Annotated in this window: 150 protein-coding genes, 1 tRNA gene, 4 pseudogenes and 1 riboswitch (1 of these 156 cut by a window edge); of the genes and pseudogenes, 69 read left to right on the plus strand and 86 right to left on the minus strand. The window is 70.0% G+C overall.

Features of this window, described 5'->3' with window-relative positions; translation table 11 throughout:
• Nucleotides 1-121, plus strand: a pseudogene (locus ACIBLA_RS09350) (IS630 family transposase); the annotation flags it as partial.
• Between the two features lie 97 nt (nt 122-218).
• A complete protein-coding gene (locus ACIBLA_RS09355) occupies nt 219-881 on the plus strand; it encodes a class I SAM-dependent methyltransferase (protein WP_399198251.1) in 663 nt (220 codons plus the stop codon).
• A gap of 53 nt (nt 882-934) precedes the next feature.
• Here ACIBLA_RS09355 and ACIBLA_RS09360 read toward each other — a convergent pair whose 3' ends face one another.
• From ACIBLA_RS09360 to ACIBLA_RS09375, 4 genes are all read right to left on the minus strand, one after another.
• Complete coding sequence (locus ACIBLA_RS09360; protein WP_399198252.1) at nt 935-1,453, minus strand: DUF1707 domain-containing protein; 519 nt, start codon at nt 1,451-1,453, stop codon at nt 935-937.
• A gap of 33 nt (nt 1,454-1,486) precedes the next feature.
• Complete coding sequence (locus tag ACIBLA_RS09365; RefSeq protein WP_363245346.1) at nt 1,487-2,068, minus strand: TMEM165/GDT1 family protein; 582 nt, start codon at nt 2,066-2,068, stop codon at nt 1,487-1,489.
• A gap of 289 nt (nt 2,069-2,357) precedes the next feature.
• On the minus strand, nt 2,358-3,872 hold the full coding sequence (locus tag ACIBLA_RS09370) for a DUF2252 domain-containing protein (protein WP_399198253.1): 1,515 nt from the start codon (nt 3,870-3,872) through the stop codon (nt 2,358-2,360).
• A gap of 85 nt (nt 3,873-3,957) precedes the next feature.
• Nucleotides 3,958-5,448, minus strand: coding sequence for an MFS transporter (locus tag ACIBLA_RS09375; protein ID WP_399198254.1), 1,491 nt, complete (start codon nt 5,446-5,448; stop codon nt 3,958-3,960).
• Nucleotides 5,449-5,731: 283 nt separating this feature from the next.
• Here ACIBLA_RS09375 and ACIBLA_RS09380 point away from each other — a divergent pair, with 283 nt between their 5' ends.
• Nucleotides 5,732-6,817, plus strand: a complete 1,086-nt coding sequence (locus ACIBLA_RS09380; RefSeq protein ID WP_399198255.1) for a serine hydrolase domain-containing protein — start codon at nt 5,732-5,734, stop codon at nt 6,815-6,817.
• 33 nt (nt 6,818-6,850) lie between these two features.
• Here the strand turns inward: ACIBLA_RS09380 and ACIBLA_RS09385 are convergent, their stop codons facing one another.
• Both ACIBLA_RS09385 and ACIBLA_RS09390 read right to left on the minus strand, forming a co-directional pair.
• Nucleotides 6,851-7,531, minus strand: coding sequence for an ABC transporter ATP-binding protein (locus tag ACIBLA_RS09385; protein WP_363245341.1), 681 nt, complete (start codon nt 7,529-7,531; stop codon nt 6,851-6,853).
• Nucleotides 7,532-7,577: 46 nt separating this feature from the next.
• Entirely contained in the window at nt 7,578-9,050 is a 1,473-nt protein-coding gene (locus ACIBLA_RS09390; RefSeq protein ID WP_399198256.1) for an ABC transporter permease, read from the minus strand.
• A 98-nt stretch (nt 9,051-9,148) separates the two neighbouring features.
• Here ACIBLA_RS09390 and ACIBLA_RS09395 point away from each other — a divergent pair, with 98 nt between their 5' ends.
• Nucleotides 9,149-9,544, plus strand: a complete 396-nt coding sequence (locus ACIBLA_RS09395; RefSeq protein WP_363245339.1) for a nitroreductase/quinone reductase family protein — start codon at nt 9,149-9,151, stop codon at nt 9,542-9,544.
• Nucleotides 9,545-9,561: 17 nt separating this feature from the next.
• Here ACIBLA_RS09395 and ACIBLA_RS09400 read toward each other — a convergent pair whose 3' ends face one another.
• Complete coding sequence (locus ACIBLA_RS09400; protein ID WP_363245338.1) at nt 9,562-9,972, minus strand: SgcJ/EcaC family oxidoreductase; 411 nt, start codon at nt 9,970-9,972, stop codon at nt 9,562-9,564.
• Between the two features lie 163 nt (nt 9,973-10,135).
• Here ACIBLA_RS09400 and ACIBLA_RS09405 point away from each other — a divergent pair, with 163 nt between their 5' ends.
• Complete coding sequence (locus tag ACIBLA_RS09405) at nt 10,136-11,662, plus strand: glycoside hydrolase family 43 protein (RefSeq protein ID WP_363245336.1); 1,527 nt, start codon at nt 10,136-10,138, stop codon at nt 11,660-11,662.
• On the opposite strand, the gene ACIBLA_RS09410 is transcribed toward ACIBLA_RS09405, so the two are convergent.
• The 3 genes from ACIBLA_RS09410 to ACIBLA_RS09420 form a co-directional block, all read right to left on the minus strand.
• Nucleotides 11,653-14,100, minus strand: a complete 2,448-nt coding sequence (locus ACIBLA_RS09410; RefSeq protein WP_399198257.1) for a glycoside hydrolase family 2 protein — start codon at nt 14,098-14,100, stop codon at nt 11,653-11,655. The two genes, ACIBLA_RS09405 and ACIBLA_RS09410, sit on opposite strands and share 10 nt — an antisense overlap.
• Before the next feature lie 70 nt (nt 14,101-14,170).
• Nucleotides 14,171-14,575: a RidA family protein gene (locus ACIBLA_RS09415; RefSeq protein ID WP_399198258.1), complete on the minus strand. Its 405-nt coding sequence runs from the start codon at nt 14,573-14,575 to the stop codon at nt 14,171-14,173.
• Nucleotides 14,572-15,690, minus strand: a complete 1,119-nt coding sequence (locus ACIBLA_RS09420; protein WP_399198259.1) for an acyl-CoA dehydrogenase family protein — start codon at nt 15,688-15,690, stop codon at nt 14,572-14,574. Before ACIBLA_RS09420 ends, ACIBLA_RS09415 begins: the two co-directional genes overlap by 4 nt.
• Before the next feature lie 106 nt (nt 15,691-15,796).
• On the opposite strand from ACIBLA_RS09420, the gene ACIBLA_RS09425 reads away from it, so the two are divergent.
• The 3 genes from ACIBLA_RS09425 (at nt 15,797) to ACIBLA_RS09435 (ending at nt 18,800) form a co-directional block, all read left to right on the plus strand.
• Nucleotides 15,797-17,440, plus strand: a complete 1,644-nt coding sequence (locus tag ACIBLA_RS09425) for an AMP-binding protein (protein ID WP_363245332.1) — start codon at nt 15,797-15,799, stop codon at nt 17,438-17,440.
• A gap of 67 nt (nt 17,441-17,507) precedes the next feature.
• Entirely contained in the window at nt 17,508-18,326 is an 819-nt protein-coding gene (locus ACIBLA_RS09430) for a PaaX family transcriptional regulator C-terminal domain-containing protein (protein WP_363245331.1), read from the plus strand.
• Nucleotides 18,327-18,368: 42 nt separating this feature from the next.
• Nucleotides 18,369-18,800, plus strand: coding sequence for a hypothetical protein (locus tag ACIBLA_RS09435; RefSeq protein ID WP_363245330.1), 432 nt, complete (start codon nt 18,369-18,371; stop codon nt 18,798-18,800).
• Nucleotides 18,801-18,807: 7 nt separating this feature from the next.
• Here the strand turns inward: ACIBLA_RS09435 and ACIBLA_RS09440 are convergent, their stop codons facing one another.
• Together ACIBLA_RS09440 and ACIBLA_RS09445 are read right to left on the minus strand one after the other, a co-directional pair.
• The gene (locus ACIBLA_RS09440; RefSeq protein ID WP_399198260.1) at nt 18,808-21,141 is read right to left on the minus strand and encodes a bifunctional salicylyl-CoA 5-hydroxylase/oxidoreductase; all 2,334 of its coding nucleotides are present in this window, start codon (nt 21,139-21,141) and stop codon (nt 18,808-18,810) included.
• A complete protein-coding gene (locus tag ACIBLA_RS09445) occupies nt 21,126-21,953 on the minus strand; it encodes an enoyl-CoA hydratase family protein (RefSeq protein WP_399198261.1) in 828 nt (275 codons plus the stop codon). Before ACIBLA_RS09445 ends, ACIBLA_RS09440 begins: the two co-directional genes overlap by 16 nt.
• A 207-nt stretch (nt 21,954-22,160) precedes the next feature.
• Here ACIBLA_RS09445 and ACIBLA_RS09450 point away from each other — a divergent pair, with 207 nt between their 5' ends.
• Nucleotides 22,161-22,658 (plus strand): ATP-binding protein, encoded by a 498-nt coding sequence (locus ACIBLA_RS09450; protein ID WP_399198262.1) that lies wholly within the window; start codon nt 22,161-22,163, stop codon nt 22,656-22,658.
• An 11-nt stretch (nt 22,659-22,669) separates the two neighbouring features.
• Here the strand turns inward: ACIBLA_RS09450 and argF are convergent, their stop codons facing one another.
• From argF to ACIBLA_RS09485, 7 genes are all read right to left on the minus strand, one after another.
• Complete coding sequence (argF, locus tag ACIBLA_RS09455; RefSeq protein WP_363245326.1) at nt 22,670-23,701, minus strand: ornithine carbamoyltransferase; 1,032 nt, start codon at nt 23,699-23,701, stop codon at nt 22,670-22,672.
• Between the two features lie 134 nt (nt 23,702-23,835).
• On the minus strand, nt 23,836-25,068 hold the full coding sequence (locus ACIBLA_RS09460; RefSeq protein WP_399198264.1) for an arginine deiminase: 1,233 nt from the start codon (nt 25,066-25,068) through the stop codon (nt 23,836-23,838).
• Between the two features lie 363 nt (nt 25,069-25,431).
• Entirely contained in the window at nt 25,432-28,038 is a 2,607-nt protein-coding gene (locus tag ACIBLA_RS09465; protein WP_399198265.1) for a polynucleotide kinase-phosphatase, read from the minus strand.
• Nucleotides 28,035-29,549 (minus strand): 3' terminal RNA ribose 2'-O-methyltransferase Hen1, encoded by a 1,515-nt coding sequence (locus ACIBLA_RS09470; RefSeq protein ID WP_399198266.1) that lies wholly within the window; start codon nt 29,547-29,549, stop codon nt 28,035-28,037. Before ACIBLA_RS09470 ends, ACIBLA_RS09465 begins: the two co-directional genes overlap by 4 nt.
• A gap of 87 nt (nt 29,550-29,636) precedes the next feature.
• Entirely contained in the window at nt 29,637-30,557 is a 921-nt protein-coding gene (locus tag ACIBLA_RS09475; RefSeq protein ID WP_363246844.1) for a CoA ester lyase, read from the minus strand.
• Complete coding sequence (locus ACIBLA_RS09480; protein WP_399198267.1) at nt 30,547-31,776, minus strand: CaiB/BaiF CoA transferase family protein; 1,230 nt, start codon at nt 31,774-31,776, stop codon at nt 30,547-30,549. Before ACIBLA_RS09480 ends, ACIBLA_RS09475 begins: the two co-directional genes overlap by 11 nt.
• 119 nt (nt 31,777-31,895) lie before the next feature.
• Complete coding sequence (locus tag ACIBLA_RS09485; protein ID WP_363246841.1) at nt 31,896-32,819, minus strand: LysR substrate-binding domain-containing protein; 924 nt, start codon at nt 32,817-32,819, stop codon at nt 31,896-31,898.
• A 139-nt stretch (nt 32,820-32,958) separates the two neighbouring features.
• Between ACIBLA_RS09485 and ACIBLA_RS09490 the strand changes: the two genes are divergently transcribed.
• Nucleotides 32,959-34,257, plus strand: coding sequence for a citrate:proton symporter (locus ACIBLA_RS09490; RefSeq protein WP_363246840.1), 1,299 nt, complete (start codon nt 32,959-32,961; stop codon nt 34,255-34,257).
• Between the two features lie 51 nt (nt 34,258-34,308).
• Here ACIBLA_RS09490 and mmuM read toward each other — a convergent pair whose 3' ends face one another.
• The 8 genes from mmuM to ACIBLA_RS09530 all read right to left on the minus strand — a co-directional run bounded on the left by mmuM (nt 34,309) and on the right by ACIBLA_RS09530 (nt 42,080).
• Nucleotides 34,309-35,271 carry a homocysteine S-methyltransferase gene (mmuM, locus tag ACIBLA_RS09495; protein WP_399198268.1) on the minus strand — a complete coding sequence of 321 codons (963 nt, stop codon included), beginning with the start codon at nt 35,269-35,271 and terminating at the stop codon, nt 34,309-34,311.
• A gap of 37 nt (nt 35,272-35,308) precedes the next feature.
• Nucleotides 35,309-36,259, minus strand: coding sequence for an LLM class F420-dependent oxidoreductase (locus ACIBLA_RS09500; protein ID WP_363241477.1), 951 nt, complete (start codon nt 36,257-36,259; stop codon nt 35,309-35,311).
• Between the two features lie 84 nt (nt 36,260-36,343).
• Complete coding sequence (locus tag ACIBLA_RS09505) at nt 36,344-36,829, minus strand: DUF6099 family protein (protein WP_399198269.1); 486 nt, start codon at nt 36,827-36,829, stop codon at nt 36,344-36,346.
• Nucleotides 36,830-36,976: 147 nt separating this feature from the next.
• Nucleotides 36,977-37,369 (minus strand): nucleotide pyrophosphohydrolase, encoded by a 393-nt coding sequence (locus ACIBLA_RS09510; RefSeq protein WP_399198270.1) that lies wholly within the window; start codon nt 37,367-37,369, stop codon nt 36,977-36,979.
• Between the two features lie 13 nt (nt 37,370-37,382).
• Nucleotides 37,383-37,805 (minus strand): cell division protein SepF, encoded by a 423-nt coding sequence (locus ACIBLA_RS09515; protein WP_399198272.1) that lies wholly within the window; start codon nt 37,803-37,805, stop codon nt 37,383-37,385.
• 135 nt (nt 37,806-37,940) lie between these two features.
• Entirely contained in the window at nt 37,941-40,358 is a 2,418-nt protein-coding gene (locus ACIBLA_RS09520) for an ATP-binding cassette domain-containing protein (protein WP_399198273.1), read from the minus strand.
• Between the two features lie 160 nt (nt 40,359-40,518).
• Entirely contained in the window at nt 40,519-41,448 is a 930-nt protein-coding gene (locus ACIBLA_RS09525; protein ID WP_399198274.1) for an NAD-dependent epimerase/dehydratase family protein, read from the minus strand.
• On the minus strand, nt 41,445-42,080 hold the full coding sequence (locus ACIBLA_RS09530; RefSeq protein WP_399198275.1) for a TetR/AcrR family transcriptional regulator: 636 nt from the start codon (nt 42,078-42,080) through the stop codon (nt 41,445-41,447). Before ACIBLA_RS09530 ends, ACIBLA_RS09525 begins: the two co-directional genes overlap by 4 nt.
• Before the next feature lie 173 nt (nt 42,081-42,253).
• Here ACIBLA_RS09530 and ACIBLA_RS09535 point away from each other — a divergent pair, with 173 nt between their 5' ends.
• Complete coding sequence (locus tag ACIBLA_RS09535) at nt 42,254-43,033, plus strand: DUF899 domain-containing protein (RefSeq protein WP_363241470.1); 780 nt, start codon at nt 42,254-42,256, stop codon at nt 43,031-43,033.
• A 26-nt stretch (nt 43,034-43,059) separates the two neighbouring features.
• Here the strand turns inward: ACIBLA_RS09535 and ACIBLA_RS09540 are convergent, their stop codons facing one another.
• Nucleotides 43,060-43,509: an ATP-binding protein gene (locus ACIBLA_RS09540; protein WP_363241469.1), complete on the minus strand. Its 450-nt coding sequence runs from the start codon at nt 43,507-43,509 to the stop codon at nt 43,060-43,062.
• Between the two features lie 167 nt (nt 43,510-43,676).
• Between ACIBLA_RS09540 and ACIBLA_RS09545 the strand changes: the two genes are divergently transcribed.
• Together ACIBLA_RS09545 and ACIBLA_RS09550 are read left to right on the plus strand one after the other, a co-directional pair.
• Entirely contained in the window at nt 43,677-44,516 is an 840-nt protein-coding gene (locus ACIBLA_RS09545; protein WP_399198276.1) for a Scr1 family TA system antitoxin-like transcriptional regulator, read from the plus strand.
• Nucleotides 44,513-44,701 (plus strand): DUF397 domain-containing protein, encoded by a 189-nt coding sequence (locus ACIBLA_RS09550; protein WP_399198277.1) that lies wholly within the window; start codon nt 44,513-44,515, stop codon nt 44,699-44,701. Before ACIBLA_RS09545 ends, ACIBLA_RS09550 begins: the two co-directional genes overlap by 4 nt.
• Before the next feature lie 57 nt (nt 44,702-44,758).
• Here the strand turns inward: ACIBLA_RS09550 and ACIBLA_RS09555 are convergent, their stop codons facing one another.
• The gene (locus ACIBLA_RS09555) at nt 44,759-45,283 is read right to left on the minus strand and encodes a hypothetical protein (RefSeq protein ID WP_399198278.1); all 525 of its coding nucleotides are present in this window, start codon (nt 45,281-45,283) and stop codon (nt 44,759-44,761) included.
• A gap of 231 nt (nt 45,284-45,514) precedes the next feature.
• On the opposite strand from ACIBLA_RS09555, the gene ACIBLA_RS09560 reads away from it, so the two are divergent.
• The gene (locus tag ACIBLA_RS09560; RefSeq protein WP_399198279.1) at nt 45,515-46,492 is read left to right on the plus strand and encodes an aminoglycoside phosphotransferase family protein; all 978 of its coding nucleotides are present in this window, start codon (nt 45,515-45,517) and stop codon (nt 46,490-46,492) included.
• Here the strand turns inward: ACIBLA_RS09560 and ACIBLA_RS09565 are convergent.
• Nucleotides 46,465-46,683, minus strand: coding sequence for a hypothetical protein (locus ACIBLA_RS09565; protein WP_399198280.1), 219 nt, complete (start codon nt 46,681-46,683; stop codon nt 46,465-46,467). The two genes, ACIBLA_RS09560 and ACIBLA_RS09565, sit on opposite strands and share 28 nt — an antisense overlap.
• A 308-nt stretch (nt 46,684-46,991) precedes the next feature.
• Entirely contained in the window at nt 46,992-47,396 is a 405-nt protein-coding gene (locus ACIBLA_RS09570) for a VOC family protein (RefSeq protein ID WP_399198281.1), read from the minus strand.
• A gap of 345 nt (nt 47,397-47,741) precedes the next feature.
• Here ACIBLA_RS09570 and ACIBLA_RS09575 point away from each other — a divergent pair, with 345 nt between their 5' ends.
• Genes ACIBLA_RS09575 through ACIBLA_RS09590 form a run of 4 tightly spaced genes read left to right on the plus strand, consistent with a single transcriptional unit; the run spans nt 47,742 to nt 51,188 of the window.
• On the plus strand, nt 47,742-49,025 hold the full coding sequence (locus ACIBLA_RS09575; RefSeq protein ID WP_399198282.1) for a YeeE/YedE family protein: 1,284 nt from the start codon (nt 47,742-47,744) through the stop codon (nt 49,023-49,025).
• Between the two features lie 54 nt (nt 49,026-49,079).
• On the plus strand, nt 49,080-49,934 hold the full coding sequence (locus ACIBLA_RS09580) for an alpha/beta fold hydrolase (protein WP_399198283.1): 855 nt from the start codon (nt 49,080-49,082) through the stop codon (nt 49,932-49,934).
• A gap of 37 nt (nt 49,935-49,971) precedes the next feature.
• The gene (locus ACIBLA_RS09585; RefSeq protein WP_399198284.1) at nt 49,972-50,289 is read left to right on the plus strand and encodes an ArsR/SmtB family transcription factor; all 318 of its coding nucleotides are present in this window, start codon (nt 49,972-49,974) and stop codon (nt 50,287-50,289) included.
• Entirely contained in the window at nt 50,286-51,188 is a 903-nt protein-coding gene (locus tag ACIBLA_RS09590) for an SRPBCC family protein (RefSeq protein ID WP_399198285.1), read from the plus strand. Before ACIBLA_RS09585 ends, ACIBLA_RS09590 begins: the two co-directional genes overlap by 4 nt.
• Before the next feature lie 293 nt (nt 51,189-51,481).
• Here ACIBLA_RS09590 and ACIBLA_RS09595 read toward each other — a convergent pair whose 3' ends face one another.
• Nucleotides 51,482-52,222 carry a LysM peptidoglycan-binding domain-containing protein gene (locus ACIBLA_RS09595; protein ID WP_363241458.1) on the minus strand — a complete coding sequence of 247 codons (741 nt, stop codon included), beginning with the start codon at nt 52,220-52,222 and terminating at the stop codon, nt 51,482-51,484.
• Between the two features lie 4 nt (nt 52,223-52,226).
• Nucleotides 52,227-52,419: riboswitch (cyclic di-AMP (ydaO/yuaA leader) on the minus strand.
• A gap of 797 nt (nt 52,420-53,216) precedes the next feature.
• Between ACIBLA_RS09595 and ACIBLA_RS09600 the strand changes: the two genes are divergently transcribed.
• From ACIBLA_RS09600 to ACIBLA_RS09615, 4 genes are all read left to right on the plus strand, one after another.
• Nucleotides 53,217-55,106, plus strand: coding sequence for a galactose oxidase early set domain-containing protein (locus tag ACIBLA_RS09600; protein ID WP_363241457.1), 1,890 nt, complete (start codon nt 53,217-53,219; stop codon nt 55,104-55,106).
• Nucleotides 55,070-56,989, plus strand: a complete 1,920-nt coding sequence (locus ACIBLA_RS09605) for a Dyp-type peroxidase (protein WP_399198286.1) — start codon at nt 55,070-55,072, stop codon at nt 56,987-56,989. Before ACIBLA_RS09600 ends, ACIBLA_RS09605 begins: the two co-directional genes overlap by 37 nt.
• Nucleotides 56,990-57,151: 162 nt before the next feature.
• Nucleotides 57,152-58,810, plus strand: a complete 1,659-nt coding sequence (locus ACIBLA_RS09610) for an FAD-dependent oxidoreductase (RefSeq protein ID WP_399198287.1) — start codon at nt 57,152-57,154, stop codon at nt 58,808-58,810.
• Nucleotides 58,807-60,288, plus strand: coding sequence for an ATP-binding protein (locus ACIBLA_RS09615; RefSeq protein WP_363241454.1), 1,482 nt, complete (start codon nt 58,807-58,809; stop codon nt 60,286-60,288). Before ACIBLA_RS09610 ends, ACIBLA_RS09615 begins: the two co-directional genes overlap by 4 nt.
• 11 nt (nt 60,289-60,299) lie before the next feature.
• On the opposite strand, the gene ACIBLA_RS09620 is transcribed toward ACIBLA_RS09615, so the two are convergent.
• Nucleotides 60,300-60,566, minus strand: a complete 267-nt coding sequence (locus ACIBLA_RS09620; RefSeq protein WP_363241453.1) for a UBP-type zinc finger domain-containing protein — start codon at nt 60,564-60,566, stop codon at nt 60,300-60,302.
• 92 nt (nt 60,567-60,658) lie between these two features.
• Here ACIBLA_RS09620 and ACIBLA_RS09625 point away from each other — a divergent pair, with 92 nt between their 5' ends.
• From ACIBLA_RS09625 to ACIBLA_RS09640, 4 genes are all read left to right on the plus strand, one after another.
• On the plus strand, nt 60,659-62,059 hold the full coding sequence (locus ACIBLA_RS09625) for a VWA domain-containing protein (RefSeq protein ID WP_399198288.1): 1,401 nt from the start codon (nt 60,659-60,661) through the stop codon (nt 62,057-62,059).
• A 117-nt stretch (nt 62,060-62,176) separates the two neighbouring features.
• On the plus strand, nt 62,177-63,208 hold the full coding sequence (locus ACIBLA_RS09630; protein WP_399198289.1) for an NAD(P)-dependent alcohol dehydrogenase: 1,032 nt from the start codon (nt 62,177-62,179) through the stop codon (nt 63,206-63,208).
• 31 nt (nt 63,209-63,239) lie between these two features.
• The gene (locus ACIBLA_RS09635; RefSeq protein ID WP_363241450.1) at nt 63,240-63,827 is read left to right on the plus strand and encodes a TetR family transcriptional regulator; all 588 of its coding nucleotides are present in this window, start codon (nt 63,240-63,242) and stop codon (nt 63,825-63,827) included.
• 501 nt (nt 63,828-64,328) lie between these two features.
• A complete protein-coding gene (locus tag ACIBLA_RS09640; protein WP_399198290.1) occupies nt 64,329-65,648 on the plus strand; it encodes a hypothetical protein in 1,320 nt (439 codons plus the stop codon).
• On the opposite strand, the gene ACIBLA_RS09645 is transcribed toward ACIBLA_RS09640, so the two are convergent.
• A complete protein-coding gene (locus tag ACIBLA_RS09645; protein ID WP_399198291.1) occupies nt 65,633-67,759 on the minus strand; it encodes a tetratricopeptide repeat protein in 2,127 nt (708 codons plus the stop codon). The genes ACIBLA_RS09640 and ACIBLA_RS09645 overlap by 16 nt on opposite strands.
• Before the next feature lie 419 nt (nt 67,760-68,178).
• Here ACIBLA_RS09645 and ACIBLA_RS09650 point away from each other — a divergent pair, with 419 nt between their 5' ends.
• Both ACIBLA_RS09650 and ACIBLA_RS09655 read left to right on the plus strand, forming a co-directional pair.
• On the plus strand, nt 68,179-68,634 hold the full coding sequence (locus tag ACIBLA_RS09650) for a TerB family tellurite resistance protein (protein WP_363241448.1): 456 nt from the start codon (nt 68,179-68,181) through the stop codon (nt 68,632-68,634).
• 85 nt (nt 68,635-68,719) lie between these two features.
• On the plus strand, nt 68,720-69,295 hold the full coding sequence (locus tag ACIBLA_RS09655) for a TerD family protein (RefSeq protein WP_399198292.1): 576 nt from the start codon (nt 68,720-68,722) through the stop codon (nt 69,293-69,295).
• Nucleotides 69,296-69,402: 107 nt separating this feature from the next.
• On the opposite strand, the gene ACIBLA_RS09660 is transcribed toward ACIBLA_RS09655, so the two are convergent.
• Nucleotides 69,403-69,915: a potassium channel family protein gene (locus ACIBLA_RS09660; protein WP_399198293.1), complete on the minus strand. Its 513-nt coding sequence runs from the start codon at nt 69,913-69,915 to the stop codon at nt 69,403-69,405.
• Nucleotides 69,916-70,114: 199 nt separating this feature from the next.
• On the opposite strand from ACIBLA_RS09660, the gene ACIBLA_RS09665 reads away from it, so the two are divergent.
• The gene (locus tag ACIBLA_RS09665) at nt 70,115-72,178 is read left to right on the plus strand and encodes a neutral/alkaline ceramidase (protein ID WP_399198294.1); all 2,064 of its coding nucleotides are present in this window, start codon (nt 70,115-70,117) and stop codon (nt 72,176-72,178) included.
• A gap of 65 nt (nt 72,179-72,243) precedes the next feature.
• Here ACIBLA_RS09665 and ACIBLA_RS09670 read toward each other — a convergent pair whose 3' ends face one another.
• The 4 genes from ACIBLA_RS09670 to ACIBLA_RS09685 all read right to left on the minus strand — a co-directional run bounded on the left by ACIBLA_RS09670 (nt 72,244) and on the right by ACIBLA_RS09685 (nt 76,970).
• Nucleotides 72,244-73,455: a Gfo/Idh/MocA family oxidoreductase gene (locus tag ACIBLA_RS09670; RefSeq protein ID WP_363241444.1), complete on the minus strand. Its 1,212-nt coding sequence runs from the start codon at nt 73,453-73,455 to the stop codon at nt 72,244-72,246.
• Nucleotides 73,456-73,505: 50 nt separating this feature from the next.
• Entirely contained in the window at nt 73,506-74,915 is a 1,410-nt protein-coding gene (locus tag ACIBLA_RS09675; protein WP_399198295.1) for an ABC transporter substrate-binding protein, read from the minus strand.
• 56 nt (nt 74,916-74,971) lie between these two features.
• Nucleotides 74,972-75,913: a carbohydrate ABC transporter permease gene (locus ACIBLA_RS09680; RefSeq protein ID WP_399198363.1), complete on the minus strand. Its 942-nt coding sequence runs from the start codon at nt 75,911-75,913 to the stop codon at nt 74,972-74,974.
• A gap of 70 nt (nt 75,914-75,983) precedes the next feature.
• Nucleotides 75,984-76,970, minus strand: a complete 987-nt coding sequence (locus ACIBLA_RS09685) for a carbohydrate ABC transporter permease (RefSeq protein WP_399198296.1) — start codon at nt 76,968-76,970, stop codon at nt 75,984-75,986.
• 231 nt (nt 76,971-77,201) lie between these two features.
• Here ACIBLA_RS09685 and ACIBLA_RS09690 point away from each other — a divergent pair, with 231 nt between their 5' ends.
• Both ACIBLA_RS09690 and ACIBLA_RS09695 read left to right on the plus strand, forming a co-directional pair.
• On the plus strand, nt 77,202-78,392 hold the full coding sequence (locus tag ACIBLA_RS09690; RefSeq protein ID WP_399198364.1) for an ROK family protein: 1,191 nt from the start codon (nt 77,202-77,204) through the stop codon (nt 78,390-78,392).
• A gap of 4 nt (nt 78,393-78,396) precedes the next feature.
• Nucleotides 78,397-78,792 (plus strand): GNAT family N-acetyltransferase, encoded by a 396-nt coding sequence (locus ACIBLA_RS09695; protein WP_399198298.1) that lies wholly within the window; start codon nt 78,397-78,399, stop codon nt 78,790-78,792.
• Nucleotides 78,793-78,860: 68 nt separating this feature from the next.
• Here ACIBLA_RS09695 and ACIBLA_RS09700 read toward each other — a convergent pair whose 3' ends face one another.
• The 7 genes and pseudogenes from ACIBLA_RS09700 to ACIBLA_RS09730 all read right to left on the minus strand — a co-directional run bounded on the left by ACIBLA_RS09700 (nt 78,861) and on the right by ACIBLA_RS09730 (nt 90,566).
• Complete coding sequence (locus ACIBLA_RS09700) at nt 78,861-79,382, minus strand: SMI1/KNR4 family protein (RefSeq protein ID WP_399198299.1); 522 nt, start codon at nt 79,380-79,382, stop codon at nt 78,861-78,863.
• 92 nt (nt 79,383-79,474) lie between these two features.
• Nucleotides 79,475-80,059 (minus strand): hypothetical protein, encoded by a 585-nt coding sequence (locus ACIBLA_RS09705; protein ID WP_363241438.1) that lies wholly within the window; start codon nt 80,057-80,059, stop codon nt 79,475-79,477.
• Nucleotides 80,060-80,315: 256 nt separating this feature from the next.
• The gene (locus tag ACIBLA_RS09710) at nt 80,316-80,735 is read right to left on the minus strand and encodes a DUF5959 family protein (protein WP_363241437.1); all 420 of its coding nucleotides are present in this window, start codon (nt 80,733-80,735) and stop codon (nt 80,316-80,318) included.
• Nucleotides 80,736-80,793: 58 nt separating this feature from the next.
• Nucleotides 80,794-80,931: pseudogene (locus tag ACIBLA_RS09715) on the minus strand (IS481 family transposase); the annotation flags it as partial.
• A 256-nt stretch (nt 80,932-81,187) separates the two neighbouring features.
• On the minus strand, nt 81,188-81,709 hold the full coding sequence (locus ACIBLA_RS09720; protein WP_399198301.1) for an SMI1/KNR4 family protein: 522 nt from the start codon (nt 81,707-81,709) through the stop codon (nt 81,188-81,190).
• A 527-nt stretch (nt 81,710-82,236) separates the two neighbouring features.
• On the minus strand, nt 82,237-82,716 hold the full coding sequence (locus tag ACIBLA_RS09725) for an SMI1/KNR4 family protein (protein WP_399198302.1): 480 nt from the start codon (nt 82,714-82,716) through the stop codon (nt 82,237-82,239).
• A gap of 179 nt (nt 82,717-82,895) precedes the next feature.
• Nucleotides 82,896-90,566 (minus strand): DNRLRE domain-containing protein, encoded by a 7,671-nt coding sequence (locus tag ACIBLA_RS09730; protein WP_399198365.1) that lies wholly within the window; start codon nt 90,564-90,566, stop codon nt 82,896-82,898.
• Nucleotides 90,567-92,049: 1,483 nt separating this feature from the next.
• On the opposite strand from ACIBLA_RS09730, the gene ACIBLA_RS09735 reads away from it, so the two are divergent.
• A complete protein-coding gene (locus tag ACIBLA_RS09735; protein WP_363241434.1) occupies nt 92,050-92,529 on the plus strand; it encodes a hypothetical protein in 480 nt (159 codons plus the stop codon).
• Nucleotides 92,530-92,546: 17 nt separating this feature from the next.
• Nucleotides 92,547-93,212 carry a signal peptidase I gene (gene lepB, locus ACIBLA_RS09740; RefSeq protein WP_399198303.1) on the plus strand — a complete coding sequence of 222 codons (666 nt, stop codon included), beginning with the start codon at nt 92,547-92,549 and terminating at the stop codon, nt 93,210-93,212.
• A gap of 41 nt (nt 93,213-93,253) precedes the next feature.
• Here the strand turns inward: lepB and ACIBLA_RS09745 are convergent, their stop codons facing one another.
• Entirely contained in the window at nt 93,254-94,291 is a 1,038-nt protein-coding gene (locus tag ACIBLA_RS09745) for a LacI family DNA-binding transcriptional regulator (protein WP_363241432.1), read from the minus strand.
• Between the two features lie 259 nt (nt 94,292-94,550).
• On the opposite strand from ACIBLA_RS09745, the gene ACIBLA_RS09750 reads away from it, so the two are divergent.
• The 6 genes from ACIBLA_RS09750 (at nt 94,551) to ACIBLA_RS09775 (ending at nt 104,217) form a co-directional block, all read left to right on the plus strand.
• Entirely contained in the window at nt 94,551-95,456 is a 906-nt protein-coding gene (locus ACIBLA_RS09750) for a carbohydrate ABC transporter permease (protein ID WP_399198304.1), read from the plus strand.
• Entirely contained in the window at nt 95,453-96,274 is an 822-nt protein-coding gene (locus ACIBLA_RS09755; RefSeq protein ID WP_363241430.1) for a carbohydrate ABC transporter permease, read from the plus strand. The genes ACIBLA_RS09750 and ACIBLA_RS09755 overlap by 4 nt, the downstream gene beginning before the upstream one ends.
• Nucleotides 96,271-99,006, plus strand: coding sequence for a family 78 glycoside hydrolase catalytic domain (locus ACIBLA_RS09760; RefSeq protein ID WP_399198305.1), 2,736 nt, complete (start codon nt 96,271-96,273; stop codon nt 99,004-99,006). Before ACIBLA_RS09755 ends, ACIBLA_RS09760 begins: the two co-directional genes overlap by 4 nt.
• A 26-nt stretch (nt 99,007-99,032) precedes the next feature.
• Nucleotides 99,033-100,292, plus strand: coding sequence for an ABC transporter substrate-binding protein (locus tag ACIBLA_RS09765; protein ID WP_399198306.1), 1,260 nt, complete (start codon nt 99,033-99,035; stop codon nt 100,290-100,292).
• Between the two features lie 70 nt (nt 100,293-100,362).
• Entirely contained in the window at nt 100,363-103,596 is a 3,234-nt protein-coding gene (locus ACIBLA_RS09770) for a family 78 glycoside hydrolase catalytic domain (RefSeq protein WP_399198307.1), read from the plus strand.
• 99 nt (nt 103,597-103,695) lie between these two features.
• Nucleotides 103,696-104,217: a YcxB family protein gene (locus tag ACIBLA_RS09775; RefSeq protein ID WP_363241426.1), complete on the plus strand. Its 522-nt coding sequence runs from the start codon at nt 103,696-103,698 to the stop codon at nt 104,215-104,217.
• A 20-nt stretch (nt 104,218-104,237) separates the two neighbouring features.
• Here ACIBLA_RS09775 and car read toward each other — a convergent pair whose 3' ends face one another.
• From car to ACIBLA_RS09830, 11 genes and pseudogenes are all read right to left on the minus strand, one after another.
• The gene (gene car, locus ACIBLA_RS09780) at nt 104,238-107,627 is read right to left on the minus strand and encodes a carboxylic acid reductase (protein WP_399198308.1); all 3,390 of its coding nucleotides are present in this window, start codon (nt 107,625-107,627) and stop codon (nt 104,238-104,240) included.
• 91 nt (nt 107,628-107,718) lie between these two features.
• Complete coding sequence (locus tag ACIBLA_RS09785) at nt 107,719-109,380, minus strand: carbamoyltransferase N-terminal domain-containing protein (protein ID WP_399198309.1); 1,662 nt, start codon at nt 109,378-109,380, stop codon at nt 107,719-107,721.
• 74 nt (nt 109,381-109,454) lie between these two features.
• Nucleotides 109,455-110,825 carry a cytochrome P450 gene (locus tag ACIBLA_RS09790; RefSeq protein WP_399198366.1) on the minus strand — a complete coding sequence of 457 codons (1,371 nt, stop codon included), beginning with the start codon at nt 110,823-110,825 and terminating at the stop codon, nt 109,455-109,457.
• A pseudogene (locus tag ACIBLA_RS09795) lies at nt 110,820-112,142 on the minus strand (class II 3-deoxy-7-phosphoheptulonate synthase); the annotation flags it as partial. The gene ACIBLA_RS09790 and the pseudogene ACIBLA_RS09795, both read right to left, overlap by 6 nt.
• A gap of 40 nt (nt 112,143-112,182) precedes the next feature.
• Nucleotides 112,183-113,112 (minus strand): diiron oxygenase, encoded by a 930-nt coding sequence (locus ACIBLA_RS09800; protein WP_363241423.1) that lies wholly within the window; start codon nt 113,110-113,112, stop codon nt 112,183-112,185.
• Nucleotides 113,113-113,125: 13 nt separating this feature from the next.
• Nucleotides 113,126-113,941, minus strand: a complete 816-nt coding sequence (locus tag ACIBLA_RS09805; protein ID WP_399198310.1) for an aminotransferase class IV — start codon at nt 113,939-113,941, stop codon at nt 113,126-113,128.
• A gap of 20 nt (nt 113,942-113,961) precedes the next feature.
• Complete coding sequence (gene pabB, locus ACIBLA_RS09810) at nt 113,962-116,100, minus strand: aminodeoxychorismate synthase component I (protein WP_399198367.1); 2,139 nt, start codon at nt 116,098-116,100, stop codon at nt 113,962-113,964.
• Nucleotides 116,100-116,930: an arylamine N-acetyltransferase gene (locus tag ACIBLA_RS09815; protein ID WP_399198311.1), complete on the minus strand. Its 831-nt coding sequence runs from the start codon at nt 116,928-116,930 to the stop codon at nt 116,100-116,102. Before ACIBLA_RS09815 ends, pabB begins: the two co-directional genes overlap by 1 nt.
• Nucleotides 116,931-116,944: 14 nt before the next feature.
• The gene (locus ACIBLA_RS09820; RefSeq protein WP_363241420.1) at nt 116,945-117,772 is read right to left on the minus strand and encodes a UbiA family prenyltransferase; all 828 of its coding nucleotides are present in this window, start codon (nt 117,770-117,772) and stop codon (nt 116,945-116,947) included.
• A 79-nt stretch (nt 117,773-117,851) separates the two neighbouring features.
• Nucleotides 117,852-119,024, minus strand: coding sequence for a cytochrome P450 (locus tag ACIBLA_RS09825; protein WP_363241419.1), 1,173 nt, complete (start codon nt 119,022-119,024; stop codon nt 117,852-117,854).
• Between the two features lie 88 nt (nt 119,025-119,112).
• On the minus strand, nt 119,113-120,159 hold the full coding sequence (locus tag ACIBLA_RS09830) for a polyprenyl synthetase family protein (protein WP_399198312.1): 1,047 nt from the start codon (nt 120,157-120,159) through the stop codon (nt 119,113-119,115).
• A 450-nt stretch (nt 120,160-120,609) separates the two neighbouring features.
• On the opposite strand from ACIBLA_RS09830, the gene ACIBLA_RS09835 reads away from it, so the two are divergent.
• A complete protein-coding gene (locus ACIBLA_RS09835) occupies nt 120,610-122,052 on the plus strand; it encodes a cytochrome P450 (RefSeq protein WP_363241417.1) in 1,443 nt (480 codons plus the stop codon).
• Between the two features lie 123 nt (nt 122,053-122,175).
• On the opposite strand, the gene ACIBLA_RS09840 is transcribed toward ACIBLA_RS09835, so the two are convergent.
• Together ACIBLA_RS09840 and ACIBLA_RS09845 are read right to left on the minus strand one after the other, a co-directional pair.
• Nucleotides 122,176-123,006: a methyltransferase domain-containing protein gene (locus ACIBLA_RS09840; protein ID WP_363241416.1), complete on the minus strand. Its 831-nt coding sequence runs from the start codon at nt 123,004-123,006 to the stop codon at nt 122,176-122,178.
• A gap of 187 nt (nt 123,007-123,193) precedes the next feature.
• Complete coding sequence (locus ACIBLA_RS09845) at nt 123,194-124,102, minus strand: methyltransferase domain-containing protein (RefSeq protein WP_363241415.1); 909 nt, start codon at nt 124,100-124,102, stop codon at nt 123,194-123,196.
• Between the two features lie 374 nt (nt 124,103-124,476).
• On the opposite strand from ACIBLA_RS09845, the gene ACIBLA_RS09850 reads away from it, so the two are divergent.
• The 3 genes from ACIBLA_RS09850 to ACIBLA_RS09860 all read left to right on the plus strand — a co-directional run bounded on the left by ACIBLA_RS09850 (nt 124,477) and on the right by ACIBLA_RS09860 (nt 125,294).
• A complete protein-coding gene (locus ACIBLA_RS09850) occupies nt 124,477-124,788 on the plus strand; it encodes a hypothetical protein (RefSeq protein WP_399198368.1) in 312 nt (103 codons plus the stop codon).
• Nucleotides 124,712-124,885, plus strand: coding sequence for a hypothetical protein (locus ACIBLA_RS09855; protein ID WP_363241413.1), 174 nt, complete (start codon nt 124,712-124,714; stop codon nt 124,883-124,885). The genes ACIBLA_RS09850 and ACIBLA_RS09855 overlap by 77 nt, the downstream gene beginning before the upstream one ends.
• A gap of 133 nt (nt 124,886-125,018) precedes the next feature.
• Entirely contained in the window at nt 125,019-125,294 is a 276-nt protein-coding gene (locus tag ACIBLA_RS09860; protein ID WP_399198313.1) for a transketolase C-terminal domain-containing protein, read from the plus strand.
• A gap of 57 nt (nt 125,295-125,351) precedes the next feature.
• Here ACIBLA_RS09860 and ACIBLA_RS09865 read toward each other — a convergent pair whose 3' ends face one another.
• The gene (locus ACIBLA_RS09865; RefSeq protein WP_399198314.1) at nt 125,352-125,645 is read right to left on the minus strand and encodes a LuxR C-terminal-related transcriptional regulator; all 294 of its coding nucleotides are present in this window, start codon (nt 125,643-125,645) and stop codon (nt 125,352-125,354) included.
• 167 nt (nt 125,646-125,812) lie between these two features.
• Here ACIBLA_RS09865 and ACIBLA_RS09870 point away from each other — a divergent pair, with 167 nt between their 5' ends.
• A complete protein-coding gene (locus ACIBLA_RS09870) occupies nt 125,813-126,100 on the plus strand; it encodes a hypothetical protein (protein ID WP_363241411.1) in 288 nt (95 codons plus the stop codon).
• Nucleotides 126,101-126,280: 180 nt separating this feature from the next.
• Here ACIBLA_RS09870 and ACIBLA_RS09875 read toward each other — a convergent pair whose 3' ends face one another.
• The 4 genes and pseudogenes from ACIBLA_RS09875 to ACIBLA_RS09890 form a co-directional block, all read right to left on the minus strand.
• Complete coding sequence (locus ACIBLA_RS09875; protein WP_363241410.1) at nt 126,281-127,450, minus strand: MFS transporter; 1,170 nt, start codon at nt 127,448-127,450, stop codon at nt 126,281-126,283.
• Between the two features lie 711 nt (nt 127,451-128,161).
• Nucleotides 128,162-128,251 (minus strand): annotated as a pseudogene (locus ACIBLA_RS09880) (IS5/IS1182 family transposase); the annotation flags it as partial.
• Nucleotides 128,252-128,554: 303 nt separating this feature from the next.
• The gene (locus ACIBLA_RS09885; protein ID WP_363241409.1) at nt 128,555-128,776 is read right to left on the minus strand and encodes a helix-turn-helix transcriptional regulator; all 222 of its coding nucleotides are present in this window, start codon (nt 128,774-128,776) and stop codon (nt 128,555-128,557) included.
• Nucleotides 128,776-129,267 carry a DUF2975 domain-containing protein gene (locus ACIBLA_RS09890; protein WP_363241408.1) on the minus strand — a complete coding sequence of 164 codons (492 nt, stop codon included), beginning with the start codon at nt 129,265-129,267 and terminating at the stop codon, nt 128,776-128,778. The genes ACIBLA_RS09885 and ACIBLA_RS09890 overlap by 1 nt, the downstream gene beginning before the upstream one ends.
• A 330-nt stretch (nt 129,268-129,597) precedes the next feature.
• On the opposite strand from ACIBLA_RS09890, the gene ACIBLA_RS09895 reads away from it, so the two are divergent.
• The 9 genes from ACIBLA_RS09895 to ACIBLA_RS09935 all read left to right on the plus strand — a co-directional run bounded on the left by ACIBLA_RS09895 (nt 129,598) and on the right by ACIBLA_RS09935 (nt 136,608).
• Entirely contained in the window at nt 129,598-130,299 is a 702-nt protein-coding gene (locus tag ACIBLA_RS09895) for a hypothetical protein (RefSeq protein ID WP_363241407.1), read from the plus strand.
• 7 nt (nt 130,300-130,306) lie between these two features.
• Nucleotides 130,307-130,942, plus strand: a complete 636-nt coding sequence (locus tag ACIBLA_RS09900; RefSeq protein WP_399198315.1) for a MauE/DoxX family redox-associated membrane protein — start codon at nt 130,307-130,309, stop codon at nt 130,940-130,942.
• Nucleotides 130,918-131,451: a hypothetical protein gene (locus ACIBLA_RS09905; RefSeq protein ID WP_363241405.1), complete on the plus strand. Its 534-nt coding sequence runs from the start codon at nt 130,918-130,920 to the stop codon at nt 131,449-131,451. The genes ACIBLA_RS09900 and ACIBLA_RS09905 overlap by 25 nt, the downstream gene beginning before the upstream one ends.
• Nucleotides 131,448-132,365 (plus strand): peptidoglycan-binding protein, encoded by a 918-nt coding sequence (locus ACIBLA_RS09910; RefSeq protein ID WP_363241404.1) that lies wholly within the window; start codon nt 131,448-131,450, stop codon nt 132,363-132,365. Before ACIBLA_RS09905 ends, ACIBLA_RS09910 begins: the two co-directional genes overlap by 4 nt.
• The gene (locus ACIBLA_RS09915) at nt 132,366-132,554 is read left to right on the plus strand and encodes a hypothetical protein (protein ID WP_363241403.1); all 189 of its coding nucleotides are present in this window, start codon (nt 132,366-132,368) and stop codon (nt 132,552-132,554) included. It abuts the gene before it with no gap.
• Between the two features lie 72 nt (nt 132,555-132,626).
• A complete protein-coding gene (locus ACIBLA_RS09920) occupies nt 132,627-133,130 on the plus strand; it encodes a hypothetical protein (RefSeq protein ID WP_363241402.1) in 504 nt (167 codons plus the stop codon).
• Nucleotides 133,131-133,489: 359 nt separating this feature from the next.
• A complete protein-coding gene (locus tag ACIBLA_RS09925) occupies nt 133,490-133,762 on the plus strand; it encodes a D-Ala-D-Ala carboxypeptidase family metallohydrolase (protein ID WP_363241401.1) in 273 nt (90 codons plus the stop codon).
• Nucleotides 133,763-133,873: 111 nt separating this feature from the next.
• Entirely contained in the window at nt 133,874-135,622 is a 1,749-nt protein-coding gene (locus ACIBLA_RS09930; protein ID WP_363241400.1) for a glycoside hydrolase domain-containing protein, read from the plus strand.
• A 47-nt stretch (nt 135,623-135,669) separates the two neighbouring features.
• Nucleotides 135,670-136,608 carry a penicillin-insensitive murein endopeptidase gene (locus ACIBLA_RS09935; protein WP_363241399.1) on the plus strand — a complete coding sequence of 313 codons (939 nt, stop codon included), beginning with the start codon at nt 135,670-135,672 and terminating at the stop codon, nt 136,606-136,608.
• 55 nt (nt 136,609-136,663) lie between these two features.
• Here ACIBLA_RS09935 and selD read toward each other — a convergent pair whose 3' ends face one another.
• Nucleotides 136,664-137,707: a selenide, water dikinase SelD gene (gene selD / locus ACIBLA_RS09940; protein ID WP_363241398.1), complete on the minus strand. Its 1,044-nt coding sequence runs from the start codon at nt 137,705-137,707 to the stop codon at nt 136,664-136,666.
• A 56-nt stretch (nt 137,708-137,763) separates the two neighbouring features.
• On the opposite strand from selD, the gene ACIBLA_RS09945 reads away from it, so the two are divergent.
• The 3 genes from ACIBLA_RS09945 to selB all read left to right on the plus strand — a co-directional run bounded on the left by ACIBLA_RS09945 (nt 137,764) and on the right by selB (nt 140,989).
• Nucleotides 137,764-137,857 (plus strand) — tRNA-Sec (locus tag ACIBLA_RS09945).
• A 34-nt stretch (nt 137,858-137,891) separates the two neighbouring features.
• The gene (selA, locus tag ACIBLA_RS09950) at nt 137,892-139,199 is read left to right on the plus strand and encodes an L-seryl-tRNA(Sec) selenium transferase (protein ID WP_363241480.1); all 1,308 of its coding nucleotides are present in this window, start codon (nt 137,892-137,894) and stop codon (nt 139,197-139,199) included.
• Between the two features lie 2 nt (nt 139,200-139,201).
• Nucleotides 139,202-140,989, plus strand: coding sequence for a selenocysteine-specific translation elongation factor (selB, locus tag ACIBLA_RS09955; protein WP_399198316.1), 1,788 nt, complete (start codon nt 139,202-139,204; stop codon nt 140,987-140,989).
• Nucleotides 140,990-141,215: 226 nt separating this feature from the next.
• On the opposite strand, the gene ACIBLA_RS09960 is transcribed toward selB, so the two are convergent.
• The 5 genes from ACIBLA_RS09960 to ACIBLA_RS09980 all read right to left on the minus strand — a co-directional run bounded on the left by ACIBLA_RS09960 (nt 141,216) and on the right by ACIBLA_RS09980 (nt 152,903).
• A complete protein-coding gene (locus ACIBLA_RS09960; RefSeq protein ID WP_399198317.1) occupies nt 141,216-142,589 on the minus strand; it encodes a TIGR02679 family protein in 1,374 nt (457 codons plus the stop codon).
• The gene (locus ACIBLA_RS09965; protein ID WP_399198318.1) at nt 142,580-146,731 is read right to left on the minus strand and encodes a TIGR02680 family protein; all 4,152 of its coding nucleotides are present in this window, start codon (nt 146,729-146,731) and stop codon (nt 142,580-142,582) included. Before ACIBLA_RS09965 ends, ACIBLA_RS09960 begins: the two co-directional genes overlap by 10 nt.
• Nucleotides 146,728-147,972, minus strand: a complete 1,245-nt coding sequence (locus ACIBLA_RS09970) for a TIGR02678 family protein (protein ID WP_399198319.1) — start codon at nt 147,970-147,972, stop codon at nt 146,728-146,730. Before ACIBLA_RS09970 ends, ACIBLA_RS09965 begins: the two co-directional genes overlap by 4 nt.
• Entirely contained in the window at nt 147,969-149,696 is a 1,728-nt protein-coding gene (locus ACIBLA_RS09975) for a TIGR02677 family protein (RefSeq protein WP_399198320.1), read from the minus strand. The genes ACIBLA_RS09970 and ACIBLA_RS09975 overlap by 4 nt, the downstream gene beginning before the upstream one ends.
• Before the next feature lie 177 nt (nt 149,697-149,873).
• A complete protein-coding gene (locus ACIBLA_RS09980) occupies nt 149,874-152,903 on the minus strand; it encodes an AAA domain-containing protein (RefSeq protein ID WP_399198321.1) in 3,030 nt (1,009 codons plus the stop codon).
• 310 nt (nt 152,904-153,213) lie between these two features.
• On the opposite strand from ACIBLA_RS09980, the gene pglW reads away from it, so the two are divergent.
• Both pglW and pglX read left to right on the plus strand, forming a co-directional pair.
• Nucleotides 153,214-157,911, plus strand: coding sequence for a BREX system serine/threonine kinase PglW (pglW, locus tag ACIBLA_RS09985; RefSeq protein WP_399198322.1), 4,698 nt, complete (start codon nt 153,214-153,216; stop codon nt 157,909-157,911).
• Nucleotides 157,908-161,519 (plus strand): BREX-2 system adenine-specific DNA-methyltransferase PglX, encoded by a 3,612-nt coding sequence (gene pglX, locus ACIBLA_RS09990; RefSeq protein WP_399198323.1) that lies wholly within the window; start codon nt 157,908-157,910, stop codon nt 161,517-161,519. The genes pglW and pglX overlap by 4 nt, the downstream gene beginning before the upstream one ends.
• Before the next feature lie 63 nt (nt 161,520-161,582).
• On the opposite strand, the gene ACIBLA_RS09995 is transcribed toward pglX, so the two are convergent.
• Together ACIBLA_RS09995 and ACIBLA_RS10000 are read right to left on the minus strand one after the other, a co-directional pair.
• A complete protein-coding gene (locus ACIBLA_RS09995) occupies nt 161,583-161,792 on the minus strand; it encodes a DUF397 domain-containing protein (RefSeq protein ID WP_399198324.1) in 210 nt (69 codons plus the stop codon).
• A complete protein-coding gene (locus ACIBLA_RS10000) occupies nt 161,774-162,616 on the minus strand; it encodes a helix-turn-helix domain-containing protein (protein WP_399198325.1) in 843 nt (280 codons plus the stop codon). Before ACIBLA_RS10000 ends, ACIBLA_RS09995 begins: the two co-directional genes overlap by 19 nt.
• Before the next feature lie 180 nt (nt 162,617-162,796).
• Here ACIBLA_RS10000 and ACIBLA_RS10005 point away from each other — a divergent pair, with 180 nt between their 5' ends.
• The 4 genes from ACIBLA_RS10005 (at nt 162,797) to pglZ (ending at nt 172,431) form a co-directional block, all read left to right on the plus strand.
• Complete coding sequence (locus ACIBLA_RS10005) at nt 162,797-163,126, plus strand: hypothetical protein (RefSeq protein WP_399198326.1); 330 nt, start codon at nt 162,797-162,799, stop codon at nt 163,124-163,126.
• Nucleotides 163,127-163,502: 376 nt separating this feature from the next.
• The gene (locus tag ACIBLA_RS10010) at nt 163,503-165,440 is read left to right on the plus strand and encodes a DNA/RNA helicase domain-containing protein (RefSeq protein WP_399198327.1); all 1,938 of its coding nucleotides are present in this window, start codon (nt 163,503-163,505) and stop codon (nt 165,438-165,440) included.
• Between the two features lie 95 nt (nt 165,441-165,535).
• Nucleotides 165,536-169,438, plus strand: a complete 3,903-nt coding sequence (locus tag ACIBLA_RS10015) for a phage resistance protein (protein WP_399198328.1) — start codon at nt 165,536-165,538, stop codon at nt 169,436-169,438.
• Nucleotides 169,435-172,431, plus strand: a complete 2,997-nt coding sequence (pglZ, locus tag ACIBLA_RS10020; RefSeq protein WP_399198329.1) for a BREX-2 system phosphatase PglZ — start codon at nt 169,435-169,437, stop codon at nt 172,429-172,431. Before ACIBLA_RS10015 ends, pglZ begins: the two co-directional genes overlap by 4 nt.
• A 129-nt stretch (nt 172,432-172,560) precedes the next feature.
• Here pglZ and ACIBLA_RS10025 read toward each other — a convergent pair whose 3' ends face one another.
• Nucleotides 172,561-173,313 carry a DUF3800 domain-containing protein gene (locus ACIBLA_RS10025; RefSeq protein ID WP_399198330.1) on the minus strand — a complete coding sequence of 251 codons (753 nt, stop codon included), beginning with the start codon at nt 173,311-173,313 and terminating at the stop codon, nt 172,561-172,563.
• 107 nt (nt 173,314-173,420) lie between these two features.
• On the opposite strand from ACIBLA_RS10025, the gene brxD reads away from it, so the two are divergent.
• From brxD to ACIBLA_RS10040, 3 genes are all read left to right on the plus strand, one after another.
• On the plus strand, nt 173,421-174,779 hold the full coding sequence (gene brxD / locus ACIBLA_RS10030) for a BREX system ATP-binding protein BrxD (protein WP_399198331.1): 1,359 nt from the start codon (nt 173,421-173,423) through the stop codon (nt 174,777-174,779).
• Nucleotides 174,779-176,989, plus strand: coding sequence for a DEAD/DEAH box helicase (locus ACIBLA_RS10035; RefSeq protein WP_399198332.1), 2,211 nt, complete (start codon nt 174,779-174,781; stop codon nt 176,987-176,989). The genes brxD and ACIBLA_RS10035 overlap by 1 nt, the downstream gene beginning before the upstream one ends.
• A gap of 305 nt (nt 176,990-177,294) precedes the next feature.
• On the plus strand, nt 177,295-177,423 hold the full coding sequence (locus ACIBLA_RS10040) for a DUF6408 family protein (protein ID WP_329036482.1): 129 nt from the start codon (nt 177,295-177,297) through the stop codon (nt 177,421-177,423).
• Nucleotides 177,424-177,479: 56 nt separating this feature from the next.
• On the opposite strand, the gene ACIBLA_RS10045 is transcribed toward ACIBLA_RS10040, so the two are convergent.
• Nucleotides 177,480-179,597, minus strand: coding sequence for a DUF2075 domain-containing protein (locus ACIBLA_RS10045; protein WP_399198369.1), 2,118 nt, complete (start codon nt 179,595-179,597; stop codon nt 177,480-177,482).
• A 284-nt stretch (nt 179,598-179,881) separates the two neighbouring features.
• Entirely contained in the window at nt 179,882-181,774 is a 1,893-nt protein-coding gene (locus ACIBLA_RS10050) for a DNA/RNA helicase domain-containing protein (RefSeq protein ID WP_399198334.1), read from the minus strand.
• 569 nt (nt 181,775-182,343) lie between these two features.
• Here ACIBLA_RS10050 and ACIBLA_RS10055 point away from each other — a divergent pair.
• The 4 genes from ACIBLA_RS10055 to ACIBLA_RS10070 all read left to right on the plus strand — a co-directional run bounded on the left by ACIBLA_RS10055 (nt 182,344) and on the right by ACIBLA_RS10070 (nt 185,179).
• The gene (locus tag ACIBLA_RS10055; protein WP_363241386.1) at nt 182,344-182,499 is read left to right on the plus strand and encodes a hypothetical protein; all 156 of its coding nucleotides are present in this window, start codon (nt 182,344-182,346) and stop codon (nt 182,497-182,499) included.
• Nucleotides 182,500-182,682: 183 nt separating this feature from the next.
• Entirely contained in the window at nt 182,683-183,336 is a 654-nt protein-coding gene (locus tag ACIBLA_RS10060) for a hypothetical protein (RefSeq protein WP_363241385.1), read from the plus strand.
• A gap of 20 nt (nt 183,337-183,356) precedes the next feature.
• The gene (locus tag ACIBLA_RS10065; RefSeq protein WP_399198335.1) at nt 183,357-184,394 is read left to right on the plus strand and encodes a ketoacyl-ACP synthase III family protein; all 1,038 of its coding nucleotides are present in this window, start codon (nt 183,357-183,359) and stop codon (nt 184,392-184,394) included.
• A 44-nt stretch (nt 184,395-184,438) separates the two neighbouring features.
• Nucleotides 184,439-185,179: a thioesterase II family protein gene (locus ACIBLA_RS10070; protein ID WP_399198336.1), complete on the plus strand. Its 741-nt coding sequence runs from the start codon at nt 184,439-184,441 to the stop codon at nt 185,177-185,179.
• Between the two features lie 6 nt (nt 185,180-185,185).
• Here ACIBLA_RS10070 and ACIBLA_RS10075 read toward each other — a convergent pair whose 3' ends face one another.
• The 10 genes from ACIBLA_RS10075 to ACIBLA_RS10120 form a co-directional block, all read right to left on the minus strand.
• The gene (locus tag ACIBLA_RS10075; protein ID WP_363241382.1) at nt 185,186-186,001 is read right to left on the minus strand and encodes a methyltransferase domain-containing protein; all 816 of its coding nucleotides are present in this window, start codon (nt 185,999-186,001) and stop codon (nt 185,186-185,188) included.
• Between the two features lie 90 nt (nt 186,002-186,091).
• Entirely contained in the window at nt 186,092-187,192 is a 1,101-nt protein-coding gene (locus ACIBLA_RS10080; RefSeq protein WP_363241381.1) for a MupA/Atu3671 family FMN-dependent luciferase-like monooxygenase, read from the minus strand.
• 8 nt (nt 187,193-187,200) lie between these two features.
• Nucleotides 187,201-201,141 carry an SDR family NAD(P)-dependent oxidoreductase gene (locus ACIBLA_RS10085; protein ID WP_399198337.1) on the minus strand — a complete coding sequence of 4,647 codons (13,941 nt, stop codon included), beginning with the start codon at nt 201,139-201,141 and terminating at the stop codon, nt 187,201-187,203.
• The gene (locus ACIBLA_RS10090) at nt 201,138-211,343 is read right to left on the minus strand and encodes an SDR family NAD(P)-dependent oxidoreductase (RefSeq protein ID WP_399198338.1); all 10,206 of its coding nucleotides are present in this window, start codon (nt 211,341-211,343) and stop codon (nt 201,138-201,140) included. The genes ACIBLA_RS10085 and ACIBLA_RS10090 overlap by 4 nt, the downstream gene beginning before the upstream one ends.
• 2 nt (nt 211,344-211,345) lie before the next feature.
• Nucleotides 211,346-223,846, minus strand: a complete 12,501-nt coding sequence (locus tag ACIBLA_RS10095; RefSeq protein WP_399198339.1) for an SDR family NAD(P)-dependent oxidoreductase — start codon at nt 223,844-223,846, stop codon at nt 211,346-211,348.
• 101 nt (nt 223,847-223,947) lie between these two features.
• Nucleotides 223,948-224,811, minus strand: a complete 864-nt coding sequence (fabD, locus tag ACIBLA_RS10100) for an ACP S-malonyltransferase (protein ID WP_399198340.1) — start codon at nt 224,809-224,811, stop codon at nt 223,948-223,950.
• Nucleotides 224,808-226,229 carry a PfaD family polyunsaturated fatty acid/polyketide biosynthesis protein gene (locus ACIBLA_RS10105; protein WP_363241376.1) on the minus strand — a complete coding sequence of 474 codons (1,422 nt, stop codon included), beginning with the start codon at nt 226,227-226,229 and terminating at the stop codon, nt 224,808-224,810. The genes fabD and ACIBLA_RS10105 overlap by 4 nt, the downstream gene beginning before the upstream one ends.
• Nucleotides 226,230-226,334: 105 nt before the next feature.
• On the minus strand, nt 226,335-226,847 hold the full coding sequence (locus ACIBLA_RS10110; RefSeq protein WP_363241375.1) for a hypothetical protein: 513 nt from the start codon (nt 226,845-226,847) through the stop codon (nt 226,335-226,337).
• Between the two features lie 43 nt (nt 226,848-226,890).
• Nucleotides 226,891-227,394 (minus strand): hypothetical protein, encoded by a 504-nt coding sequence (locus ACIBLA_RS10115; RefSeq protein ID WP_363241374.1) that lies wholly within the window; start codon nt 227,392-227,394, stop codon nt 226,891-226,893.
• 457 nt (nt 227,395-227,851) lie between these two features.
• Nucleotides 227,852-230,686 carry the 3' portion of an AAA family ATPase gene (locus ACIBLA_RS10120; protein ID WP_363241373.1) on the minus strand. It continues 15 nt past the right edge of the window, so only the last 2,835 of its 2,850 coding nucleotides appear in the window; its start codon lies beyond the right edge, outside the window; it ends in the stop codon at nt 227,852-227,854.

The following is a 230,686-nucleotide window of genomic DNA, read 5'->3' on the forward strand; positions in this document are numbered from 1 at the left end:
CCGCACCTGGATCCAGACCTGGAACGAGAACCCCAAGCCGTTCACATGGACCAAGAGCGCCGACGAAATCCTCAACTCGTTAGCGAAATATATCGACAGGATTTCAGGCGCAGGACACTAGGGGGTGCGATGGCCGAGTGTCTACGGCGGTGGATGTCGCGCAGGTCAACTCAAGGTCGTAGCACGGTCTGTCAGTTCTCTGGTCTAGTGTCGCCGGAATGGCCGAGCCTTCCTTTCTGACCGCCGTCCGCGAGTCGTACGACACAGTCGCCGCCGCTTACGTCGAACGCGTCCCGCCTCCGGCCGCGATGGACCCGCTGTCACGCGCGATGCTGGCGGGGTTCGCCGAACTCGTGCGGACGGCCGGTCTGGGGCCGGTCGCGGACCTGGGATGCGGCCCCGGCCGCGTGACGGCGCACCTGGCCGGGCTGGGGGTGCCCGCCTTCGGCGTCGATCTGTCGCCGAAGATGATCGGGCTGGCTCGGCACGCCTATCCGAACCTGCGGTTCACCGCGGGTTCGATGACCGCGCTGGAGATGGGGGACGACGAGCTCGGCGGCATTCTGGCCTGGTATTCCACCCATCACACGCCGCCGCAGTGGCTGCCGGCGGTGTTCGCCGAGTTCCACCGCACGCTCGCGCCCGGCGGCTACCTGCTCTGGGGAGACTATGTCGGCGATGAACGGCTGCGGCCGACCCAGGGCTATGGCCGTCCGGTGTCCTACGAGTCGTATCTCCTGCCCCTGGACCGCGTGGCCGGCCTGCTGGAGCAGGCCGGACTCGTCGTCACCGCGAGGCTGGAGCAGGAGCCCGGCGGAATGGCGAACAGACCGCACGCCTGCCTCCTGGCCCGCAAGCCCGAAGAACCTGACAGGGCCTGACAGGGCCTGAGGACGATCAGCACCACTCCGGTGTTTCGGGTTCGGACGGGGGCTCAGCGGCGGGCGTGGCGGATCTTCAGGCGGCCGAAGCCCATGGTGCCGGAGATCCGGATCCTCGGTCCGCCGGGGCCGGTGTGCCGCGGGGGCTTGTAGAGCGTGTCCTTCCATCCGGTGTGCAGAGCATCGGCGTCGACGATCGCGTCGCGAGGCACTGTGATCTTGGCCCTGCCGGTGCCGAGTTGCAGCTCGATGTCGACCGCCGGATGCTCGAACACCGCTCGGGACAGGTCCAGGTGCACCTTCCCGAACGCGGACTCGACCTTGAGGGTCCGAGGCACCCGCCAGGCGCCGCCCCGGCGGATCCGCCCACCGGCGGCGGCGATCGTGGACGTGGTGCCCGCGTCGACCTCCGGGAGCGAGTCCAGCACCGGGGCGAGTTCGCCGTGCGTCCTGGCGGTGAGCGCCTGGTGGAGGCGTGCCTCCATCTCCTCGTGCGAGAGGTGCCCGGCGGCGTACGCCTCCTGGAGGCGCTGCACTGCGGTGTCGCGGTCGTCTTCGCTGAGGGTGGTCACCCTTTCACTCTAATGGCCGCACCGGCCCCGTTGTCAGACGGTGAAGGCTTCGATCAGGGTCCAGATGGCGAGTCCGGCCATGCACGCCGCGCCGATACGCTGAACGGTCTTGAGCGGAACGCGCTGGGCGATGAAGCGGCCCGCCAGCAGGGCGAGGGCGGAGACCGACATCAGGGCGAGGGCGGAGCCGATCGCGGTGGGCAACCAGCCGTTGCCGGCGGCCAGGTTGGCGGTGGTGATCTGGGTGAGGTCGCCCCATTCGCTGATGAAGACGGCCATGAAGGCGGTCGTGTAGACCGGCCAGAAGCCGGTCACGGTCTTGCCCGCGCCGTCTTCGTCGTCATCGTCTCCGCTGCGGAGCAGGACGAAGGCGCCGAACGCGAACAGGGCGGCGGAGACCAGCTTGACGGCCATCTCCGGGAGCATCCCGAGCAGGCTGCCGGCGCCGACGGCGATGGCGACGTGCACGATGAAGGCGGTGGAGGTGCCGAACCAGACGTACAGCGGGCGCATCCGGGTGCCCATGGCCAGTGAGGCGAACATGGTCTTGTCGGGGAGTTCCGCGAGGAAGATCAGCCCGAAGGCGGTGAGCATCGCCAGGGGGTCGAAGGTCATTCTCTTGCTCTCTGCCGGGGCCGGGCCGTCAGCTCGTACGGCACCCAGCGGGCGACGGGAAGAACCACTCGACCCGGCACGATGGACGACCCACGAGAGTGCGGGCCGAATCATGCCTTGGTCGAAGGTCTCGTCCGCCCCGCAGAGTACGCGGTGGCCCGGTGGCCGGGGCGCCTCGCGGCGTCCAGTGTGTCGACCAGCGGTTCTCGGGACTACTCCCCTTCGCTGCCGAACAGCCTAACAGGCGGGCGGAGGGCGACTGAGGGCGACTGAGGGCGGCCGAGGGCGCTCACTCCGCCTCGGCCGTCACCCGCCCCGTCTTCACCGCGTCGACCAGGGCCGCGTGGTCGCGCTCGTTCTGGTCCGCGTAGATCTCCGCGAAGTCGGCCAGCGCGTTGTCGAACGCGGGGCCGCCGCCCAGATACGCGGCGATGGCGATCCGGTCCCCCGAGCGTGAGTGGGCGCGGGCGAGCGTCGCGCCGCAGAGTTCGGCGAAGACCCGCATCCCGTTGGGGATCATGTCCTGGGGTTCCAGGATGCCTTTCCAGTCGTGCAACTGCCGTACGTAGAAGTCCCGTTGATGGCCGTCCAGCCCCCGCACCCGGTCCCATCCCAGGAAGACGTCGCCCACCGCCTGCATGAGCCGCTGCCCGGCGACGACGCGCTGCCCCTGGTTGTTGTACTCGCTCGCGCCCACGTACTCCGCCAGCACCGAGTGGTCCGCCTCCTTCGCCTGGAGGATCAGCGGGTCCGAGTCGTCCTTGCCCAGCAGGAGCATGATCCAGCAGCGCGTGCCGACGCTGCCCACGCCGACGACCTTGCGGGCGATGTCGACCACGCGGTACTGCCGCAGCAGTTGCCTCCGCTCGGTGGAAAGGCTCCTGCCGTAACGGTCGACCAGCTTGTGGAGTTCGCGTACGAACGTGTCGCGCTGCCCGCCTCGCAGCAGGTCGTCGAGCGGCACGACGAGGGGCGGATCGGGCGTGAAGCGGCGCTCCCCGTCGTGCGCGGTGGTCAGTTTCTCGAACGCCTGGAGGCTGTCGCGACCGCGCGCCTTCGCCATCGACTTCGCCAGCCCCTTGCGCCCCCTCGCGCCGAGCCGCCGGTCGGCCAGCGGCTGGAGTTCCGCCATGTCGGCGCGGGTGTACCAGACGTCGAGATTGCCCATCCCGGCGAACTCGCGTATGCGCTCGCGGTACGACCGTACGGCGGCCCGTACGATCATGGACCGCTCCTTGGCGGAGAAGCCGTTCTCGCGTCCGGCGATCACCAGGCTCGCGGCCAGCCGTTTGACGTCCCACTCCCAGGGGCCCGGCAGCGTCTCGTCGAAGTCGTTGATGTCGAAGACCAGCCGCCGCTCGGGCGAGCCGAGAAGCCGGAAGTTCATCAGATGGGCGTCCCCGCAGAGCTGCGCCCTGATGCCGGAGACCGGGGTGGTCGCCAGATCGCCGGCCATGATCGCGGCAGCGCCCCGGTAGAAGCGGAAGGGCGACTCGGTCATACGCCCGTACCGGAGGGGCACCAGATCCGGGACCCGTGTCTGCGACTGCGCGTCGATGACGGCCACCGGGTCGGGCCGGTCACGGCCGGGGTCGAATTCCGCGTGGCTGGACCTCGGCGCGATCTTGCGCGCCGCCTTTCCCCGCTCGGCCCGCTCCTGGGGGGACGGGTGGACCGTCCGTGGCCGCCACCCACCCGCGTGGGCGGCACGGGAGATCCGGGCGGTCCGGGCGGTCGTGCGGGAGGCCCGGGACGTTCTGGACGTTCTGGACGTTCTGTCGGAGGTCGTGCCGCGCCTGGTCATGGATGCGCCTCCACCCCGAGAGCCGACCCCCACCCGTCCACTATCGGGTGACCACCGGCTCGTCGCATGTCGAAGGGGGTGGCCGTCAGGCATCTGCGGGCTTGCGGATCGCGGCCAGCAGGGCCGGTGAGTGGTAGCCGGTCGACTCGCCCGAGTGCCAGGACACGAGGTCCGGCGCCTCCGGCCGGGCGCCACCGAGCATGAACAGGGTCACCAGACTCAGCGCGCCGAGCACCGTGATTCCCAGCGTGATCCCCACCGCCTGGTGGAAGCCGTCGGCGAGTCCCTGGACGAGCGCGAAGTGCAGCAGCACGGGGCCGACCAGGAACGCCGCCTCAGAGCGCAGCAGCTCGACGAGGGCGAAGGTCGGGCCGATCTGGACAGCGGGGACGGAGAAGCCGGCCAGGAAGAGTCCCGGCGTCACGCCCGCGCCCGCGCCGAAGCCGAGGAAGAAGGAGGCGACGGGAACGGTCGCGGACGCGCTCGACGGGGAGGCGGCCAGCAGGACAGCGGCGCCGATGGCCACGCTGACGGTGCCGCACAGGGCCAGATACGGCGTCCAGCGGGTCGACATCAGTTGGCGGAACAGCACGGAGGCGATGAGGACACCGAGGATCTGAGGCGTGACGAGCGCCCCGATCCGTACCGGGGAGAACCCGGCCTCCCTGGTCAGAAAGACCTCGATCAGCTCCAGCAGGGTGGTGAAGCCGGCCCCCACGAGCATCGCGTTGAGCGTGCCGACGACCGGCAGGGTGTTGCTGATGGGCCGCACCGGCATCAGCGGACGCTCCTTCCGGTACTGGCCGCCCACCAGGAAGACGCCGCACACCAGTCCGGCGGCCACCGGTACGTAGAACTCGGGGTCGCTGAAATCGCCGCGCGTCAGCCACGAGACTCCGAAGAACGGCAGCGCCGTGGTGCCGAGCGCGAGCGGGACCGCCGTCCAGTCGAACTTCGCGCGGCGGTCCGGCGGCTCGTTGCCCTCGAAGGTCAGTGAGCCGACGACCAGTCCGATCAGCGCCAGTGTGCCGATGCCCGCGAACAGGGGCCGCCAGCCGCCGAATGAGCCGACGAGCCCGCCCACCAGCGGGCCGAAGGCCACCATGCCGAAGAGCCCGAGACTGACGACGACGGCGGTGGTCTGGAGCTTGACGATGGGCTGGCCGGTGATCAGTGGTGGCAGCGCCGCGACCAGCAGCATGCCGGTGAACAGCCCCTGGAGCACCACCCCGGTCGCGAACATGCCGATGTTCTGCGCGCTGAGCGCCAGCACCGAACTCAGCACGAATCCGCACTCGCAGACGAGATAGACGCGGCGCCGTGCCACCCGCTGCACGAGGTCGGCACACGCGACGGCGCCGAAGGCGTACCCGGCGTTCGACATGCCGCTGGTGAGCTGGAGTTCGTACGTCGTGGCGCCGATGCTCCGCGTGATCTGCGGCTCCATCAGTGCGGTGGCGGTGGTGAGGATCAGATACGGGCTCAGCGCGAGCAGCGCCAGGGTGACGGCCGCCGGGTAGTTCCCGGCCAGCGGAATCCGGGTGAACAGACTCGGCGAAAGTGAGCGGGACGGCAAGAACGCCTCCGGGGCCGGCGTGGGGTAGCGGGGAAGGCACGGTGAAGTGGGGGGGGAGTGAGCGAGCGTGCGGCGGGGCGGGGCCGCGAACCGGCTCAGCGTACGGTCGTACGCCGCGCATCCCCCGGCCTGACACGCCAGCCCCGTGGACCGGGCCTCCGTGCGTACGCCGGTCCGTACGACGTCCCGCACGACGGTCCGCACGACCGGTTCCACATACCCCCCGCCCGTATAGACTTCCGGTGCGTCGGGCACGTCCGCCGCATCACACAGGGGGATCACGATGAACGTGGAAGGGCACGTGGCCGAGGGCTACGAGACGGTCCGTCAGGTCTTCAGCCGCATGGTGGACGACGGCCGGGAGACCGGGGCCGGCCTGTCGGTGTGGCGGGACGGCGTCGAGGTCGTCCGGCTCAGCGGCGGCTGGGCCGACACCGCGCGGCGCCGGCCCTGGCGTCCCGACACGCTGGTGCAGCCATACTCGGTGTCGAAACCGTTCGCCGCGCTCGCGGCCCTGGTCGCGGTCCGGGACGGCGCGCTGACGCTGGACGAGCCGATCGGGCGGTACTGGCCCGCGTACGCCGTCGCCGGCAAGGAGCGGACCACGCTGCGGCACGTCCTCACGCACCAGGCGGGGCAGGCCCGCTTCCCGGTGGCCGCCGTGGACACGGACCTGCTGGACGACGCCCGGCTGCGGGAGCTGCTGGCCGTATCGGCTCCGGAGTACGTACCAGGTACGTCGCTGGGCGAGCACGCGCTGACCTACGGGCATCTGATCGACGGGATCCTGCGGGCCGGGGCGGGCGTCTCACTGGAGCGGATGTTCGCCGACGTCGTACGGCCCGCGCTGGGTCTGGACGGCTGGTTCGGCGTACCCGACGGTGAACTCCACCGGGTCGCCGACCTTGAGTACGCGTCTCCCGACTGGCCCGAACAGCTGCCGCCAGCACCGTGGTTGACCATTCCGGCGGGCGTGCTGGACATGGCGCGGATGAACTCCACCGCGTGGCGGCAGTCGGCCTTCGGCGCCGCCAACCTGCATGCCAGCGCGACCTCCGTGGCGAAGTTCTTCGCGGACCTCACCCGCACGGACGGGCCGGTCCACCGGCTGCTCGGCGGCGAACTCCACGCCGCGTATCTCGCACCCCAGGTCCGCCGGCACGACGAGGTCTTCGCCACCACCGTCGGCTGGACCCTGGGTCTCATACGCGACGAGGGGAAGATCGCCAAGGGCGGACTGGGCGGCTCGGCGGCGTGGTGGTCGATCGAGCACCACCACGCCTGCGCCTTCCTGACCCGCCGACTGGACGATCTCTCGCGTGCCGGCGAGATCGCGGAGGCCCTGGGTGACGACCTGAGCCTGCGATGAGCGGAAGCCGGCGGGTGTCGTGGCAGGCCGGGGCTATTCCGGGCGCTCGGTGATGGTGATCTCCCCGCGCCGGATGGTGGCGACGCGGGTCGCGCGGCGGGCGATCGCGCTGTCGTGGGTGACCATGACGAAGGTCAGCCCGTGCTCCTTCCAGAGCCCTTCGAGCAGATCCATGATCTCGTCGCGCATGGACTCGTCGAGATTGCCGGTGGGTTCGTCGGCGAGCAGCACCTTGGGCTGTTTGACGAGCGCCCGAGCGATGGCGACACGCTGCTGCTGACCGCCGGACATCTCGGAGGGCACGTGCCGCATGCGCTCCCCCAGCCCGACGGAGCGCAGGGCCTCGGCGGCACGGTCGCGGCGCTCCTTGGCCTTGGTGCCGAGCGGGACGAGTGCCGTCTCGACGTTCTCCTGCGCGGTGAGGGTGGGGATGAGGTTGAAGCTCTGGAAGACGAAGCCGATCGACCGGCCGCGTACGGCGGTGAGCTTGGCCTCGCCGAGCCGGGCGAGATCGGTGCCGTCGAGCAGGACACTGCCCGTGGTGGGCCGGTCGAGGCCGCCCAGCATCTGGAGGAGGGTGGACTTCCCGCCGCCGGTGGGGCCCTTGATGACGAGCCGGTCGCCCTCGCCGATGGTCAGGTCGACGCCGGCGAGCGCGTCGACGGTGTCCTTGCCTCTGCGGTACTGCTTGGTGACACCGCTGAGTTCATACATGGTGCGACTCCTGGGCTGCTGCGTGAGGTACGGGTGGTTCCGGCGACTACTCGACGCGGCGGAGCGCGTCGGCGGGCCGCAGGCGGGAGGCGCGCCAGCCGCCGAAGGCGCCGGCGATCAGGCCGCCGGTCACCGCGAGGCCGACCGCCAGGGCGATGGTGGCGATGGAGACGGGGGCGGTGAGGGCGATCTCGATGGCCTTGTCGGCGGACGGGCCGCCGGGACCGGCCGCGCGGACCATGCCGCCGGCCGGACCACCACCACCGCCACCACCGGCCCCGCCGCCGAGTTCGGCGGTCAGGGACGGGCTGACTGCGGTCAGCACATACGCGCCGGCCACGCCCACCGCGATGCCCAGCGCACCGCCGACCAGACCGTTGACCACCGCCTCGCCGACGACCTGCCGGGTGACCCGCCCGCTCTTCCAGCCGAGGGCCTTGAGCGTGCCGAATTCCTGTACGCGGCGGGTGACGGCCGACATGGTGAGCAGGCCCGCGACGACGAAGGCGGCCACGAGGACGGCGATGGACAGCCACTTGCCGACGTTGGTGGCGAGGTCGGACGCGGTGGAGAGGGAGCCGGAGACCGTGTCGGCGAGGTCGGCGGAGGTGGTGACGGTGGTGCCCGAGATGTTCTTCTGGATGGCCGACTTGACGGCGTCGATCTGCTGCGAGTCGTCGGCCTTGACGTAGACCGTGGTGACCTTGTCCTTGGAGTCGGACAGGGTCTGGGCCCGCTTCAGCGGGATGTACAGATTGGCCGCCGCGTCACCGCTGTCGGCGGTGGCTATGCCGACGATCTCGAACTTCGTTCCCTTGATGGTGACTTCGCTGCCGACCTTGTACTTCTTCTCCTTCGCGTACGCGGCGTCGACGACGGCCACCTTCGCGTCGGTCTCGCCCGCCTTGAACGTACGGCCGTCGGTGATCTTGGAGGAGGTCAGCGGGCCGAGGTCCTGGTGGGCGGTGTCGGTGCCGTAGACCGTGTAGGAGTTGACGTCGAAGTCGGCTCCCCCGCCCCGTACTTCACCCTGCGGACCGCCGATGCCGCCTCCGCCACCGCCTCCGCCTCCTCCGGTGGCGGCGCTGTCCTCCCGCGCCTTGAACTCGCCGGGTTTGAACTCCCCGTCGACCTTGACGACCGTGAGGCTGAGACCGCCCACGGCGGTGGCCACACCCGACTGGTCCGCGACCTTGCCGACGGTGCTGGACGCGAGGGTCTCGAAGCCCTGCGGCATGACGATGTCGCTGCTCTGCTCCTCGTCGCCGTCCTCCGCGTCGAACCGGAAACGGGGCCCGGCGCGGCCACCCTCGGGCGGGGGCGGGGCGGCCTTGGTGACGGTCATGTCGGTGCCGAGGCCGTACAGCGACTCCAGGACCTTCTCCTGGGCCTTGCCCATGCCGGAGGAGACGGAGTTGACGACGATGACCAGGGCGATTCCCAGTGCGAGCCCCGAGGCCACGACGAGCGCGGCCTTTCGGCGGCGGCGCAGTTCGCGCCGGAGGTAGGTGAAGAACATGGCGGGAAAAATATGCACGGCGCGTGATGGCAGCATATGAGCGGCGTAAGAGAAGGATGAGAAGCCGTCAGCACTCCAGCGCGAACGGAGAGTCACGCATGTCGCGTTACCACGAAATCAAGCACCGGGCCGTCACGACGTTCCAGAGGCACGTCGCCAATCCGCTCTCGTCCCGGATGCCGCAGCAGATCCTGCTGGAGACCACCGGGCGCAGCTCCGGACTGCCTCGGCGGACCCCGGTCGGCGGGAGCCTGGTGGGCCGGGAGTTCTGGCTGGTGTCGGAGTACGGCGACAAGTCGCAGTACGTACGGAACATCCTGGCCGACCCGATGGTCCGCGTCCGGATCAAGGGCACCTGGCACACCGGAACCGCCCACCCGCTGCCGGAGGACGACCCCCGTGCGCGGCTCAGGAGCCTGCCGACGGGCAACAGCGCGATGGTGCGGCTGATGGGGACGAACCTGCTGACGGTGCGCGTCGACCTCGACGACTGACCCGCGCCGGGCCGCGTTTACGCGTCCTGCCCCGAGGTGTCGGGGAACGAGTGGTGCTCGTGCGCGACCACCCAGCGCCCCCGCTCCTTGCGCAGCCCGAGGGTCAGTCGCAGCCGGGTCGCCGACCGCTCGGCCTCCTCGCGCGGTGAACCGCAGCGCAGCAGGGCGTACGCGTACGCGACCTCGTTGCCCGCGGTGATGTCCAGCTCCAGGATGTCGAACGTGGCGCCGTTCGCCTGCCACTCGAAGAAGCCGGGCCATGTGTCGCGGTAGGCGTCGATGCCGCGTACGCCCTCCTGCGGCGGCGGGACGTCGAACATCACGATGTCCGTGGCGTGGTCGGCCAGCACCCGGTCCATGTCACCCGTGTGCACGGCCGCCGCCCACTGCTCGATCAGGGCCCGGATGCGCTGCTCGTCCTGAGACACCGCTCGACTCCCTCCACTCTCGCCGGCTCTCGTCGGTCCCCTCAGGATCGCAGCCTTCGGCGGGCGGGGCAGCTTGGCTTGTACAACGTTGAAATCGGCGGTACAACTCCCGTGCACCTCCTGCGCCAACCCGTCAACGGCACCGCATGGAAGGGCACACATCATGAGACTCGTACGCCACGTCCGCCGCCGTGGCCGCCTGGCCGGTCCGGCCGCCGCGCTGCTGGCACTCGTTCTCGGCGCGGGCCTCGGGGCCGGGCTCGGTCCCCAGGAGAGAGCCGCCGCCGACACACCGAAGGAACCTCGGGCGGCTGCCGGTGCGTCCGCCGCGGCGGACGCACCTGCCGGGCCGCTCGCCGCCGGTCAGTTCCGCAACCCCGTCAACACCGGCCCCGACCCGACTCTCGTGCACCACCAGGGCAACTACTACGTCGCCACCACCCAGGGCGACGCCCTGCGCATCTGGAAGTCGCCCAGCGTCGCGACCCTGCTGACCGGCGACATGAAAGAGGTCTGGCGCGACAGCGACCCCAGCCGCAACCAGCAGATCTGGGCGCCCACCCTGTTCCGTTCCGGCGACCGCTGGTACCTGTACTACACCGCGAGCAACGGCCAGGACTCCACACACCGGATGTACGTCCTGGAGTCGGCCGGCACCGATCCGATGGGCCCCTACCACTTCAAGGCCAAGCTCGCCGCCCCCGGCAGCGACCGCTGGGCCATCGACGGCGAGCCCTTCCAACTGGGCGGCAGGCTCTACTTCTCCTGGAGCGGCGAGCGCGAGGACGGCGTACGCAACCAGCTCTTCCTCGCCCCGATGAGCAACCCCTGGACCATCTCCGGCGCCCGCGTCCATCTCCCCGCCGACGGCAACTGCCCCGAGGTGCGCGAGGGACCCACGCCGCTGACCAACTCCGCCGGGCGTCTCTTCCTCACCTACTCCGCGTGCGACACCGGCAAGCCCGACTACGCGATCTGGGCCAAGTCCATCGCGCCGGGCGCCAACCCCCTTGATCCGGGCGCCTGGACGCAGGAGCCCGGCCCGCTCTTCTCCCGCGACGACGCCGACGGCGTCTACGGCCCCGGCCACCACTTCTTCTTCAAGTCCCCGGACGGCACCGAGGACTGGATGGCCTACCACGCGAAAAGCACCTCCGCGCTGACCTACAGCTGGCGCACCACGCGGGTGCAGAAGATCGGCTGGACCCCCGCGGGCAAGCCGGCACTCGGCTCGCCCGTCTCGCTCGGCCACACCATGGACCTGCCGTCGGGCGACCCCGGACCCGGTACTCGCGCGATCAACGACACGGACCTCGGCACCGGCGACTTCCAGGTCTCCTACGGCGGCGCCTGGTCGTCGGGCTCCGGCTGCGCCGTCCAGTGCTTCTGGGGCAACGACCACTGGAGCGGCGCGACGAACGCCACCGCCACCTTCCGCTTCACCGGCACCCGTATCGCGCTCCTGTCGGTGAAGGACACCGGCAACGGCATCGCCGCGATCTCGGTCGACGGCGGTCCCGAGCAGCGCGTGGACTACTACGGCACGCCCCGAGTCGGCGAGCAACTTCAGTACATCAGCCCGAAGTTGGCCCCCGGCTCGCACACGCTGACCGTCCGGGTGACCGGCGAGAAGAACCCCGCCAGCGGTGCCGCGATCATCAGCGTCGACCGGGCGGAGGTCTATCCGTAGGCACCTGGGGGGTTCACGACGAACAGCGCGTCCCGGACGGCGGCGGGCGAGCGGGCCCCGTCGCCGTCCCAGCCGCGTACCCGGAGGGTGACGCTCTCACCGGGCAGCAGGGTCAGCGGCCCCTGGTCGGCGACGGCCGTGGGCGCGAGCCGGTCGGCCTGGAGCAGCAGGTCGCGCAGCAGCGTACGGGCGGTGACGACGACGTCCACGACGCCGGTCGTGCCGCTGTCCACGATGTCCACGTCGTAGCGGGGGGCGGGGTAGGCGAACTCCCGGTCGCGTACGGGGAAGTGCACGGCCCGCAGCTCCCCGGCGTCGGCGACCAGGAACTCGTTCGCGGACGCGGCGTCCGGCAGCAGTTCGTCGGGGACGGGCGCAAAAGCGACCGAGCGCGCTCCCGCCCGTACCGTCACCGTCGTCTCGGCGAGGGTCCGGCCGTCGGCCGCCGTACGGCGCAGCGTCACCTCCGCGTCCCAGGGCTCCGGCGACTGGTTGTCGGCGACGACGGTCGGCCGGCCGTCGCGTTTCTGTACGGTGAGCAGCCGGTCCGCGTACAGCCGCCGCAGGGTGAAGTACAGCGGTTTGAGGCGTGCGTCGCCGTCGATGGCGGCCCAAGAGGTCACCGGCCAGCAGTCGTTGAGCTGCCACAGGACGGTGCCCGCGCACACCGGCCAGTGGGAGCGCCAGTGTGCGATGCCGGTGGCGATGGCGCGGGCCTGGTTGATCTGGGTGAGGTAGTGCCAGCGGTCGAAGCCGGCCGTGCCGGTCTCGGGCACGGCGAAGTGGTGGGCGAGGCCGCGCTCCAGTTTGCCGTTGCCGTCGTGGGCCTTCTGGTGGTGGAGCATGCCCGGTGAGGTGGCGGACAGTTCCTCCCCGGGCAGCGCGCGCCGCAGCGTGGCGTGGGCGGGCGGTGCCTGCCAGCCGAACTCGGCGACGAAGCGGGGGACGGTGGCGAGGTAGTCGGTGTAGTCGGTGCGGTTCCAGACGTCCCAGGAGTGGGCGGTGCCGTGGGCGGGGTCGTTGGGGTGGTGGTCCCAGGAGCCGGACCAGGGGCTGCCCGCCCAGTAGGGCCGGGTGGGGTCGGTCTCGGCGACGACGCGGGGCAGCAGGCCCAGGTAGTAGCCCTCGCCCCAGGAGTCGCCGTCGAGCGCGGGTTCCCAGTCCCAGTCGCGGAAGCCCCACAGGTTCTCGTTGTTGCCGTTCCACAGGACGAGGGAGGCGTGCGGCATGAGGCGGGTGACGTTCTCGCGGGCCTCGGCCTCGATCTCGGAGCGCAGCGGCTGTTCCTCGGGGTAGGCGGCGCACGCGAAGGGGAAGTCCTGCCAGACGAGCAGGCCGAGGTCGTCGCAGACGTCGTAGAAGTCGTCGCTCTCGTAGATGCCGCCGCCCCACACCCGTACGAGATTGACGCCGGCGTCGGCGGCCTGGGTGAGGCGGGTGCGGTAGCGGTCGGGGCCGATACGGGAGGGGAGGACGTCGTCGGGGATCCAGTTGACGCCGCGGGCGAAGACCGGTTCGCCGTTGACGGCGAGCGTGAAGGCGGTGCCGTGCGCGTCGGCGCCGGTGTCGAGGGTGACGGTACGGAATCCGAGCCTGCGCTGCCATCGGTCGAGGACGGCGCCGTCGGCGTCCAGCAGCTCCAACTCCGCTCCGTACAGGGCCTGTTCGCCATAGCCTCGGGGCCACCACAGGGCGGCGTCGGGGACCTCGACAATGAGTGCGGTGTGCGTGCCGTCGAAGTCGACGGAGGCGGTGTGGTCGCCGACGCGGGCGCGGGCGGTGAGCCGCCGGCCGGCGGCGCTGCCCGTCCGTTCGACATCCACGCGCAGTTCGGCGAGGCCGGTCGAGCCGTCGAGGGTCACGAGCGGGCGGACGCCCGCGAGCCGGGCGGTGGACCAGTGCTCCAGCCGGACGGGCTTCCAGATACCGGCGGTGACCAGGGTCGGCCCCCAGTCCCAGCCGAAGGAGCAGGCCATCTTGCGGATGTACTGGAACGGTTCGGGATAGGCGTTGGGCCGCTGGCCCACCAGGGCGCGTACGGCCTCGGCCTCGGTGTAGGCGGAGGTGAACTCCACGCGGAGCGGTGTGGTGCCCGTGGGGTCCAGCCGGCCGGTGATGTCGAAGCGGTAACTCCGGTGCATGTTGCGGGTGTTGGCGATGCTTTCGCCGCCGACCCTGATGGTGGCGACGGTGTCGAGTCCGTCGAGGACGAGGTCGGTGCGCTCGTGCGCGGTGTCGCGGGCGCCGAGCACCGTGTCGTAACGCCAGTCGGTACGTCCCACCCAGGCGACCGCCGTCTCGTTCCGGGAGAGGAACGGGTCCTCGATCAGCCCGGCGGCGAGGAGGTCGGTGTGGACGCAGCCGGGGACCCGCGCGGGTATGTCGGACCCCTCGTGCCGCAGCGTCCAGCCGTCGGTCAGGTGGGTGACGTCCTTCATGCGGGATGCTCCGATCTCTGTAGACCGGTCCACCGTACTTCGCACTGCGGAGAGGGGAGTTGAGATGGGATCACGGCACCATCGCGACGCCGTCCAGCTCCACCAGCGCGCTCTCGTCCCAGAGCCTGACCGCGCCGATCACCGCCATCGCCGGGTACTCGCGGCCCGCGAGCCGGCGCCACACGCGGCCCAACTCGGCCGCGTGCGCACGGTAGTCCGCGACATCCGTGGCGTAGACGGTGACGCGGGCGAGATGGTCCGGGGTGCCGCCCGTCGCGGCGAGCGCGGCGAGGAGGTTGCCGAGGGCCGTCTCGAACTGCTCGACCAGGGTCTCCCCCACGACCGTGCCGGCCTGATCGAGGGCGGTCTGCCCGGCCAGGAACACCAGCCGTCCGTCCGTCGCCGTCACGCTGACCGCGTGCGAGAAACCGGAGGGTGGCGCCAGTTCCGCGGGGTTGGTCCGCTCCAGGCTCATCCGTACAACTCCTTGGCGATGATGGTGCGTTGGACCTCGGTCGCGCCCTCGTAGATACGGGGCGCCCGGACCTCCCGGTAGAGGTGTTCCAGCAGGTGTCCGCGTTGCAGGGCGCGGGCGCCGTGCAGTTGGACGGCGGCGTCGACCACGTACTGCGCGGTCTCCGTCGCGAACAGCTTCGCCATCGCCGACCGGCGGGGCACGTCCGGCGACCCCTGGTCGTACGCCTCGGCCGCCGCGTACACCAGCAGCCGGGCCGCCTCCGTACGTGTCGCCATCTCCGCCACCTGGTGGGCGACGGACTGGAGGTCCTTGAGCGGGCCGCCGAAGGCGGTGCGGTCGGCGGTGTGGGCGAGGGTCGCTTCGAGGGCGGCGCCGGCCATGCCGACGGCGAAGGCGCCGACGCTGGGGCGGAAGAGGTTGAGGGTGTTCATGGCGACGCGGAAGCCCTGGTCCACCTCGCCGAGGACGTCGGCGGCGCTCACGCGTACGGAGTTGAAGGTCAGGGCGCCGATGGGGTGCGGTGAGAGCATCTCGATCGGCGTGCCCATCAGGCCGGGGAGGTCGGCGGGGACGAGGAACGCGGTGACGCCGCGCGCGCCCGCGCCCGGTGTCGTACGGGCGAAGACGGTGTAGAAGTCGGCCTCGGGCGCGTTGGAGATCCAGCGCTTCTCGCCGCTGAGCAGCCAGCCGGCTCCGGAGCTGTCGTCCTGTACGGCGCTGAGCGCGAGCGCCGCCGCGTCGGATCCGGCGCCCGGCTCGCTCAGCGCGAACGCGGCCACGGCGCGGCCCGCCGCCACCTCGGGCAGCCAGCGCGCCCGCTGCTCCTCGGTGCCGGCCTGGACGACGGGGTAACTGCCGAGCCCCTGGAGGGCGAGCGCGGTCTCCGCCTCCGTGCAGCCGTGGGCCAGGGACTCGCGCAGCAGACAGAGGTCGAGCGCGCCGGCGGTCAGCATGCGGTCTATGAGCCCCAGCTCGCCGAGAGCGGCGACCAGCGGGCGGTTGATCCGGCCCGGCTCGCCCTTCTCCGCCAGGGGGCGCAGCCGGTCGACGGCGACGGCGCGCAGCTCCTCACACCAGGACTTTTGTGCCGGATCGAGCGAGAATACGGGCATCCGGGCCCTCACTTGTATCGCGTCTATCGCGGACTGTTGACTGTCGTCACCCACACGATACGCTCGATGCACAAGGCCACCAAGCCACCCCACGAGGGGGCGAACGATGGAGCTGACACCGGCGGTACTCACACCCTCGGCGCACCGCGACACTTTTCCGCGCGACCATCTGCCGCCCGCCGGGCAGTGGCCGGAGCTGGTCTTCGACCCGCCCGCACTGCGCGGGCCCGACCGGCTCAACTGCGCCGTCGAACTGCTCGACCGCACGCTGGAACGCTTCGGTGCCGACCGCCCCGTCTTCCATCTCCCGTCGGGCGACAGCTGGTCGTACGGCCAACTGCGCCGCCACGTCGACCGAATAGCCCATGTCCTGACCTCCGACCTGGGGGTGGTGCCGGGCAACCGGGTCCTGCTGCGCGGGCCGACCACGCCCTGGCTGGCCGCGTGCTGGCTCGCAGTGCTGAAGGCGGGCGGGGTGGCGGTGACGGTGCTGGCCCAGCAGCGCGCGCGGGAGCTGGCCACGATGTGCGAGATCGCGCGGGTGGGGCACGCCCTCTGCGACATCCGGTCGGTGGACGATCTGGTCAAGGCGGAGGTGCCGGGGCTGCGCGTCGCGACGTACGGAGGGGACGCGCCGGACGATCTGCTGCGGCTGGCGGAGGGGAAGCCGGAGCGGTACGAGGCGGTGGAGACGGCGGCCGACGACGTCGCGCTCATCGCGTTCACGTCGGGGACCACGGGGCGGCCCAAAGGCTGTATGCACTTCCATCGCGACGTGCTGTCGATCGCCGACACGTTCTCGCGCCATGTGCTGCGCCCGGAGCCGGACGACGTGTTCGCCGGCAGTCCGCCGCTCGGCTTCACCTTCGGGCTCGGCGGCCTCGTGGTCTTCCCGATGCGGGCGGGCGCGTCGGCGCTGCTGCTCGAACAGGCGGGCCCCAAGCAGCTGTTGGCGTCGGTCGCCGAGCGCGGGGTGTCGGTGCTGTTCACGGCGCCGACGGCGTACCGCGTGATGCTGGGCGAACTCACCGCGCCCGACGGGATGGCGTACGACATCTCCGGGCTGCGGCGCTGTGTGTCCGCCGGGGAGAATCTGCCGGCCGCCACCTGGCAGGACTGGTACGAGCGGACCGGGATCCGCGTCATCAACGGCATCGGCGCCACGGAGCTGCTGCACATATTCATCTCGGCGGCCGACGAGGCGGCCCGGCCCGGCACGACGGGTGTGCCGGTGCCGGGCTGGGAGGCGCGCGTCGTGGACGAGTCCGGCGAGCCGCTGCCCGACGGGGAGCCGGGGCTGCTGGCCGTGCGCGGCCCGGTGGGCTGCCGCTATCTCGCCGATCCGCGCCAGAGCGTCTATGTGCGCGACGGCTGGAATCTCACCGGCGACACCTATGTGCGGGAGCCGGACGGCTACTTCCGTTATGTCGCACGCGCCGACGACATGATCATCTCGGCGGGGTACAACATCGCGGGCCCCCAGGTCGAGGAGGCGCTGCTGGCGCATCCCGATGTGACGGAGGCGGCGGTCGTGGGGCACCCCGACGAGCTGCGGGGCCAGATAGTGGCGGCGTACGTCGTGCTGCGCGAGGGGGTGCGGCCGGGCGAGGAGATGCGGGAGGCGCTGCGGGCGTTCGTCACCGCGCGGCTGGTGCCGTACAAATGCCCGCGCGTCTTCGAGTTCCTTGACGCGCTCCCCCGTACCCCGACGGGCAAACTCCAGCGCTTCCGGCTCCGGCCGGGCGGCTGAGCTCGGGCCCGTCCCGGTGGCTGAGCGCGGGCCCTGCGCCTTCTCGTCCACCCCTTAGAGTGATCACGTGGCAGAGCAGCACACCCCGCGATCCCTGATCGTCACCCTCTACGGCGCGTACGGCCGGACGCCGGACGGCGCGCCGCTCGCCGTGGCCGAGTTGGTGAGGCTGCTCGGTGCGCTCGGCGTGGACGCGCCGTCCGTGCGGTCGTCGGTGTCGCGGCTCAAGCGCCGGGGGCTGCTGCTGGCCGAGCGCACGCCGGAGGGCGCCGCGGGCTACGCGCTCTCCACCGACGCGCGGCAGTTGCTGGACGACGGCGACCGGCGCATCTACGACCGTCCCGCGCCCCGGCTCTCGGACGGCTGGGTGCTCGCGGTGTTCTCCGTACCCGAGGCCGAACGGCACAAGCGCCATCTGCTGCGCTCGCGACTGGCCCGGCTGGGTTTCGGGACCGCGGCGCCGGGTGTGTGGATCGCGCCCGGCCATCTGTACGAGGAGACGCGGCACGCGCTGGAGCGGCTGCGACTCGACCCGTACGTCGATCTGTTCCGCGGCGAGCACCTGGGCTTCGCGGCGACGGCGGAGGCGGTGGAGCGCTGGTGGGATCTGGGCGCCATCGCCTCGCTGCACAAGGAGTTCCTGGCGGCGCACGAGCCGGTGCTGCGCTGGTGGGAGACGCGTGGACCGGCCGCCGCACCGGCCGAGGACGCCTACCGGGACTATCTGCTGGCTCTCGACTCGTGGCGCCAACTGCCGTACGCGGATCCGGGGTTGCCGGGCGAGCTGCTGCCGGCGGGCTGGCCGGGCGGGCGTTCGGCGGAGGTCTTCACGGCGCTGCACGAGAGGCTGCGGGACGCCGGGGCCGAGTTCGTACGCCAGTCCTGAAATCAGGTGACCGGCGGGGCGGGCGCGGCCATCATCGGGGGCATGGACGAAACACCGGAACCGCAGTGGATGGTCGTCGCCAACGTCGTGCGGTGGCGGCGGTACGGCGACGGCGGCCAGGAGCTGCGGCCGGGCACGAAGGCGTTCAAGGGCGGTGCCCGGGTCTTCGTCGTTCCCGACTACCCGGGCATGGGCCATATGGAGGTGACGGCGATCGGCCAGGCACGTAACACCGGCCACTGGATCACCATCGCCACGGCCACCCGGCATCTGCACACCTTCCGCGCCAAGCTGACGTACGCCCCCGCCGTGCTGCGCCGGACCCGACCGGAGGGCCATACCGAGGAGTGCGTACGGCAACGGGCCGCCAACATGGAACGGCTCGCGGCGCGGTACCGCCAGGAGTCCCACGCTGGCGTCCCGCACCCGGACGGCTGTCTGTGCCACGAGTGCCGGCGGGAGGGGCAGTTGTGACGATGTGTCAGCTCAGCGTGAGCCTCGGTTTCGGGCCGTCCGTTCGGCCCGTCGGCGGCGGGCGGCTGCCAGCACGGTACGGCAGCGGCCATGGTGCGCCCGGACCGCTGTAGCTCTGGTCGGCCGCCGCGTGCAGGGTCCAGTGGGGGTCGTAGAGGTGGGGGCGGGCCAAGGCGCAGAGGTCCGCGCGGCCGGCCAGCAGCAGGGAGTTGACGTCGTCCCAGGACGAGATGGCGCCGACGGCGATCACCGGCACCCCGAGGGTGTTACGGATCCGGTCGGCGAACGGCGTCTGGTAGGAGCGGCCGAACTCGGGGCGTTCCTCGGGGACGACCTGCCCGGTCGACACGTCGATCGCGTCGGCGCCGTGCGCGACGAACGCACGCGCGATCTCGACCGCCTCCTCGGCGGTGTTGCCGCCCGCGGCCCAGTCCGTGGCGGAGATCCGGACCGTCATCGGCCGGTCGTCGGGCCACAACTCCCGTACGGCGTCGAAGACTTCGAGCGGGTAGCGAAGCCGTCCGGCCAGGTCGCCGCCGTACGCGTCGGTGCGGGTGTTGGTCAGCGGCGAGAGGAAGCCGGAGAGCAGATACCCGTGCGCGCAGTGCAGTTCGAGCAGGTCGAAGCCGGCTGCGGCGGCCCGGCGGGTCGCGGACGCGAACTGCTCGCGGATCTCGGTGAGTCCGGCGCGGTCGAGTGCGCGCGGGACCTGACTGGCCTCCGGCAGGTACGGCAGCGCCGAGGCGGCGGACAGCGGCCAGTTGGCGGCCGGCAGCGGCTGGTCCATGCCCTCCCACATGAGGCGGGTGGAGCCTTTACGTCCCGAGTGGCCGAGCTGGATTCCGATCGCGGCTCCGGGTGAACCTGTCTCCGTGGGCGCGCCGTTGTGCACGAAATCCGTCACCCGCCGCCAGGCCGCGCCCTGTTCGTCGGTCCAGAGCCCGGTGCAGCCGGGTGTGATCCTGCCTTCCGGGCTGACGCACACCATCTCCGTCATGACCAGCCCCGCGCCGCCGAGGGCACGTGCCCCGAGGTGTACGAGGTGGAAGTCGCCCGGCACACCGTCCCCGGCGGCGTACATGTCCATGGCCGAGACCACGACCCGGTTGCGCAGTGTCAGCCCGCGCAGCCGGAAGGGGGTGAACATCGGGGGCGTACCGGGTTCGCAGCCGAAGTCGGCCTCCACCGCGCCGGTGAACGTGGCGTCGCGCAGCCGCAGATTGTCGTGCGTGACGCGACGGCTGCGGGTGAGGAGGCCGAACGCGAACTGCCGGGCAGGCTGGTCGGTGTAGGTGGCCAGCTCCTCGAACCAGCGCAGACTCGCCGCCGCCGCGCGCTGCGTGGACTCCACGACGGGGCGCCGCTCGGTCTCGTACGCGGCGAGCGCCGCCCGCAGGTCGGGTTGCTCCTGGACGCAGGCGGCGAGCGCCAGCGCGTCCTCGACGGCGAGCTTCGTGCCGGAGCCGATGGAGAAGTGCGCGGTGTGGGCGGCGTCGCCGATGAGGACCGTGTTGCCGTGGCTCCAGCGTTCATTGACGACCGTGCGGAACGCGGTCCAGGACGACTTGTTGGCCCGCAGTCCCCGGCCGCCGAGCGCGTCGGCGAAGATCTTGGCGCACTGGTCGGTGGACTGCCGCTCGTCGAGTGCGTCGAACCCGGCCGCACGCCAGACCTCTTCGCGCATCTCGACGATGACGGTGCTGGCGTCGGGCGCGAAAGGGTAGCCGTGCAGCTGCATCACCCCGTGCTCGGTCTCGGCGATCTCGAAGCGGAACGCGTCGAAGGCGAAGTCGGCGGCGAGCCAGATGTAGCGGCAGCGCTCGGTGGTGAGGGTGGGCCGGAAGGCATCGGCGTGGGTCTCGCGGGTGCGGCTGTTCACTCCGTCGGCGGCGATCACCAGGTCGTGGGTGGCGGCGAGTTCGGCGGCGGGTGGTGCCTGGTTGCGGAAGCGGAGCCGTACGCCCAGGGACGCGCAGCGCTCATGCAGGATTTCGAGCAGCCGACGGCGGCCCAGGGCCGCGAATCCGTGCCCTCCGGAGGTCAGGGTGCGCCCCCGGTGGACGATGTCGATGTCGTCCCAGCGCACGAACTCGTCCTGGAGCGCGCGGTGGACGGTGGGGTCGGCGTGCTCGATACCGCCCAGGGTCTCGTCGGACAGGACGACGCCGAAACCGAACGTGTCGTCAGGCGCGTTGCGCTCCCAGACGGTTATCTCCCGCCGGGGGTCGAGCCGCTTGAGCAGGACCGCGGCGTACAGACCGCCGGGTCCGCCGCCGATGACGGCGACCTTCAGCGGCTCGGCGGCGCTCCGTGTGCCCGACACGGTCAGCGGCCCTGCCACTTGGGGGGCCGCTTCTCGGTGAAGGCGGCGTGGAACTCCGCGTAGTCCTCCCCGTTCATGAGCAACGCCTGGGTGGCGGCGTCCAGTTCGACGGACGCGGCCAGCGGCATGTCCAGCTCGGCGGTGAGGAGCGCCTTGGTCTGCGCGTACGCGAGGGCCGGGCCGTCGGCGAGCCGGCGGGCGAGTTCGGCGGCGCGGGTGCCGGCGTCGCCCTCGTCGGTCAACTCGCTGATGAGGCCGATCCGTTCGGCTTCGGGGGCGCGTACCGGTTCGCCGAGCATCAGCAGCCGGGTGGCGTGTCCGAGGCCCACGACGCGCGGCAGCAGATACGCCGCGCCCATGTCACCGCCGGAGAGACCGACGCGGGTGAAGAGGAACGCGAAGCGCGCGGTGGGGTCGGCGATCCGGAAGTCGGCGGCGAGCGCGAGGACGGCACCGGCACCGGCGGCCACCCCGTGCACGGCGGCGATCACCGGGAACGGGCATTCGCGGACGGCCCTGACGACCTGCCCGGTCATCCGGTTGAAGTCGAGGAGCTGGGCGGTGTCCATGGAGAGCGTGGCACCGATGATCTCGTCCACGTCGCCGCCCGAGCAGAAGCCGCGCCCCTCGCCCGCCAGCACGAGGGCGCGGACCGACTGCTCCCTGGACAGCTCGGCGAGCAGGTCGCGCAGGTCGGCGTAGGCACCGAAGGTGAGGGCGTTGAGCTTGTCGGGGCGGGCGAGGGTGACGGTCGCGACGCCGTCCTCGCGCGTCAGCCGCAGATGGCGCCACTTCTCGGTGCGGGGCGTGGAGCCGGAGAACGGGCTCATGGGGTGCGGCCTCCTTCAGCTCGATGCCAGCAAGGTATCACTCATCTGTGACCACCGTCACGAGTACGCGATACGGCGCGCGGTACCGTAAGCGCCGTAAGCGGGTCCCAGGCGGCCCCCAGCGGGCCATCGGCCCGGCGAGGGCGCCGAAAGTCCCGGACGATTGGTGGCGGAAGTCCCATTTCCGGCAGTCCGCTGCCCCTTGTCATGCCGCTTACGCTCCGGAAGGTTGGGCTCAAACCCATCCTCCCGGCGCCCCGCACAGCCCCGAACGGACTCCCCGCCTTGCTCGACGACGCATCGGACAGCGCCTCCTGGCGCATCACGCTCCCGCACAGTGCGGCGGCGGTGCCGATGGCGCGTGCCCTGATCCGTTCGGCGCTGGCCGACATCGGGCCGACGGCGGACAGCGACACGGCGGAGCTGCTGACGGCGGAGCTGGTCGCCAACGCCGTCGAGCACACGAATCCGGACATCCCCATCAAGCTGGTGGTCGAGCTGCTGCCCTCGGGCTGTCAGATCGAGGTCCACGACGGCGACCGTCGCCCGCCGGGCGACCTGACGACGACCGGGATCGGCCGCCTGCCCGACCCGTGGCAGGAGCACGGCCGGGGGCTGGTGCTGATCCGGACGCTGAGCGCCGACTGCGGGCACCGCACGACGGAGCAGGGCAAGGCGGTCTGGTTCACCCTCTCGGTGCGCTGAGGCTCCCGCCGTCAGCGTGCGGAGCGGCGCGGGGCGACCGGGTCCGCGGCCAGCGTCGCGACGAGGACGGCCTTGATCGTGTGCAGCCGGTTCTCCGCCTCGTCGAAGACCACGGAGTGCGCGGACTCGAAGACCTCGTCGGTCACTTCCAGCTCCGTGAGCCCGTGGCGCTCGTGGATCTCCCACCCGACGACCGTCCCCAGGTCGTGGAAGGCCGGGAGGCAGTGCAGGAACTTCACGTCCGGATTCCCCGTCGCGCTCAGTACGTCCATCGTCACGCTGTACGGCCCGAGGGCCGCGATGCGCTCGTCCCAGACCTCCTGCGGCTCCCCCATCGACACCCATACGTCGGTGGCCACGAAGTCGGCGCCCCCGACACCCTCCGCGATCGACTCGGTGAGGGTGATCCGGGCGCCGCTGATCTCGGCCGACTTACGGGCGAGAGCGACGATGTCGTCGGCGGGCCAGTAGGCGCGGGGCCCGACGATCCGTACGTCCATGCCCAGCAGGGCGCCGGTGACGAGGTAGGAGTTGCCCATGTTGTAGCGGGCGTCGCCGAGGTAGGCGAAGGTGATGCGCTCCAGCTGCTTGTCGGTGTGCTCGGTCATCGTGAGCACGTCCGCGAGCATCTGCGTGGGGTGCCAGTCGGCGGTGAGCCCGTTGAAGACGGGCACCCCGGCGTAGGCGGCCAGCTCCTCGACGGTCGACTGCGCGTCGCCGCGGAACTGGATGCCGTCGAACATCCGGCCGAGCACCCGGGCGGTGTCCTTGGCGGACTCCTTCTTGCCGATGTGCGAGCCGGTCGGGTCGATGTACGTCGTGGAGGCGCCCTGGTCGGCGGCGGCGACCTCGAACGCGCAGCGCGTGCGCGTCGACGCCTTCTCGAAGATCAGGGCGATGTTCTTGCCGCGCAGGAGCTGCGCCTCGGTGCCCGACTTCTTCGCGGCCTTGAGCCCCGCGGCCAGCTCGACCAGCCCGCGGAACTCCTCGGCGGTGAAGTCCAGCTCCTTGAGGAAGTGGCGGCCTGCGAGTTGTATCGCCATGGTGGCTGCTCCTGCGTCGCGAATACGGAGACCTGTACGGGGACCGGTACAGAGACGTTGGAACTATATACGACCTTCCGTATTGATATACAGGGCCTGAAAACCCCACGAGCCGAGCCGGTCGGACGAGACGGTCAGACGGCGTCCCGCTCGATCGGACAGCTCATACAGCGCGGCCCGCCCCGCCCCCGGCCCAGTTCACTGCCCCGGATCTCGATCACCTCGATCCCCTGCTTGCGCAGATAGGTGTTGGTGGTGACGTTGCGCTCGTACGCCACGACCACCCCCGGCTCGACTGCCAGCACGTTGCAGCCGTCGTCCCACTGCTCGCGCTCGGCCGCGTGCACGTCCTGGGTCGCCGTCAGGACACGGATCCTGTCCAGTCCCAGGGCGGCGGCGATCGCGCGGTGCATATGCTCCGGCGGATGGTCGGTCACCTTGAGTTCGTTGCCGCCCGCGCCCGGCTCGATGGTGTACGAGCGGAGCATGCCGAGGCCCGCGTACTGCGTGAAGATGTCGCGGTCGACCATCGTCATCACCGTGTCGAGATGCATGAAGGCGCGCCCCTTCGGCATGTCGAGCGCCACGATCGTCCTCGCGGAGCCGGCCTCGAACATGCCGCGCGCCAGCATCTCGACCGCCTGCGGCGTGGTGCGCTCGCTCATCCCGATCAGCACGGCGCCCTCGCCGATGACCAGGACGTCACCGCCCTCGATGGTGGAGGGGTAGTCGTCCTGCCCCTCCGACCAGTGGTGGAAGGGCCCGGCGTCCGGGCCGGTGAAGAGGGGGTGGTGCTTGTAGATCGCCTCGAAGTGGACGGTCTCGCGCTGCCGGGCCGGCCAGCGCATCGCGTTGATGGACACACCGTCGTAGATCCAGGCGGAGGTGTCGCGGGTGAAGAGGTGGTTCGGCAGCGGGTAGAGAAGGAAGTCGTCCAGGTCCATCACATGGAAACGGACGGAGGTCGGCTCCGGATGGCTGTCCAGGAACTCCCGCTTGGTCATCCCGCCGACCAGGGCCTCCACAAGATCGTCGGTCGGCAGCTCGTCGAAGACCGACCGGAGGTGATCGGTGGCGAGCGGGCCGTACTCCTTCTCGTCGAAGACCCGGTCCAGCACGAGCGCGCGGGCCGTGGGGATGTCCAGGGACTCGCGCAGCAGGTCGCCGAAGAGATGGACCTTGACCCCGCGGTCGCGCAGGACGTCGGCGAAGCCGTCGTGCTCCTCACGCGCGCGGCGCACCCACAGCACGTCGTCGAAGAGCAGCGCGTCCTTGTTCCTGGGGGTGAGCCTCTTCAGCTCCAGGTCGGGGCGGTGCAGTATGACGCGGCGCAGCCGCCCGGTCTCGGAGTCGACATGGAATCCCATGACTCCATCCTCGCGGATCGTCACCGTTCACGCGGCGAATGGCGGAGAGAAGACCGGGGGCGGTGGCCGAGGGCACCGGCCGGGGGGGGGGGGGGGGGGGGGGGGGGGGGCGGCCCCCCCCCCCCCGCCCCCCCCCCCGGGGGGGGGGGGGGCGCGGGGGGGGGGGGGGGGGGGGGGGGGCGCCCCCCCCCCCCCCCCCCCGCACCGCTGTCCGCCGGTGATCTTGAACGTGTCGGCCGAGTCGTTCTCGGTGGCCACCTGCCCCGGACGCGACGCGGTCCGCGAGGGCCACCGGGCCAATCCGCCCGAGCGCCGGGTTCGAACAGGCATGGGAGAGCCCCCACCACCACCGCCACTCGGCGGCTACAGCCGGGGGTCGACCGGCTCCGACTCCAGCGCGAGCACCGCGAACACCGCCTCGTGGACGCGCCACAGCGGCTCGTCGTCCGCCAGCCGGTCCAGCGCTTCGAGCCCGAGCGCGTACTCCCGCAGCGCCAGCGACCGCTTGTGGCCGAGGAACCGGCCGCGCAGCCGTTCCAGGTTCTCCGGCCGCGTGTACTCGGGGCCGTAGATGATCCGCAGGTACTCGCGCCCGCGCACCTTGATGCCCGGCTGGACCAGCCGCCCCTTGCCGTCCCGTACGAGCGCCTGGAGCGGCTTGACGACCATGCCCTCGCCGCCGCGCCCCGTCATCTCCAGCCACCAGTCGACCCCGGCCCGTACCGACTCGTCGTCGCCCGTGTCCACGACGAGGCGCCGGGTGACCTGGAGCAGACCGGTCGGGTCGTGCTCGGTCAGCCGGTCGAGCCAGGCCAGTTGCCGGTCGTGCGGTACGGAGGCCAGGCTGCGGCCCCGCGCGGCGAGGATCTGGAACGGCGCGAGCCGTACGCCCGCCAGGCCGTCCGTGTCCCAGCAGTAGCGGCGGTACGCCTCGGTGAACGCCGTTGCGTCGGCGGCCCGTTCACGCTGGCCGGTCAGCAGCGCGCCCACGTCGACACCCCGCCCGACGGCCGCTTCGAGCGCGCTCGTCACGGCCGGGAAGGCTGCGCCGGCCGCCGCGCCGACCGCTGCGTACTGGGTACGCAGCAGGCCGGTGGCCTTCAGCGACCAGGGCATCAGCTCGGCGTCGAACAGCAGCCAGTCCGTGTCGAGTTCGTCCCAGAGACCGGCGGCGCCGACGGCCGTACGGAGGCGGCCCAGGATCTCCTCGGCGACCGCCGGGTCGTCGAAGAAGGGGCGGCCGGTGCGGGTGTGCAGCGCACCGGTCGGCGCACCGGGGTCGTCGGGGTCGCCGATGCCGAAGCGCTCGCGCGCCACGGACGCGTCACGGCAGAGCAGCGCCACCGCCCGCGAGCCCATGTGCTTCTCCTCGCACACGACCTGCGCCACGCCCTCCTCGCGGTACTGCGCGAAGGCTTCGGCCGGGTGCTCCAGAAAGCCCTCCTCGCGGGAGGTCGCGGTGGGTGCCATCGTCGGCGGCAGATAGGCGAGCAGCCGCGGGTCGACGGCGAAGCGGCTCATGACCTCCAGGGCCGCCGCCGCGTTCTCCTCGCGCACCGCGAGCCGTCCCATGTGACGGGTCTCCACGACACGCCTGCCGTGCACGTCGGCGAGGTCGAGCGGCCGGCCCTCGCGGCTGCCGGGCGCCTCCGTGCTGAGCGGCTTGGCCGGCTCGTACCAGACACGCTCCGCCGGGACGTCGACCAGCTCGCGCTCGGGCCAGCGCAGCGCGGTCATCTTGCCGCCGAAGACGGCGCCGGTGTCGAGGCAGATGGTGTTGTTGATCCAGGAGGTGTTCGGCACGGGGGTGTGGCCGTACACGACGGCCGCCCGGCCCCGGTAGTCCTCGGCCCACGGGTAGCGGACGGGCAGGCCGAACTCGTCGGTCTCGCCGGTCGTGTCGCCGTACAGCGCGTGCGCACGGACGCGGCCCGAGGTACGGCCGTGGTACTTCTCCGGCAGCCCGGCGTGGCAGACGACGAGCTTGCCGCCGTCCAGGACGTAATGGCTCACCAGGCCGTCGATGAAGGTCCGCACCTCCGCGCGGAAGGCGTCGTCCTCCTTCTCCAACTGCCCGACGGTCTCGGCGAGTCCGTGCGTCACCTGGACCTTTCGGCCCGCCAGCCAGCGGCCGAGCTTGTTCTCGTGGTTGCCCGGCACGCACAGCGCGTTGCCCGCGCCGACCATGCGCATGACGCGGCGCAGTACGCCGGGGCTGTCGGGACCGCGGTCGACGAGGTCGCCGACGAAGACCGCCGTACGGCCTTCGGGGTGGACGCCGTCGCCGTCCGCGTAACCGAGCTTGGTCAGCAGTGTGTCCAGCTCGGAGCGGCAACCGTGGATGTCGCCGATGATGTCGAAGGGGCCGGTGAGGTGGGTGAGGTCGTTGTAGCGGCGTTCGGTGACGACCTCGGCGCGCTCGACCTCCTCGACCCCGCGCAGGACGTGGACCTTGCGGAAGCCCTCGCGTTCGAGACCGCGCAGCGAACGGCGCAGTTCCCGCTGGTGCCGCTTGATGACATGGCGGGGCATCCCGGCCCGGTCGGGGCGGGTGGCGTTGCGTTCGGCGCAGACCGTCTCGGGGAGGTCGAGGACGATCGCGATGGGCAGCACGTCGTGCTCCCTGGCGAGCCGTACGAGCTGTCTGCGGCTCTCCTGCTGGACGTTGGTGGCGTCGATGACCGTGCGCCGTCCGGCGGCGAGGCGTTTGCCGGCGATGTAGTGGAGTACGTCGAAGGCGTCGGCGCTGGCGCTCTGGTCGTTCTCGTCGTCGGCGACCAGGCCGCGGCAGAAGTCCGAGGATATGACTTCGGTGGGCTTGAAGTGGGTGCGCGCGAAGGTCGACTTGCCGGAGCCGGTGGCGCCGATCAGGACGACGAGGGAGAGGTCGGTGACGGGGAGGGCGCGAGGGTCGGTGGTGTCGGTGGTCCCGTTGGTCTCATTGGTCTCAGTGGTCTCGTTGACGCTCATGCGGCCTTCTCCTCCTTGGCATCGTTGGCGTCCTTGGCATCCTTGGCTGCCACGGTGAACACAGCCATCTGCGTGGGCGGCCCCACCTCAGGGTCGTCCGGCCCCACCGGTATGTACCGCACGGCGTAACCGTGGCGCAGCGCCACCTTGTCCGCCCAGGCGCGGAACTCCGCGCGTGTCCACTCGAAGCGGTGGTCCCGGTGGCGTACCTGACCGGCGGGCAGCGTCTCCCAGCGCACGTTGTACTCGACGTTCGGCGTCGTCACGACGACGGTCGCGGGCCGCGCCGTACCGAACACCGCGTACTCCAGGGCGGGCAGCCGCGGCAGATCCAAGTGCTCGATGACCTCGCTGAGCACGGCGGCGTCGTAACCCTTGAGCCGTTTGTCCGTGTACGTGAGCGAACTCTGCATCAACGCGACACGCTCCGCCTGGCGCTCACTCATCCGCTCCACCTTGAGCCGGCGGGCGGCGACCGTGAGCGCGCGTACGGACACGTCGACACCCACGACCTTCGAGAAGCGCACGTCCTTCAACAGCGCCTGTACGAGCTGGCCCTGGCCGCAGCCGAGGTCGAGCACGCTGCCGGCGCGCGCGTCGCGCAGGGCGGTGAGGATCGCGTCGCGTCGCTGCTCGGCGAGCGAGACGGTCTTCTCGGCACGTGCCGGGGTGTCATCGGTCTCCGGCGCAGGGTCCTCGACGGCGTTGTCGATCGCCTCGACGCCGATGTCGTCGGCCTCGGCGAGCCGGACCAGTTCGAGCCGGTCGGTGGCCTCTCTCGTCAGGCCCCAACGGCGGGACAGATAGCGGCTGGTGATGAGCTGACGCTCCGGGTGGTCGGCCAGCCAGCCCTCGCCCGCCCGCAGCAGTTTCTCCACCTCGTCGGGCGCGACCCAGTAGTGCTTCGCGTCGTCGAGCACCGGCAGGAGCACGTACAACTGCCGCAGCGCGTCGGCGAGTCGCAGCTCCCCCTCCAGTACCAGCTGTACGTAGCGCGAGTCGCCCCACGCGGGGAACGTCTCGTCCAGCGCCACGGGCCGTACGTCGACGGTCGTCCAGCCCAGCGGTCCGAACAGGCCTCGGACCAGCTCGGCTCCACCGCGCGCGGGCACGGCGGGCACCTCGATCCGCAGGGGCAGGGGCTCGGCCGCGCGCTCGGGCAGCGCCTTGCACACGCCGCGCAGGGCGCTCTTGAAGACGGTGCTCAGGGCGACGGCGAGCAGCGAGGACGCGGCGTACGGGCGGTCGTTGACGTACTGCGCGAGCGCCGCGTCGGGCGCACCGCCGCGCCCCTTGCCCTTGCCTTTGCCACGGCGGACGAGGGCCACCGGATCGACCTCCAGCAGGAGCGCCGCCGTGCAGCGCTCGGCGGACGCCTCGGGGTAGAGGACGTGCGCGGTGCCGTGGGCGGTGGAAAACGTCTGCGCCTTGTCGGGATGCTTGTGCAGCAGAAACCCGAGATCGGTGGCGGGACGTTCAGGGGTGCCGGTCGTACTGATCGTAAGGAACACCCGACCGAGTATGTGTGTCACCGGGCCCGTAGCGGAAGCGGATTACCGGGTGGTGGCGGCACGGCCGAACGCCGGGCCGCCGCACACTCACCCGGCGTGTTGTTCGAGCATGCGCCGGGCTGTGGCCGCCATCGCCTCGTCGACCATCTCTCCTTCGAACGTGACCGCCCCCACGCCCCGCCGCTGTCCTTCCTCCACGGCCGCTATCAGCCGTGCGGCGCGGGAGAGTTCGTCGGCGGTCGGCGAGAACACGGCGTTGATGACGGCGATGTGGGAGGGGTGGATCGCCATCATGCCGGTGTAGCCGAGGGCGCGGTTCTGTGCGGCGAAACGGCGCAGACCGTCGAGGTCGCCGACGCGTGTCCAGAGTCCGGTGACGGGGTGGGGTGTTCCGGCGGCGCGTACGTCCAGCAGGACGCGGGAGCGCAGCGCGTGTGTCTCGGTGCCCTCCGGGCTCCAGCGGTAGCCGACGGCGCGTTCGACGTCGCCGCCGGCGCCGGTGATCGCGCCCAGGTAGGCGACGCGTGGGGCGGCGCTCGCGCAGGCGTGGGCGTCGCGCAGCGCGCGGGCCGTCTCCAACAGCGGGACGAGGGCGATCCGCCCTTGTGGCAGGCCGTGTTCGCGTTCGCACCAGCTCAGCAGCCGGTCGGCGTGCCGGACGTCGTGGGCGCCGTCCACCTTGGGCAGGACGATCCCGCTGAGTCCGGGGCGGACGATCGCCCGCAACTCGTCGGCGGCCGGCCATCCGTCGAGGGGGTTGATCCGGACGAGGATCGCGGGGTGGCCCGGTGCGTCCGGGCCGATCTGCTCGATGAGGCCGGCCACTTGCTCGCGGGCGGAGGCTTTGCCGTGCTCGGGCACCGCGTCTTCGAGGTCGAAGACGACGGCGTCGGCGCCCGCCCGCCGGGCCTTGGGCAGCCAGTCCGTTCGGGTGCCGGGCACGAAGAGGAGGGAGCGGAGGGGAGGCCGCGGGGGTGTACGGGTGTCTGTCCCGGTCTCAGACGACATCGAGTTGCTCCAGTTCCGCCAGCTCGTCCTCGTCGAGGCCGAGCCATTCGCGGTAGACCAGGTGATTGTCCTGCCCGAGCGCCGGCCCGGTCCGCCAGACCCGTCCTGGATGCCGACGGAAGTGCGGGAGCGCCGCCTGCATGCGTACGGGCCCGAGATCCGCGTCCTCGACGGTGACGATGTCCTCGCGTTCGGCGTACACCGGGTCGTCGGCGATGTCCGCCGCGCTGAACACGCGTGAGGCCACCACCTCGGCGCCGGTGAAGGCGGCCAGGCAGTCGGCGGCGGTGCGTTCGGCCACCCAGGTCCGCAGCCCCTCGTCCAGCTGTTCGCGTCCGGCGAGCTGCTGTTCCGCCGTGGCGAACAGGCCCTCGTCGAGCCCGAGCAGACGCACGATGTTGCGCACCGAGCGCAGCGTCGCCGAGGTCACGGTGATCCATTCGCCGTCGCTGGACCGGTAGGTGTTGATCACCGCCGCGGGGGCGACGGCCAGTTGGTTGCCGGAGCGCTCGGGTACCGAGCCCAACTGGTCGTGGATGATGACCTGCCATTCCACCAGCCGGAACAGTGGCTCGAAGAGGGCGAGGTCGATCCACTCACCGTCGAAATCGGGGTTGTTGTCGCGGCGGTGCAGGGCGGCGAGGACCGCGTACGCGCCCATCAGTCCGGTCACCGCGTCGCCGTGGGAGAAGCCGGTGTGCACGGGAGGGCTCTCGGGGAATCCGGTCAGATGCACGACGCCGCTGCGCGCCTCGCCGACCTTGCCGAAGCCGGGCGCGTCGGCCAGCGAGGAGGTCGCGCCGAACCCGGATATCTGGAGCAGTACGGCCGTGGGGTTGATCCGGTGCACCGAGTCCCAGTCGAGGCCCCAGGTGCGCAGCCGCCCGTTGCGCAGGGTGACGATGACGACGTCGGCCCACGCGACGAGCCGGTGGGCGACGGCCCGGCCGGCCTCGTGATGCAGATCGAGGGTGACTGAACGCTTGTTGCGCCCGGCGACCTTGAACCAGAGCGGATGGCCGTCCTTCTTCGGTCCCATCCCGCGGGCCGCGTCGCCCGATCCCGGCGGTTCCACGTGTACGACGTCGGCCCCCTGGTCGGCGAGCATGGAGCCCGCCAGCGGACCGGCCACGACATGCGCGAACTCGACCACCTTCAGGCCGCGCAGCTGGCCCTGGCCGCCGTCCTGGCCGCCGGAGTCCTCGTCGTTACTCGACACCACTGTGCCCCCTCGCTGAATACCGTCCGACGCCCAGCGTGCCGACACGAGGAAATGCCTGTCCAGCATGGAACTTCTATGAATCAATGCGTTCTGCGCATAAATACATGGGACCTGGGTCAGGCCGCCCAGGTGACACCCGGCGGAAGAGGGTGCCGCTGTGCGCGGAACTCCTGAAGCGTCTCCAGAAATCGCCCCGCCGCGAGCGGGAGAGGTCGGCGCGCGCGCAGCGCGATGTCCAGGCGCCGGTCGACGACGGGCCCGACGAGCGGACGGTGCACGAGAGGTCCGCCGCCGAGGAGCGGCACCACGAGGGCGGGCATGGCCGACACCCCCAGACCGGCCGCGACAAGTCCGCCCACCGTCGCGATGTTTCCCGCCTCGGCGGCCGGCTCCGCCCGCGCGTCGACCTGCGCGAAGGTCGCGTCGGTGAGCCGGCGCACGCTCGACTCCCGCCCCACGGCGAGGAATGGCTCACGGGCGAGCTGTTCCCAGGTGACCTCCGCGAGCCCGGCGAGCGCGTGAGCCTCCGGAAGGACCGCCACGAACCTGTCGCGCACCAGCGGCTGGTGCTCCAACTGCCCGGTCGGCTCACCCGTGGTGATGGCGAAGTCGGCGTCCCCCGACAGGACATGGCCGAGGACCGACCGCTCCATTCCGTCCATGATCCGCATCGACACCTCGGGGCGCTGCCTCCGGAAACCGGAGATCACCCGGGGCAGTAGCACCGCCGCCACCGAGGGGAGAGTGGCCACGGCGACCGTGCCCGACTCACCGAGGAGGAACCGTCCCAGCTCCTTCATACCGGACCGGTGCGCGTTCACGATCTGCTCGGCGATCCGCAATGTCTCGACGCCGGCCGCTGTCAGTTGGACGTTGCGGGTGTCGCGATCGAAGAGCTGAGTGCCGAGCTGTCGCTCCAGATCCGCGACCGCGCGGCTCAACGAGGACTGGGAGACGTGCAGTTGCCCGGCAGCCGCGGTGAAGCTCGCGGCCCGTGCGACGGCGACGTACGCGGACAGTTGGCGCAGGGTGCTTTCCATGGCGAGCGAGCCTAAGCCCAGGAACGAGTCATTGATGCGTGGATCGCATAGATAGATCTCGGTTCGATGCTGGACAGGGATCGGTTACCGCTCCGAAACTCATCCGCAACGCCCGGCCCTACGAGAGTGAGCGACGTCCATGCTGGCAGCTCTGGGATTCTCCACGATCGGCCTGTTCCTGCTGCTCACCATGACCAAACGCGTATCCGTCCTGGTGGCGCTGGTCCTACTGCCGGTGGTGGCCGCACTGGTCGGTGGATTCGCCGGCGATCTGGGCGAGATGATCCTCACCGGGCTCACCACGGTGGCGCCCACCGGAATCATGATCGCGTTCGCCGTTCTCTACTTCACGTTGATGGTGGACGCCGGTCTCTTCGACCCGCTGATCCGACAGGTCCTGCGCTTCGCACGCAACGATCCGGCACGGGTCGCCGTCGGCACGGCCGCCCTCACGATGTGTGTGGCCCTGGACGGCGACGGCGCCTCCACCTTCCTCATCACCGTCTCCGCGCTGCTTCCCGTCTACAAACGGCTGGGAATGAGCCCGTTGGTGCTGACCGGCACGGTGTGCCTGGGCGCGGGCGTGATGAACATGATCCCGTGGGGCGGGCCGACGGTCCGGGCCATGGCGGCGCTGGACCTGGACAGTTCGGAGGTCTTCACGCCCGTCCTGCCCGCCATGGGCTTCGGAATCGCGTGGGTCCTCCTGGCGTCGTACTGGATCGGACGCCGCGAACGCCGCCGCCTCGGTGAGCGGGCTGCCGACGCGACCGACGACGGGCCGGTCACCCTCCCGGCCCCGGCCGCTTCACGCCCGGCGATCTGGCTCACCGTCTTCAACGCCACACTCACCCTGGTCCTGTTGGTGAGTCTGGTCCTCGAACTCATGCCCCTGCCGGTCCTGTTCGTGCTCGGCTTCACCGTCGCCCTGCTCGTCAACCACCCCAAGTGGGAGCAGCAGCAAGCACTCCTCGAAAAGCACGGGAACAGCGTCGTACTGGTCACCACCATGATCTTCGCGGCCGGGGTCTTCACCGGCGTACTGACCGGCTCCAAGATGATTCCCGAGATGGCCGAGGCGCTGGTCTCCGTCGTCCCGGACTCCTTCGGCGGCCATCTCCCGGCCCTGGTCGCCATCACCGGGATGCCGCTGAGCCTGGCCTTCACCCCGGACGCCTACTACTTCGGTGTCCTGCCCGTACTGGCCCACACCGCCGAGGGGTTCGGCATCGAGCAGGCCGAGGTCGCCAGGGCCGCCATCCTCGGCCAGATGACCACCGGCTTCCCGCTCAGCCCGCTCACCGCCTCCACTTTCATACTCGTCGGCATGAGCGGCGTCCAACTCGGCGAACACCAACGCTTCATCTTCCGCTGGGCCTTCGCCACCACCCTCGTCATGACGGCAGTCGCACTGCTCACCGGCGCCATCTCGCTCTAGGTCCTTCCTGCCCGTGGGTCTGGGTTCGGTGGGAGGCCCTGGGCACAGAGTTCAGGCGCGGGGCGGGTAGGGGTCGTTCCGCTCGGCGTTCAGCAGCGCCGCGATCTCGGTGATCCGGTTCGGGCCGACGCGGCAGCAGCCGCCGAGGAGGCGGGCGCCGGCGGACTGCCAGTCGCGGAGGCGGGCGGGTGGGAACAACGTGGGGAAGGGGCCCTCCCCCACCCCCACCCCCACCCCCACCCACCCATTCGACTCTGTGTCCCACGTCTCGCCGCTGTTCGGGTAGACCACGATCGGTTTGTGCGTCAGCGTGGCCGCCAGTGGCACCGCGTGGTCCGCGTCAGGCGGGGCGCAGCAGTTGACGCCGACCGCGATCACGCCGTCCTCGTCCGCAGCCAGGGCGAACGCCTCCTCCAACGGCTGGCCCGCGCGGGTGCGGTCGCCCGTGATCGTGTACGAGAGCCAGACCGGCACTCCGCATCCCTCCGCCGCTCTGAGCATGGCCTCGGCCTCGTCGGTGTCCGGCACCGTTTCCAGGGCGAGGACGTCCGGTCCGGCCGCGGCGAGTGTTTCGATCCTCGGGCGGTGGAAGCGCTCCAACTCCCGTACCGACAGCCCGTACCGCCCCCGGTACTCACCGCCGTCCGCGAGCATCGCCCCGTACGGCCCGACCGACGCGGCCACCCAGACCTCCCGCTCCACCCCGGCGCCCGCCCGCCGGGCCAAGGCCACGCTGTCGGTCAGCAGCGCGGAAGTCTGGTCCCGGCCGACGCCCCGGCGGGCGAAGCCCTCGTACGTCGCCTGGTAGCTGGCGGTGATCAGCACCTGGGCGCCGGCCCGTACGTAGGCGGCGTGGGCCGCCTCGATCTGCTCCGGGCCGTCGGCCAGGAGCCGCGCCGACCACAGGTCGTCGGTGAGATCGCAGCCCTGCGCCCGGAGTTGGTCGGAGAGCCCGCCGTCGAGGACGAGGCTGCCCTCGGCGAGCGCGGCGGCGAGTGTGCGGTCGGGCTTCACGGACACCTCCCTGTCCTCGATCGGCGGACGGCTCGGGTCAGCGTGCGGACTGCTCGATCAGGTCGGCGCCCAGCTGGGACTGGACCTGGGAGGAGAGCAGTTCCAGGTGGTCGAGGTCGTCCAGGTCCAGCATCTGGCAGTAGATACGGGACGCGCCGATGGCTCCGTACCGACCGATCTTGTCGACGACCTCGGCGGGTGAGCCCGCGAGTCCGTTCGCCTTCAGTTCTTCCACCTCCCGTCCGATGGACGCGGCCCGGCGGGCCACTTCCGCGTCGGTCTTGCCCACGCAGGCGATCAGCGCGGTCGAATACACCAGGTCGTCGGCCTTCCGTCCGGCCGTGACCGCCGCGTCCCGCACGCGGCCGAACTGCCTCTCGCTGTCCTCGATCGAGGCGAACGGGATGTTGAACTCGTCCGCGTACTGCGCGGCGAGGCGCGGAGTGCGGGTCGCGCCGTGTCCGCCGATCAGCACCGGGACCTTGGACTGGGCCGGCTTGGGCAGCGCGGGTGAGTCGGCCAGTTGGTAGTGCGTCCCGTCGTACGAGAACGTCTCTCCGGGCGGGGTGCTCCACAGGCCGGTGACGATGGCCAGTTGCTCCTCCAGGCGGGCGAACTTCTCCTTGGGGAACGGGATTCCGTACGCCTTGTGCTCCTCCTCGAACCAGCCCGCGCCCAGGCCCAGTTCGATCCGGCCGCCCGACATCTGGTCGACCTGCGCGACCTGGATGGCGAGCACGCCCGGCAGCCGGAAGGTGCCTGCCGTCATCAAGGTGCCGAGTCGGATCCGCTTGGTCTCACGTGCGAGGCCGGCCAGCGTGATCCATGCGTCCGTGGGGCCGGGAAGACCGTCGGCGGAGCCCATCCGCAGATAGTGGTCGGAGCGGAAGAAGGCGTCGAAGCCAAGGTCCTCCGTCGCCTTGGCGACGGTCAGCAGCGTCTCGTAGCTCGCCCCTTGCTGGGGCTCGGTGAAGATTCGAAGATCCATGCATCCATCCTGCACCTTCGACTGCCCGTCGGCCGCGCCTCCTCGCCGGGCCCTCCCTCCGTCATCTGCTGCCCTTCGCTCTCCTTATCTGCTCTCCTTCTCCGTCTCGCGCACGCGCTCACGGACCTCGTCCTTCTCGCTGAGCTTTCGCAGCATGCCGAGCACCCGGTCGTTCGACTCGTCGGCCGCGTCGATCGCCTCGATGCACTGCCAATACAACCCCTCCTCGTCCGTCCCGCAGGCCACCGAGACCAGTGCGATCCCCACCTCGCCGAGGAGAACGCCGAGCCCGGTCAGTGAACTGCGCGGGTCTGTCACCGTCGAGAGCCGTGCCGCCCGTATCCCCCCGGCCCGTAGTGAGGGGTGGTCGGGTGACGCGCCTCCCCGCGCGCCCGTCTCAGCGAGACCCCTGGCCTCCGTCCTCAGCTCCTGCGGTCCGTGCAGGACCAGTTGATCGCCGATCGCCTGGGCGAGAGCCTGTGCCTGCCAGGCCTCTGCCACGATGTCCAACGCCGCACCGCACCGGGCCAAGGCAACCCGGCCGGCCCCGATGAGCCTTTCCGCGTCCATTCGCCATCCCCGTCTCCGTGCCAACTCCCTGCCCACTTACTTCATTACCCAGAGTGAGGCGTTGCCAACAGAAAGACCAGAGGAATTCGGAAATCTGTGGACAGGAAGCCGGTTGTGAATAACTCACTCACTCCGGAGAGTGACGAATCACTCGGATGTGGACTCAGGCGCGGCCGGAGATGCGGACGGAGATGCGGCCGGAGATGCGAGGTGGTCCCCAGCCGGCGGAAAGCGCAGCTCGTTCCTGTCGATCTTCTCGGACAGCGCGGTCAGCGCGTCGATCCCCAACACGTCGCAGAGCTGAAGCAGATACGCCAGCACATCCGCGACCTCGTCCCGCACGCGGTGCGCCGCGCCGGGGTCCTCCATCACCCGCGCCGACTGCTCGGGCGTCAACCACTGGAAGATCTCCAGCAGTTCGGACGCCTCGACGCTCAGCGCCGCGGCCAGGTTCTTCGGTGTGTGGTACGGCTCCCACTCCCGCGCCGCCGCGAACTCCACCAGTCTGCGCTGCAATCCCTGTACATCCAGTTCCGTCACGGACCCAGATGTATCAGGGCTGCTGAACCGCCGCCGCCGCGATCCCCTCCACCTCCGTGCCGACCGGCGCGAGCAGGAAGACGTTGCGGTCGACCCGGTGCATCCCGCTGCCCAGCCCGAAGACGACCCCGCTGCTGAAGTCCAGGATGCGTTTGGCCACGTCGATCTCGGCGCCGGTCAGATCGAGCAACACCGGGATCTGCGCGATCAGATGCTCCGCGACATCACGCGCGTCGGCGAAGACCCGCACCCGCAGGACGACGAATCGCCGCTGCTCGGCGGTGTAGTCCTCGGGGATCGCCCGGTGGTCGACGCGCGAGGGCCACTCGTCGCGCCCCCGCAGTGGGACGACCTGAGCCAGGCCCTCCCACTGCTCGTCGGTGGCGTCGTACCTGTCGTACCTGTCATACCTGTCGTAACCGCCGTATCTGCTCACCGGATCGCCTCGCACGCCCACTGTGTCTGCATACGGCCATCCTCCCGCTCCTCACCCGTTCGGCCCAACAGCGACACGGGCCAGTCCGGGCCCAACCCACCTCCTTGCCCACCGGACAGCCCCCAACCGAAGCGCTCAGGCGCCCACATACGCCGCGAGATGCTCGCCGGTGAGGGTGGAGCGGTCCGCGACCAGATCGGCCGGTGTGCCCTCGAACACGATCTGTCCGCCGTCATGACCGGCGCCGGGGCCGAGGTCGATGATCCAGTCGGCGTGCGCCATCACCGCCTGGTGGTGCTCGACCACGATCACCGACTTGCCGGATTCCACCAGCCGGTCGAGAAGCCCGAGCAACTGCTCGACGTCGGCCAGGTGCAGACCGGCGGTCGGCTCGTCGAGGACGTACACCCCGCCCTTCTCCCCCATGTGCGTGGCCAGCTTGAGCCGCTGCCGCTCGCCGCCGGACAGGGTGGTGAGGGGCTGGCCGATGGTGAGGTAGCCGAGCCCGACGTCGGCGAGCCGGTCCAGGACACGGTGCGCGGCCGGGGTGTGCGCCTCGCCCGCGCCGAAGAACTCCTCGGCCTGCGCCACCGACATCGCCAGCACCTCGCTGATGTCGCGACCGCCGAGGTGGTGGTCCAGCACCGACGCCTGGAACCGCTTCCCCTCACACTCCTCGCAGACGCTGGCGACCCCGGCCATGATCCCCAGATCGGTGTAGACGACGCCGGCACCGTTGCAATTGGGGCACGCACCCTCGGAGTTGGCGCTGAACAGCGCCGGCTTCACACCGTTGGCCTTGGCGAACGCCTTACGGATCGGTTCCAGCAGCCCGGTGTACGTCGCGGGGTTGCTCCGCCGCGAGCCGCGGATCGGGGCCTGCCCGATTGCCACCACACCCGTGTCGCCGCCGACCGCCCCACTCACCAACGAGCCGTGCACGAGCGAACTCTTGCCGGAGCCCGCGACGCCGGTGACGACAGCGAGCACCCCGAGCGGGATGTCGACGTCGACGGAGCGCAGGTTGTGCGTCGTCGCACCGCGGATCTCCAGCGTGCCCGTGGGCCTGCGCACCGTCTCCTTGAGAACGGCCCGGTCGTCGAAGTGGCGGCCGGTGACGGTCCCTGCGGTACGCAGCCCGTCCACCGTGCCCTCGAAGCAGACGGTGCCACCCTCCGAACCGGCGCCAGGACCCAGGTCCACCACATGGTCGGCGATCGCGATCGTCTCCGGCTTGTGCTCCACGACGAGCACCGTGTTGCCCTTGTCACGCAGCCGCAGCAGGAGGTCGTTCATCCGGTTGATGTCGTGGGGGTGCAGCCCGATCGTCGGCTCGTCGAAGACGTACGTGACATCGGTGAGGGAGGAGCCGAGGTGGCGGATCATCTTGACGCGCTGCGCCTCGCCGCCCGACAGCGTGCCCGACGCGCGGTCCAGGCCGAGATAGCCGAGTCCGATCTCCACGAACGAGTCGAGTGTCCCGCCCAGCGCCTCCAGCAGTGGCGCGACCGACGGCTCGTCCAGCGCGCGCACCCATTCGGCGAGTTCGCTGATCTGCATCGCGCAGGCGTCGGCGATGCTGATGCCCCCGATCTTGGAGGATCTGGCCTCCTCGCTGAGCCGGGTGCCGTCGCACTCGGGGCACGTCGTGAAGGTCACCGCGCGGTCCACGAAGTCCCGGATGTGCGGCTGCATCGCCTCCCGGTCCTTGGAGAGGAACGACTTCTGGATCTTGGGAATCAGCCCCTCGAACGTGAGATTGACCCCCTCCACCTTCACCTTGGTCGGCTCCCGGTAGAGGAAGTCCTGCATCTCCTTCTTCGTGAATTTGCGGATCGGCTTGTGCGGGTCGAGCAGGCCCGACTCCGCGTAGACGCGCACGGTGAAGAAGCTGTCCGACTTCCAGCCGGGGATGGTGAACGCGCCCTCGGCGAGCGACTTCGAGTCGTCGTAGAGCTGCGTGAGGTCGATGTCGGACACCGTGCCCCGGCCCTCACAGCGCGGACACATGCCGCCCGTGCGGTTGAACGTCGCCTTCACCGTCTTGCGCGCACCGCGTTCGACCGTGATCGCCCCGCTCGCCCGCACCGACGCGACGTTGAAGGCGAAAGCGCCGGGCGAGCCGATGTGCGGCTTGCCGAGGCGGCTGAAGAGGATGCGCAGCATCGCGTTGGCGTCGGTGGCGGTGCCGACGGTGGAGCGGGGGTCGGAGCCCATCCGCTGCTGATCGACGATGATCGCGGTCGTCAGCCCTTCGAGTACGTCGACCTCGGGCCGCGCCAGGGTCGGCATGAAGCCCTGTACGAAGGTGCTGTACGTCTCGTTGATCAGCCGCTGCGACTCGGCCGCGACCGTGCCGAACACCAGAGAGCTCTTGCCCGAGCCGGAGACGCCGGTGAACACCGTCAGCTGGCGTTTCGGGATCTCGACGCTGACGTCTTTCAGGTTGTTCACGCGCGCGCCGTGCACACGGATCACGCCGTGGCTGACGGCACCGTCGGGCGCGGGCGGGCGGCTTCCGGCCCGTGTGCCAGGCCTCGTGGTCCTGCTCATCGTGTCTCCATCTGTGAGGCGGAGTCGGCGGCGACCGGCTCTGGCCCACCAGCTCTGATATCCATGGCCGTCACGCTAGTGCGGCCGGATGACCAGCGCTTCTCCGATCCTGATCGGTGTGCCGAACGGTACGAGACCGGTGTGCGGAACGGTACGGGCGCTACGGGCGCTTCCCGCCCGCCAGACCCTCCCGGTAGCCCGGATACCGCGGCGTCCAGCCCAGTTCCGTGCGCGCCCGCCTGTTGGAAACGTGTACGTCGACGCGGGTCATCACCTCGCCGATGTACGGCGCGGCGAGGCGGATCAGCCCGGCCGGGAGCACGAGCGGTCTGGGCGTACGGGTCGTACGCGCGACCCCCTCGATCAACTCGCGCCACGTGGCCGGGGTGTCGTCCACGACGTTGTAGGCGCGCCCCGCGACCCCGCGCTCCAGCGCGGCGACGGTCGCGGACGCCGCGTCCTCGTGGTGGATCAGGGCCAGCGTCCCGGAGCGCCCGGACGGCACCGGCAGCCGGCGCTTGCGCAGCAGGGCGGCGAAGACGTCGGTGTCGCCTCCGTAGAAGAGGCCGTAGCGCAGGGCGATGCCCTCGATGCCGGGCGCGCCGCCCAAGACCTGGTCCTCGGTGGACTTCAGCGCGGCGAGCACCGGGTCCGTCCTGGACCCGGTGGGCACGGCGAACGGCGCCTGTTCCGTCAACGGTGCACGCCCCAGGTAACGGAAGCCGTACCCGAGGAACATCGACTGTGTGAGGAAGCGCGTGGCACCCAACCGCCCCGCCGCGTCCAGCAAGTTGCGCGTCCCCTCGACGCGCAGCCTGTTGGTCGGCTCCATGTCGCCGTGCCGGGCAGGGGCCTTGGTCAGCGCGGTGAGTTCATGGATGACGGCATCGGCCGCCAGTCCGTCCACCGCCGCGAGCAGCGCGTCCCGGTCGAGCACATCGGCAACGACGGCGGTCGCGCCGGCCCGCTTGAGCCGGTCGGCGGCCCGCGCGCCGCGCGTAACGCCGATGACGTCGTGACCCGCCTCGATGAGCTGGGGTACGAGAAAGCGGCCGAGCGTGCCGGAGGCTCCGGCGAGGAGAACCTTCATGACTCCTCCTGGGGAGGCGGTGCGGGAACAAGGGCGAGCGCCAGGTCGGTGAGGGTGTCCAGATAGGCGTCCTCGGTGACCCCGGTCGGATGGGTGCCGCCGTAGATGTCGGCCATCAGCCAGTAGTGGGAGAGCGCGTCCTGAAGGATCGCGGCGACGGCCGACCAGTCCGTGTCCGGGACGCCGGGGGCCGCGTCGTCGGTCGTGTGGGCGCTCGCGTGGGTCTGGAGGAGCCCGGTGAGCGCCGCGTGGTTGCGCGCGACCTCGGCCGTACGGAACTCCTCCAGCAGTTCGGGGAACGCGGCGAGATCCCGCACCAGGATGCGGTTGACATCGCGCTCGTACGCCAGCCGTTCCAGCCCGGACTTCGCGACGGCGCGCAACAGCGCGCGGGGGTCGGCCGCCGTGGCCTCGGTACGCAGGAGCGTGGTGAGCGCGTCCTTCTTACGAATGCGCTCACGCAGACCGAAGCTCAGGATGTCCTTCTTGCTGCGGAAGTGCTTGTACAGCGCCCCGGACCCCGGGGAGAGCCCGGCCGCCGCCTCGATCTTCGAAATGGTGGTGGCGGTGTAGCCCAGCTCTCCGAACAGGCGCATGGCCTCGGTCAGTATCCGTGAACGGGTGTCCGGCATGAGCGCTCCAAGAAGGGGCGAAGGCAGAAAGTAAGTACTTGCTTTCCACGTTAACGCCCGAGCGCGCGTCTGTGAACTCGTCGATGAGTTTCGGCCGGGCCGCGAGTCGGTACTGGTGAGCGTCGTACGGCTTCGTACGACGCCGCCCGGCACCAGACACCACGGAGGACTCCATGACCACCACATCCGGCAACGCGAGCAGCGACCTCCCCGGAAAGCCGCCGGTCGTCGACCTGGCCACCTGGCAGGCGGCGCGCGACGAGCTGCTGATCCGCGAGAAGGCCCATACCCATGAGGGCGACGCGATCGCCGCGGCCCGCCGCCGGCTGCCGATGGTCGAGTTCGACGGGACGGTCGAGGTCGTCGGACCCGACGGCCCCGTCCCGTTCACCGACCTGTTCCAGGGCCGCGACGAGCTCGTGGTCTACAAGCACATGTGGCACGACGGCGCACCGCACCAGGGGCAGTGCGAGGGCTGCACCGTCACGGCCTGGCACGTGAAGGACGCCGTCTACCTCAACGCCCGCGGCGTCTCCTACGCCGTACTGACCACAGGCCCGTGGAACGAGGTCGCCCCCTACGTCGAGTTCATGGGCTACACCCAGCCCTGGTACTCGGTACGCGGCGTGGACGGACCGGCCGGCGGCAGCATGGGCTACCTCACCTCCTATCTGCGCGACGGCGAGCGCGTGTTCCTCACGTACTCCACAACGGGCCGCGGCAACGAGCCGGCCGCCGGGTCCTTCGCCCTGCTCGACATGACGCCCTACGGCCGGGGAGAGGCGTGGGAGGACAACCCGGAGGACAGGCCCGAGGGCCGCGAGCCCTGCTGGTACTGGCGCTCGGACGCCGACGGGAACGCCACCTGGGGCCCGACCGGCCGCCCCGTACCGCAGTGGACCCGCCCCGGCGCGACCCCCGAGCAGACCCTCGGCCGTCAGGGCCACCACTGACGCGCCTGCGCAGAAGGCGTCCCCTGTCAGGCGTCTCCCCGTGAAGCCTGCACGTACGCCCACACGGTCTTCCCCGGACCCGACCGCCCGCTGATGCCCCACTGCACGGCGATCGCGTCCACGAGCACGAGCCCGCGGCCCCGCTCCTCGTCGGGGGCGGCGCCGCGGGGCGCCCTCGACGGCAGCGTGTTGTGGGTGTCGCTCACCTCGATCCGTACGAGGTCCTTGGCCGTGTTGTACGCGAGCCGCAGCGCGAAGTCCCGCCCGGGGACCCGGCCGTGCAGGACGGCGTTCGCGGCCAGCTCCGCGACCACGAGGGCCGCCGCGTCGGACGGCTCGCAGCCGTAGGGAATGCCCCAGGCGTCGAGCTGCTGCGTGGCGAGTCTCCGCGCGAGCCGCGCGCCTCGCCGGGTGGCGGAGAACCGCTGGGTGAACACACGTACGGTGACGGCCTCTTGGGCCTGCGGGGATGGCATGTGCCCAGCGTCCGGGCCGGATTGGACGCCTTACCAGGGACTACAACCACCCAACGATCCGCTGTACTGGTTCACCGTCTGGACTGGGTGAGTAACTACCAGTGATGCTGGACCAGTTGTACGGGGTACGCATCGAGTGGAGCTGGTCCAGGGAGAGGCGAACGGGTATGACGGCGGACGGCATTACGAGCAGTGAACCTGAGGCGTCGGACAGTCTCAAGACCTTCGGAGCGGTCTTGAAGGCGCTGCGGGAAGAAGCCGCCCTGACTCAGGAGGAGTTCGCACCTCGGGTGCAGTACTCGGTGCACTACATCGCCAAGATCGAGCAGGGGAAGCGTTTTCCGCCGAAGGGCCTGCCGGTGCGGGCGGGAATGGTGTTGGGACCGGTCGCCAAGCGGGTGTTGGAGGCGGCGGCGAGGAGTCTGACGAAGGGGGCGGGGCTGGCGTCGTGGTTCAGGAGGTGGGCGCTGATCGAGGAGACAGCGATCTCCCTGTACGCGTACGAGTGCCGGGCGATTCCGGGACTGTTGCAGCCGGAGTCGTACGCCAGAGCGCTATCCGAGCGGAGGTTGCCGCCACTCACCGAGGCGCAGATCGAGCTCCAAGTCACGGCTCGCATGGAGCGTCAACGGCTTTTGTCGGAGCGGGAGAACACGGCCTTCTGCTTCATCATCGAGGAGTCCGTCCTGGAGCGCCGAGCGGGTGGCGCGGCAGTCACGAGGACTGTCATCGAGCACCTGCTGGAGCAGGGTGCTCGGCGTAATGTGGAGATCCAGATCATGCCCACGCTCCAGGAGGATCACGCCGGAGCGGAAGGCCTCATGTACTTGGCCGAGACACCCGACAATCAGTGGCTCGGCTACTCTGAGGGCCAGTTGTCGAGCAACGTGATCGCCGCCCCCACCGACGTAAGCATTCTGCTCCAGCGCTATGGGAAGCTGCGCTCGCAGGCTCACAGCCATGAGGCTACGGTGAGTCTGCTGGAGCGACTGCGAGGAGCACTGTGAAGACGACCAATCAACTGGCCTGGTTCAAGAGCACTTACAGCAGCGGTGACGGGGACAACTGCGTCGAGGTCGCCGCCCGCCCCGACGCCGTCCTCGTACGGGACTCCAAAGACCCGCACATCGGCCGGCTCACCCTCACCCCCGCCGCCTGGGCCGCCTTCACCGCAGACCTCGCCGCGCGCTGACCGCGCTGACGTGCCGAACGGGGTGGCCCGAGGAACGCTCGGGCCACCCCATCCGCGTCAGCACATCTTCTGGCTGGCCGCCTCGCCCGCGAGCGGGTCGCCCGCCCTGCGGAGCGAACCCACGGCCGCCGTGCAGTCCTTCACCGTGTCCGCGCCCTCGGACCAGTACTCCTGGCCGCTGTTGTTCAGCCACGCACGGCCGCCGAAGAAGTCGTCCTGGCTGTAGCTGTAGACGGCTACGCTCACGTCGTATTCCTTGTTGGTCTTACGGAATGAATCCCAGACCCAGAGATACCCGTAATTCTCGTTGCACTTCTTCGAGTAGAACTGCTTGACCGACGCGATGTGCGCACCTGCCCTGTCGATGTACGCTGTCTTTCCGACCTGGTACGCGTCGGCGCAGACTCCCGCGACGCGCGCTTTCGCACTCGCCGGGTTTCCGGCCTCGGTCGGGACCGTCGACTTCGGCGTCGCCGACTTCGGCGCCTTCGGTGCGGGGCCGTCGCCCGCGACCGCCACGCCCGCCGGGATCAGGGCAAATGCGCAGGCCGTGGCTATGACCGCGCGCTTCGTGTAGCGCATACGAACTCCTTCGTCCGACCTCAAGGGCGCAGTAAACCCACGGGCCCGCCAATGGCGGCTACCGCTCGGCTATTGGGCCCGGTGCTGTCTGTCTGCCTGTCGGCTGGAATTTCTTCCGAACACATAGGCAGACACGGGATCTTGCCTGAGGGTTGCACGACTTCAACGGTTTCATTTCGGGCGGGTAAACGGAATTCCCGCCTCGGCCCACATTTCGATCTCTGGAGAGCCATGACGACCGACAACGACCCGTCCACCGGCAGCCGGCGTAAGCCCTGGCGCGAACTCCCCCGTTCTGTGCGGACGGGTATCGAGGACGTGCTCGGGGGCAGGGTGACAGCGGCCACGAGCCAGCGGGGCGGGTTCTCCGACGGGCTCGCGGCGCGGCTGGGGTTGGCCGACGGGCGCAGGGCGTTCGCCAAGGCTGTCGACGCGACCACCGCGCCCGCCGTGGCGGCGTTCCATCGGCGGGAGGCGGCGGTGAACGACGGGCTGCCGCACGGGGTTCCCGTACCGAGGCTGCTGGGGGCGTACGACGATCAGGAGTGGGTGGCGCTCGTCTTCGAGGACGTCGACGGGGCGCTACCCGTACAGCCGTGGCGGGAGGGCGAGTTGGAGCGGGTGCTCGACGCGCTGACCGGTCTCGCGGAGCGGCTGACCCCGGCGCCGCGCCTCAACTCGGCGGACACGTCGCCCCGGTTGGGCGGTTGGGGCCGGCTGGCGGACAGTCCCGGGTCGCGCGTGAAGCTGGGTGAGATCGCCCCCGGCGCCGCGCGGGAGTTGGAGCGGCACCTCGCTCTTGAGGCGCGGCTTCCCGAGGTGATCGTCGGGGACACGTTGACGCACGGGGACCTGTATCCGTTCAACGTGCTGCTTACGGACGAGCGTGTCGTGGTCGTGGACTGGCCGCACGCATGGACCGGGCCCGCGTACGCGGATCTGGTGATGCTGCTGGGCAGTGTGGCGCTCGGCGGGGCGGACCCGGAGCCGTACGCCGCCCGGCATCCGCTGCTGACCGGTGTCGATCCGGAGGCGGTGGACGTGCTGATCTCGGCGCAGGCGGGGTTTCTGCTGGCGGCGGCGTGCTCGATGGACTCGGCGGATCCCGGTACTGATCCGAGGCTGGAGCACATGATGACAGCGCTCGGTCTCGCTTCCCTGCGGTGGCTGTCGCTTCGTGGCTACAACTCGGGCAGGAAGCAGCGGTAGTTGAGTTCGCTGTCGGCCCAGGAGACGCGGGCGTCGACCAGTCGGCTGAGTTTGTGGCCCACGGGGGCGAATCCGTGGCCGCGCCAGAAGGCGTCGCTGACCAGGCTGGCCGACGACCACTCCGTACCGCATGTGGTGAAGTCGTGGTCGGCGGACCAGCTCACGACGCCGACGAGCAGTGTGGTGCCCACTCCCCCCGAACGCACGGACGCGGTGACCGCCGCGATACCGATCGCCGCTAAGCCGTCCCGGATGGCCCCGAGGTGCGACGAAGGCGGGGCGGAGGATCGGCGACCGGGCGTGGAACCGCTGGAGTTCCACGGTCAGTTCGAACAGTTCCGCCATGTCTCCGGCAGGGCCGCCACCGCCGGGCCGGTGCCTTGCGACGTTCCCACCAGTCGCCGGGCCACGGCGATGTCGGCGACATCCAGTGGAGTCACGCCCTCGCCGACATCACCTGAGCGTAGTGGCGCCGCAACCTACTGGTGGTCAGGGGCCATCATGACCCGCTTGCCGGGCCGCCGCGCTGGCGCAGCGAGATCCGGTTGCCGTCCGGGTCCACCGCCTCGACGCGGATGCCGAACGCGTAGTCCTCCGGTTCGGGCTGGTCGAACGTCACACCCCGGTCGCGAAGGACGGTGAAGTCCTTCCTCAGGTCGTCCGACTCGATGAAGACCGAACCGGGCACGCTGCCCGGCCGGGCTTCGGCGGGCTGCCCCGAGGCCGCGGCGTGCGGCCAGAGGACGAACTCGACCGGGCTGCCGGGGATCGCGACGGTGAGGAAACGTACCTCCGGCCCGGTGAAGTCGACGCGTGTCTCCAGGCCGAGCTGTTCGGTGTAGAAGCGCAGCGCGCGGTCCTGATCGCTGACGTAGATCGTCACGTACATGAGGTTGGTGAGCATGGTGCTGTTGTCCCTTCCGTTCGGCCCGGCCGTCACACGGCGGTCCGTTGTCGGTGTTGCCTCGTCATCGCACTGACGGACGCCGACGGGGGAATGTGACGGGAACGCCGCCCTCGACTCCATGTCGGATCATGGACGCACTGTCCGGCCTGTGAGATAGCTGCGCATGGAATCGAATGCTCGCGCTAGTCTCACCGCCATGTCCGCACCCGCCCGTCTCCTGTGTCTCGCGTGCTTCGCGAACTCGGTGTGGTGCGTCGACGACAACCTCTGTTGTCCGTGAGTCGAGCCCCCGCGCCCTGCCACCGCTCACCGCTCACCGCTCACCGACTTCGGAGAACAGTCGTGACCACCACCGCTCCCCCGCGCCGGACGATCCCGATCCCCGCCGCGCTGCTCACCCCCTCCCCGACCTCCGCCCCGGCACCCGAGGCCGAACCGGCGCCTCCGGTACGGCGCGTGCCGCTCGCGATATCCGGGCTGCTGGCCGTCGCACTGACCGCGTACGTGTGGTCGACGCACGGCGCCAAGCCCGGAACGCTCCTGCTCCTCGGGCTGGGTCTGGGCCTGGCGCTCTTCCACTCGCGGTTCGGATTCACCTCCGCCTGGCGGCAGTTGGTCGCCGTCGGCAACGGGCAGGGGCTGCGCGCCCATGCCCTGCTCCTCGGCACCACCGCCACTCTCTTCGCGCTGATCATCGGCAGCGGCACGGGGCTGTTCGGCTCCGTGCCCGCGCCGTCGGCGGGGCCGCTCGGGGTCGGGCTGCTTGTCGGGGCGTTCGTGTTCGCCGTCGGGATGCAGCTCGGTGGCGCGTGTGCGTCGGGCACGCTGTTCGCCGTGGGCTCGGGGCAGACGTCCATCGTGCTCACGCTCGGCGGCTTCATCGTCGGATCGACCCTCGCCGCCTGGCAGTTCGACCTCTGGAAGGACCTGCCGGCGCTCGATCCGGTCCTGCTGTCGGACCATGTCGGGTGGTTCGGTTCCTGGGCGGTGACCATCGCCGTACTGGGCCTCATCGTGCTGGTGAGCCGCCGCGTACAGGCGCGCCGTACCCCGCCGCCGATCAGCACCCCGCCGAGCGCCACGGGCGCGGCGCGCGTGCTGCGCGGATCATGGCCACTGGCCGCCGGCGCGCTGGCGCTGGCCGTGCTGGGCGCCAGCGTGCTGCTGGTGTCCGGCGGTCCCTGGGGTGTCACCAGCGCGTTCAGCCTGTGGGGCTCGCGGGTGGTCGACGCGCTCGGCGGCAACCCCGCCAACTGGTCGTTCTGGCAGCAGCCGGGCAACGCGGAGATGTTCGCGGGGCCCGTACTGAAGGACAAGAACAGCCTCACCGACATCGGCATCATGATCGGCGCCGCTGTCGCCGCCTCGCTCGGCGGGACGTGGGCGCTGCACCGGGGCATTCCCGGCCGCACCGCCGTGGCCGCGGTACTCGGCGGCGTGCTCATGGGGATCGGCGCGCGACTGGCGGGCGGCTGCAACATCGGCGCGTACCTCGCGGGCATCGCGTCGGGCAGCCTGCATGGCTGGATCTGGGGCGCGACCGCCCTGCTCGGCACATGGGCGGGGCTTCGGCTGCGCCCGCTGTTCGCGCTGGGCAACCCCAAGCCCGGCGACGGGATCTGCTGAGCCGGGGAACGCGGCTGCTGAGCCAACTGGGGTCGTCCGCCGTAGGCTGAGCCGGTGGTCATCGAACAGGACGTGAAGCTGAGCGACGGGCGCACGCTGCGGACGTACGACAGCCAGGGTGCCAAGGCCCGGGATACCGAGGACGGGCCGACCATCGTGTGGCATCACGGCTCGCCGCAGACCGGCGCCCCGCTGGAGCCGCTGCTCACCGCCGCCGCGGCGCGCGGTATCCGGCTGGTGTCGTACGGCCGCCCCAGCTACGGGGGTTCGAGCCCGCAGCCGGGGCGGAACGTGGCAGCGGCGGCGGACGACGTGGCCGGGATCGCGGACGCGCTCGGCCTGGGGCCGTTCGCGGTGATGGGGGCGTCGGGGGGCGGGCCGCACGCGCTGGCGTGTGCCGCGCTGCTGCCGGACCGGGTGACGGGAGCCGTCTGCCTCGCGGGGCTGGCGCCGTACACGGACGACTTCGACTGGTACGAGGGCATGGTGTCGCCCGGCGGTCTGCGGGCCGCCGCCGACGGGCGCGAGGCGCGCGAACTGTACGCGGCGACCGACGAGTTCGACCCCGCGAGCTTCACTTCCGCCGACTTCGCCGCGCTGGAGGGCGCGTGGAAGTCGCTGGGCGCCGACGCGGTGAAGGCGGGGCAGGCCGGGCCGGACGGGCAGATCGACGACGACGTCGCCTTCGCCACCGCGTGGGGCTTCGACCTGGCGGAGGTGGCCGCGCCCGTACTGCTCGTGCAGGGCAGCCGGGACCGGGTGGTGCCGCCGTCGCACGCGGGGGCGATCCTCGCCGCGCTGCCCCGGGCGGAGCTGTGGGTACGGCCCGATGACGGGCATGTGTCGGTCCTCGACGCGTGTCCGCCGGCGATGGACTGGCTGCTGGAGCGGGGCTCCACCTCTACATAACCTTGCGGTTATATAGCTGGATCGGTATGGTCGAGGTATGCCCATACCGTTCGACGTGCTCGCGGAGCCCAGCAGGCGCAAGATCCTCGATCTGCTCCTGGAGCGCCCGCATCTGGTCGGTGAGCTGACCAACCGGCTCGGACTGAGCCAGCCCGGCACCTCCAAGCACCTGCGGGTGCTGAGGGACGCCGGACTGGTGCGGGTCCGGCAGGACGCCCAGCGCCGCTGGTACGAGCTGGATCCGGAGCCGCTGGCCGAACTCGACGCGTGGCTCGCGCACTACCGCCATCTATGGACCGGCAGTCTCGACGCGCTCGAACGGCATCTCGACGCGATGGAGGACGATTCCTCATGACTGCGCACCCCAACGACTCCAGTGACCCCGCCGACGAGAGCTTTGCCTCTTCCTCCCTCTCCGCCGAGAGCGGCGGGCGGACGGCGCTGCGCATGGAGCGCAGGCTCGCGCATCCGCCACAGCGGGTCTGGGAGGCGATCACACGGCCCGCGAACCTCGCGCGCTGGTTCCCCTCCGAGGTGAGCGTGGACCTGCGGCCGGGCGGCGAGATCGGCTTCCACTTCCCCGGCGACAGCGGACCCGGCATGACCGGGAAGGTCACCGATGCCGACGAGCCGCGCCTGTTCGCCTTCACCTGGAGTGAGGACCATCTGAGCTGGGAGATCACGCCGGACGGGGACGGTTCGCGGCTCACCCTCGTACACACCTTCGGCGACCGGTTCGGGGCGGCGAGCTTCGCGTCCGGGTGGCAGGTGTGCGTCACCGCGCTGGCGCAGGTGCTGGCCGGTGGTCCCGTCGATGTCGAGCAGGACAGGCGCGGCACGCTGCACGAGGCGTATCTGGCGCGGTTCGGCGAGCTGACGCGGGGGCGGGTGGAGGAGACGGGCGACGGCGGGCTGCGAGTCCGGTTCGAGCGTCAGCTCGTACGGCCCGCGGAGACGGTCTGGTCCCAACTGACGGGCGGGGTGGAGCCGTTGACGGGGTCGCCCGTGCCCCCGGGCTTCACCGCTGACAACGTCCCGGCAGGCCCGGTCACGGACGTACGGGCGCCGCGACTCCTCGCGTACGCCTGGCATCCCGAGGGCGAGGTCCGCTGGGAGCTGGGCACCGGGACCGGGCACGGGCCCCGGCTGGTGCTCACCCAGACGGGGCCGCGCGGCTTCGACACGGACGGCGCGCTGGTGGCGTGGCGGGCGCGGGTGGAGGAGCTGGCGGCGGGGCTGCTCGACGCGGAGTAGGGGCGGCGGAGGATCGAGCGGCGGGCGTCGGGGCTACTCCTCCGGCTCCTGGGCACGCTCCTGAGCCTCTTTCAAGGCATTGCTGGTGATATCCACACCCCTCTCCTTTCCCCTCCTGGACGGCCCGCACGCCGTCCGCACACGGGACGGCGCCCGCACGCCGAACGCATGTCGCCCGCACGCCGAACGCCGGCCGGACCGCGTGCGCGGGTCCGGCCGGCGAGGGTGCCGACGGTGCCGATCGGGGGGCGATCAGCGGGGCCGATCAGGAAGGGCCGATCGGCCGGGGCCGACTAGTACGGGCCGTTGACGTTGTCGATCGAGCCGTAGCGGTCAGCCGCGTAGTTGCACGCCGCGACGATGTTGGCGACCGGGTCGTAGCTGTCGGTCGAGGTGCCGGGCACGTGGTACGCCTCGAAGGTCGGGGCGATGACCTGGAGCAGGCCCTTCGACGGGGTGCCGGCCGCGGCGTTGGAGTCCCAGTTGTTGATGGCCTGGGGGTTGCCGCCGGACTCGCGCATGATGTTGCGGTGGATGCCGTCGTACGAGCCGGGGATGCCGTTCTTCGCCATGACGTCCAGCGCCTCCCGGATCCAGCCGTCGAGGTCGTTGGTGTAGGACTTGGCGGCCGACTTGACGGCTTCCTTCTTGTCCGACGAGGGGTTCTCGGTCGAGGCGGTCGGGGCTGCCTTGGCCTTCCCGGCGAGCTTCAGCTTGAGGCCGGGGTGGATGAGCGACGGGTTGTCGCCGACGGCGGCGCGGTTGTTCTTGTACAGCGCCTTCCAGCCGCCGCTCACGGAGCGGGCTTTGGCGATCTTGGCCAGCGATTCGCCCTTCACGACGGTGTGCGTGACCTTCTTGGCGGCGGTGGCGGCCGACGGGGCCGACGCGACGCTCTGCGGGGCGGGGGCGGCGCCCGCCGTGGTGGCGGTCAGAAGGGGCAGGGCCAGGGCGGCGCTGCCGGTGCCGAGGGCGATGAGCCGGCGGCCGAGGGGGGTGGTGCGGGAACGGCGGTGCTTACCCGGTGCGGGCATGACGAGGTCCTCTCCGTCGCCTGCGAGGTGAGCTGTCGGGTTCGGGCGGGAGATGCCCGGCCGCGCTGCGCGCGCGACTTCACCCCAAGCCGGTCCGGTGCAACGGATCGGCGACTTACCTGGGTCCCCCGCTCCTGCCGTACGTAAATGGTTGGATGCGGTTTCCGGACGGCGGCAGGATTCGGCGTTCCACCCGGAATGACGAGAACGTAAGCGAGAACGTCAGAGCGAAACAAGTCCTGAATTCACAGTTCTGGGCCATTCGCGGATCCGATGGCGATTAATGCGAATTCCCGCCCGGCGGTTCAGGTCTCAACTTTCCTTTCCCGCACGGGAGGTGGGCGGCGGGCCGGGGAGGCACAGTTCACCTCCGCTGTGACACACATCATAGGAATTCCGTGCAACCACGCAGGTCATCACAACGGCCATAAACGGACAAGTAAGGCTTTGAATACCCATAACGACCTGCCCCACAAAGCGGACAAATGATTATTTTCCATAGGTCGAGGGCACATAAGGCGAGCCTGGTGCCGGGGCCGCCGGTGCCGTGCGGCGCGTTTCCGCTGAGCAGGGTCTCACCCGAGAGCGGCAGCGGGTCGCGATCGGTCGCCGGCATAATTCCGGGACACTTGGCCGCGCCGGCGATCAGGTTGTTCTGAACGGTGTTTCCATAACCGCCTTATATCGCTACGCCGTTGGCCCGATCACGCGTCGTCTCAGCCTCAGGCATATCACGGGTTTATCAACAGCCCACACCAGATGCCGACTTGGTGCGTGCGGGCGCACCGGTGGCCGGACCGGGCGCCGGGCGCGTGCGCCGAAGTGAAGCCTATGAACCGCCTGTTAGCTCTATAGGGGCAACCTCACTGCTTTTTCTGGACCTTTCCTCTCGAACACCGCCAGCATTGATTACTGCGAGTAGTCATTCGCTCCGGGTGCGGCATCGCCGTACCGCGTGCTCCCACCACTCCGGAAAGGACCTGGGTCGAGCCTCATGAGATATCCCCGCTCTCGCACACGGCTGTCCAACACTCTCGCCGCCTGCGCTGTCGTCAGCGCGCTCGCCGCCTCAACTCTCGTCGGCGCCGCCCCCGTTGCCGCTCACGGCGGTGAGGGCCACCACGAGCACTCCACCAGGGCGGGCGTCGGCCCGGCCGAGAAACCCGAGGTCGATCCCGCCGAGGCGGCGGTGCTCGGCCATGAGCACGCGGAGGAGCACGCCGCCACCCGCCAGGGCGCCGCGGATCTCGGCACCTACCCGCAGGCGACCCGCACCGCGCGGCTGAAGATGCTCACCGAGACGCAGGAGAAGACCAACAGGGACTACAAACCTGCGGACTTCGGCGCCTTCAAGGAGTACTTCGACTCGCCCGACTTCGGCGTCCACATCGCCCAGCTGCCGACCGGCAAGGTGCTCCTCTTCTCCTTCGAGCGGATCGAGACCGACCCCACGAAGGAGACGGCCCCCACCCAGGTCGTCGGCGCGGCCAACCGGGGCCGTGCGTTCCTCTGGGATCCCGCGAAGGGCACCGGTGCGAGTGCCTTCAAGAAGGTCACCCCGCCCGCCGTGATGATGCCCGACAGCACCGGTGTCTCCCGTCCCGCGCCCATCTTCTGCGCGGGCCACGCCTTCCTGCCCAACGGGATGCTCGGCGTCTTCGGCGGCAATCTCGGCGGCAACGGCGGCTCGGGCGCCAAGCTGTCCTTCGTCTTCGACCCGTGGAGCGAGACCTGGGCGATGAACGAGGACATGACCGTGGGCCGCTGGTATCCCAGCGTCGTCACCGGCCCCGACGGCCGGATGCTGATCATGTCCGGCCAGTCCGAGCTGGGCTGGGGCACGCCCACCCCGATCGTGGAGCGTTTCCCCGCGCTGGGGGACCCCGTGCCGTACCGCACGACCGACATCCCCCGCTTCCAGAACGTCGACCGGTTCGGCGCGGACGCCCCGTACAGACTCGACTACCCGCATCTGTTCAGCCTGCGTGACGGGAAGATCTACGGCCTCGGCCGCAGCCACGACCAGCAGTGGCTGTTCGACCCCGTCAAGGAGACCCGGAGCGATCTCGCGCAGCGGCCGGGCGCCGCCGACCGGAGCTACGGCTCCGCCGTCCCGCTGCCCGGCGGCTTCCGCGGCCCGGACTCCCTCCTGGTCCTCGGCGGCGACCGCACGGACCCGAACACGTATCAACTGGCCGCGGGCAAGTGGAAGACCAAGGAGGCGCGGGCCTTCGGACGTACGCAGGACAACACGCTGCTGCTGCCCACGGGGGACCTGCTCACGGTCAACGGCGCCTTCGACATCCGCGACTACGGCAACGGGCAGTACAACCCGAACGCGGACCTGAAGTACCGCCACACGGAGCTGCGCGACGAGAACGGCGACTGGCGACTGGGCCCCGTCCAGCGGCTCCCGCGCGGCTACCACTCCAACGCCGTGGTGCTGCCCGACGGCCGTGTCATGGTCACCGGCGACGAGGCGCAGCAGATCGCCAACGACCGGGACATCAAGGACGACATGGACGGCACCATCGAGATGTACGAGCCGTCGTATCTCCACAACGGGCCGCGGCCCAGGCTCGATCACGTGCCGAGCGGCCCGCGCGCCTACGACGAGCGGTTCACCGTCTCCAGCCCCACCGCCCACGAGGTGAAGCGGGCGGTACTGCTGTCGCCCACGACCGCCACGCATTCGGTCAACACCAGCCAGCGCCATCTGGAGCTGCGGATCAAGCGGCAGGGCAACGGCGAACTGGAGCTGCAGACACCGCCCACCGCCGAAGCCGCCCCGCCCGGCTGGTACATGCTCTTCCTCCTCAACGAGGAGGGCGTCCCCAGCGTCGCCAAGTGGATCTCCCTCCAACCGACCGGGGCCGGGTCATGACCTACGCGACGCAGGCTCCGCCGACGCAGGCTCCGCCGACGTACGCCCCGGCCGACGGCGGCGGCGAGGCCGATCTGCCGCTGCGCACCAGCCGGGAGATCCAGGGCGACATCATCGCCGGAGCGAAGAAGGACCATGTCCAGCTCCTCTTACTGAAGTTCGAGAACGACGCCCTGGCCAGAACCTGGCTGCGGCGGCTGCGGCCCCGGATCGCCACGACCCGGCAGGTCGCCGCGTTCAACGCGGAGTTCAGCAAGGCCCGTAAGCAGTCCGGCGGCGACGACCCCAAGGCGCTCAACGCCGTATGGCGGGTCGTCAGCTTCACCTACCCCGGCCTGAAGCTGCTGGCCGGGCGTGACCCCTTCCCGTCGGTCCCGCCGGACAGCACCCAGGAGGCCTTCAAGGAGGGGCCCGCGGCGCGCGCGGCGATGCTCGGCGACACCGGGCAGTGCGCCCCGGAGCACTGGCTGTTCGGCAACGGCGCGAGCCAGCCCGTCCACGCGGTGCTCACCGTCTCCGCCGACCGCCCCCAGGACCTGCGGGTCGCGCTGACCGAGGAGCGCGAGGAAGCCGCCCGGCACAAGGTCGTGATCGTCTTCGAGCAGGACGGCGCGACCCTGGAGGGAACCCGCCGGGGCAAGGAGCACTTCGGCTTCAAGGACGGCATCAGCGAGCCGGCCGTCAAGGGTTTCGACCCGCCCGACCCGTACAGGCCCGAGCACAAGAAGGGCAGCCCCGGCACGCGGATCATCCCGGCCGGCGAGATCGTCGTCGGTCACGAGCGGGACGACGGGAAGAAGACCGATCTCCCGGACTGGGCGCGGAACGGGTCCTTCCAGGTCGTACGGCGTCTCGCGCAGGACGTTCCCGGCTGGTGGGCCCAGATCGCGGAGCGCCTGAAGGAGCTGAAGCTCCAGGAGGCGGTGCCGCCGGAGGCCACGACGGAGTGGCTGGCCGCCCGTATGGTCGGCCGCTGGCGCTCGGGCACACCCGTGGCGAAGTGCCCGCACGCGGACAGCCCGAGTGACGCGGAGGCGTGGTCGGACAACGACATCAGCTACCGCGACGACCTGGAGGGTGAGATCACGCCGCTGTTCTCGCATCTGCGCCAGACCAGTCCGCGCGACGGCCTGCTGGTCAGATCGACCGACACGGAGACCGTCCCGGAGAAGGGCGGTCTGGACGGGCGGCGCATCATGCGGCGCGGCATCCCCTACGGCCGGCCGTTCGACCCGGCGGGCGGTGCGGGCAACGGGCCGGACGCACCGCGCGGTCTGGTCTTCGTCTGCTACCAGGCGGATCTGGTAAGGCAGTTCGAGTTCATCCAGAAGGACTGGATCGAGGAGCCGAACTTCCCGCAGCGCACTCCGGCACCGGGCCGGGACCCGCTGGTCGCCACCGCCACCGATGTCAACTTCAAGGGCTGCCAGGTGCGCTTCGAGCAGTTCGTCAGGACGGAGGGCGCGGTGTACGCGTTCTCTCCCTCGCTGACGACCATCGAACACCTCGCGGACGGGAAGCTCGACGGCGGCGGCGATCCCGGCGGTGACCGCATCCTGACGGCCCCCTTCACGCTGCGCCCCGCGGACGGGCCCGTCGGCCCGGCAAAGGCCCGGCTCGTGATGCGCGAGGACGGGAATCTCGTCGTCCTGGACGAGAGGGACCAGGCCCGCTGGGAATCGGGGACCGCGGGGAGCGGCGGGGCGCGGGCGACCTTCCAGGGGGACGGCGACATCGTCGTCCTCACCGCCGGCGACAGACCGGTCTGGAAGTCCCGCACGACCGGGAATCCCGGCGCCAAGCTCATCCTCCTCACCGACGGGAACGTGGTGATCCGGGCCGCCGACGGCACGGTGGTCTGGCAGACGAACACCGCGCACTGACCGTCGCAGGGACCGGACACCGGCCCCCTCGACCGCGGTGGACGGCGGCCCCCCACCCGCCGTCCACCGCACCCCATCGTCGCCGTACCCCGTCCCCGGTTGTCCACAGAGCGTTGTCCACAGGACCCGGCACCCCGCGTCGTCAGGGGCGATGATGGGGGTATGGCAAATCCGACAATCCTGACCGTCGATGACGATCCGGCCGTCTCGCGGGCTGTCGCCCGTGACATCCGGCGGCAGTACGGCGAGAGCTACCGCGTCGTCCGCGCCGTGTCGGGCGAGGAGGCCCTGGAGGCCCTGCGGGAGATCAAGCTGCGCGGGGACCAGCTCGCGATCATGCTGGCCGACTACCGGATGCCCCGGATGAACGGGCTGGAGTTCCTTGAGGCCGCGATGGACCTCTTCCCGCTCGCCCGCCGGGTGCTGCTCACGGCGTACGCGGACACCGAGGCCGCGATCGACGCCATCAACGTCGTGGACCTCGACCACTATCTGCTCAAGCCGTGGAGCCCGCCCGAGCAGAACCTCTACCCGGTGATCGACTCGCTCCTGGAGCTGTGGCTGGCCACCCCGGACCCGGTCGCCACCGAGACGCGCGTGGTCGGCCACCGGTGGTCGGCGCCGTCCTTCGCGGTACGGGACTTCCTCGCCCGCAATCTCGTGCCGTTCCGGTGGCTGCTCTCGGACGAGCCGGAGGGCGGCCGGCTACTGACCGCCGCCGGGCTCACTCAGGCGGACGTGCCGATCGTCGTCACCTCCGACGGCAAGACGCTGGTGACCCCCTCCGAGCGGGAGCTGGCCGCGCACGTCGGGCTCAGCACCGTGCCGACCGCCGACTTCTACGACCTGGTCGTCGTCGGCGGCGGCCCCGCCGGGCTCGGCGCGGCCGTCTACGGCGCGTCGGAAGGGCTCCGTACGCTCTTGGTGGAGCAGCAGGCAACCGGCGGGCAGGCCGGGCAGAGCAGCAGGATCGAGAACTATCTGGGCTTCCCCGACGGCGTCTCGGGGCAGCAGCTGACGGAGCGGGCCCGCCGCCAGGCGCTCAAGTTCGGGGCGGAGATCCTCAGCACCCAGCGGGCCGTCGCCCTGGAGGCGGTGGGCTCCGGCCGGGTGCTGCGCCTGGGGGAGGAGAACTCCGTCACCGCGCACACGGTGGTCCTGGCCACCGGGGTCTCCTACCGGCGGCTGGGCGCCGACGGCATCGCGGAGCTGACCGGCACCGGTGTCTTCTACGGTTCCACCGTCACCGAAGCGGCCAACTGCTCCGACGAGGAGGTCTACATCGTCGGCGGCGCCAACTCCGCCGGGCAGGCGGCCGTGTACTTCTCCCGCTACGCCCGCCGCGTCCATGTGCTGATCCGGCAGGGTGATCTGACGCGTTCCATGTCGAGCTATCTGATCGAGCAGCTGGAAGGCATCCCCGCCATCGAGATCCATCCGTGGACCGAGGTAACCTGCGCGGAGGGCGACGGGCATCTGCAGAGCCTGACCCTGCGCGACAGCCGGTCCGGGGAGAGCCGGAACGTCTCGACGTCGTGGCTGTTCGTCTTCATCGGCGCCGAGCCCCACACCGAGTGGCTCGACGGGGCCGTCACCCGTGACGACCGCGGCTTCGTCGTGACCGGGACGGACCTCATGACGAGCGGGCAGCGCCCGGCGGGCTGGCAGCTGCCACGCGACCCCTACCACCTGGAGACGAGCGTTCCTGGCGTCTTCGCCGCCGGCGACGTACGCGCCGCGTCGGTCAAGCGCGTCGCGTCGGCCGTCGGCGAAGGCGCCATGGCCGTCTCCCTGGTGCACCGATACCTGGAGGCACAGTGACCACCCCCTCGGAGGACCGGCTGACACCGGACGAGTTGCGCACACTCTTCCTGTTCGAGGCGCTCAGCCCCGATCAGCTCGACTGGCTGGCCGAGCGCGGCCGGGTGGAGCGACGGGAGGCCGGTGAGGTGGTGTACCGGGAGGGTGAGCCGGCCACCTGCTTCTTCGTCCTGCTCAGCGGCGCGATCTCGCTCCACCGGGTCCTGCACGGCGACGACGTCGAGGTCAACAGGACCGACCAGCGGGGCGTTTACAGCGGCGCCACGCGCGCGTATCTCGGCGACCGGGTCGACCAGAAGTATCCGCACACCATGCGCGCGGTCAGTGACGCGGAGTTCTTCGTGCTGCCGGCCGACGAGTTCGCGTACGCGGTGCGCACCTGGTTCCCGATGGCGCTGCACCTGCTGGAGGGCCTGTTCTTCGGTACGCGCGCGGCCAACGCGATCGTCAACGAGCGGGAGAGGCTGCTGGCCCTTGCGTCGCTGTCGGCCGGTCTCACGCACGAGCTGAACAATCCCGCCGCGGCGGCGCTGCGGGCGACGGCCGGGCTGCGCGAGCGGGTCACCGGCATGCGGCACAAGCTGGCCATGATCGCCGACGGACGGCTCGACGGGGCCGCGCTGCACCGGCTGGTGGGGCTCCAGGACGACGCCGTCCGGCGCGCCGCGGCGGGCGTCAGCATGACGGCGATGGAGACCTCCGACGCGGAGGACACCGTCAGCGACTGGCTGGAGGAGCAGGGGCTCGACCGGGCCTGGGACCTGGCGCCGTCGCTGGTGGCCGCGGGCATCGGGGTGGAGTGGCTGACCGAGGCGGCGTCCACGGTGGGTGCCGAGTACTTCGAGGGGGCGGTGCGCTGGATCACGTACACCATCGACACCGAGCTGATGATGGGCGAGATCGACGACTCCGTGGAGCGGATCTCGGAGCTGGTGGGGGCGGCCCGGCAGTACTCGCAGCTCGACCGCACCCCGCTGCAGATCGTCGACGTGCACGCGCTGCTCGACGCCACGCTGACCATGCTCCAGGCCAAGATCCCGCAGTCGGTGCGGGTGGTCAGGGAGTACGCCGAGGAGCTGCCGTCGATCCCGGCGTACGGGGCGGAGCTGAACCAGGTGTGGACGAATCTCATCGTCAACGCCCTGGACGCGATGCCCGACGGCGGCACGCTGACGGTGCGCACCTGGCGCGAGGACGAGCGGCTGATGGTCGAGATCGCGGACACGGGGGTGGGCATCGCGGATGACGTGCGGCCACGGATCTTCGAGCCGTTCTTCACCACGAAGCAGGTCGGTGAGGGGACGGGGCTGGGCCTGGACATCTCGTACCGCATCGTGGTCAACAAGCACCACGGTGACCTCAAGGTCACCTCGCGGCCGGGGGACACGCGCTTCCAGGTGTGCCTGCCGATCGAGCAGGAGGCCGCCGACTCGGAGGCCGGTGGCTCAGAGGCCCGTGGCTCGCGCTCGGACGGCTGAGGCCGAGGCGGTCAGCCCAGCAGCTGGTGGGTGAAGCACCAGCGCCAGTCCTCGCCGGGCTCCAGGGAGCGCATGACGGGGTCGCCGGTCTGTGTGAAGTGCTCGGTCGCGTGCCGCAGGGGCGAGCTGTCGCAGCATCCGACGTGGCCGCAGCCGAGACAGAGACGCAGATGCACCCAGTCGCGGCGGCCGAGGGCGACGCAGTCGACGCACTCGTCGGTGGACGAGAGGGGCGCCACGTCGGTAGTCGCGTTGGCCAGATCTGTACATGTACCCATGTGGCCAACCGTACTGCGGCGGAGCGCGGGCGGCTCGGTGGAGTCTGCGAAGTCCGGGGACTTCGGATCCGCCGACGGGCAGACTGGCTGCCGTGACGACATTGAGCAAAGGTGCCAATCTCCCGATCACCGTCCCCGCTGTGCGCGCCGTCCTCAGCTGGTCCGCCGGACCCGGCGTCCCGGACGTGGACGCCTCCGCCCTGCTGCTGACGAACTCCGGACAGGTGCGCTCCGACGGCGACTTCGTCTTCTACAACCAGCCGCGCCATCCCTCCGACGCCGTACGCCATCTCGGCAAGCAGCCCGGCGCCGACTCGGTGGAGGTGGACCTGGCCCGGCTGGAGCCGGGTATCGAGCGGGTCGCGCTGTGCGCGTCCGCCGACGGCGGGACGTTCGGGCAGGTGCCCGGCCTGCGGCTGCTGCTGCTGGACGTGGCGTCCGGTGCGGAGCTGGCCCGTTTCGACATGGCGGCGGGTTCGGAGACCGCGTACGTGAGTGGCGAGCTGTACCGGCGGGGCGGCGGGTGGAAGTTCCGGGCGGTCGGGCAGGGGTACGCGAGCGGGCTGGCCGGGCTGGCGACGGACTTCGGCATCACGGTCGACGCGGAGCCGGCGCCGGTGGTCGTGCCGGCGCCGGTGCCCTCTGCCGCCCGACCGCCGGCACCGGCCGTCCCGCCGTCCAGGGGCTCCTCCCCCGGCTCCCCCGGCGGCACGCCGTCCGGTCCCCGCCTCACCAAGGGCGAGGAGCGGCTCCCCGTCGACATGCGCAAGCGTCTCTCGCTGCGCAAGGAGCAGGTCGCGGTCAGCCTGGACAAGCACGGTGTCACCGGTCTCGTCGCGCGCGTCATCCTCGTCCTCGACGCCTCGGGTTCGATGACCGCCCTCTACTCGCGCGGCGTGGTGAAGAACGTCGCCGAGCGGATGGCGGCCGTGGCGGCGCAGCTCGACGACGACGGCGAGATGCAGGCATGGACGTTCGCCACGAATCCGGCCCGGCTGCCCGACCTGCTGATCGGTGAGCTGCCCGAGTGGCTGAGGTTGCATGTGCGGGTGGGGCAGATGAGCCTGTTCGGCCGCAGGAAGCCGCCGAAGGGCCTGGTTCCGGGGCAGATCGACATGCGCGCGGTCGGTTTCCAGAACGAGGAGCAGAAGGTCATCGCGGAGGTGCGTGCGTACGTACGCGAGAATCCCGTGCCCGCGCCGACCCTGGTGCTGTTCTTCTCCGACGGCGGTGTGTACCGGGACGGCGAGATCGAGCGGGAGCTGCGCGCGGCGGTGGAGGAGCCGGTGTTCTGGCAGTTCGTGGGGCTCGGCCGGGCCAACTACGGCGTGCTGCAACGCTTCGACACGATGGCGGGCCGCCGGGTCGACAACGTCGGCTTCTTCGCCGTCGACGACATCGAGAGCGTGTCCGATCCGGAGCTTTACGACCGGCTGCTGTCGGAGTTCCCGTCATGGCTGCGGGACGCGCGGCAGGCGGGGATCCTGCGCTGAGTCCGCACGGGAGCGCATAAACAAACCAGTTTGTTTGACTATCGAGAGTCCACGGAGGTACGTTTCATCACGCGAAAACAAACTAGTTAGTTTCACGGCTGGGAAGGAAGCATCCCCATGAGGAACACCACCGGATGGGCCGCGCACCGGCAGGGCGGGCCGCTGGAGCCCTGGGACTTCACCCGCCGCGACCTGCGCGGCGACGACGTGGCCGTACGGGTGGAGTACTGCGGCGTCTGCGCCACCGACAACGCCACGATCGATCACGGCGGCGAGTTCCCGCTCGTGCCCGGCCACGAGATGGTCGGCGAGATCACCGCGGTCGGCGACGCCGTGACCCGGTTCGCCGTCGGCGACAAGGTCGCGGTGGGCAACATCATCGACTCCTGCGGCGTCTGCCCACCGTGCCTGGCCGGCCGCGAGAACTGGTGCCTGCGGTCCCCCGTCCTGACGTACGGCAGCACCGATCCGAAGGACGGCATGACGACGCGGGGCGGCTTCTCCTCGGAGTACGTACTGCCCGAGAAGTTCACCTACCACCTGCCCGAAGGGCTCGACCCGGCCGGTGCCGCGCCGTTGATGTGCGCGGGCATCACCACGTACGTACCGCTGAAGCGGTGGGGCGCGGCGCCCGGCCGGCGGGTCGGCATCGTCGGGATGGGCGGGCTCGGGCATCTCGCGCTGAAGATCGCGCGTCAACTCGGGGCGGAGGTCGTGCAGTTCACGCGGACACCCGGCAAGGCGGACGAGGCGCGGGCGCTCGGTGCGGACGACGTGGTGCTGTCCACGGACGAGAAGCAGATGGCCGGGCAGACGGGCCGCTTCGATCTGATCCTCGACACGGTCGGCGCCGCGCATTCGCTGGAGCCGTACATGTCCGCGCTCGCCATGGACGGCACGCTGTGCGTGGTGGGCATCCCGCCGGGGGACCTCACGGTCAGCCCCTACAGCCTGATCGTGGGTGCGAAGACTCTGGCGGGCGCGGGGAGCGGCGGGACCGTCGAGACGCGCGAGATGCTCGACTTCTGCGCCGAGCACGGCATCGTCGCCGATGTGGAGATCATGCGCCCCGACCAGGTCAACGAGGCCCTTGACCGGCTGGCCCGCAACGACGTCCGGTACCGCTTCGTCCTGGACATGGCCAAGTGAGCCGACAAACCAGTTGGTTTAGCCTGGAGCCATGAAGACGGGACAGATCACCAGCGCGGGCCAGGCGTCCCGGCGGCGGCTGCTCGACGCGGCGACGGCGGAGTTCGCGACGTACGGCATCGCGGGCGCCCGCGTCGACCGGATCTCCGCCGCCGCGCAGGTCAACAAGGCGCAGCTGTACGCGTACTTCGGGAACAAGGACAAGCTGTTCGACGCGGTGTTCGCGGAGCATCTGGACCTGATCGTCGGGACGGTGCCCGTCACGGGAGACGATCTCCCCGGCTACGCGGTCCGGCTCTACGACACGTATCTCGTCCATCCGGAGCTGGTCCGCCTGGCGACCTGGGCCCGGCTGGAACGCACCCCGACCGGCGACCTGTTCCACTTCATGCCGGGGCACGACACCGAGAAGCTGCGGTCGATCACCGACGCGCAGAAAGCGGGCGCCATCGATCCGGCGATGCCGGCGGCGGATGTGCTCGCCATGGTCACGGCGATGTCGATGACCTGGTCGCCGGCCAGCGTCATGTTCACCGCGAGCAAGGACGAACCGGAGCCCGACCACGACCGCCGCCGCGCGGCACTCACGCTCGCGGTGCGTCGGGCCTTCGCGCCGTGAGCGATCGGGTACGGGACCCGGGGACGCGCGTGGACGGGGCGAGGACCGACGACTGGGTGCGTGTGCCGGTCGGGGACGGTGCGGGGCGGTGGGCCACCCGTGGGCGGAGTCGACCCGTGCTGATCGTGGTGCACAACGTGACGTCGGCGAGCCGGCTGCTGGACGTACTCCCCCTGTTTCACGACGACTTCCGGGTGCAGTTGCTGCTGACGTGCACCGGGTCGTCTCCGTTTCAGGCGGGGGTACGTGATCTGTTCGCCGCGACCGGGCTGCCGGTCCTGCCTTGGGAGCAAGCGCGCGAGACTTCTGTCGATCTCGTGGTCACGGCCAGTTTCGGGGGCCAACTGGACCGATTCACCGGCAGATTGGCCGTCCTGTCGCATGGAATTGGATACACTAAGAGGCTGGCCACACCGGACACCGGACACCGGACACCGGACACCGGACACCGGACACCTCTCGCCTCCGCCGGTCTTCGGGGCGTCGCCGGAGTGGCTGCTCGTGGATGGTGTGCCCGTCGCGGACGCGCTCGTCCTCTCCCACCCCGAACAGCTCGACCGACTGCGGGCCGCGTGCCCCGAGGCCGTCGATACGGCCGTACTGGCCGGAGATCCGTGCTTCGACCGGATACTGGCGGCCAGGCCGTACCGGGAGCGGTTCCGCCGGGCGCTGGGAGTGCGGCGCGGTCAGAAGCTCGTCGTTCTCAACTCCACCTGGAATCCCGACTCGCTCTTCGGCGACAGCGGCGACAGCGATCACGGAGGTGACACGGGTGACGAGGACATCCTGCCGCTCCTGCTGCCCCGCCTGACGGCCGAACTCCCCGCCGACGAGTACCGCCTCGCGGCGATCCTGCACCCCAACATCTGGCACGGCCACGGGCCGGGGCAGATCCGGGCCTGGCTCGACCGCGCCCGACGGGCGGGGCTGACGCTGATCGATCCGCTGGAGGGCTGGCGGCAGGCCCTGATCGCCGCCGACGCGGTGATCGGCGACCACGGCAGCGTCACCTACTACGCGGCGGCGCTGGGGACCCCGGTGCTGCTGGGCGCGGCTCCCCTGTCCGGGCTCGACGAGGAGGCCCCGGTGGCCGACTTCGTACGAACGGCTCCACGCCTCGTCCCGCATGACTCCCCACGCGCCCAGTTGGAGGCGCTGTTCGCGGAGCACCGCCCGATGGCGGGCCCGGCGGAGTTCACCACGTCGATGCCGGGCGAATCGGCGCGACGGCTGCGACGGCTGTTCTACGCGCTGATGAAGCTTCCCGAGCCGGCATCACCGGCGCTGCTGGAGCCGCTGCCGCTGCCGCCGTACGAGCCGCCGACCCGGTCCGTCCCCCTTCGAGTGCTCACGCGGGTGCGGGACCTGGAGACGGGGGAGGTCACGGTGCGCCGCTACGCGGAGCCGTCGTACGAGCCGGTGAGCGACGACGAGGCGCACAGCGCCGTCCCCGAGGACACGCGGGACCTCAGCCGGCTCGACCTCGCCGACGTCGTGCTCCGGCACGGCCCGGCCGACGATCCGCGTCTGGGCCCGCCGGCCACGTGGGCGGCGGAGGTGATGGGCCGTCACCCGCACTGCGCGCTCGCGGCCTATGTGACCGGTCCGGACACCTGCGTGGTCCGGACGCGGAGCGGGGAGTGCCTGACCCTCACCGCCGCCGACACGGGGGACGCCGACCCCGCCGCCTACGCGTCAGCGCTGTACGCCCTCCTCGCCGGAGGCCGTACGGTCGCGGAGACGATCAGGAACGGTCTGATCGCGCGTACGGGATCGGAAACCCATCACGTGTCGGTCCGCCCCGTTCAAGCGTCCAGCTGATCCAGGCAGCTCTGCCGCAGGGAGCGGAGATGGGCGAGATGGTACGAGGCGCCCTCCGCCGCGAGAGCCGTGACCGCCTCGTCGATCAGCGGCAGTGCCCCTGCCGGGTCGCCGCTGTCGATGCCGGTCTCGGCGAGATCGGTGAGTGTGCGGGCCGTGTTGTAGGCCTCACGGGTGTCGCGGAAGTACCGCAGCGCGCCGTTGAGCCGTTCGCGCGCCTCCTCCCGGCGTCCGAGGCCGCGCAGCGCGCGGCCCCGGTGGCGCTCCAGCAGCGCGCGGGCACGAGGCAGGTCCCGCTCGCCCTCGCCGCCGGGTCCGATGGTGTCGTAGATCCGTCCCGCCTCGTCGAAGCACTCGTACGCCTCGTCGTACCGCCACTGCCGCAGGCGCAGCAGGCCGAGCATCTCGACGGCGGAGGCGTGTCCGCGTGCGTGCCCGGCGGCGAGCTCGGCCGCGGCGGAGGCACGCGCGGCGGTAGCGGCCTCGTCGTACCGGGCCAACTCGATGAAAGTGTGGGCCAGTTGGGCATGGAGGGCACCGGCCGCGCGGGTGTCGGGGAAGTGGGCGTCGGCCGTGTCGGCGGCGAGGCGGATGACCGGCAGCAGTTCGTCGTGGTGTCCGGCCTTGAGTTGCAGGGGCCAGAGCGCCTGCCCAAGCCGTACGACGGTGGTGAAGTCGCCGAACTCCTGTGCCGCATGGACCGCTTGGAGCAGATTGCCGCGCTCGGCGACGAGGGCTTCGATGCCTTCGGCGCGGCTCGCGTACGAGATGCGGGCAGGGCCGGTCGGCGGCTGCGGCACGCGCCAGCTCTCGGGCAGCGCGGCGTTCGCGGCACGCACCGCGAGTTCCAGATGGCCCGCGACGGCGCGCGAGACAGCCCCCGCGCATCCGGCGACACGGTCCTCGCGGTGAGCGGTGTCCTCCGCGTGGCGGCGTACGCCCGGACGGTAGAAGTAGCGTCCGCCGTCGGTGAGTTCGAGGAGGTGAACGGCGAGCAGCTGGTCCAGGCGGCGTTCGGCCTCGGCCGCGTCCGTCTCCCCGATCCAGGACGCCGCGACGGGTCCGATCGCGGGCCAGGGCTGCAAGGACATGAGGCGGTACAGGCGTGCCGTGGCCGGGTCCAGCGACCGGTAGGCGTCCTCGGCCGCTGTACGGACGGGCTCCGGGGCGGCATCGGACGGGCCCTGCGCGGGGGCCACCGGAGCAGCGGCCTCGTCGGTGAGCCGCAGTGCGGCGGCCCGCAGCGCGAAGGGGGATCCCCCGCAACGGGCCAGCACGGCGGGCAGTGCCGCACGGGCGCGGCTGACCTCCTCCTTGCCCGTGATCGCGGTGAGCAGCCGCACCGCGTCCCGTTTCGCCAGGGGCCCCACGGGAACGCGGACGGCGTCCAGGCCGGGCAGCACGTTCGCCGCGACCACCAGGACGAACACGCCGGGCGCGGACGTGAGCAACGGCCGTACCTGCGCGGCCGAATAGGCATGGTCGAGCACCATCAGCAGCCGCCGGTCGGCCACCAGCCTCCGGAGAAGGCCGACCCGGTCCTCCGCCGTCGGCGGTACCTCCTCCTCGGGCACGCCCAGCTTCCGCAGGACCGCGCGCAGCGCCGTACTCCCGTCGAGCGCGGTACCGGCCGAGAAGCCGCGCAGGTCGACATGGACGTGCCCGTCGGGAAACCACTTCGCGGCCCTCTTGCCTCCCCAGTGCACCGCGAGCGCGCTCGTCCCCATGCCGGGGGCGCCGTGCACCAGAGCTATGCGTGGCCGGCCGTCGGCGGCACGGGACGCCTCCCGGTCGAGCGTCTTCATCGCGTCGTCCCGGTCGGTGAAGAACCTTACGGACGGCGGCGGTTCGGGCCGGGCCGCCGCCACCGACGTACCGGCCCCGGACAGCGGCACGCTGCGCGCGAAGGCGTTCCAGGCACGCGCGAGCGCCTGATCGCGGTGCACACCGTCGTACACGATCCGCGCCACCGCGGCGACCTCGTCGGGATTGGCGGGCGCCGTCACCTCGCGTCCGGCGATCCGGCGGACCAGACCACCCGCCGTCTCCAGGCCCCTCTTCCCGACCTCGTTCGCCATCCCCGCCCCGACCGCGCCCAGGACAGCTGTCACAGCCGCCAGAGAAATGGGATCCAGCACGTCTTCCCCCGTCGCAGAGTCGCCGACACCGATCGCGTCCGTCCTCGCCTGCCACGATATCGGTGCGACGCCCGGCTCGCCGGGACCTCGCCGCGTCCCAAACCACCAGGCGGGCGGCGGAGTTGGCGGTGCTCAGCCGGTCTGCCGGGCCTGGAGCCGTTTGCGTTCGGGGTTGTAGTGCCACCACGGGCGGGCGGGGCGCCCTCGGCCTGGTCGACGGCGGACATCACGGTGTCGAGCAGGCACGGGTCGTGCCGGTGGGAGGCGGGGCGGCAGCCGCGACTTCCACGGCGCCGGGAGGCCGGGCCTGCTAACTTCTACAGTGCTGTAGAAATAAGAGTGCCCCGGCCCGCCCCGGCCGGGGCAACCAAGCGACATACGGAGATGGCGAAATGGCACTGTGGGATCGCCTCAAGGAGTCCGCGTCGACGATGCAGACCCAGCTCAACGCCAAGAAGAACGACCTCAAGAGCGGGTCGTTCCGGGACGCGAGCATGGCGATGTGCGCCCTGGTCGCCGCCGCCGACGGGACGGTGGACGCCACCGAGCGCCGACGCGTGGCACAGCTGATCGCGACCAACGACGTACTCCAGAACTTCGCGGCCGACGACCTCCAGCGGCGTTTCGACGACTACCTCAACAAGCTCGCCGCCGACTTCGACTTCGGCAAGGTCAGCGTGCTCCAGGAGGTCGCCAAGGCCAAGAAGAAGCCCGCGGAGGCGCGTGCCGTCATCCAGATCGGCATCGTCATCGGCGGCGCCGACGGGGACTTCGACAAGACCGAGCAGGCCGTGGTCCGCGAGGCGTGCTACACGCTGGACCTCCCGCCGGCCGAGTTCGACCTCTGACGGGAACCCCCGTCTGGAACCTGTCGCATTTCCCACCCGTTGTAGATATTGATCAGTCCGTACCACCGAGCACCAGGAGCACTTCGTGGGAGTTTCCCTCTCCAAAGGCGGCAACGTTTCACTCAGCAAGGAGGCCCCCGGCCTGACCGCCGTGCTCGTCGGCCTCGGCTGGGACGCCCGCAGCACCACCGGCGCCGACTTCGACCTCGACGCCAGCGCACTGCTGGTCAACGCGGCCGGCAAGGTCCCGTCCGACCAGCACTTCATCTTCTACAACAACCTCAAGAGCCCGGACGGTTCGGTCGAGCACACCGGCGACAACCTCACGGGTGAGGGCGAGGGTGACGACGAGTCGCTGAAGGTCAACCTCGCGGGTGTGCCCGCCGATGTCGACAAGATCGTCTTCCCGGTCTCGATCCACGAGGCCGAGTCCCGCGGGCAGAGCTTCGGCCAGGTCCGTAACGCGTTCATCCGCGTGGTGAACCAGGACGGCGGCGCCGAGCTGGCGCGCTACGACCTCACCGAGGACGCGTCGACGGAGACCGCGATGGTCTTCGGCGAGCTGTACCGCAACGGCGCGGAGTGGAAGTTCCGCGCGGTGGGCCAGGGTTACGCCTCCGGCCTCTCCGGTATCGCCACCGACTTCGGCGTCGGCGTCTGAGCCACGCGCGGCCGAGTGTGAGAACCGCACAGCGGCGGCGCCGGAGGATTCCTCCTCCGGCGCCGCCGTCTTTCGCGCCACGAAGACCGACCCGGGCCCGCCGGGCGTCAGTGATGTGGCCCGGAGCCGGGGCCTCCCTGTCCCCCACCAGCGATCAGGCGTTCGAGGCGGTCGAAGCGGGCGTGCAGCGCCCGCAGTTCCTGATCGGCGTCCGCCCTGCCGCGCGCCTCGGCCCGTTCGACGGCCTGCGTCACCTGGCGGGCGCGGCGTGCGGCGCCGGCGACGAACCAGGTGGCCAGGGACGCGGTGACGATGCTGAACACGGAGATCCCGGCCAGCATGACGATTCCCGCGATGACGCGTCCGGCCGCGGTGACCGGATACAGGTCTCCGTACCCGACGGTCGTGGCCGTTTCGACCGACCACCACAGGGCGAGCGGGAACGAGGTGATGGTCGCGTGGGGCGCCGACTCCTCGCACGGGACGATGATCCAGGAGCCGAGCAGCAGCACCACGACGACTCCCACGGCCGCCCACATGGACGCCTTCACATGCAGCCGCCGCCACCGCTCGCTCCCCAGCAGCTTGCGGAGCAGATACACAGGTGAATACGGAGGCATGGAGCGAAACTAACCGTGGACGCGGCGGCCGAACGGCAGGACACGGCTCCCCGTGCGGGTAACCGGGCGGCTCGTGGCAAGGCCTAGCGGCACCGGGCGCGTACTGGCCGGTAGAGAGCTATGCGGGGCAGGGGACGTGCCTCTACCTTCGGGGCACCGTTCCGAGCCCGCCCGTCCCCGCCCGTGCCCAGGAGGTCCCATGCCACCCCCCACCCCCCGCCGCTCCAGAAGCAGGCTCGCCGTCCTGGCGCTCGTCGCGGCCCTGGGCGCGGCCTCGTTCACGGCGCCTCCCCCGGCGGTCGCCGCCAACGGGGCGGCCGGTGACGGGGACTATCTCGTCGGGCGCGGCATCGCCGACGTCACGGGCGAGGCCGCCGAGACCGGGATGATGGGCTATTCGAGCTTCGACCAGAAGACGTCCGGCATCCACCAGCGGCAGCGGTCCCGCGCGTTCGTCGTCGCCGACCCGTCGAACGGCAAGCGCGTGGCGTACGTCAACGCCGACCTGGCGATGATCTTCCAGTCCGTACGGCAGGGCGTCCTCTCACGCCTCAAGGAGCGCTACGGCAGCCTGTACGGCGAGGAGAACGTACTGCTGTCCGCCACCCACACCCATTCGGGGCCGGGCGGCTACTCGCACGATGTCGCGTACAACCTCTCCGTACTCGGCTTCCAGAGCGCCACCTACCGGGCCGTCGTCGACGGCATAGTCGAGTCCGTCGCCAAGGCCCACGACGATCTGCGGCCCGGCACCATCAGTCTGGGCACCGGCACCCTGAACAACGCCAGTGTCAACCGCTCCCGGACCGCGTTCGACCGCAATCCGGCGGCCGACCGGGCGGCCTTCCCCGGCGGCATCGACCCAGCCATGACCGTGCTGCGGTTCCGGCAGGGCGCCAAGGAGGCGGGCGCGATCAGCTGGTTCGCCACCCACAACACCTCGATCACCAACAAGAACACGCTCATCAGCCCCGACAACAAGGGCTACGCCTCCTACTCCTGGGAACACGACCTGGAGGGTGTGCGCTATCTCGACGACACACCGGGGTTCGTCGCCGCCTTCCCCAACACCAACGCCGGCGACATGTCCCCCAACCTCAATCTGAAGCCCGGATCCGGCCCGACCGAGGACGAGTTCGAGAACACGCGCGTCATCGGTGAACGCCAGCTCGACAAGGCCCGCGAGATCTACCAGGGCGCCAGGCCCGTCAGCGGCGGCGTCGACTCCCGCCTCACTTACGTCGACATGGAGAACGTGACGGTGAACGGGGCGTACACCCCCGACGGGCAGGAGCACCGCACCTGCCCCGCCGTCGTGGGCGCGTCCACGCTCGCGGGCAGCGTCGAGGACGGCCCGGCGATCCCCGGCTTCGAGGAGGGCATGCGCACCCCGGTCGCCTCCATCATCGAGGCGCTCCAGATCGACACCCCGGCGTGGCTCGCGACCTGCCAGTACCCGAAGGCGAGTCTGGTCCCCACGGGTCTGCTGAGCAACGTCCACCCGGTCACCCCGAAGATCCTGCCGTTGCAGATCATGAAGATCGGCGAGCTGTATCTCGTCGCCGGACCGGGCGAGTTCACCATCACCGCCGGGCTCCGGGTCCGCCGCACCGTGGCGGAGCAGCTCGGCGTCCCGCTCGACCGGGTGCTGCTCCAGGGGTACGCCAACTCCTACAGCCAGTACGTGACGACGCCGGAGGAGTACGACAGCCAGCAGTACGAGGGCGGCTCCACCCTCTACGGCCGCTACACGCTGCCCGCCTACCAGCAGGAGTACGCACGGGTCGCGGCGTCCCTGCGCGAAGGCACCGCGCTGGACATGGGCACGGCGCCGCCGGACGAGTCGGGCCGCCAGTTCAACTTCCAGACCGGTGTCGTCTACGACAACCCGCCGCCCGGCAGCGCGTTCGGCGCCGTACTGACCCCGCCGGACCCCTCGTACACCCGCGGCCGGACCGCGACGGTGGAGTTCGCCACCGGACACCCGAAGAACAACCTCCGCCGGGGTGGCACCTTCCTGGAGGTGCAGCGGCTGGTCGACGGGGCGTGGGTGCGGGTGCTGGACGACGGCGACTGGCAGACCCGGTACCGATGGACGCGCCTGAACGGTCTCACCGGCACCTCGAAGGCCACGATCACCTGGGACATCGGGCCCGGCACCGCACCCGGCACCTACCGGGTCGTGCACCACGGCGACACGAAGAACCTCTTCGGAAAGATCACGCCGTTCACGGGAACGTCCCCCACGTTCACGGTGAGTTGAGGACCCACGGGTGAGCCGGCCGCACCCGGCCGGCTCACCCCCGTATCCGTTCTGCGTACGTGTCCCTACGGCCGCCCCTCCTGCTCCGGCGCGTCCCCGAAGTCCGGGACCGGGAGCCGTTCCCCGCCCTTCAGCGCCGACGCGTGCGCGACGATCCCCGGCAGGGTGTAGCGCGCCGCGACCCACGCGTTGACCGGCGGCAGTGTGCCCGTACTGACGGCGGTCACGAAGTCGTCCGCGAGGAAGTGGTGGCTTCCCTCATGGCCGTTGGACACGTTGCTGAACTCCACCGGGAGCCGCGACCGGTCGTGCACCGGGGCCGAACCAGAGGTGAAGGCGTCCCGCAGCGCGGGTGCGACATGCTGGAGCGAGGGGTCGTCGGGGGCAAGCGTGGGCTTCGGCCGGAGGTGGTCCGTGACGTCCCGCACCCCCTCCTTGTCCTGCCACACGCTGACCGTGGCGAGTTGCTCCAGACTCCCCTCCGTACCGAAGAACCGGAAGCGCGACTCCCGGATGTGCGACGGGTAGCCCACACGCCGGAACTCGTTGATACGGAACGAGCCGCCGCCCGCGACCTCGAACAGTGCCGTGGCGTTGGAGAAGTCGTTGTCGAACTGGCTGACGTCCTTGTCGAAGACCCCGTCCCCCCGCTCGTCCCGCACCCCGATCGCGGAGACGCTCACCGCGTGCGTCCGCCAGGCGCCGAGCACGCCGCCCACCGAGTGGGTCGGGTAGAGAAGGGGCGGATAGCTCGCGGTCGACTTCCAGCCCTCGCCGCCGCTGTACCGGTACGCGTCGTAGAAGCCCAGGTCCATGTCATGGACGTAGTCGCCCTCGGCGTGGAAGATCCGGCCGAACGCGCCGTCCGCGACCTGGTTACGGGCATACACGGTGGCCGGGTTGTACTGGCTGGTCTCGCCCATCATGTACGTCAGGCCGGTCTCCCGTACGGCCTCGATGACGGCGGCTATCTCCTCCTCGGAGACGGCCATCGGCACCGCGGAGTACACATGCTTCCCGGCGCGCAGCGCCCGGACGACGAGCGGGCCGTGCGTCCAGCGCTGGGTGAAGATCGCGACCGCGTCGACGTCCGAGTCGAGCACGGCGTCGAAGGACGGCAGGGTGCCGGCGAGTGCGTACTCGGAGACCAGCTTCTCGGCCCGCTCGGGGAGCAGGTCGGTCGCGAAGATGTCGCCGACGCCGGGGTGGAGGCGCCAGAGCTTCGCGAACTGCCCTGCGAACTGGCCGGCGCCGACAATGCCGAGGGAGAAGGACATGAAACACCTTTCACGGTTGCTGTTCTGGACTGCGGGTTCGGGGCGGTGGCTCAACCGTCCTGCGAGAGGATGAGGTTGATCTGCCGATTGGTTGTGGTGAGACTGCCCACCGGAGCGCCGTTGGCGTACACGTTCTGCATGGCGGGGCGCATGAGGCCGGCGACGTCGGCCGCGTAATTGGTGATCGGGAACGAGAACGTCGTCCCGTCCGCGACCGGCCGGGTGAAGGCCGTGACGTTGATGCCCTCCTTGCGGTAGGCGGCGATCGCCGCGTCCGTACCCGCCTTGGTGGCCGGAAAGACGCCACCCTGCTGGCCGATCACCGTCTGACAGGCGTCGGAGGCGAGATACGCCACCCACTTCTGCGCGGCCGGCTTCTGCGCGCCGCGCTTCGTGACGGAGTCGGCGAGGCCGTTCCGCATGGTGGCGCGCTTGCCGGAAGGACCGATGGGCGTCAGTGCGGTGCGTGCCTCGATGCCCTTGAAGCCGTGGATGGTCCTGGTCATCCAGGAGCCGTGCAGCGCGATCGCGGCCTTGCCCGAACTGAGCTGGACATCGGACTGGTTGGACTGGGAGTAGACCTCGTACGGGGCGAGGTAGCCCTTCTTCGCGAGGCCGAAGTACCAGTCGATCGTGGACTGGAACGCCTTCTCGTCGTAGTTGTAGCGCGTTCCCCACGCCTTCTTGTCGGTGTAGCTCCACCCCGCCGAGCCGGCGAAGGCGCTCCACTGCGTCTGGCCGTCGCCCTCGCCCGCGTCGTTGCTGGCCAGCCCGTACGTCCTGACGCTGTTCTTGTCGAAGCCGGGCTCGTCGCCGCGCCGGCCCTTGGTGTCGACGGTGAGGTGGGCGACGGTCTTCTCGAAGGAGCCGCCGTCGGCCGGGTTCCAATCGAGGGTGTTGAGGGTCTCGGCGGAGATGCCCGCGGCGTCGGTCTTCTTCTTGTCGTAGAACATCGCGATGGTGTCCCAGTCCTTGGGCGCGCCGTAGCGACGGCCGTCCTGGCCGACCCAGGAGGCGGCGAGGCCGGGCTGGTAGTCGGAGTCCTCGATGCCCTTGGTGGCGGGCAGTTCATCGAGCGGGGCGAGCACGTCCAGGTCGATGAATTGCGCGAACTTGGTGATGTGGTCGGTGAAGACGTCCGGCTCGGTGCCCGCGATCATGCTGGCGGTGAGCTTGGTCCAGTAGTCGTCCCAGCCGATCTGGGAGATGTCGACCCTGACGCCCGGGTTCTCCTTCCCGAACCCCTTGGCGCACGCCTGGTATCCGGGCAACTGGTTGGAGTCCCAGAGCCAGTACGAGACCGTGTCGCGCGAGGCGGTGGAGGACGAGGAGTCCTGCGAGGCGCACCCGGCTGCGAGGAGCGAGAGGGACACGGCGGCGACGAGGGCGGCCGACCGACGGGATGGCCGAGGGGGTGTCCGACGGGATGTCCGACCGGAGAGTGCGTGAGAGCCGCGCATGACACCAACCTTTCTCCGTGAACTGGTCACTTGGTCCCGCCTCACCTGAGCCCGCCTCACTTGAGCCCGCTGAAGCCGATGGAGTTGACGATCCGCCGCGCGAAGAAGCCGAAGAGCACCAGCATCGGCAGGGCGGCGACCAGCGTCGCGGCCATCAGCCCGGCCCAGTCCGTACCCGTCTGCGGGGTCTGCGACCGGAAGATCGACAGGGCCACGGTCAGCACGCGCGAGCTGTCGCTGTACGAGACCATCAGCGGCCAGAAGTAGTCGTTCCACGCCGTGATGTACGTGAGGACGCCCAAGGTGGCCATCGGTGCGGACGCCATGGGCAGGGCGAGCCGGAAGAAGATCCGCACCTTGCCCGCGCCGTCCAGCAGCGCGGCCTCCTCCAGCTCACGGGGCAGGTTCATGAAGAACTGCCGCAGGAAGAACACTGCGAACGGCGTCATGAACATCGTCGGCAAGGCGATCCCCAACAGGGTGTCCACCAGGCCGAGTTCCTTGACCAGGACGAAGTTCGGCAGGAGCGTGAAGATGGACGGCACCATCAGCCCGGCCAGGAAGAGCCCGAAGACCCGGTCCCTGCCGCGCCAGCGCAGCCGGGCGAAGGCGTACGCGGCCATGGCGGAGAACGTCAGCTGACAGACCGTCACGAGTGCTGCCACGGCGGTGGAGTTGAGCAGATAGCGCCAGAAGTTCAGGGAGCCGCCGGAACCGCCCTGCGCCAGCGCCTCCTCCGTGCTCTGCAATCCGAGGACCCGCTCGAATCCGCCCCAGCCGAAGTCCACGGGGAGGGGGTTGGCCGGATCGGTGGTGAGCGCGGAGTTCGAGGAGAGGGCGGTTCGCGCGATCCAGTAGAAGGGCAGGAGGGTGATGAGCACGACCGCGATCATCACCGCCCAGGCCGCGATCCGGCCGGGCGAGGGCCTGCGGCGTACCGACTTCGCGGACAGGGGTGTGGGGGCGGGGGCAGGGACGTCGGTGGGTGCGGGCGTCATGACGGCCACGGCACAACTCCTTCGTACGGGGCCGGGGTTGGGGGCGGGGGCGGCGCCGGTGCCGGGCGCATCAGCCGAGGTCCGTCTCGCCGGCACGGGTGACCCGGTACTGGATGATCGTGATCACACTCAGGAGGGCCAGCAGCGCCACGGACATGGCGGACGCGTAGCCGAACTGGAACCGCCCGAACGCCGAGTCGTAGATGTAGAGCTGGAGCACATTGCTGGCGTTGGCGGGGCCGCCGGGGCCCGTCGTGGCCACCGCCACGGTGTCGAAGACCTGGAACGACCCGATGACCGTCATGATCAGGACGACCGCGAGGACGGGCCGCAGCAGCGGCAGCGAGATCCGCCAGAACATCCGCAGCTCACCGGCGCCGTCCACCCGCGCGGCCTCGTACACATCGCCCGGAATGGCCTGGAGCCCGGCGAAGAGCAGCAGCGCCGTATAGCCGACGTGCCGCCATACGTTGATCATCGCGACGCTCGGGATGACCCATTCCTTGCTGGCGAGGAAGGCGATGTGGTCGAAGCCGAACGCCCCGAGGATCTCGTTGCCGATGCCGATCTGGGTGTCGAGGATCCAGAGGAAGACGACGCCCGCGACGACGTTGGAGACCAGGTACGGAGTGAGGACGACGGAGCGCAGGAGGGAGGAGTTGGTCAGCCGCTGCATGAGGACGGCGATACACAGGGCGGCGGCCGTCTGGACACCGATGTTGATGAAGACGTACTCGACGGTGACGCGCAAGGACCCCCAGAAGATGGGGTCGTCGATCATCCGGCGGTAGTTGTCCAGGCCCACCCACTCGGGCGGGGTGAGCAGGTTGTAGCGGGTGAAGCTCAGTTGGATGCCGCGCAGGGTGGGCCAGAGCAGGAAGACCAGGAAGCCGAGCAGGGCGGGGGCGATGAAGAGCGCCGCGAGGCGCCCGTCCCCGTGTCCGCCGCCGTCGGTGTCTCCGCCCTGGCCGGTGGTCCTCGTGCGCGCGGTCTTCGGTATCGCGTTGCCACCGGCTGCCGCGGGGCCGGATGGCGCGCCGTGTGAGGCGACAGTCATCAGAGACTCCCTTGTCCATGACTCGTCCTCGGGTGGGAGTTACTTTTGCTCTGAAAGAATTGCCGCGTCAAGGGGTGTGCAGAGACGTCCTCCCGCGCCGCAAGTCTTGACAAGTGAGACCCCAATTCCTTCTGCGGTAAAATAAAAGAAGAAGCTGGTCTCCTGGCTACGATGAGCGCGGAGCACCGTCATGGACTCCACCGGGAGCGCCTGGAACAGGGGGAACACGGCATGCTTGCGGCCAGTTGGGCACCACTGAGCCCCGCCGAGCGCGCGGTGGCGATCGAGGTGCTGACGCACGGACCGGTGTCGCGCAGCGAGATCGCCAGGAAGCTGAGCCTGTCGGCGGGCAGCCTCACCCGGCTCACCAAGCCGCTGATCGAGTCGGGCCTGCTGGTGGAGGACCCGCCCCCGGCCGCTCCCGCATCCGCGTCCGCCGCCCCGTCCGCCGCCCCGGCGACCCGGCAGGGCCGTCCCTCCCAGCCGCTGGACGTCGTCGCGGACTCCCGCTTCTTCGCCGGATTCAAGATCACCGAGGACACGGTCTACGGCGTGGTGACCAACCTCCGGAGCGATGTCGTCGCCACCCGCGCCCTTCCTCTCCGTACCCACGAGCCAGTGGACGTGGCCGATCTCCTGCACGCGATGACCACGGACTTCGCCGCGGAGTTCCCACGTCTCGCCGGTATCGGCGTGGGGATAGGCGGCCATGTCATCGGCCCCGCGCGCGCGGTCACGTCCTCCTTCCTCGGCTGGGACGGCGCACCCTTCGCCGACCTCCTCGAACAGCGCACGGACCTGCCCGTCGTCGTCGAGAACGACGTGGCCGCGCTGGTCGAGTCGGAGGCGTGGTTCGGCGCAGGCCGCGGCCTCGACCGCTTCGCGGTCCTCACCATCGGCGCCGGAATCGGTTACGGCCTGGTCATCGGCGGCCAGTTGGTCCGCTCGGGCGACGACGGCCGGGGCATCGGCCGCCGCTGGATCGTCAACCCCCAGGGGCCCCTCACCCCGGACGGCGACCGCGGCAGCGCCGTCTCGCTTCTCTCCATCCCGAGCATCCGCTATCAGGTCGCGGCGGCCACCGGCCGGAACCACACGTACGACGAGATCCTCACCCTCGCCGCCGCGGGCGACCCCATGGCGGCCCGCGTGATCGACGAGGCGGCGCGCGCGCTCGGCACGGTGGTGGCGCAGATCGCCAACTTCGCCATGCCGCAGAAGATCCTCCTCGCCGGGGAGGGTGTGGGCCTGGTGGAGGTGGCGACCCCAGCGATCAACGAGGCGATCGCCGCCAACCGCCACCCACTCGCGGAACCGGTCGCGCTGGAGACCAAGATCTCCGACTTCAACGACTGGGCCCGGGGCGCGGCGGTCCTCGCGATCCAGATCCTGGTCCTGGGCCGGCCGAAGACGGCGCGGTAGCGGCATGACGATCACCTACGAATGGCGAGGCGACTTCGAGAACGCGGCCGTCAACGCGCTGCACGCGGAAGGCTTCAACCACCGCGCTCCGGACGTCGACTGGCTGAAGCAGGTCCACCGCCACAGCCTCGGCTGGGTCTGCGCGCGCCGCGAGGACGAACTCGTCGGCTTCGTCAACGTCGCCTGGGACGGCGCCGTCCACGCCTTCATCCTGGACACGATGGTCAGCGGTGACCTCCGCCGCACGGGAATCGGAGCCCAACTCGTCGCCACAGCCGCCAGAGAGGCCCGCGCGGCGGGCTGCGAATGGCTCCACGTCGACTTCGAGGACGACCTGCGTGCGTTCTACTTCGACGCCTGCGGCTTCCAACCGACGAACGCGGGCCTCATCGCACTCTGACCCCTTCCTGTGGATCAGGTGTCACAAATTCAGCTGGCAAGGTACACCTGAGTCCCCCGCATTCGTCATCACGGCAGAAACTCGTAAAACGGGCCGTCAGGCGCGAAGTTGCGAGAACACAACGTCACGTCCCTGCCTTTGAGATAAGCCAGCAGCCACTCGCTGAACGTCATCTCGTAGAGAGTCCAGGACGGACTGTCGAACTCCTGAACCACGACGCGCCAGGGCGACGAGGGGTCGTCGGGAACGCGGAGGAAAACCGCCTCACCCGTCATGGCCGTTGCCACCGGCATCAACTCTCCGGGGTTCGCCCCTACCGGACCGGGCAGGAACTCCGCCATGCCCTCTTCGCTCCAGAGCTCGAGGTCCTCCTTGATGGATCTTCCCAGACTGTGCAGAAGATGGCCGGCGGGGTGATTCAGATACAACTGCCCGTTGATCTCGATCGAACCATAGGCGTCCACGATCTCCCGGAAGTCCGCAGGAAATTCGATACCGAGTTCCTGCTCCAGTTCGACCCATGGCGCCGGATCCGACCAGTTGAACCGGGGTTCACCCAAAAGGACTCGTATCTCTGAAAGCGTTGCCATCGCACCTCAATCAACCGGGTAGAAGTCAGGCTCCGGCATCTTGGATGCCCGGCGGTACGGCCGACGCGGGTCAGCCAGGTAACGCGGTGTGCTCAGGCCCGGACAGCCCATGGATCAATCCCCTGCTCCAGAAGGCGTTCTTCCTCGCTCTCGCTCAGGAACAGCGCCGGGTGCCTGCCCCACAGAGAGAGGTCGCTCAGGGGGCATTCTGGGAACTCCGCCCGCAGGACTCGGACGAGGAACTCCACCATCCCACAGTCGTAGCGACGCCATATGGCATCGCCCCGGCCATACACGAGCACCGGCCAGGCGGCCGGGTCTGCGCCGGAGGTGTCCCAGCACAGGATGTCCGCGCCGGCGTCCGCACCCCAGGCGATCAACCGGGGCTCTGTGCCTTCGAGTTCCGGCTCCTTTCTGCGTTTCGCCCAGGCGTCCTCGGCGGTGAGCGTTTCCACGAGCATTCCGCCGTACGGTGACGTCAGCTCCTCCGCCTTGGGTTCGGGTAGCAGGACCTGGAAGAAGTTGCTGATCGCCCCAGGGCCGTACACCTCCATGAAGGCGCGGTAGTCGGAAGGGAACTCGGTACCCCACGACCGGCTCATCAAGGACCAGTCGACAGATGCGTCGGGTTCCGCCTCGGGCGGCATGAGCCGCCGCAGCATCTCCAGATCAGTCATCGCTCTTGCTCCTCTCCTGGTCCAGTCAGCTGGTTGGCGAGGAGATGACAGGCGTTGATGTTCTGCCGCACGGGACGCGCGTCCGGCTGGCCGCCGGGAGCAGAGACTCACCGGCCGACAACAGAAGTCTTCGTTCGTCGTCCGAGACGTTTTCGTTCCCTCCCCCGGCCAAGCGAGACCGCGTCCTCAAACGTCACAGTGACAACCGGCTTGGCGCTCGGCGGGACCCGGACCAGGCGCGCCCGTCGGTCAGGTTTCACTGGTCCTCGTCCGGGGCCCAGGTCTCCCAGACCTGATCGAGGCGGTCGTAGGCGTCGTCGAACCAGGCGTCGACCAGCGGCACCGTCACCGTAACAGTGGTGAGAGTCGTCATGCTGTCCCTGATCGTGACGCGAAGGCGCTCTTCGGCATCGTCGCGTTCGATGGACAGGGCGGGTCCTCGCACGGCGTCTCGCCATGTGATGCCCTGTCCGGCGTCGAGCGTGTCGAGGCATTCGCGCCATTCGGTCAAGTCAGTCGGAAACAACGAGGTGTTGAGAGTTCCGCTGACGAAAGGCGTGTCGACCATGAACTCGCCCGTGAGAACTACCCTCGTGCGCGCGCCCCGGCGGGTCTTCCGTCCCGTGATCCGAAGGACGACGCTATTGCCTTCACCAGTCAGGTGGATCAAGTCCATCGGCCCCTGAGCCATCCTTGCCCCTCCCGAGACATTCGTAGTGTCCAAACGCTAGCTGTATTGCCCGCCCCGGAGGGTTGTTGACTCGGGTGAAGGGTGGGTGTCCGTCAAGCGCGGTGTGGCTACGGTGGTGGTGGTAGGTGCGGTGGAAGTCTGCCAAGGCTTGGGTGCGTTCGGTGTTGGAGGTGTAGGGCCGCCGCTAGGCCCATTCTTCGACACGGCTCGACACGGTGGAACACGTGAATGGCGTCGAGTTCATGTGCGGGCGATGAATTGAAGCTTCTCGCCAAGAAGGCATTCGAGGAGTATGACGGCACCTACGGCTACAGGCGCCGCACAGGGATTTCTATTCGACCCCAGGAGTGATCGACAATGCGGCTCGAGCGCCCACGGAAAAATCTTCACGCGGTGGTACCCCTGCCACTACGACAGGAGTACCACCGCATTCGCCATCAGGGCAGGAATTCCCAGAACGGGCCGTCAGGCGCGCGACCGTCAGAACACAACGTCACGTCCCTGCCCTTGAGATAAGCCAGCAGCCACTCGCTGAACGTCATCTCGTGGACATGCCAGGCCGGACTGTCGAACTCCTGAATCACGACGCGCCATGGCGACGAGGGGGCGTCGGGGACGCGAAGGAAAACCGCCTCGCCCGTCGTAGCCGACGCCACCGGAATCAACTCCCCGGGGTCCCCTCCTGCACGACTGGGCAGGAACTCTGCCATGTCCTCTTCGCGCCAGAACTCGAGATCCTCCCTGATCTTTCGTCCCAGACTATGCAGAAGATGGTCGGCGGGATGCTTCAGATACAACTGCCCGTTGATCTCGATCGAACCATAGGCGTTCACGATCTCACGGAAGTCCGCAGGAAATTCGACACCGAGTTCTCGCTCCAGTTCGATCCATGGCGCCGGATCCGACCAGTTGAACCGGGGTTCACCCAACAGGGCTTGGATCTCTGAAAGCGTTGCCACCACTATACCCCTTCTAGCACTTCGAACTGATGCCAGTCCGGGAGTTGAATCGCCGTGCACGAGTAAGCGTTCGCGACAGCTCCGTGAGTCCGTATGCGGCCATTCTCACCTGAACGAGTGCAGGAACAGCCGAATGCGGATGTCCGTTCTGCAGGTTCTCCTGCCCTGCGGAGTCGACGCTGCAGCGGCGGTTCCGAAGAGCGCCGCCCACCCATAGTAGATGGCCGGAATCCCGAACCAGACGGCATGACCGTCGAGTTCGACACCGCTCACCGGGTTGCCGCCCGTGAAGGCGTAGCGGTTGCCGGTGAACTCGGACGTGTCTTGCCGCCGTAGGCGGTGTAGCTGTAGGCGACCTTGGTGTCGCCGTTCTTATCGGTCAGCGTGTCGACGTCTGTTGTAGCTATTGTGGCGTCGGGAATACGGAAGGGGGAGGCCTCCGGGGATCCCCCCACGCGCTTTTTCGACCAGGGCATCCGCTTGACGGCATCCCATTCCTCGCGGGTGAACCCATGGGAGAGGGCGGATCAACTCAACTCTGAGACCGAGGCAAAATTCGGACCGTCGATGTCTTGCGCAATGGTGAAGGGGTGGAATTCCGGGTCCGTGAGCACCCGCATAATGAATTCCGGAACACCGATCTCGTATCGGTCCCACTCCATGGAATCCGCACGGCGTGCCACGATGGGCCACCCCCCCGGGGCGGAGTCGTCCGCGAGCCAGTAGAACTCGTCGCCCGACTCCGTCGAACCCCAGGGGATAATTCCCTGCTTTCCGGGCTCGTAGACGGAATACGGCGCGAAGATCGGGTCATCGTCGGCACCGTGCTCGCGGGCGTCGTTGAGGTATCCGCGCCATTGGGCGATCAGGTCGAACACCTCCCCGTCGTCGACGCAGAGCAGATACACGAAACCCGAGAAGACGCCACCACCGAGCGCTTCTCCCAACTCCTTGTAGTCGACGGGGAGTTCGGCCTGCAATTCCCTTTCGATCGCATCCCATGCCACGTGAACTCCCGATGGCTCACGCCCGGTCGCTTCCATCAGACGGGTTGTCCACACACTGAACTCCTCGGAACTCGCAATGTCGAAACATGAAAAGACAGCCGACGGAAACGCTAGCACCGTGTCCGCCGGCTGCTCAACTCACTTCAGGTGAAACCCCGTCACCGAAAGGTGAGGTTTCCCTACGGAGCTGGTTGTGCACCTGTCGGGGTGTTCCAAATGGGAACGGTACCTCCGTCCCCCAAGGTCATGCTCTGCCACGTGATGTCCAGCTTGTACGGTGCGCCGGTATTCCCGCGGTACGACGGTGTGACTTGGTAATAGATCGTGTCGCCGCCTTCCAGACGTGCCGCGATCATGGTCTCGACCCGTCTCATGGTCGAGAGATTGGCTTTCGCGTACAGCGGGACCAGATTCCGTCGGTCCGTACCGGTGCCGCCGAGGGAATTGGCCAGCAGATGACCTCGGTGCATACCCGGCCGCATACCCGGAGGGGTCCAAAGCGGGTTGCCGTCCGGCGGGCGTGGCACGGGGGTTCCACGGAGTTCGGAGTCGGCGTTGCCCTTGATCTCACCGGTCTTCCCATCGACCCACCCGAAGTCACCGCCGGTGAGGCAGGCACGGACACCCGTCGCACGACTCCGGTTATCCAGCGGACTGTAGTAGACCGCGCTCTCGCCCTTGTTGCAGTTGTCCTGGTTCACCGGGAAGTCGTGGCCCCAGTAGTACTCGTTCTTCCCTTCCGGATCAGAGAGCAGTCCGACTTTGTAGTCCGGACTCTCCTCCTTGTACGGCACCTTGTCCGGCCTCTGGACGTCGTTCCAGCCGATGCCGTTCAGGAAGACCTCGGCGGCGCTCAGAATCCCCCGGCCTCCAGTCTTGGTTGCGGTCTTCGCACCTCCACCGACCAGGCCCTTCAGAGTGTCCCACCAGTCGTGACCGTCCAGCTCGGTGCGGCTGGTCGGGTTGCCGCCGGTGAAGGCGTACCGGTTGCCGGTATACGGGTCGGCCCCGAGGCTCATGTCCGACAGCGCCCCGCTGTACATGTCACGAGTGGTGAATCGGTTGAGTCCCGGGTCGTAGTTGCGGAATCCCATGTCGTATGTCCCGGACTGCGCGTCCCACCGCTTGGCGTTGAACCGGTAGGCGTTGTACGCCTCCTTGGTGGGGTCGGCTGCGACGGGCTTGTCGATACCGGTGAACTCCGATTCGTCGTCGGAGCCGTAACCCGTGTAGCCGTAGGTGGCCTTGGTGTCGCCGTTCTTGTCCGTCAGAGTTTCGACATCGGTGTGGTTGTTGTAGCCGTAGTAGCCGTCCTCCGTCGTGCCGTCGCTGTTGTGCTTGATCTGCGACAGCCGTTCGCCCCAGGGACTGTACTGATACGACTTGGTGAGTTCGCCGCCGACCTTCTCATCCAGTACCTCTTCGGAGAGACCCAGATAGTCGAAGTCCGTGGTCTTGCCTTCTGCTGTCCTGGTCGCTGTGCGGTTCAGCGGGTCGAAGGTGTACTTCGTGGTTCGCAGAGCGCCGGTGTCGTCCGCTTTCTGCGACTCCACGACGTGGTCGAACCCGTCGTACACGCTCCTGTCAATGATCTTGCCGCCCGACGTCACCGATTCCTGACGGCCGAAGGGGTCGTAGGTGTAGTTGGCTGTCGAGGTGCTGGTGGTGGCGGTCAGCAGCCTGTTGCGGTCGTAGGCGAACGTCGTGGACGTTCCCCTGACCGTCTGACTGATGACGTTGGCGTTGTCGTCGTGGACGTAGGTCTCGGTGTCGGCCCCATTGCCGGTCTTCACCGACTTCGCAAGTCGGTCGACCGGGTCGTAGGTGTAGTCGGTGGTCGACTCCAGATGGGACGTGCGGTTGTCCGCGTCCATCTTCTTGGTGGCGTCCCGCGCCTTGTTGCCATTGGCGTCATAGGCGTAAGTGTGCGAAGAGACGAGAGTGCCGGCCGGCTTCTTTTCCGTCGTCGACTTCACCGATCCGTCGGCGAAGTACGTGTGGTCGACTGTGTTGCCGTTGCCCTTGACTTCCTTGAGCTTCTGCCCGCGGTCAGTGTAGGTGTAGGTCGTCTCCTTCGGCGCGGCGTCCGCAGCGGACTTGCCGACCGATACCGTCTTGACGAGGTCCCGCAGGTCGTAGCTGTACCTGGCGAACTGGTCGGGGTGGCTGACCGTCTCCGGTTGCCCATTGGCGTCATAGGTGTAGGCGGTGGCCTTGTTCTCCTGACCTGTGAGGGACTCGACTACCTTCTGGACCTGGTTGAGGCCGGTGTAGGTGATGGCGTAGTTGTCCGACCGGGCACCCGACGAGGTGTCGGCCACCGACGTCATGTTGCCGTTGATGTCGTAGGAGTACTCGAACGACTTCTTCTCGTCGTCCGTCTCCGCCGAGTTGTCGCGTACGAGCTTGACGCCGTCGGCCACCGTGATCCCACCGGGGCTCTGGTCCAGCCTCAGATTCGCCTCTTCGCCCCGCTTGAGGCTGTACGTGCCCAGCGCCACCCAGGTGTCCGCACCGGCCGTCTGGTCCTTCGTAACCACGGGCTCAGCGGTCGTTCCGCGGGTCAGCCTGTACTTCGCGGTGGTCGTCGCACCCGTCACCTGCGGGTATTTCACATAGGCCCGGTACGTGCCATCCTGCGGGATGCTCAGCGCCCAGGTGAAGCTGTCGGAGCCCGTGCCAGCGGCGTGGGTCCAGTGGTCGTACCCTTGTTGCCCGGTGATGTCCCCCGTGGCCCAGGTACCGGTGGAGGTCGTGTTCTGGGCGTCGGAGTTGTCGACCAGTACCACCGACTGCCCGACCGGTACACCGTCGTCCGCACGCGACTTGAGTGAACCGTCGAGGTAGTACGACCATGTCATCGTCCGGTTCGACGAGCCGTCCGCCGCCGAAATGGTTCGCTTGCTCTGCTTGCCGAGGTTGTCGTACTCGTACTCGGTCTCGATGGACCATGGGTCCTTCGACCGCTTCAGCCAGCCGTTGTCGAAGTACGTGTTGGTCGTGATGTTGCGGACCGTCTGCCCCTGGGACGGGGGCAGCGAGGTCTTCGTCACCTGCCCGAGAGCGTCGTACGTCGTCTCCGTGTAAACATCCGCCTTGTTGTAGCGCGAGTCGGCGGGATCGTAGGGCTGGTACTTCCGCTCGACGCGGTTCAGTTCGTCGTAGGTGGTGCGCGCGGTGAAGTCGTCGGACGTCGACGTGGCCGATCCCCGCGGCGTGATCACTTTGGTCGTATTGCCGACCTGGTCGTACTCGTACTTCGTCGAGCGTGCCGTAGTCCCGTCGTAGGGCGCCTTGACCTCTGACTGTTTGCCCCGCTCGTCGTAGGTGATCGTGGTGGTGTGGTTCTCCTTGTCGGTCCGGGTGAGTACGAGGCCGTCCTTGTCGTAGGTCTGCCGGGTGAACTTGCCCGCCGCGTCGCTGATCTTCACGACCCGGTGATTCAGGTCGTACTCTGACGAGGACGTGACGTCGCTCGTGTCGGTGGTGGCGTTCTTCTTGGGGTCGACGACCTTGTTTACATTGCCGACGTTGTCGTACCCGTAGCTGATCTTGTCGCCTGCCGAGTCCACGACGGAGATCAACTGGTAGATCTCGTCGTACGCGTTGGTGGTCGCGTAGTCGGTGGTGTCGGAGGTCGTGGCCGTGCCCTTGGGCTCGGTTGTGGTCAGCAGATTGCCGGCCCTGTCGTAGGTGTACGTGGAGGTGCGCGGAGCCGTGTTGTTGTTCGCCGGTCCGGTGGCCGAGACGATCTGGTCCGCCGCGTCGTAGACGGCTGCCGAGACAGCGGTGTTGGGAGCCGTCGACTCCACGACGTTGTCGTTGGCGTCGTACTTCTGCGCGGGTGTCGTGATGAGGTCGCCCGCCGCCTGATCCCTGGGAACCGTGTTGGCCAGCGGACGCCCGAACGTGTCGTAGGTCTGCGTCGTCCTCTTGTCCAAGGCGTCCGTGACCTGGGTGACCAGACCCCGTTCGTCGTACGCGTAGGCCGTGCTGTTCTCCAGGGCGTCCGTGATCGTCTTCGGGTATCCGACTGGGCCGAAGTCCTTGTACGACGTCTGGTTGCCGTTAGCGTCCGTGGCTTCGATGAGCTGACCGTAGACGTCGTATTCGTAGGAGACCGTGTAGTCCCCGGCCGTCTCCGTAGCGACCCCCTTGGGGTCGGTTACCGTCAGCAGGTTCCCGAACGTCTTGTCGTAGCCGAAATTCCAGGTGCGGCCCTCCGGGGAGGTCTTGGTGGACATGTCGGCGGCGAAGCCGTCCAGCCGCGTCTGGTAGGTGTACCAAGCGGAGTTGGCAGGGTGGACGCCGGGAGCACACTCGGACTGGGCCGGCACGCCGTCCTTGTTGTTCTCCGCGTCGCGCTGCCACAGCGGGTAGCCGGTCTTCTGGTCGTAGCAGTACGCGACCTTCGCCCCGTTCGGCTCCTCCACATAGGTGACGTTGTTGTCCGCGTCCCAACTCATCTTGGTGGTCTGGGACTTGGCGTTCGTAGTCTGCACCGGCCGGCCGTAGTCGTCCGTCACGTACTTCGTGGCGTGGGACTCGGCGTCGGTGACCGTTGTGGCCGTGAACATCGCGTTGGCCGGGTCCGCCGCGTACGCGAACGTGGTCCTCGACTGGAGACGGTCGGTGATGGCCTGCGCCCACCAGTGGTACTTGGGGTCGTCTCCGTCCTTGGGCGCGTAGTAGTCGACCTTGGTGCTGTTGCCCCGTGGGTCGGTGGCCTTGACCAGCTTGACGTTCTTGTTGCCCTGCGTGGCGTCGTAGGTGAACTTGAAGTTCTTCGGCTGCGAGCTGCCCACACCGTCGGTGAACTGCCCGAGCAGCCCCTTGTCGGTGTAGTAGAACTCGACCTTCCGCTCGGAGATGTCGGTGACCGAGCGGATGTGGTCGTAGATCTTCGAGTTGCTGAGCTTGCCGGCGTCCGAGGTCAGCACGCCCAAGTCGTTGACGTACTGGTAGCCGGTCTGGCCCTTCTCCCAGTAGTCGACGGTCAGTGACTCCCGGCCCGCCGGGTCGGTGATGTACTTGAGGAACTTGGTCGGCTTGTTGTTGGACTTCCGCTCCTCGTACGTGAACAGCTGCGTGTTGCCGTTCTTGTCGACCGTCGACGTCATGTAGCCGTCGCAGCCGAAGAGGAAGCGCGTGCCGTCGGGACGGGTCAGTGTCCAGGCGTCGGGGACCGGGTCGCTGCTCGGCTTGCAGTCCAGGCCCGCCTTCATCGTGACCTTGTAGTGGACGCCCGCGGGAGCCTTCCAGGTGCCGTCGTCCTGCTTGCGGAAGACGTGCGTGGTGCCGTCACCGTCCGGGAGACGGATCTCCGTCGGGTTCGGGTTGGGGTGGAAGTCCAGCGGCGCGCCGAGCCGGATCGGGCCGGCGGCCTGCATCGACCAGCCGTGACCGGAGACCGTGTCGGAGGTGTCGAGGGAGTTGTAGGCGAAGCGGGCGAACGTGCTCAGGCCCCGGCCGGGGTTGCTGAACGCGTTGTACGACCACACGCTGTTGCCCGACGAGAGGTTGTTCATCACCGTCGAGCCGGCGCCGGTGTTCTTGCCCGCGTAGGCGTAGAACTTCTCCATGCCCAGCGAGTTGGACGTCGGGTCCTCCACCGCCACGTTCTGCTTCAGCGGCGTGATCGCGGGGTTGGTGACCGAGAGCCAGGAGCCGTCGGCGATCTTCTTCACGTCCCAGCCGAGGACGTATTCGGTGCGTTTGTTGCCGCTGTCCGAGTTGATCGGTGTCTTGACCGTGGCCTTGACGGTGGCGGACTCGCCGGGGATCAGGGCCGGGATGGCGGTGGCCGCCTGGTTGCCACCGGTGGTGACGTCGGTGCCGTCGGGCAGCTTCCAGGTGTAGGACAGCTGGCGCTCACCGGCGGCCCACGCGGTGCTGGTGGTGTTGGTGACGGTGAAGTCCACGGTGTACGTGGAGTTCGGCGTCATACGAGCAGGGGTCTGAGGCGCGTAGTACGTGTCCTCGGTGGTCGAGTCGACGTAGATCACGCGCAGCAGCGGGCCGAGCTGCCAGTCGGCGGCCTCGGAGGCGAGCCACAGTGTGCGTTCCTGCTGGGTGGCGTCGGTGTCGTTGGCCAGTTTGACCAGGGCGCCCTTGTTGTTGGCGGGGTTCTGCACCCAGCTCTTGGTGAGCGTGGTGGCATCCCACCAGTGGCGGCCGACCTCTTCGGTGAACTGCGGCACGGTGTCGGAGACCGTGGCCGAGAAGTCACCGGCGGGAGTGGTCCAGGGGGCCGAGGTGGCCGACTGGTTCCAGGTGGCGGTGGTCTCGTCGAAGGCCTTGTTCAGGCCGCGGAGTTCGTAGACGGCGCCCGCGGAGGTGTTGGTGGTCTCCGCTCCCCACAGGAACATCCGTCCTTCGAGGACGGTGGCCGTGGTGGGGATGGCCGCGGTGTTGAACTTCAGCGCGGCGCGGGTGGTGCCGTAGGTACCGGAGTTGTCACCGGTGCTCAGCCACTTCTGGCCGACCCCGAAGGACTGGATGGTGTCCTGGTTGGTGGTGGGCTGCTGGGAGGAGAGCGTGGTGTCGGTGACGTCGTCGGTGCCCTGGAGCAGCCGCATGGTGCGGCCGGGCTTGGGGATGCCGACGGTACGCGTGGGTGAGCCGAGCACCTGTCCGTCGGTCGTCTTGACCGCGATCTGGTAGTAGTACGACCGCCCGATCTCCGGTGTTCCGGCCCCGTTCGGGGACGGTGTGGCGGTGGTGTCGGTGTACGCGGTCGCGGTCTTGGCGATCGGCGCCACCAGGGTGGCGGACGACGGCGTGAACGCCTGCTGGGTCGACCGGTGCAGCTGGTACTCGGCGATGTCGAGCTTGCTGTCCCCGCTGTCGTTCTTGTAGGCGGGCCAGCTCAGTTCGGGTCCGGTGGAGTGCACGACCTCCGGCGAGTTGAGCGAGGTGCCGACTTTTCCGTAGGTGACGGTCAGCCGCGGGATGGTCGCGGTCTCTCCGCCGTACGTGGAGCCGTCGGCGGCCTCGTAGCGCGGGCCGCCGATCGGCGCGCCGGCCGACTCGTCGGTGGCCTTGAGTACGAACCCGTGGTTGGTGGCGGTTCCCGAGACCCACTTCTGGACGGTGTCGGTGACCGGGAAGTTGTGCCACTGGTTGTACTCGCCGGTGTTCTTGACGATCGAGGCGGGGTTCACCAGGCGTACGGCGTCGGCCATGGTCCGCTTGGTGGAGTCACCCGTGTCGCCGAGGACGATCTTGTCGGCGTTGCCCTTGTTGAAGTCCAGCTGAGTGGTGGTCAGGGCCTTCCAGGTGGGCGTGGTCCCGGCCGTCTGGTCGACCGTGTAGTCGTGGGTGAGCCCGTCGTGAATGACCTTGTACGGGGCCGCGGTGGTGTTGTCGGCCAGCGGCGAGTAGTGCGCCTCGACGCGGTAGGACGCCGTTTCGGGGATCTGCGGCTGGTAGGTGTAGGACTCGCCGGTGGCCGCGTTCTTGTTGTACGCGTAGTCGCTGCCGATGTTCTGCGTACTGGTGGTGGTGACCCTCGGCCACTCGCCGACGGCGGCCGTCCCGGCGTCACCGTCGTCGATCTGCACGGTGGTACCGGACAACTCACCGACCAGAGCACTGGTGTTGGACCAGTTGGCACCGGCCTCTGTCCAGGTGCCGGTGGCCCGGTAGGCGCCGATGGTCACGTCGTTGGCGTTGGTGGTGTGCGACTGGTCGAAGTACATGCCCAGGCGGGCCGAGTCGACCTTCACCCCTGCCGGGATCTCCGTCAGCGGGAACTGCACCAGCGAACGGGCGAGACCCAGGTCGGTCTTGCCGGCCGACAGCTTCCAGGTGGTGTTGAAGTTGGTGGTCGGCTGGTCCGAGAGGACCATGGTGTCCTTCGAACCGGCCGCGTCCGGGGTGATGGTGATCGTCGGGTCGATCACGACCGGGTACCGCCGGTCCTTGTCGGCCAGCCACTTCGTGTCCGGGACAACCGTGATCTTCCAGTTGTCGCCGTCCTTGGTCAGCTTCTGGGTGAACTCGGTGCTGTAGGTGCCGCCGGTCGGTGACGCCGGGTCCTTCGCCGCGTCCGTCATGTACGGGGCGGGGATGACCATCACCGGTGTCTGCGGGCCCTCGCCGTACAGGGCGATGGAGCCGTCCTTGCGCGACTTGGGCGTCAGATCGCCCGCGTCGAGCGTGAAGCTGAACTTCACCGGTCCGTCCGGGCGTTCGGCCAGGACGATGTTCTCCTTGACCTGGCCCGGTTCGACGACGTATTCGAGGTCCGCGCCCCCGACGGCGTCCGGGTAGGTGACCTTGGCGCCCCGTGCCGTGGGCTTGAGGCCCTTGCCGCCGCGAGATGTCGCGGGGTCGAGGCCCAGAGTGACGGACTCTCCCCCCTCGCCCTCGATCCGCACCAACTCGCCCGGCGTGGAACCGAAGTAGGTCCGGCCGAGATTGGCGGTGTTGGCGTAGTCGAAGCCCTTCTTCGACGACTCCCGCACGGAGACGTCGATCGGCTTCCAGGTCTTGTCCTTCTGGTCCTGGTACGCGGTGGGTACCGCGGTCAGTTCGGCCTCGACGCGACCGTCCGAGAGGGCGAAGAACCGGGCACTCGGAGTGCGCCGGTTCTTCAGCTCCTTGACCCGCTTGGGCTTCGGGGCCTTCGCTCCCTTGGGCAGCTTCTCGCGGCTGGATATCTCCAGGGCGTTGGCCGGTTCGGGTTCCTCGTCGTCGTCGGTGAACCATCCCTTGACGGTGTCGAGAGTGCTTCTCTCCCCACCCCCGTCGCGGCTCGACTCGGCCGCTGCCGCAGTCGCCGGCGTCGCATAAACCAGGGGCGGGAGCAAGGTCCCCACCACGGCCGATGCGACGAGACCGGCGAGCAGTCTTCGGTGTCGCGTTCTCACGTAAAGTATCCGCCCTCTTCATCGCGCCATTTGCGGCACATTTACGCCACCGGGTCCCCACTTCCGGACGCGCCGGCCTGCTTTCGGGCATGGCAAAGGCGCGATCGGATGCGGGATCGGAGCGCTGTCAATGAATCAAAGCGCGCTCTACACAGCCAGGTGACGGGTCGTCAACAGGACGGACTATTGGGACTCTTCACCGCACGCCGCTCGAAGTCCTGCAGGTCACCACAGTGCGGTGACCGGTTGTTGGGCGAAATGTCCGCAGGGTTTCGCGCGGTGCCGGGTGTGAGGTATAACCAGGCGGATTTGAATGCCATTCACTCCTGAAGGGAGCTCGCGTGGGCAGCTGTCCGGAACTCCGACCGATGGTCCGGCCCTGCGAATTCGCTGTTCCTCCATCGACCGGTCGGGCAATTCCCGCCCCGGTCACCTCTCGTATCGGAGACGCTCCCGCCCCATGAGTACCGACACCCTGAACACCGATACCACCGACGCCGAGTCCGGGACCGACCCGGCCGAACACCGCCCCGAGAAGCCGCGTTTCGGCCGCCGCCCCCTCTACGGCGCCGCCGTTGCCCTCCTCCTGCTCGTCGCGGGCGGGATCACCTACGGCGTCCTCGCCACCCCCGACGAGCCGAAGGCGAAGCCGGTGCCGACCGCCTCGGTCACCTACCAGGTCAGCGGTTCGGGCACCGTGAAGATCGACTTCATCGCGCACGGCAAGCAGGCCAAGTCCTTGACCCTGTCCGGCTCCGAACTCCCCTGGCGCAAGGACGTCAAGGTCCCCCTCGGCACCGAGCCCACCGTGAGCATCGTGCTCGACGGCAAGGGCGGCGACGCCGGATGCGCCGTAGCCGTCCGCGGCAAGCACGCCCAGCGCTCCACGGCTACCGGCCCGTACGGACGGGCGACATGCAGCGCCCCGCTCCCCGCCTAGAGAAGTAAGGAGAGACGATGCTGGAGAAGCGGCGCCCATCCACTGGTCGTGGGCTGCTGATCGCGGGAACGATCCTTCTGGCCCTCGGGCCCGTCATGGTGACGGTGGCTCTCGTGTCCCTCCTGGGCTCCTACACCACGGTGACCGCCCGTCAAGCGATGGAACCCACGTACCGCGACGGCGCTCGGGTGGCGGTGGAGAGGATCGGCGGCACCGCGGTCCGGCGGGGCGACGTCGTGCTCTACGCGATGCCGAGCAGATACCAGGGACTGGCGGTGATGCAACGCGTCATCGGGCTCGGTGGCGATCGCATCGCCTCCGTAGACGGTTCTCTGACCGTCAACGGCCGCGCTGTCGAGGAACCGTACGTGAAGCCGGCGGACATCGGGCCGCCCAGCCCCGACTTCGATGTCACGGTCCCTCCCGGCCGTATGTTCCTGATGGGCGACAACCGGCAGAACTCCAACGACTCGCGGTACTTCCTGTCCGAGCACTCGGGCACCGTGCCCACCACCGCCGTCCAGGGCCGCGCGCTCGCGAGCGCCACCGCGCCCTTGGTTCTCGGCCTGACGGTGGTTCTGGGCGTACTCGGCACCGTCGGCGGCGTCATCTGCCTGGTGATCGGCCGGCGGATGAGGACCAGGCAGCGCTCGGCCGCGCAGGGGTTCACCGCGTACGCGTGAGCGGCGCCCCCGGAGGGCAGGCGTCAGGGCCGATGCCGGACTCAGGCTCGCGGTGGCGCGGTGGTGCGGCGGACCACGAGGGACGGCGAGAGCGTGACCTGGGCGGACGGCTTGGCCCGGTCGGCGAGACGGCCGAGCAGCAGACGGGCGGCCTCGGTGCCGATGTGGCGGCCCGCCTGGTCGACGCTGGTGAGTGAGATGGGGCCGAGCGCGGCCAGGGTGGTGTTGTCGTAGCCGACGACGGAGATGTCTCCGGGGACGGCGACGCCGGCCTCGCCGAGCGCTTCGAGGACGCCCATCGCCACGATGTCCGCGCCGGCGAAGATGGCGGTCGGGCGGCGGGCTCTGGTGAGCAGCTGCTGGGCGCCGCGGTATCCGCCTTCCTGCGTGTAGGTGGTGGAGACGATGTCGGCGTCGTCCGCGAGACCATGTGCCCGCATCGACCGGCGGAAGCCTTCGGCACGCAGGGCGTTGGGCATTTCCCTCAGCCGGTCAGGGTCGGTCTCGGCGTGCTCGATATGCGCGATCCGCCGGTGCCCGAGGCTGACGAGGTGGTCGACGACGAGTGCGGCGCCGGCGGTGTCGTCGTCGGACACCGTGTCGTAGACGGCCGACTGCCCGTGGCGTCCGACGACCACGGTCGGCACGGTGCGACCCACCTGTTCCAGATGTGACCGGGGAGAGACGGGTGCGATCAGGACCAGCCCGTCCATGCCCCGGTCGATCATGGCCTCGGTGACGCGGGCCTCCGCCGCCTCGCCGTTGCTGCCCGGTCCCATCAGGACCTGATAGTCCGTCGTGTCCAGGGCGTCGGTCAGCCCGTCGAGAATCTCCGGGAAGAACGGGTTGCGGATGTCCGGCAGCATCACGCCGATCGTGTAGGTCTGTCCGCGCATGCCGCGGGCGGCGGCGAAGGGCCGGTAGCCCAGTTCCGCTATCGCCTGGCGCACCTTGGCCCGCATCTTCGGACTGGTGCCGTACGCGTTGCGCAGGACCTTGGACACGGCGGTCGTGGACACCTGGGCGTGCCGGGCGACGTCGACGATGGTGACGCGCCGCGACCGCGCTGGGGGCTCCATGCGGGTTCCTCCTCTGGTCCTGCCGCCGTACAGGGCCTGGGGCAGGAAACGTTGCCCAGAGTCTAAATGCTCTCCATGGCGCCGTACCCGCAGCTGATTCCACGCATCGTGTCAGACATATTGACGCCGTCCTGGGCCACTCCTAGAGTCTGCCGCAACTTTTTGGGGAACGTTACCCATTGGATTGAATCGTTTTAAGAGAGCGGATCCCACCGTGATCACTGCCCCTCCCGACCCGGTCCCGGAACCGGTGGCTTCCGTGCCCGCACATCGCCCTGTCCGCCCGTCGGGACGGCGTCACACCGCGCCGCCCTGGTGGTTCGCGGCGCCGGCGATGCTGCTGTTCGCCTTCGTCGTTCTCGTACCGAGCACACGCGGCGTGTACTACGCCCTCACCGACTGGGACGGTCTCGACCCCGACTTCTCCTTCGTCGGTCTGGACAACTTCGGTGCCATGTTCAGTGATCCCGACGCGGTGCAGGCGATCTGGCACACGCTGCTGATCGCGGTGGCGGTCACCGTCATCCAGAACGGGTTCGGGCTGCTGCTGGCGCTCGGGGTCAACAGCGTCATCAAGTCCCGCAACGTGCTTCGGGTGTTCCTCTTCGCACCGGCCGTGGTCACCCCCATCGTCACCGCCTATCTGTGGCGCAACCTGCTCAGCCCGGACGGCGCGGTGAACAGCCTGCTCGGTGCGGTGGGACTGGGCTCCTGGCAGCAGGACTGGCTGGGGGACCCGGACATCGCCCTGTGGTCCGTCGTGGGCGTCGTCGTCTGGCAGTTCGGCGGCTACTCGATGGTCATCTTCCTCGCGGGGCTTCAGTCGGTGCCCAAGGAGATCTACGAGGCCGCGGACATCGACGGCGCCGGCCCCTTCCGGCGTTTCTGGTCCGTCACGCGTCCGCTGCTCGCTCCCGCGCTGACGATCAACCTGATGCTGTCGATCATCGGCGGGATCAAACTCTTCGACCAGGTGTACGCGCTGACGGGCGGCGGACCGGGCCACGCGACGGACACGCTGTCGACCCTGATCTACAAGGACGCCTTCACCCTCGGCGAGTTCGGCTACAGCATCGCCCTCGCTGTGGTGCTCACGATCATCGTCGCGGTCGCCTCGGCCGGCCAGTACTTCTTCCTGTCCCGCAACGAGAGGGCGTCCTCGTGAACCGCTACCGCCGCCGCACGTTCGGGCTCGAACTGGTGATGATCGCCGTTGCCCTCGTCGTGGGTTTTCCGCTGTACGTCCTGGTCAACCTGGCCGTGCGTGCTCCGTCGGACAACTCCTCACCGCTGCGGCCGACCACCTCCCCCACGCTGGACAACTTCACCCAGGCCTGGCAGCAGGGTGGTCTCGGCGGCGCGCTGGCGAACAGCGTCCTGGTGACCGCGTGCAGCGTCTTCATCGTCCTGGCCCTCTCGGCGTTCGCCGCGTATCCGCTGGCGCGTGCCACCGCGCGGTGGTCACGGGGCATGTTCCTGCTGATCATGCTGGGCCTCGTGGTGCCGTTCCAGCTCGCCTCACTGCCGCTGTACCAGACGATGCGGGATCTCGGTCTGCTCGGTACTCCGTGGGCGCTGATCCTCTTCTACTCCGGTCTTCAGGTGCCGTTCACCACCTTCCTCTACGTCGGCTTCCTGCGTGCCCTGCCGCGGGACTTCGAGGAGGCCGCGCTCATCGACGGATGCACACCGCTCAAGGGCTTCCTCTACGTGGTGTTCCCGATGCTCCGGCCGATCACGGTGACCGCGCTGGTGCTCAACGCGGTCGCCGTGTGGAACGACTTCTTCACCCCGCTGCTGTATCTCAGCGGCAGCGCACAGCAGACCATGCCGGTCGCGATCGCCGGGTTCGTCGGCCAGTACGTCACGGACTGGAACCTCGTCTTCGCGGCACTGGCCATCAGCATCGTGCCGATCCTCGCCGTCTATTTCGCGCTGCAACGCAGCATCATCAACGGCTTCGCCGGAGGGCTCAAGGGATGACAGCGACCGCGCACCCTTCGCTGCTGGTCTACGGACCGCTGACCGAACAGCTCGAAGAACCTCTCGGAGTCGGCGACCCGCACCCCCGCCTGTCGTGGAAACTGCGGAGCGAGCGGCGGGGTGCCGCGCAGAGCGCGTACCGCATCACCGCCGCGGAGCGGGCCGACGACCTCGACACCGCCTCCCGCCTGGTGTGGGACACCGGTCGGCGCGAATCCGGCGAGACGCTGCTCATACCGTGGAACGGCGCGGCGCTGCGGTCGTCCACCCGGTATCACTGGCGCGTCGAGGTCTGGGACGAGACGGGCGCACCGGGCGCACCGGCGCAGACCTGGTTCGAGACCGGTCTGCTCAACCATGACGACTGGCAGGCGGTATGGGTGGGACGCGACCCCCACACCGCGCCACCCGTGGAGCCGCCCGGGGACGAGGATCCGGACCCGTCCCGGGGCACTCCGCCGCTGTATCTGCGGCGGGAGTTCGAGCTGCGGGACACTCCAGTGCGGGCCCGTCTGTACGCGACGGCTCGGGGTGTGTACGAGCCCCGGCTCAACGGCTCACGCGTCGGCGACCTGGAGCTGGCGCCGGGCTGGACCGAATACCACCAGCGCCTCCAGTACCAGAGTTACGACGTCACCACACTGGTCCGTGAGGGCCCCAACGTGCTCGGCGCCATCGTGGCGCACGGCTGGTGGAGCGGCTACATCGGCTTCGACCCGCGCCGGGCCGCACACCACTACGGCGGCGAACCGGCCCATCTGGCGCAGCTCGTGGCCGAGTTCGCCGACGGTTCGCGTCAGGTGGTGGCCACCGACTCCCGCTGGACCGAACATCCCGGAGCCGTCCGCGCCGCGGACCTCCTCATGGGCCAGCATGTCGATGCCCGGTGCGGGACACCCGGCTGGGACACACCGGAAGCGGTGACCACCGACCGGCGCCCGGTCGCCGTACTCGACCGCGCCGTCGGGCCGCTGGTCGCCGAACCCGACTCTCCGGTGCGGGTCACCCGCGGGGTGGCGGCCGTCGCCGTGCGTCCGCGCGGGCCCGGCCGGTACATCGTCGACTTCGGCCAGAACCTGGTCGGCCGTGTGCGGCTCACCGTCCGGGGCGCCGCGGCCGGCCGGCGGATCACGCTGCGGCACGCCGAGATCCTCGCGGACGGCGAACTGTACGTCGACAACCTGCGTCGCGCGCAAGCGACCGACACGTACGTCACCGGCGGCGGCGAAATCGAGTTCTTCGAGCCGCAGTTCACCTTCCACGGCTTCCGCTACGTGGAGATCGACGGCCGTCCCGGCGACCTGTCGCCGGTGGACGTGATGGCCCGTGTGCTGCACAACGACGTTCCCCGTGCCGGCACCTTCGAGTGCTCCGACCCGATGGTCAACCAGCTTCAGTCGAACATCGTCTGGGGTCAGCGGGGCAACTTCGTCGCGGTGCCCACCGACTGCCCGCAGCGCGACGAGCGTCTGGGCTGGCTCGCGGACGCGCAGATCTTCGCTCCGACCGCCAGCCGCAATGCCGATGTCTCCGCGTTCCTCGCCCGCTGGATGCGCGACGTGATCGACGGCCAGGACGCCGACGGCGCGTTCCGCGACGTCGCGCCCGCCGTCACTCTCGACCGCGAGGCCGCCCCGGCCTGGGGAGACGCGGGAGTGATCATCCCGTGGCATCTGTGGCGCACCTACGGTGACCGCCGTGTGCTGCGGCGGTCCTTCGAGGCGATGACCGCCTGGGTCGATCACATCCGGCGGCACAATCCGGACCTGCGATGGCGCCGCCGTACAGGCAACTCCTACGGCGACTGGCTCCAGATCGATGTCACCACGCCACGCGACCTGCTGGCGACGGCGTACTTCGCCCGCAGTACCGAGATCGTCGTGCACAGCGCCGAGGTGCTGGGACTGCCCGAAGTGGCCGCCGAGTACCGGACGCTGCACACCGCCGTCCGGTCGGCGTTCATCGAGTCCTATGTGGCGGCCGACGGCGCCGTGGAGGGCGGCACCCAGACCGGCTATCTGCTGGCACTGGCCTTCGGCCTGCTGCCGGAACCTCTGATACCGGCGGCGGTCGGTCATCTGGCCGCCGACATCGAGAAGCGGGGCAACCGCCTCACCACCGGCTTCGTGGGCACCGCGCTGCTGTGTCCGGTACTGGCGGAGCACGGTCGGGCCGACCTGGCCTACGCCTTGCTGCACCAGGAGGAGTTCCCTTCCTGGGGACACTCCATCCGGCACGGCGCCACCACGATCTGGGAGCGCTGGGACGGCTGGACCGATCAGAGCGGTTTCCAGTCCCCCGCGATGAACTCGCTCAATCACTACAGCCTGGGCAGCGTCGGCGACTGGCTCTTCGGCCGGGTCGCCGGCATCGACCAGACGCCCGGTTCGGTGGCCTACCGCGAACTGCTTCTGCGGCCCCTGCCCGGCGGGCGTCTCACCTGGGCCCACGCCGAACAGGAGACAGCGCGGGGACGGGCCGAGTGCGGATGGGCGCTCGCCGACGGCCGGCTCACCATCACCGCCACGGTGCCGCCCGGCGCGACCGCCCTGCTCGAAGTGCCCACCCCGGACCCCGCCGGCGTACGGGAAGGCGGCGAACCCGCCGCCGTCCGGCCGGGAGTGCTCGCGGTCGAGCCGGCGGACACCGGAGCTCTGCTCCACCTGGCCTCCGGCCACTACGTCGTCAGTGCCGCGGCACCCGACACCCACGCTCCGCCGGTCAACAGCTGACCGGTCCTCTTCTCGCGGGAGACATCATGAGAACAACCAAACTGACCGCGTTGACGGCCGCGTTGACGGCCGGCACTCTGCTCGCCGCGTGCAGCGGAGGCACCAACGCGAGCGGCGGCGACTCCAAGACCCTCACGATCGCCTCGGTCGACCAGGGATCGATCCAGGATGTCGTCGACGCGTTCAAGAAGGCCAACCCCGGCGTCGAGGTTCGCCTGACCACCAGCGGCGCCGACCAGTACCAGCAGCAGATCCGTACGAAGCTCTCCTCCGGCACCGCACCCGACGTGATGTCGGTGTGGCCGGGCAACGGCAACCCCGGCGCCACCCATGTCCTGGCCAAGCCCGGCTATCTGCTCGACCTGTCCGGCCGGCCCTGGGCGCGGAAGCTGCCCGACGCGGTCAAGACCGTCGCCCAGTACGAGGGCAAGACCTACAACGCGGTCTTCGGCCTCAACGGCATCGGCGCCGTCTACAACCAGGACGCCCTCGACAAGGCGGGACTCACCCCACCGGGCACCTGGACCGAACTCCTGGACTTCTGCCGCGAGGCCGCCGCCAAGAAGACCCCCGCCTTCGCCCTGGGCATCCAGGACAACTGGGTCACCCAGACCGTTCTCTACGCGCTCGTCGCCACCACCGTCTACGGCCCCGACCGCGACTTCGACAAGAAGATGCAGGACGGTGAGGCCACGTTCGCCAAGTCCGCCTGGACCACCGCGATGGCCAAGTACCAGGAGATGGAGAAGACCGGCTGCTTCCAGAAGAGCCCGCTCAGCACCAGCTACGAGGCCAGCCAGGAACTCGCCGCGAGCGGAAAGACCCTGGGCATCGTCCAGGGCAACTGGATCGTGTCCCTGCTCAAGGGCAAGAACCCGCAGGGCAAGTTCACCCTCAAGGCCCTTCCCGCGACCGACGATCCCGGCGGATTCCTCATGCCTGCCGCGGCCGGCGCCGGATACGGCGTCAACGCCAAGGCCAAGAACAAGGAACTCGCCCTGAAGTTCGTGGACTTCGTGATGTCCCCCGAGGGCATGAACGCGTTCGCCGAGAAGCAGGGCGGCCTGCCGTCGCTCCCCGACACCGGCCACGCGGCCGACCCCGCGCTGAGCGAACTCACCACGTTCATCAACGACGACAGGACCGTGCCGTTCATGGACCAGCTCTGGCCCAACCCCAAGGTGCAGCAGACCATGCTCAGCGGCCTCCAGGAAATCTTCAGCGGCCAGACCAACGCCGCCGCCGTGCTCAAGGACATGGACACCGACTACCGGGCCGGAGCCTGACCCGCACGATTCCGACCGCAGGCGAACACCATCCAACACCGAACACCGAACACCGAACAAGGAGTTCAGCATGCCCGCAGAGCCGCGGACCGGCCTCAGCCGCAGACACCTCATCGGGATCCTCGTCGCCGGCGCGGCCGGTCCGGCGCTGCCCCTGGGAACCGGCGGCACGGCCGCCGCCCTCGACGACGGTGGGGCGACGGCGCCGGCGACGGTCGGCCAACTCACCGTCAACGGCCGGGAGGACGAACCTCTTGGTCTGGACGACACCGCACCGAGACTGGGCTGGCGTGTGACGAGCACCCAGAAGGGATGGGCGCAGAGCGCGTATCAGATACGGGCCACGCACCGTGCTCCGGAACTCGTCCGGGGCCCCTACCTCTGGGACACCGGCAAGGTCCGGTCGGATGCCCAGACGGACATCCCGTGGAGTGGACGCTCCCTGACGTCCCGTCAGGAGGTGGTGTGGCAGGTGCGGGTGTGGGACGACCGTGGCCGAGTGACGCCGTGGAGCCGGCCCTCCTCATGGGAAATGGGGCTGCTGAAGCGCGGCGACTGGGGCGACGCCCAGTGGATCGAGTACCCGGCCCGGAAGATCAGCGATCCGCTGCCGCTGTTCGCACGCGCCTTCAAGGTCGAACAGCGGCCCGCCGCGAGAGTCGTCAAGGCGAGGCTCTTCCTCTCCGGGGTGGGACTGCACCTCGCGCAGCTCAACGGCGAGTCCGTCACCGACGAGGTCCTCGCACCCGGCAACTCCAACTACCAGCTCTCCACGGAGTACCGCGTGTACGACGTGACGCGGCTGGTGCGGCCGGGTGCCAACACCGTGGGTGTCGAGCTGGGGCACGGTACGGCGCTGGTGTCGCGCTCCGTCACCAATCCCGTATCCGGGCGTACGGCTCCGTACAGCTGGTGGCAGAGCCAGATGAAGGGCAGCGGGACCCTGTCCGCGCCGGCCGGGGCCGGGGACACCGTCATCAAGGTGAGCGGCGTGACCGGCTACCACGTCGGCGGCACGGTCAACATCGACACGGGTAACGGCGGAGAGCGCCTGGAGACGCGCGAGATCACCGCCATCGGCACGCCCGGTGCGGAGGGGACGGGCATCAGCTTCAAGCCCGGTCTCCAGGCCGCCCACCCGGCAGACGCGCTGGTCACCGGATCGGGGAACCCACTGGCGAGCACCGACCCCAGCGCGGGCGCCGCCGTGACACCCCGGATGATCGCCCGTCTGGAGATCACCAAGGCCGACGGTTCTGTCGACACGATCGTCAGCGATCGTTCGTGGAAGACGGCGTTCGGCCCGACGACGACCAACAACTGGTACTCCGGGACGGACTACGACGCGCGCCGTGAACAAGCCGGGTGGACCGGCCCCCTGGCCGACCTCGGCACGTCGGCGGAACGCCGCGACGGCTCACCCGCCGAATGGATCCAGGCGGGCATCGCGCCGCCCCCCAACCTGACGACGGAACTCGTCTGGCGTGCCGGCGAGCCGGTGCGAGTCGTCGACCGGATCCGCCCGGTCGGCCTCACCGAGCCCCAACCGGGCGTGTGGGTCTTCGACTTCGGCCAGAACTTCGCGGGCTGGCCCGAACTCGTCATCGACCGTGCCGTACCGGCGGGCACCACGGTCACAATGCAGCCGGCGGAGTCACTGGCCGCCGACGGCACCGTCGACCAGGCGTCCATCATGGGCGGCGGCGCCGGCCGTGGCACCGACGTGTTCGCCGCGTACACCGCGCGCGGCGACCGCGACGGCGAGCGATGGCACCCCGAACTCAACTACTTCGGCATGCAATGGGTCCAGGTCACCGGCCTCCCCGAGGACTACCAGCCGACCCTCAAGACGCTCACCGGCCTGCAACTTCACGCGGACACGCCCGCGGCCGGCACCTTCACCACGTCCGACGCGCGGATCAATCGCATTCACCGCATGGCCCGCTACTCCGTCATGAGCAACATGATGTCCACGTTCACCGACTGCCCCGGCCGCGAGAAACTGGCCTACCCCGCCGACTACCTCCAGCCCTTCAGCTCGCTGCACCGCCACTTCGGGTACGCCGCCTACCTGCGCACGATGGAACGCCATCTCGCCGAAGGCCAGTCCAAGGCCGGAGACAACATCGGCAACGTCGCGCTGAAGACCCCCGTCTACGACTGGGGCTACACCGGCAGGTTCGGTGACGAGATCAACTGGGGCAACGGGATCGTCCTGACCCCGTGGTACCTGTACGAGACATACGGCGACACCCAGACGATGGCACGCTACTACCCGCAGATGCAGGCGTTCATGACGTACATCAGAACGCGGAAGGCCGGTACGGGCGCGACGGCGTTCATCGTGGACGCCGCGCTGGCGGACTGGATAGCCGCCGAGACCACCTCGGGCCGGATCACCGGAACGTGGGGATACCACCAGATCGCCGACCGCATGGCGAAGATGGCGGCGCTGCTGGGACGACAGGCCGACGCGGAGGAGTACCGCGCCCTCGCCGGCCACATCAGGACCGCTTTCCACGACGCGTTCTTCAACTCGGCACTCGGCCGCTACACGAGCGAAGGCGATCTCGGCACCACCGGAGCGACACAGGCCGCGCAGGCACTCGCGCTCGACGAAGGACTGGTCCCCGCGAACGAGCGCGAGCGGGTCCTCGGCGCGCTCGTCGAACTCATCGAGAACTTCCACCCGTTCGGGGGCGGGCCGCACTTCAGCGGCGGCACCATCGGGCTCGCCCCGACCGTACGAGCGCTCACCGCCGCCGGACGCGACGACGTGCTGTGGAAGGTGCTCCAGGAAGACAGCCAGCCCAGCTACGGGCACTTCATGGCCCCCACCACGGCCAACCCCGGAGGTCTCACGACCATCCCCGAGCACTGGGACATGCGTGCCTCCAAGAACCACGTCATCCTCCTCCAGATCGAGGAGTGGTTCCACAGCGCCGTCGTCGGCATCCGCCAGGCACCCGGCTCCGTCGGTTACCGCGAACTGGTCATCGACCCGCGTGTCGTAGGCGATCTCACCCACGCCGAAGGCAGCTACCGGACCCCGTACGGCGAGGTCACGTCCAAGTGGACCCTCAAGGGCGGCACCTTCCGCCTGACAGTCACTGTGCCGCCGAACACCACCGCCGAGGTGCGGCTGCCCAAGGGCGGCCCCGGACCGGACGCGGGCCGCGTCCACACCGTCCCGTCCGGGACGTACAGCTTCACCGTCCAAGACGTGGTCTCGGCCGGAACCAGCCCACGACGGTTCACCCGCAATGTCCGCCCGCTCGACCGGGTCAAATCTGATGGTGTATAACCACCCGGTTCCCACCAGAAGCATTCGCCGCGCGGCACTGCGCGGGTTCGCACCGGTCGGGCTGGTGACCAATTGACACCGATGCGAGAGGGATGACGTATGACTGTCGACGGCTCCGTGAAGCTGACCTATGTAGTCACATGGCGCGAGATATCCGACGGACTGAAGTTTCAGATGCGCCACAGCCCAGTCGGACGATGGATGTATCGCCTCGTGTGGGGACTGGTCGCGTTTCTCGGCGTGGTGAGCGCAGCCACCCTGTTGAACAGAGGTGTTGATGCCGTCGGCTGGGCAGCGTGGAGGTTCCTTCTGCCTCTCTGCCTCTTCATGGTCGCCGTCCGCTGGCTCACCGCTCTCGCCTTGCTCGCCTACGCCCGGCACTTGGGCGAACATCGCGTGACGGTCGACGCGGACGGGATCAGTATCGTTTCCGAGCGGCATACGAATCAGTTCAACTGGACGTTCTACGGGCGCAGCTTCGAGAGCCGACGGGTATTCGTGCTGCTCACCCCGGACATCTGGGGAACCGGAGTGATGGTCCTCCCCAAACGCGGTCTGAGTGCTCCGGAGGACGCCGAACAACTGCGGTCGCTGATCACCAAGCATCTCGCGGCCACGTGACCACAGGCGTGGTCACCCGGTCAGGCGGTCATCAGGCGCCGCAGGTCCGTCACGTACTTGCGGATGAGGGATCGGGACAGGCGCGGCACATCCCGGTCCGGTCCGATGCCGGCCTCCTGGACGGCCTCCCGGAAGCGGACCGACGGGACGTCCGAACCGGGCACAGCGTCGCCCGGTTCCTGGAGGCCTTGCAGCAGGGGAAGGACGGAGTACTGGCGCTGTGCCTCGGGCAGGTTGCGCAGGGCGGCCTCGATGCGGACGAGCCAGTCACCGTAGTCCGCGATCCGCTCGATACCGTGGCCGTCCTCGATGAGCCACTCCACGAACGTGTCGAGTGAGATGCCGTCGTCGTGCGGGTTCACCAGGCTGAAGGTCCGGTACCCGGAGGTGCTCCGTCCCAGTGTGACGACCGATGCCGCGGTGAAGTCGACGGGCAGGCCGTCGTAGTGGGCCCGCGGCCCCTGGTCGCTGTCGGTCCGGTAGAAGGAGTTCGGGGCCACGCCCGTCGCGAGGAGACTGAACAGCAGTCGGCTGAACATGTCGTGCACGTTCAGCTGCCCGGTGTACCGGCTGTGCGCGAGGATCATGTTGGAGCGGAACACCGTCACCGGCAGGTCGCACAGGTCGTGCGCCTCCCGCAGCAGCACCTCCCCTGCCCACTTGCTGGTCGTGTACCCGCCGGCGTACCCGTCGTCGACAGGCTGGACCGGCAGCGCGGCGCGTACGTCGGTGTCCTCGTCGAGAGCCTGCCCCCTCCGGGATCTGGACACGGCCACGCTGGATATGTACGTGAACGGCTTGAGCCGTTCGGTCAGGGACAGCCGGATGAGCTCCGCGGTTCCGAGGACGTTGGCGTCGAACAGGTGGCGGTAAGGCAGCACGTGGTTCACCAGGGCGCCCGCGTGGACGATCAGGTCCACCTCACCGGTCAGCCGTTCCCACGTCGCCTCGTCCAGGCCCAGCCTCGGCTCGGCGATGTCTCCTGCCAGCACTTCCAGGTGCTCTGCGGCCAACTCCTCAAAGGTGCCCGTCAGTTCGGAGTCGTCGTTGCCGAAGGCATCGGCCAGTCGCGCTCTGGCGGCGTCCGGGTCCTTGCCGCGGACCACGACGATCAGTTTGCCGTCGGCCGGGGCCAGCCGGTGGAGCCACTCAAGGGTGAGGAAGCGCCCCAGGTATCCGCTCGCGCCCGTCAGCAGAACGCGGCGTGGCTCCCCGGCGGTGCGCGGGAGCCGGCGGGCGCCGTCGAGAGTCGCCGCATCGATGAACCGGCCCAGGGTGAGGTCCTTGGCGTGCGTCTCGGTGGCGTCCTCGCCGTGCACCGACGCGAAGGTGGGTCGCGACGCGGTGGCCGTGCGCTTGGACTCGACGTAGGCGGCCAGCTGCCGCAGGTCGTGCGCGGGGCTGATGATGACGTCGACCGGTACCCGGACACCGAAGGTGTCGTGCAACAGGTTCGACAGTGACACCGCGGACAGCGAGTCGCCGCCGAGGTCCCGGAAGTGCGCGGAGGGACTCACCTCTGTCATCGAGCCCACCAGCAGCGCCCGCGCGGCCAGTTGGACCGTTTCCAGCACCGGCCGGTCGCCGCCGGTGCGGCGCAGGTCGAGCAACTCCTGGGTCTCGTGGGCCGAGATCTCGGCGTACAGCTGCTCCAGTCGCTCGCCGTAACGCTCCACGAGCTTGGGCCACAACAACTTTCGCTGGTCCGACAGCAGTCCGTTGGCCTGGCTGAACGGCTCGGCCTCAAGCAGCAGACCCCTGGGGATCTCGTACGAACGCAGACCGGTGTCCTTCGCGATCCGCTGAAGCGATTCGCTCAGCAGCTGTTCGAGACGGCCCCGGTCGTCCCCGTATCGCCGCAGGGCGTCCGGGGTGGGTACGACGACGGCGAGCAGGTAGGAGCGCTCGCTGTTGCCGTAGAGGAAGATCTGCCGCACCAACGGGCAGGCGGCGAAGACCGATTCCAGCCTGCCTATCGCCACGTACTCGCCCTGGGACAGCTTCAGGACGCTCTTGCGGCGGTCCACGACGGCGATACGGCGTGGACCGAGCTCCGCGACGATGTCACCGGTCCGGTAGTAGCCGTCCTCGTCGAAGAGCTCCGCCGTCAGCTCGGGCCGCTTGTAGTAGCCGGGGATGCCGTCGGCCTTCAGCAGGAGCTCGCCGCGCGGGTGTGGGGTGTCGGTGCGGAAGTAGCCGAGCTCGGGCACGTCGGCCAGCTTGTAGTCGATCACCGGCGGGCACAGCAACTGGCCGTTGACGGCGATGCCCGGGACTTCCGTGGAGCCGTACCCGTTGTGCAGGGGAACGCCGAGAAGCGCCGCGGTGAACTCGGTCAGTGCGGCGGACAGCGGCGCGGAGCCGGCGCTGGCCGAGCCGACGCGCCCTCCGAGGACCTTCTCGCGCAGTTGCTCGCGCACCTCGGTCGCGGCCCGCTCCGGGTCGGTGCCCGCGGAGGTCCGCCGGTCCAGCTCGCTCTGGTAGAGCTGGTGGAGCATCTCGCACAGGCGCGGCACGAGGTACAGCTCGGTGGGCCGCACGAGAGCGATGTCCTCGAAGAAGGTCGACAGGTCACTGCTGGCGGTGAAGCAGCTGGAGCCGCCGCGGGCCAGTACGTTCGTCAGCAGGAAGTGGCCCGCGAAATGGCTCAGCGGCGTGTAGTTGATGGTGACCGTGTCCGTGCCGGTCCGCTTCGTCCGGTCCTCCCACATCACCCTGGCCAGCCGCTCGGTGTACATCGCGCCCTTCGGCGTTCCCGTACTCCCCGAGGTGTAGATGAGCATCGCGAGGGGATCCTCGTCGTCGCCGGGAACGTACAGCGGTGCCTCGGGCAGGCCGGCGCCGCGGTCGAGAACCGCCGACAGGGCGACCACCTCCACGTCCCGTCCGGCCTCGGCCAGGCGGTCGCGGGCGGCGGCGAATCGCTCCGCCTGGTCCTCGACGCGCGGTTGGTAGTCGAACACGAGCAGCCGCCGGACCGAGGGCGTACGCAGGGACAGCTCGGCCGCGGCGTCCAGTCGCTCGACGCTCGCGGCGACGAGGGACGGCTCGGTCTCCGCCATGACGGACGTCAGGTCCTCGGTCGGTGAACTGATCTGCAAGGGAACGTTGACGGCGCCCAGATGGCCGCACGCCAGGGCCACCGTCGCGTAGTCCAGGCTTGTGAAGCCGAGGAGGGCCACACGGTCGCCCGCGACGAGAGGACACCGCGGGTGGTGGTGCCATTCGCTCGCCACCGCGCGGATACGGCTCCACAACTGCCCGTAGGTGGTCATTTCGTAGCGCGGCAGCAGACGGGCCGAAACGCGCCCGGTCCGGGCGTCCCGCACGAACTCCCTCGCACGCTCACCGACGGCCGGCCGGTCCTGAAAGCGCTCAAAGGTGTGTGCCATTACTTGCGCGAGTCGCACGGTGATCTCCGCGTGTCATAGGTGACGGACGTGTCCCGGTGATCAGGTGGCGATTCTCGGCCGGGCCTGTGCACGGAACGGCAAGGGAGCATCACCCCACGCGGGGGGTCGTGTAAAGCGTCCCCTCGGACCAGATGTAACGAGTCCCGCCCCAACTGGCCGCCGACTCGACGTCGGGAAAGAAACCCCGTCCCCCAAGGTTGGCGCTCGTGTTGCACAACACGGGTACTCCGCTGATCTCCGCGTAGGCGGTGAGGATACGAGCGGTGTCGGTGTCCTGAGTCGACGCGATGGTCTGGAGCCGAGCGGTACCGTCCAGGTGGACGACGGCCGGGACGCGTTCGGCCCAGCCTGGCCGCATGCGGTGCTCGAAGATCATGTACGGGTCGGGCATGCCGGGGTCGAAGACCTCCGGCGCGCGGTCCTCCAGGCAGATGGGCGCGACGGGCCGGTACGGGGCTCGGTTCTTGATGTCGTTGAGCCGGTCCTTCATCCGGGTGTCGGTCGCGGGCGCCAGGATGCTCCGGTTGCCCAGGGCGCGCGGGCCCAGCTCCGCCCGGCCGGAAAGGACGACCACCGGTTCGCCCTCGGAGTGCAGCAGGGCGGCCAACTGCCGTTCGTCGCAGGGCTGTGCCCGCCACCCGTCGGGAAGTGTGCCGGTGGTGATCCGCGGTCCGCTGTAGACATCCCACTCCAGCGCCGTCCGGCCGCGCCGGAACATCTCACACGCCGCTGTTCCGATCGCCGCCCCCGCGTCGTTGGGGAAGGGCGGGACGAAGACCTCCTGAAAGACCTCGCTGGCCCGGATCGCGGTGTTCCACTTGATGTTGAGCGCGCAGCCGCCGCCGAGCACCAGGTTGTGGCCGCCGTCCGGGAAGCGGCTGCGTACCGCAGTGGTGAGCCGCGCGAGCAGGTTGTGGCCGAGGTAGGCCTGATAGGTGGCGATGAGGTCCGCGTTGGACAGGCCCGGCATCAGCTCGTCCCGGTTCGCGGCGACCTTGTCGCCCAGCACGCCCACCTTGTCGACGGGCAGGTCGCGGTACTCGGCCATGAGGTCGTCGAAGACGGCGAAGGCACCGGTCTCGACCTGGCCTTTGGCCGCGTACGCCATGGCCTTCCCCGCGACGGAGAGGTGTTGGCGGATGTACGTGTCCGACGTAACGTCGTCGGTGTTGAGCAAGTACGGTTCGAACCGCGAGCAGAAGGCCGCGAAACTGCCTCCGAAGACGGGCATCAGGGCCTCGACGAAGGTCACCTCACGGGTCGCGGCCCGCACCTGGTAGAGGCGCGGCGTGATGATGCCGTCCCAGACCACGACGAACGCGTCTTCGCCCCTGGCGGCGAACGGGCTTGAGCAGTACGGGCCGATGAGATGGTTGGCGACGTGGGTGTAGCCGGCGTAGTCGTCGAAACCGTGGCCGCTGAAGGTGCGGCGTTGCAGCGGTCCGTCGCCGCCGGGGCTCTCGACGTACGGTGCGACCCGGAACTGTACCGGCAGCCCGCCGGCGTTCACCTTGACTGCGGGCTCACCCGCGGCGTCTTTCGTGTACCAGCCGTCGACCACGAACTGGTCGATGTCGGCGGGTGCCAGACCCTCTGCGGCGAGGATCTCAGTCACGCGTTCCAGGTCTCCGAGGGAGCTGTAGCGTTCGCCGTTGTTCAGCTTCTCGATCTCGTAACTGAAGAGAAGGCGGCCGTCTTCGATGACGGCGACCCCGCCGTCGTGCGATGCCTTAATCCCGCATATGAGCATGTGGTCAGCCACACCTTTCTCGCCGCACAGCGGCCTGGAATCCGGCAGTCGGAAGGAATGTCGTTCACGCACCGCTAGCGGCGGTTCAGCCGTACCGGCAGTGAGTGGAGCCCGCGAATGATCGTGCTGGTACGCCACCGCAGTTCCTCCGGCTCGACCGCGAGCCTCATGGCGGGGAACGCTTCGAGCAGGGCGCCGAACGCCGCCCGCAACTCCACCCTGGCCAGCGGCGCCCCGAGGCAGTGGTGGATGCCATGTCCGAAGGCCAGATGGCCGCCGTCAGTGGGCCTGCGGACGTCCAGCGAACGCGGATCGTCGAAGCGCTGTGGATCACGGTTGGCGGACGCAATCGCCAGCAGCACGAAGTCGCCGGCCAGGATCTCGACGTCACCGATGGTCAGGGACTCCGTCGCGCACCGGAAGGAGGCGTGCTTCAGCGGGCTCTCCACCCTCAGGAATTCCTCGACCGCGCCGGGGAGGAGGGAACGGTCCTCGCGCAGTGCCTCCCATTGGTCCAGGTTCCGCATCAGGTGGAGCGTGCCGTTGCCCAGGGCGTTGAGGGTGGTCTCGAAACCGGCGATGAACAGCAGGTAGGCCGTCGAGACCAGTTCGGTCTCGGTCAGCTGGTGGTCGGCGTCGTGTGCCGAGACCAAGGCGGCGAGCACGTCGTCGGTGGGCTCGCGGCGTTTGCGCTCGATGAGTTCGCGGAGGTACTCGACCACCTCGGTCGTGGCGGCGGCGGCAGCTTCGGGGGAGTCGCCGGAGACGAGCGCCTTGGACCAGGACTTGAAGTTCTCCTGCTCCTCGATCGGCACACCCAGCAGCAGACAGATCACCCGGATCGGCAGCGGAAACGCGAAGGCGTCCAGCAAGTCCACCGTGTCGTCGTCCGGGAGGGCATCGATCAGCCCGGCGGTGATCTGCTGGATCTCCGGCCGGAGCGCTTCGACAGCGCGGCTGGTGAAGGCCTTGCTCACGAGCTTGCGCATCCGGGTGTGATCCGGCGGGTCGGAGTTCAGCATGTGGCTGGCGATGGCCGGTGAGAAACCGGCACGCCTGTTGCTGTCCGGCTCGTTCTGCGCGAACAGCCTGTCCATCCTGTTCAGATCGGTGCTCAACCGGGGATCCGCCAGTGCGGAGCGCACCGCCTCGTATCCGATGATGAGCCAGACCGGCAGTCCGCCGCACACGGGGACTCCGGGAGGCATCTTCACCCGGTGCGTCGAGCCTTCGGCGCTGAGCTTCGCGTACACCGAGTAAGGGTCCTGCACGAACGCGTCGTCGAGTTCCAGAGGGGTGGAATCCTGATCCATGGGCGCATCCTCGAAAATGTTGTTGGTTTCACGCGCCGAACGAGGCGGAGAATCGCTGTGACTTGCGCCCCAGGCCGCGGCATTCGCCGCTGCGTCCGGCGCCACGACGCCGGTTGCTCCCGGGGTGAACATCTCGGCGACCAGGAAGGCCAGGTCGAGCGCCTGGTCTCCGTTGAGGCGCGGGTCGCACGCCGACTCGTACCTGCGGTGCAGGTCGTCGAAGCCCAGTTCGGCGCCGCCGCCGACGCACTCGGTCACGTCCTCGCCGGTCAGCTCCACGTGCAGTCCGCCGGCGTGGGTGCCGAGCGCCTCGTGCACCTCGAAGAAGCCGGCGACCTCGGCGAGGATGTCGTCGAACCGCCTGGTCTTGTGCCCGCTGGGCGCCTCGAAGGTGTTGCCGTGCATCGGATCGCACACCCACACCACCGGCGCGCCGCAAGCCGTGACCTTCTCCACGAGCTCCGGCAGCAGGTGCCGCACGCGGTGCGCCCCCATGCGCACGATGAACGTCAGCCGGCCCGGCCGCCGGTCGGGGTCGAGGCGGTCGATCAGGGCCAGCGCCTGCTCGGGTGTGGCGGCAGGGCCCAGCTTCACCGCGATCGGGTTGTCGATGGTCGCGAAGTAGGCGACGTGGGCGCCGTCGAGCTGTCTGGTGCGGTCGCCGATCCACAGCATGTGGCCGCTGCCCGCGTACCTTCGGCCGGAACGCGGGTTGTGGCGGGTCAGCGCGGCCTCGTAGTCGAGCAGCAGTCCTTCGTGGCTGGCGAACAACTCCGTGGTGCGCAACGGATCGCCGCCGTACGCGTCTTCGCGGGACAGTGCCTGGCCGATTCGACCGGCGAGTCCGTCGTAGCGTTCGACGGCGGGCGAGCGGGAGACGAAGTCCTGGTTCTCCTCGTGCAGTTGGCGCAGGTCGGTGCCGCCACGGGCGCATGCGCGCATGACGTCCAGGGTGTAGCGCGAAGCGTCGTACATCCGAAGCAGCCGGGCCGGGTCCGGCCGTCGCTCGGCCTGGCTGAAGCCGATGCCGTTCACCGCGTCGCCCCGGTAGACCGGGAGCGTGCGCCCGTCGACGGTCTCGGTCGGCCGGGATCGGGGCTTCGCGTACTGCCCGGCCATCCGTCCCACCTTGACCACCGGCACCGTCGACGCGTACGCCAGGATCACGGCCATCTGCTCCAGCAGGCGCAGTTTGCTGTGAATCGCCTGTGTCGAGAGGCGGTCGAAACGTTCGGCGCAGTCGCCACCTTGCAGCAGGAACGCCTTGCCCTCTGCCGCCTGGGCGAGTCGTACGGTGAGCGTGTCGCACTCCTGTGGCGTGACCAACGGGCGCAAGGCCGCCAGGTGGTCCGCCACGTCGCCGAGCTCAGCCGGGCTGGGCCACTCCGGCCGCTGGTGGGCCACGAGTGTCCGCCAGTGCGCGGCGGCTTCGCCGGTGAGGGTCAACATGATCTCCGTCCGCTTCTCATGGCTCAACGGTGCGGGGCCGTCAGCGCTGGACCATCTCGACGAGGTCGTGGCTGATGCCCAGGTCGTCGAGCAGCAGCTGCAACGGTCCGGTGTCCCGCGCCGGCACGGGACGGGACGCGGCCCACTCGCTCAGCTGACCGGTGTCGATCTCGAAGCCGCCCTGGGCCGCCACGGTCACCCAGGGGTCCAGGTCGGCGGAGCGGAACGCGGTCAGCCCGGTGACGAGTGCTTCGCGGAACGTCCGCTGCTGTGCGCCGTCCAGGTTCCGGTAGAGCGAGCCGCACAACTCGCGGAACACCACCGCGTGTCCGCTCTCGTCCCGCCGGTGCAGATCGGTGGTGATCCGGTTCATCGGCTGGATCTCCCGGGCGGTGGCGAGTGCGGAGAGGAACCCGCTGATCGTCGTCTCGGCGGCCAGGGAGAACGCGATCTCGACGATGTCGCGGTCGAACCCTGACAGCCCGGCGCGGACCGCGTGCAGTCCCTGGACGACGGACCAGACGCCCGGCGCGAACCGCACGTCCGCCAGGTCGCGCCGCCTGCGGGTGACGCCGACGGCGTTGTGGCACATCAGGATGTGATAGTGCTCATCGATGATCGTCTGGTGCAGCGCGTCGACGGCGACGTCGTCGCGGCGGACGGGGATCCGTTCCTGGAGCATCAACCGGCAGGCCGGCAGGATGATCTCGTCCTCGACGGCCGCGGTCTTGGCGTTGTACGCGATCCACGCCGCGGACAGGATGCGCTCGCGAGCGTCCCGGTCGAGCCGGTCGGCACCCGGCAGGGCCAGCACCGGGACGAGGTGTTCGGGGAAGTCCGGCAACGCCGCGTCGAAGTGACCGTCGAGGTCGAGCTCGTCCTTCTTGACGGCCACTCGCTTCCCCCAGCGGAGCGTCAACTGCACCAGCAAGTCACGCTCGTACTCGGGCGCTTCACGTACCGCGGTCATCGGGAAACCTCCTTCATGGGTTCACCACAGGAATCAGGGAGGCGCCGGCCGGAACGGCGAGCGCGGCCAGGCGCGACTGCCAGCGCTCGGCCACCGCGGCGTCCGTGTCCTGGAACCGGCCCAGCCCCTCGGTGACCGGCCGGATGCCGTGCAGGGCGTTCAGCGTCCAGACGGGCACGCCGGCGAGATCCGATGCCGTGGCCTGCTCGGTGACGACCTGGTGCCCTGCCGTGCCCGCGAGCTCGCCGAGCAGGGCGCGGGTGATCCCGGAGAGCAGGCCGGGGCCGGGCGGCGGTCCGCACAGCGTGTCGCCCCGCCACCAGACGATGCTCGTCGACGCCCCTTCGACCACGTGCTCTTCCGTCGAGACCAGCAGCGCCTCGTCGACTCCCGCCGTAGCCGCGGCGGCACGCAGGGAAGCCAGGTGGTCCAGGTCGGCGCCCTTGACGGCAGGCAGTCGACGACGGTCGGGGCCCGCCGCGGTCCACAACCGGACGGTCGCGGTGCGCGGTGGCGCGGGGCGCAGCCACATCCGCAGCCGCGTTCCCGGCCCGGTCTCCACGAGTTCGACGCGAGGAAACCATCGGCCTCGCGCGGGCAACGAATCGGCGACCGCCCGCAGGAACCGGTTCGTCTGTTCCGCCCCCGGTCCGGGGAACCGGTCGCAGGCCGAACCGAAGCGTTCGGCGTGCCGGTCGAGTCCCCGCACCCGCCCCTCGTCCACCAGCCAGGAGTCGATGACCAGCACCGGCCCGGCGGCGTCGGCCGTCGACCATCCGCCATCGGCGTCCCACCACCGGCGGACGCCCTGGGCGGACGCTGTGCTCATCGCTGTGTTCATCGCTGTGTTCATCGAGGGGAGCCGCCCACGTCCGACACCGCCGGCGCACGCCAGGCACGGAGCGACGCTGCCGCCTTGAGCAGCATCTCCTCGTACTCTTCATGCGGGTCGGAGTCGAGCACGATCGCCCCGCCGGCTCCGATGGTCAACCGGTCACCGACGCGGATCGCGGTGCGGATCACGATGTTCAGGTCCGTACCGCCGGAGAGGCCGAAGTAGCCGAGGGTGCCGGAGTAGACGCCCCGGGCCTCCGTCTCCAAACGGTCGATGATCTCCATGGTGCGCAGCTTCGGCGCCCCGGTCATCGACCCGCCCGGGAAGCACTGCCGGGCGCAGTCCATCGCGCTGACCCCGTCGTTGAGCCGTCCACGAACAGTGGAGACCAGTTGGTGCACGGTCTCGTAGCTCTCGACGGCCAGGTACGGGTCGACCTCGATGCTGCCCACCTCACACACCCGGCCCAGGTCGTTGCGCAACAGGTCGACGATCATCAGGTTCTCGGCCTGGGTCTTGGCACTTGAGGCGAGGGTGGCGGCCAGTTCGGCGTCGCGCACCGGGTCGGCGTCGCGCGGGGCTGTGCCCTTGATCGGCTTGCTGGTGACCGTACGGTCCCTCTCGATGCGCAGGAACCGCTCCGGCGATGAGCTGAACACCGTGACGTCGCCGAGGCGTAGGAGCGCGGCGTACGGTGCCGGGTTCGCCCGGCGCAGCCGCAGGTAGAAGGACGTGTCGTCGTCGTGGAACGGCATGTGCAACATGTTGGTCAGGCAGATCTCGTAGCTCTCGCCCCGGTTCAGCTGCCGTCGGCACTCCGTGATGTCCGCCAGGTACTGGCTCCGGCCGCGGCCGAGGTACTCCTCGGCGTTCGGGGGCGGGCCGGCGGCGGGTTCGCGCGGCGGCTCGGCGTAGGCCGGGTTCAGGCCCACCAGGAGCGCGGACGTCCGTTCCACCCACTCCTGCGCGTCGCGCCGGGTCTTCTCGTCGTGGACGGCCACCAGGTAGGTCAGTCCCTCCTGGTGGTCGACCGCGATGACGCGATCGGCGAACATCCAGATGGCGTCCGGCGTTTCGGCGCTGTGGCGGGCCGTGGCCCCGCATTCGGCCTTGAGTTCGTAGCCGAAGTAGCCGACGTAGCCGCCGGTCAGGTCGAAGGGCAGGTCCGAGTCGGGGATGCGCCGTTCGCGCAGCCGCTGGTCGAGGACGTCGAACACGCTGCCGGTGACGATGTGGACGCCGTTCGCATCGCGCACTTCCACTGTCCCGCTGCCGGTGCGGTAGGTCAGGACCTCGCTGAGCGGACCTGACGTGTCGCCGAGGAACGAGAACCGGGACAGGCCTTCCTCCACCCGGCTGCTGTCCAGCCAGAAGCAGTACGGGATGTTGTCAAAGAGCTTGAGAAAAATGGCCTCGGAATCGGCGGCGGTCGACACGACCGTGCTGATGATTCCCAGTCCCTCGACCGCGCCGGGTGTGTCGTCGGACAGTGCGGCGTCGGCGTCGGCGTCGGCGTCGGCGTCGGCGTCGGCGTCGGTGTCTTTGGCAGCGTCGGATGGCCGTTGTCCGTGCTGGGTCCTGCGGGTCAGTTCGGCGAAGTTCTGGAGGATCTCACGCCCGTACTGGGAAGCGATCGACTCGGGGTGGAACTGCACGCCCCACTGCGGCAGTTCGCGGTGACGCAGTGCCATGAGCACACCGTCGTCCGCCCACGCGGTGGCGACGAGGTCTTCGGGCAGGGGCTCCCGCACGCACAGCGAGTGGTAGCGAACCGCGACGAATTCACGCGGAATTCCGGCGAACAGCTGATCTCCCTCGTGGGAGACCTTCGCGAGGTGCCCGTGTCTCGGTTCGGGCGCGCCGACCACCGACGCTCCTGCCAGGTGCGCGATCATCTGATGGCCGAGGCAGACGCCCAGCACGGGCAGCGTGGTACGGCGCAGCAGATCGCCGAGGAGGCCGACGTCGCGGGGGTTCTGCGGCCGTCCGGGGCCGGGTGAGACCACGATGTTGTCGAAGTCCTCCAGCCGCAGGCTGGACAACATCGGATCGTCGTTGACCATGACGACGGGCTCCTGCCCGTTGATGTCGGCGATCAACTGGTACAGGTTGAAGGTGTACGAGTCGTAGTTGTCCAGCAGCAAGGTACGCATCATGGACCGTCCAAGATTTTCCCCAGCGCCTGGACGTCTGCCGGTTCCAAGGTGATCCCGAAGATCTCCTCGGGAGCGGAAAGCATCTCGTCCACATCGAGTTCCCGGAAGGTCGCCGGCTCCGCGGGACGTATTTCCGTGAGAGTGCTGCCGGCGAGGACGTGCCTCACCTCGGGCTGTGTGCGCTGGAGGACCATCCGGTGGTTGAACGGCGAGCGCGGATGCGTGAGGCAGAAGTGGTTGAGGAGCTCGAAGTCCGACGGATAGCGCACGTCCGTGGTGAAGCCGTAGAGCTCCACCGGTCCCTCCGGCCGCAGGAACCGCAGAACGTGTTCACCGGTCGGCTCTCGCACGAGATCAAACGACCAGTCGCCGTCCAGCCGCGCGTTCTCCGCGAGCTGAATCGGCTCGTGCGGCCCGTAGCCACCGAAACTCACGTCGTGGAGCCAGCGTTCGCCGTCGAGCTCCACGCACAGGGCCACGTGCAGGGCCGGTCCGAACTTGCTCCCGGTGCGGATCCGCGTCCTGCCGGCGAACGCCGTGAACGTGAACCCGATGCGGTCCAGCACGGCCGCCATCAGCACGACCTGTTCCAGGCACCAGCCGCCGCGGCCCTGCCGCACGATCTTCTCCTGGACGCTGTCCAGGTCCAGCGGCACCGCCGTGCGCCCGAGCAGCGCGTCGAGGTTGTCGAAGGCGATCGCGTCGACATGGGCGGTGTGCAGGCCCCGCAGCGTGGAGAGGTCCGGAGCCACGTCGCCCGGGTAGCCCACGCGGGCCAGATAGGCGTCCAGGTCGACGCCACTCCCGTGCCACATCGAATCTGTCACACGTCGCTCGTCCTTCATGTGAACTGCCCGGCGACCACGGCCGCGAGAATGATCCAACCGAAGTAGGTGTTGGCGACAAAGGCGTCCCAGCACGATTTCGGATCATCCAGGTCCACGCGTACGACCAGATAGGACAGGAAGATTCCGGCGAGCACGACGATCAGGTAGAACGCCCACCCGATCGGCGTCCGGGAACCGGCCCACAGCACGCCGCCGACACTGAGCACGCCGAAAATCGCCAGCCACGCCTTGGTGGCCTTGCCGAACAGCAGAGCGGACGACCTGACACCGATCTTCCGGTCGTACTCCTTGTCCTGATGGGAGTAGATCCCGTCGTGAATCAGGGTCCAGAGGGCCCCGCCGGCGTACAGGCCGTACACCGCGAGCGGGTAGTCGGCGCTCCCGGTCGCCGCCGTCCAGCAGACCGGCACGTAGGCGCTCATCACCAGCGCCAGGAACGCCGAGGGCCAGACGAAGATGCGCTTCATGTACGGGTACGCGACGATGAACGGGTACGAGGCCGCGGCGACCAGGGCCGTCTCCACGTTCGCCACCGACAGGACCAGCAGTGCGGCCACGCCCTGTGCGGCGGCGAACAGGAGTGCGTTCCCGACAGTGATCGTCCCCGACACGACAGGACGCGACACGGTGCGGGCGACTCGGGCGTCGACGTCCCTGTCGACCACATCGTTGACCGCGCAGGCCGCGCCACGCACCAGCACCGCGGCGACAGCGACGACCACCACCGTCAGCGGGTCCGGTCGTTGCCCGGAGGCGAGGAAGACAGCCCACAGCCCGGGAAGCAGGTAGAGCACGTACCCCGTGGGCCTGTCCAGACGCATCAACAGGAGGTAGGCGCGGACTGAAACCGGGCTCTTCGTGACGACGCCCGTAGATATCTTGTGCAGCATCAGGATCCAATCACCATGTCACCGGAAGCTGGATCAACCCGCCGATCAGCGTGTTGTGGCGCAGCCTCAGCTCCTCTACACCGACAGCCAGACGCATGGTCGGGAATCGTGCGACGAGCTGGGTGAGCACCACCTGCAGCTGCATCCGGGCCAGCATCGCGCCGACGCAGTGGTGCGCACCGTGCCCGAACATGAGGCTGCCCGTGGTGTCGCGAGTGACATCGACCCGGCCGGGATCGGCGAAGGCCGTCTCGTCGTGATTGGCCGCGATGATGTTCAGCAGCACGAAGTCGCCGGCCCGGATGGTGACCCCGTCTATCTCGAAGTCCGTCACCGCATAACGGGGCATGCCGCCGTTGTGAGGGTTCGGCATCGACATCCGCAGCGTTTCCTCAACCGCGCCGGGGATGAGACTCGGGTCGCGCAGCAACGCCTGCCACTGCTCGGAGTTGGCCAACAGCAGCGACACACAGGTACCGATCCGGGCCACCGTGGTCTCATAACCACCGAACAGCAACAACGCCGTCAGCCCGATGACCTCGTTGTCGCTGATCCCCTCGGTCGCGCAGATCCTGGAGATCACGTCATCGCCCGGACTTTGCCGTTTATCGGCGACGAGTTGCCTGCAATAGCCGAACAACTCGCCCAGCCCCTGCTTGGATCTGACCGGGTCCCCGACGTTGGCGGCGTCCTGGGTCCAGCTGCCGAACTGTTCCTTGTCCTCCTGGGGCACGCCCAACCACTCGCACATCACCTGAATCGGCAGCGACAGCGCCAACGCCGGGCGCAGGTCCACCGGTGGCTTCTGCCCGGCCATTCCGTCCAGGAGCTGCCCGGTCAGTTTTTCGACGTAGGGCCGCAGCGCCAGCAGCCGCTCTGGTGAGAAGTGCGGCTCCAGCAGCGCACGTAACCGAGCGTGGTCGGTGGCGAAGTCGCCCAGCAGGCTGGCGAGAAGCGCCGACCCGCTGTCCTTCGCCGCGGCCTCAGGATCGGGATGGGAGCGGCTGAGCCGGTCGTCGTCGAGCAACTGCCTCACCCAGGCATGACCGGTGACCAGCCACGCCTCGTCGCCCTCGGCAGTACGAACCCGATGGACCGCGCCCTGGGATTGGAGCGTGCGCAGCTCCGGCGCGAGTTGCAGCACATTCGTCTGCTCGAAAGGCAATTGAGCTGGGGTACTCACTGACGGCCTCCGCCGGAATCGAGGTTCAGACCACCTTGTCGGGGCAGAGAGTCGCCCAGCGGCGGGTTGATCGGGTCCTGGGTCCTGGTCACGTAGTCGGCCTGCTGCGATTGACGATGCGGTCGAACAACGCGGTCAGTTCGGTGGACGCGGCCGGGGAAAGCTCGGCTCGTCCGAGGTACTCCAGAGCCGAGTCCAGATGGCTGCGGGACAGCTGCTCGGCTGTGTGCCGACTGCCGGATTCCTCGACGAGGTCGGCCATCTCCTGCAGGTGCGCTGCCGTGGTGCCGTCGGCGTGCCACAGCCGGCGCAGTCGTTCGCCGGCCGGGCTGTCGGTGGACAAGGCCGCCAGCACCGGAAAAGACGGGTTGCGCCGCAGGATGTCGCTCCGGACGGGCTTGCCGGTCACTGTGGGGTCGCCCCAGATGTCCTCGACGTCGTTGAAGATCTGAAAAGCGAGGCCCAGATGCCTGCCCGCGCCGCGCAGGGCAGCCAGGACGTGCTCCGGCTTGCCCGCCCGCAGTGCGGGCGTCACCAGTGCGCACTCCAGCAGCGCGGACGTCTTCTCCTCAACGATTCGGTCGTACTCCGCGATGCCGGTGCCCGGACTCAGCCGGACGGTGAACTCGCGAGCCTGGCCCGCGAGAACCAGACCGAGGGCTTCGGCGAACACGCTGGAGATTTCCGCCCGGCCGGGGCCGGGGTCGTCGACGACCATCTGCAGCCCAAGAGCCTGCAACGCGTCCCCGGCCAGGATGGCCAGACTGGCGCCGAACACCTTCCACGCGGCTGGGCGACCGCGACGCAGCTCGTCCGCGTCGATGATGTCGTCGTGGATCAGGGTCGAGTTGTGCAGCAACTCCAGTGCCGCCGCCTGGCACCGCACGTCCTCCGGCCGCAGGCCGACCCCATCAGCCGCCGCCATCATGAGGCCGGAGCGGGTCAGTTTGCCGCCCTCCGCACTGCTGGGGTCACCGTGTTCGTCGATGAAGCCGAGGTGGTAGGAGCAGATCCGGGCCAGGGTCGGCTCCAGTGCGGAAGTCTGCTGCCGTATAACGGGCCATACCGTGGACTGCACCATCCTCGGCGACAGGAAGGCCTGGAGCCCGGTCGACGAGGTGTCGAGTGCGCTCATCGAGATTCTCCTCCGGTCGCACGCCTTCCCAATTCCTGGTCAGAACATACGCGTATGGGGTTCGCGAATTGCACCACTGAAAATCACTGCGCTGGATATGTTGCGTAAATAGCTTCTCAGCCCTTGCCCCGTGACCGTTCTGACCGCCATCCTGAACGACCTCTCCTGATCGTGTCAACGACGCGGCGCGAGCATCTTCGACTTTAGGAAAAACCCCAAAGAAGACGGCGTAAGGCCTGGATTGGACTACCCTGCGGAATAATAGCTGCTGGGCGGCACCAAGGCCCTATTCGAGTCCGGCTATTAAGCCGGCACCCCACGGCAGACAAGACTTCCTGAGAAGGACTCGGTCTCTACCGACCGGCGCGGATGCCCTGTTCGGCAACGCGGGCCAGGCGTTCCGACGCGGACGTACGCGGGCTGGACGCGCTCGACGCGACCTGCCTCCTGGTGGCCAAGGTGCACCAGGAGACATCGTCGAGACGGTTGCCGACGCGGAGGCACTGGACCTTCCCCCCGACCTCACACAACGTCACTGATCATTACCGGGAATGGTTCACTGAAAGCTTGAGAGGCGGAATGGCTATGTCAGTTGATTCTGGGCAATTGCATGGAGGCAGGTCGTTCGACCCGTATGGCGCACATCGCGACGACCCGTATTCATTTCTGGCCGACATCGGAGACACACAGCCGGTGTTCTACGCCCCTTTGCTCGACGCGTGGTGCGTCACCCGGCGCGAGGACATGGTTGCCGTGCTACGAGACGACCGGAACTTCTCGGCGCGCGACCACAACCCCCGCTCCAAGGTCGCGTTGCCCGAGGACGTGACTCGGATGCTCCGCACATGGCGCGGTGCTGGTGCTCTGGCCGTCGGCTCACTCGACCCTCCCGAGCACGCCAGGATCAGGGAAGTACTCAATGTCGGGTTCACGCCGGCCAGGGTCAGAGCGTTCGAACCCACGATCCGTGCGATCGCCACCGACCTCGTCGAACGGACCGCGGTCGCGCCGGAGTTCGACTTCATCACGGATTTCGCCGTTCCGTACTCGCTTGAAGTGATCTGCCGGCGCCTCGGGATCCCGGACGAGTACCTCGACCGCTGCCGCATGTGGTCCGAGCAACGCATCGAGCTCATGATGTTGCAGCGCTACACCGATCCTGACCGGCTGCGTGAATGCGCCCGCGGGCTGATGGACTTCGGAACGTTCGCCCGATCACTCGTGCGGGAGCGGCTCGCCTCACCGCAAGACGACCTGATCAGTGAACTGCTCCACGACGGCAAGGCTGGCCAGACGCTCACCGCCGACGAGGCTTCCGTCCAGATCCCCACACTGATCTTCGCGGGACACATGACCTGCGCCGAGGCGCTTGGCACGATCCTCTTCCAGCAGCTTCAGTCACCCGGCGGCTGGGCGGAGGTGGTCGACGGGACGATCGCCACACGGGACCTCGTCGAGGAGGGGTTGCGGTTCGACAGTCCGCTGGCGGGCATGTACCGGAGCGCGGTCAACGACGTGGTGGTCGGCGACGTCCACCTGGCCGCGGGGAGCCGGCTGCTTCTGCTGTACGGAGCGGCCGGCCGGGACAGTCAGTCCCACGCATGTCCGGCCGGGTTCAGTCCAGGCAGTGGGTCTGCCACGCATCTCGCGTTCGGGCACGGCATCCATTTCTGCCTCGGAGCCGGATTCGCCCGCCTGGAACTGGAGATCGCGATACAGGCCGTCGCCACCAGGATGCCGGGTCTGACTCTGGCGCCAGGACTGCCGCCACGTCACCGGCCGGTGTTTCCTCTTCGGGCGTTGACCGAGTTGCGGGTGCGGCAGCAGGGACGGATATCCGGGCGGTCGTCGGGAGATGTGGACGACACGTCGGCCCCTACAGAACTCAGGTGACTCACTTGTCCGAACGGCCCGTCAGTTCGACTGACGGGCCGTTTCGGCTTGCTTGGCCTGCGCCAGGGCGTGAGGCAGGCCACGGGGGACGCCGAGCTGAAATTCAGGGACAGCGCCCCCCGGTCATGCGCGGACCGCGGTCAGGAAGAGGTAGCCGCTCTCCGGGGTGACCGCGGACAGACGCATGAAGTCGATGAGCGAGGCGGCCTGTTCCTCGCCGACCAGATCGACCAGCTTGTCGCGGACGGTGTCCACGGCGTCGGCCATTTCCGCGAGGGTACGGGAGACGTTGTCGCTGATGTCACGGATCTCCACGTCGACGAAACCGTTGACGGCCAACGCCGTCCGGTATTCGTCCACCGTGCCCAAGGAGCGCACCGCGTAGTTCTCGCAGATGTGGTCCAGGACCGCGCGTCCCTCCGGGCTGACCGGGCCGCGCTCGATGACGTCGGCGATGGCGAGGCGGCCGCCGGGGCGCAGGACGCGGGCGGTCTCGGAGAGCACCTGGCCGCGGTCGGGCATGTGCCACATCGACTCGAACGCCCAGGCCGCGTCGAACGAGCCGTCGGGGAAGGGCATGTCCATCGCGTCCGTGAACTGGAACGTGGCCCGGTCGGCGAGCCCGGCCTCGGCCGCGAGTTCCCTGGCCCGCGCCACCTGGACGTGGCTGACGGAGATGCCCAACACGTTCACGTCACTGGCGCGGACGAGCCGCAGCGCGGGATGGCCGATGCCGCAGCCGATGTCCAGGACCCGCTGGCCGGCCTGGGCGGCGATACCAGAGATCATCATGTCGGTCAGGCGGTCAGTGGCTTCCTCGACGGAGCTGTCGTCGGCGTCGTTCTCCCAGTAGCCGTAGTGCTTGTTGGGGCCCCACGCGGAACCGTAGATCTGACCGATCCCGTCGTACATGCCGGCGACGTCGCTGGGAGCGGGAAACTGCTGAAGCGTCATGAGGAACTCCGTATCGTTGTGAAGGTGGCGGGAAGTCGGCAGTCACATCGAAAGGCGGGCGGAAACCCGCTGCGCTCGGCTGGGCAACCCCAGCCGAGCGCCTGCGCGATCTACCGACAACCACTGACAACCACGTGAGCCATCAGGTGTTGCGAGGACCCCGAGAATCCGCCAACACGTTCTTTGCCTACTTCAGCTCGAAGCGCAAGAAACCCAGCCGCAAGCCCCCTGCTGCCCACTCAGTGCCAAGCGCCTGATTCGCCATCAGGGATATCCTCAGCTGCCTGCGGGCAACTGCTGAAAGACTGCTGTCACTGTCCAGTACCGCCTTCGTCCAGGCGGCACTCTCCTCCCAGAACGGCAAGGTTTCTGACGTGGCGTCGACGTCATCGACCAATTCAAAACCCGCAGCCTGCGCGGCTTTTGCGTAGTCGAGCACCGTAGCCGGTTTTGTGTAGAAGTATTCGGCCCACACATCGGCCCCGCGCGGGCGTGTAATGAATACTTCCTCGATGCACACACTCCCGCCCGGACGAATCACGCGCGCCAGACGCTCGAACCACTGAGGGCGGTTGAAGTATCCGCTGCTCTCGATTGCTACCGCCGCGTCGTAGGGGCCGTCCAGCGGGAGATGCATCGCATCACAGACCAGCGTCCGGACCTGCCCGCCCACACCGCATTCCCGCGCGAACCCCTCAACTATCGGCGCGTGTTCCGGCGCGTTGGTGACCGACGTGACGTCGGCGCCGTACTCCTGTGCCCAGAAGAGCGAGCCCCCGCCAAGACCGCAGCCGACATCCAGGATCCTCCCCGACAGCCGGTGTTCAGCGCCCCAGATCTTGGCCGCATACCGCAGCAGACCCTCTTGATGAAGCCGTATGCTGCGGCGAATATCATCCGGCGTCGCCTCGTGAACATTCAGTGGCGTTGCGGAGGAAGGGTAGTAACCCACATGATAGTGAATCTTCGGTCCAGGCCCGTATTTGCGAACAAGCCTGGCCGTTTTGTCGTCGTAGTATTGGCCAACTATTTTCACCTCATCCTGAGGCTCCAGCGCTGTTTGAGGCGAACTTGAAAGTTCATCCAGATTTGACACGGTCACTCCTCCAGAGCTCGGATGCCGACGACATTGGCGAATGGCCTGCTTTGGTCGTTAATGCAGAGCCGCCCTCATGATCCGGAATCTTGAGTCGCCCTGAAATTGAGTGGCAGCTATTGGATTCCATCCTGGAGGACGACCCTGGTCGTGTCAACGACGCAGCGTGAGCATCTTCGACTTTAGGAAAAACCCCAAAGAAGACGGCGTAAGGCCTGGATTGGACTAACCTGCGGAATGATAGCTGCTGGGCGGCACCAAGGCCGTATTCGAGTCCGACTATTAAGCCGGCACGGAACGGAGTGGGAATGAGTGGTGGTAAGCAGGTCCTGCTGGCCGAGCCACGGAGTTTGTGTGCCGGTGTACGCCGAGCGATGGCCATCATCGACCTCGCGCTGGAACAGCCCGGTGCTCCGATCTACGTCCGCAAGGAGATCGTGCACAACCACTACGTGGTGCGCGAGTTCCAGCGCCGGGGTGTCCGGTTCGTCGACTCCGAGCAGGAGGTGCCGGAGGGCGCGGTGTGTGTCTTCTCCGCGCACGGTGACATCATCGCGGTGCTCCAGCGCAGGTTCACCGGCCCACTTCGACCCCACGTGGCTGGCCGGCGTGAGCACGGTCGGCGTGAGCGCCGGGGCGAGCGCGCCGGAGATCCTCGTCGACCAGCTGCTCGACCGGCTCGCTGAACTGGGTTACGCGGACACGTCCGTAGAACGGGTGGCGACCGAGGACATCGTGTTCTCCCCGCCCACGCGGCTGACCGGAGTGGCGGACGTGCCGTGACCGTCAGCCGGCACACGAGGCCGTCGGCCGGACCGGCATCGCGCCGGGCAGTCGGCCCGAACTGACGGAGAGGGCGGCCTCGGCCGCCCACCCCACCCCACCCCACCCCACCCGGTGAGGAGCACTGTTCAACATGACGCTGCCGGAAACTGTGCGCGCGGGTGGCGTCGGTTCGGCGATCGCGCAGGCGCTGCGGGACGCGGGCGTGCATACCCCGCTGCGCGAGTTCGGCATCCCGAGGCGGTTCCTCAGTCACGGCTCCGGGGCCGAGGTGCCCGCCGCCTGCGGGCTGACCGCGCAGAACATCACCAGGGTCGTGGTGGAGCTGCTGACCGGCCTCGACGCCGCACCGGCGTCGGCAGGCATCGACGACCCCGGCACCTGGTCGGTTCACGGGAACGGAACATGACACAAAATGCAGTTCGCGCATGAACGCACGGGTTACGATCTCGCGAACCACCGAGCGTTAATCCACAATTTCACTCGCAATGCGCGGGGGCCACGAATCCGTTCGCAGAATCTGGAGGACGAACGCCCTCGAAACCAACGAGACACGATTCGGCGCCTGCAGCTTGTCGGACATGACGCGGACGTGATAGTCGATAGTCTTCGAACTGAGGTGCAACTCTCTCGAAAGTCGCCCGCTGGAGAAGCCGGCCGCAACACCCTCCAGGACGCTGGCCTGCACCGAGCTGAGAACCCAGCCACCGACCGGCTGGGACGCTTCACAGCCGTTCTGATCATTATCCATGGCATCCATCCATTCCGTACAGCCGGCTAGACCAGGACCGTAACCGGAGAAATACAGAGCGAGAAGCACTAGAATAAGTTTCTAGGTGGACCCCTCATTCTTTGTCACTGTTGCTCCGTCGCAACCCGTCAATTTCCGTCCACCTCGGAATTCCCTCCAAATTTTGAGGAACGGCCGTGACGAACTTCGCGCCCGATACCAGGACCGCAGCGCCGGCAGAACCGGACGCCCTGATCCAGACCCTGTACGAGGACCTGAGCAAGCTGCCGGCCAGCGCACAGCTGGACGCGATGCTGTGCCTGCTGGAGGCGGCCAGGCTGATGCTGCCCACGCTCACCCCGGCGCGTGGCGAGCTCGCCGGCGAAGACCTGGACGACATCCGCGCGGCCATGCGCGCCGCGTCTCTCTCGGTGCGCAGCTACCTGTGGCGGACCGGTGACAGTCATCCGGTGGACCGGAAGTGAGATGCCTGAGCCGCCACAAGAAGTGGCGGCTCATCTGTTCCGCGCAGGGCGAGATGAAGCCGGTTGAAACACTTGACTGACGAGGCGCCGGTGCTGGTTGTACGTGCGCGACGCCGGCGTTCGGCAGATCGACGAACGCCGGTCTCGCCACCGGCTTCCGGCTGGGCTCACAGCCGGCTGTCAGCTGCGTGCCGCTGCTACTCGCAGCTTGGTCGCGCCGCGCAGGTCAGGCAGGAAGGTCATGGCGATCGCCGCGCAAGCCATGAAGCCCGCGCACACCAGCAGACCGGCACCGAACCCCGAGTTGACAGCCAGCACTCCCAGCGTGAGCGGAGCGAACGCGGACACTCCGCGCCCGATGTTGTAGCAGAATCCGGCACCGGTCGTCCGCACCCTGGTCGGGAACAACTCACCCAGGTACACGCCGAAGACGCCCGCGTAAGCCGCGAAGAAGGCGAACATCGGACCCAGCCACAGCAACGTCGTGCGGTCAGCGGCGACCACGTACAGCGGCAAGGTCAGCGCCACACCGGCCAGTGAGAGCACCAGTGCGTTCTTGCGGCCGATCCGGTCGGCGATCAGCCCGAAGACGTTGTAGCCGACGAACATCCCGAGATTGAGCACCGTCAGGAACGTCGCGACCGTCGCGGCCGGGATGCCCTTGTCGGCCTGCAGGTAGGTCGGCAGCCACGTGGACGCGCCCCACGCCCCGAACATCGCGAGCGTTGCCACGGTCGCACCGAGCAAGGTGTTCTTGCGCAGTTCCGGAGCGAAGATCTCCGTCACCTTCACCGGCGTGGTCTTCTGCTCAACCCACTCGGCCGACTCACGGAAGAACAGTCCGACGACGACCAGCGGGATCACCACGCCCACCCCGCCGATGAAGAACAACAGGCGCCAGTCCGGCAGCAACCAACCCGACAACTGTGCGGCAACCACCCCGCCGATCGGGAACGCGCTGAGCACGAACGCAACCGCACGACCCCGTTGCGCAGCCGGCCACGTCTCGACCACGTAGGTCGACACCACTCCCCAGACCCCTCCGAGTCCCATACCCGCCACGAAACGCAGCACCAGGAACACCGTGAAACTCTGAACCACCAATATCGCCGCGGTGAACACGCCGAAAACCGCGAGCGAAACCATCAACGCCCGTTTGCGGCCGTAGTTGTCGGCGAGCCAGCCGACAGTTACGCTGCTCACACCGATCCCGAGCAACGTCGCCGTGGCGAGCAGGCCGCCCTCTGTCGTCGTGAGTCCCAGATCGGCGCGGATCACAGGCAACGTGAACGACAGCAGCAAGATTTCCAGCGCGTCGAACATGTAGGCCACGAACGAGCCGATGAGCACAATCCATCTGTTAGATCCACTCAATTGAACCAGTCCATTCAGGCCTCAAGTTTCTCCGCTCGGGAGAACGAATGCTAGGCACCAGCGCAGGGCTCATCGGGACTCGGCTCCGATTTTCCGCAATTCGCGGAGAACCGTCCGAGAACTCATTGGAATCGAACTTGACCTGGGTTCGGGCCTGGTCGGCTCAGGGTCTGCCCGTGGTGCGCCACCGGGACATCGTTCGCCGCGGAAGCGGGATCGTGATGGCCGTGCTCTCATGGCCGGGGTGAAGCTCCCCCTTTGACCTGGAAAGCCCGTCGCTCGTGAATTGAACCAATAAACACTCATCAATGTGTTGAGCATGGTGTATACACGCCATCACACCTCTTGACCTCCCTCCTCACTTTGCCGTGCGGGTTTCGCATACCCGGAATCTGCCGTACCGGAATTGAGTCTGGGTGAAGCCCTCCAATCGTGTCAACGATGCGGTGCGAGCTGGCTGGAATCAAGCCCGGCACCGAGGAGCGCCGGCGGATGTTCAAGCTGCTCAAGATTCGGTTTCGACGATCAAGCTTTCCCCGGCTTGGGTGGTTTGAGCGTCATGTAATTCCCCATCCCGAATTCCCCTAATTGGCCAGGCGCGAGGATTGCCTCGGCGGGTGCATCAACCCGAAGCGGGCGCGATTCGGTCTGGGAAATAGCGAATACGGGCAATGCGGCGCCCATGTGACGGTGCGGGACGACTGGACCCGTGCTGCGGCAACCACGGTCCACGATCACCAAGGTCTTGCCGACGGCGTTCTTCGCGCCGGTCAGTTCCTCGCCGGCTTACTGGAGTCCAATGGGGCGATCAAGGCTTGGCTGAAAAAGATATACAAATTCCCTTACCTGTCCGAGACGAGCAGGTCAGGTTGTTACGCCGACGTATGTCTGGCTTGAATTACTTGCCTGTCCCAGCACTTCACAGACCCTCGACGCCGCTTCCTTTTCCATGACAAAAACGCCCACTACATCACGGCGGACCAAGGCGAATCAGCCGCTGGTGCGGCAATGGCTCAAATGCTTCCCTGACGGGATGTCAGGGCTTCGGCGAAGTCGCGTGCCGTCCTTTTCAGGCACGGTTCATTCGTCCGCGGTGTCCTCGGCCTCCCAGCGAAGCAGGTCGCCCGGCTGGCACTTGAGCACCTCGCAGAGCGCGGCGAGCGTCGCAAAGCGCACCGCCTTGGCGCGGCCGTTCTTGAGCACCGCCAGGTTGGCGGGCGTGATCCCCACGCGGTCCGCGAGCTCGCCCACGGACATCTTCCGCCTGGCCAGCATCACGTCGATGTCGACGGAGATCGGCATCAGATCACCTCGTTCAACTCGGCCTGCATGGCTGCCGCTTCGACGTCGCGAGCGACGGCCTGGGCGAGCAGCATCCGCAGCACGAGCACGATGAGCGCGACTCCCAGGATGGCCAGGCCAATCCCGCCCATGATGAGGGTGACGCCCGGGTCGTCCCGCTGGCCGGGCGCGTTCAGGGCCGTGACCGCGAACCACACGAGGGCAGCCGCAACGATGGCGCCGATGATGACGTCCACGTACCGGAAGGCGGCGTGGGAGAACACTGTTCCGCGCCGCACCATCGTCACCAGTCGCCATACACAGACCAGGGCGACCTGGGCCGTCCCGATGCCCAGGATCGTGATCACGCGCAGCGGGGTCAGCGGGAGCGACCCGTCCTCCGGGTCACTCCCGCTGACCAACGCCCACACCATCAATGCCTGTACGAACACGGTGCCGGTGAGCACGACCCCGAGCACGGCGCGCAGCGCGCGTACTGTCAGCTTCCCCATGACTCATCCTTCCATCGACCTACGATGGAAATCTATCGAATCTCGATAGATAGAGCAAGGCCTGTGCCGGAGGGTAGGCGGCTGTTTCGCACCATGGCGGGCCCAGCCGCAAATCGGACGCCATGCCGGTCCGGTGGGCGGAACCCGAACCGACCGTCGGAGTCAACTGCTTCTTGAGCCTCTCAACCTGACGGCCGCAGGGCGCGATGACCAGAACCTCCAGGGGCACACCGCCCGCCGGGCGGGCGATTGACAGGGGCATGACTATTGTCTAGGTTGCCCTCCGGCAGCGGTGTCACACAGACCCCCGCCCTCCCCGGGAGGATGCACATGGTCGCATCGTTCGTCACTCATCGCGCCCTCGACGGCGGGACGTATCACCTGGAGGGCGACCTCGACCTCAAGTCGCCGTGTACGTCGGCCGTCGAGGTGGTGGTCGGTGGCCGGCTGGTCGAGTTCACCGCCGGGCCGGCCTCGTTGGGGGACGATGTCGCCGCTTCCCTGGGCATCGCGTCACCCGACTCCGAACTCACCTTCCAAAAGGGCACGTTGCGCATCTTCCAGTCGATCGAGCGCGAGCCGCGCTCAGGGCTCGTGGAGCGACCGTCGCTTGTCGTGTGGCGCGGGCAGCGCCACGCACTCGTGACCCGGCTGTACGGCCTGAGCGTGGCCGAGGTCCTCGTGCTGCTCCGGTCGGTGCGTATCGCGGAGAGCGAGTACGGGCTCACCCTCCAGCCCGATCGGTCGGCCGGAAGCGCCTTCGCGCGACCCGCGACGCTGATCAAGGAGGTGCCCGGCCTCGGGCTGCTGGAGCTGTCCCGGCGGACGAAGGAGCACACCGCCCAACTTCCGCCCTGGAAGGGGGTGTCGGTCGCGTCCGGTGAGCTGTTCCGCGACACACTCTCCGACGGCAGCCCGTTCTTCGTGCTCTCCTCCACCGAGATCTGGGCCACGCTGGTGCCACTGGCGTCGACTTCCGTCGAGCGGGTGCCCGAGCTCGCCGGGCGGCTCGCGCTGCGGTACAACGGGTGAGCCGGCGGTGATCGGCTTCTACGGCGGGCTGACCGCCTCGATCGTCATACTGACCCTCTTCATGGGTGCGGGCTCTCACGCCGCCCGTCCGGCTGCCCTGGGTGAGGCGCTGCGGGTGCACGGTGTGCTGGGCCCGCGGTTCCGCCGGTTCGCGGCAGCCGTACTGCCCTTCGCGGAGGGCGCCTTGGGGGTGGTCGGCGCCGCCGCGCTGCTGACGGGTCACCAGCGGGGGCTGCAGACCGTACTCGCCGTGGGGACCGTCCTCTTCGGGCTCTACGCCGGCTACACACGGCACGTCCTCGCCCTCGGCCGCGGGGGGCCGTGCGGCTGTTCACACGAGGATGTGCCCCTGAGCCGCTGGGTGACCCGGCGGGCCGTGGCCCTCGCCGGGCTCGCGCTGGCCGGCGCGGTCATCGCCGGGGCCGGCCCCGTACGGCTCTCCACGGCGGAGCTGATCACACTGATGCTCGCAGCTGTTGCCTGCACCGTTCTGCTGTGGTCCCTGCCCGCTGCCATGCGGGAGCCGACCGCGGCATCCGTTCACCTGCCGATCAGGGCCACTGTCCACCAGCCGGCCGAGACCACCGTGCACCGGACTGCCGAAGGAGTGTCGACGCGATGGACTTCACCACCAGCGCCGTGATCGCCTCGTGGGCGGCGATCGCGCTGCTCGCGCTGGTCGTCTCGGGATTGATCAGGCAGGTGCACCAGCTGTCACGAACGCAGCCGCACCGCCCCGGGCGGGTGGGCATCGCGCCCGGCGCGCCGGCGCCCGGCCTCGATCCGGCCGGGCTCGACGACCTCCTCACGCCGGGCCGCGCCGCGGTGCTGCTCTTCCTTGACGCCGACTGCCGCACCTGCGGACAGGTGCTCGCCGAGGCCGCCGCCTGGACGGTCCGCCAGGGTTCCGCCGCCGTCCCGCAACTGCTCGGGCTCTACGCGGGCGCCGGGCCACAGGCAGACGAAGGCGCCGTCCCGGTCAGGGATCACCGTCCGGAGCTGTTCACGGCCTACGACATCCCCGCCACCCCGTATGCGGTGGCCATCGATCCGGAGGGCCGGATCGCGCGTTCGGAGCCGCTCGGTTCACCCACCGCGCTGTTGCGGTTGCTCGACGACATCCAACCCGCAACGCCGAGGAGCCTGCCGTGACTTCATTGGACGACGTGCCGACGCTGCGCCGCTCCGGGACCCGTGGCCGCCGATCCCGGACCGGGCGGGGGGCGCTGCCGTCCTTCGCGCCGTCCAGGCGCACCGTGCTGCAGGCGGCGACCGCCGCGGGCTTTGCCGCGCTGGGGGTGTTCACCGCCGCCCGGCAGGCGTATGCCGACGGCTACGACATCTGGACCGGTGCGTGCCCGAGTTACGCCGAGGACCACAACTGCTCCCCGGGCTGCGGGCCCAGCACCATCTACGCCGACGCGTGCGTGACTTCGGGGACGAACACCGGCTTCCACCGGTCGGACGGTGTCACCTGGACGCTGCGGCCCAACCAGTGCTACGCCGGTACCTACGACGGCTGGCTGTGGCGCTACAGCGCGGCCTGCGGCAGTTGCGGCTGCGGTATCGAGCGGCGCTGCCACGACGGGTACCGCAACACCGGCTCCGGCTGGGTGAAGTCCATCTGCCGCTGGACCACCGACTGCGACTGCCCCGGCTCCATCAGTTGGCCGACCCTCGGTCGCGGCGCCACCGGGCCCGACGTCCACACCATCCAGCACCTGCTGACCCACCACGGTCATCCGACGGCTGCCGACGGCATCTTCGGGGCGGACACCGAGACGCGGGTCGACGAGTTCCAGTCGGCGAACGGACTCAGCCCCACGGGCAGCGTCGGCCCGGCCACCTGGCCGGTCCTGGTCGTCACCGTGCGCCAAGGAGACGTGAACGATGCCGTGCGCGGTGCGCAGCGGCAGCTCAACAAGCACGGCTCCGCGCTGACGGTCGACGGCAACTTCGGTTCGCTCACGCGGCAGGCCGTCGTCTCGTTCCAGTCCCTGCACGGCCTGACCGCCGACGGTGTGGTCGGTCAGAACACCTGGCTCACGCTGACCGGGACGGTCTAGATGAGCGAGTCCGGCCGTCCTGCGGCCCGGCCGAGCGGCGCCCGTGCCGTACGGGCGCTGCTCACCGATCCCGCCCTGCCCGTGGCGGCCCTGGGGATCGCGGCGATCGCCGCGGTCCTCTACGCCCCCATGCTGACCTGGGCGATCACCGGCGGTCTGGCCGGCTACTCGCTCTCCGGCTCCGTTTGAACGCGTAACAGCGCGTTCGCGCTGGCTTCGCCAGGTTGGCGGGCAACGTACAGACAGGCGCTGGTCCTCGGCGTGTTCACCGTGGGCCTGCTGGTCGGCGGGGTGCTGACGGCCGGAGTGTTGTGGCTCCTGTCCGGTCTCTTCACACCGCTTCCGGCCGAGGTGCGGCAAGGGCTGGTCGTGGCCGTCGCGCTGCTCGCCGCGCTGCGCGACGCGGGCAAGCTGCCGCTACGGCTGCCGCAGAACGCCAGGCAGATACCGCAGGACGTACTGCGCCGCAATCTGGCGCGCGGCGCCCTGCGGTTCGGCTTCGAGCTCGGTACGGGTGTGCGTACGTACGTCTCGGCGAGTGCGCCGTACGCGATGGCGATCGCGGTGCTGCTGTCCGGGGGCTCCTACGCGCCCGCCCTGGCTGCCGGGCTCGGCTTCGGAGCGGGCCGGGCACTCACCCCGGCTCTGCGCAGGCTCTCCGGAAACGGGGAGCGCTGGGACGGGCTGCTCGCGCGGCGGCTGAGCGGCATGACCGTCCTGTGCTCCGTGCTGATCGCCGCTGCCGCCTGCGCGATCCTCCGATAGCGTCATCGCCCGATGTCGTGACAGGGCACGGAGGTTGCACGAACCGGCCCCGCCGGGATGGTGGTCGTGACGCTGTCCTCTCCCGGCCGCGGGGCCGGCCGCGGGGCCGGCCGCGGGGCTTCCCTGAGCAGGAATCCGCATCGGGGCTGAACACCGCATCGCACCACGTGGCGCAACGACCGTGGCCTGCGGGCCGGTTGTGCCGGAGGTCTGGTCCTGTGGCAGATGGTGGCGGTGTGGACACGCAACGGTGAGGGAGGTCAAACTCGCCTCGGCCCTCGCGCGGGAACGCGGGAAGGACTCATAACGGAGGCGTGATGTTGAGGCGTACCACGCGACTTGTTCTTGTCCCTATTGTCATGACCACGGCAGCCACCGCGGGTGGCATACGGGCCACGGTGGCCCCGCCCCAGGCCGACGAGGAGCTGGGGGCCATGCGTCACAACAACGCGGTGGGCGGCGCATCGAACAGCCGGCATCTGTACGGTGACGCCGCCGATCCGGTCGGCAGCCCGTCGTTGAGCCGGCTCGCCCAGCGGGCCCGCCATCCGGGCGTCGGCCGCTTCTTCGGCCCTGGCCACGCCGACCACAACGATCACGCCCACGTGGACGGACGCACCAACCGCTCCTGATCCGCGCCCAATTGCGGCGTCTGACCGGCGAGTCCCCCCGCGCACAGCAGTCCACCTTCCCCGCGCCGCTCCCCCACGCTCTCTTCCCCACTTACGAGTAGGAGTGCCCTGATGTCGTCCCGCACCCCCTGGCGCGCCCGCGCCGGAACGGCCCTGCTGGCGGTGCTCGCCAGTATCGGCGCGTTCGCCGTCCCCGGCTCCGCCCTGGCCGATTCCCCGCCCGAGAACCTGCGGACCGTCACCTACCACGGCTACCGCATCGAGGTGCCCGCCGAATGGCAGGTGGTCGATCTGGCCGAGAACCCACGCGCCTGCCTCCGGTTCGACAGACCCGCCGTCTACCTGGGCGAGCCCGCCGATCAGAACGACTGCCCCTCCGGAGTCGTCGGCCGTACGGCGGGCATCGTCGTGGAGCCCATCACCGCCCGCTCCGCAGGCCAGGCGACGGCGGCGACCGCGCGGACCCAGCGTGGCAAGGCCACCACCCCGACCGCCGCGTCCAGCAACGACACCATCCAGATCGCGGTCGAGGACGCCGGCGTCCTGGTGACCGCCGCCCACACCCCGCAGACCGAGAGCCTGGTGCGCGGCGTTCTCGCCTCGGCCGACCTCACCGAGGCCGCCGAGCGCACCGAGCTGCCCCGCACGGCGCAGCGGTCCGACGCCGCCCCCCTGGCCGCGGCCGGGCCGCAGCCGGGCAGCTACCTGGGCAAGGGCTTCGACGCCTGTGCCGCGCCCTCGCAAGCCGCCATGAACGCCTGGCAGACGAGCTCGCCGTACAGCGCGGTCGGCGTCTACATCAGTGGCTCCTTCCGGGCCTGCTCCCAGCCGAATCTGACGGCGAGCTGGGTGACCGCCCAGACCAGCAACGGCTGGCGTCTGTTCCCCATCGACGTGGGCCGCCAGGCACCGTGCACCAGCTACTCGCTGAAGATCTCCACCGATCCGGCCACGGCCAAGTCCCAGGGTGTCACCGCAGCGGCAAGCGCGATCACCGCCGCGTCGAACCTCGGTATCCCGGCGGGCAGCGCCATCTACAGCGACATCGAGGCGTACACCTCCACGGCATCCTGCAAGGCGTCCGTGATGTCGTACCTGTCCGGCTGGACCGAGCGGCTGCACACCAGCGGCTATCTCTCGGGCCTCTACTCCAGCGCCGCCTCCGGCATCAAGGACGCCGCCAGCGAGTACAACAACGGCGCCTACACGCGCGTCGACCACCTCTTCTACGCGTGGTGGAACGGCGCCGCCGACACCAACACCGGTTCCTACGTACCGGCCACCTACTGGTCCAACCACCAGCGGATCCACCAGTACGCGGGTGAGGTCACGGAGTCCTACGGCGGCTACTCGATCAACATCGACCGCGACTACCTGGACGTGGGCAACGGCACCCCGCCCCCGCCCAGTTGCACCGGGGCGAACTACAACTTCACCGGGTACAACACCGTCCAGAGCGGCTCGTCCGGAGACCAGGTCAAGGCGGCCCAGTGCCTGCTCGACGCCGCCGGCTTCGACCCGGGCACCCCGGACGGGATCTTCGGGTCCGCCACCACCACCGCTGCCCGGAACTTCCAGACCAGCAAGGGGCTCACGGCGGACGGTGTGGTCGGCGCGAAGACCTGGACTGCTCTGCTGTCCCGCGGATCCACCCCGACCGTCCAGAACGGCTCGACGGGAGAGGCCGTCACCCGGCTGCAGCGCGCCCTGACCGCCGCGCTCGGGCGGACCGTGGCCATCGACGGCGTCTTCGGCTCGGGCACCGCCCAGGCCGTACGCGACTACCAGTCCTCGCGCGGGCTGGGCGCCGACGGCATCGTCGGGCCGGCCACCTGGGCCGCCCTTCAGTCGGGGAAGTGAGCAGGACAGTGAGCCGACAAGCGAACAGGAAAGTGAGGCAGTCAGTCGTGAGACGACTCGCACGCATCATCACGCTGTTCACCGCGATGGCGGGCCTGCTCTTCGGACTGGGCGTTCCCGCGCACGCCTTCCCACAGGCCGCGTTCCCGCTGACGAGCAGCGGCAGCCGGGGCTCCGACGTCGTCGCGCTGCAACACCTGCTCGCCGCGCACGGCCGTGCTGTGGCGGTGGACGGCGTCTTCAGCTCGGGCACGCAGAGCGCCGTGGTGGGCTTCCAGCAGTCCAAGGGCCTTGCCGCGGACGGCATCGTCGGGCCCGCCACGTGGGGCGCGCTCGCCCTCACCGTACGACAGGGCGACAACGGGCCGGCGGTGAAGGCCGTCCAGTCGCTGCTCAATGCCAAGCGGAGCGCCGGCCTCTCGGCCGACGGGGCCTTCGGACCCGCCACCGACGCCGCCGTCCGCACCTTCCAGTCCCATGCGGGAATCGGCGCGGACGGCGTCGTCGGGCCGGCCACCTGGCAGAACCTGCTGTGGCACTACGAGAACATCAACTTCGGCGGCGGCTCGATGTGCGCACAGAGCCCCGACGGCAACGCGGGCGCCCACTGGGCGACAGCCGGCGCCGTCGGTCAACTGGAGGCCGCCGCCGCCACGTTCGCCACCACCGGCAACGGCAGACTGCCGGTCGGCGACGCGGGCTTCGAGCACGGTGGGGCCATACCCGGCCACGGCAGCCACCAGGTCGGGATGGACATCGACGTGTGGCCGATCCGCACCGACTCGGCGCAGTGCACCGCGGGGCGTATCACCTGGCAGTCGAGCACCTACGACCGCGCGGCCACCCGCAGGCTCGTGCAGGAGATCCGGGCGAAGGCCCCCGGCCATGTCCAGCTGATCTTCTTCAACGATCCGCAGCTGATCTCGGAAGGACTGACCACGAGCTACCCGAACCACGACAACCACTTGCACATCCGCTACAGGTAGCGGCCGGGCCGTGGGACCGAGGGCGAGCCCCTCGATCCCACGGCCGTCGTTTCGCTCAGCGGATCATCAGCGTGGTGCCGGCCACGGCGGGCACCAGTTCCCCGATGACCGGATGTCCGGGTATCTCTCCGGCGACCAGCAGTCCGCCGGAGGTCTGCGCGTCGGCGAGCAAGTGCAGCTGGTCGTCATTCGCCCGTCCCGCGTCCAGGTGCGGATGCACCCAGTCGAGATTGCGGCGGGTGCCTCCGCTGACGTACCCGGCCCGCAGGGACTCCCGGGCGCCGTCGAGCACGGGGACGGCGGCGGCGTCCACCACGGCCGTGACGCCGCTGGCCCGCGCCAGTTTGTGCAGATGGCCGAGCAGACCGAATCCGGTCACGTCGGTGGCGCACACCGCGCCGGCCTCCAGGGCAGCGGCACTGGCCTTGTCGTTGAGCGCCGCCATGACGGCGACGGCGTGCGCGAAGACCTCGCCCGTCCGCTTGTGGCGGTTGTTGAGTATCCCGACACCCAGCGGTTTGGTCAGGGTCAGCGGCACACCCGGCCTGCCCGCGTCGTTGCGCAGCAGCCGGTCCGGATCCACCAGGCCGGTCACGGCCATTCCGTAGAGCGGTTCCGGGCTGTCGATGCTGTGGCCGCCACCGACGAGGCAGCCGGCGCCACGGGCGACGTCGAGCGCTCCCGCCAGGACCTCACGGGCCAGCTCCGCGGGCAGTACGTCACGGGGCCAGCCCAGCAGGTTGAGCCCGACGAGGGGCCGGCCGCCCATCGCGTAGACGTCGGACAGGGCGTTGGCCGCGGCGATTCGGCCCCAGTCGCGTGCGTCGTCGACGACGGGCGTGAAGAAGTCGGCCGTCGATACCAGGGCGGTGCCGTCGCCGGTGCGCACCACGGCGGCGTCGTCGCCGTCGTCGAGTCCGACCAGCAGCCGGTCCTCGTCGTCGCCCGCGGCCTGTCCGGGGCTCCGGGGCGGCAACAGTCCCGCGACCATCGCCTCCAGCTCCCCCGGAGGGATCTTGCAGGCGCAGCCGCCGCCGCGTGCGTACCGGGTCAGCCGTACGGGCGCGGCGGATCCGGTGGCGGGGCCAACAGTCGTCATACGACGATCATTTCACCTCTTGCCCTGGCAGCGTGCGGCGATCACAATCTTGCTCCGGAGGCGTTGGGCGGGCTGGTGCCCCTCCCGATCTTCAAAATCGGTGTGGTCCGGAAACCGGGCCAGGCGGGTTCGATTCCCGTCCGCCTCCGCTGACTTCGATCGGGGTGCACGGGTGGCGGACCAGATGCGGCAGCCGCCGAAGGACACCCGGCGGCAGGTGCCGAGCGCCACGGTGCTGCTCGGCGATCCCCGGCTGAGCGAGGCGTCTGCACGGCTGGGCAGGCCCATCGTCAAGGCCGCGGTCGCCACCGCCCAGCAGGCCGTACGCGACGGACGGATCGGACCGGGAGACGCGGTCCATGCCGCTCTTGCCGCGCTCCCCGCACGCGCGGCCGGGCTGGGCCCCGTGCACAACGCCACCGGCGTGGTGCTGCACACCAATCTGGGACGAGCCCCGCTGTCGCGGTCCGCGCTGGAGGCGATGGCGGCGGCCGGCGGATACACGGACGTCGAGCTGGACCTGAGAACCGGCAGACGAGCGTCGCGGGGCCGAAGTGCCATGGCGGCCCTTCGGGAAGCGGTGCCGGCCGCGGAGGATGTGCACGTGGTCAACAACGGGGCCGCCGCCCTGGCACTGGCGGCGGTGACGCTGGCCCCGGGGCGCGACATCCTGCTCAGCCGGGGCGAGTTCGTGGAGATCGGCGACGGCTTCCGGATACCCGAGCTGCTGGCCTCCTGCGGCGCCCGGATACACGAGGTCGGCACCACCAACCGCACCCACCTCTCCGACTACGCGGACGCCGTCGGCCCGGACACCGGCTTCATTCTCAAGGTCCACCCGTCGAACTTCACGGTGAGCGGCTTCACCCGGGGCGTGGACGCCCGCGAACTGGCGTCGCTGGGCCTGCCCGTGGTGGTCGACATCGGCTCCGGCCTTCTCACGCCCGACCCGGTGCTGCCGGACGAGCCGGACGCGGCCACGGCCCTGCGCGCCGGGGCCGCGCTGGTCACCGCCAGTGGGGACAAACTGCTCGGCGGTCCGCAGGCGGGGCTGGTCCTCGGCAGGGCCGCCGTCGTGGAGCCGATGCGCCGTCATCCGCTGGCCCGCGCGCTGCGCGTGGACAAGTTCACCCTGGCCGCGCTGGAAGCGACACTGCGCGGTCCCGAGCCACCCGTGCACGCGGCGGTGCACATGCCGCTGTCGCAGCTGCGCATCCGCACGCTGCGCCTGGCCGAGGACGTGGCGCGCCGAGGTCTGGACGCGCACGTCGTGCCCTGCGAGGCGGTGGTGGGAGGAGGAGGCGCCCCCGGGACCGCCCTGCCGTCCTGTGCGCTCAGCCTCCCCGACGACCTGGCGAGGCCGCTGCGCACCGGTGAACCGGCTGTGCTCGGCCGGGTGGTGCGCGGCCGGCTGCTGCTGGACCTGCGGTGCGTACCGCAGGCGTGCGACGGCGACATCCTTGCCGCGGTGCTGCGCGCGGCGGGACTGTGATCATGCGGGTCATCGCGACGGCGGGGCATGTCGACCACGGCAAGAGCACACTGATCCACGCGCTCACCGGCAGCCATCCCGACCGGCTGGCAGAGGAGCGGCGCCGTGGTCTGACCATCGACCTGGGCTTTGCCTGGACGGATCTGCCGTCGGGCGAGCGGCTCGCGTTCGTCGACGTCCCCGGACACGAGAGGTTCGTCCCCACCATGCTGGCCGGTGTGGGGTCCGTACCCGCCGTGCTGTTCGTCGTCGCCGCCGACGAAGGCTGGAAGCCGCAGTCCGCCGAGCACCTCGCCGCCGTGGACGCCCTGGGTGTACGGCATGGACTGCTCGCCGTCACCCGCTGCGATCTGGCCGACCCCGGCCCCGCCACGGTCCAGGCGAGGGACCGGATCCGGTCCAGCACCCTCGGCGGCGTCGAGGCCGTGGCCGTCAGCGCCCGCACCGGCGCGGGCCTCGTGGAGTTGCGCGCCGCCCTCGACCGGCTGGCCGCGCGGCTGCCGGACGGGGACGCCGGCTCCCCGGTGCGGCTGTGGATCGACCGGTCCTTCACCGTGCGCGGCAGCGGGCTGGTGGTCACCGGCACGCTCGGTGCGGGGCAGATCCGCCGGGGCGACGTCCTGGTGACCGCCCGGACCGGCCGTCCCGTGCGCGTCAGGGCTTTGCAGGCGCTCGGCGAGGAGACCGATCTGGTGCGGGCCACCGCCCGGGTCGCCGTCAACCTCAGGGACCTCGACAAGGAGTCGACAGGCCGCGGCGACGCCCTGCTCACCCCCGACAGCTTCCTCCCCTGCCTCCGCTGCGACGTGCGCGTACGTGGCGGAACACCGGCCGCGGCGCTGCCCCGCACCGCGGTCGCCCACATCGGCTCGGCGGCCGTGCCCGTACGCGTACGGCCGCTCGGTGCGGACATCGTCCGGCTGACCCTGCCGGCGCCGCTGCCGCTGCGCATCGGTGACCGCGCGGTGCTGCGCGATCCCGGTCTGCGGCGTGTGCTGGCCGGCCTGGAGGTGCTCGACCCCCAGCCACCGGAACTGCGGCGCCGCGGCGCCGCGGCACGCCGCGCGGCAGAGCTCGGCGACGCTCACGGCACTCCGGACGAGGCGGCCGAGCTACGGCGTCGGTTGCTGGTCAGGCGCGGGGAGCTGACCGCGATGGGGGTGGCCGTCCACACCACACCGGTCGCGGGCGACTGGCTTGCGGACCCCGCCCACTGGACCGCCCTGAGCGCCCAACTGACCGAACTGGTCACCGCGTACCATTCCCGGCGGCCCACCGAGGAGGGCATGCCGGTGGAGGCCGCCCGGCACCGTCTGGGGCTGCCGGCTGTCTCTCTGGTGGAGGCACTGGTCACGCCGCCCTTGCGGATGAGCCGCGGGCGCGTGACCGCCGGGCCCGCGGCACTGCCCGCCGCTGTGGCGGACGCGGTGCACCGGCTCACCACGGAACTCACCCGTCGGCCCTTCGCCGCGCCCCACGCCCAACAGCTCGCGGAACTCGGCTTCGGCCGCCGCGAGCTCGCCTCGGCGGTCCGCCACGGAGCGGTACTGCAACTCGCGGAGCATGTGGTGCTGCTACCGGACGCCCCTCGGCTGGCGGCCGACCGGCTGAGCGAACTCGACCAGCCGTTCACCGTGGGAACGGCGAGCCGCGCCCTGGGCACCACCCGACGCGTCACCGTCCCCCTGCTGGAGCACTGCGACGGTCAGGGCATCACCCAACTGCTTCCCGACAAGCGCCGCCGGTGCGCGCCCCTCAGCCGGCCGGCGCCGGTCACCACAGCGCCCTGAACCGAGCGGTCGTCAAGACTTGTGGATCAGCGGGCCGAACCAGCTGATCGTGTCGTTCAGGAGGCGGGCAGCGCAGCCGGCAGACCGTCTGGCCGGCGCAGAGCGCCTGACGTCCCATCAGAACGAGCGACAGACGAGCATCGTTTCAGCGTCAACCGCCTCCAGGACGGGACTGTCCACGACTGGTGAGGTCCGACTTGCCGGTCAGGAGTCCTTCCCCACCGGCTCAACGAGCCTGCGTCCGCAAGTCCGCGAGCAGGACGTCGAGAACCGCCTCCTCTTCGACACGTACACCGTGCTCGGCGAGAGCGGCGGCCAGGGCCGGGTCCCACGGAGTCTCCGCGGGTGAGCCGGTCAGGTCCGGGGCCCCGGCCACCCTGCCCACCGCTGCTCGGTAGTGGGCGGCGGTGTAGCGCCACGGCCGCCACGGGACACTTCGCCGTAGCGCCGTGGCGATGCGCACACCACCCCAGTCGAAGTCGCCGTGGTAGAGAAGGTCGGCCCCCTGCGCGGACAGACCACGCAGCAGAGTGAGCGCGGCGGCCGACGGCTGTCCCTGGAGGCACACCAGGGTCGGGCATGCCGGGCCGAAGGTGTCGGCGGCGGAGGACAGCACGGCCGGGTTCTCACAGACGTGGACGACTCCTGTCGCCGGGACGGCGGGGGCCGGCGTGAGCCGGGTGAGGGAGCGCAGCGTCAGGACCGCGGGCTCACCCGCGTCGGCCATCCAGTCGAGGGCCGGGGTGCCTCGCAGGTTGAGGGCCAGGACGGTCGACGACACGTCGTCCTTGAGCAGGCCCACCGACGCCCATGCTTCTCGTCGCCATGCGGCACCGGCGCCGTCGGGGAAGCCCGTCAGGGCACGGATACCTGAGAGGACCAGAGTGGCGAGCGGTGCCCCCTCGTCCAGACAGTGGGCACCGGAGAGATGCCGCGCCGCGAACGTCGCGCGTGACATCGGGGGTACGACGGGCAGGGAGCGCAGCGCCTTCACAGCGGCCTCCACCAGGGGTCCGGCGGCTTCCGGTGTGCGCGCCAGTCGCCGTACGAGTCCGTCCCTGCGTATCTGCCCCGCCCAGTCGGCCAGCCCGGCGTCCAGGGTGCCGAGCGGGGCGAATGCCTCCTCCCATGCCCGCTCCTCGCCGCGCCGCGCCTCCGCGTGCGGGGTGACGGGGCCGGTGAGTGCCACCACGGCGGGCGCCAGTCCGTCAGGGCTGACACCGGAGCGGCGCAGGATCGCGTCCACGGTGTCGAGGCGTACGGTCAGGGAGCGGCCGGCCTGCGGCAGGCGTCCCAACAGGCGCTCAGCAGCGCGGCGTTGGGCTTCATCCGGGTGTGACAGGGCGACCGTACCCGTGAGTGGTCGGCCGCGCGCCATCCGGTGCCGGGCGCGTTCGACGAGCCAGGCGAGGCCGGGGTCGCCAAGCAGTCGGCCGAGGCGTTCGGCGTCGATCTGCCCTACGTCCTGTCCGCCCTCGCGCGGCGTCGCGGGCGGGTTCGCCGCCACGACGTCCGTCGGTCCGGCGCGCTCCACCGGTTTCCGCGATCCGGGCCCTCGTTCGGTCGGTGAGGGCGCGGTCGCCGAAGGGTTCACGTCCACAGGGACTCCTGATCTCCGGTGCTGTCCTCGACACCGGCCCGCTCCTGACCGGCGACGGGCCCGCCGGGCTCCGTGCCGCGGCGTCGGTCGCTGCCGTCCCACTCCCACCGCGTCACCAGGACGGCGGCGATGTCGTCGACGCGGGAGAGCTGCGCGATGGCGATGCCGGGGACCTGCGGGTAGCAGGCCCATTCCCGTTCGCTGGTCATGACGACGTCGAGGTCGAAGGCGCGCAGCAGGCCGAGACACTTGGCGCGGGAGTCGTCGTCCACTCCGGCGAACGCCTCGTCGAGCGTGACCAGGCGTGGGGCGTACGCGCCACCCGCGCTCGCGTAGTGGGAGGACGCCGCGGCGAAGAGGGGCACGGACGCCGCCAGTACCCGTTCGCCGCCCGAGGCGGGCCCGGTGGCCTGCACCCACTTGCCGTGCTGATGGCGTTCGACACCGAATTCGTGCCAGGTCCGGTAGTCGAGGGCGGCGGTCAGGTCTTCCATCCAGCTGCCGGCGCTGTCGTCGGCCTGTCGGCGCGCGATCTGCTCCTGAAGGAACGCACCGACCGCGGCCCTGTCCTGGGGCGACCACGCGTCGGCGGACTGGCGCAGCCGCTCACGGGCCTGCGCCAGTCCCTGCGGGGCGCGCCGGGACGCCCTCCACACGAGCCTCAGTTTCATTCCGGTCGAGGTCGGGCGCTCCTCCAGTTCCCTGTTCATGGCGCGCACCTGCCTTTCGGCGGCGCCGATCAGCTCTTGAAGCGTCCCCGCGACCTCGGTGATCAGATGGGTCTGAAGGATCTCGCGCTCGTGCGCGGACAGGATCCGGGTCAGTTCGGCGACCTCGGTGGCAAGGGCTTCGGCGAGTTCGGGAACAGCCCGTTCACGGCCCTGGTAGACGATGTCGACCCGCATGCCGTCCTCACTCGGACGGGCCGTGGCGGTGTGGCCGTGCCGGGACAGCGCGTCCTGCAGCCTGCCGAACTCCTCACTCAGACGCTTCTGCACACGCTCCCAGGCCGCGTCCGAGTCGTCCGTGGAGGAGAGCCGGGACTCGATGGCGCGGGCGAGGTTGACGGCCGGGGTCGCCGCCCACGCCCCGCCGTCGCCGTCCGGTACGACGGCGTCGGGAAGGGCGACCGCCAGCAGTCCGGTGGACACGTACCGCTGGAGTGCCGCGATGGCGCGTTCGCGGGCGGCGGTCGCTTCGGTGACGTCCTCGGCCAGCCGCTCGATACGTCCCTCGGCGTGGCTGGCGCGCCGGTCCGCGTCGCCGAAGTCGTCCTGGGCCCGCCGCTGTTCGCTCGCGCAGGCGCGTACGGCCGCCGCTGTCTCCTCCAGTCGCCGCTGGAGTTCGGCGACGGCGGCTCCGACGGTGGAGCGGAGGGTGGTGAGCTTTTCGTCTGCGGCGGCGGCGAGGCGGACCGCTGCCGCGGCGCGCTCCGCGAGTTCGGAAACCCGGAGTTCGGCCCGGTCCTTCTCCGCCTGCTCGCCGGTGACGGCATGCTCGGCCTCGGCGCGTTCACGCAGTGCCGGCCAGAGCGCCGCGAGGTGGGCTGTGCGGTCGGCGAGCGCCTGCCGTACGGAGCCCAGTCCGGCCCTTTCCGCGGGAAGGTTCATGTCCGCCGCGGTCCCGGTGAGTTCGGCCGCCGCACGGTCGGCGTCCCCGGTCGCGCGGGTCAGATCGGCGGCCCGCTCACCGTGCCGCGCACGGGCCCGGTGGGTCGCGTCGGCCGCGGCCGTGACGCGGGCGTGGGCCTGACGCAGGTCGTCGTCGCCCGGTACCGCGGCGAGTTCGGCCTCCAGTACGCCACGCCGTCGGCCGATCGTGCGCAGTTCTTCGGCCAGTTGATCCCGCTCCGCCTCCAACGCCCCCAGGGCGATGCGCAGTTCGCGCATCCGGGCGCGGCGTGCCAGCTCCCGCGCGCCCTCTCCCACGTACTGCGCGCTGTCCTTGGTCCAGCTTCCGGTCAGCGCACCGACGCGGAACCGCCCGTCCGTGGAGACCCAGGTGTCGTTGCCGCCGGAGCCTCCGGAAGTCTCTTCGGCGCTGCCGCCGTCCTTTCCGGCCAGCCCGATCGCGGCGAGCAGCCGTTCGACCGTCGGCTCCCCCACGGCGGCGGCCCCCGCGTCCGCGTGGTCCACCGCCGGGCACAGCACGCTGCCGAGGCTCTCGGAGCCGGGCGGGCTCACCGGGTCGAGCAGCACGTCATCGCCGTCCGCCGCCACCGCGGAACCGTCCGGCCGCACCCAGGCGTCGAGGAGCCCCGATGCCTCCAGTGCGGCTTCCAGTCCCGCGCGTTCGGACTCGGTGACGTGGGAGCGGAAATCGACGAGCCGCCACAGCGGGGCGCCGAGAGCCCTCTCCCGCACATCGGGCGTGCGGGTGTACGGGGCGGACGGACCGCGCTGCCCGCCCGCTTCGAGCGTGGTCAACTCCTCCGCCGCGAGCCGCTGTCGCTGCGCCCGCCCCGCCTCGCGATGGGCCAGGTCGGCGGCCCGGTCGGCCAGGTGGGACGCGAGCGTGCGATGGGTCTCGGCCGCCGCCTCACGGGCCGGGTGCGGTCCGTCCAGAGTGCCCACCCAGTTCTGGACGGCGTCGAGGACTCCGGGCAGCCCGGGAATCCGCAACTCCACACAGCCCGACAGGTGTTCCCGCGCGGCGGTGACCAGTGCCCGGCCCGCCTCGGCGACGCTCTCCTCGGCCTCGGCCAGCCGCTCCCCGCTGTGCACGACCTCCTCTTCGGCCTCGTCGGCACGCGACTGGGCGGCCCTGCGCGCCTCCCCGGTCCGCTCGGCCCGCGTGGCGAGTTCCTCGACATGTTCAACGGCGCGCCGCCTGCGTGCCGTCGCCTCGTCCGCCTCCCGACGCAGGGCGACTTCGGGGGCCCCATGGGTCCGAGGAGCATCGAGCCGGACCGCTGCGCAGTTCTCGGCCAGGCGGCCCTGGACGGCCTCCAGCGTCTCCTGTGCGACGGTGAGCCGATTGCCGGCGGTGGCGAGCCGCCCCAAGGCCCGGGTGTGTGTCTCGGCCGCCGTCCGGCGGTCCCCCTCGGCGCGCGTCAGTTCCCCCGCCGTGCGGGAGGCGTCGGCCGCCGCCTGTTCGAGCGCGCGGGCGTCGCGCATCTCGGGCCCGGTCCGCAGTGTGGCGTCCTGGGCGCTCAGCCGCGCGGCCCGCTCGTCGAGGGCCGCCGCCCTTTCCCCGGCCTTCTTCCGGTCATCCTGGGCCTGTTGGCGGTCGCCCTGCGCTTTGAGGAGTTCACGCTGGAGATTCTCGTACCGGGCGTGTTCGGTGCGCGGCAGCCGGGCCCGGCGCCGGGAGGCGATACGGGCGTAGCGCCGGTAATGGTCGAGGAACCCCGAGGACGCCTGCTCCGCCTCGCGGGCCGCCCGCAGCTCCTCCTTCTCCTCGTCCAGCGATCTGAAGGCCTCTGCGGCATCGGCGACGACCGCCTGGTCCATCGGCGGCAGCGCCTCTGTCAGCGCCCTGGACAGGGCCGCTTCATTGGGGCGCTTGGACAACTGTGGCTGGCGCAGCTGGATCAGGAGGTCGACCAGTGCCCCGTAGCGCCGCTCGCCGAGACCGAAGAGCGCTTCGTCGACCGCTCTGCGGTACGTCTTCGCGGTGTCGTACACCATGCCGCGGGCGCCGATCGCCTCCGCCAGACGGTCCCGGGACAGGGCCGTACCGGTGGCGTCGAGCAGGTCGATGCCCGCGCCGATCCGCTGGTCCGTCACCGCGAACCAGTGGCGTGCGATTCCGCGTCCGGCGACCGCTTTGAGCCCGCAGAGGAGGGTACGGAAATGCGCCTCGCCCGTGGTCTCGTCGAGCCGTCCGAACTCGATCCAGGTGTAGCCGAGCCGTTCGGGATGCGGGTGTTCACCGCCCAGGAGAAGGTTCCACTCCATCCGCTTGCCCGGGTCGCCGTCGGGCTCGACCCGGCGCGCGGAGAGGTCACCGTCGAGCAGGAACGGCAGGGTGAGGGCGAGCACCTTCGACTTTCCGGTGCCGTTGTTGCCGCGCAGCAGCAGCCGGCCGTCGCGGAACCAGAACTCCTCGACGTCGTAGTGGAAGAGGTCGACGAGCCCGATGCGCAGGGGCCGCCACCGGCCCGGCGCGGGAGTGGGGAGCATGGTCAAGACGCGGTTCACCTCTCGTCCTTCGCGGTCATGCCGGGCGGTGCGGCCGACGGGGCGCGCGCCGGCTCTCTGACATCCGGGTCTCCTACCGCGTACCGCGCGAGGGCCGGCCGTGGCAGCACGCCCCGTTCCGTTCGCAGGGCGAGCCCCAGCGCGACCAGCTTCTGAAGCGCCTGCTCCACCAACTCGGTTTCCGATCCTGGTTCTCGCGCCGACTTCGACCAGAAACCGCCGTGCTCCAGGGCCAGTTCACGCACCAGGGACGCCAGTTGCGCCGGCTCGACGGGCCCGTCGGCCCGCGCGAGGTGTCCTGCGAGCAGCAGGGTGATGTGCCCGTGCGTGCCCTGCTCCGGCATCCGTACGTCCGTGAGGTCGTCCAGGGGGTCGACCATGGAGATCCCTTCGGCGCGCACCTCCGCGACCAGTCCGGTCATTTCGCCGATGCGCGCCGTGATGAAACCGCGCTGCCGGGTGAGGTAGGCCAGTTCGTCGTCGGTCAGGTCGTCGTAGTACAGCACCGGGTTGTCGAGGAGGACGCGCGTCAGCTTCCAGCGGATCGCGCGGAACCTCAGCTCGTCGCTGTCGAGCGCGGTCTGCGCCGTCATCTCCACCAGGCGTTCATCGAAGTCCTGTGCTTCGATCAGGGAGGGGCCGCGCCGGACAGTCGGCATCCCTGCCAGTACGCGCCGCCGTACGTCGTACAGTACGTCTCCCGATCCGCTGACGTACGCCTCCTCGTCGCCGGCCACCCGACGCAGCACACCGAGCCGCAGCAGCAGTCGTACGACGGCGGCGAGGTCGAGGCGCTCGTCCCGCCGCTCCAGGGTGAACGTGATCCCGGTGGCGACGAGTTCGGGGTCCGCCGCGGCCAGGACGACCTGTTCGGCGAGCCTTCCGAGCGCCACTTGCGACTCACCCCGTTCCAACGCCGCCAGCGTCAGGCACAGCAGGACGTAGCGACGGCGCGTGAAGGGCAGGGCGGCCCGGCCGGTCTCGCGTGCGGCGTGGGTGGCGTCGGTGAGGGTGCCCGGCGTCTTGCGCAGCCGTGCGGCCTCGGCGTCGGTGCGCAGTGTCCAGCCGACGTTGCGCTCGAACCACTCCCGCAGTTCGGCGGCGTGCCGGCGCACCAGCCAGAACGCGTCGGAGTGCGGCCCGTCGGCGGTGAGCAACGGCTCCTTCAGCAGGGCGCGCGCGGCCCGCTGGAGGTCGGCCTCGCGCTGGCCTTCCAGGACCTCGGTCAGGGGTCCGGTCATCGGTCCTCCCCATCCCGCGGCAGGAGGGCCTTCCGGGGCCCGTACCTGCCGCGCCGCGCCGTTCCGCCCTCCAGAACCCCGTCTCGCACAGGGGCGGGCACCGGCCCGGCCGACCCCGCCTCTTCCTTACCTGCGGACGCGACAGCCACTCCGTCCCGCCCGCTCCTGGGTCCGATGCCGATGGTCCCGGCCAGGTCGATGATGTCGACCAGATGGTCCGGTCCGCTGAACACCCCGTCGGGCGTGCGTACTTCGGCCGTCGAGCCGTCGTCGAGCGCGGTCAGCCGGATCTCCATCGAGCCGTCCCCGCTGGTGGCGGCGGTAGTGGTCATGCCCGGCCGCCAGGTGGAGAGGGCGTCGCCGAGGAGGCGGAGGAACAACTCGAAGGCGAGCGGGTCGAGTTCTCCCAGTCGGGACAGCCGGACCGGGCCGCCCGTGGCGAGACGGGACCGGGCCGCGCCTGCCTGTTCCGCCTGACGGGCGGCGATCGCGGCGAGCCTGCGCTTCGCCTCGCTCCGGTCAGCCACTCTGCGGGGCTTGCCGCGCCGTTCGTAGCTGCCGGTGCGGCGCAGTTGGGGGCTGATCCGCAGCGGTCGGGCCTCGGCCCACGGGGTCGAGGCCGGCTCCGGATCGGCGGTCCGTTCGGCGAGGGTGTCGGCGTCGACCGTGAGGTGCCGGGATGAGTACAGCCCGAACGCCACCCGCCACAGCCGGTGCCTCGCCTCGTCGTCCGGCGCCCCCGCGAACCAACGTGCCAGCACACGGAAATCAGCCGAGCGGTCGGAACGCCCCGCCCGCCTCTCGTTCAACTGCCGTACCACCGCCAAGAGTTGCGGGATCGACCCGAGTGCCCGCCCACGCAGCAGTCTGGCCTGCGACTCGCGTCCCTCCGCCGACACGAACCACTCCGCGAGCCCGGACCATCGAGCGGCCCACTTCTCCCGCGCCGCCGCCTCCGCGTGTTCGGCGTCCTCGGGAGCGGCGTCGGCGGCTTCACGGGCGGCGGCGAGGCCCAGCAGCGGGCCGACCCTGCCCTGCGCCTCCAACTCCCCGATCAACAGGGCGATCCGGCCGCCGAGGGTGATGAGGTCCTGGATGAACCGCTCCAGGTACTGGATCAGCCGGTCCTTGTAGGACAGGAACGCCTCGACCTCGATGTCGTGCAGGTCGATGGTGCGCTGGAGCGACCCCATGAAGGCGCGGGCGTTGTCCGCGAGGTCGGTGAAGCGCGCCGTAAGCACGGACAGGGCGAGATGGGCCTTGGCCGGGTCGGGTTCATCGTCCGACGCGATCACGAGCAGCGCCCGCAGTTGCGTGACGATGTCGTGCAGCGCGACCGCCTGGAGTTCGCCGCGCCGCCCCAGCACCGTGTCGTACGTTCCCAGGGCGGCCTCGGCCGCCTCACCGGCGCGCGTGAGCTGGTAGATGAACCGCTTGCGGTAGAAGTCCTCGACCGCCGTCACCCGCGCGGTGTCCGGATCGGCCCGCAGATTGCCCCAGGCGACAAGAGCGTCCAGGGCCTTCACCACCGGCTCCACGTCGGCCGGCCTGCTCCCCGCCGCCATAGCGGCGTGCACGTCCTCCGGCCGCAGGTGCACCGCGAACCGCTCCTTGGCGGCCAGAAAGGTGCGCATCACCTGCCGGTACAGGGCGGAGTTCGGAGTGGTCAGGTGGGCGAAGGGTCCGTAGTCGACGGGTTCGTGGCCGGGAGTCTGTGCTGTCATCACCGGCCATTGTTCCGGACCGGTGCCCACTCCTGTGCGTGATGCCCGTTTTCCGTTCAGTGACCTACGGCTTGCAGAGGACGGAGAAAACGGCTGGGTTCCCCGTTCCACGAGATCGTGAGTGCGTCCCCTGCCCTGGTCGCGGCGACGAACAGCCAGCCAACGCCCGACAGTTCGTCAGGACGAAGGCGGCATCCACCGCGCCGCCTGTTCACGATCGACCTGTGCGGCGTCCACGTACCACTTGCGCCGGTCCTTGTCCCAACGGGCACCCAGCAGTCGCTTCGCCTCGTCCTTCTCCGCGAAGGGGACGTTCAAATACAGCCTCTTTCCGCCGTGATCCTCGGGTCCACGCGCCGAAGGCCCGGAAGAACGGGGATTCCACGCCGCCCCGCCTTTGCGTGCTCGCTCGATCACGCGGCCTACCCGCTCACAGGCGGCGGGATCCGTGAGCCGCATCATCAGATCGGTCGGGCCGGGGCTGGCAAGCAAGTTGAGAGATCCGTGCCACAGCACTGTGCCGTCAAGAATGAGGACTTTCTCGTGCATACGCTCACGGAACTCGACGCGGCAGCCAGCCGCCCTCAACTCTTCGATCCGTTTCTGGACGCTTTCGACAGCGGCGTCGGACGTCTGCTCCTCCGGCGGGCGTGTGCGCACGATCACCTCCACCCCATCGGCTGTCCGTTCGGCCAACCGCCCCGACCAGGTTCGCACGGGTTGCTGGTTAAGGAACGGGCAGTAGATCTCAATGCTCCGGGTGGCACGGCGGATGTCCCACTGCACCGCTCGGGCCACTTCGTCGGCCGGGAAGAAGGCCGGACGGCTGAGTTCCTCGTCCGTGAGTGAAGCGAGTTGGGCGGCCTCCCGGACCGGGATTAGCTGGTCGACGGAGAGGGACTGGGCGTGCGCCTCAAGATGGTCGAGCATGCGGCGTGCCTCGCTCGCCGGGGGCAGGTGCTGCCGCAGATGTTCGACATCCGCCACGACGACGAGGTGATCCTGCGCGCGGCTGAGGGCGACATTCAGCAGACGACAGGTGGACGAGGAGAGCCCCGTGCCTTCGTAGAAGTACCCGGGCTTCCTTCCGGCACCGGCCGTGGTGTCGAGGATGACGATCGGGCGCTGGCTTCCCTGAAACCGGTGCACCGTGTCGACCAGTCCCTCGAACCGCTCGCCGAAGCGGTAGCCGAGGCTGCTCTGCAGGGCTTTCACCTGTGCCTTGTACGGAGCGATCACGGCAAGGCGGTCGGTGGCGCGCTCGCCCGCACACGCCTGCTCTCCCTTCCGGCCGGGCAGCACGCCTTCGTACTGAAGGCCGCGTACCAGTTCGTGCACGGCGGCCTCGTGCACGGTGTTCGTCTGGTGATCACGGCCGGGGATGCGCTGCCGCGAGGTGTCGACCAGCATCACCGGCACGTCGACCAGGGTGTTGAAGGGAATACGGGATCCGTCGCCGCGTCCCGTCACCAGCGGCGCGTCAGGATAGGCAACGGTGTTCACAAGATCACAGATGGCACCGCGCATGCGGTACTGCGTATCCAGCGCGACGAGCCGCGGATCGTTGACCACGGAGCCGCCGGCGGTGACCAGACCCGCCGCCTGGAACACGTCCCGCGCGCTCCACCGCTCGGCGTGCTCCCGCTCGTCCGGTGTGGCCCTGCGGTCACTGCTTGCCTTCGTCACCGCCGGCAGTTGCCGGAAATCTCCTGCCATCACGAGCCGTTTTCCGGCCAGACCGGCCGCGTACCAGGCCGACGGCAGATCGACCATTCCCGCTTCGTCGATCACGACCACATCGACGCTGTCGAGCAGCTTTCGGGACTGGACGGCTTTCGCGACCGTCGCACCGAGTACGTGGCATTTCGAACGGACGGTCTGCGCGATCTTTCTGCGCTGCTCTTCGAGGCCGTTGATCTGCTGCTGAAGGTGCTCGGCCTGATCAGCAAGAGCCTGTCGGGGCGGCAGCCCGTCGAGTTTCGGCAATTCGGCCGACAGTGAGCCCCGGATGCGCGTGATTTCAGCGGTTGCCCTGCGCAAGGCGTTGTCCGCCGCAGCCAGGCCCGTAGCCGCCTGCTGGACCTGAAATCCGGCTTGCGTCGCGGCAGCTCGCGCGGTGTCGAGCTGGGCCTGTTTCCGGCCGGCGAACAGACCACTCGGTAGTCCGATCTTCGCGATCACCGCTTCTTGCGCGGATATGAAGGAACGTCCCTCGTGCAGTGCCGCGTTGTGCGTGGTCCGCGCGCTCGCCGCCTCGACGTGGATCCGCTGTTGCGAGGCGAGGTCCGCGCGCAGCCCCGCCACCTTGTCGTGCATCGCGACGGCCTCCCGCGCACGACGCAGAGCATCGGCGAGTTGCGCGAGGGAGTCGTCGAGGCGGGCCTTCAACCGGGCGGCGACAAGCCCTCCGTCGACCTGGTCCCCGTATTTCTCGCGGAGAGCGGGAACGGTGATCTCTCCGGCGCGCTGCACGAGCCCGTCGTCGAAGCCTTCTTCCTTGGCGAGCAGGTCGCAGATCCTTATCAGAGCCTGGTCCACGGCGACCTTGGTCGGCGCGAGAAAGAGCACCGAGAGGCCCTGACGGCGGCTGCCTTCGATGATGTGTCCGATGACGTCCGTCTTGCCTGTCCCCGGTGGCCCCCAGAGAAACAGCACATCGTCCACGAGCGCTCGCTCGACAGCCTGACGCTGTCGTGAATTGAGCGGCAGAGAAGGCCAGTTCGCCACCCAACGCGCGGCGCTTCCCGTCCTGCCGAGGCTCGGCGTGCCTCGCCCCACCACCCACCCGGCGCTCTCCAGACGCACCGGATGCTGCGGCTGCCCCACAGTCTCCAGCCGCTCCGCCAGGACTCGCGAGGACGCCGACTCGTCCTCCCGGATCTGGACATTGCCCGGACTTCCTCCGAGGTCCAGGGCAGTGACGACGCGCACCTTGCCGTCGGGCATACGCGCGACGTCGGCCGGCGACCACTCGCCTCTGGATCCTGACGCACGTACCAACGCGGGCTTGCCGTCGAGTGAGGCCAGCCATTTCCTGCACGCGTAGAGATACTCGTATCTCTGGTCGGAGGCTGAGATTCGTCGGCCCGCGGAGAGGGAGACTTTCGCGCTGTCCTTGCCGTCGCTGCGCAACTCCGCGGCGATTTCCAGACGCACCGCCGTGAGCAACTCCGGCACCGGATACGGCAGCCCGGACTCCTTGGTCATTCCCGCTCCCAATTCCGTCGCAACCCGCGGCACCCTATGGTGCATACGCCAAGTAGCGCGACCATAAGCGGAGCGAACACAGCAACGAGGCTTTCCGGCCAGCACCGGAGTGATCATCTTGGCTGTCGGGGCGCGGTGTTGAAGCTCTTCGCCGGATGGCCCGCACCTCGTGCGTTCTTCATCATGTACCGCCTCGCGCTCCCGTCCCGCCGTTAGGATTTCCCCCACGCCTTCATCGTCCGCGGACCGGCAGACGGACGGGGCGGTCGGCAACCAGCAGGGCACGGGGCACAAGGGGCGGGGACAGCGCATGCGCGAAGGCCGGTGGACCACGGTCACCGAGTCCGAGTTCGATCATGAACGCCAAGGGCTGGAGGCCATCCGGGAGAGGCTGCCGGACTCGGACCCGTGGCGCGCGTGGTCGAATTTCACCTTCACCGCCACGACCGGACACGTCCGGGAGGTCGATCTCCTGGTTATCGCGCCCGGCGGCGTCTGCATGATCGAGCTGAAGAACTGGCACGGCTCCCTCACCAGCGAGAACGGCACCTGGGTCCAGACCATCTCCGGCAACAGGCGCCGCCCGCACGGCAATCCGCTGCACCTGGTCAACAAGAAGGCGAAGGAGCTGGCCGGGCTGCTCGGCCGCAACGGCAGGCGCGTATGGGTCGGTGAGGCCGTCTGCTTCACCGAGGGTTCGCTGCACATCCGGCTCCCGGCGCACGACCAGAACGGCGTGTACCGCATCGATGAGCTGGTCACGATGCTGAAGCAGCCGCCACGTGACGCGCGGCACCGCATCACCGCGCCGGACGCACGCGGCATCAAGAAGGCGCTGGAGTCTGTGGGCATCAAGCCCAGCGAGGCCGCACGCCTGGTGGGCCCGTACGAGCTGGAGCGGAAGTCGTTCGACTCAGGACAGACCTGGTCCGACTACCAGGCGAAACACAGCGAACTGCCCGAGACGGCCCGTGTCCGGATCTACCTGCGCGAGCGTGGTGCGGACGCCTCGATCCGCCAGTCGGTGGAGAACGCGGCCCGGCGTGAGGCCGCGGTCCTCCAGCGCTTCAGGCACCCGGGAGTGGTGGATCTCAAGCAGTACCACCCGTCGGGGCACCCTGCGGGCCCCGCCCTGATCTTCGGCTACCACCCGGAGACCCTGCGGCTGGACGAATACCTACTCCAGTACGGGGAGAAGCTCGACATCCTCGGCCGCATGGCGCTCGTACGGCAACTCGCCGAGACCATGAAGTCCGCCCACTCCGCCCGGATCTTCCACCGCGCACTGACCGCGCGTTCCGTGCACGTCGTGCCCCGAGACCGTGGCCGGCGCGGACAGGCGGTGGGTGAGGAGGCGACCTGGCTCACCCCCCACCTGGAGATCTCCGACTGGCAGATCGCCACCCAGCGCGGGAGTACGGGCGGTGCCACGCCCGGCGCGCCCCGGCTCGCCCCGACGACGCTGTCCACGACACACCTGGCCGACGGCTCCGACGCCTATCTCGCGCCGGAGCTGCGGGCCCTGAGCGCCGACCCGGTGTCCCTGGACGTCTACGGCCTCGGCGTCCTGACCTATCTGCTGGTCACGGGCCAGGCCCCCGCCGCGAGCCAGTCGGAGCTGCACACCCGGCTGGAGAACGGGGAGGGCCTGCGCCCCAGTTCGCTGGTGGACGGTCTGTCCGAGGACATCGACTTTCTGGTCCAGTCCGCCACCGCCTACGACCCCCGGGCCCGGATGACCACGGTCCTGGAGTTCCTGGAGACGCTGGAGCTGGTGGAGGACGTCCTGACCGCCCCGCCCGGCGCCTCCGGGACCGGGCCCGTGCCCGAGAAGGACCCGCTGGAGGCCGTCGCGGGTGATGTGCTCGGGGACCGCTGGGAGGTCCGCCGCCGCCTCGGCACTGGCTCGACCAGCCGGGCCTTCCTCGTCAGGGACCGGGAGGCCGAGGCCCGCAGGACGCGCCCCCTGGCTGTCCTGAAGGTGGCGCTGTCCGACAGCCGCGGGGACATCCTGCGGCGCGAGGCGGAGATCATGGGGCGGCTGCGCCCCGACTCCCGCGTCATCCGGCTCGTCGAGCCGGAACCGCTGACGATCGCCGAGCGCACCGTACTGGCCCTGGAGTACGTGGGCGACGAGCGCGAGGAGCCGAGCGAAGGCCCCGAGTCCACCGGCAAACGCGCGCGCCGCCGCGAGGAGACGGTCGCCCGCCAGCTGCGCGACCGGGGCCGCCTTCAGATGGATCAACTGGAGGCGTACGGCGACTACTTGTTCGGCGCCGTGGACTTCCTGGAGGGCGAGAGCGTCTGGCACCGGGACATCAAGCCCGACAACATCGCGATCCGCGTCCGCCCGAACCGCACCCGCGAACTCGTCCTCATCGACTTCTCCCTGGCCGGCTATCCGGCGCGGGAGTTCGAGGCGGGCACGGAGGGGTATCTCGACCCGTTCATCGGCCAGTTGACCCGCACGGCCTACGACTCGCACGCCGAGCGGTACGCGGTCGCGGTCACCCTGCACCAGATGGCATCGGGCGAGTTGCCCAAGTGGGGTGACGGCTCGGTCCTGCCCCGGCAGACGGACCCGGAGGAGTACCCGCACCCCGTCGTCGCGCGCGACGCCTTCGAACCCGTCCTGCGGGACGCCCTCGTCGCGTTCTTCCACAAGGCCCTGCACCGGGACGTCGCCCACCGCTTCCCTGAGCTGAAGCCCATGCGCGACGCCTGGCGGAAGATCTTCCTGGACGCCACCCTGGCCGTGCCGTCCAGCCGCTCTCGTGCCGCCGGGACAGTGACGACGGAGCGCGCGGAAGGCGACACGCCCGCCATCGCGGACGCCGAGCCGCTCACCGCCGAGCAGCAGCGCGACCAACTGGCCAAGGCCGTCACCCGCGAGACACACCTGTCGCAGGCGGGCCTCACCCCTGCCGCCGAGTCCTTCCTCTACAGCCTCCACCTCACCACGGTCGGCGGCCTCCTCGACCACAGCCGCCGCAAACTCCTCAACGCGCCGGGCCTGGGCGCCAAGACCCGCGGCGAAATTCAGCAACGCCAGCGCGAGTGGGGTGAACTGCTGCGCGAGGCACCCCTGTCGCCGCTCACACCGCGCGGTCGGGCAGAGGCCAAGGAAGAGCTCGAGCAGCTGACCGTCAACGAGTCGGCGGTGGTCGACGCTCTCGCCACCGAGGGCAAAGCCGCCGGGCTCTCCACGCCCGCGCTGCGCTCGGTCAGCCTCGACACGCTCGCCACGATCCTGGTCCCCGAGCTGAACAACAACGGCTCCAACCGGAGCAAGGTCGAGATGGTACGGCTGCTGCTGCGGCTCCCGGACGAGCACGGCGTGCTCCCGGACATCGGCGCCTGGCCCCGGCCGAGGGATGTCGCCGACGCCCTCGGCCTCTCCACCAACCGCGTCGCGGAGTTGCTGAAAGAGGAACGCAAGCGCTGGAAGAAGGACCCGGCCGTCCTGGCGCTTCGCTCGGAGATCACCGACCTCCTCGGCGGGTTGGTACGCGTCGCCTCCGCCGCCGAGATCGCGGACGCCCTCGCCGTACGGCGCGGCACGCTGCTCTCCGAGCGCGAGCAGCGCCGCGCACTGGCGCTCGCGGCGGTCCGGGCCGTCGTCGAGGTGGAGCAACTCGTCCCGGAACTGGCCGAGTTCCTGCACCAGCCGAACCGTCAGGCCACCGAGGACTCCCTCGGGGCCGGCCTGCTGGCCCTGGACGTGCGGGAGGCCGACGAGGAATCGGGGACGGCGGGCGACCCGCCCGACACCCCCACGGCGCCCGGTCTGCTCGATTACGCGATGCGGCTCGGAGAGGCGGCCGACGAACTCGCGAAGCTGGACACCCTGCCCACGGCGGCGACCGTCCTCGGCGAACTGACCGCGCTGCCCCCGGCGCCGGGAGCGGTGGAGTGGGACGAACGCCGGCTGGTCGAACTGGCGGCAGCCGCTTCCGTGAACGCGGCGGCGACCCCCCGCCTGGAGATCTACCCCCGGGACCTGGACCTCGTACGGGCCCTGCGGCTGACCCAGGCGGGGCTGGTACGGCTGATTCCGGGTGTACCGGAGGCCAGGCAGCCGGGGCTGACCGGCGCGGACGTGCACGAGCGGGTTCGGGCACGGTTCCCCGAACTGGTCGTGCCGGACGGGCACGGCGGCTCCACGCGCGACCTGCCGACGGCCGGCCCGCTGACGAAGGCGCTGCGGAACGCGGGCTTCGACCTCACGCTCTCCACGCGCGAGGACACCGGGACGCTGCGCTACCTGCCGACGCGGATGGACACCGCGTCCAGCTACCTCACGACCGGCGCCTGGCGCCGGTCGACGGACATCGGCGCGGTGACGCGGTACGCGGACGATCCGCTGCTGGCGGAGGCGGTACGCACGGAGGAGCGGCTGACCGCGTCGGCTCGGCGGGACGGGTACCGGGTTTTGACGGTGGATCAGCAACTGTCGCGGGAGGCGATCGCGGAGCTGGGTGGGGCGGACTTGGGCGTGGACGGGCGGATCGGTGCGCACGTGGTGTCCGTGACGGAGCTGTTCCTCGCAGCACTCCGCGCGCTGGTCCCGCCGGGGAAGAAGCCCACGTGGGAGACCTTGCTCAAGGCGGACGCGGCGACGCCCGGCTCCCCGAACGCGCGGAAGTTCGCGGAGTACGCGCGTACGGCGTGGGGCACGGTGGAGCCCCGCATACGAGAACTGCTCGATGACGGCGGTCCCGGCGCGGCCCCGTTGCTGCTGACGGAGGCCACGGCCTTCGCGCGATACGACGCCATGGGCGTGCTGGACCGCCTGGCCGAGGCATCGCGGCAGGGCGGGCGGGGCCTGTGGCTCCTGGTCCCGCAGAGCGACCCGGCGCGCGAGCCCAAACTCGGACAGGTCGCGGTCGCCTACCAGGCGGGCCTCGGCGAGTGGATCGAACTGCCGGACGCGTGGGTCCGCAACTCCCACCGGGCCGGCGAAGTACACGGCAACGGTGCCGAAGCACACGAGGGAGACGTCAAGTGATCGACCGCAAGGCTCTGTTGGATGACCTGAAGAAGCAGGTCAAGGCGGTCGAGACGGATCTCGCGCGGCAGGTGAAGGCCGTTGACGAGGTGGGAACGCGGCTGCGCGCCGAGTACGACCAGGCGCGGAAGCTCGGTCGTACGGCGGCGACGTGGAACTCCTGGCTCGACGAGCGCGTCACGCAGGTTGGCGTCGCATGGGTACTGGGCACGGTCTTCGTCCGCTTCTGCGAGGACAACCACTTGATCCCGGAGCCGTACCTGACAGCCCCGGAGGACGACCGCCGGGACCTGGCGCTGGCGCGGTACGAGGACTACGTGGCAACGTCGGACGACCCGACGTACCGGGGCTGGCTGGAGACGTCGTTCGAGGAGTTGGGGGCGGGGCAGGCGGGCCGGCTGCTGTTCGACCGGAAGCACAACCCGCTGTACCAGATCCCGCTCTCACACGACGGGGCGCGGGACCTGGTCGACTTCTGGCGCGGCCGGGACGAGGAGGGCGTGCTGGTGCACGACTTCACCGACCCGCTGGAGGTCGACGGGGACGGCACGAAGGGGTGGGACACGCGGTTCCTCGGGGATCTGTACCAGGACCTGAGCGAGGCGGCCCGAAAGACGTACGCGCTGCTTCAGACGCCGGAGTTCGTTGAGGAGTTCATCCTCGACCGCACGATGAACCCGGCGGTACGGGAGTTCGGCTACGAAGACCTGAAGATGATCGACCCGACGTGCGGGTCGGGGCACTTTGTGCTGGGCGCGTTTCGGCGGCTGGTGCGGTTGTGGGCGGATGGGCAGCCGCAGCGGGATGTGCACGAGCGGGTACGGGCGGCGCTGGATTCGGTTCACGGGGTGGACCTGAATCCGTTTGCTGTGGCGGTGGCGCGGTTTCGGTTGTTGATGGCCGCTATGGCAGCGGGGAACATGCGGACGTTGGCCGAGGCGAACAAGTACGAGTGGCCGATTCATTTGGCCGTGGGCGATTCACTGATCAAGGACCGGCAGTTGGAGTTCGAGCTGATCGGCGAGGAGTCAGGCGGGCGGTTGGTTGATTTCGCGTACGCGACGGAGGACGTGCACGAGCACCCTCGAATCTTGGAGCAGGGGCGATATCACGTAGTGGTAGGAAATCCTCCCTACATTACCGTGAAGGACAGCAGCCTTAACAATCTTTATCGCGATCTCTACGACGCCTGCGGGGGGACATACGCACTATCAGTTCCGTTCGCTCAGCGGTTTTTCGAGCTGGCTAAGCGAGGCGGGGATGACGGGCTTGGTTACGGAATGGTTGGTCAGATCACTGCGAATTCTTTCATGAAACGAGAGTTCGGCTCGAAGCTGATCGAGAGCTACTTCCGTGATCGCGTCGAGCTGACGGAGGTGGTTGACACCTCTGGTGCTTACATCCCTGGGCACGGGACGCCAACAGTTATCCTGGTGGGCAAGCGTCGCGAAGGAAGCACGCGCTACCCCACCGTCCGCACGGTCCGTAGCGTTCAGGGGGAGCCAGCCGCTCCGGACAGCGGAGAGAACGGATTGGTCTGGAACGCCATTGTGAACCAGATCGACGAGCCCGGATCTGTAAGCCGATGGGTTTCCGTGGATGACTTGGAGCGCAGCCACAACTTTGGTAGTCAGCCATGGATTCTGGCTGCTGGGGGCCTTGAAATGATCGAACAGATCAATAAATCCTCCACTGCCACACTTGGCTCTATGACCGATGCCATTGGGCGCACCACACACACCGGGATGGACGATGCCTTCTACGTCCCAAAGGCGGCAGCTAAGACGCTGAAGCTCGATGGTTCCTGTGTTCCAGTCGTCCTCGGAGATGGCATTCGAGATTTCGAAATCACCACCCCATTTTGGACGCAATTCCCGTACGACACGCGCGGGCAAGTGCGCAAAGTCGGAACACAGGAAGCTAAATTCCTGTGGGCCAATCGCACCGGTCTACGATCGCGCGTTGACTTCGGCCAGACGCCTGCCGAACGAGGGTTGCGATGGTTTGACCACAGCATGTTCTTTCCGAAGCGGTACGCTAACCCGTTCGGCATCGCTTTTCCCTTCGTCTCCACACATAATCATTTCGCCCTGGACCGCGGCGGGAAAGTATTCAAGCAAACCGCACCCGTGATTAAACTGCGAGAGGGAACCAGCGAGGAGGAGCACCTGCGACTGCTTGGGCTACTCAACAGTTCCACTGCCGGATTCTGGCTTAAAATGGTGAGCCACAAAAAAGGTGGCAGCCCAGAGTCAGGCGGTGGCAAATCAGATCAACCCTGGTCTTGGAGTTATGAATTCACGGGCACCAAGCTGGAAGAGTTCCCGCTTCCCTCTTCCTATCCGACCGAATTCGGCACAATGCTAGAGTCCCTGTCCCGACGTCTCGCCGCCGCCAACCCCGCCTTTCTCGCATCGAATACCACGCCTACCGCACGCACCCTCCGCGAGGCCCAAGTCACCTGGGAGTCCACTCGGGCACGCATGATCGCTCTGCAAGAGGAACTGGACTGGCAGGTCTACCCGCTCTACAAGCTGCATACTGAAGACCTCCGCGTCTCGGAGGACCCTGACTCCACCGATCTCCCCGAACTGGCTCTCGGAGAGCGCGCCTTCGAAATCGTGCTTGCACGGCGCGTCGCCGCAGGCGAGGCGAGTGACGAGTGGTTCAAGCGGCATGGGTCGACTCCCATCACTGAGATTCCCACGCGCTGGCCCGCCGCATACCGCGAGGTCGTGCAGAAGCGGATCGACGCAATCGAATCGAGTCGGGCCATCGGCATGATCGAGCGGCCCGAGTACAAGCGGCGTTGGGCCACCGAAGGATGGGACGCCCTCCAGGAGAAGGCTCTCAAGTCCTGGTTGCTCGACCGGATCGAGAACCGGGATCACTGGTTTGACGAGAACGGCCAGCCCGCGCTCGTCACACTCTCCCGCCTCGCAGACGTCCTCTCCCGCGACGAGGACTTCGTCTCCGTCGCCAAGATCTACGCCCCACACAAGGAACTGCACACTGTCGTCAGCGAGTTGATGACCGACGAGCATGTGCCGTTCCTCTCCGCCCTCCGCTACAAGCCCTCCGGCCTGAAGAAGCGCGCCGACTGGGAGCACGTCTGGGATCTTCAGCGTGCGGAGGACGCCGCGCCCGACGAGCCTGCCAAGCGGAAGATCCGGGACACCATCCCCGTACCGCCGAAGTACACCTCCGCCGACTTCCTGCGCACCTCCTTCTGGCGGGCGCGCGGCAAGCTCGACGTGCCCAAGGAGCGGTTCATCTCGTACGGGCAGAGCAACGTCGCCACCCCGGAGCTGTACGGCTGGGCCGGCTGGGACCACAAGGATCAGGCGTACGCGCTGGACGCGTACATCGCCTCTCACGAGGCTCTAACCTCCGAGGAGTTGACCCCGTTCCTCGCGGGCCTGCTGGAACTCCAGCCGTGGCTGGAGCAGTGGCACGACGAGTTCGACGCGGCATTCGGGTCCTCTCCCGCCGCGTTCTTCCGGGGCGACCGGCAGATGGTCCAGGGCGAGCACGGCCTCTCGGATGAAGACCTGCGCGCCTGGCGCCCGGTCGCCGCGACACGAGGACGCCGAGCAGTCAAGAAGTAACGCGAACGGCCCCCGTCGACCGGCAGAACCGGTCGGCGGGGGCCGTCTCGTACATCAGACGCGTCAGGCGTCCAGCGCGCCATCCTTCACGGCCGAGACGAACGACGCCCAGCCGGAGGCACCAAAGACGACTACGGGACCGTGCGAGTTCTTGCTATCGCGTACAGGAACGACGGCGGCAAAGTCGTCAGAGACCTCAACGCAAGCACCACCGTCCGGGTTGCTATGACTGCTCTTGCGCCACTTACTAGCGCTCAGGTTTTCGAATTGCACGGCACTTCCTCCAGAAGGCGCAGGATGAACTTCCGCGACTCGGGCGGGGACAGAGCCAGGTCGCGCACCACATCGTAGGCACGCTGCAAACGCTCAACCCTGGGGTTTTCCTCGATGAGATCGCCCCAGTAGGCGTTCTCCGTGTAAGCGACGGGCCGCCCTTCGGGCAAGCGCAAGAACCAAACGTCGGTGCTCACCAAGCCGTGCTGCCCAGCACTCTGCGGCAACACCTGCACGGTCACCTCCCCCTGCTCCCCCACTTCCGCCAAGTACCCCAACTGCTCCCGCCACTCCCCGACATCCCTCAACGGCGTCCGCAGCGCCGCCTCCGAAAGGATCGTCCGGAACGGCGGAGCGTGATCCCCCTCCAGCAACTCCCGCCGCCCCATCCGCGCCTCAACCTGCTGATCAAGCGCTTCCCCCTTGAGTCCGCTCGCCCCCAGCACCTCGCGCGCGTACGCCTCCGTCTGCAACAACCCCGGCAGCACACTCACCGCGAAGTGCCACAGACTCGTCGCCTCCGCCTCCAACGACATGTACCGCCGGTACTGCTCCTTGAACTGCGACTTGTCGCTCACCGCCAGCTCCCACAGCGCGAGCAACAACCCCGGCGTCCCGTAATACGTGTCCAGTGCCTGGACGACCTCCGGGCCGCCCAGCGTCTCGCCCTTCTCCATCTTGCCGAACAACGACCAGTCCCAGCCCAGCCGTTCACCGAGCTGACGAAGGCTCTCGCCCCGCGCCACGCGCAGTGAGCGCAGTTCCTCCGCGAACCGTGCTCGGGGGTCCCTGCTGCGACCGGTGACCACTCGTCTCGTCGGCATGGCGCTGCCCTCCGTGGAAGGTGTGGAACGTGCTTCGTCGCACAGAGAAGCACCCCCCGTCCTCGGAGTCGGCCGCTTCCCCGTGGGCGCATTCTCGTAATGAGCCCATCACGCACGGTAATTCAGACCATGCGCCCCGGGTGGAGAAACCGCGCAACAACCAGCCGAAGGAAGCCCCCCATGACCGCCGACCCTGCCAAGCCGCCCCTCCCCCGCCGTACCCCGCAAGCCACCGCTCCCGACCGCGCCCCCGACACCCTCATCCCCCCGGACGGGCTGATCGCTCCCGACAAGATCAAGGAGACCGTCGAAGCACGTGACGCGCTCGCGGCAGCCCTGACAACCGCCGGCATCCAACTGCCCTCGCTGGACGTCCGCACCCCGTGGCCGATCACCGACGACAGCGACGCCGGACGCGCCACCCGCCACGCCCTCATCCATCTCGGCGTCAGCTCCGCCCCCGTCGCCCTCGCGCTCGCCGCCGTGATCGTGGACGGGGCCGGGCGGTGACAGACGGTACGCAGCCAGCGCCGGAGGGCGTGCCGCCCGCACCACCCACACCACCCGCCGGATTCCGCATCGGCGACACCGTCCACGACACGGCCCCGCCCACGGCCTACCACTCAGCCAGCCCGCACCTCTCCACGCTCAGCTCGCCGAGGTGAACGCCCGCAGGGGACAGCAAGCCTGAGGCCGTCGTTTCCGCACACACTGCCGACAGAACACTCCGACGCAGATCCCCCACAGACCGGCACCACCTTCCGACCGGCCCCGCCCAAGTCCGCGCCCGAATCCCCTCCGGCCGATCCGCCCGCTGTCCTACGATGAAACAGATCATCTCAGCGGCCCGACGGGTTTCCGCTCCGCGACAGCGGACTTAGAGGACATGCCCCCACCCGCACGAGCAACTTCGTGCTGCCTGGGGCATTCCGTGCTGTTCCGCGACTCCGCCGTGTCCGTTGCTGCCCGCAACCTCGAAGGATCGCTGTCGCTGCGCCTCATTGAGAACTTCGTTCACGCGCACCGTCGTCGGCCCGGAACATCCGAAGTGCGGTCCTGGGAGCGCAGCATCCCCGCCCTCACCGGCGCGCTGCTCGACGCCGGCCTCGGCGAGGTCGAGATGCTGATTGAGTACGCACTCCCCCTGACCAGCAAGCGCGCGGACGTCGTGCTCGCCGGAGTGCACCCGACCACCGGTGAGCCGTCGTACGTGGTGGTCGAACTGAAGCAGTGGGGCGCGGCCTTCGCCGAGGAAGGAGCGCCGCTGCTCTGCCGGATCGAGGCGTACCCCCGCGCCGTGCTCAACCCCATTGAACAGGTGCGGGGCTACTGCTCCTACCTGACGTCCTTCAACGGCGCGCTGGAACGCATCCCGGAGTCGGTCGCCGGAGTCGCGTTTCTGCACAACGCGACCGAGTTCGACGTCAGTTCACTGCGTGAGGTCCCGGAGGACTCGCAAGGCCGTATGTACACCGCCGAACAGCGCGGCGCGTTCCTCGACTTCCTGCGCTCGCGCCTCGCTCCGAAGTCCGGCGCCCACTCGGCCGACCTGCTGCTCCAGGGCAAGGTGCGCCCGTCGAAGCAGTTGATGGCCGTCGCGGCGGCCGAGATTCGTGACCGCGAGCAGTTCGTGCTCCTCGCCGAGCAGCGGGTCGCCTACGAGTCGGTGCTCTCCGCGGTGCGCAAGTCACGGCGGTCGAACCACAAGCAGGTGATCGTGGTGACAGGTGGTCCCGGTTCCGGCAAGAGCGTGGTCGCCCTGTCACTCCTCGGCGAGCTGTACCGGCGCGGGGTGACCGCGCTGCACGCGACCGGGTCACAGTCGTTCACCAAGACGATGCGCAAGGTGGCGGGCGCCCGGAAGCCCGAGGTGCAGAAGCTGTTCATGTACTTCAACAGCTTCATGGCAGCCGAGCCGAACGATCTCGACGTGCTCATCTGCGACGAGGCGCACCGGCTCCGCAAGACCTCCGCCAACCGCTACACAAGGGCCGAACTGCGTACCGGCCGCCCACAGGTGGCGGAACTGATCGACGCTGCCCGGGTGCCGGTGTTCCTGCTGGATCAGCATCAGGTGGTGCGCCCCGGTGAGATGGGGACCAAGGAACAGATCAGGGAGGCGGCTGCGGCGCAGGGGCTTGAATGCACCGTGGTGGAACTGGACGACCAGTTCCGGTGCGGCGGCAGCGACGCGTACGTGCAGTGGGTCGCGAACCTGCTGGGGCTGGAGGGCGACGGGCCCATCGCCTGGGAACCCGACGGCAAGGTAGAGCTGTTGACCGCCGGGAGTCCTCAGGAGTTGGAGGACTTCCTCGTCGCCCGCCGGGCGGAGAAATACGGCGCACGTATGGCGGCCGGATACTGCTGGAAGTGGACCACGAAGATCACACCGGAGATGACCGCGCTCCCCGCCGACGTCGTCATCGGCGACTGGTCCCGGCCGTGGAACCTGTACGGCGACCGGTCGGTGCTCGGTGCGCCGTCGTCCTCCTTGTGGGCGACCGATCCGGCGGGTTTCGGTCAGGTGGGCTGTGTGTACACGGCGCAGGGCTTCGAGTACGACTGGTCGGGCATCATCATCGGGCCTGATCTGGTGTGGCGGACGGACCGCTGGGTGGTGGACCGCACGGCGTCGAAGGATCCGGTCTTCACCAAGGCGACTCCGGACGACGAGGTCGGGCGCCTTGTCCGGAACACGTACAAGGTGCTGCTGACCCGGGGAATGGTCGGCACGATGATCTACTCCACCGATCCCGAGACCCGTGACAAGCTGCGCTCGCTCATCCACCCCGAGGCGGGGGTCAGGGCAACCGCCCTCGTCTGACGGCGCGATCGGAGAACCGTTGGGTCGTTGTCGGACCTACGCCATACGATCGGACGACGCCACGCCACCGCCCCGTCGGAGAGTGAGACCGTCCAATGGCCCAGCAGCCGCCCCTGCTCCGCGATGTCATCGACATCAAGGAGTCGATCTCCACCTCGGACTTCGTGCTCCAGTTGTCCGAGGCGACGACCCCCGCGGGCGCCGAGCACGCGCTGCGCGACTACGTGGTCACGGAGCGGCTGCTGGAGAACTTCGACGAGGCGCTGGGCCTCATCAAGGCGGCCGTCGACGGACACGCGTCCAAGGCGGCCTATCTGCACGGGTCGTTCGGTTCCGGTAAATCGCACTTCATGGCGGTGCTGCACGCGCTGCTGAGCGCGAGCCCGGCGGCCAGGGCCCGCGCCGACCTGGATCCGGTGCTGACCAAGCACGAGTGGCTGGGGACGCGGGGGAAGCGGTTCCTGCTCGTGCCATACCACATGCTCGGGGCCAAGGCCCTGGAGCAGCGGGTCCTCGGCGGCTACGTGAGCCATGTGAAGAAGCTGCATCCGGAGGCTCCGACACCGCAGGTGTACCGGACGGACGCGCTCTTCGAGAGCATCCGGTCCCTGCGGGACCGGCACGGGGACCAGTTCATCATCGACGGTCTCGCGGCCAAGGACGCCGTCGAGGGTGACGAGGACGAGTGGGGCGAGGGGTTCGCCTGGGCGCCGGATCTGCTGGACACCGCGCTCGCCGCCGAGGAGGTGCACGAGTCGGGGCAAGCTCTCAACCTGGTCAGTCCGTCCGCCCCGGCCGAGCTGCGGGCGCGCCTCGTCCAGGACGCGAGTACGAATCTGCTGCCCGGCTTCGCGAAGAACGCCGCCGAGGACGAGCACGGCTTCGTGTCGCTGGACGCCGGTCTGTCGGTGATCGCCGAGCACGCCAAGTCGCTCGGGTACGACGGACTGATCCTGTTCATGGACGAGTTGATCCTGTGGCTCGCCACCCTCATCCACGACCAGAAGTTCGTGGCCCGCGAGGCCAGCAAGATCACGAACTTCGTGGAGGGCGGCGACGCGCGCCGCGCCGTTCCCGTGGTGTCCTTCATCGCCCGTCAGCGGGACCTGCGGGAGCTGGTGGGCGAGGAGGTGTCCGGGGCGGCCGAGTCGTCCATCCAGGACACCCTCAACCTGGCGTCCGGCCGGTTCGACAAGATCACGCTGGAGGACCGGAATCTGCCGCAGGTCGCGCACGCCCGCCTGCTGCGGCCCAAGGACACGGAGTCGGCGGCGCTCGTCACCGCCGAGTTCGAGAAGACGCGCAAGATCCGCCAGGAGGTCTGGGACACGCTGCTGGGGTCGGACCGGGGCACCGGCGGGGTGGGCGCCGACGAGGAGAGTTTCCGGCTGACGTACCCCTTCTCCCCCGCCTTCATGGACACGCTCGTCCACGTCTCCTCCGCGCTCCAGCGGAACAGGACGGGTATGAAGCTGATGGGGCAACTGCTCGCCGACCACCGCGACGAATTGCGGCTCGGTGATCTGATCCCGGTCGGTGATCTGTATCCGCTGATCACGGCCGGGGGCGACAAGCCGTTCACCGACAGCCTGAAGGTCGTCTTCGAGGCGGCCGACAAGCTCTACCGCACCAAGCTGCGCCCGTATCTGCTGGAAACGTGCGGTGTGTCGGAAGAGGACGTCGAGCAGTACACGCGACGTGGTCCCGCCGGTATCACCGATCCGGAGCAGCGGGCCCGGGTGAAGACGTTCGTCGGTGACAACCGGATCGTGGGCACGCTGCTGTTGTCCGCGCTCGCGCCCAGCGTGCCCGCGCTCGCCGATCTCACCATCCGCCGGCTTTCCGCCCTCAACTACGGCTCCGTCACCGCCCCGATCCCGGGACGCGAGTACGGCGTGCTGAAGGACAAGGTCGCCGAATGGGCCGGTCGCTTCCCGGAGATCAAGGAGACCGGCACCAAGACCAATCCGGGAGTCCGTCTGGAGCTGACCGGAGTCGATGTGGACTCCGTCATCGCCAATGCCAAGGTCAACGACAACCCGGGCAACCGGCAGGCGCTCGCGAAGCGCCTGCTGTCCGAGGAACTGGGCGTGGAGCAGGGGCAGTTGACGGGCCGGGTGGAATTCGCCTGGCGGGGCACGAGCCGGGCCGCCGAGGTGGTCTTCGGGAACGTGACCGACGAGGACGAACTGGCCGACCACGACCTGAACCCGCAGGAGGACGGTCTGTGGCGGATCGTCATCGACCTCCCCTACGACGAGGGCGAGTTCGGGCCGGTCGACCATGTCCGCCGCATCGAGAAGCTGCGTGAGCGGCAGGGCGGGGGCGAGCGGTCCCGTACGGTCGCCTGGCTGCCCGCCCATCTGTCCGCGCAGCGCTACGGGGACTTCTGCCGGCTCGTCGTCATCGACAAGGCGCTCGCCGACGAGCAGCGCTTCGACAGTCAGTACGCCGGCCATCTCAACGCGGACAGCCGGGCGCGCGCCAAGGGGCTGCTGGAGACCCAGCGCGAGTCCCTGCGGACCACCATCAAGGGCGCCTTCAAGCAGGCGTACGGCCTGGCCGACAAGAAGGCCACCGATGTGGGGCCGGGCTTCGGCGACCATCTCCATTCGCTGCGCGACGTCGACGGGCTGACGCTGTCCATCGGCCAGTCGCTGCGCGACGGACTGCGGCACATCGCGGGCAAGCTGCTGGCCCAGCAGTTTCCCGGCCACCCGGATTTCGACCCCGACGGCACCGGCCCGACGCTGAAGGCGGCCGACGCGCGCAAGGTCTTCACACATGTTCGCAACGCCGCCGAGGCGCGCGACGGCCGGGCCGAAGTCCCTGGCGGTGAGCGGGCGTTGGTCCACCGCATCGCGGGACCGCTGCGGCTGGGGCAGCAGAAGGAGGCGTACTTCGAGCTGTCCGAGTACTGGGCCGATCACTTCCGGGGGCTGGCGCGGGACCGCGGTGTCACCGGAGACCTCTCGTTGATCACGCTCACCGACTGGACCGACCTGCCACAACCGCGCGGACTGCCCGACTTCCTGGCCCGGCTGGTCGTCGCCGCGTTCGCCGAAATGGACGACCGGGTGTGGGTGCGCGCCGGTATGCCGCTGGATCCCGCTCCCGAGTTGTCGCAGATCAAGGACCACGACGCGCTGCGCAGCCAGCCGCTGCCCGCGCAGGAGGCCTGGGACAGCGCGCGTCAGCGCTTCGAGACCATCTTCGGGAAGCCCGCTCCGACGCTGCGGCGCGGACGCATGGTCAACCAGTTCGCGCGCCAGATCACCGAGGAGGCCCGCTCCCACCAGGAGCACGCGGCCGATCTCGTACGGCAGTTGGAGGCGCACGCCGCGTTCCTCCAGCTCGACGGGACGGACGAGGCGGGGCGGCTGCCACTGGCCCGGCGCTGCGTCGAGCTGCTGAAGGTCCTCACTCAGGCGGCGGGACAGGGGGCCGCCGGGGCGAAGAAGACGGTGGAGGCGCTCGCCTCGTTCGACCTCGGGCAGGTCAGCGCCGACCGGTTCGGCGCGTCCGTCAAACAGGCTCGGTCCGTCGCCCAGGCGCTGGACGCGACGTCCTGGACGACGCTGGACCTGGCGACCCACGCGGGCCCCGAGGGGCAGGCCCTGCTGGACTCGCTGCGGAACGTGGCCGCGAGCGATCAGCGGACGAGCGACCTGCGGGACGCCCTGGCCCGTACCCAGCGTGAGGTGCTCGCGCTGGTGAAACGCAACCAGGCCGCGGTCGCGCCGCCTGCCCCTGTGGCCCCCGTATACGTGCCGCCGGGCCCGGAGGACGTGCCACTGGACACGACTACCAGCCACCCGCCCGTGGCCAGCGTCCCGTCGCCGACGGACGGCACGGGGACAGGCCGAAGCAAGCGGTCCGGTGGCGGGGTGACCACCGCAGGGCGTGCGGTGGCCGAACTTCAGGCCGATCTGGCCGAGTTGGCGGCCAGGGAGCCCGGCACGACCGTCGAGATCAGCTGGCGGGTCGTCGACCGATGAGTGCCACGATCACTTCGGTGGTGGCGCCGCTGAATCTGGCGACCGTCACCCAGTACCTCTCCGGGCAGACCTCGCTGGCCGCTTCACTGACCGGCACCGACAAGCGACGAGCGGTCCTGTTGCGCTCGACGCCCCACTGGGACGAGGCGGCCGAGCCGGTATGGGGTGAAGGCCGCACCGCCCGGATCGTCGCGGCGCCTTCCCCACTCGCGGTCCACGAACTCGTTCTGGCGCATTTCGCGCCGCGAACAGAGAGCGCGGCGGGGGGCGGACCGGCCGTGCTCGTCGTACTGACCGACCGCGAACCGGGCGAACTCGACCCGGCGATCCTGGCGCGCGCCCACAAGAAGCGCATCGACACCGTCGACAACTGGGACATGGTGCGCGACGCCTTCGGCGCCCAGCAGATCGACCCCCGGCTGCGCGAGGCGGGTTGGACCTCGGAAGCGTTCCTGGACGCCCGGCCGCCCACCGGCTGGCCCCCGCTCGGGGGAGGGATTCTCTCCTGGCGTACGGCACTGTCCGCCCTGACACTACGGCGGTTGCGGCTCGGACGGTACGAGAGCGAGTCCGGCGCCAGGCATGGCGCCCAGCCGGGCGACGCCCTCGACACCCACGCGCTGCTCGCGTGGTCCCTGCGGCCGGGCGGTCCGGAACGCTTCCGGGAACTGCGTGACGCCGAGCGTGCCGGACTGCGTGACTTCCTCGGCGAGCCGGACCAGGCAGGTCTCGCCGGGCTGGCGCTGCTGGCCCTGGTCGAGGCCGAGCACGGCGAGGACGCGGTCGCGTTCGGGCTCGTGTGCGGAGCACTGTGGCTGCACGCCGTGCCGGACGCGAACAGTTACCGCGCACGGGGCCGAGCCGAGCGCTGGTTCGGCGAACAGCCACCGGCCGACGGCGAACAACTCGACGCGCTCACGGCCGCGTTCGGGCGCGCCTGTGAGGAGTACGTCGGGGTGCTACTCACGACGGCGGCGCGCGTCACGGACAGGGCGGCGGGCAACGGCGCCAACGGTGGTTCCGGCAACGCGGCCGACGAGGCGCGCGAGGCGCGGCGTACGAGTGACACGATCCTGGACCGGGCCTCCGCGCTCGCCCGCCAGTTCGGGGCGGAGTCCGCCGCCGAGTCGAGCCCACTGCTGCCGAGCGGCCTGGAGGCACGGTTCGCGGCTGTGGGACGCGCTCTGGAGGCGGGCAGCCTCGGGCCGCTCGCCGAGACGGTCCGCGCTCTGAGCACGCACCGGCGCGCGGAGAACCCGGAGGCGCGGGCGCGGATCGAGCGGGCCCGGATGGGCGGACGGCTGACGCGGTGGCTCGCCGGCGGCCCGGAGGTCACCTGCGACTCCACGGGGCACGGAATCAAGCGCCACATCGAGGAGACGGGCTGGGTGGATCAGGCGCTTGAGTACATCGAGGCCGGTGGGGACCCCGACCCGGTTCTCACCTCCGCGTACGACAAGCTCGCCGTCCGGGTACGGGAACGCCGCCACGAGATGGACCGGCACTTCGCGCAAGCGCTGGCGACCTGGACGGCCGCAGGAACTACGCCTCGCTCGATGCTGACGGTGGAGTCCTTCCTTGACCGGGTGGTGAAACCGGTCGTGCGCGACGCTGACGGCCGGCGCGTCCTGCTGCTCGTCCTCGACGGCATGAGCGCGGCGATCGGCGCTGAGCTGGGTGAAGAACTCCGTTCTTCCTGGGCCGAGTTCGACCCAGTGCAGGAGGGCCCGCCACACCGGCGCGGCATGGTCGCCGCACTGCCGACCCTGACCACGGTCTCCCGTACGTCGCTGTTCGCGGGCAGGCTGACGAAGGGGACGCAGGCGGACGAGAAACGGCTCTTCCCAGCGCAGAAGCTGTGGGGCGGGGCACCGGCCGCCGTTTTCCACAAGGACGACCTGCGTGCCGAGAGCGCCGGCGAGACCTTCGGGCGTGCTCTCGGTGAGGCTCTCACCGATGGACGCACCCATGTGGCGGTGGTCCTGAACGCCATCGACGACCGGCTGGCCAAGGAACAGAAGCTCGGCGACGGAAGCTGGCGGGTCGAACACATCCCGGGGCTGGCCGACCTGCTGCGGGTGGCCGCGGCGCAGGGCATGGCCGTACTCATCACCAGTGACCACGGACATGTGGTTGACCGGCGCGGCACCAGGGTCGAGGCCGATGCCCCGGAATCCGCCCGCCACCGCCCACCCGGCGGAGCCGTGGCACCGGGCGAGGTCGTCCTCACCGGACCGCGGGTGGTCTGGCCCGAGCCCGACGCCTCGATCGTCGCCCTGTGGGACGCCGACTCTCACTACACCTCGCTCAAGGCGGGCTACCACGGTGGGGCGTCGCTCGCCGAGCTGACCATTCCGGTCCTCGCCTTCCTGCCTTTCGGAGCGACGCCGCCACGGCAATGGCGGGAGCTGGGCGATCAACGACCGGAATGGTGGTTCCTGGACGCTCGAACGGCCCTGCCTACGGCTCCCGCGCGGACCGAGGCGGTGCCGACAGCGAAGAAGCCGTCCCGGCAGAAGCCCTCCAAGGCCCAGACAGAATTGGCGCAGACGCACGACCCGCTGTTCGACGTGCTCCCGGTTCCCGTCCCCGTCCCGGCGGACGAGGGCGGAGCAACTCCGGTCGCCACGGAGCACGACGGCACATCGCCGAACGAGACCGAGCCGGTCAGCACGGTGGGGCCCCTGGCCACCGCGCTCTTCGCCTCGGCATCGTTCCAGGACCAGATCGAACTCCTGGCACGCAAGCCGCGTGAGCGCGAGCTGGTCAAGTTCGGGCGGGCGGTCGAGGTTCTCCTCGACGCGGGAGGCACTCTGCCGGTGACGGCACTGGCGCAGCGCGTCGGCTTCCCCATCAGCCGCGCGGACGGCTTCGCGGCGGTCCTGCGCCAGCTCCTCAACTATGACGGGGTCCAGGTCCTGGAAACCCTGCCGGACGGGCGGACACTGCGACTGCACAAGGGGCTTCTGCGGGAGCAATTCGCACTGAAGTAGGGCTGGACGCGGGGCAGCCACCGGGCCGCGTACCGTGCTAGCCTCCAAACCAGGGACGTCCTCAGAAACTGACGCCCGGTTCGCCTCAGGCCCCGCGGAAGCGGGGCCTTTGTGCTGATCAGCCTCCGGTCAGTCCGGGGATTGCCCCGGGGCCCAGCAGTGCTGATGGGCGACGCGGGGCGCCACGAAGGACCACAGCGTCTCATTGGCCTTGCGAGCCCGGGGATCACCGTCCTGTCCGCTGACCAGCCGACGGTGCAGATACGCGATCAGATCGGCGGCCTGCAGGAGCCGGCTCGCCTTCGACGGCGCGAAGTGGATGGTGTCGACAAGACTCGGCAGGGTGGTGCTGATGCTGCCACCCGTACCGTCCAGCTGATAGTCGCGGAAGTGTCGACGGTGGTCGTCCGCCCCGTCGATCTCGTCCGCGATCACCAGGGCCAGCTGGTCCCGCACCTCGACGTGGGCACAGATCTGCTCCAGCAGGTGCCGCAGCACGAGCTCGTGCGGAGGGGGCCAGTCTCCCGATCCCGCATCGGCTACGTGAGGACGGTGCGCCCGGTAAGCCCGTAGATCGAGCCCTCGGACGATCACCCGCACGTCGTGCGCGCCGATCGCCTTCATCGCATCGCCGTAGACACCGATCCGGGCGCGGATCATGTTGCGGCCCTTGTTGTTCATCCGGTGCCAGTCGTCTTTCGCCTGCACCAGGGCATGTCCGTGCAGCTCGGCATGGCGGTCGACCGGGTAGTGGTCCGCCGCCTTGGCCACGATCGAGTCGAGAGCACGGTGCAGCGATCGCAGATTTCCCTCGGGCACCAGGAGGGCGACCATCCAGTAGCGGTCGTTGTCGTATGACTCATCGACGTATGTCAGTAACACCGGGTGAGTGTTTCACACACCACCCTTCCGAGGGACGCGAGTTGGCCGTCGGCGGCGCGACAGCGGTACCCCCGGCCGCCGATCACGCCGGGTGAGAGACTGAGCAGGTGAGCCCAGCCGAGCCGAATCCCGTCCCACCCGTCTCTTTCGTCTCCCCCGCATCCGCTGCACGCAGGCGGTCGGTCATCGACGCGCTGCGCCGTGGGGCCGTGCCCGAGAGCGGGCTGGATCTACTGGCCACCGGACTGGGCCGGTTCGAAGGTGCACTCGACGCCGAGTTGGAGTCGGTCGCCTCGGAGGGTGCGGTGTTCAAGGCCGTACGAGGTGAGTACGGATCGGGCAAAACGTTCTTCACCCGATGGCTGAGTGAGCGGGCCAAGCGCCTCGGCTTCGCCGTGGCCGAGATCCAGGTCTCGGAGACGGAGACGCCGCTGCACCGGCTGGAGACCGTCTACCGACGGCTCACCGAGCGACTGGCCACATCGAGCTTCCCTCCGAGCGCACTCAGGCCAATTGTGGACGCCTGGTTCTACACCCTGGAAGAAGACGCACTCGCGGCGGGCGTGAGCGAGGACGAGTTGACCGGTGCGGTCGAGGAACTGCTGACCGCGCGACTGGCCGAAGTTTCACGGCACGCCCCGTCCTTCGCGACCGCGTTGCGCGGTTATCGGTCCTCGCTCGCCGAGGGGGACGAAACGACTGCAGCGGCAGTTCTGGCCTGGCTGGGTGGCCAGCCGCATGTGGCCGCAGCAGCGCGGCGGTCCGCCGGAGTCCGCGGCGATCTCGACCACTTCGGCGCTCTGGGCTTTCTGCAGGGGCTGTTGACCGTCCTGCGCGATTCAGGACACCGCGGGCTGTTCGTCGTACTCGACGAGGTCGAGACGCTCCAACGGGTCCGGTCCGACGCCCGCGACAAAGCGCTCAACGCGTTGCGCCAGCTGATCGACGAGGTGCACTCGGGCCGCTTCCCCGGCCTCTATCTGGTGATCACCGGAACCCCAGCCTTCTACGACGGGCAGCAGGGCGTGCAGCGCCTCGCCCCGCTCGCCCAGCGCCTCGCCACCGACTTCACCACCGACCCGCGCTTCGACAATCCCCGCGCTGTACAAGTGAGGCTGCCCGGCTTCACCCAGGAATCGCTGGTGCACCTGGGCGTGACCATCCGCGATCTCTACGCGGCCGGAGCCGGCGCCCCCGACCGGATCAGGGCGCTCGCGGACGACGCGTACGTCGCCGATCTCGCCCGCGCGGTCGGCGGGGCGCTCGGCGGCAAGGTGGGAGTGGCGCCACGGCTCTACCTGAAGAAACTGGTGGGCGATGTCCTCGACCGTATCGACCAGTTCGACGACTTCGACCCGCGGCAGCACTACAAACTCACCGTGAACACCAGTGAACTCACAGACGTGGAGCGGAACTCGGCCGCCGCGGGCTCGGCAGACGACGTCGAACTGGACGTGGACGTGTGATGGCAGGCGCCGACGACGCGCGCGCCGTTCCGCCGGACCCCGCCCGGACCGTGGCCTCCCAGAAGGATCCGGTGGACCGGCTCGACCCGGTCGTCCTCCATCACGTGGTGAACACACTGGGCTGGCCCGACCTACGACCACTGCAACGGGCCGCGATCCACCCGCTGATGGACGGCGAAGACGCGATTCTGCTCGCTCCCACCGCGGGCGGAAAGACCGAAGCCGCGTGCCTGCCGATCCTTTCCGCCATGTCGGAGCAAGGCTGGACCGGCACATCCGTGCTGTACCTCTGTCCGCTCAAGGCATTGCTCAACAATCTCGTGACCCGCGTCGACGGGTACGCCCAATGGCTCGGTCGCCGTGCGGCACTGTGGCACGGCGACACCAGGGAGTCTCAGCGGCGGCGCATCCGTACCGACCGGCCGGACATGCTGCTCACCACACCGGAGTCGCTGGAGGCCATGCTCATCGGAGTGAAGACCGATCACGCGCATCTCCTCGGGGGTGTACGCGCGGTCGTCGTGGACGAGGTCCACGCCTTCGCGGGGGACGATCGCGGCTGGCACTTGCTCGCGGTACTGGAGCGCCTGGAAAGGGTCGCCGGACATCCCATCCAACGCATCGGGCTGTCGGCGACCGTCGGTAATCCGGACCAACTGCTCGCCTGGTTGCAGGGGTCGGGCGCCGGCAAGCGACCGGCGCGCGTTGTCGCCCCGGACCTGGTCGTCGCGCCGAACTCCTCTTCATCGAGCGGACCGAGCGGTGCGCCTCCGGCGGGCGAGGTGGAGCTCGACTACGTAGGTTCTCTCGACAACGCCGCCAAGCTCATCGCCACACTGCACAGGGGCGAGAAGCGGCTGGTGTTCTGTGACTCGCGGCGACAGGTCGAGCAGTTGGGGGCCGCACTGCGCGAGCGCGAGGTGACGGTGTTCCTGTCCCACGCCTCGCTGTCGGCGGATGAGAGAGCCAGGTCCGAGCAGGCTTTCGCCGAGGCCCGCGACTGCGTCATCGTGTCCACGTCCACACTGGAACTGGGCATTGATGTGGGCGACTTGGATCGCGTCATCCAGATCGACTCACCCAGTAGCGTCGCCTCGTTCCTGCAACGCATCGGGCGTACGGGGCGACGCCCGGGACACACCCGCAACTGCCTGTTTCTCGCCACTCGAAAGGACAGCCTCCTCCAGGCCGCTGCACTACTCCTGCTCTGGGGAAGAGGCTGGGTGGAGTCGGTGACCCCACCGCCCGAGCCCCGCCACCTGGTGGCGCAGCAGTTGCTGGCCGTCACTCTCCAACAGCAGCGGATCGGCGACCAGTTGTGGCCCGAACAGTGGAACGGCCTCGCACCCTTCGACCGCTCGGCGCGGCCGGTGCTGCGCCACCTGGTGGCCGAGGGTTTCCTGGACGAGGACGACGGTCTGCTGTTCGTCGGCCCCGAAGCCGAGCGTCGTTTCGGACGACGGCACTTCATCGAGCTGACCGCCTCCTTCACCGCGCCCCCGCAGTTCACGGTCCTGGCCGGGCGCACCGAGATCGGGCAGATGGATCCTTCGGTACTGACCGAGGAACGTCCTGGCCCACGTCGGCTCCTGCTCGGCGGGCGGAGCTGGCAGGTGACTTTCATCGACTGGGGGCGCAAAAGGGTCTTCGTCGAGCCGGCCGACGGCGGCGGTGTCGCCAAGTGGACCAGCGGCTCACTCGTCGGGCTCTCCTTCGCCCTCACGCGCGCGATGCGAGAGGTCCTTCTCGGGGCCGATCCTCCAGTTTCGCTCACGCGGCGGGCCGAGCTGTGTCTTGCCACGTGGCGAGAGGAAGAGGCCACCGAGATCGTGGATCCCGGTGGAACGCTCGTGGCGCGCCAGGGCGGCGACGTCCGGTGGTGGACATGGGCCGGTTACCGCGCGAACGCGACACTCGCGGCAACGCTGTCGTCGATCGCCGATCCGGTGCAGCGGCCGACGGACTGCTATGTGCGGCTGCGGGAGGATCTGACGCGCGATATGTGGCGTGCGAGCCGCGAGGCCGCGGGCGGTGGCGAGGTCCTCGTACTTCCGGACGTCGACCGCCGTGCGGTGCGAGGGCTCAAGTTCTCCACCGCGCTGCCCGAACGACTCGCGGTGGCCACAGTCGCCGCCCGCCTCGCCGACTTCGACGGAGCGCGTACGGCCCTCCAGGAGCCGGTGCGTTTCCAGGTTGGCTCCGCCAAGTGAACCGGGCCGACGCCCTGTATGGCTGTCGGCGTCGGCGTCCGACCCCCGACACCGCCCCGTAGTGCCGGTCCCCAACCGACTGACCGTAGCGGGCGACGGATTGAATGATTTCACCGACAACTCGGCTGTGTACTAGTGTTGCTGGCGCTGCGCACCTTCCCGGAGGGTACGTCGGCGATGTTCAGGTGCCGGCCCTCAGCTGTGACTGACGAGTGGTTTCCACCGTGTGCTGAACGTGGTGTGAGTGCGGATGCCCGGTAGGGCGGTCCCTGCCATTCCCAGCTCACACATAGGAGTGGTCACCCATGAACCCCGCTGAGTACACACCCGCACGTCGCAACCGGCTTCGCGAGATCCTGGTCGACGTCGCCGTTGGTGTCGTCGCCAACCTTGTGGTGGCGGCCCTGATCGCGGCAGCTGGTCTGGTCTTTTGACACAGGCAGGTGGCGGGCCCGGAGAGCCCGCCACTCCACAATCTCGGCGTCAGCGGTCAGAACAGCCGCGGATCCGATCCCGGCGCGTCCGGCCTGTTTCGGTTCCTGCGGGGGCGCTTCCCCCTCCGACGCGGCCGAGGAAGATGCGGTATACGCGCTTCCTGCGGCAGGTTCTCCCAGGTGGGGCGCAGCCCGTGGATCTCGACCTCCCCAACGAGTTCCTTCAGGTAGGCCCGCGTCTCTTCATCCGTGGAGTAGAGCACCGTCGCACGGCTCGCCCGGGTCATCAACACGTGGTAGGCATGGCGGACGAGCCGGGCGAATTCGTCGTCGTCGACGCTTCCGGCCTTCACCTTCGGGTCGAACGACCCGGGTATCGCCACACGCTTGACGCCCGGCTCCGGGCCCTCGCGTTCCTTGCCCCGGCGAAACTCCCACCGGCCGTCGCGGCGGACCATGTCCTCCCCCATGATCACACCGCACCAGTCCCATTCGAGACCTTGCGCCGTGTACACACAACCGATCTGTCCGAGGCCGTTCTTGTGCACGGACCAGATCTTCGACGGTGGTGCGTCGTTCTCGCAGAAGGTCTCGCTGTCCGCGTTCCACGGCCGGTGCCAACCGTTGATGCGGACGTCGGCCTCCAGCCGCTTCTCCTCGCCGAGCGGCTTCGTCCAGGGCCAGCAGTAGCCCGCCACCATGCGTGAGGATGCGCCGGCCAGAGCTTCGGTACGGATGATCTGTTCGAGTTCCTCGGGAGTGTCCGCCACTTCGATGTGCATCAGGCCGTCAGGAGTCCACCGTCCCGGAATCTCATCCTTCACCCCGAGCATGGCGCGCACCCAGCGAATGTAGGCGTCGCTGCCGCCGCACCGGAACTGCTCCCGGAGGGGGTATCGCAGGAGTTGGGCGTCGTACCGCTTGGCCGCCTCCTCGATCAGACCGACGGTGCCGACCTCGTTCGGCCGAACGGACTGGCCCTCGTCCATGAAGAACACCGTCAAGCGGGACGCGTCGAGCAGTTCGTCCACCTGAGGCCCTGTGCCCTGCTGTTCCGGCTTCCAGAAACGGCTGGTCGAACGGTCTCGCAGGCGATGCGCCTCATCGCAGATCAGGACGTCCAGACGTGGGTCCGGCGGAGTGACGAAACTGCTGAAGTAGCTGAAAGTCTCTCTGAACTCCCGGTCACCGTAACCGACGTGTTCCTGGATCGCGCCGTTGAAGGCCCTGCTGCCGCTGGCGTACTTGACCGTCCGGCCCTGACTCTCCAGCTCTGCCTTGATCTGGAGGCCGATCGCACTCTTTCCGGTACCGGCACCACCTGTCACCAAGAAGATCACACGCCGCTCGTCCGGAACGAGTGCGGGACGCCGAGGGTCCGGTAGGACTTTGGAAGCCGTGGCCATGATCTGGTCGGCAACCACCTTCTGTCGTCCACGCAAGGTGAAGACGGTGTCGTCTCCACGCGACCAGATCATGGCGTCGAGCAGCGGTGTGTTGCGCAACCCCATGCCCTGTAGGAGTATCTCAGCCGCTGAGGAACCACCCGCTTCGGCGAAGTTCCTGCGGAGGTCGGACAGTAACTCTTCACGCCCGTCGTTCGTATACACACGGGCGTAGGCACCGGTGGGCGCGTCGATGTCGATCAGAGGCCGCACGGACTCGTCCGTGGCGTTGTGCAAATAGGCGAAGCCACCGCATTCGAAGTCGAGTCCGCTCAGCGGTCCCCGGTCGCTCGTGAACGCCGCGTAATATTCGGCCAATTGCAGAGCCGGATGCTTCTTGTTCTCCATCCCCGGTACGTCCACCAAATCCGCGGTGGCCCGTTCCACCCTGGTCACCGTCGACCAGCGCTTCAACTCGACGAGTCGCACGGACAACCGATGGTCCTCCGGATGATGGCCCACGAGCACGACGTCGATAAGTCGGGGGTCACCGGGACGGTCGGTCTCGTCGCGCGTGGCGGCGCACTCAACGATCATCTCCACATTCCCTCGGCCGGCGGCTACCAGATCGTTGGCAAGGCTCACCAGGCTCTCCGCCCAAGCCGAGCGCTCCGATTCCGAGGCATCCTGCCCGCGAAAATGTCGCCACCTGGCGGCGAGATGCGGCACCATACGACGCCTTGATTCCAAGGTGAGCAGATCCTGCGCAGCCAACTTCAACAGGAGCATGGACACGAGGTGGTTCCCCCAGAGCACGAGTGAATCGTGCGGGTGGGGGCATGTCCTCGTGGGGAAGCCCGTCTGGCCGCAATCAGTACCCGTGATCATAGAGAAAGAGCCGCTTGCCGAGAAATGTCGGCACGGCGCTCAACCCGATCTGCGGACAACGTGGCCGATTCACACCGTCGGTGGCCTCGAGGGAGTTCGTGAAGGTCCAAGAGGCTGTCGGTGCGATGTACGACGTCCCCGATCTGCTCTGGTCATCGCGCCCTGCCGGACTGCCTGCCGTGCGATCAGAGGATGGCGGGTTCCCGATCCAGACGACCGCCCGCCAACTCTCGCAGCTTCTCCCTGGTCTCCAGATCCGTCGAGTAGACGACCGTGCCGATCATGCCTCGGGTCAGCAATACCTTGTAGGTGTTGCGGATAAGGCGGTCCACGTAGGCATCCGTCGTGGTGGACTTCGTGAAAACCGGGTCCTTGGACGCCGCACGGTCCGTGACCCAGCGATCGCCGCGCCAGACCATGTCGGGGCCGATGATGACGCCGGACCAGTCGTACTCAAAGCCCTGGGCCGTGTAGACGCAGCCTACTTGTCCGAAGCCCGCCGGGTCCGTGGCCCACAGGGCTGCCGGAGGCGCACCGGAAACGGAGCGGTCGCCACGCAGATTCCAGGGGCGTGCCCAGGCACCGATGACGACGTCGGGTGGCAGCGGGGCGCCGGGTTTGGGTTCCGGTGACCAGCGCCAGCAGTAGCCGGCGGAAATGCGGGCACTGTGTTTCTGTGCGCGGCGGGCGGCCAGGAACGCTTCCATCTCCTGTGGGCTGTCGACGACCAACAACTGCATGCGATCGTCAGGCTCCCACACGACCGGGCCGCCAGGCTCAAGGGCGAGTAGCCGCACCACCCAGCGCAGATAGGCGTCACTGCCGCCGCAACGGAACTGACTGTCCAGCGGAACCACATGACAGTCCAGGCCCTTGGCCGCCGCAGCCGCCTTGATCTCGTCCACGGTCCCCATCTCGCCGGGGCGCACAACCTGGTGCTCGTCGAGAAGGAAAACGGGGACACGAGCGACATCAATAAGTTCATCGATCTGCCGCCTGCCAGTGCGGTGGGCTGCGGGCGTGTAACGGTTGGCGGAGGTCTCACGGATGCGGTGGGCCTCGTCGCAGATCAGAACGTCAAGAGTGTTCTGCTCTGCGCTCATGAAACTGTTGAAGTACTTGAACAGCTCCTGCACCTCCCGCTTGCGGGAACCCGCCACCTTCCGCATCGTCTTGGTGAACGACTGAGAACCGGTGGCATGCAGGGCTGGAACGCCCTGCCGGTACAACTCGCCGAGCAGGGACAGCGCGATCACGCTCTTACCGGTGCCTGGCCCGCCGGTGACAACCAGGACTTCCTTGTGGTCGGACCTCTTCGCCTTGTGCACGGCGTTGAGCACCAGCCGGTACGCAACTTGTTGTTCGTCGAGCAGGATGAACTGCTCACGCTCGCGCACTTCTTGAGCGGCGGCGGCCATCAACTGCTTCGACGGGACCGTCTTGCCCGACAAGAGTTCGTCAGCGGCACGGGCGCCTGGGTGCTTGTCGCTGAGCTTGGCGCGGAGAGAGTCGAGGAACTCCCCACGCCGAGTGCCGGTGAACAACTGACCGCTGTCGTCAAGCTCTACCGCGCGCAGGCCGCTGATCCCGGACTCGGTGGCGTTGTGCAGGAATGCCACTCCGCTGACCCGGCCGGGGTGCTCAGCCACCGCGCCGTTGAAATTGACGAGGTACTCACAGTAGCGCCGCACCTGCTCGATCGGGTTGAGAACCGGATGCGCATAGGGGTCCACGTGGCACAGGGTGGGGTCGTCCTCGTGAGGCTCGGCCTGACTCCACTGCTTCAGCTCCACCACGACGTAGGAGGGTTCCCCCGTTACCGGATGTTCGCCGGCCAGCACGGCATCGGCGCGCTTACTGTTCAGCGGTAGCGAGTACTCCAGCATGACCTCCACGTCGCCCAGGCCCGCATCGTTGAGAGCGGCGGCCAACTCGGGGATGCTCCCCTCCCAGGAGCGCACCTCCGAGGTTCCGGGCCGGTAGCCGTGCATACGGACGAACCGCTCGGTGAGTTGGAGGTAGAGCGAACTGTCGAGCGCCATGGCGGCGACCGTTTGTGCGGACGCGCGGAAGAGCAAGGACTTCCCCCAGGCAGCACGAAGTGACTCGTGCGGGTGGGGGCGTGTCCTTCGAAGCTCCACCGGGGTGGAACGGAAGCCCGTCGGGCCGCGTTGACGATGCGTTCGAGAATACCTGGCGGCCCTGACAGCCGCGCCGGTGACCCATGGGGCGGAGCCATCGGGCGCGCCGCGTCCGATGTAGAGCGGCATGATCAGCGGCGATTGCATCATGCCGCCGTGCCCCGGCATCAGGCAGGTCAGGAGCCCTTCGCGGCCGATTCAAGGATCGCGACGCACTCCACATGATGCGTCATCGGAAAGATGTCACCCAGGCCGAGACTAGGGAAACTTACAGGCCAGATGCTCTTTCCCGGCCCCGTCTTGGGATCGTCAGGCCGCAAAGCGTCAAATGAGCGTCACGGCGGAGAGAAAGCGACGGGGCGGCTAGCTGTAGCTAGGCCCTTCCCCGGCAGATCGCGACTGCTTCCTAATGCCGTGCGCATCCCACCCGCCCGTACACAGACCTCCGGGGCCCTGGAGCAGCGCGGGCTGATCAAGGGACCTGGCGTGACAGCGGACACGTCCCCGTGGTGACTGTGGACGGCCACTGCCAACTCAAGCACGGCAAGAATCCCCGGCAGGCCCAGGGCGCCATCGTCTCGATCACCAGGGATCTCCGTTCGCCGGAGGGCATGAACGCCGGCCGGCCCAACCAGGCCGACGCCAGGTCTCCGGATCGATGACCGGTCCATGTAGAGGCGACCGAACTGGGGTTGATGCTGGGGCCGGTCCCAGGGCGCGCAACCGCGGTTTGGGCGAGGCTCTTCGTCCGTGACCGCCCTGCCTCAACCGCCCCCAGCCGCCTGGAGAGTTGTGTGAGTGTGATGTCCCGGGGTCAGGAACTGAACAGCCGTTTTCGTCACCATGTGACGAGCCACCGCGGGCGCTACGCCGTCTATCTGACGGGATGCCTGCTCTTCTCGACCGGTGCCGCCTTCTTCATCCACGCCGATCTGGGCACCGACCCGCTGGATGTCTTCGCCCTCGGGCTGCTGGAACACGCTCCATTGACCATCGGTATCGCCCAGGCACTCGTCGCGGTGGTGTGCCTGGCCGTGTGGGCCGGCTGGAACCGGAGCAGGCCGCCCCTCTCGCCGTTCGTGACGTTCTTCCTCTGCGGCAGCATCATCGACGTGCTCCGCGCCGTGGACGCGGCCGGCCTGGTGCCGATACGGCCCGGCGCGCTCATGCTCGTCGGCGTACTCCTGTGCACCTACGGCTCCGCGCTGATCATCATGAGCGGCATCGGAATCCGCGCGATGGATCTGGTGGCGATCACCATGACTCACCGGTGGCGCTGGCCGTTCTGGGTAGCGAAGGGCAGCCTGGAGCTGATCCTGCTGGTGACCGGCTATCTGCTGGGCGGTCCGGTGGGGCTGGGCACCGTGTGCTTCCTGGTGTTGGTCGACACTCTCATCCAGCCGTGCATGTGGCTGAACGCACGCCTGTTCTCGCTGCGCAACCACGGGCTCGACCGGCCTGTGCCGATATCCGCCCAGCCCGGTCCCGCCACCGTCTGAACGAGAGGGTCTCCCCCATCATGTTGCTCTCCGATGTGTACCTCGCGGGTCTGGGGGCCCGTGTTCCCGAACGGGTCACCACCGAACAGGCCGTAGCCGCAGGCTGGTACGACGCGGCGGAGGCCGAGGCGCTCGGCTGGCGGTCGGTGGCGGTGGCCGGTGAGACACCCGCCCCCGACATGGCGATCGACGCGGCCCGCGAGGCACTGGCTGCGTCCGGTCACGCCGACGCCGACATCGACGTCCTCATACACGTCTCCTGCAACCACCAGGGCCCCGACCTGTGGTCGCCGCAGCACTACGTGCTCCGCCACACCGTGGGCGGCACCATCCCCGCCCTGGAGATACGGCAGGGGTGCAACGGCTTTCTCGCCGCGATGGAGTTCGCGAGCCTCTACCTGGCGGCGTCGGCGGACCGTACGGCTGCGCTGATCACGTCGGCGGACAACTGGGGCGATCCTCTCGTCGACCGGTGGCGGGCCACGCCGGGCGGGCTGTTCGGCGATGTGGCCACGGCGTGCGTCCTGTCCCGGCAGGGCGGTTTCGCCCGGCTCGTCAACGTACGCGCCGTGTCCTTGCCGGAGCTTGAGGAATTGAACCGGGGCGGGGAGCCGCTGTTCCCGCCGGGCTGCACGACCGGTACACGGGTGGATCTGCGCGAGCGCGCCGCCACGTACAAGGGCGGTCAGGACCTGGTCGACGCGGGGCGGCTCATGGGCGAGACCCAGCGGGCGCTGATCGTCGAGACACTGGAGGAGGCCGGGCTCAAGCCGCAGGACATCACGCGGGTGGCCCACCAGTTCGTCGGAGACCGACACGTGCTGGGACGACTGCTCGAACCGTTCGGTGAGGACGCGGCGGACAAGGGCGTGTGGGACTTCGGCCGGGGTGTGGGGCACACGGGGGCGAGCGATCAGAGCAGCGCGCTCCACCATCTGGTGTCGACCGGCGCGCTGTCACCGGGCGACCGGGTGATGCTGCTGGGCGCCGGCGCCGGCATCTCCTTCTCCTGCGCCGTGGTAGAGATCCTCGACGTCCCGGCACCGGCCGACAGGTGACCGTCGCCACATCTGTCCCGTCTGCGAGCGCATGGGCGCTGCGGATGCGGGAACCGGTCGCGGAAACACCGGCTCCGCTGGTGCGCCTGGTGTGCGTCCCGTACGCCGGGGGCGGCGCGGCCGTCTTCCACAGCTGGGCCGCTCAGCTGCCGGCCGCGGTCGAGCCGTGGGCGGTACGCATGCCGGGCCGCGACGCCCGGCTGGCCGAACCGCTGCGGACCGACCTGTGCGCGACGGCGGGCGAACTGGCCGATGCCCTGGCCCCGTCACTGTCCGGGCCGTACGCGTTCTTCGGGCACAGCCTCGGTGCCTTCCTGGCGTTCGAAACGGTACGGGCGCTGCGGGAGCGGGGGGTGCCGGAGCCGGTACTCCTCGCCGTATCGGCCCGCAACGCGCCGCAGGAGCCGACGTACAGAGGCACCGTGCACCAACTGCCCGACGAGGAGTACCTGAACGTACTGGACCGACGCTACGGCGCGATCCCGCCGCTCATCCGCGAGGACGCCCAGATGAGGGCGATGTACCTGCCGATCCTGCGGGCGGACACCACCATGCTGGAGACCTACCGCTACGTTCCGGGGCCCGCACTCAGCTGCCCGGTGATCGCCTACGGAGGCATCGAGGACCCGGAGACGACCGCCGAATCGCTGGCCGGCTGGAGGAAGATGACGCGCGGCGGTTGCACTGAAGTGCTGCTGCCCGGCGATCACTTCTTCCTCCAGCCGTCCCGCGACCGGCTGCTGGCGCACCTGTCCACGGAGGTGCTTCGCGCGCTGGTGCCGTGAGCGCTGTCAGCGCCTGCGTGCCGTGAGCAGGACGTATCCGAGCCCCGGGGTGTAGAACGTGTCGACCTCGGGGTCGAGCATGGCGCGCACGACTTCCTCGCCGGCGATGTCCACCCACTCCTCACGATGTTCCAGCATCATCGTCCGGAGTTGACCGCGCACCGGTTCGGGCACCCTGATGTGCGGCGTCACGTCCGCCATCTCCAGGACGTCGAACCCGGCCTTGGTCAGCAGTGGTTCGTACGTGTCCAGCGTCACCGCGGTGACCAGCGGGTGGATCTCGGACCAGTCCTTACCCGGCTCGTGGAACATGTCGGCGACGACAAGGGTGGCGCCCGGACGCAGCACCCGGGCGGCCTCGGCGACCGCCCGGGGCTTGTCCGGCATGTGGATGAGGGATTCGAAGAACCAGCCCGCGTCGAACGAGGCGTCCGGGTAAGGCAGTTGCTGGGCGTCGGCCTGTTCGAACCGGACACGGTCCGCCAGGCCCGACTCGGCGGCCCGAGCGGTGGCGAGCTCGATCTGGCGAGGGCTGACCGTCACGCCCACGACCTCGACCGGGTGGCCGCCCGCGAGCCGCAACGCCGGCTTGCCGATGCCGCAGCCGATGTCGAGCACGCGCTGACCGGCGTCCGGGGCGAGGCGCTCGATCATCAGGCCCGTCAGGCGTTCGGTGGCTTCCTGGAAGGTGGACGTGTCGTCGGCGTTCTGCCAGTAGCCGACGTGGAGGTTGCTGTCGTTGATGCGTGCGTGGAACTCGCTGAAGGAGTCGTAGAGATCGGCGACGGCTTCGCTGTTGGAGGCGTGCTGCGATGAGGTCATGCGTACCTCTTCTTTGGGTGAGTCGGACGCGGGTCCCGTGGGGTTCGGCTGCGGGTCGCGCTGGGTGGCGGTGCGTGGAGCCGGTTGTGGTCAGGTGGTGTAGTACCAGCTCATGGGGGTGGCGGCGGTCGGCGCAGAGGTCGATGCCAGGTCGGCGGGTTCGACGGCACAGCGGCGGCGGAGCGCGTCCAGCGCGGGAAGGCTTCCGAGTACGTCGTCGAACGGCAGCCCGAAGTCGACGAGGCAGGCGATCTCGTCCGCTCCCACCGCACGCAGCCTCTCGACAGTGGCGGCGCACTTGTCCTCGGTCCCCAGCAGCGAGCGGCGTGTGTAGTAGTCCTCCGCCATGATCTCGGCGAGCCTGTCCTGTTCGGCGGCGTCGGTGCCGCGCGCGTGGCCGCTGACCTTGTCGTCGTTGCGCTTCTGCGTCATGAACGAGGCCAGGTAGCGCTTGACCGGCTCGCGCACCCGGTCCCAGACGGCCTGCTCGTCGTCGCCGAGATAGGTGTGCATGCCCACGGTGACGGTGCCGGTGGCCGGGTCGTGGCCGGCTCGCTCGCGGGCCGCCCGGTAGCGGCCGATGTCCTCCTCCAGTTTCTCCCAGCTCGTGAGCAGCGTGAGGACGTTGAGTCCGCGCTCCCCGGCCTCCGTCCAGGTGTGCGGGTTCGAGGTGTGGACCAGCCACAGGGGCAGCTCCGCCTGGTGCGGACGGGGGTAGGTCCGCACGTCCAGGGTGCTGCCGTCCGGTCCGGGGAAGGCACGGGACTCTCCCCGCCACAGGGCGGCGACCGTGTCGACATGGTCGAGGGTGTACTGCCTGCGCCGCTCGTAGTGGTCCGGGTAGAAGACGAAGTCCCCCTGGTGCCATCCGGTTGCCAGGCAGACACCCGCCCGCCCGCCGGAGAGCTGGTCCACCAGCGACCACTCCTCGACGAGGCGGACCGGGTGGTGGTGGGGCAGGACCACGCTGCCGGCCCGGATCCGCAGGTTCTCTGTGGTGACGGCAAGGGCGGCTGAGAGCACGGCCGGGTTGGGGAAGCTGCCGCCGAACTCCTGGAAGTGGCGTTCCGGGGTCCAGATCGCGGTGAAGCCGCGGCGGTCGATGTAGCGGGCCACGTCGAGGATGAACCGGTACCGGCTGCCGAAGTCGTTGCGGTCGTTGGCGGAGAAGAAGTAGACGCTGAAGTCCATGGGTTTCCTCACCTGGTGGCTTCGGGGCCCGCCGGGCTGAGCGAGGCGGGAAACAGGCTGCTGGGGAACGTGGGGGTGTTGAGTACCGGCGACAACATTCCGGCGATCCGGGCCAGGTTCTCGTCGTGGGCGATGGTGTGGTGGTCGGCGCGCATCTCGTGGATGGTCAGATGCGGACCGACGAACTCGGCCAGCCCGTTGGACCGGTCGGCGCTTGTACGTGGCACGGCCGGCAGGTCGTTGCTGTTGCCGGGAGCGAGGAAGCCTTCCGTGGCGTGGAAGAGCGTGGTCGGGACCGCGCTGCGCAGGGGCTCCGGCCGATAAGCCTGGAGCAGATCGCCGTTGTGCAGCATGAGCTCGTGGCGGACCAGGATCTGACGTTCGATCATCTTCTGGTCGGGGCGGGCGGCGGAGCGGTCACGGATGTGACGGGCCACCAGGTCCAGCTGCGCCGCGAGATCGAGACCGGTGAGCGAGTCGAGCCGGATCTGCTCGCCGACCCCCCACCGCTGACACATCGCGTTGCCGAGCATGACCAGTGAGAACGCCTCGGCCTCCATTTCGGTGACCGTGCCCCAGTCCACGCTGTCCCAGGCCTCGGTGCCCGGCATGATCGGGTCGATGGCGATGAGATGGCTCACCTCCTCGCCCGCCAGCTGAAGCTGCCGGGCCATCTCGTAGGCGAGAACCCCACCGAAGGAGCACCCACCGAGCAGGTAGGGCTCCCCGGGGAAGCGGTTCCGCAGCTCTTCGACGTAGTGGGCGGCCATGTCCTCGACCGAGTCGTATCGGCGGGGCTCGCCGTCGGCAGCGGCGGCGCCGATCTGTTCCAGACCGATGACCGGCGTGTGCGGGCCCAGGTGCCGCGAGAGGTAGATCGCGTAGCTGACCTCGCCGTAGAGGTTGTGCGCCCAGATGGACCGGCGGCTGTCACCGTGCCGGTTGATGGCCACCACGGGCGAGGCCGCCGGGCTCCCGGGGGCGGTCGGTCGCGCCGGGGTGCGGCCGACCATACGTCCGGCGTGCCCGGCGCTCAGCAGCCGCCAGGGCTCGACGTCGATGTCGACGATCTCCGGGGGCGGCGCGATCCAGCGGTGGTAGTCCCCCGGCGCGCCTCCCGGGGCCGCGGCCCGTACGACCGTGGTGCGCTCCGGTCCGCCGATCGGGGGCAACCGGTGGGAGGCGGCGGCGGTGACGAGCGCCGCCCGCCATCGGGCGCCGCGCTCCAGCCGGGCGCTCAGGGCCTCGGTGTCCAGCGGCGCGTGGGCGGCCAGCGCCGCGCAGACCCGTGCCAGCCCTTCCCCTTCCGGGCCACCCGCCAGGTCGGCGGCGTTCGCCGGTCGGCCGGCGCCCCACACACCCGCCAGCGTCGCGGCCACCTCGGCCAGTGACGCCGTCCGCGTCTCGTTCCTCGGCTGCTCCCCGGGGGCGGGGGTCCCGATGAGTAGCAACTCCTCGACGGGCAGGCCACGGTCGTGGAGCAGGCGGGCGGTCTGCGCGGCGACATAGCCGGCCAGACCCTGGCCGGCTATGCGGCAGGAGCCTCCCTGGTGCGCCGCGACGACGGCTTCGGCACAGAGATCGGCGAGGACGTCGACGTCGGCAACGGGTGTCGCCCCGTCGCGGAAACCGGGCGCCTCGACGCCGATCACCGGGCCGTCCTTCCCCAACTGCCCCACCAGATGCATCAGCCAGGTCAGTTCACCGGTGTCACCGAAGACGCAGTACACGGGCGTTCCCGGCCCGTCTGCGGTGAACGGCACGAGCCGGGGCCGGGGAGCGACGGGCGGGGCAGGGAGCTGGGCGGGCGCGCTGCGGCTGACACCGTTGCGCCGGTCCAGGCCGGTCGGCACTTCGTCGGGCAGGACGAAGTCCCGCTCCAGGTGGGTGACCAACCTGTCGACACTGGGGTGTTCGAGAATCGCGGCCATCGGGATGTGGTCCCCGTAGCGGTTCTGGATTGTCTGCATGATCCGCATGGCACCAATGGAGTCGACGCCGTAGCTGGCGAAGTCCCGCGTGGGATCGACGTCACGCGCCGCGATGCCGACGCCGTCGGCGACCGCCGCGCGCACATGGCTGCGCAGGGCGGAGGCCGCGTCCAGGGGCTGCGCCGCGAGCGGGGCGGGAGTGGATGGGGCCGGGGCCGGGTGGGAGGCAGTGGCCGACGGCGGAGGAGGAGGGGTGTGCGGGGGCCGCGCAGTGGCGGATGCGATCGGTACGGCAGGGGCCGCGGTGGCAGGTGCCGGGGCGTCGGGGAGCCAGTACCTGTCGGGGGCGAACGGGTACGTGGGCAACGGAACCCTCGTCCCGGCGGCGCCGGCCCACAGGATCGCGAAGTCCACGTCCGTACCCGCCTCCCAGACCGTCGCGAGCCGTGTGAGGTCACCGTCGGCCGCCCGGCGCAGCGCCTCCCGCACGTCGCCGTCGTCGTACCGGCTTCGGCCGCCGTCCTGCCCGCCACGTGCCGTACGCGGGCCGTCGCCGTCCACGCGGGCGCGCAACGCCTCGGCGACCCGGCCGAGCGAGGGTGCCACGACCGCCAGTCGGGCGGCGAAGTGGCGACGCCCCGTCTGGAGCGTTCGGGCGACGTCGGCCGGGGCGACGGTGTGCAGCAGGCCGTCCCGTTCCCAGCGGTCGATGCGGTCGAGCAACCCGCGGGCGGCGGCGTCGAGCCGGTCCTCGTCACGCGCGCTCAGTACGAAGAGGTGGTCACCGCCGTCCGCCGATAGGGGCACGGCGTGCACAGGGCGCGGCGCCTCCTCCACCACCAGGTGGGCGTTCGTCCCGCCGAAGCCGAAGGAGCTGACCCCGGCGCGGCGAGGCAGCGGCGTGCCGGTGGCACCGTCCACGACGGGGAACCACGGGCGGGCCGAGGTCACCAGGTGGAAGGGCGAATCGGCCAGCCTGATCAGCGGGTTGACCCGCTCCACGTGGAGGGTGGGAGGCAGCATCTCGTGACGAAGGGCAAGCAGCACCTTGAACAGACCCGCCATGCCGGCGGCCGTCTCCAGATGCCCGACGTTGGTCTTCACACTGCCGAGGCCGCAGTACTGGCGGGGAGTGCCGTCCATCGGGCTCCCCACGGGCGGTTCGAACGCCGTGCGCAGACCGGTGACCTCGATGGGGTCGCCGAGTGCGGTGCCGGTGCCATGCGCCTCGACGTATCCGATCGTCTCGGGCCGGGCCCCGGCGCGCCGCTGCGCACGGGAGATCACCTCGGCCTGGGCGGCGGGGTTCGGCGCCGTGAGCGAGGCGGCGCGCCCGCCGTGGTTGGTCGCCGAGCCGGCGATGACTCCGTGGATGTGATCGCCGTCCTCAAGAGCCCGGCTCAGGGGCTTGAGCAGTACAGCGCCCACGCCCTCACCGCGCACATAGCCGTCGGCCCGGTGGTCGAAGGACTTGCATCGGCCGTCGGGGGCCAGCATGCCCGAGCGGCCGAACGCCTCGAAGCCGGTCGCCGCGACGATGACGTTGACGCCGCCGGCGATCGCCGATGTGCACTCACCGGTCTGGATCGCCCGGACAGCTCGGTGGACGGCGACCAGGGAACTGGAGCAGGCGGTGTCGACCGGTTCGCTGGGGCCGCGCAGATCGAGCAGGAAGGAAACGCGGTTCGCCAGCACACTGTGGTCGTTGCCGGTCATGAGCTGTCCGTCGAGGTCGGCGCCGCGCTCCTGGGCGAGTTCGCCGTACTCGGAGGAGGCCACACCGACGAACACCCCGCAGGTGGTTCCGGCGAGGTCCAGCGGGTTGTGGCCCGAGTCCTCGACGGCGGACCAGACAGTCTGGAGGAACAGCCGGTGCTGCGGGTCCATCACCCGTGCCTCGCGCGGGGAGATCTGGAAGAAGTCGGCGTCGAAGCGGTCCACGCCGTCCAGGAACCCGCCGCGGAAGGCGCGCGCGTCGGCACCGAATCGGTCGGCGGGCGCCTGGGAGATGAGATCGCGCCCCTGGACGAGGTTGTCCCAGAAGGTGTCGAGGTCCGGTGAGCCGGGAAATGCCCCCGCCATTCCGACCACGGCCACAGGCTCCTCGACGGCACCGGCTGCCGACGGAGCGGGGACGGGTTCGGACTCCGTCACGGGCTCGGGACGGGGTGCCGGCGATGGCGCAGGCCCTGGGGCCGGCTCCGGGGCGGAGAAGGAGGGCGGGTTGTCGCCGGCCGGGCCGTGGGTGGCCGCGACGAGGTGATCCACCAAGGCTGCCAAGTCCCGGCAGCCGTAGAGCACTTGCGGCGTCAGATCGGTTCCGGTGACGGTGGCGAGCCGGTCGGCGAGTTGCACCATGGTGACCGAGTCGAGCCCGAAGTCGCTGAGATGGTCGCCGGGATCGATGTCCGACGGCGCCACACCCAGCAGGTCACAGATGGCCTCGGTGACGGTGCGCCGCATCGTCACTGCGGCGGACGGCCGGCTGTCGTCGCCGGGGACGGAGTGCGTACGGGGCACGGAGGGCTCCTCGGACGAGCGGACGCCGGTGGCTGGTGACTCCGGCACGGACGATGCGGACGATGCGGAAGGCGCCGAACGGTCGGCGGCGGTGACGGCAGGCGCCGACCCGTCGGCAGACGTGACGGACGGTGCCGGCCCATCAGCCGGCGTGCCCGACGTACGGAGCCAGTAGCGGCCCGCCGCGAACGGGTAATGGGGCAGCGAGACGACACGGGCACCCGGCTCGGGTGCGTGGTCGGCCCGTGTGTCCGAGCCCTCGACCCAGCGCCGCACCACGGCGGCCGGGTGGTCACCGTCCTCCTCCCGGCCCCCACCGGTACCGGTCTCTACCAGCAGTGCGTGAGGTCGGGCCCCGGCACAGGCGTCGAGCACGGCGACGATGTCGTCGAGGGTGTGCACGACAGCACCGATCCTCGCGGGCAGCGGCTCGCGGCCGACCCGCAGGGTGTGGGTCACGTCGCGAGGGTTCAACGAGGCGCCGGGGCCTCGGAGGAACGCGGCGAGGCGGCCGGCGTGCGAACGCAGGATCTCGGGACGCCGGGCGGAGAGCAGCAGCGCCCGAGGCGGGTTCGTCCCGTCACTCTCCGGCGCGGTGGCCGCCGGTTCCTCCTCGACGATCACATGGGCGTTGGCGCCGCCGGCCCCGAAGGAACTGACGGCAGCCCGGCGGGGTGCCCCGGATGCCTGCGCGGGCCAGGGGACCGGCTCGCGCGGCACCTCGAAGCCGTCCGCCGTCAGCGGACCGTCAGTCCCTTCGGTCGGGACCAGGGTGCGGTGCCTCAGCTGGAGTACGACCTTGGCCAGCTGCACCATCCCGGACGCGGCCTCCAGGTGTCCGGTGTTGGGCTTCACCGACCCCAGGCGCAGGTGGTGCCCGTCGGCCCGGACACCGTAGGCCCGGCGGAGAGCGGCGAGTTCGACCGGGTCACCCACCGGCGAACCCGTCGCCTGGGCCTCCACGTACTGCACACTGCGAGCGTCCGCGCCCGCCGATCGCAGCGCCCGCGCGATCAGCTCGACCTGGGCCTCGACGCGGGGTACCGCGTAGGCGTCGGTCGGTCCGTCGGCGTTGACCGCGGAGCCGAGGATGCGGGCGTGTATCCGGTCGCCGTCCCGGACGGCGTCCGAGAGCCGTTTGAGTACCAGGGCGCCGACGCCTTCCCCGGTGACGATTCCGTCCGCGGCGGTGTCGAAGACGAGCGGGGTACCGCCGGGTGACAGCATCCGTGCCGCCGCCAGATCGGCGTGGTGACTGGGGTGGAGTATCAGATTTACGCCGCCGACGAGAGCTGTGGCGCACTCGCCGGCGCGCAGGCTCCGCAGGGCGAGGTGGAGGGCGGTGAGCGCGGACGAGCAGGCCGTGTCGACGGCCATGCTGGGCCCGGTCAGACCGAAGGTGTGGGAGACGCGGTTGGCGACGGACCAACCGGCCGAGAGCGCCCGTGCGTCGTTGCCCCGCGCTCTCTCCTCGGCACCGAGGAGGGCGTACTGGTGATGCATCAGTCCGACGAAGACGCCGGTCGCCTCTCCCCTGTCGGTGGTCCGTTCACGCAGCCGCACGGGCGGCAGCGCCGCGTCCTCCAGTGCTTCCCACGCGGTCTCCAGGAAGAGGCGTTCGGCGGGATCCATGCGCTCCGCCTCGCGCGGGGCGATCCGGAACAGCAGCGGGTCGAAGCGGTCCACATCGTCGAGGAAGCCGCCCCAGCCGTGTTCCCCGGCCGGGTGGTCCGGTGAGGTCTCCTGCCAACGGCCGGGCGGTTCACGGGTGATGAGGCGTCGTCCGGCGACCAGATGGCTCCAGAGGGTGTCGAGATCCCCGGCCCCCGGATAGCGGCCGGCGATCCCCACGATCGCGATGGGCTCGCCGTCCCCGAGGGGAGCGGTGGGCGCCGGGTCGGCGGGCGCGGCTTCGGGTGCGGGGCCGGGCGTTGACAGGTGTACGCGCCCGTCGGATTCAAAGATTCCGGGCGACGTGGGCAGCGCCGCGGCAAGTTCCGGCGCCCTCACCTCGGTGAGGGCGCGAGCGACGGCAGCCACCGACTCGCCCGTCGCGAGCAGTTCCCGCGGCACGGTGCCGATCTCCTGTTCCAGTCGTCCCACCGCATCCATGACGGTCAGTGAGTCGGTGCCGAACGAGGCGAGGGGAGCTGACACGTCCAGTTCGCCGGACGGCATCCCGAGCAGATCGGCGAAGAGGTCGCGCAGGTGGGACGTGGTGCGCGCGACGAGATCGTCCGCCGGGGAGGCGGATTCGGGAGCGGGCACGGGCTGGTCGGGTACATGCGCGGACCGGGCTCGCAGGGGGTCCGCGGCGGGTTCGGCGGAGTCCGCCGCGGGAATGGACCAGGCACTCCTCCGCGCCACGAAAAGGCGCTGGCCGGCCTGTTCGTCGCTCCAGCCGTGCACTCCGAAGTCACGGCACTGCTCGAACCCGGCCTCCGCCAGGAGTGCCCGCCAGGTTCCGGAGGCGAGCAGGGGCCCGTGCGGCAGCCGCAGTTCGGGATCGCGGGCGAGCCACCAGCCGCCGGTGAGACCGAAGACAGGAGTGACCGCGTCCAGCACGCGCGTCGCCTCGTTGACCGCGAGCAGCCCTCCGACGACGGTCAGTCGCGCCGTATGGGCGAGGGTGCGCCGGATGTCGCCGGTGGCGTGGAGGACGTTGGTGGCGACGACGATGTCGTAGGGGTCCCCGTCGAAGCCTTGGCCGGGCAGGTCGCCACAGATGTCCAGGGTCCGGAACGCCATGCCGGGCCGTCCGTCGGCCAGCCGTCCGCGAGCCGCGGCGACCAGGGACGGCGAGATGTCGGTGACGTCGTACGAGACAAGACCCGTCTGTGTGCCGAGGGCATCGAGAACGGCGCGTGTGGTGGCGCCGGTTCCGGCGCCGATCTCCAGGATCCGCACACGGCGGCCGGGTTCGGTGGCCACCCGGTCGGCCACTGCCGCCCGCACCGCGGTGGCGGTCAGGTCGTTGAAGTGCCGGGTACGCGGATCGTCGGCGTACAGGGCCGCCATCCGGTGGTCGGAGCCGCCGGGGAACAGGACCTCCAGGCCGCGCCGCCGCCCGGACAGCACGTCCGGCAGAGCGGCGGCGCAGTCGTCCACAAGGTCCAGGGTGGGACCGAGGCGGCGGAAGCGGTCGGTCAGTCGACGACGGGCCGCGCTCCTGCGGCCGGGCTCGGCGAGGACGGTGGTGACGCGGTACCGGCCGTCGTCGGCGGTGACCAGCCCACCCGCGGTGAGAGCGGCCAGCAGGGCGTCGAACAGATGCCGCCGGTCGTCGCGGACCGCGAGATCGGCAGACAGTTCTCGCGGGTCGCGCGCTTCGCCCGCGGCGAGCGCGGGGGCCGCGTCGCGCAGCGCGTCGAGCACGGCGAGCCGGGCGTAGTCGTCCACCGCGTCGAGGTAGTCGGGCGCGTACGGCTCACCGGCGGCCCGCAGGGCGGAGTCGAGCGCAGCCACCGGGGCCCGGAGGGTGTCCGCCCCGTCGTCGGTCAGGCGCAGCCGGTCGCCGGGGTGCAGCGGGGTCACGCGCGCCAGTTCCGCGGTGTCGGCGCGCAGCGGGGCCACTTGGGTGAGCCCGCTGCCGAGTACCTGCCGGAAGGCCCGCAGTCCTTCGGCGGCGGACAGTGGTCGTACCCCCCAACGGGCGAGCCGCTCGCGGTGCTCGGGGGTCGCGACGGCGCCCTCGTCCCCCCAGTAGCCCCAGTCGAAGACGGTGACGGGCCAGTGGAGCCGGTCGGCCAGATATGCGCCGTAAGCAGTGAGGAAACTGGATCCGGCGGTGTAGTTGGACTGCCCCGGGTTGCCCGTGTGGGCGACGGCCGAGGAGAACAGAGCGAAGAAGTCGAGCTTCTCGGCGGTCAGCGCGTCGGCGAGCGCCACCGTCCCCCTCGTCCTCGGCGCGAACGCCGCGTCGAACGTCTCGTCGTCCGACTGCGCGATGGTCCGGTCGGCCAGCACGAACGCGGTGTGGAGCACGCCGTCAACGCCGCCGTACTCCTCGTGCATCCGCCCCACGGCGGCGTGGGCGTCGGACGGATCGGTCACGTCACCGGACAGATAGCCGAGCCGGCCGCCCGCGCCGCGCAGCCGGTCCAGAGTCCCGGCGGGCAGCTGCTCCTCGTTCCTGCGTCCGGTCAGCAGCACCCGGGCGTCGTACGCGCGCAGCAGATGATCGGCGACGACCCGTCCGAGACCGCCGGCGCCACCGACGACGAGGTAGCGCCCGCCGTGCCGCAGCGGCAGGTCCTCAGTGAGGGCGGGAAGGCGGGCAGCGGTGTGCCGTTTGACCAGCCGGGTGCCTTCGCGCAGGGCCACCTCCTCGAGCGGTACGGCCTTCCGCTCGGCGGCGACGGCCACCACGAGGGCGGAGAAGTCACCCTGTTCGGCGCACCGCTCCAGGTCGGCGCGGCCGAGGTCCACGCAGACGACATCGAGGAACGGCAGTTCGCGGGAGAGAGTACGGGCCATTCCGTGCAGTGATCCGGCGAAGGGGTTCTCCACGGGGTGGCCGGGCAGCGGGTGGCTGTCGCTGGTGAGCACCACGAGGCGGATGTCGCGCGGGCGCAGGTCGGCCAGCGACCTGGCCAGGCGAAACAGGGCCAGGCAGCCCCTGCGCTGGGTGTCCTGAAGGTGGTCGAGGTCGGTAGCGGAGTGTCGACGGGTGTCGACGCCGCCGGTGAAGTAGACGGTCGTTCCCCGGGAACAGCGTTCCAGGAGGTCCCGGTACTCCCCGACGGTGTCGAGGGAGGCGATGTCAACCGTCCCGTCCGCGCCGTGATGGCGCGCCAGCGCGGCGGCCACACCGGCGTCGTGCCCCGCGGTCAGGACCAGCGCGGGCCCCGTGGCGGCCGGGACAGTCTCCTCGTCGGATCGCGGCTCGACCCGCCACACCGGCACGAGGTACGGCACGTCGGCGACACTCGGCCGCAGCACGGTCAGGCCGGTGATCTCGACCAGGACGCGGCCGTCGGCGTCCGTCGTGCGGACGTCGCAGACGACGGTGCCCCGCGCGGGGTCGGCGGTCACCAACTCCGCGACCGCGTAGCGGGGGGCGGTCCGGTCGTCGTGAACACGGACCAGCTCGGCGGCGGCGGGCCGGGTGGCCGGCTCGTCCCAGTCGGGCACGGCGCCGTGGACGGCGTGCAGCGCGGCGTCGGTGAGTCCGGGGTCGGCGGTGCCGGCCCCTTGCTCTCCCGGTCCGGAGGGGGACAGTTCGGCAAGCGACAGTCCGTCGCCGCACCAGAGGCGTTCGACCCTGCGGTACGACGGTCCGTAGACGAGCCCCCGCGCATCCGCGCCTCGGTAGAACGCGGCTCCGTCGACCTCGCGGGCGCAGCGGGCCCGAACCGACTCGATGCCGACCGGGTCGGGCGTGCCGATGGCAGGGGTGGTGTCGTCCGGGAGGACCGCGCGTGCCGTGGCGTGCACGACCGCGCTGTCGACCGATCCGGTGACGATCTCGACGTGGACCGTCCCGTCGTCGCGCCGCGTCCGTACCGCTGACGGGGCATCAGTTGCCACCACCAGAGGGACACGCCATCGAAGGTCGGCCAGTTCGGTGACCGGACGGCCGGTGCTCAACTGGGCGGCGGCACGGGCCAGTTCCAGATGGGCGGTGCCGGCCAGCACGGGGGCGCCGTCGACGAGGTGGTCGGCGACCCACGGGTGTTCGGGGGTGAGGGTGACGGCGTACTCAGCCGATCCGGCCCCGGAGGCGGCCCGTTCGGCGAGCGGCGGGCCGTCGGGCGGGGGGCTGGAGACGGACGGCGGGGTTTCGACGGTGTCGGGCCAGTGGACGGGACCGGCGAACGGATAGGCGGGGAGCGAGACGATTCGCGGGGCGCCGGCGCCACTCGGCGTGCGGTCGGCCCCGGTGTGGCCGGCCTCTTCACCCCGTACCCAGCGGGCGGCACTGCCGCGCAGGTCCGACGGGTCCTGCGGGCCCGCTGCCGGCCGTGGCAGCGTCTCGGCACCAACCCGTCCGGTGGCGGTCGCCGCGCCCGTCGCGGCGTAGGAGAGCAGCGCGGTCCGCAGGGCCTCGCGGGTGCGCACGACGAACGCCGCGCGGCACTCGAAGTCCTCCCTGCCGACGCGCAGCGTGTGGGCGATGTCGGTGAGGGTCACGTCGGCGCTCCGAGGCGCCGTCAGAAATGCGGCGAGCCGGTCGGCGGTGGCGGTCAGCCGGTCGGGGGTCCGCGCGGACAGCAGGATCAGCCGCTCCTCGTCGGGAAGTTGACCCGTGCCGGTGTCCGGCCGCACGGCCGGGTACTCCTCGATGACGGCGTGCGCGTTGGCTCCGCCGGCGCCGAACGAGCTGAGCGCCGCGCGCCGGGGCCCTCCCCCCGCGACGTGCCAGGGCTCGGCCGTGCGCTGGAGCCGGAACGGCGTGGCACCGAAGTCGATCCGCGAGTTCGGCGGATCGCTGTGCAGGGTGGGCACCAGGGTGCGGTGCCTGAGCTGCAGAACAAGCTTGGTGAGCCCGGCGATACCGGCGGCGGCCTCGGCGTGGCCGATGTTGGGCTTCAGCGAACCCAACGCCACCGGGGCCCGCCGCTCCGCGGAACGGCCGAAAGCCCGTGCCAGGCCCTCGATCTCGATGGGATCGCCGAGTTCCGTACCGGTGCCGTGCGCCTCGACGCAGCTGATGGTCCCGGCGTCGACCCCGGACCGGCGCAGTGCGGAGCCGATCACGGCGGCGTGGGCCTTCGGGGAGGGCACGGTGTAGCCGTTGGTGCGGCCACCGTGGCTGATGGCGGTGGCGCGGATGACGGCGTCGACGCGGTCTCCGTCGGCGCGGGCGGCGGCCAGTGGTTTGAGCACCACGGCGCCGACGCCCTCGCCGGGTACCAGGCCGTTGCCGCCCTCCCCGAACGCGCGGCAGACGCCGTCGGGGGACATCATGCGCTGCTCGGCGAGCATGCCGAACTTCATGGGGTGCAGATTGAGGTAGGCGCCTCCGGCGACCGCCATCCGGCACTCGCCGTGACGAAGGCTCTCGCAAGCGAGGTGAAGGGCCGTCAGGGAGGCGGAGCAGGCGGTGTCGACGGCGAGGCTCGGCCCGTGTACGTCGAGGAACCAGGAGAGGCGGTTGGCGAGCGAGAACTCCATGGAGTAGGCGGGGACGGGGTTGCCCTTGCCCCATTCCTCGGCGCCGACCAGCCCGTAGGCGAGACCCGTCGTGCCGGCGAACACGCCGACCGCGTGACCGTCGTCGGTGCGGGTGGCACGGTGGAGGCGGTCCCGGGTGTAGCCGGCGTCTTCCAGTGCGGTCCAGGCCACCTCCAGGAAGAGGCGTTCGGCGGGGTCCATCCGCCGTGCCTCGCGCGGCGCGACGGAGAAGAACAGGGAGTCGAAGCGGGACATGTCGTCGAGAAAGCCGCCCCAGCGGCCGTAGCTGGTGCCGGGCAGCCGCTCGCCCCGGTCGGTCCAGCGGGCCTTGTCCCACCGCTCCGCCGGTATCTCGGTGATCGCGTCGCGGCCCTCCACCAGCATCTGCCACAGTTCGTCGACATCGCGTGCGCCGGGGTAGCGGCCGGCGATGCCGATGACGGCGATCGCGTCGTCGGGGGCCCTCTCAACCTCACGGGTGCCCTCCCCCGCCGGCTCCGACCGGGGAGTACCGGATGTCCTCGTGTACGACGCGGGGTCGGGGTCGGGATCGGCGGAGGGCGTGGGCGCGGACGCGAGCGAGGAGGCCGCCAGCGCCTCGCGGTGGTGCGAGACGAGATAGGCCGCCAGGTCGTCCACGGTCCGGTGGTCGAACAGCAGGGTCGCCGGCATGGGGCCGAGACGGTCCTCCAAGGCGGTTCCGAGGCGTTTGACCATGACGGAGTCGATACCGAGTGCGGAGAACTCCTGGTCGGGCCGGAGCCGGCCGGGCTTCATCCGAGTGAGCCGGGAGACCTCGCCGAGCAGGAGGTCCCGGGCAGTCGCGGTCAGTGCGCCGCTCACCGGCCCGGACGGACGGTCCACCGCCTCGTCGGCCCGCACGCCCGCCGGGGACCCGGCCGGAGGGGCGAGCCGGTCCTGTACGAACTTCTCGATCCGGGCCCGGTGTCCGTGAACGACGACGATCTCGGGCGCGTCCGCCCGCAGTGCGGCGGCCAGCACCGACAGCCCGGTTCGCGGCGGCATCCCGACCATTCCCTGGAGGGCCTCGACGGCCCGCCGGTCGGTGTCGCTCAGCGTCATCCCGCCGTCGGCCCACAGCGGCCAGCCGACGGAGACGGTACGCCCCCGACGGCGGCCCGTCGCCACCAGCTCCGCGCGCCGGACGGCGAAGCCGCCCAGTGCTCGGCCCGCCGCGGCGTAGTCGGCCTGACCGGGGTGGCCGGCGTACCCGGCGAGGGAGGAGAACAGCGCGAAGTGCCGCAGCGGTTCGTCGCGGGTGGCCTCGTCCAGGGCGCGCGCTCCCGCCAGCTTCGGCGCCAGCACGCGTGCATGAGCGCCGGGAGCCTTGTTGGCGATGTAGGCGTCCTCGTTGACCCCCGCCAGGTGCAGCACGTCGGTGACGGGTCCGAAGGCCGTGTGTGCCTCCGCCACGGCCCGGCGTACGTCGTCCAACCTGGTCGCGTCGCCCTGTACGTAACGAACGCCCCCGCTGCCCGCGTCCCGGACGCGCCGCACCAGATCGTCGACGCCGGTGCCGGGCGCGGACCGGCCGAGCAGGACAAGACGGGCTCCGGCACCGACGGCCAGTTCCTCCGCCAGGCGCAGGGCGATCCCTCCCCCGCCGCCCGACACCAGATGGACACCGCCCAGGGCGTCGGGCGCCGTGTCGGGGGCCAGCTCGGTCGCGGTCAGGGTACGTACCCACCGTCCGTCCGCATGCACTCGGACCTGATGCAACGGCGGTGCGGGGAGCGCGAGTTCACGCAGGGCGGCCTCGACGGGAGCGGCGAGGCCGACGGCGGAGACGGCCACCGGGCGGAGCCGGCCGTCCTCCAGGGCGGCGATCGAGCAGAACCCGCCGAGAGCGTCCGCCGATTCGACGCCGCGCTCACCGACAGCGACACACGCGATCGCGACCGGGCTTCTGCCCGGCCGACGGATCAGCGTACGCACGACCGGATACATGGCGTCCAGGCACCGCTCGGGGCCCTCCGCCGTGACGACGACCACCTGTTGGGGCGCCTCGCCGTCCGCGTCCAGCCGTTCCCAGAGGCGTTCCCACGACGCGTCGTCGCCGACTCTGAGCGCCGAGGCGTCCGAGGGGTCGGTCCGCCCCGTCGTGGCCCGCACCACCCTCACGCCCGCCGCCTCGGCGAGACCGGGACGGTCGGCGGCGGAGGGGTCCAGCACGACCAGCGGGCGGGGTCCGGGTGACAAGGGGGGAGCCGCGGCCGGTTCGGCTCGCTGCCACCCGGCCCGGTAGGCCACCACCTCGCCGTTGTGACCGTCGGCGCGCATGAGTGCGACCGCGTCGGCGACAGCCAGCTCTCCGGTCCGGACGCGCTCCAGGATGTCCCGCCGGTTCATTCCTGAGATCACCGCACACCTTCCATCAGCTGTTCCGCCTGGTCGACCGTGAGGCGCCCTTCGTTGAGGGCCTGGAGCAGTTCGGGCAGGGAGTCGCCCGCCGACGGCACCGGTGCCGGGGCCGACCGGTCCGGCTCCAGGGGTTCCGCCCAGTGCCGCTGGGCCTCGAAGGCGTACCCGGGCAGCGACACGCGCCGGCCGGGGCCGGGCAGCAGTGGCGCGGTGCCCGCCGTCCACCGCCGCGCGGCCTCCGCCGCATCGGACGGGGAGTTCGCGTCATGGACGGTCGCGGAGGCGTCATTGGCGTCGCCGGTGATGGCTCGTGGGTCCGGCTCTCCGTCGAGGGTTCGCCGCAGGACGGTGACGAGTTCCTCGGTCGTGGTGACGGTGAACGCGGCGCGGCGCGCCATCTCGTCCCGGCCCACGGCGAGGGTGTGGGCGATGTCGGCAAGCGCCGGCAGGGGCCCCGGCCCGGTGAGGGCGGCGTACAGGGCCCCGATCTGTGCGTGCAGCCGCTCCGGAGTGCGGGCGGACAGCGGCACGACGAACGGGCTCCCCCCGGCTGCCGGGACGGCAGAGGGACGGGTCTCGGGGAAGTCCTCCAGGAGGACGTGCGCGTTGGTGCCGCCCAGTCCGAAGGCGCTGACCCCGGCCCGCCGTGGTCCGTCGTGCGCGGGCCACGGGGTGAGCCGGTCCGCCACCCGGAAGGGGCTGCCGTCCAGGTCGAGCAGGGGGTTGGGCTCGGTGAAGTGGAGGGTCGGCGGAACCATCGCGTGCCGCATGGCGAGAACCGTCTTGACGACTCCGGTCAGTCCGGCCGCCGCCTCGGTGTGGCCCACGTTGGACTTGACCGTACCGAGCAGGCACCAGGGCTCGACCTCTTCGGCGTCCGTCCTGCCGTCCAGAGAGGCGAACGCCTTGCGCAGCCCCCGGACTTCGATCGGGTCGCCGACCTCGGTGCCGGTGCCGTGCGCCTCGACATAGGTGACCGTACGAGGGTCGACTCCGGCATCGCGGTAGACGGAGGCGATCAGATCCGCCTGGGCGGTCGGGTTGGGCATCATCAGGGAGTCCATGTGGCCGCCCCCACCGTGCGAGACGCCGCTGCCGCGTACGAGGGCGTAGACCGTGTCGCCGTCGGCGAGAGCCCGGGAGAGCGGTTTGACCAGGACGGCGACGGAGGCCTCGCCGCGGACCATGCCGTTGGCCCGGCGGTCGAAGGCAGCGCAACGCCCGTCGGGCGACACGATGCCCAACTGACCGAGCGCCACGAACAGATCGGCCGTCAGGAACAGGTGCACCCCGCCGACCAGCGCGGCCTCGCACTCCCCCGCGCGGACCGCGCGCGCAGCCCGGTGCAGGGCGGTCAGCGAGCTGGAGCACGCGGTGTCCACGGCTTCGCTGGGCCCGCGCAGGTCCATCTGGTACGAAACGCGGTTGGCGATCAGGCAGTGGCCGTTGCCGCTGACGACATGTCCCTCACGGTGGCGTCCGGCGCGCTGGAGCTGCCAGTCGTAGTCGTGGGAGGTCGCGCCGACGAAGACACCCGTCCGGCTGCCCCGCAGGTCCGCCGGGCGGTGGCCCGCGTCCTCCACCGCGTGCCAGGCGGTCTGGAGCATCAGCCGCTGCTGGGGGTCCATCAACTCGGCCTCCAGCGGGGTCATACCGAAGAAGTCGGCGTCGAACTCGTCGACGCCGTCGATGAAGGAGCCCCACCGGCTGTTCACCGTGCCGGGCGTACGGTGCGGGTCGCCGAACACCTCCCGCCAGTCGAACCGGTCGGCGGGGATCTCACCGACCAGGTGCTCGCCGTCGCGCAGCCGACGCCACCACGTGCGCAGGTCCGGTGAGCGCGCGAAGCGCCCGGCCATTCCGACGATGGCGACCGGGTCCTCGGGCGCCTCGTCCTTGGTCCATGTCCTGCGGGGAGTGGCGGACCGCGGAACGGTCGAAGGCTCCGGGGCGGCGGGGGCCGGGGCGATGTTCGACGGAACCGGCGCGTGTACGGCCAGATGGGCCGCGAGCGAGTCGATCGATGTGTGCTCGTAGAGCAGCACCTTCGGCAGCCTGCCGAACTCCGGTTCCAGACTTCGGACCAGCTGAATGGCGCTCAGGGAGTCCATTCCGTAGCGGTCGAACGGCGTGGCGGTGTCCACCTCCCCGGGCTCCCGTCCGAAGAAGCTCGCGAACACGGGGCGGAGGCGTTCACGAATCTCGTCCGCGTCTGCGTTGGGCGGTGTGACGGGCGCCGGGACGGCCGGTGCGGAGGAAACCTCGGGGACGGGCACGGGACTGCTCACGGGCGTGGGCATGCGGCGTGCCGGGACGGTGGAGGGCACCTGGCTGTAGAGCACCGCGTTGTCGAACTCGTCCTCGGCCAGGTCCGGCGCGCCGAGCGCCCACGTGCACTCGAACCCCTGCTCGGCAAGGGCCGCCCGCCACCGCGGTACGTCGAAGAACGGCGAGTGCGGCAGTCGCACCCCGGCATCCGTGGCCGACCAGTAGCCGGGCAGCGGTCCGATCATCGCGGCCATGCAGTCGTGGTTACGGACCAGTTCTTCCAGGACGAGCACACCGGCGGGGGCGAGCAGCCTGCGGACGCGGGCAAGGCTCTCCCCGAGGTGGCGGCTCGCGTGGACGGAGTTGGCCGCGACGACGATGTCCACGCTGCCCGGTGCGAAGCCCTGCTCCACCGGATCCCGGTCGAGGTCGAGCACCGCGCAGGAGAAGGCCACCGGCGTTCCGGCGAACCGGGCGCGGGCGGCAGGCAGGAAGGCGGGCGAGACGTCGGTGAACTGGTAGCTCACGCCGGGGCCGTACTCCGCGACGGCCTCCAGCAGCCGCCGGGTGGTTCCGCCGGTGCCTCCGCCGATCTCCAGGAGCCGTACGGGCTCGTCGGGCCGGGACTCCCGCAGGTTGCGTACGCGGGCGGCCACCAGCCGGGCGACGATCTCGTTGTGATGGTCGGCGACGGTGTTGCCGTCGTAGATGTGCAGCAGCAGGTCGGGGTGGTCGGGAGAGAAGAACACCTCCAGGGCGTCCGCCCGGCCGGCCAGGATGTCGGGCAGCCGGGGCAGACACACGGTCACCAGGTCCAGCCAGGGGCCGAGTTCGGGGTGTTCCGCGCGCAGGGCGGCCATTTCGGCGGGGAAGTCCGCCGGGCCGACCGGGCCGGGCAGCGTCGCGCTCATCGCGGCCAGCGCGTCGGCCAGCCGTCCGTACCGGTCCTCGTCCTGCAGCATGCCGCGCAGGCGCTCGGCGGTGAGCGGGGAGCCGCCCTCGCCGAGCAGCCGCACGCACCAGCGCCTGAGCAGGTCGTCGAGCCGGTCCAGGCCCAGCCCGGCGTGCCGGCCGGAGAATCCACTCGCCAGGACGTGCCGGCGCACCTCGGAGACCTCCGGGGCCTCGGCCGCGCCCGTCCCCGCGTCGGGAACCGCCGGCTCCTCCGTACCCCTGGAGGCCTCCTGGGGGACGGCAGTGCCGGAGGGGGCATCGGTGTCGGCGAACCAGTGTCGGCTCCCGGCGAAGGGGTGAACGGGCAGGTGAATGCGCGGAGTTCCCGGACCGGGTGACACGTCGTCCGGGACCGCACCGCCGCCGGCCCAGATGCGCGCCGCCTCCCGCAGCCGCGGGCCCACGGCCCGGTCGGCGGCGGCGACGTACACCGCGTTCAAGGTGTCCTGGTCGGCCAGGTACTCGTCCATCGCGGACAGCAGCCCATCGGCGGAGGCGGCGACCAGGGCGACCCGGTGAGGCATCGGCTCGCGGCCGTGGTGAAGCGTCGCGGCCAGCCCGTCGAGGGGCGTACGCGGCGTCCCGGCCAGGAAGTCGCGGTGACGTCGCACCAGTTGACGCAGAGACCGGTGGTCGCGCGCCGAGAAGGGGAACAGCCGTGGTTCGTCGGCGGCGGCGGAGGCGGGCCGGCCGGGAGCCTGCTCGACCACCGCGTGGGCGTAGGACCCTCCGAAGCCGAACGAACTCACCCCGGCGACACGGCGCCGACCGGCGGGAGTTTCCCAGTCGAGCAGGCGTGTGGGGATGTGGAGCGGGGACCCGTCGAGAGGGATGTGCGGACTGGGACGGCTGTAGTCGGGCATGGCGGGGATCACCCCGTGCCGCGTCTGCAGGACGGCCTTGACGAGGCCGACCAGCCCCGCGGCTCCCTCCGCGTGCCCCAGGTGCGCCTTCGCAGACCCGACGGCACAGAAGGCCGACGCGGTGGTGTGGCGTCGGAAGGCCGCGACCGCGCCCTCGATCTCGACGGGGTCGCCCAGCGCCGTACCGGTGCCGTGGGCCTCCAGATAGCCGATGTGCGCCGGGTCGACACCGGCCTGCGCCCAGGTGTCCAGGAGCAGTTGTGTCTGCCGGGCGGGGTTGGGCGCGGTGACCGAACCGGCGCGCCCGCCGTGGTTGACGCCCACAGCCCTGATCACGGCGTGGACGGGGTCGCCGTCGGCGAGCGCCCGGTCGAGGGGTTTGACCAGGACGGCGACGACGGCCTCGGCGGGCACGTAGCCGTCGGCGCGGGCGTCGAAGGTGTGGCAGCGGCCGGACGGGGACAGTGCCCCGAGCGCCGAACTGCGCACGTAGTGCTGGGGGTCCAGGATCAGGTTGGTCCCGGCGGCGAACGCCATGTCGCACTCGCCGCGGCGTACCGCCTCGACCGCCAGGTGCAGGGCGTACAGGGACGACGAGCACGCGGTGTCGACCACGAGGGAAGGTCCGGTGAGGTCGAAGTGGTACGCGGCGCGGTTGGCCGCCATCGTGACGGACGTGCCGGTGACGTCGTGCGCACCCATACGCCGTCCGGCGGCCGTCATGGCCTGGTCGTAGTCGCCGAAGCAGCGTCCCACGAAGGTGCCCGTGGCCGAGCCTCGCAGGCGTGGGGCGACGGCGGCGTCCTCCGAGGTCTCGTGCAGCACCTCCATCAGCAGTCTGGTCTGCGGGTCCAGGCCCTCGGCCTCGGCCGGGGTGAGGCCGAAGAAGGCCGCGTCAAAACGGGTGACGTCGTCCAGGAAGCCTCCGTGCCCGCAGTCGGTGGCGTCCACGCGGCGGCCCTCTGGGTCGTGGAAGAGGCTGTGGTCCCAGCGTTCGGCCGGCACCGGGCCCACCAGGTCGCGGCCGGCCAGCAGGTCGGCCCAGAATCCGGCGGTGTCACGGGAACCGGGGAAGCGCCCGGCCATGCCGATGACGGCGATCGGCTGCTCCCCGCGCGCCATGCCTGCGCCGGGACGGGGAACGGGGGCAACGCGGGGAACGACGGCGGACGGCGCGGACGGGCCCACGGGGATTCCGTCCGGGCCGCTCCCGCCGCCCTGTTCACGGTTGCCGTCCGCGGGCGGCCCGTCGGGCACGGGCCCGGCCGACGAAGTTGTCACCGCCGACACCGCCGTCGCGTGATCGTCGAGCAGATGACCGACGAGCCGGTCGGTGTCCGGGTAACGCAGGAGAGTGGTGGCCGGCAGCTCGGCACCCAGCCAGGTGCCGAGTTCCGTCGTCAGCCCGGCGAGTTGTACCGAGGTCAGTCCCAGCGCCATGAAGCCCGTCCTTGTCCAGTCGGGCGGCGGTTCGGTGCCGGCCCGGCGCAGCGCCGCCGTGACCATGGCCTCCACCGCGGCTTCGGCGCGGACCCGTTGGTCCGGTAGGGCGGACGGCCCAGGAAAGCGCGTCGGCGCCGCCGACGGCTCGTCCGGCGCGCAGTCGAGCGCCTGCGGCACGGTGTCGAGCGCGGCGGTCAGCCGGGCGGGGTCGCCATGCAGCACGACCACCCGTTCCGCTCCGAGGACGAGTGCGGCGTCGAGGGTGTCGAGAGCGGTGCCAGTGTCGAGCGGAACCGATCCGGTCCGGGCCAGTACCCGGTCCTGGAGCGCCGGGTCGATCCGCATCCCGCCGTCCCGCCACAGCGGCCAGTCCAGGGCGACGGTCGCGCCGTGCCGGGCACCGGCGAGCCGCTGTTCCTCCCGCCAGGACGCGAAGGCGTCGAGGGCGCGGTTGGCCGCGCTGTAGTCGGCGCCGCCGAGGCTGCCGACGGCCGAGGCGAGCGACGAGTGCATCAGCAGGTAGTCCAGGGGGTCGCCACCGGTGACGGCGTCCAGGGCGGCGATGCCCTCCGTCTTCGGCGCGAGGACCCGCTCGGCGGAGGCGCGGGTCTTGTTGACGAGGAGGGCGTCGTCGAGCACCCCCGCCGCGTGTACGACTCCGGTGAGGGGGCCGAATCGCTGCCGTACCTGTTCCACCGCGGTCAGCAGCGCGGGCCGGTCGGTCACGTCGGCGGTGAGGTAGACGGCGTCCGCGCCGAGCGCCCGGAGTTCGGAGACCGCCCGCTCCGTTCGGTGGTCCGCGGGCGAGCGGCCCAGCAGTGCGATGGAGACGCCGTCCGTCGCCGCGATCCGCCGGGCCGTGTGCAGCCCGATTCCGCCGGCCCCACCGGTGATCAGATAGACACCGCCGGGGCGGCCGAGGACCGGTCCCGGCTCCCCGTCGCCGGCGAACTGCCCGGCGGGCCGGAAGACCTCGGCGAAGCGGCCGTCGTCCGTGTGGCGGACCTCGGTCCCGCGTTCGTCCGCCGGTGCGCACACCTCGGCCCACAGAGTCTCGGCGTCAGCCTCCCCGGACGCGAACCTCACCGCCCTGAGCAGCAGTTTCGGCTGTTCGAGCCGGACGCTGCGGGCGAGCCCACCGACCGCGGCGTGGCCCGGACTCGTGCCCTGCGAGGCGTAGGCGTACACGACGGGCAGGGGTCGTCGAACCCCGGTCATCAGGGCCCGGCACAGGAACAGGGCGCAGAGCACGCCTCCTGTACCGGTGCTGCCCGTGGTGTCGCCCGCGGAGAGCGCCCAGAGGTGGAGGACGGCGGCGGGGTCGCGTCCCTCCGCCCGCAGGGTGGTCACCAACCGGGCGTACTGCTTCATGTCACCGGGTTCGATCTCGAACGTGTCGGGCGCGGTGCGCTGATACGACATCCCCGGCCGGACGACGACGACGTCCTCGTGCAGCGCGCGCAGCGCGCGCGTCCGCTCGGGGTCGGTGTCGAAGACGAGCAGGGGGCCGTCGGGAGCGGCGGCGCGGTCCGGCAGCGGCAGGGGGGTGGTGGACGCGACGTACAGCAGCGTCCGGACACCGTCGGGCGCGGCGGCCGGGTCGGGCTGATCGGTGTCGCCCAGCCAGTGGCGACGCCCTTCGAAGGGGTAGGTCGGCAGCGAGACCCTGCGGGCTCCGTCGGGAACACTCCACTCGGTACGGCTTCCGGCCGCCCACCGGCGGGCCGTGTCGTCCTCGTCGCCGGGCCGGGCGGGTCCGGCATCGGATCCGTCGGCCACGGTGCCGGTATGAACCGGACAGCCGGGACGCCGGCCTTCTGCGAACGCCCGCAGGCCGTCGGCGAGTTCGGCGGTCGTGGCGGCCACCGCGGCGAGCCGGTGCGCCATGGCGCGGCGGCCGGTGCGCAGGGTGTGGGCCACGTCGGCGAGTTCCAGGTCCGGGCGGAGCCTCAGGTGCGCCGCCAGGCGTCCCGCCTGCTTGCGCAGCGCGCTCTCGGTGCGTGCGGAGAGGGGGACGGCGAGGGGCCGGCCACCGGCGGGCCGGGGCACGTCCGGGGCTGTGAACTCCTCGACGATCACATGGGCGTTGGCGCCGCCCGCTCCGAACGCGCTGACAGCGGCGCGCCGGGGCAGTGTGCTGCCGTCGGCCGGGTCGACCGGGGCCGCCCAGGGTTCGGCGCGTGCGGGCAGCCGGAAGGGGGTCGTCTCCCATCGGATCGACGGATGGGGGTCGCCGACGTCCGCGGCTGCCGGCAGGGTCCGGTGCCGCAGGGCCATCAGCACCTTGGTGATACCGGCGATGCCCGCCGCGGCCTCCAGGTGTCCGATGACCGGCTTGGCCGAGCCGATGGCGCAGTAGCCCCGGTCGTCGGAGGCCGACCGGTACACGGAGGTGAGCGCCTCCACCTCGATCTGGTCGCCGAGCGGGGTACCGGACGCGTGGGCCTCCAGATATCCGATGGTGCGCGGTGAGACTCCCGCGTCCGCGAGCGCGGCGGTGACGACACGGGCCTGTGCCTCCGGGCTGGGTACGGAGTAGCCGCCGGTGCGCCCGCTGTGCAGCAGCGCCGAGCCCCGTACCAGTCCGTAGACGTGGTCGCCGGAGGCGAGGGCGTCTCCGAGCGGCCGGACGAGCAGGACGCCGACGCCCTCGCCGGGTACGTAGCCGTCCGCGTCCCTGCCGAAGGGGCGGCAGCGCCCGGTCGGCGAGAGCAGTCCGAGTTCCGCCAGTCTCAGGTACTTGTAGGGGTGCAGGGACAGGTTCACCCCGCCGACCAGTGCGGCGCGGCACTCGCCGCGCCGGATCGCGTCGGCGGCGAGGTGGAGGGCGGCCGTTCCGGCGGAGCAGGCGGTGTCCACGGTGAGGCTGGGGCCCGCGAAGTCGAAGACGTAGGACAGGCGGTTGGACAGCGCCGAGGACCAGGATCCGGCGATGTCGGCCGTCCCGGCGCGCAGCTGGTCCAGTCCGTGCAGCTGGTAGTCGTTCCACATGGCGCCGGCGAACACCCCCACCGCCCGGCCGGTCTGCTCGGCGAGCCCCTCGGGGGTGTGCCCGGCGTCCTCGATGGCCTCCCACGCGGTCTGGAGCAGCAGACGTTCGTGAGGGTCGGTCAGCTCGGCCTGACGGTCGTCGAAGTGGAAGAACGGTGCGTCGAAGTCGGCCGCTCCTTCGCAGAAGGCGCCCCACCGGGAGTAGGTGCGGCCCGGTGTGCCCCGGCGCGGGTCGAAGTACGCCGTGTGGTCCCAGCGGTCCGGCGGAACGGCGGTGGCGCGGTCCTTGCCCTCGGCCAGTACCTCCCACAGTTCCTGCGGGGTCCGGGCCCCGGGGTAGCGGCCGGCCAGGCCCACCACGGCCAGCGGCTCCGCCCGGGGACCGTCGTCGTGGGAGGGCTCGGTCCGCCGGACGGGCGCGGCAGCCGGGGCGATGAACGCCGGCGTCGGCGGCGTCACGGGCGTTGGCGCGGGCTGTGCCGAGGCGGTGGCGACGGGGTGTTCCTGGCGCACGTGGCCGGCCAGCCGCCGGACCGTGGGGTGTTCGAAGAGCAGCGTGGGGTACAGCTCGACGCCCAGGATCTCCTCCAGGTCCGCGGCGATGCCGAGCAGATCGACGGAGCTGAGACCGCACTCGTAGAAACCGAGGTCCCTGTCGACGTCGGCGACCCCGACTCCCAGCCGCCGGGCCACGAGAGCACCGACCCGGTCCTCGAAGTCCCCCTCACCGCCTGCGGCTGCGGAGGGGGTTGAGTCCGCCGCACCACGGGGGCGGTCGGCCGACGGCCGGGCGCGGTCGGTGATCAGGCCGGCGGACCGGACCCGTTTGGCGCGGAAGCCGGTCAGTTCGGCGACGACTTCGCCGCTCGGTGAGCAGATCTCCAGGTCGGCGTCGAAGAGTTCGCTGTCCAGTCCCCCACCGACCGGTCCGGGGACGTGGATCACGTTGTCCGCCGCCACCCCTGTGCGGGCGCGGAACGACTCGATGTACAGGGGGATGTAGGCGGGGCGGGGCCCATCCGAACCGTGCCCGTCGAGCAGGAGCATCGGCACCAGGGTGGCGAAGTCGAGCACCGCCGGGTGGGCGTGGAAGTCACCGAGGTGGGCCACCGCCTCGTCGGCGAGCCGCATCCGTGCGACCGCGTGGTGAGAGCCGACGTGGACCGTGCCGGACGCCCGCATGAAGCCCCGGTGGTCGATGTCGAGACCGCGCACCAGCCCGTACAGGTCGTCCACGGAGACCCTGCGCGGGGCGGTGTCCACCAGTGCCGCGAAGTCGATGTGGCGGGCGGGCCGGTCGTCGGCCCGGTGGAGTTCGGCCGTGCAGTTGGTCTCCCACGGTGCCTGTGGGTCGTCCGCCGGGCGGCTGCGCACGGTCACCGGCAGTGGCTGCCCCTCCGCCGCTTCGCCGATGCCGACCTCCACCGCGTTCCGACCGCGGGAGCCCATGACGGGTGCGTGGAAGACGATGCGGCGGAGTTCGACGAGGCCCGGGTCGATCCCGCCCCTGCGTACGGTGCGCAGCACCAGGTCGAGCAGGAACACGCCGGGGAGTACCGGCACTTGGTGGACCAAGTGATCCCGGACGGCCGGGTCGTCCGGTCCGACGGTGGTGGCGGCCCGCCGGCCGGCGAGCGGTCGCAGCAGGTCGTGGGAGCGCTGGGGCGATCGATTCTCCGGCATGGCTAGATCAATTCCTCCAGCTCGAACATGGGACGCGGACGCGAGTACGGGGAGTCGTGCCGGGACGCGCGCTCGACCCAGTGCCTGCGCCGCCGGAACACGGGCGGTGCGAGGGGGGACCGCACGGCCCGGGTGGCGCTCAGCTCCGTGTCCGTCGGCTCGCGGAGCACGACGTGACAGTTCGTGCCGCCGAAGCCGAAGGCGCTGAGCCCGGCCCGGCGCACCCCCTCCCTGCGCTGCCACGGTTCGAGCCGGTCCTGGATACGGAAGGGGGAAGTCTCGAAGGCGAACCGCGGGTTGGGGCGTTCGCAGTGCAGCGTGGGTGGGAGCTGCCGATGCCGCAGGGAGAGGACGATCTTCTGGAGTCCGGCCATGCCGGCCGCCATCAGCAGGTGTCCGACGTTGGACTTCACGCTGCCGACTCCACAGAATCCGCGTTCGTCGGTGCTCTCGGCGAAGACCGCGGTCAGCGCCCGCAGTTCCATCGGATCACCGATCATGGTGCCGGTGCCATGTGCCTCGACGTACGAGACGGAGGACGCGCCCACCCCGGCGGTGCGCAGCGCCTCCCGCACCACGTCCTGCTGGGCTTCGGGGTTGGGCGTGGTCAGTCCCATGGTGCGGCCGTCGTTGTTCATCGCGGTGGACTCGATCACCGCGAGGACCCGGTCCCCGTCGGCGAGAGCCGCGGCCAACGGTTTCACCAGGACGACACCGACCCCCTCTCCGGGGACGAATCCGTTTGCCGCGGCGTCGAAGACGTGGCACGTACCGTCGGGCGAGAGTGCGCGGGCGGCGCTGAGCGACAGGAACCGGGTCTCGTCGAGCAGCAGATCCGCACCGCCGACGAGGGCCATCTCGCACTCACCGAGCCGCAGTGCCTGGCGCGCGAGGTGGAGGCTGGACAGGGAGGACGAACAGGCCGTATCCACAACGAGGTTGGGGCCGCGCAGGTCGTGCAGATGGGCCAGATGCGCCGCGATGAAGTTCTGGTTGAGCCCGGTCGCGGTGGCCCGGCCGGGGACGGTGACGCGCGAGGCGTAACCGCTGCCCCCCGAGCCGACGTAGACGCCGATCCGGCGGCCCGCCAACTCCTCGCCCCGGTACCCGGCGTCGGCCAGCGCCGTTTCGGTCGTCTCCAGGACGAGACGGGTCAGCGGGTCTATGTGTGCGGCGTCCGCCTCGGGAATGCCGAAGTACTCGGGGTCGAAGTCCTCGATGCCCTCCAGGTAGCCGCCCCACTTGCCGATGCTCATTCCGGGCGCGTACTCCGGCGAGTAGAGCGAGGCCACGTCCCAGCGGCTGCGCGGCACTTCACGGATGCCGGACCGGCCGTGGGCGAGCAGGTCCCAGTAGGCGTGGGAGTCGGGGGCACCGGGGAACCTGCCGGCCATCCCGATGATCGCCAGTGGGGTGTCGGTGCGGGCTCCCCGTGACACACCGGCACCCTGTGGCGGCACCGGATCGGGTACGGGCGGGGCCCCGCCGTGCCCGCCGTCCGCGGTACCGGGGCCGGGGCCGCCGGCCCACCGGGCCACGGCCTCGGGGCGGATGCCCGCCAGATGCCGGGCGAGGCGCCGTACGGTCGGATACTCAAGGACGGCCGACGGTTCGACCGCGGCGCCGGTGACGGCTTCGAGCCGGACGACGATGCTCGCGATGAGGATCGAGTCGACGCCCAGATCGGCGAACGGCCGGTCGGCGCCGATCCGTTCAGGTTCCATCCCGAGTGTCTCCGCCAGAATGCCGGTGACATGATCGGCGAGGCGCTCGACGAGCGTGGCTTCGGCCCCGTCGCCGGTCATCTCCGCCGGCTGCGGTGGCGGGCCCTGTGACAACGGGCGGTCCGTCGTGGGGGCGCCCATCGGGGCCGTCCGCTCGTTCGGCCGCACCGCGACGGCGGTGAGCACCGTGTGCTCCGGCACGGCGAGCGCGGCATCGAGCAGGGCAAGCCCGTCATCGGCGCCCATCGGCACCAGGCCGAGTTCGTCGTAGCGCGGGGTGGTCACGGCGCCCATGCCGACACCGGACCAGCTTCCCCAGCCGACGGAGAGCCAGCGGGTGGCACTCCCCCGGGCCCGTGCTGCGGCGGCCGCGAAGTCGGCGTAGTCGTCCAGGGCAGCGTTGGCGGCGGCGTAGTCGGCGAGACCGACGGCGAGAGCGGGCAGCCGCGCCGACACGGAGGAGTAGAGCACCACGAAGTCGGGTTCGTCGCTCCCCAACGCCCGTACCAGAGCCGCCAGGGCGGGCCCCTTCGGCTCCCAGGTGAGGTCGAACTCCCCCGGCTGCTTGTGTACGAAGGCGGGTGTGGGCGAGAGGGCTCCGGCACAGTGCAGGATTCCGGCGGGCCGGCCGAAACGGGTGCGGACGTCGTCGAGGAAGGTCTGGAGCCGGTCGGGGCCTCCGTGGTGCAGCAGCACCTGGGCGCCCGCGCGCTCCATCCGGGTGATCGCGGCCGTACGGGTGCCCCACCACGCGTCGGGGCCGGCGTCCTGCCACCGCTCTCTCGGCGGCAGCTCGCGGCGCCCGGTGAGGGCGATGCGCCGGGCGCCGCGCGCGACCAGCAGTTCGGCGGCGGCGAGCCCCAGGCCGCCGGTGCCTCCGGTGATGACGTAGGGGCGGTCGGCCGACACCGGGAAGACGCCGAGTCGTCCCTTGCCGGGCACTCGGGGCAGGGCGATCTCTTCGGGGACCAGGACCTCGCGGGTGCCGGCCGTCCAGCGGACCTCTGTTCCCGGGGTGGCGTTCGAGCCCTCGGCGACAGCCAGACCGAGGGTGCCGGCCGTCCCCGGGGGAAGGGTGTCGTACGTGACGGTGACGGCGGTGACGGCTCCGTACTCGGCACCGGCCGCCCGCACGAATCCGGCCATCCGGCCGGCTGCCAGCACCAGTTCGCCGTCCGGCGCGCCCGTACGGGAGCCGGGCGCGCGCCGGACATGGACCAGGGTCAGGGGGTGGTCGGCTGCCTTGGCCGCCAGCTCTTGGAGGAGGGCGATCCGGCCTGCGGTCCGCGGTGGCAGGCCGGGGCCGGCGAGAGCGTCGACCAGATCCACGACCATGGTGAAGGGACCGTGGGCGGACCGGGCCTCCGCGACGGCCGCGAGGGTGCGCTCGCGGTCGCCGAGATCCGTCTCGACGGTACGGGCGCAGGGCAGCGGAAGCCTGGACGGGCCGCGGACGACAACCACGTCGCTCTCCGCGCCGGCGACCTCCTCCAGGAGCGTGGCATCGGCCTCCTCCGGCGCGAGAACCAGAAGCGTGCCTCGGGTACGGGCGGCGGAGGCTGGAACGGGTGGCTCCGCCCGCCGGACCGGCGCGAGCAGTCGCAGTTCCCGCCCGTCGCGGATGACGGGCTCGGACCCTTCCGGCCGGGACGGTGCGGCCTCGGCCGGGAGGGTGGACGGCCCGTAGCGGGTCGAGTGGTCGAAGGGGCGGACGCACAGGGGCACCCGTCGCCGGCCCGGTTCCCGGGGCCACTCGACGTCCTCGCCCGCCGCCCAGCGAGCGGCCGTTGCCGGGTCCGCGCCGACGGCGTCCGGCCCCGTGTACATCGTGGTGTGCGGCTGCGGCGCCGTGCCGCCCGCCAGGAAGGCGTCGAGCGCGGCCATGGCCTCCGACGGGCCGGGGACGACGAGGGCGAGCCGTGCGGGCATCGGGTCGCGTGCCACGCGGGAGGTGTAAGCGAGGTCGGCGAAGTCCCTTCGTCCGCACAGCAGTTCGCCCCGCAGGGCACGGGCGTGGGCGCGTAGCCGGTCCTGATCGGGGGCGGACAGCAGCAGCACCTGGGGCTCCCCCGGCGCATTCCGGGACGGCCCCGGTGCGGCGGCGGCCGGCGGCTCCTCCACCACGAGATGGGCGTTGGCACCGCCGAAGCCGAAGGCGCTGAGTCCCGCGCGGAGCGGCAGGGGCGCACCATCGGTGTCCACGGGCCGCCACTCGCGCGCCCGGTCCGGCAGCGCGAAGGCGGTACCGTCCAGACGAAGATGCGGGTTGGGGGTGTCCCCGACGGCGTTGGGGGGCAGTGTGCGGTGCTCGATGGCGAGCAGCACCTTGAGCAGCCCGGCGATTCCGGCCGCCGACTCCAGGTGGCCGATGTTGGGCTTGACCGCGCCCAACTGGCACCAGGGCGGCCCGCCTTCGGCCGGCCGGCCGAAGGCCGCGGTCAGCCCAGCGATCTCGATGGGGTCACCGAGCCGGGTTCCGGTGCCGTGCGTCTCGACGTAGCTGATGGTGCGCGGGTCGAGCCCGGCACGGGCGAGGGCGGTGGTGACGACCTCCGCCTGCGCCTCGGGACGCGGCGCGGTCAGTGAGTGGGCGCGGCCACCGTGTGACACGGCGCTGCCGCGCAGGACGGCGCGGACCGGGTCGCCGTCGGCGATCGCCCGGGACAGGGGCTTGAGGACGACGGCGCCGACGCCTTCGCCACGGACGAATCCGTCGGCCCGCTCGTCGAAGGTCCAGCAGCGGCCGGTGTCCGACAGCAGCCCGGCCTGCCCCAGCGAGTCGAACCAGGCAGGGTCGAAGAGGGCGTTGACGCCCCCGGCTATCGCGAGGTCGCACTCCCCCGCCGCCAGCGCGCCGAGGGCACGGTGCAGCGCGGTGAGGGAACTGGAGCACGCGGTGTCGACCACCTCGCTGGGGCCGCGCAGGTCCAGGAGGTAGGAGACGCGGTTGGCGATGACGCTCTGGACGTGCCCGGTGATGCTGTGGGCGGCGACCTTCTCGCCTGCCCTGCCGAGCAGATCGGCGTAGTCGGACAGCGTAGCCCCAACGAACACGCCGGTGCGGCTGCCCGCCAGGGCGGAGGGTCGGATCGCCGCGTCTTCCACGGCCTGCCACGCGGTTTCGAGGAACAGGCGCTGCTGGGGGTCCATCAGCCCTGCCTCGCGGGGTGAGAGGGCGAAGAACTCCGCGTCGAAGGCCAGGACGTCGTCCAGGAAGCCGCCCCGGATGTCCGAGGTGCCGAAGCGATCGGCGGGAGCGGGCCCGACGAGGTCGCGGCGCTCCAGCAGGTGCTGCCAGTAGGTGTCGAGATCGGGCGAGCCGGGCAGCCGTCCCGCCATCCCGATGACGGCGACGGGTTCCATGGCCGAAGGACCACCCGGCGTCGGCACCACGCGCGGGGCGGCCGGGAGCATATCGGGCTGCGTCTGTTCGGCACACGGCGGTGCGGCGACGGCCTGCTCCGGAGTGTTCGGCCCGGCATCCGCCCCCGCCCCCTCGGACGGCCCGCCGTCGGACAGCTCAGGAACGTGGCTGACGGTCTCCAGGAGCGCGGTGGTCAAGGCGTCGAGGGTGGGATGCTGGTAGAAGACCACCGGCGTCACCGCCACACCCAGCAGCTGGTTCAGGCGGTTGGCGAAGTCGGTGAAGATCAACGAGTTGAAGCCGTAGTCGCCGAAGGCGGTCGTGTCGGCGAGCTGCCCCACGTCGACCTTGATGAGGTCGGCGGCCTCCCGGCGCAGCAGTTCCCGCAGTTGGGACTCGTGGTCGCCGCCGCCGGTCGCGCCGCCGGCCTGCGGCGCGACCGCTGTACGGGCCAGCGCCGCCGCGATCCGGTCCTGGTCGCCGACGGCGACCAGGACGCGGGAGCTGTCCAGGCGCAACGCGTCCTCCAGGGCGGTCAACCCGGCGGGCGTGTCCAGTTGACCGAACCCGAGAGTGGATCCGATCAGCCGGCGCACGGAGTCGGGCATCCGCATGCCCCCCTCCCGCCAGAGCGGCCAGGCGACCGAGACGGAGCGGCCCGAGCGCTCCCCCCGCTCCACGAGCGAGCGGCGGTGCTCGGCGAAGGCGTCGAGGAAACGGTTGGCCGCGCAGTACGCGGTCTGTCCCCCGTTGCCGAGGGTGCCGACGAACGACGACATCATCAGGAAGAAGTCGAGCGGATCGCCCGCCGTGGCACCGTCGAGGGCGACGGACCCGAGAGTCTTGGGCGCCAGCACGCTCCGAAGCTCCTCGCCTGTCTGTTCCCGGGCCGGAGCGTCGTGCAGGAGTCCCGCCGCGTGGACGACGCCACGCACGGGGCCGAAGCGCAGGCGCGCGGAGGCGAGGGCGGCGGCGAGAGCGTCCGGGTCGGTCACGTCCGCCCGCACGGGGTGCACCGCGCCGCCGGAGTTCGCCACGAGGCGACGCAGTTCGTCGATGCCGCCGTCCTGAGCGCCGGAGCGGCCCAGCCACGTCACCTTCGCAGCCCAGTGCTCCACCAGATGGGCCGTCAGAAGCCGTCCGAGGCCGCCCGCGCCACCGGTGATCACGTAGTGGGCACCGCGCCGCAGCGATGTGCCGCCGCTTCCCGGACCGGCCGCGGTCCACGTAGGGACGAGACGGGCGCCGTCCTCGACGCGTACCTCCCGGTCACCGCCGGCGGCCTGGGCCAGCACCTCGGCGAGCGCGGGTTCCGGGGCGCCGGGGTCGACCTCGACACGTACCGGACGGAAGCCCGGCGCCTCATGCTCCAGTGCCCGGCCGAAGCCGGTGAACAGGGCGGCTGCGGGATCGTCCCGGTCGGGACGGGTGAGGGTGACGTAGGTGCACGACCGGCCTTCCGCGAGGCCGGCCAGTGCGTCGAGAGTGTCCGCCGCCCGGAGCAGGGAGGCGGTCGGCGGGCCGCCGTCCTGATCGAGGCCTCGGCGGTCCACCACCACGACGTCGTACGGGTCACCGCCGACGGCAGCGGCCAGCTCCCTGGGATGAGCGACCCGCTGACGGGCTCCGTCCGCCCACTCGGGACGGCCGCCGACAACGACCACGACGGCGCCGTCGGCGGGTACGGCGGTGACGGCGGGAGCCGGTTTCCAGGCCGGCGTGTACAGCGTGACGCGAGCCTCGCCCCGCGACGGGGTGGCGGCCGGTGCGGTGTCGGCAGCCGGTGCCGTGTCGGTGGTGGGAAGCCAGTGACGCTGCCGCGCGAACGGGTAGCCGGGCAGGGAGACCCGCCGGCGTCCCGTGGACGGCAGGATCCGGCCCGGGTTCACCCGGGCACCCTGGCTCCACAGCCGGCCGAGTTTCTCCAGCCCGCCCCGTTCGCCGTCCGCCACGAGTGTGCGCAGCATGTCGTCGGCCGGCTCGCCCCCGTCGAAGACGTCGCCGAGACGACCGTCGTCCGCACGGCCCCAGACCGTGCCGGGTGTGTGCCTGGCGGCTTCTTCCAAAGTCCGGTCCGGCGCCGCCAGGCGCTCCAGCCGGTCCACCAGTTCGCCTGTGTCAGAGACCACCAGGGCGACCCGGACCGCGAGGTGCTCGCGTCCTTCCCGCAGGGTGAACGCCGTGTCGGCGAGCGGCGGTTCGGGTTCGGCCCCGCGCAGTCGCTCGGCGAGCCGCGCGCAGGTACGGCGCAGTGCGTCGTCGCCACGGGCGGAGAGCAGTACCAGTTCGGGTCCCGTGCTGTCGGGAGACTCCGGCGCAGGGTCCGGGGCCTCCTCGATCACCAGGTGGACGTTGACCCCGCCGGCACCGAAGGAACTGAGGCCGGCCCGCCGGGGTGCGCCGTCCGGCGGAGCGGGCCAGGGAGCCGTGTGCTGCTGGACCCGGAAGGGGGTGGCCGCGAAGTCGATCCCGGGATTGAGGCGTTCGGAGTGCAGGGAGGGCACCAGGGTGCGGTGGCGCAGTTGCAGCAGGACCTTCGTCAGTCCGGCGACCGCCGCGGCGGCCTCGGTGTGCCCGATGTTCCCCTTGACGCTGCCGATCGGGATCTCCGACGACGACGGCACGGAGGCAAAGGCGCTGCCGAGGCCGCGGATCTCTATGGGGTCTCCGAGCGGCGTTCCGGTGCCGTGGGCCTCGACATATCCGATGGTGGCAGGGTCGGTTCCGGCGCACCGCAGGGTCCGGGCGACGAGGTCGGCCTGCGCCCTGGGGTTCGGGACGGTGAAGCCGTTGGTACGCCCGTCGCTGTTGGCGGACGCCGCCTTGACGACGCCGTACACGTGGTCGCCGTCGGCGAGCGCGTCCCGCAGGGGGCGCAGCAGGACCACGCCCACACCCTCACTGGTGACCATGCCGTCCGCCTCGGCACCGAAGGGCCTGCACCGGCCGGTGGGCGAGACCATCCCGAGCTGTGCGTACTGGATGCGGCGGGCCGGGTGCAGAATCAGGTTGACTCCCCCCGCGAGGGCGGCGGACACGGTGCCCGAGCGGATGGCGTCGCAGGCGAGCTGGATGGCCACCCCGGAGCCGGAGCAGGCGGTGTCCACGGCGATGCTGGGGCCGGTGAAATCCATGAAGTGAGAGACCCGGTTGGCGAGTTGATACAGGTCGCTGTTCGGGTAGCGGCTGTTTCCGTCAAGCGCGGCGTTGGCGCTGAGGACCGCGTAGTCGGGGCCCATCGAGGCGACGTAGACGCCGACGTCGCGGCCGATGCCGGCCGCTGTGTGTCCGGCATTCTCCAGGGCGTGGTGGGCGGCCTGGAGAAACAGCCGCTGCTGCGGGTCCATGGTCCGGGCCTCGCTCGGGGCGAGATGGAAGAACAGGGCGTCGAACTCGTCGACCCCGTCGATGAGTCCGCCGCTGGAGTTGTAGGCGCGGTCGGGGCCGCCCCTGGGGTGGACCACGCCCGGACCGCCCCAGCGTTCGGCCACGTCGCCCAGCGACTCCGCGCCGGCCTTCAGGTTCTCCCACAGCCGGGTGATGTCCTCCGCGCCCGGATAGCGGCCCGCGATGCCGACCACGGCGATGTCGTCGTCCCGGTGTACGGAATTGGCTCGCCCCGGCGTGGCGGCGGCGGGTTTCCCCTCGGCCGGAGGGGACATACGGGGCGCCTTCGGCACGGGTGGCTCGGCGTCCGGTGCGGGTACCAGGGCGCGGGCGAGAGCGCCGAGGGTGGCGTGCTCGAAGAACAGCGTCTTGGGCTGGCTGCCGAAGACCTTCTCCAGGGCCACTGTCGCGTCGACGATTTCCAGCGACTGGAGCCGAAGCGATTCCAGGGTGGTCTCCGGGGTGAGTTCGGTGACCGGGAGACGTGCGAGCCGGGACACGACCGCGCGCACGGCCTCGAAGGGTTGGGGAAGTGCTGCGGCGGACGACTGCGTCCGGTCGGACGGCGGCGAGGACTCCGGGGCGGTGGACCAACCGGTGACAGCACGGTGCAGCGCGGCGCTGTCGGTCAGGTCGCAGGCGAGTTCCGCGAGCGCCGAGCGCCGGGACGCTTCGTCGGCCGGTGCGGTGGCCGCAGGGGTCGCCACCCCGGCCGGGCCGTCCGGCCTGGCGCCCCGCGCGTCGGGTCGAAAGCGCAGCGCGGCGAGCCGGTCGAGCGGTGCGTGGTGCCTGCGGGTGCCGTCCTCGCCGTCGCCGCCCACGCCCATCACACTGCGGAAGAAGTCCGCCGCGGGTGTGTTCCGGCCGGTCGGCCGGTGCTCCGCGGTCAGTTCAGTAGGGCCCGTGCCTTCCATGAGGACGCGAGCCACCGACGCGAGAAAGGCGTGCTCCACTCCGCGGCCCAGGACCCGGCAGCTCAGCAGGAAGGTGTCGAGCACCACCGCGTCGGCCGATTCGCGGGTGACGGCCACGCCCACCAGCCCGTAGTCGCCGAAGCGGTCCCGGACCTCGGCCACCCGGCACCGGGCGCCGTCGGCCAGCAGGGCGCGCAGCTCGGCAAGCGTACGAGGCTTCGGCGCCAGGTTGAACTGGTTGGTGCGCTGGGTGAGTTGGGCGACGCGAGCCAACTGCTCACCGGTGGCCTCATGGACGTCGACCTCCAGGGCGAGTCCGTCGATGAAGGCGGCGAGCGACGTGGCGGAGCCCCGTGCTTCCTCCCGTCGGCGGGACGCCCGGTACATGGCGGTGCGCCGACGGTCCTCGTCGGTGACCTCGGCGCGGTCGAAGCTCCACAGGCGGGCGAGGAAGGCCGACCACTGCGACTCGTCGGCCGGCAGGGTCAGGGCGAGGACCTGTGGCTGTGCCGCCCGGACCGCCGCCACCTCAACGGGGTTGTCGTCGAGGAAGACGAACGAGTCCATTCCCACACCGAGTTCGTCCGCCAGCGCCTCCAGGTTGTCAGCCTTGGGGTTCCAGTCCACCCGTCGTGCGGCGATGTGTTCGGGGCGCAGGGGCATGCCGGCACGGAGGCGGAACACCTCGTCGACGTCCTCGCCGGAGTTCTTGCTGGCGAGGCAGACCAGGACGCCCTCGTCGTGCCGGTCGACGGCCCACCGCTGAAGGGCGAGGTGGGCGTCGGCGATCTCCACCCCGCCGGGACCGTCCTCGCCGCAGACACCGCGCCACAGGGTGTTGTCGCAGTCCAGCACCAGCACCTTGTACGGCCGTGCGAGCAGTGCGTGTACGTGCCGGGCCACAGTGGTGGCCAGCGCCGTGCATGCCTCGGGGGTGTAGGGGATGTGCGCGAGCTCCTCACGCGCCGGATCGTGGTGGTGGGCCACCCAGTGTCCGTCGGTACGATCCTCGGCCCGCGCCACATGCACTCCGGGAACACTGTCGAGCGCACCGGTCAGACGCTGTTCCAGAGCTGCCAGCCGCTCGCCGCGTCGCTCGACGGCGGGCGGCGAGGCCGGGCAGAGCAGGACGAGCAAGGGAACCGCGAAGCGTGCCGCCGCGGCGCGGACGGCATCGGAGAACTCGTCGGCGGTGCGCTCGCCGTCGGCTCCCTCCGGCCAGTCCTCGACGCGTAGCAGAACGGCGTTGCACCCGCGCGAATTGGACGCGAAGTCCCCTGCGGGGTCGAGGAGTTGCTGAAAGACCTGGCCGTAGGGGGCGGGCCGGACCGTCACGCCGAGCCCGAGCCGGCCGCACCAGTGGGCCAGGGGGTCGTGCAGCGGATCGGTGGTAAAAGTGGCCGCCACCGCGAGTGCGGGGCCGTCCGGCTCCCCGTCGGCATCGGCCGGAGCGCTCGCGCCCGGGTCCGGAGCGGGGGCTCCGGTGTCGTACGCCGCGGCTGTCTCCAGCCCCGGTCCGTCCACGGTCGTGTCGGCGTGACGGCTCGACTCGTCGGCGGGGCCGGGGCTGTTGTCGGCACTCCCGAACCGGGTCAGCAGGGCGGTGGTACCGACCGGTACGCCCTCGGCCACGCGGCTCGCGACGGTCGCGGCGGCCCGCTCGACGGCGAGCGCGTCGTCGTCGGTGACACTGTCCCCGAACGCCGTCGCCAGGCGCGGCGGGCGGACGACGAGCGCGGCAAGATCGGGCCGGTCGACGGTCACCGCCTCGACCAGTCCCTCCACCGCCCGCTTGGCCGCCGTGTAGTGGGACAGTCCACGCCGGGGCCGCTCCGCGTAGGCGGAGGAGACGGCCACCACGAGGCCCCCGGCGGGAAGGTCTCCGAGGAACGCGGCGAGCGGCGCCTGGACCAGCCTCGTGGCGGCGGCAAGGTGCTCGCCGGACCTGGACACCGTGTCCGGGTGCAAGTCCAACGGCCGTACCGGCGGCGCGGCGTTGAGTACGAGGATGTCCGGTGCCCCTGTCGACCGGAGCACGTCGTCCCGTATCTCCCGGCAGCGCGGAGTATCGCCGACATCGCCCTGATGGACATGGACGCGGGCACCGTCCGTCCCCAGCGCCTCGACCAGGGCCGCGGCCTCGGCCGCACTGTCCCGGTGGATCAGCTGAACGGTGGCCCCGGCCAGGGCGAATGCCTGCACGAGCGCGGCACCCAGGCCACGGCTGCCGCCGCACACCACGGCGGTGCGGCCGGCGAGCGGCCGGGTCCGGAGGGTGTCCGGGCCGAGCAGGTCGCGCAGCATCCCGATGTCCGGGGCGCCGAACTCGCGCCGGGAGAAAGCCCGTACTTCCACCGTGGCGGTGGTGTGTCCGGCGGTCACGTCGCCGGCGAGCCGCACCGAGCGGAAGCGGGTGTCGACGTCGGCGAGGAACGCGCGCGCCGCGAACACGCCGCGTGCGGGGGCCCGTTCGAAGTCCGCGTCGATCCCGCTGACCAGCGCCGAGCGGCCGGGCACCTCCATACCGGCAAGCTGGCTCGCCCAGGCGAGCACGGCGGCGTGCTCGACCCCGACCCCGCGCTCCGCCAGTCCCGCGTCCTCCACAAGACGGGCGAGGGCCGGCCAGTCGGGCCGGTAGCGGGTGCCGAACTCCGCGCCTGGCACGAGGTCCTGGAGCACGGTCTCGGCCGCTCGGCGGACAAACCGTCTCCGCGTCGGCGCCGGCGGTGGACCGGGCACGGCGCCGGGGGCGTAGCGGGCCTCGATCTCCAGGAGTACGCGTCCACCGTCCGCGACCCAGAGAGTCGGGGCCGGTGCGTCCGGCCCCCCGGTCTCCCCCGTGGTCCGCGTTTCCCAGGTGTAGCGCTGGTCGGGGAAGACCGGCCCGAGGAACCGGGCCCGCAGCGACACCAGGCACAGGTCCGCGGCGACGGGGCGGAGGGCCAGGGCCCGCAGCACGCAGAGCGCTCCGTGTGCCACGGGCTCCCCGAAGGGGGTACGGCGGGCGTGGGCGTCGTCGACGTGCAGGGGGCTGGCGTCGCCACCCGCGGCGGCGAAAGCGCGGACGTCAGACCGGGTGACACAGAAGTCACCCGTCACGGCGGTGGGTTTCATGCCCCGTCGATCCTCCAGGTCCGGTGTGGCCAATTCGTCGATATAGCCGTTTCGCGGTGCGGGTGTGGCCGCGGAGCGCGGCCGAGCCTTGGCGTACGCCGTCAGCCGCCCGTCGCGACGGCGTCCCGGGCGGCGCGGATGCGCTGGGTGAGCCCGGTGAGAACGGTGCCCGGACCGATCTCGCGAAGGTCGGGATCGGACAGTCGCAGCAGATGGTGAACGGTGTCGGTCCAGCGCACCGGTGACCACAACTGGCGGCAGAGCAGGTCGCGTACGTCGTCGCCGTAGGGCAGCGCCGTCGCGTTGGCGATGACCGGGATCTTGAGCCGGCCGAACACGAACCCGCGCAGGAAGCGGTCGAACCGCTCGGCCACGGGCCGCATGTGCCTGGAGTGGAAGGCACCACTCACCGGGAGCGGAACCACGGTGCTCGCACGCGCGGCCAGGGCTTTCGACACGTGGCGCACTTCCTCCGCGCCGCCCGAGACGACGATCTGGTCGGGTGCGTTGAGATTGGCGACGTCGACGTCCGGCCCCTCGGCGGCCAGTACGTCGCGTACGGCGGACTCCTCCAGCCCGATCACCGCGGCCATCGCGCCCGGACCGGCGTCGGCCATCAGCTCGGCCCGCCGGGCCACGATCTCCAGTCCGGTGCGGAAGTCGAAGGCTCCCGAGGCGAAGAGGGCGGCGTACTCGCCCAGGCTGTGGCCTGCCACCACGTCGGGGATCACGCCGACGCCGCGTACCGCGTCGACGTAGGACAGGGCGTCCACCACGTAGATGGCCGGCTGGGTGAAACGGGTGTCCGCCAACCGCTCCGCGGGGCCCTCCAGGCAGAGATCGGCGATCGAGTACCCGAGAGCGGCTTCGGCCTGGCGGACCAGGTTGGGGTAGGAGGGGAACAGTTCGGCTCCCATGCCGATCCGCTGGGAACCCTGTCCGGCGAAGAGGTGGGCGACGGTCACGTTCGGCTCCTGTGGGGTGCGTTCCCGGTCAGGCCGGCCAGTTGCTGGGTCAGGACGTCGGCCGCGCCGCGCATCAGCCACTCGGCCAGATCGTCCACGTGCCGATCTCGCCAGTGCTCCCGGGAGGTGCCGCGCAGGCGGGAGTTGAGGGCGCCGAGGGCGGGGCCGCAGTTGATCTGGTAGTCGACCTGGTGTTCCTCGGACCCGTTCATGGCGAGGCGGATGGACTGCACGAAGTAGGCCTTGAAGACAAGCAGCATCTTGTGCTTCGGGTCCTGCTCGGCGCGGGCCAGTGAGCGGGGGTCGGCCTGCGCGTAGTAGGCGCGGGTCTCCTCCCACACCTGCTCGAAACTGCGGCGGAAGTAACGCCGTTGGAGCTGATGGGCCGTGCGTTCGTCGAGGTCGTCGAGGGAGTCGTGGCGGCGGTACAGCTCGTAGAGCCGGTTCGCGCGGGCCGGGTAGAACAGCCCCCGGCGCAGCACCTGGGCGCGGGCTCCGGTCTCCAGCATGTCGCCGGCGGGGACGACGGCCATGTCGTGGACCTCGGCCTGCTGAAGCATGTCCTTCACGCGGTCGCTGGTGCCGCACTCGGCGGTGCACTGGTTGATGCTGCCGGTGAGGACGAAGTCGGCACCGAGCACGAAGGCAGCGGCCACCGACTCCGGCACGCCGAGCCCGCCCGCGGCACCGACGCGGACCGGTGCCGCGGCCGGGAGGCGGGCCGCGGCCAGGTTCCGGCGGTGGACCAGGTCGGGCAGCAGTACCACGAGTTGGCGCTGGTCGGTGTGGCCGCCCGAGTCGGCCTCGGCGCACAGGTCGTCGGCGAGCGGGACGCGTTCCGCGAGGGTGGCTTCTTCGGGGGTGACGGCCCCCTCGGCCAGCAGCTCCTGGACGATTTCGCGGGGCGGGGGTTCGAGGAAGTACCGGGCGACCTCGGGTCGGGACACCTTCGCCATGACCCGGTTGGGTACATGGACGGAGCCGTCCCGCGCCGTACGCAGACCGCTGACCCGGTACCGCACGAGTGGCCGGGTGGGGACGATGAAGGACGCCGCCTCGACCCGCCGGACGCGGTGCGCCAGCAGGACCCGCACCTGCTCGTTCTCCTTGGCGGGGTTCTCGTGCGAGGCAAGGAGGTTGAGCCCCCAGGGCCCGCTCCCGATCTCGCGCTCGAAGCGCCGGACCGCGTCCGCCACCCGGTCGGCCCGCAGACCGCCGGTGCCGAAATACGCGAGCAGCCCGGCCCGGCCCATCCGCACGACCATGTCCTCGGATGCCACCGCCTTGTACATCGAGCCGGCGGCGTATGCGTAGCGCACCCCGTGATCGGCGCGGAAGGCCGCGCTGCCGAGCGCCTCGGCGTTGATGGCACCGCCGTGCCGGGGCGTCCGGCCGGCCTGAGCGAGTGTGGTGGTCATGCCTGCCCCCTCCAGTTCCGTGCCGCTTGGGTTGCGTCCGCCGCGGGGTTACGTCCGCCGCGACCGGCCCGGCCGTCCGTGCGGACACGGGCCGGCCTGTTCGGGTCAGCCGGCGGACCGGGTGCCGCGCTGCTCGTAACGCTCGAGGATGGCGGGCATCTCGGCACTGACGAAGCCCAGGAAGCGCTCCATGTTGGCCAGCCGACGCAGCCGGTCCTCGGAGGCGTTCTCCGCCCTGAGCCCGGCGAGCCCGTCCGCCGCGACGCGGTGGAAGTCGGGGAACTCCGAGAAGATGCCGCGGACCTTGGGGCCCCAGCTGTTGTCGCGCAGCCGGACCGTGTAGTTCTCCTGGAGCGTGCCGGAGCGCTCGAAGACGCTGACCGGGTCGTTCTCGGGAGTGAGCTGGTCGACGATGCGGTCGATGGCCGCGCGGGGCACTCCCAGGGCCTTCTCGATGTCGGCGGCGGTCTGCTCGGGCGGGTCGCAAATCATCATCCAGCCGACGACCCGTCCACGGTCGTGGGGCATGCCGTCGTTCTCGAAGTAGTACTGCGCGACCTTCTCGACGAACGCCTGCTCGCCGTCGGTCAGGGTGGTCGGGGGCGACTGCTCGGTCATGGAGCGTTCTCCTCGCGATGTGTCCGGACGGTCTGTCGGTCGGTCAGGCTGCGGTACGGCGGTGCTCTTCCCACCGCTTGGACATGTCGGCGAGGTCGCCGACGATGTGCCCGAAGAGTTCTTCGATCTCCGCGATCCGCTTGCGCCGCGTGTCGTCGGCCCCCGCTTCGTCGAGCACGTCGAGCCCGAAGCGGAAAATGCGGTGGTACTCCGGCCAGCTGGCGAAGGTGTCGGAGACGGCCTTCGGGTATCCGTCGTCGACGAGGCGGTAGCGCGTCTCGCCGTCCGGTGCCTCGATGCTCCGGTAGAGGCCGGCGAGCGTCAGCTGCTCGACGAGCTGTTCGATGTCGTCGGGGGTGGTGTCCACCGCGGCGCAGATCTGCGACAGGGTCTGCTCGACGGGGTCACTGATGATCATCCACGCCATCACCCGGCCCTTCTCCCAGGTGACCCCGTGAGCCTCGTGGTAGTGCCGGGCAACCCCGTCCACGAAGGACCGCTCGGCCTCGGTCAGGGTGTCGTAGTGCTTATGAGCTGTGCTGGTCACGTGTCCCGCCCTTCGGATCGGCAAGTGGGCGGTCACGGAGGCCGAACTCGGGGGTGCTCGCCCTCCGGACCGGCGGCCCAGCCTGGCCGACCGGGGCGGCGCGCACCCCCGGAGCACCCCCAGCAGCGACCCCAGTCGTGTTCACCGCCGGGTCGGCACCCCTCGTCGCCCCCTCATCACCACGCCGGTACGGCACGGCCATCGGGAGCGGACCAGTGCGGGCCGCACGGCCGACCGGAGGCCCCGTTCACGTGGACACGGGTCAGCCCGAGCCGCGCAGGGCACGGCTCGGACGAACGGGACCTGGAGCCCCCGGGCGGTTCACGAAGTGGCGTCGTACGCCTGGCGGCGGGGCTCGCAGCCGTCGGCGTGGGCGATCGGACAGCGAAGGATCGCTCTCGTTCCGCCGGTGCGCGGACGGCCGCGACAATCGGAGGCCGGGGCGGTGGCGCGCCGCCTAGGCGGAGCAGCGGATGGCCGGACCGTCCGCGGATGCCCCGGAAGTCAAGACCCGTGAGAGTTCGGCCCTTCTGGCGATTCCCAACTTGGCGTATGCCTGGCTCAGGTGCCATTCGACGGTCTTGACCGTGACGAACAGCGCCTGCGAGATCTCACGGTTGCTCAGACCGGCCAGGGCCTTGTATGCGACTCGCTCCTCGGCGGGAGTGAGGGACGCCCTGTCCTGGCTGGCCCTGGCCAGACGCACGCCGGCGAGACGGAGTTCGGAGCCGGCCGTCGACTCCAGCGCGTGGGCACCGATGCGGTGGGCCGCCTCCATGCCTGCGGTCAGCCGCTCCCGGGCGACCGTACGTCGGCCGATCCGCCGCAGGGTCGCGCCGAGCGCGACCAGCACCCGCGCGTGCTCAAGCAGGTACGGGGTGGGGGCGAGCAGGCGGTCCGCGCGTTCCAGCATCTCCAGTCCCTCCTCGCCGCCGACGATTTCGCCCTGCGCCCCGAGCGCGACAGCCAGCGGCCGGGCCGCGCCGAATGTCTTCGCCCCCTCGACGGTATCGGCGGCCAGCTTGCCCGCGGCCCGCGGCCCGGTCGTGACGGCGAGCGCCCTCACCGCATCCGGCAGGCAGTCGATATCCGCCGAGGGGTAGCGCCAGCCCTCCTGCCTGGCCTGGTCACGGCACTCGCTCAGCTCCCGCAGCCCCGCCTCGAAGTGGTCCTGCCTTATGAGCAGCCGCGCTCGGGCCAGGCGCAGCGGTACGAACAGGGCCGACGCCGGCACCGGACCGTCGAGGCCGTGGTGGCGCAGGGCCTCCTCCGCCGCGCGGGTCCGGCCGCGCTCGACGAGACAGTGGATGAGCACCGCGGCGGACAGCGGTACGCATGCTGTCATCAGCGATCCCTTCTCCTGTCGGTTCAGCAGGCGCCGGGCCGTCTCCTCGGCCTCTCCCAGTCGTCCGGTGTCCAGCAGAACCTGGGCCAGAAGACTCTCGGCCGCCTCGGCGGTGAGAGCCTGCCCGGCGTCCCGGGCGCCGCGTACCGCGTCGCGGAGCGCCGCCTCAGCGGGTTCCGCGGCGTCGCACTGGGCAAGCACCCACGCGGTCAGCATCGTGCCGTTCAGTTCGGCGTCCTCCCGGCCGCCGCCGGGGTCGCTCTGTGCGAGCGCTCCGGTGGCCAGCCGGAGCACTCGGCTCCGGGAGAAACCGCGTGCGAGCGCCTCGACCGCGGCGTGGGCACGGACGACGAACGGTCCGGAGCGGCCCGGCACGCGATGGCCGGGGGTCACGCGGCCCAGCACCGCGGCGACCCGGCGCACGGTCTCCGACGGGCCGGACACATCCGCCAGCCGGAGGAGGATGAGGGCGTCTTCGTGGCGGGCCGACGCGGCCAGTGCCAAGGCGAGTTCGAGCCTCAGCCGCTCCCGGGCGAGCGGGTCGCGGGCACGGTGCAGAGCCTCTTTCAGGTGCTCGACGGCCGACGGCTGACGGGCCCGCAGTTCCGCGGCGCCGAGTTGCCCCAGAATCCAGGGGTCGTCCTCGGCGGCGGGGTCGGCCAGGGCTCTTCGCAGGTAGCGCGCGGCCTCCTGCGGCTCCGACCTGCGCAGGGCGTCCAGCGCCGCCGCGCGCAGCGTGCGCACGGTCCACGGGTCGCCGCCGGGTTCGGTGCGGCACAAGTGCGCCGCGACGGTGGGTAGTTCACTGCCGGTGGCGTGCAGACAGCGCGCGGCCCGGTGGTGGGCGTTGCTCCGGGCTTCGGAGGACATCTGGGCGTACAGGACCTGTCTCACCACAGAGCGCTGGAAGGCGTACGGGCTGCCCGCGCCGAAGATGTCGGCGTCGCGCAACGCGCTCGCCGCCCGTAAGGTCGCCGACTCATCCAGTTCGGCCACGTCCGCACAGTGCCGGGGCTCGGCGTCCTGTTCCAGGACCGCGACCGCCCCGGCAAGTGCGACGGTCCCGGCGGGGAGCCGGTGGAGTTGACGCAGTATCTCCTTGGTGAGGCGGGCGGGAGCGAGTTGGGCGATCGCGGGGGCCGCCGCCTGCTCGGGTTCGATCCCCCGGCAGTGCATTTCGTCGAGGATCTCCTCCAAGTGCAGGGGATTGCCCGCGCTGGCGGTCAGGCAGGCCGCCGCCACGTCGTCGTGCGGGGTCCGGCCGAGACGTGCCGTGATGGTCTGCCGGACCGCGTCCGGTCCGAGGGGGGCGAGCGCCGCGTGCCGCGCCACCGGCGAGCGGCCGACGGAGAGCAGTAACTCCTGCGCCTGACCGGGGGCGGCGGGAGTGCTGCCGGTGCGGGTGGTGCCAGGGGTGCTGGTCAGCACCAGCAGCGCACCGCTGCCTTCGAGCCGGTTCACGAGGTAGTTGACGAAGCGCAGTGACGGGATGTCCGCGTGGTGCGCGTCGTCCAAGAGAAGCAGGAGGGGAGCGGCCGAGGAGAGATTTCTGCACAGCCAATAAAGTCCGTGCAGTGTCCGATACAGCCGCGCGTCGTCCTGCGGGCCGCCTCCGAGTCCCTCCGGATCCGCGTAGTCGAATATGGTGCCGGCGAGAGAAGCCGGACCGGCGAGCGGATCGTCCCGATCGCCGTAGTGCCCCGCACTCAGACAGTGGTCGAACAGCTGGCGGACGACAGCCCAGGGAAAACCCTGCTCGAACTCGTTTCCCCGGGCGTGCAGGACCTGAAAGCCGTCCTTCTCCGCCTCCCGTCGCGCGGCCCCCAGAAGGTGGGTCTTCCCCGCACCGCGCACGCCCTCCAGCATGACCAGCGCACCCTCGCCCGCTTGAGCCCGGCGCATTCCCGCACACACCAGGCCCATTTCATGATCGCGTTCCACAAGCAG

Source organism: Streptomyces sp. NPDC050433 (assembly GCF_044458565.1).
In the GTDB taxonomy this organism is placed as follows: domain Bacteria; phylum Actinomycetota; class Actinomycetes; order Streptomycetales; family Streptomycetaceae; genus Streptomyces.

What these genes read in the sequence shown, in the direction of transcription:
- ACIBLA_RS09355 (WP_399198251.1), top strand. Translation starts at nt 219, where the DNA reads ATGGCCGAGCCTTCCTTTCTGACCGCCGTCCGCGAGTCGTACGACACA.
- ACIBLA_RS09365 (WP_363245346.1), bottom strand. Translation starts at nt 2,068, where the DNA reads ATGACCTTCGACCCCCTGGCGATGCTCACCGCCTTCGGGCTGATCTTC.
- ACIBLA_RS09370 (WP_399198253.1), bottom strand. Translation starts at nt 3,872, where the DNA reads ATGACCAGGCGCGGCACGACCTCCGACAGAACGTCCAGAACGTCCAGA.
- ACIBLA_RS09380 (WP_399198255.1), top strand. Translation starts at nt 5,732, where the DNA reads ATGAACGTGGAAGGGCACGTGGCCGAGGGCTACGAGACGGTCCGTCAG.
- ACIBLA_RS09385 (WP_363245341.1), bottom strand. Translation starts at nt 7,531, where the DNA reads ATGTATGAACTCAGCGGTGTCACCAAGCAGTACCGCAGAGGCAAGGAC.
- ACIBLA_RS09390 (WP_399198256.1), bottom strand. Translation starts at nt 9,050, where the DNA reads ATGTTCTTCACCTACCTCCGGCGCGAACTGCGCCGCCGCCGAAAGGCC.
- ACIBLA_RS09395 (WP_363245339.1), top strand. Translation starts at nt 9,149, where the DNA reads ATGTCGCGTTACCACGAAATCAAGCACCGGGCCGTCACGACGTTCCAG.
- ACIBLA_RS09405 (WP_363245336.1), top strand. Translation starts at nt 10,136, where the DNA reads ATGAGACTCGTACGCCACGTCCGCCGCCGTGGCCGCCTGGCCGGTCCG.
- ACIBLA_RS09410 (WP_399198257.1), bottom strand. Translation starts at nt 14,100, where the DNA reads ATGAAGGACGTCACCCACCTGACCGACGGCTGGACGCTGCGGCACGAG.
- ACIBLA_RS09415 (WP_399198258.1), bottom strand. Translation starts at nt 14,575, where the DNA reads ATGAGCCTGGAGCGGACCAACCCCGCGGAACTGGCGCCACCCTCCGGT.
- ACIBLA_RS09420 (WP_399198259.1), bottom strand. Translation starts at nt 15,690, where the DNA reads ATGCCCGTATTCTCGCTCGATCCGGCACAAAAGTCCTGGTGTGAGGAG.
- ACIBLA_RS09425 (WP_363245332.1), top strand. Translation starts at nt 15,797, where the DNA reads ATGGAGCTGACACCGGCGGTACTCACACCCTCGGCGCACCGCGACACT.
- ACIBLA_RS09435 (WP_363245330.1), top strand. Translation starts at nt 18,369, where the DNA reads ATGGACGAAACACCGGAACCGCAGTGGATGGTCGTCGCCAACGTCGTG.
- ACIBLA_RS09445 (WP_399198261.1), bottom strand. Translation starts at nt 21,953, where the DNA reads ATGAGCCCGTTCTCCGGCTCCACGCCCCGCACCGAGAAGTGGCGCCAT.
- ACIBLA_RS09450 (WP_399198262.1), top strand. Translation starts at nt 22,161, where the DNA reads ATGCCGCTTACGCTCCGGAAGGTTGGGCTCAAACCCATCCTCCCGGCG.
- argF (WP_363245326.1), bottom strand. Translation starts at nt 23,701, where the DNA reads ATGGCGATACAACTCGCAGGCCGCCACTTCCTCAAGGAGCTGGACTTC.
- ACIBLA_RS09460 (WP_399198264.1), bottom strand. Translation starts at nt 25,068, where the DNA reads ATGGGATTCCATGTCGACTCCGAGACCGGGCGGCTGCGCCGCGTCATA.
- ACIBLA_RS09465 (WP_399198265.1), bottom strand. Translation starts at nt 28,038, where the DNA reads ATGAGCGTCAACGAGACCACTGAGACCAATGAGACCAACGGGACCACC.
- ACIBLA_RS09475 (WP_363246844.1), bottom strand. Translation starts at nt 30,557, where the DNA reads ATGTCGTCTGAGACCGGGACAGACACCCGTACACCCCCGCGGCCTCCC.
- ACIBLA_RS09485 (WP_363246841.1), bottom strand. Translation starts at nt 32,819, where the DNA reads ATGGAAAGCACCCTGCGCCAACTGTCCGCGTACGTCGCCGTCGCACGG.
- ACIBLA_RS09490 (WP_363246840.1), top strand. Translation starts at nt 32,959, where the DNA reads ATGCTGGCAGCTCTGGGATTCTCCACGATCGGCCTGTTCCTGCTGCTC.
- ACIBLA_RS09500 (WP_363241477.1), bottom strand. Translation starts at nt 36,259, where the DNA reads ATGGATCTTCGAATCTTCACCGAGCCCCAGCAAGGGGCGAGCTACGAG.
- ACIBLA_RS09505 (WP_399198269.1), bottom strand. Translation starts at nt 36,829, where the DNA reads ATGGACGCGGAAAGGCTCATCGGGGCCGGCCGGGTTGCCTTGGCCCGG.
- ACIBLA_RS09520 (WP_399198273.1), bottom strand. Translation starts at nt 40,358, where the DNA reads ATGAGCAGGACCACGAGGCCTGGCACACGGGCCGGAAGCCGCCCGCCC.
- ACIBLA_RS09525 (WP_399198274.1), bottom strand. Translation starts at nt 41,448, where the DNA reads ATGAAGGTTCTCCTCGCCGGAGCCTCCGGCACGCTCGGCCGCTTTCTC.
- ACIBLA_RS09530 (WP_399198275.1), bottom strand. Translation starts at nt 42,080, where the DNA reads ATGCCGGACACCCGTTCACGGATACTGACCGAGGCCATGCGCCTGTTC.
- ACIBLA_RS09535 (WP_363241470.1), top strand. Translation starts at nt 42,254, where the DNA reads ATGACCACCACATCCGGCAACGCGAGCAGCGACCTCCCCGGAAAGCCG.
- ACIBLA_RS09540 (WP_363241469.1), bottom strand. Translation starts at nt 43,509, where the DNA reads ATGCCATCCCCGCAGGCCCAAGAGGCCGTCACCGTACGTGTGTTCACC.
- ACIBLA_RS09545 (WP_399198276.1), top strand. Translation starts at nt 43,677, where the DNA reads ATGACGGCGGACGGCATTACGAGCAGTGAACCTGAGGCGTCGGACAGT.
- ACIBLA_RS09555 (WP_399198278.1), bottom strand. Translation starts at nt 45,283, where the DNA reads ATGCGCTACACGAAGCGCGCGGTCATAGCCACGGCCTGCGCATTTGCC.
- ACIBLA_RS09560 (WP_399198279.1), top strand. Translation starts at nt 45,515, where the DNA reads ATGACGACCGACAACGACCCGTCCACCGGCAGCCGGCGTAAGCCCTGG.
- ACIBLA_RS09570 (WP_399198281.1), bottom strand. Translation starts at nt 47,396, where the DNA reads ATGCTCACCAACCTCATGTACGTGACGATCTACGTCAGCGATCAGGAC.
- ACIBLA_RS09585 (WP_399198284.1), top strand. Translation starts at nt 49,972, where the DNA reads ATGCCCATACCGTTCGACGTGCTCGCGGAGCCCAGCAGGCGCAAGATC.
- ACIBLA_RS09590 (WP_399198285.1), top strand. Translation starts at nt 50,286, where the DNA reads ATGACTGCGCACCCCAACGACTCCAGTGACCCCGCCGACGAGAGCTTT.
- ACIBLA_RS09595 (WP_363241458.1), bottom strand. Translation starts at nt 52,222, where the DNA reads ATGCCCGCACCGGGTAAGCACCGCCGTTCCCGCACCACCCCCCTCGGC.
- ACIBLA_RS09600 (WP_363241457.1), top strand. Translation starts at nt 53,217, where the DNA reads ATGAGATATCCCCGCTCTCGCACACGGCTGTCCAACACTCTCGCCGCC.
- ACIBLA_RS09610 (WP_399198287.1), top strand. Translation starts at nt 57,152, where the DNA reads ATGGCAAATCCGACAATCCTGACCGTCGATGACGATCCGGCCGTCTCG.
- ACIBLA_RS09620 (WP_363241453.1), bottom strand. Translation starts at nt 60,566, where the DNA reads ATGGGTACATGTACAGATCTGGCCAACGCGACTACCGACGTGGCGCCC.
- ACIBLA_RS09630 (WP_399198289.1), top strand. Translation starts at nt 62,177, where the DNA reads ATGAGGAACACCACCGGATGGGCCGCGCACCGGCAGGGCGGGCCGCTG.
- ACIBLA_RS09635 (WP_363241450.1), top strand. Translation starts at nt 63,240, where the DNA reads ATGAAGACGGGACAGATCACCAGCGCGGGCCAGGCGTCCCGGCGGCGG.
- ACIBLA_RS09650 (WP_363241448.1), top strand. Translation starts at nt 68,179, where the DNA reads ATGGCACTGTGGGATCGCCTCAAGGAGTCCGCGTCGACGATGCAGACC.
- ACIBLA_RS09660 (WP_399198293.1), bottom strand. Translation starts at nt 69,915, where the DNA reads ATGCCTCCGTATTCACCTGTGTATCTGCTCCGCAAGCTGCTGGGGAGC.
- ACIBLA_RS09665 (WP_399198294.1), top strand. Translation starts at nt 70,115, where the DNA reads ATGCCACCCCCCACCCCCCGCCGCTCCAGAAGCAGGCTCGCCGTCCTG.
- ACIBLA_RS09670 (WP_363241444.1), bottom strand. Translation starts at nt 73,455, where the DNA reads ATGTCCTTCTCCCTCGGCATTGTCGGCGCCGGCCAGTTCGCAGGGCAG.
- ACIBLA_RS09675 (WP_399198295.1), bottom strand. Translation starts at nt 74,915, where the DNA reads ATGCGCGGCTCTCACGCACTCTCCGGTCGGACATCCCGTCGGACACCC.
- ACIBLA_RS09680 (WP_399198363.1), bottom strand. Translation starts at nt 75,913, where the DNA reads ATGACGCCCGCACCCACCGACGTCCCTGCCCCCGCCCCCACACCCCTG.
- ACIBLA_RS09685 (WP_399198296.1), bottom strand. Translation starts at nt 76,970, where the DNA reads ATGACTGTCGCCTCACACGGCGCGCCATCCGGCCCCGCGGCAGCCGGT.
- ACIBLA_RS09690 (WP_399198364.1), top strand. Translation starts at nt 77,202, where the DNA reads ATGCTTGCGGCCAGTTGGGCACCACTGAGCCCCGCCGAGCGCGCGGTG.
- ACIBLA_RS09695 (WP_399198298.1), top strand. Translation starts at nt 78,397, where the DNA reads ATGACGATCACCTACGAATGGCGAGGCGACTTCGAGAACGCGGCCGTC.
- ACIBLA_RS09700 (WP_399198299.1), bottom strand. Translation starts at nt 79,382, where the DNA reads ATGGCAACGCTTTCAGAGATACGAGTCCTTTTGGGTGAACCCCGGTTC.
- ACIBLA_RS09705 (WP_363241438.1), bottom strand. Translation starts at nt 80,059, where the DNA reads ATGACTGATCTGGAGATGCTGCGGCGGCTCATGCCGCCCGAGGCGGAA.
- ACIBLA_RS09710 (WP_363241437.1), bottom strand. Translation starts at nt 80,735, where the DNA reads ATGGACTTGATCCACCTGACTGGTGAAGGCAATAGCGTCGTCCTTCGG.
- ACIBLA_RS09730 (WP_399198365.1), bottom strand. Translation starts at nt 90,566, where the DNA reads ATGGTCCTCTCGGACCAGCCGACCACCAACTTCAACACCACCTGGAAG.
- ACIBLA_RS09735 (WP_363241434.1), top strand. Translation starts at nt 92,050, where the DNA reads ATGAGTACCGACACCCTGAACACCGATACCACCGACGCCGAGTCCGGG.
- lepB (WP_399198303.1), top strand. Translation starts at nt 92,547, where the DNA reads ATGCTGGAGAAGCGGCGCCCATCCACTGGTCGTGGGCTGCTGATCGCG.
- ACIBLA_RS09745 (WP_363241432.1), bottom strand. Translation starts at nt 94,291, where the DNA reads ATGGAGCCCCCAGCGCGGTCGCGGCGCGTCACCATCGTCGACGTCGCC.
- ACIBLA_RS09760 (WP_399198305.1), top strand. Translation starts at nt 96,271, where the DNA reads ATGACAGCGACCGCGCACCCTTCGCTGCTGGTCTACGGACCGCTGACC.
- ACIBLA_RS09765 (WP_399198306.1), top strand. Translation starts at nt 99,033, where the DNA reads ATGAGAACAACCAAACTGACCGCGTTGACGGCCGCGTTGACGGCCGGC.
- ACIBLA_RS09770 (WP_399198307.1), top strand. Translation starts at nt 100,363, where the DNA reads ATGCCCGCAGAGCCGCGGACCGGCCTCAGCCGCAGACACCTCATCGGG.
- ACIBLA_RS09775 (WP_363241426.1), top strand. Translation starts at nt 103,696, where the DNA reads ATGACTGTCGACGGCTCCGTGAAGCTGACCTATGTAGTCACATGGCGC.
- ACIBLA_RS09785 (WP_399198309.1), bottom strand. Translation starts at nt 109,380, where the DNA reads ATGCTCATATGCGGGATTAAGGCATCGCACGACGGCGGGGTCGCCGTC.
- ACIBLA_RS09790 (WP_399198366.1), bottom strand. Translation starts at nt 110,825, where the DNA reads ATGTTCACCCCGGGAGCAACCGGCGTCGTGGCGCCGGACGCAGCGGCG.
- ACIBLA_RS09800 (WP_363241423.1), bottom strand. Translation starts at nt 113,112, where the DNA reads ATGACCGCGGTACGTGAAGCGCCCGAGTACGAGCGTGACTTGCTGGTG.
- ACIBLA_RS09805 (WP_399198310.1), bottom strand. Translation starts at nt 113,941, where the DNA reads ATGAGCACAGCGTCCGCCCAGGGCGTCCGCCGGTGGTGGGACGCCGAT.
- pabB (WP_399198367.1), bottom strand. Translation starts at nt 116,100, where the DNA reads ATGCGTACCTTGCTGCTGGACAACTACGACTCGTACACCTTCAACCTG.
- ACIBLA_RS09820 (WP_363241420.1), bottom strand. Translation starts at nt 117,772, where the DNA reads ATGCGTCTGGACAGGCCCACGGGGTACGTGCTCTACCTGCTTCCCGGG.
- ACIBLA_RS09830 (WP_399198312.1), bottom strand. Translation starts at nt 120,159, where the DNA reads ATGAGCGCACTCGACACCTCGTCGACCGGGCTCCAGGCCTTCCTGTCG.
- ACIBLA_RS09840 (WP_363241416.1), bottom strand. Translation starts at nt 123,006, where the DNA reads ATGACGCTTCAGCAGTTTCCCGCTCCCAGCGACGTCGCCGGCATGTAC.
- ACIBLA_RS09850 (WP_399198368.1), top strand. Translation starts at nt 124,477, where the DNA reads ATGGCCATCATCGACCTCGCGCTGGAACAGCCCGGTGCTCCGATCTAC.
- ACIBLA_RS09860 (WP_399198313.1), top strand. Translation starts at nt 125,019, where the DNA reads ATGACGCTGCCGGAAACTGTGCGCGCGGGTGGCGTCGGTTCGGCGATC.
- ACIBLA_RS09865 (WP_399198314.1), bottom strand. Translation starts at nt 125,645, where the DNA reads ATGGATGCCATGGATAATGATCAGAACGGCTGTGAAGCGTCCCAGCCG.
- ACIBLA_RS09885 (WP_363241409.1), bottom strand. Translation starts at nt 128,776, where the DNA reads ATGCCGATCTCCGTCGACATCGACGTGATGCTGGCCAGGCGGAAGATG.
- ACIBLA_RS09890 (WP_363241408.1), bottom strand. Translation starts at nt 129,267, where the DNA reads ATGGGGAAGCTGACAGTACGCGCGCTGCGCGCCGTGCTCGGGGTCGTG.
- ACIBLA_RS09895 (WP_363241407.1), top strand. Translation starts at nt 129,598, where the DNA reads ATGGTCGCATCGTTCGTCACTCATCGCGCCCTCGACGGCGGGACGTAT.
- ACIBLA_RS09905 (WP_363241405.1), top strand. Translation starts at nt 130,918, where the DNA reads ATGGACTTCACCACCAGCGCCGTGATCGCCTCGTGGGCGGCGATCGCG.
- ACIBLA_RS09915 (WP_363241403.1), top strand. Translation starts at nt 132,366, where the DNA reads ATGAGCGAGTCCGGCCGTCCTGCGGCCCGGCCGAGCGGCGCCCGTGCC.
- ACIBLA_RS09925 (WP_363241401.1), top strand. Translation starts at nt 133,490, where the DNA reads ATGACCACGGCAGCCACCGCGGGTGGCATACGGGCCACGGTGGCCCCG.
- ACIBLA_RS09930 (WP_363241400.1), top strand. Translation starts at nt 133,874, where the DNA reads ATGTCGTCCCGCACCCCCTGGCGCGCCCGCGCCGGAACGGCCCTGCTG.
- selD (WP_363241398.1), bottom strand. Translation starts at nt 137,707, where the DNA reads ATGACGACTGTTGGCCCCGCCACCGGATCCGCCGCGCCCGTACGGCTG.
- selA (WP_363241480.1), top strand. Translation starts at nt 137,892, where the DNA reads ATGCGGCAGCCGCCGAAGGACACCCGGCGGCAGGTGCCGAGCGCCACG.
- selB (WP_399198316.1), top strand. Translation starts at nt 139,202, where the DNA reads ATGCGGGTCATCGCGACGGCGGGGCATGTCGACCACGGCAAGAGCACA.
- ACIBLA_RS09970 (WP_399198319.1), bottom strand. Translation starts at nt 147,972, where the DNA reads ATGACCGGACCCCTGACCGAGGTCCTGGAAGGCCAGCGCGAGGCCGAC.
- ACIBLA_RS09975 (WP_399198320.1), bottom strand. Translation starts at nt 149,696, where the DNA reads ATGACAGCACAGACTCCCGGCCACGAACCCGTCGACTACGGACCCTTC.
- ACIBLA_RS09980 (WP_399198321.1), bottom strand. Translation starts at nt 152,903, where the DNA reads ATGACCAAGGAGTCCGGGCTGCCGTATCCGGTGCCGGAGTTGCTCACG.
- pglW (WP_399198322.1), top strand. Translation starts at nt 153,214, where the DNA reads ATGCGCGAAGGCCGGTGGACCACGGTCACCGAGTCCGAGTTCGATCAT.
- ACIBLA_RS10000 (WP_399198325.1), bottom strand. Translation starts at nt 162,616, where the DNA reads ATGCCGACGAGACGAGTGGTCACCGGTCGCAGCAGGGACCCCCGAGCA.
- ACIBLA_RS10005 (WP_399198326.1), top strand. Translation starts at nt 162,797, where the DNA reads ATGACCGCCGACCCTGCCAAGCCGCCCCTCCCCCGCCGTACCCCGCAA.
- ACIBLA_RS10010 (WP_399198327.1), top strand. Translation starts at nt 163,503, where the DNA reads ATGCCCCCACCCGCACGAGCAACTTCGTGCTGCCTGGGGCATTCCGTG.
- ACIBLA_RS10015 (WP_399198328.1), top strand. Translation starts at nt 165,536, where the DNA reads ATGGCCCAGCAGCCGCCCCTGCTCCGCGATGTCATCGACATCAAGGAG.
- pglZ (WP_399198329.1), top strand. Translation starts at nt 169,435, where the DNA reads ATGAGTGCCACGATCACTTCGGTGGTGGCGCCGCTGAATCTGGCGACC.
- ACIBLA_RS10035 (WP_399198332.1), top strand. Translation starts at nt 174,779, where the DNA reads ATGGCAGGCGCCGACGACGCGCGCGCCGTTCCGCCGGACCCCGCCCGG.
- ACIBLA_RS10040 (WP_329036482.1), top strand. Translation starts at nt 177,295, where the DNA reads ATGAACCCCGCTGAGTACACACCCGCACGTCGCAACCGGCTTCGCGAG.
- ACIBLA_RS10045 (WP_399198369.1), bottom strand. Translation starts at nt 179,597, where the DNA reads ATGCTCCTGTTGAAGTTGGCTGCGCAGGATCTGCTCACCTTGGAATCA.
- ACIBLA_RS10065 (WP_399198335.1), top strand. Translation starts at nt 183,357, where the DNA reads ATGTTGCTCTCCGATGTGTACCTCGCGGGTCTGGGGGCCCGTGTTCCC.
- ACIBLA_RS10070 (WP_399198336.1), top strand. Translation starts at nt 184,439, where the DNA reads ATGCGGGAACCGGTCGCGGAAACACCGGCTCCGCTGGTGCGCCTGGTG.
- ACIBLA_RS10075 (WP_363241382.1), bottom strand. Translation starts at nt 186,001, where the DNA reads ATGACCTCATCGCAGCACGCCTCCAACAGCGAAGCCGTCGCCGATCTC.
- ACIBLA_RS10080 (WP_363241381.1), bottom strand. Translation starts at nt 187,192, where the DNA reads ATGGACTTCAGCGTCTACTTCTTCTCCGCCAACGACCGCAACGACTTC.
- ACIBLA_RS10090 (WP_399198338.1), bottom strand. Translation starts at nt 211,343, where the DNA reads ATGCCGGAGAATCGATCGCCCCAGCGCTCCCACGACCTGCTGCGACCG.
- ACIBLA_RS10095 (WP_399198339.1), bottom strand. Translation starts at nt 223,846, where the DNA reads ATGAAACCCACCGCCGTGACGGGTGACTTCTGTGTCACCCGGTCTGAC.
- ACIBLA_RS10105 (WP_363241376.1), bottom strand. Translation starts at nt 226,229, where the DNA reads ATGACCACCACACTCGCTCAGGCCGGCCGGACGCCCCGGCACGGCGGT.
- ACIBLA_RS10110 (WP_363241375.1), bottom strand. Translation starts at nt 226,847, where the DNA reads ATGACCGAGCAGTCGCCCCCGACCACCCTGACCGACGGCGAGCAGGCG.